We start from the raw sequence: 230,686 nt of genomic DNA, 5'->3' as shown, positions 1-230,686 counted from the left end.
GGATGCTCCGCTACGCCGACGTGATCAGCCGGGAGACCCGTGAAGTACCGGAGGGTGACCCCGTGCCTCTGGTCGAGCTGTTCCCCGCTCTGCGGCAGCGCCTGAACAGTGGGCATCGGAACAGCATGGTGCAACGGTGCAGCGAACTGGAGGAGGTCACCCGTACGCCGAACGGCACGCACGCCTCCCCCTTGGACGCCTTGCGCCAGGACGGCACCGTCAAGGTCCGCGTGCCTCTGGAGCCCGAGCCGATGCTGCGTCTCATCGACCGCGAACTCGGCCTCGGCCTCGGCGCCTCCGGTTGTCGCGCCGTCCTGGAGCACCAGGATCGCATGGCTCGTGACAGCGAACTGAAGGCGGCACAGAAGGCAGTACGCGAGGCCGCGGACGTGGTGGCCAAGATCGAGCTGTTGATCAGTGCCGACGCACTCCGGACCGGCCTCCCCGAGGGATTGATGGAGGCCGAGCTGCAGGAGACCGACGGCGTGGAGCCGTCCGGGCGCCGGATCGCGCAGATGGCGTTCAACGCGCACGGTGACGGAGTGCTCCAGCAGCATGCGCGGGACATCCAGGCGCGCTTCCCCAACGCTCCAGTCGCATACGGGGGTTCGTCGGCAGCGATCGCGTTCGTCTCGGAGCTGAGGCTGCCTGTCGCCTTCGCCGGTTCGAGGACTCCGTCCCCGCCCGCGTTCGAGACCGTCGAGGGCCCTCGGGACTTCCCGAGCCTCCACGAATACCAGGAGGACCTGGTACGGAACATCTCCACGATGCTCGACCGGCTGGCCCCGCAACGCGGCATGCTGTCCCTGCCTACCGGCGCCGGCAAGACCCGGGTCACCGCTGAGGCCGTGATCCGTTGGGTGAAGCGGATCGGCGACCTCAAGGGCCCGCTGCTGTGGATCGCGCAGACCGAGGAGTTGTGCGAACAGGCTGTCCAGAGCTGGAAATTCGTCTGGAACAAGGTGGGTGCCGAGCGCCCGCTCACCATCAGCCGACTGTGGAGCACCAACGAGGTCGGGAACGTCGTCGACCACCCGCACCTGGTGGTCGCCACCGACGCCAAGCTGGAACGGTGCCTGGGCACCGACCAGTACGCCTGGCTGCGCCAGGCCGCGCTGGTGATCGTGGACGAGGCGCACACCGCCATCTCCAAGCGGTACACCGAGATCCTGGGCCAGTTGGGACTCACCCAGTACGAGACCGGACGGCATCTCCTCGGCCTGACCGCCACCCCGTTCCGTAACCGCAACGAGGAGGAGACCCGCCGTCTGGCCGGCCGCTTCGGCAATCGACGACTCGACGAAGGGGTCTTCCCGTCGGGCGATCCGTACCACGATCTCCAGGACTGGGGGATGCTCGCCCAGGTCGAGCACCGCACCCTTGAGGGCGGCCGTATCGAACTCACCCGGGACGAGAAGACGCACGCCGATCGCATGGCCATGCTCTCCCGCTCCGCCGAACAGCGGCTCGCCGACGACCACGCGCGCAGTCGACGCATCGTCGACTCGGTGGCCGAACTGCCCGACGACTGGCCGACGTTGCTCTTCGCCACCTCCGTCGACCACGCCAAGTACCTGGCGGCCATGCTCAACGACCGGGGTGTCCGGTCCGCCGCCGTGGACTCGACGACCAGTGCGCAGGACCGTCGTACTCGCATCGAGAACTTCCGAAGCGGACGTATCCGGGTCCTCACCAACTACGGTGTGCTCACCCAGGGATTCGACGCGCCAGCCACTCGTGCCGTGGTCGTGGCCCGGCCGGTCTACAGCACCAACGTGTACCAGCAGATGATCGGTCGCGGCCTGCGCGGACCACGGAACGGCGGCAAGGAAAGCTGTCTGATCCTCAACATCAGCGACAACATCACCAACTTCGACACCGACCTCGCCTTCAATGAGTTCGAGCACCTCTGGAGCCGGAAGTGACCGACGCCTACCAGGACAGCCCCCCGCTCACCGACGAGCAACTGGCCGTGGTCGAGCAGCCTTGGGACGCTCGTGTCCTGGTCACCGCGGGCGCCGGTGCCGGAAAGACCCACACCCTGGTACGTCGACTCGACGCGCTGTGCGGTCACGAGGACCCCGAACAGGCGCTGGAGGCGGCCGAGATCCTGGTGCTCACCTTCTCCCGAGCCGCCGCCCGAGAGCTGCGCGAACGGATCTCCCGGCACGGGGAAAGAGCCCACCGGGTACGTGCCCGTACGTTCGACGCGTGGGCCTATGAGGTGCTCCTCCAGGCGCATCCGGACAGCGAGTGGGGAGAGGTCGGCTTCGACGAGCGGATCGCCGCCGCGACCCGCGCGATCGAGAAGGGCGCGCTGGAGATCGGCGACGCGGTCTCGCCCGCCCATGTCGTGATCGACGAGGTGCAGGACCTGCTGGGTGGGCGCCGCGAGCTGGTGGAGACACTTCTCGACCGGTACCAGGACAGCTGCGGCTTTACCGTCGTCGGCGACGCCGCCCAGTCCGTGTACGGCTTCCAGATCGCGGACCTGGGCGGACGCGCCGACGAGACCGGCCGGTTCTTCGACTGGCTGCGCTGCTCCTACCCCGACGATCTGGTGGAGCTGCACCTCACCCGCAACTTCCGGGCCACCACCGCCGAGGCCCGGGTCGCACTGGCGCACGGCCCCCTGCTCCAGAAGCTGAGCGATCCGGACGAGGCCGGAACGCTCTACGAGGAACTGCGCGACATCCTCCTGGATCCCGCGAACGGCATGGGCGACCTCGACGACGAGTTCACTCTGGGCGGCCTGCGGGACCTCTCCGACACCTGCGCCGTCCTCACCCGTGACAACCAACAGGCCCTCGTGATCTCCGGCCTGCTGCACGCGCACGGCATCGACCACCGGCTACGGCGCCCGCTGGAGGAGCGTCCGGTGCCGTACTGGGTGGCCGAGCTGCTGCGCCGCACGGAGGCGACCGGCCTCACCGAGGACCGGTTCAGCACCCTCCTCTCGGAGATCCCTCTCCCATACGAACCGAACGCCGCCGCCCTGTGGACTGTGCTGCGTCGGGTCGCGCGCGGAGCGGGTCGTGGGGTGCTCGATCTGGACCGGCTGCGCCGTGCGGTCGCCGACGGCAGGTTCCCCGATGAAGTGGCCGACCCGGAGACCTCCCGGATCGTCCTCTCGACGGTGCACCGGGCCAAGGGCCTGGAGTTCGACCGGGTGATCGTCCTGACGCCACCGACCCTCGCCGAGCTCCACAAGCGATACCAGGACGAGTTGGATCTTCCCGCCGAAGCCCGCGCCCTGTACGTGGCGATGACGCGCGCCCGCCAGGACCTGTATCACGCGGCGCCTCCCCAACTGCCGCACTTCAAGCGGGCGGGGAGTCAGCGCCACGGCCGTCGCTATCTCGGGTCGTGGCGGTCGTACGACAGGTACGGGATCGTCGCCGAGGCGGGCGACGTGTGCCGGGACAACCCACCCAGCCATCAGACCGACGCTGTCGCCACCCAGGCGTATCTCCTGGAACAGGTGCGTCCCGGCCAGGAGGTGCTGCTGCGCAAGCGCCACGACCTGCCGATGAGCGAGGTCGAGAGCCCGCCGTACGCCCTGATGCACGACGGAAAGGAGATCGGGGATGCCTCGCAGCGGTTCCGCGAGGAGCTTTTCCAGGTACAGAAGGTGAACCGCGCCTGGGACCCTTGGTGGCCCGACGAGATCCACGACCTGCGGATCGACACCCTGGAGACCGTGACCGGCAGCACCGCCGCCGGCACGAACGCCGGACTCGGTGAGCGAGGCGTGTGGATCGCGCCGCGGATCACCGGCATCGGCCGGTTCCGGAGAGCCGACGACTACGAGGAGCAGCGCGCATGACGCAGGTGGCAGGCCCACACTCCGAGCACTACCGGGTCCGGGACGAGGAACTCCTGGTGGGGCTCCGTCGTGAACTCCTGGGCCCCGCCGAGGACGCCGAGCCGGACGATCGCGGCGAGGTTCTCACCCAGGACGCGCCGATCGACCGCTACTTGACCGGCGTGCTGTATCCGCGTGCCGCGGACAGGACGGCGAAGGAACGGAAGGACGAGGATGCCGCTGAGCAGGAAGGCCTCGACGCCGCCCCTGTGCTCACCCGCGAAGACGTCGAAGAGTCCGGCACCGCGCAGGAGGTCGGTGCTGCGGGAGACAGGCGTCCTTCCTCGATGGGTCTCACCCTCGCAGTCCGCCCGACCAGAAGCAGTACTTCGATCGTGGTCTCTGCCCGCGCGGCCGTCTACGAACCCACCGACGCCGACGGCAGGCCCGTCCCGGCCCGCCGCGCCGAGGCCCGTACCACCGCCGACCAGCGGGAGCAGTGGCGGCGCAAGGAACTCTCCTTCCCCGACCAGCACATCGACGTCACCCTTCCCGATCCGAAGAAGACGTTCAAGCTCGCCCCGGAAGCCTCGTTGCACGTCAACGTCCGGCGCCTCGATCCGATCACCGACACGGTCACGGTCACAGTCACTCTGATCAATACGCAGAAAGTCGGCGAGCGAGATCTCCAGGACGCCTTCTCCCTGTTCCAGTGCGGCCTGACGGTCCGGGCCGCCGACGGCTCCACCGCGTTCGTCGAGCGTCCTGCCCCGGCCGCCGCCCACGACCGAGAGATCGCCACGAGTCGGTTGCTGCACCGCCACGCCCCGACCTTCGCGGTCGGCCACGGCTGCGCCGCCGAGTGGGACTGGACTCCCCAGCCGATCGGTATGACCGAAGCCGAACCGCCCGCCGTCCCCGAGGTGCGAAGCCAGTTCGTGCCCACGGTAGAGGTGCTGCTGACCGACTCCAACCCGGAGATCGACAGCTCGGCACTGTCGATGCTGGGGCTGGCCGAGCAGTCCGATACCGAGGTCCTGGCCGCTCTGGAAGGGCTGGCCACAGGGTACGAACACTGGATCGACCGCAAGTCGGACGAGGCGGACGCTCTGGCGGGCACCAACCACGAGAAGCCCGCACGGGACCAGGTGAGCGCCTGCCGTGAGGCACTCGACCGTATCCGTGAAGGCATCGAGCTGCTGCGGACCAAGCCCGATGTCATGCGCGCTTTCCGCCTCGCGAACCACGCCATGGCGGACCAGCGCGCCCGCAGCAAGTGGGTGAAGGACGGACGCGTCGGCGCCCCCGCCCCGGCCGCTGGCCGCTGGCGCCCCTTCCAGATCGCGTTCCTGCTGCTCTGCCTGGCCGGCATCGACGACCGTGCGCACGACGATCGGCAGGTGTCCGACCTGCTGTGGTTCCCCACCGGTGGTGGCAAGACGGAGGCCTACCTCGGGTTGATCGCCCTCACGTCGTTCCTGCGTCGCATCCGCAAGGGTGCGGACGGTGGCGGTGTCACCGTCCTCATGCGCTACACGCTGCGGCTGCTCACCCTCCAGCAGTTCGAGCGGGCGGCGATTCTGCTCTGCGCCATGGAGCACATGCGACGCCGGACGCCCGAGCTGGGCCATGAGGAGTTCTCCGTCGGCATGTGGGTGGGACGGTCGGCCACTCCCAACACGCTGGCGGCGGCCGGCCTCAAGCTCGATGAACTGCGGAGAAACCTCGACAAGCGCCTCGCCACCGAGAATCCCGTCCAGCTGCACGCCTGTCCCTGGTGCGGAACCCGCCTCGACGCACGGAACTACGAAGTCGACGAGGACGCCAAGCGGATGTATGTCCGATGCCCCGGCGCAGGCTGCGACTTCACTGACGGCCTGCCCGTCCACCTGATCGACGAGGCGGTGTACGACGCGCGGCCGACCCTGGTGATCGCGACCGTGGACAAGTTCGCGTCGATGCCGTGGCGTCCGGCCACCTCCGCACTCTTCAACCTCAACGACCCGGCCGACGGCACCCCTCCCCCGGAGCTGATCGTCCAGGACGAACTGCACCTGATCTCCGGACCGCTGGGAACTCTCACCGGCCTCTACGAAACCGCCGTGGACGCCCTCGCCGACCGGCCCAAGGTGATCGCCTCCACAGCGACCATCCGTCGCGCCGCCGACCAGGGACGCCACCTCTTCGCCCGCAAAGTACGGCAGTTCCCGCCCGCCGGTCTGGATGCCCGCGACTCGTGGTTCGCCGTGGAGACACCGCGCGACGAGAAGGCGAGCCGCCGCTACGTCGGCCTCCTGGCCCCCGGCACCAGCCAGTCCACCCTGCTGATCCGCACGTACGCAACCCTGCTGCATCGGGTCAAGCAGGCACAGACCGATGAAGAGGTGCGCGACGCGTACTGGAGTCTCGTCGGTTACTTCAACAGCCTCCGGCTGCTGTCCGCGGCCGAACTCCAGGTCCATGACGACGTGGTGGCCTATCTGGAGTTGCTTGCCGAGCGCGAGGGGGTGGAGGTCCGCTCGGTCGCCAACTACTCGGAGCTGACGAGCCGTATCGACGCCAGCGAGATCCCCACCCGCCTCAAGGGCATCGAGAAGCGGTGGCCCGACGAGGACACCGTGGACGTCCTCCTGGCCACAAACATGATCGCGGTCGGCGTCGACGTGGACCGTCTCGGTCTCATGGGCGTAATGGGCCAGCCGCAGACGACCGCCGAGTACATCCAGGCCACCAGCCGCGTCGGCCGCACGCACCCCGGCCTGGTCGCGGTCATGCTCAACTCGACTCGGTCCAGGGACCGTTCCCACTACGAGAGCTTCCAGCATTTCCACTCGGCCCTGTACCGCGAGGTCGAGTCCACCTCTGTCACCCCGTTCTCCGCCCGCGCCCGTGACCGGGGCCTGCACGCGGTGATCGTCGCCCTAGCCCGCATCATGATTCCCGCCGCCCGACCCAACGAGGGCGCCAGCCAGGTCGAGTCCTACGAACACGTGCTCCGGGGCCGCATCAAGTCGATCCTCCTGGAACGCGTCGAGGCGGTCACCCCGGAGGAAACCGACGCCGTGTCCCAGGCCTTCGACGAGTTCGTCGAGTGGTGGTGCAAGGAGGCCGACATCCATAGCGGCCTGCTGTTCGAACCTCAAAGGGGCCGTCGTACCCCTTCGCTCCTGAAGGCGTACGACGACGAGTCCGAGGATGCCGAGGCGTGGTCCACGTTGTGGAGCCTGCGCGACGTCGATGCCGAGTCCGCCCTGTTCATGGAGGGAACCCGATGACCCCGCCTCCCGCCCGCCGTCGCCGGACCGGCGCGAACGGCGCCGCACCCGTCCACAACCTTCCGCGGCGTGGTGCGGTCCGTCGTGCCCAGGCGATCACCACGTACGGCGTCGGGTCGCTCATCGCCGTGGATCACGAGTCCTTCATCGTCTCGGGGCTCGACGAGGCCGAGCAGAGCTGGAGTCGGGATGAGTCCCCACGGATCCACGAACGACGTCTGGCCCGGCTACTCGACGTCGACTACTTCCGGCTGCCGCCCGCTTCCGACGACACCAGCAGGGACGGTCTCCGGGTCCGTCGCTTCCCTTTGATGCACTCCTGCCCGGAGTGCAACGACCTGCAGCGGCACCGCGACTTCAACCCGCCCGCCGGTAGAAGCATCTGCGGCACGTGTGAGGCCGACCTGGTCCCCTCCCGTTTCGTCGTCGCGTGCGAGGGCGGACACCTCGGCGAGTTTCCGTACTGGCAGTGGGTGCACCGCTCCAAGGACCGTGGTGCCTCGCCGACCGCACAGTGCGGGGGCAAGCTCAAGCTGCGCACGTCCGGGCACACTTCCTCGCTCCGCTCCATCCTGGTCTCCTGCACCTGCGGGCAAGCTCCCGAGGTCTCGATGGAGGGTTCCTTCCGCAGAAACGCGCTCAAGGACCTGGGCCTCAAGTGCCGAGGCCCCCGTCCATGGCTCGGTGCCTCTGCCCCCGCTCAGGAGTGTGGACTTCCCCTGCGCACATTGCAGCGTGGTTCTTCGGCGGTATGGCAGCCGGTGCTGAAGTCGGCGCTCTCCATCCCACCGTGGAGCGACGGCCGAGCGGATCCGCTCGCCGAACACTGGGACGCGCTTCGTGAGTACGACGAGCGCGAGCATGTCGAGATCTACCTCAAAGGTGTTTTCAAGGGAAAGTGTCCTGTACCGCTGGACGAGGTGATGGCGCTGCTCGACGCGGAGCGCGAGGAGGACCCAGATGGTGAGGCGGCTCCCACCTTCGACCACCGCTACCGCGCCCTGCGCAACAAGGAGTACGAGCGTCTTCGCTCGGGCAACGACGAGAGCGAGCACACCCGCGACGAACAGTTCGTCTGCGAGACCCCGCTGGGCGACCAGAGCGTGCTCGATCCACTCGGCGTCACCGGCCCGATGCTGGTCAAGAAGCTTCGCGAGGTGCGCGCCCTGAAGGCGTTCACGCGACTCATCGACGCCGAGTCGACGACCGACTCCAAGGAGATGCCACTGTCCGAACGCCCCCTGCGCTGGCTCCCGGCCATGGAGGTGCGGGGCGAGGGAGTCTTCCTCCGCCTGGACGAGGACCGACTGGACGCCTGGGAGAAGGCCCCGGCGGTGGCGGCCCGGATCGAACGGATGCGTACCGCCCACCAGCGGGTGTTGGAGCAGCGGGCCGACGACCCGAGCCGCGTCGTCTCCTCCCCCGCCACCCCTCGCATGGTGCTGCTGCACACCCTGGCCCACATCCTCATCAACGAGTGGAGCCTGGAGGCAGGCTACCCGGCCGCGTCCCTGCGAGAACGCTTGTATGCCGCCGACGACATGGCCGGGGTACTCATCTACACGGCGACGAGCGACTCCGCGGGCAGTCTGGGTGGCCTGGTCGCTCAAGGTGAGCCGGAGATTCTCGCTCGCACGGTCCGTTCGGCCGTCCGCCGTGCCGAGTGGTGTTCCTCGGACCCGCTCTGCATGGAGACCGAGGCGTCGGGCGCCGGCGGAATCAACCTGGCGGCCTGCCACGCCTGCGTGATGCTCCCGGAGACGAGCTGCGAACACAACAACATCCTGTTGGACCGCGCGCTGCTCGTCGGCACCCCGGAAGATCCTCATCTCGGCTTCTTCGCGAACATAGTGTCCGGCTGAATCCGGGCCGTTCGCCGGCCATGCACCATCCCGGTGGGACCCGACACCGGCGCGGAGCTGACATTCCGTTGCCGGTTCCCACCACTGCGGCCGCACAGGTGGCTTTCCTCGGACCTTGGCGCTGCGCTCCTGCGTCAGAAGCTCGACCTTCGGGTCAATTAGCACACCGGGCCGTTCAGTTCGGCGTCATAGCGGGACTGGGCGCGGTCCAAAACATCGTCCACGTCGCAGCCGTGCGCCCGAAGCCAGTGAAGGAAGTCCGTGATAGCCGTGATCACCGACTCCTCGGCCACAACCCTCCCCAGTCTTCCCGCCCCGGACAGTCGGGGCGGTCTCGCATTCGCGCACAGCTCCAGCAAGGCCTCGGCCCGCAGCACGCCGGGGCCCTCCACATGACCGTTCGGCGATGCGAGACCCGTCGCCAGCTCGCACCACGTAACCTTCCGGTCGGGGCGGAGCTGGACACCCCAGCGTGCGGCGACCGCGTCGATGAGGGCCATGCCCCGCCCGGACTCGGACTCGACATTCGCGTCGAGAAGCGTGGGTAGGGCGCGCGTGTCGGGGTCATGGACTTCGATGCGCAGATGAACGCCGTTCATCGAGACCGCGAGCGTGGCCGGGGTGCCCGCGCCGACGTGCGTGATGATGTTGGACACCAGCTCACTCACACAGAGCTGGGCCGCGTCGGTGACCTCGTGCAGGCCCCACACCCCCAGGTGCAGCCGCATGAGGCGGCGCAAGGCAGCCACTTCCTCGGGTTCCGCGGTGAAGTCCAGGTCCCACGGCTTCCGTGACATACACGCTTCCTGGATCACGAAGACCCCTCTCGTCGCATGCCATCTCCACATGATCAGCGGAGCGTCACGCACCCTCACGGTGAGTTGCGTCGTGAACCAGGGTGACGCGAGCACATCCCGGTGTGCAATGTGCAGGACGGGATTCCCACTTCCGAGTGATTGGCAGGCACGGACCTTGGCGCGAGACTGAACACCCACTATTCAAGGGATGGTTGAGATGGCTGGTTCACCGACGGCACGCCGCCGCCGTCTCTCGATCGAGCTGAAGAAGCTCCGCGAGAGGAGCTCGCTGACCTGCGCGCAGGTCGGCGAGGCCCTGGACTGGAGTGGGTCCAAGGTGAATCGGATGGAGACAGGGACCGGCCGGGTCCAGCCGTCCGACATCGACGCCCTGTGCCGCTTCTACGCCACCGCCGACGAACTTCGCGAATTCCTCAAGTCACTGGCCCGGCAGGCCAATACACGCGGCTGGTGGCAAGTCCACGGAGCGGGTGTGCCCGAGTGGTTCAGCATCTACATCGGCCTGGAGCAGGACGCGTCCACTTTTCGCCAGTACCAGTGCGAGTTGATCCCGGGTTTGATGCAGATCGAGCCATACATCCGCGAACTCCACACGACCGGCGCCCACATGTCCGCCGAGGACATCGACAGGGCCGTGCGGGTGCGCGCGGAGCGCCAGACCATGCTGTCGCAAGCCGATGCCCCCGACGCCTGGTTCATCGTGAACGAGGCCGCGCTGCGCCACATCATCGGAGATCGGGCACTGATGCGAGACCAGCTTGAACGCGTCTTGGATTCAGTCGAGTTGCCGACTGTGACACTGCAGGTCCTACCGTTCGACTCGGGCACCTATCCGGCTTCGGGTTCCTTCACCATGCTGGGCTTCCCAGCACAGGAAGCACCGGACCTGGTGTACCGGGACGGCATCACCGACGCCGTTTATCTGGAGGGAGAGCATCATGTTCGTGAGTACACCAGGGCGTTCGACGGGCTACGAGCCGCGGCCTTGAGTCCTCAGCGTTCCACCCAACTGATCAAGTCCGTCCTGAAGGAATACGCACAGTGAGCGTTTCAGAGCCCACGAACCCCGGCAGTCCGGCGTGGTTCACCTCGTCTTACAGCAATGGCGCCGGCGGAGAGTGCGTGGAGGCCGCCTTCGTACGCGCAGGTGTGCTGGTGAGGGATTCCAAAGTGCCGGGCGGCCCTCATGTCACGGTGTCGGCCGAGGCATGGCACAAATTTCTTACGGCATCGGCGGGATGACTCGAAGGACAGCATTCCCCCGCCCGTAACCCTCTCTCGGGCGGAGCCGCAGAGCCCGTGTAGCGATCAGGCGCCTTCCGGCCGTCACCGCACCCTCGGGCCCGGACTCCCTGTTGGCAACATCACTGTTCCCTGCAAGAGTTGAGCACCGCTGGTGAAGTCCGGGAGTCGAACGGGGCAGCGGTGCAGACGTGGAGACAGTTGGCACTATTCGTGTGCGCTGTGGCGCTCGGCCTCGTCGCACTCCACCATCCACGAAGCCATGACGACGTCGTGGATGCGACCCAGTTCAGCATCGCCTTCTTCGCCACGCTGCTGACCGGTGAGGCGGTCATCTTCGCGCTCACGTTCTCCGCGGCCAGCTCCTGGCCCTCGTTACGGGCGATCGACAGCCACATCGCCTTCAGGGAATGGGTGCTCATCGGCTGGTTCGCGGCCTTGTTCACGGCCTGCGGACTCCTCGGCGACAACGCCGCCAGCGCCACTTACGGCGCGCTGCTGTTCCTACTGGCCAACATCTTCGGGATCTTCTCCTTCATACAGCTCTTCGGCCTGGCCAGCATCGGCGGCCGCAATCGGCTGCTGCGCCGGACCCTGGCCGGGGCTCTGGCCCGCCAGGGGACGGGCTTCGGCTCCTTCTTCTACGAGCTCGAGAACGACCCCGTCATCAACTCCTATCTGGGCACCGTCAGCCAGGCCGGCACCAGCAACGACCCCACCGCGATCCGGAACCTTGTCGATCAACTAGTGGAGGCAGAGGTACCGCCCGCTGCCGCCGAGGACGCCATCACCGTCCACCTCGACGTCCTGCACCGTCTTTCACGCGCCACCCTGGCCGGTGGCGCCGACCCTGTCCAGGTCAGCGCTTGCGCCCACGCACTGATCGACTCGGTCATCCGCCACTGCCGCCGACTGCCCGACCCCGCTCCGCCTCTGGGCGCGCTCAGCCGCTACCTGGCCTGGCTCGCCAACACCGCGCTACTGATGTCGGTACGCGGTGTGGCCTCCAACCGGGCCGCCCGTGAGCTCGTCGCCCTCACCACCGACGCTCGCCTGAAGATCCTGCGCTGCGTCGACCCTGACCCCAAGTCGGCCACTACGCGGGACGAACTCGGCACCATTTTCACCAAGCCGCTCCAAGTGCTCCTGTGGAGCGGTGACTTCACCGAATTCCATGGCGCTCACCAGGCCAGCGCTCTGTACGGCGCGTACGAAATCCTCACCGGTACCAAGTTCATGGGGAACTACTGGGACGGCGCCTCCATCCTCACCCAACTGCGCCAGGCCCTGTACGGCGACATGGACGTCCTTTCCACGCCAGAAGCCGTGGCCTCCCGGACGACCTTCGGGTCGCCCGAGGAGTACGACCACTTCTGGGCGCTGGTCACCGTGACCGCGCTCGCCACTCTGCGCGACACCCGTCTGCCGCACCCACCGGAGCTGGTGCGTCCCGAGTTCACCCCCGATCATCAGTTATTGGGGGCCTATCTGCGTACCTTCGCCACCCATCGCTACTTCGCCACCGCCGCGCAAGGCCGCGAAGCACTCCTGAGTCTCGTCTCCCGCGCCGACGCTCCCGGTTCGCCCGCCGCTGAGATAATCAGGGCACGCGGCAGCAACACGTACCGTGTGCCCGCCCCGCTAGTGGAACCGAATCAACGCCCGGCCGCGATGATCCTCGCCATCGCCTGTCGCCTGGCCCCACTGGCCCCAGGAGACGACGACACGGGCTTGCGGGCCTTCCTCGCCTCGCTCCCCTCCCCGGCTCTGACGGCCGCCGCTCGCCTCGCTGCCCGCATCCTGCCGGGCGCTGCCGCGGAATCAGACCCTGTGGAAGCCATCACCGTCGGCCTGAAGGTTCTGCAACTGATCGGCGCCCACACCCGGGAGGGAACGTGACCGACTCCGTCATAGATGTGACCACCTGGCGCGAACGCCTGGCCGATCTTGAGGCCTCAGAGGTGTCGGCCGCGGTGATCGTGCAGTGCGACCAAGCCTGGCTCCGCCCTGACCTCACGGCCTTCCGGAACGAAGTCGACCAGGCACTCATGACCGCCCAGCTGCGCTGCGGCGACCGACTCACCATCACCCGAATCATCCTGCACAACCTCCCCCTCGCACCGGCCACCGTCCACCGATCGACTGCCGTCGATCGGGCCTTCGGCGAATGGCACCACCGCCTGTCCGCCGCCAGCGTCCTGCTCTGTCCCGGCAGCCAGCCCGCACCCCGCGTCCATCGCCTGATCCTCCGTGGAGACCAGACCCGCGCGCCCATCCCAGATATGGTCGAACTACTGAAAAACGGCGACTGGACCGACCAACACCGAGCCGAACTGGTGTTGCACACCGTCGAAACCACCGGTGCCACTACACCCCTCACCGGCTACGACATGGACCTCGACGGCCCCTTCGGTGACGCCGATCCCTCCATCTACATGTAAGCGCGCACCCGCAACCGGCCCACCGCACAATTGGAGATCAGGTGCCTTACGTACCTCAGAGCCAAGACGACCAGGCCTTCCTGGCCCAAGCCATCGAGCTCTCCCGGCACGCCCTCGAAGACGAAGGCAAAACCCCCTTCGGCGCCCTCGTCGTCATCGACGGGAAAATCATCGCCACGGGCACCAGCTCGGTCGTCGAACTCCGGGATCCCACCGCCCACGCCGAAGTCATGGCTCTCCGTGCCGCCGGTGCAGAACTCGGGCGCCACCTCATGGAAGACGCCGTGATGTACGCCAGCAGCGAGCCCTGCCCCATGTGTCTGGTCGCCTGCTACTGGGCCCGTATCCCCCGCCTCGTTTACGCCGCCAACAGCCACGACGTCGCCGTGAACGGGTTCGAAGATCTTCAGTTCTATCGCCAGCTCGCCCTTCCCAACGCCGAACGAACCCTGCTCGCGGAAACAGCTGCCGATGGTGAAGCCCGTGAAATCGCGACCGCGGCTCTCGCCAGCTGGGCTGACAAACTGCCTTTCCCCGTCGAACCCAAAATCTGAGGTCCGACCGAAGAGGAGCAGGCACCGCATGGTCAGGACGCCCTTCTGCCTCGACTCTTCATGGAGAAGCGGCGAGAACGCCGACTCACATCACGTTGGCATCAAGGCACCCAAGGCCGCCCGGTTTTGCTGAGTGTGGCGGTTCCGGGGTGAGCGTCAAGAGCGCCCTTCGGGCGTCGGCTGCGCCGATTTCGCTTCGCTCCACTCTTGACCCTCACCCCTCCACCGCGGAGTGCTCTTGGCCGGGCGGCCCGAAAGGGGGCGGCGGGAGAAGCGGGGGTGGGGTTTCTTCGCATTGCCGGGTGCCGAGAATTTGCGGCTTGGGGGACGCCTATGGCCTTCCGCGCACGCCGGGTTAGTTTGGCGGCTTCCGGATGGTGGGTGGGACGAGAGCATGTCTGGGGTGGTCCGGGTGGACCAGGACGCCGGTCGTCTCGGCCTGGCACCGGTCGCGATGGCGCGCTGCGTGGGCTGGCGACTGGCGGAGTTCCCGGTTCCGGGGTGGATCATTCTGACGGATGAAATGCGGCAACGAGCTGGGGATATCACTCTCCGTGAGCGATAATGGAGAGGTCGGACCGTTGGTGGGTGGGTGAGGTTCGGCGCTCTCATGGGGGACGGGGGTGAGCTCGGTGGCTGTTGCGGTGGAGTCCGAAGTCGATGTGTCGTCTGCGGTGACAGATGAGTGGATCTCTGAATTGCGGTCGTGCGCGCCTTCGGTGGAGACCTTGGGGTTGCTGGTCGAGTTGGCCGGTGAGCGGCTTTCGGCGCGGGGACGGATTGATGCCCTGGCTGTGTTCGAGAGGCATCTTGCCTGGATGCAGGGGATGCAGGTCGAGGTGTTGGCGGCCATTGGGGATTACGCGGATTCTGGGGCCGATGCTGCCGCAGCCGGTGAGGCGTTCGATGCTCGGCTGCTGCGGGAGTGGGATGCCGCGAGCGATGAAGTGGCTTGTGCCTTGCGGCTGGCCGGCGGCACCGCTTCGCGGCGGCTCCAGGTGGCGCAACAGCTGTGCGCTCGGTATCCGGCGACTCTGGAATTGCTGAAGCGTGGGGAGATCTCCTATCTGCAGGCCGAAGCCGTCACGGAATTGTGTGCGGTTCTCGAGCCAGAGACGGCTGGGCAGGTTGAGGCCGTCGTGGTCGCGAAGATGCCGGAGTTGGCCGTCGGACAGACGCGGGCCTTATTGCGTCGGCAGATTCATAAGGCCGATCCGGACGGGGCTGAGGAGCGGCATCGACGGCGCAAGGCGGATCGGGAGACTGTCCTCTATCCGCGAGAGGATGGGATGGCCCTCTTTGGCGCCGTCCTGCCTGCTGAGCAGGCTGCCGAGATGGGGCAGGCCGTCGATGCCCATGCGGCCACGTTCGACAATGACGGGCGAACTCTGGCGCGGAAGCGTGCCGACGCGTTGTACGACCTTGTGGTCAACCGGAATGGTGTGGTGGGAGATTGCGCGACTCCGGCGCGCGGGCGGGCTGCCGCCGTCGTGCAGGTCACTGTGCCCCTTGATGTTCTGGTGGGGGCCGAGGACGGGCCTGCCGAATTGAAAGGGTACGGGCCGATCACCGCGGGGCAGGCGCGTGAGATCGTCTTCGCTCCGGGGACGATCTGGCGGAGGCTTATCACTGATCCTGGTAGTGGGCTGCTCATGAAGGTCGATCCGACCACCTATCGGCCCACGGCCGATGCCGAGCGGCAGGTCATTGCACGCGACCAGTACTGCGCCTTTCCCAGTTGTCGGATGCCTGCGCATCGCTGCGATGTCGATCACGTCGAACCGTTCGATCACGAGCGTCCCGAGGCGGGTGGGTTGACCGTTCCCGACAATCTTCAGCCGTTATGTCGGCGGCATCATCGGCTGAAGACCCACCATCCCGGGTGGAGGGTGACGCGGGATCCGCATACCGGGATTGCCAGTTGGACGAGTCACACCGGGCATACGTACAGGAATGCGCCGCCCGTTTATCGGGAGTGAGTGAGGTTTTCTCACTGACCGGCGGTGAGGAACAGAGCTCCGACTAGAACTGACAGAAGGATCTCGTAGCCGAGGACGATGCAGGCCAGGGCCAGCACTCCCTTCTGCCACAGACGCGGTCCGCGGTAGGGAAGGAGCGGTGGCTGGTCCGAGGGTTGGAGTGCCGCTTCGGTCGGGGTCGTGCCAATCTCCGCGTGAGTGCGCCACCAGTGACGTAACGTTTGGAACTTGGCTTCGAACTCCGAGTCCCAGAGCACGCGTCCGACACGCGGTACTGGCAATGGCGTTCGGCGACTGCTCGCTTCAAGGATGACTAGCCTGCGCCCGCCGCGGTGGCGCTCGACGGCGATCCCTTGAATCTCGTCCCAGGGAACGGTTCGGGGCCGCAGCCCTCGTATGACCAGGTGGTCGGCAGTGAGGATGACGCCTCTACCGAAGCTCAGGAAGCCCGCGCCCAGCAGCAGCGAGATCGCGACGAGTGCGCCGAGCGTGCGGCCGAGGAGCGTCGGGTGATCAGCGCCGGGCCCCTCGGCGAACCCCGCCATCACCGCATCAGCCGCAAGCCAGCCGAGCAGCAGGACCGTGGGCACCGACCGGCTCGGCGCAGGTCGCATGCCCAGTCGCTCGGGCAGCCGGCCGTAGGTATGCCCCCAGGCGCCGAGTTCACCAGCTGTGTCTTCGACTTGGGCCGCGCCGCCGTTGGCAAGCCACCAGCTTCGGATGGTCGCGACCTTGTCGTCGAACCGCCGGTCGCGGGACAGGAAACCGGAGCTGGGCATTCGTAGCGGGGTGCGGCGTCCATCCGTCTCGTAGAGGACCACCCGCCGTCCGCCGGTGAACGGCTCGATCGCGACCTCGGCGACGTTGGTCCACGGGATGGTCCGGCGGCGCAGGTTGTGGACGACGACCGCCTCAGGGGTCAGGGTTACCCCGACGTAGCGGCTCAGCACCCACAGTTCGAGCATGACGAAGAACGGCAGCACCAGGGGCAGGACCCGCGACTCGAACGGCAGGCCGGGCAGCCCGGGCCGCTGGTGCGCCCACAGCAAGGGGTTCGCCAACTGCATCAGCACGGCGGCGCCGAGGATCAGACCCAGTGGCAGGGACTGCTGCCACGAAGCCCGATAGCGGACTCGGCCGACCATTCCCGACGATTCCGCTCCGCCATTGCGGGCTTTCTGGTTCACAGCTGTTCCACCCCTGCCACACGAACAACGCGGGGCATCATGCATGGCCAGGGACTGTTCGCGCAATGGCTGCCGGCGGCCCCAGCCCGACAGAGCAACTGGCAGCCAGGGCGAGAACGTGCCTTCTGCTCGTAGCGCCCACGGCGCTACTCCCGCTCCGGCCTGGTTCGGCGGGCAGCTTCCAGTGGAGGCCGCGCCTTGGGTCGGCACGCCGGAAATTCTGCGACTTGCTCCATGACTCCCGTGCCCCTGGGGCGACTTGCTTCTCGACGTGTGGTGACCGGGAGCTGAGCGCGGTGATCGTGCCGTCAGAACGCGTGATCGTGTGCGAGGTCTTGACAGGAGCTTGGGCGCGCGGCCACCTTTGGCAACGTTGTCACAACTTCTGGCAACGTTGTCATGCCACGGCTCCGGCGCCACCGCGTGTTCGTCGGCCGCGCTGTTTTCTGATGGGACTCACGTTCATGGCAGGTCAGTCACATGCGCCGCGGGATCCTTCCGGTCCTTCCCGGCGGTCGGTGGTCACTACGGGTTCGACTCTTCTCGGCGGGTTCGGTCTGAACGCTCTGTTCCCGGCGACGAGCACGGCCGCCGGGCGCGGTGACGCGCTCACCGCGGCGGCGTCCTCCGGTGAACTCGCCGCCTACCGCCCCGTCGAGGTCTCCTCGACGGACTACGCGCCGACTCCGGGCGAGTTCGTGGTCGACCGGCTCGCGTCGCCCGGGGTCCGGGGAAGTGGATGGCGCGCGGCGGCGGGCGACGATCCGCAGTGGGTCTCGGTCGATCTGCAGGCCGACTGCCAGGTCACGCGGGTCCGGCTCACCTTCGAGGCCGACGCGAGCGATCCGGTTTTCACGCCCCCCACCACCGGTAACCCGGCCCAAGGCACCACCGGCAAGGAGATCCTGTCCAGTTACGCGCTCGCCTTCGTCGTCGAGACGTCCAGGGACGGCGCCTCCTGGACGAGCGTGTACCGCACGACCGCCGGTACGGGTGGGGTGGTGGACATTCCGCTGACCCGGTCCGTGACGGCACGGTGGGTGCGGATGACGGCGCAGCGGCGGTCAAGTCCCAACCCGCTCGGCCTGAACGGGTTCGAGGTGTACGGCACCGTCGGTGGCCGGCGGCCCTCGGCCACCGGCTGGACCGACTGGGGGACCCATCACGGCGAGGCTCCCCGGCTGGCCGTCGCGGCGGACGGCACGGTGCCGCTGGAGTCCGGCTGGCGGCTGACCCTGGACGACTGGGCCGACGGCGAGGGCCCCGACCTGTCGAGGACGACCGTCGACACCAGCGGCTGGCTGCCCGCCACCGTGCCCGGCACGGTCCTCGCCTCACTCGTCGACCAGGGAAAGCTCCCGGACCCGGTGGCTGGTCTGAACAATCTGCACATCCCTGAGGCGCTCTCCCGCCATTCCTGGTGGTACAAGCGTGACTTCGACCTGCCGTCCGGTCTGCGCACCGGCCGTGGCCGCAAGGTCTGGCTGGAGTTCGACGGCATCAACCATCAGGCCGACATCTGGCTCAACGGCCACCGGGTGGGAGGGCTCACCTACCCGTTCGCCCGCTCGGCCCATGACGTGACGGAGTGGATCGCCGAGACGGGGACGAAGGGCCAGAACGCGCTGGCCGTGAAGATCACGCCGATGCCCGTCCCCGGCAGCCCGGGCGACAAGGGTCCCGCCGGGGAGTCCTGGGTGGACGCGGGCGCGGGTCAGATGAACCTCAACTCGCCCACGTATCTGGCCGCTTCGGGGTGGGACTGGATGCCCGCCGTACGGGACCGGGTCTCGGGGATCTGGAACCATGTCCGGCTGAGATCCACGGGGGCCGTGGTCATCGGCGACCCCCGGGTGGACACGGTTCTGCCGCACCTGCCCGACACCTCGGTCGCCGAACTCACCATCACCGTCCCGGTCCGTAACGCCGATGCGGCCGAGCACACCACGACCGTCTCCGCGTTCTTCGGCGACATACGGGTCTCCAAGGCCGTCACCGTCCCGGCCGGCGGGAGCGTCGACGTCACCTTCGCTCCGGACGCCTTCAGCCGGCTGCGGCTGCGCAACCCCGCACTGTGGTGGCCCAACGGGCTCGGCAGCCCCGACCTTCACGACCTCACCCTGGCCGCCTCGGTCGACGGGACGGAGAGCGACCGGCGCACCACCCGCTTCGGTATCCGCCAGTTCGGCTACGAGTACGAGATACCGCTGCCCTTCACCTCGTCCGGCGACGCCTGCACCCAGTCGCTGAAGGTCGGAAGGCAGCAGGCCCGGTATGTGCGGGTCAGGTGCCTGACCCGGGCCACGGACTGGGGCAACTCCCTGTGGACCCTGTCGGTGACCGACAGCGCCAGGCCGGGCACCGACCTCGCCCTGCACGCGAGCGCCACCTCCTCCACGACGGACGGCGACGACCACGGCCCCGGCAACGCCACCGACGGTGACCCCGGCACCCGCTGGTCCTCGGCCTACCAGGACGACCAGTGGATCCGCGTGGACCTGGGCTCCCCGCAGTCCTTCGACGGCGTCGACCTCGTGTGGGAGCAGGCCTACGCCCGGACGTACGTGGTCCAGGTGTCCACGGACGACTCGACCTGGACGGACGTGAAGTCCGTGGACAACACCGCCGTGCCGCTGCCGTTCAACACCGACCGGGCGAGCCTGCAGGTGGAGGACTTCACCGCCCGCACGGCGCGCTTCGTGCGGATCAACTGCGGTGTGCGCCACACCAGTTGGGGAAACTCCCTCTGGTCCCTGTCGGTGATCGACAGTTCCCGTCCGGGCACCGACCTGGCCCTGCACAAGGCGGCCACGGCCTCCACCGAGGAGTCCGACCATCCGGCCGCCGCCGCGACCGACGGCAACCCCGACAGCCGGTGGTCGTCGCAGTACGAGGACCACCAGTGGATCCAGGTCGACCTCGGCTCCGCCCAGAGTTTCGACCGGGTGGCCATCCTGTGGGAGCAGGCCTATCCGAAGACGTACGTCATCCAGGTGTCGTCCGACGGTGACACCTGGACGGACGTGAAGTCCGTGGACAACAGCCCGGTGCCGCTGAAGATCAGCGTGAACGGCGTACGGGTGCTGGCCCGGGGCGGCAACTGGGGCTGGGACGAACTCCTGCGGCGGATGCCCGCCGAGCGGATGGACGCGGCGGTGCGTATGCACCGCGACATGAACTTCACGATGATCCGCAACTGGGTCGGCAGCATCAACCGGGAGGAGTTCTACGCCAGTTGCGACGAACACGGCATCCTGGTGTGGAACGACTTCCCCAATGCCTGGGCCATGGACCCGCCGGACCATGACGCGTTCAACGCGATCGCGCGTGACACCGTACTGCGCTATCGCATCCACCCCTGCGTGGTGGTGTGGTGCGGCGCCAACGAGGGCGACCCGCCGGCCGCCATCGACAAGGGCATGCGCGACGCCGTCGAGCAGCAGGCTCCCGGCATCCTCTACCAGAACAACTCCGCCGGAGGCATCATCACCGGCGGCGGCCCCTACAACTGGGTGGAGCCCGGGAAGTACTACGACCCGTCGACCTACGGCAGCAACAGCTTCGGATTCCACACCGAGATCGGCATGCCGGTCGTCTCCAACGCCGAGAGCATGCGCAATCTGGTGGGCGACGAGAAGGAGTGGCCGATAGGCGGAGCGTGGTACTACCACGACTGGAGCGAACGCGGGAATCAGGCTCCGCAGCAGTACCGGGCGGCGATCGAGGCGCGCCTGGGTACCGCGACGGACCTCGACGACTTCGCCGGCAAGGCGCAGTTCGTCAACTACGAGAACGCGCGCAGCATGTTCGAGGCGTGGAACGCCCACCTGTGGGACGACGCCAGCGGCCTCATGCTGTGGATGTCCCACCCCGCCTGGCACAGCACCGTCTGGCAGACCTACGACTACGACTTCGACGTCAACGGCACCTACTACGGTGCCCGCACCGCCTGCGAGCCCCTGCACGTCCAGGCCGACCCGCTGAAATGGCAGCTCCTCGTGGTGAACCACACGCGCCGCGCGCTCGAGGGCGCGACCGTCACCGCCCGGATCCACGACCTCACCGGTCGCCAGGTCGGCGGGACCAGGAAGGCGGTGGTCGATGTCGCGTCGGCCGCCACCACCCGCGCCTTCGCCGTGGACTGGAGCGACGACCTGCCCGATCTGCATCTGCTGCGTCTGACCCTCGAGGACCACGCGGGTCGTACGCTCTCGGCCAATACCTACTGGCGCCATCGGACCCCAGCCGCGATGAAGGCACTCAACGACCTCCCGAAGGTCGGGCTCTCGGCCTCGATCACCCGTGTGTCGCGCTCCGGTACCCGGCGTGAACTGACCGCTGTCGTCAAGAACCGTGGATCGGCCCTCGCCCCGATGGTCCGGCTGTCGCTGCTGGACGATCACAGCGGTGACCGCGTCCTGCCGACGCTGTACAGCGACAACTACCTCTGGCTGCTGCCCGGCGAGTCGCGGACGGTCACCCTGTCCTGGCCGGCTCACGCGCTGCCGTCGAACCGTCCGGCGCTCAGCGTGTCCGCCTACAACAGTCCCCGCACGGTCGCCCGGGGGTAGGCCGCGGGTAGGGCGGTCGTCGGGTGTCCGTTCGTGCGCGTTAGTCTCGGTTTGTTCGACAGACGCAGGCAGGAGCGGGAGGCAGCAATGGCGAAGGTACCGGCCGCGGCGGTGGCCGCGGGTGGGCTCATCGGCGGGTACGGCGTGGCCCGGTGGACCAAGAAGCGGCAGCTCGGCGGGGTGGTGCTGGCGGCCGCCGGGGCCACGGCCGCGCAGCAGTGGCGTCAGCAGGCCGGCGGGAAGGCCGCCGGGGCGCTGACCGTCGCGTACGTCGCCGCCTTCGCCGGGTCCCACCCGCTGGCCAAGAAGGTGGGCGCCTGGCCCTCCGTGTTCGGCGTCGCCGGTGCCGTGGCCCTCGCCTCGTGGGCCGTGGCCGACCGGCGGGCTTGAGCGAGTACGCGACGGTACGAGCCTGAGTACCTACGACGGTCGCCGCCGGGCCCGCCCCTCGCGCTGAGCCCGGCGGCGGTCCTGTCCTGGGCCGACTGTGTCGGCACCGGGTCAGGCGACTTCCCCGCCCACCCCCGACCGTCCGGCCGGGACACCCACGATCAACACGGACACGTGCTCCCGTACGGACTCGCCGAGGACCGTGGTCACCGCTTCCGTCAGGGACCTGATCAAGCGGGCGGGCGCGTCAGGGATCTGAGGGTGGGTCAGGGCCGCCTCGCGCAGGGCGAGCGTGACGAGCGGCGCGGGTGCCTTGCCGGGTATGCCCGCGGTTCCCCAGCGGTGCTCGGGGACGCCGAACAGTTCCACGACCGCGACCGTACGCGCCCACTCCCCGACCACGGCGGCCACCGCGTCGGTCAGCGCCCGGACGAGCTTCGGTTCGACGTCTCCGTCGAGCGTCTCCTCGCGGATCTGCACGGTGAGGTGTGGCATGAGGGATCTCCGTTCGCGTGGATCGGTACCATGACGCCAGGTTCCCTTTGAGGGCAAAGCATCTTTGCTTTCAAAGCTAATGAGAGGGATGGTCGATGTCAACGAGCGTCGACGACGCCGTCAGGGCGCTGCTGCTGCTCATGCCTCGCATGGTCGGGCGGGCCAAGCGCATCCCGGTGCCCGAGGAGCTCCAGTCGCTGGCGCTCGCTCCGCGGCACCTGTCGCTGCTGTCGTACCTGCTCTTCGACGGGCCTCTGACGGTGAACGACCTGGCCGCCCGCCTCGAAGTCGCGCCGACCACCGTCAGCCTCATGGTCGGCGAGCTGAGCGGGAAGGGAATTCTGGAGCGGCGGGAAGACCCGGCCGACCGGCGGCGACGCATCGTCAGCATCACCGACGCCCAACGGCCCTCCATCTCCGCGTGGCTGGCGCGCGGAGCCACCGCCTGGCGTCAGGCGCTGGAACCGCTGACCCCCGATCAGCGGCAGCTGGTCATCGACACCTTGCGCGCCTATGAGGCCGCGGCGGCGGACACGGACTCCGCGCCCGAGACCGAGGCCGCGCCCGAGGCCGAGAGCGTGACCGAGGGCCCCGTTCCCTGAAATGCCCGGCGGTACGCGTACGGGCTCGTTCCCACCACTCGCTTGAACCGCTCCCGGAACGCCGTCGGTGAGCCGAACCCCGCCTGGGTCGCGATGCGTTCGACCGGGTACGTGGTCGTCTCCAGGAGGTACTGGGCGCGGCGGACCCGGGCGCGGTGCAGCCATTGGAGCGGTGTGGTGCCGGTCTGGTCGCGGAAGCGGCGGTTGAGCGTACGAGTGCTCATGCCGGCGTGGGCGGCGATGTCCTCCAGGGTCAGCTCACGCTCCGCGTTCTCCTCCAGCCAGGCGAGGAGGGGCTCCATCGTGGTGCCGGCCGGTACCGGGGGCTGGTCGTGGATGATGAACTGGGCCTGGCCGCCCTCCCGTTCGAGCGGCATGACCGACATCCGGGCCGCGTGCGCGGCGACCGCCGAACCGTGGTCCTGGCGGATCATGTGCAGGCACATGTCGAGGGCGGCGGCCGCGCCCGCCGAGGTGAGGAACTGGCCGTTGTCGACGTAGAGGACGTTCGGGTCGACGGTCACGGCGGGGTACCTGGCCGCCAGGTTCGCGGCCGCGACCCAGTGCGTGGTGGCGCGCAGCCCGTCCAGCAGGCCGGTGGCGGCGAAGACGAAGGCGCCCACGCAGATCGAGGCGATCCGGGTGCCGTTCGCGGCCGCCGCGCGCAGCGCCTGCGTCACGCCCGGCGGGAGCGGGGCGGCCGGGTTCGCGATGCCGGGCAGGATGATCGTGTCGGCCTCGGCCAGCGCCTCCAGGCCGTAGGGGGCGCGGATGGTGAACGGGCCCGCGCTCACCTCCTCGTCCGCCGCGGGCGAGCAGACCCGGATCCGGTAGGGCTCCCGGCCGTCCGGCAGCCGGGCCCAGCCGAAGGTGTCGATCGGGGCGGAGAGGTCGAACGGGATGACCTGGTCGAGCGCCAGTACGGCCACGGTGTGCATGGCCAGAGCGTAGACATACAGCGGATTGTGGCCAAGCGGGGCCCTCAGCCTCGTGGCCTCGTGGGGCTACGTTCGGGCTGCCGATTCCCCGCGGCAGGACGGTTGGCGAGAATCCGTTGGACCCTGGCAGAAGTGCCGCTTCTGCAAGATCGCGCGCACCCCTAGCGTCAGCCCGTGAACAAGTTCCTTCTCGCCGTGCACGTCCTCGCCGCGATCGTCGCCGTCGGGCCCGTCACCGTCGCCGCCAGCATGTTCCCGCCCAGTGCGCGCAAGGCGCTCGCCGAGCCCGGAGACGCCCAGGCCCTCTCCACCGTGCGGGTGCTGCACCGCATATGCCGTGTGTACGCGACGGTCGGCGTCGCCGTGCCCGTGTTCGGGTTCGCCACGGCCAAGAACATGGGCGTGCTCGGCGACACCTGGCTGATCGCCTCGATCGCGCTGACGGCCCTGGCCGCCGTCGTCCTCGCCGCGCTGGTCCTGCCCCGGCAAACCGCGCTCATGGAGGGCATGGAGGGCATGGAGGAGTCCATAGAGGAAGGCGTGGGGGAAGGCGGGCAGGGTGCGGCGTACGCCGGAGCGAACCGTGTCGGCCCGCGGGACATCGCCCGGCTCGCCATGTTCACCGGGCTCTTCAGCCTCCTCTGGGCCACCGTCACGATCCTGATGATCGTCCGACCGGGGTCCACCACGGGCGCCTAGCCCTAGGATCCGGCTCATGCATGGACAGGTGCACGGACCACACGATCCGTCGACGCCCTCGGCCCCGGGGGCCTACCTCGCCACCCTGGAGGGCCGACTGACGGCCGACGGGTGCGCCACCCGCTGGGAGGACTGGGCCGGGGTGCCCGTGCTGGTGGGGCGGCGGTCGGACTTCCGGCTTCGCTGGATGGCGACGAAGCTGTATCTGTTCACCGTGGCCGCGGCGGTTCCGGAGATCACCGTGCCCGTCGTCGAGGGCTTCACCGAACAGGTGACGAAGTACGCCAAGGACACCAAGGGCGGCCTGCCCGTCGGTCTGCAGAACGGGGTCGGCGCCTTCCCCGTCCTGGTCAGCGACCGCGTCGACCCGGCCGCCGTGCGGTGGGCGGAGGAGCGCCAACGCGTCCGGTTCGCCTGTATGACACGGCCCGTCGTGGTCGACAGCTCCCGCCCGTACGTGGGCATGTACCGCGGCAAGCCGGCCCTCGGGCGCATCTACGCCACGTACTTCATCGAGAAGGGCTCGCGGTACTTCTACGGTCCGTGAATCGTCGCTTCAACGGTCCGTGAGTCCTCCTCCCCTCCCCGCCGGACGGTCACCACCACCGGGCGAGGCTGAGTGCCTCGTCCGACGAGTCCCAGGAGTCGCCGGAGCCCGAGGAACTCGCCCAGTCCGCCGCCCGGTACCGCCTCGCCACCGCCGTCGCGATCAGTACCCCCGCCGCGACCACCAGCGTGAAGAAGGCCCAGGTGAGCGGCCAGACCGCCGCGTCCGGGGGCTCCGGGTGGGAGTGGAAGGAGACGTACATCAGTGCGGCCGGCGGCCCCGCCACCAGCAGCAGGGGCCAGGCCAGCGCGTCCCGGCGGCCGAGGTAGGCGGCCAGGAGCAGCAGGGCCACGCCGAGGAGGACGGCGCCGAGCACGGTCATCGAGGTCGTCTCGGTGATCGCCCCGGTCGCTCCGGGGCGATTGCGCAGGTCCCAGGGGAGGCAGAGGAGGTACGCCGCGCCGGAGAGGGCGGCGCCGAGCACGCGCGTCAGCCAGCGTTCCGGCCAGGGGCGCGTTCGCAGAGGGCCTAACAGCTTCTCGGTCATGCGTACGAGGGTTCCCGCCCGGGCGGCGGGCCGACAGAGTACGCGTACTCAGGTTCCCGTAATCAGGCTCCTGTGCTCAGGCGGAGTCGGCGGGTGCCGCCGCCGACAGCGGGGTCGCGATGTCCTCCAGCGAGCGTCGTTCGGCCTTCACCGCCAGGAACGCGGCGACCAGCCCCGCCACGCACATCAGGCCCGCGCCGATCTGGAAGGCCAGCACGGTGTCGCCGACCACGCCGGACTGGGTGAGGTTCGCGAAGACCAGCGGTCCGCTGATGCCGCCGGCCGCCGTGCCGATGGCGTAGAAGAAGGCGATGGCCATCGCGCGGGTCTCCATCGGGAAGATCTCGGAGACGGTGAGATAGGCGCTCGACGCGCCCGCCGAGGCGAAGAAGAGGGCCACGCACCAGCAGGCCGTCAGGGTCACCGCGCTCAGCGAGCCCCGGCCGAACAGCCAGGCCGTGCCGAACAGCAGCAGCCCGGAGAGCAGGTACGTCGACGAGATCATCGGGCGGCGGCCGACCGTGTCGAAGAGCTTGCCGAGCAGCAGCGGGCCGAGGAAGTTGCCGAACGCGATCACGGCGAAGTAGTAGCCGGTGGCGCCCGCCGGGACGTCGTAGAACTTCGTCAGGATCGCACCGAAGCCGAAGGTGATCGCGTTGTAGAGGAACGCCTGGCCGATGAAGAGGGAGAGGCCGAACGCGGCGCGCTTGCGGTAGGTCGCGAAGACCGTGCGGGCGATGGTGAGGAAGCCGATGCTCTTGCGCTGATGGATGGTGATCTCCCCGACGGGAGGCGGCAGTTCGCGGCCACCGAGGTCGGCGCGGACCCGTTCCTCCACCGAGGCCACCAGTTGCTCGGCCTCCTCCTGTCTGCCGTGGATCAGCAGCCACCGTGGGCTCTCCGGGACATTGCGGCGTACGAGGAGGATGACCAGGCCGAGGACCACGCCGAGGGCGAAGGTCAGCCGCCAGCCGATGTTCGCCGGGAAGAGGTCGGTGTCCAGCGCGACGATCGACAGCAGGGAGCCGCCGATCGCGCCCAGCCAGAAGCTTCCGTTGATGATCAGGTCGACCCGGCCGCGGTGCTGGGAGGGGATCAGCTCGTCGATCGCGGAGTTGATGGCCGCGTACTCGCCGCCGATGCCGAAGCCCGTGAGGAAGCGGAAGGTGAAGAACCACCAGGGCTCGAAGGAGACGGCGGTCAGAGCCGTGGCCCCCAGATACACCGCCAGGGTGACCATGAACAGTTTCCTGCGGCCGAAGCGGTCGGTGAGGCGGCCGAAGAACAGCGCCCCGACGCACGCGCCGGCGACATAGAAGGCCGCCGCGGTGCCGGTGACCTGCGCGGAGGTGATCGGCAGGCCGCTGCCGGGCTCGGAGAGGCGTCCGGCGATGTTGCCGACGACCGTGACTTCCAGTCCGTCGAGGATCCACACCGTGCCGAGGCCGATCACCACGGTCCAGTGCCAGCGTGACCAGGGGAGGCGGTCGAGACGAGCGGGAACGGCGGTGGTGACCCGGCCCCCGCCTTGATCCCGGCCTTCCCCCCGGCCCTTTTCCTCAACGGTGGACATGAGGCTCCCTCCTCGTCGAGCGACGCCTGCCCGGGTTCCCTCCGGAGCACGGCCTACGCCCGCCCGAGTGCGGTCACGCCCTCCCGAGAGGGATCTACGCCCCCACGATCCGCGACACCGTAAAGATCAGCAACCCGGCCAACGAGCCCACCACCGTGCCGTTGATCCGGATGAACTGCAGGTCACGGCCGATGTGGGCCTCGATCTTCCTGGTCGTGTGCTCGGCGTCCCAGCCGGCCACCGTGTCGGTGATGAGGGAGGTGATCTCGGCCCGGTACGTCGTCACCACGTACACCGCCGCGCCCTCGACCCACCGGTCGACCTTGGCCTGGAGCTTGGGATCGGTGGCCATGCGGGCGCCCAGCGAGAGCAGGGAGGCCCGCACGCGCAGCCGCAGCTCACTGCGCTCGTCCTCGGCGGCGGACACGATCATGGACCGTACGGCCGTCCAGGCGGAGGCGATCAGGTCCTGGACCTCGCCGCGGCCCAGCACCTCACCCTTCAGGCGCTCCACGCGCGCGCGGGTGTCGGTGTCGGACTGGAGGTCGGAGGCGAAGTCGGTGAGGAAGCGGTCGAGGGCGCCGCGGGCCGGGTGGGAGGGGGCGTCGCGCATCTCGGTGACGAAGCGGAGCAGCTCCTTGTAGACCCGCTCGCCGACCTTCTTGTCGACGAAGCGCGGGGTCCAGCCGGGCGCGCCGCCCTGGATCGCGTCCATGACCTGCTCGTCGTGGAGCACCAGCCAGTCGTGGGCGCGGATGCAGACCAGGTCCACGACCCGCTTGTGGCCGCCGTCCGCGACGATCTTCTCCAGCATCTTCCCTATGCCGGGCGCGATCTCCTGGGCGTCGGCGCGGCGGGTGATCGCCTCTCCGACCACCGCCTGCACGTCGGAGTCGCGCAGCACGGTCAGGGCGCCTCTGAGCGCGGCGGCGAGCTCGGCGGTGACCCGGTCGGCGTGCTCCGGTTCGGCGAGCCAGGCACCGAGACGGCTGCCGATGCCCACGGCGCGCAGGCGCTGTCGTACGACGTCGGAGGAGAGGAAGTTCTCGCCCACGAACTCGCCGAGCGAGACGCCCAGCTGGTCCTTCTTGGTGGGGATGATCGCGGTGTGCGGGATGGGCAGGCCGAGCGGGTGGCGGAAGAGGGCCGTGACCGCGAACCAGTCGGCGAGCGCGCCGACCATGCCGGCCTCGGCGGCCGCCGCGACATAGCCGGTCCAGGGGCCGGCGCCCTCGTGGGACGCCCATTTCGCGAGGACGTACACGAGGGCGACGAAGAGCAGCAGGCCGGTGGCCGTCAGTTTCATCTGGCGGACACCGCGACGCTTCTCCTCGTCGGCGGGGCTGAACGACGTCATCGCGCGGTTCGGCGGGCCGGGTTCGGTCGTCGCGCGCCGCTCCCGGCCGGGGCCGGCCGTCGCGCGTTCGGCCTGGTCGACGGCGGTCGTCGCGCGGTTGCCGGAGGCGCCGGACCGGGCGGGCTGCCCTTCGGCGCCCGCGTCTTCCGGTTCTGTTCGTTCCATTCACTCCACCCGTTCGCCGCGCCGTCCGAGGGCTCCGTACACATTGTCCCTTCCTGACCGACTCCCGGAACGGAACAGGAGTTCCCTGCGTCTGTTCGGGCGGGGGGAACTCAGGGGAATCCTGGGGCCGTCTCCGGGAAATCTCAGGGGCACCTCCGGGGCGTCCCAGGGTCGTTCGAGGCCACGGGAGGGGGTCCCGTCGTTTTCCTCCCTACCCCGTACCCCATCATGTGATCATCACTTCGGAGCCTCGGGCTCCCCTCGCCCGAGGAGACACGCACCGCATGACCAAGCGTCATGGTTATGCCCTGCTGGCCGCCGTCACCGCCGTGATCGTGGCCATATCCGGAGCCATATACGTGGGTGTCGCCGCCGACGACGGCACCGGCGGCACCCGCAACGCCACCGCCGACAACCGCGCCCCGCGCGACTCGGCCGCCCCCGCCTCCTCCGGCACCTGGGTCGGCACCTGGTCGGCCTCCCCCGCCGGAGCCGAGCCCGGCACCGAGACGAACGGCATGGCGGGCCGCTCCCTGCGCAACGTCGTGCACACGGACGTCGGCGGCACCGAAGCCCGCATCACCCTGTCCAACCTCTACGGACAGCAGCCGCTGAACATCACGCACGCCTCGATCGCCGTCGCCGCGGCCGCGAACGACGCGGCGGCGGTGGCCGACACCATGCGCCGCCTCACCTTCTCCGGCAGCACCACCGTGATCGTCCCGGCCGGAGCGCAGATCATGAGCGACGCCGTGCGCGTGCGCATCCCGCGCGACTCCGACGTCCTCGTGACCACGTACTCCCCGACCCCGTCCGGCCCGGTCACCTACCACCCGCACGCACGGCAGATCTCGTACGCCGCCCAGGGCGACCGCACCGAGGACGCGACCGCCACCGCGTACACCGAGCAGACCCCGCACTGGCGCTACCTCACCGCGCTCGACGTACTGAGCGACGAATCCGTCGGCACCGTCGTCGCCCTGGGCGACTCGATCACCGACGGCATCACCTCCACGGAGGGCGCCAACCACCGCTGGACGGACGTCCTCGCCGACCGGCTGCGCGCCGCGGCCGGCTCCGGCGACCTGCCTCGCTACAGCGTCGTCAACCAGGGCATCAGCGGCAACCAGGTCCTGGCCGAAGGACTCGGCCGGCCCGCCGACAACCCGAGCGGCCTGAACCGTCTCGAGCGCGACGTGCTCGGCCGTACGAACGTCAAGGCCGTCGTCATCGACCTCGGCGTCAACGACATCCTGCGCAACCAGGGTGAGGTCGATCCGCGGACGGTCACCGACGGACTGCGGGAGATGGTGCGGCGGGCGCATGCGCGCGGACTGCGGGTCGTCGGGGCGACGCTGATGCCCTTCGGCGGCCATCGCGGGTACTCACGGTCGCGTGACGCCGTACGCCGGGCCGTCAACGCGGAGATCCGGGCGGGGAAGGTGTACGACGCCGTCGTCGACTTCGACGAGGCGTTGCGGGATCCGTACGATCCGCGGCGGCTGCGGGCCGATTACGACTCCGGGGACCATCTGCATCCCAGTGACAAGGGGTACAAGCGGATGGCGGAGGTGTTCGAGCTCGGGGACCTGAAGGGGGCGGCGCCTGCGGAGCTGTGACATCGGCCGGAAACTAGTAGCCGCCGTGCCTCCGCCGATGCCGCTCGTCCCTGCGCTCCCGGTGCCGTTCCCGGCGCTCCTCCTGGCGCTCCCTGCGTTCCTCGTGGCGTTCGCGGATGAGGTCGTGGGCGTCGTCGAGGGCGTCGAACATGTCGCCGAGGCCGTCCCGCCGTGAGCCCTCCAGTTCCTTGCGGGCGCTCTTGCGCTCCAGCTTCTCCTGGCGGCGCTCCTCCTTCAGGCGCAGCCGCTCGGCGCGGGTCAGCTTGCGCTCCACGCCGACGCCGCCCCAGAAGGCGAAGCCCGTGACGATCACGCGCGGGGCGCCCGGGTCCCCGGCCCGCCCCTCCTCGCGGTGGTCGAAGCCGCCCATGATGCCGATGCCGCGGACGACGACCTCGACGCCGGGCGGCACGATGACGTTCACGCCGCCCATGACGGCGACGACGTTGACGACGACCTCGCGGTCCGCGAAGTTCGCCTCGCGCAGGTCGATCTCGCCGCCGCCCATGAAGGCGAAGGAGTTGAAGCGTTTGGGGACCGTCCAGCGGCCCTTGCGCTCGAAGCCCGACAGGATCGCGACACCCCACGAGGACGAGCCCTCGCCGCCGACGATCCGCCCCGCCCAACTCCCGCTCTCCTCAGGCTGCTTGACCATGGAGACCGGGGCCGCGGCGTGCGCGCCGGGCAGATCGCGGGTGAGCGGCTCCAGTTCCCTGTACGTCCGCGCCTTGAACGTCGCTTCCAGCCGCTCCTCGAACTCCTCCATGTCGAGGCGGCCCTCCGCGAGGGCGTCCCGCAGCTGTTCGGCGACTCGTTCACGATCGGCGTCGGAGGCCCGGAGCTCCGGGCTCGGGGATCCGGGGTCAGGCGGCGTCGGTCGCTGGTCGTCGCTTCCCCTGGAAGGCGCATCCTCGGTCATGGGAGCCAGCCTACGAGAGAGCCTTCTCCGCGTACATGCGGCTGATGACCGCCTCGATGTCCGGCTCCCGCACCGAGAGGTCGACCAGGGGGAACTCGGCCGCGATCCGCGCCACCAGCTCGGCCGCCGACGCCGTCGCGGGGAAGGCGAGCCACTGCCGGGGCCCCTCCACCTTCACCACCCACGCCGAGTCCACCTCGATCGGCGGGAGCTCCCGCTCCAGGTCGACCACGAGAGTGCGCTCGCTCTCCCCCACCTCGTGCAGCCCGGTCAGCGGACCGTCGTACATCAGCCGCCCGTGGTCGATGACCATCACCCGCCGGCACAGCTGCTCGATGTCGGTGAGGTCGTGCGTGGTCAGCAGCACCGTCGTGCCGCGCTCGGCGTTCAGGTCCCGCAGGAAGGAACGGACCTTGGCCTTGCTGATCACATCGAGGCCGATGGTGGGTTCGTCGAGGTAGAGGACCTCGGGGTCGTGCAGCAGCGCCGCTCCGATGTCGCCGCGCATCCGCTGCCCCAGGGAGAGCTGGCGCACCGGGACGTCCAACAGGGCTTCCAGATCCAGGAGTTCGACGCAGCGGTCGAGGTTCTCCCGGTAACGGGCGTCCGGGATCCGGTACATGCGGTGCATCAGCCGGTAGGAGTCGATCAGCGGAAGGTCCCACCACAGGGTCGTACGCTGCCCGAAGACGACCCCGATGTGCCGCGCGAGGCGGGTCCGCTCGCGGGACGGGTCGATGCCCGCCACCCGCAGCCGGCCGGCACTCGGGGTGAGGATGCCGGTGAGCATCTTGATGGTGGTCGACTTGCCCGCGCCGTTCGGGCCGATGTAGCCGACCATCTCACCGCGCGCCACGGTGAAGGAGAGGGAGTCCACGGCCCGTACCTGGCGCCGTTCGCTGCGCAGGAAGCCGGTCTTCTTGCGGACGTCGAAGACCTTCTCGACGCCGTCGAGTTCGATGAAGTCGCCCACCGGATCCCTGAGCGGGTCCGTCATCAGGCCTGTTTCCATGTCGGTTCAACTCCCCGTGCTGCGATACGAACGAAGTCCCGCCCGCCAGGCGACCCCCGCCAGCGCGCAGCAGCCCGCCGCGATCAGGGGCGGGGTGAAGGCGATCCAGGTCGGCAGGTCGAGCGGGTAGGGCCGGCCCAGCACGTACAGCCCGGGCAGCCAGTTCACGAAGGCCAGCGGGAGCACGAAGGTGGCCCCGCGCACCAGGTCCTTGGCGAAGACGGTCGGCGGGTACTGCAGGAGCGTGGTGCCTCCGTACGTGAAGGAGTTCTGTACCTCGGAGGCGTCCTGCGCGACGAACTGGAAGGCTCCGCCCGCCACGAACACGGCCGCGAAGATGGCGGCGCCGCAGAGCAGCATCAGCGGGATCATGAGCAGTCTGAGCGGCGTCCAGTCGATGTCGAGCACGGCGATCGCGTACGCGAGGACCAGCAGCCCCTGGGTGACCCGGCCGAGGCGGCGCAGCGCGAAGCGGTCGGCGGCGACCTGGGCGAGTACGGGGACGGGGCGTACGAGGAGCGTGTCGAGGGTGCCGTCGCGCACTCGGCGCCCGAGCCGGTCCATCGAGCCGACCACCAGGTCCGTGATCCCGAAGGAGGTGGCCGAGATGCCGTACAGGAAGGCGACCTCGGGCAGGCTGTAGCCGCCGAGCCGGTCGACCCGCGAGAACATCAGCAGGACGGCGGCGAAGTCGAGGGCGGTCGCCGCGAAGTTCCCGAAGGTGGTCATCACGAAGGAGGCGCGGTAGGCCATCGTGGAGCGGATCCACATCCCGGCGATCAACCGGTAGGCGCGGACTCCGTCCCGCACTCGGGCATACGTCCCCTGCGGCGCACCCAGGACCGCCGAAGCCGCCGGTTCCCCGGAGGTGAGCGAGTCCCCTGAGCCCCGTGAGGTTTCCGGTACCTCCGCCGAGTCAGCCACCCTGCACCACCACCCTCCGTGTCGCCACTGACTGGATCAGCCGGCCCAGGGCCAGCAGCCCCATCGCCCAGCTCGCCTGGAAGGCGTACGTGGCGAGGGGGTCCGCGGTGCCGAGCAGAACGTCCGCGGGGCCCTGGACCAGGGACGACCAGGGCAGGGCGCGTACGACCTCGCCCAGCGCGCCCGGGAAGACGTTCAGCGGCAGCAGCATCCCCGAGCAGAAGACACCCGCGATCATGGACATCTGCGCCGCGCCCGCCCCGTCGAGCAGCCAGAACGCGGACAGGGCCACCAGGTAGCGGAGCGAGAAGCTGACGACCATTCCGAGCGCCACCGCGATCAGGAACGCGATCCAGGTCAGCGGGTCGGCGGGGAGCGCCAGTTCGAAGCAGAGCGCGCCGAACGCCAGGGGCACCACTCCGCGCCCCAGCAGATGGAACATCGCCCGCCCCGCGTCCTGGGACAGCCACCACAGCTGGAGGTCCGCGGGCCGGTACAGGTCGATCGCGATGTCACCCGTACGGATGCGCTCGATCAGCTCGTCCTCGAAGCCGCCGCCCATCGTCGCCATCGCCATGAGCAGCGCCTGGGAGAGCCACACATAGGTGAGCGCCTGGGCCTGGTCATAGCCGCCGAGGTGCGGTTTCTCGTCCCACAACGCCATGAAGACGTACGCCAGGATCAGCCCGAAGACGGTGTTGGTGAACACCCCCGCCGCCGTCGCCGTCCGATAAGTGGCGTAGCGCCGGAACCCGCCCACCGCGACGGCCGTGTACAACCGCCCTGTCCCCACGAGGATGTCCTCCTTGCGTCAATAGGGCCGTTGTGGCCGAAGCGCAGGAGCCTAGCCCCGCCCGGCTTCGCCTGCCAGGCATTTTCAGGCGCGACACGTGCCGGGATCCGGGAACGGAACGCTTGGTGCGACAGTCTTCAACAGGGGGCGCACCAGGCGTATGAGGGCGTACGGGAACGTACGATGCGAAACAGGAGTCCGGCGAACAGATGAGTGACAAGCCGCAGCCGCAGCAGAGCAGCCAGGGCTGGGTCCCGAGGGAACCGGAACCGGCGCCTCAAGCGGCACCGGGCGGACCGGGCAGCGACGGCGCGCCGGGCGATCCGGGTGGGACGGACGCACCGGGCAAGGCGGGGAAGAAGGCCAGGCGGAAGCGGACGGGCTGGGGGCGGCTCATCCCGACCTGGCGGATGGTGCTCGGCACGTTCCTCGGCGCGATACTGCTCGTGATCGGCCTGTTCACGCTCGGCTACTACCTGGTCAAGATCCCGCCCGCGAACGCCGCCGCGACCAAGCAGAGCAACGTCTACCTGTACGCGGACGGCAGCCAGCTCGCCCGCGACGGCGAGGTCAACCGCGAGAACGTGACGCTCGCTCAGATCTCCAAGGACGCCCAGCACGCGGCACTCGCCGCCGAGGACCGCGACTTCTACACCGAGTCCGCCGTCGACCCGAAGGCGATGATCCGCGCCGGCTGGAACACCGTCACCGGCAAGGGCAAGCAGTCCGGTTCGACGATCACCCAGCAGTACGTGAAGAACTACTACCTGGGCCAGGAGCAGACCGCCACGCGGAAGGTGAAGGAGTTCTTCATCTCCATCAAGCTCGACCGCCGGAAGAGCAAGGACGACATCCTCGAGGGCTACCTCAACACCAGCTACTACGGCCGCAACGCGTACGGCATCCAGGCCGCCGCCCAGGCGTACTACGGCGTCGACGCCAAGAACCTGACGATCGGTCAGGGCGCCTACCTCGCCGCGCTCCTGAACGCGCCGAGCGAGTACGACGTGGTCGCGCACCCCGAGAACAAGTCCGCGGCCGTCGCCCGCTGGAACTACGTCCTCGACGGCATGGTCAAGAAGAACTGGCTGACCCGGGCGGACCGGGCCAAGGTCACGTTCCCGCAGCCCAAGCAGGAAGTGGTCGCGGCCGCCATGTCGGGCCAGCGCGGCTATCTGGTGCAGGCGGTCAAGGACTACCTCGTCTCGAACAAGATCATCGACGAGGACACCCTGACCACCGGCGGCTACCGCATCACGACCACCCTCCAGAAGTCCAGGCAGAACGCCTTCGTGAAGGCCGTCGACGACCAGGTGATGTCGAACCTCGACAAGAAGAACCGCAAGGTCGACCGGTACGTCCGCGCCGGCGGCGTCTCCATCGACCCGGCCACCGGCAAGGTCGTCGCGATGTACGGCGGCATCGACTACACCAAGCAGTACGTCAACAACGCGACACGCCGTGACTACCAGGTCGGCTCCACCTTCAAGCCGCTCGTGTTCACCTCGGCCGTGCAGAACGGCTCGCAGACGCAGGACGGCCGCACGATCACCCCGAACACGGTCTACGACGGCACCAACAAGCGCCCCGTGCAGGGGTGGAACGGTGGCTCGTACGCGCCCGAGAACGAGGACAAGATCTCGTACGGGCCCATCACGGTACGCACCGCCACCGACAAGTCCGTCAACGCCGTGTACGCGCAGATGGCCGTCGACGTCGGCCCCGGCAAGGTCAAGCAGACCGCCGAAGCCCTCGGCATCCCCGCCAACACTCCCGACCTGACCGCCACCCCGTCCATCGCGCTCGGCCCGTCCACGGCCAGCGTCCTCGACATGGCGGAGGCGTACGCGACACTCGCCAACCACGGCAAGCACGGCACGTACACGCTCGTCGAGAAGGTCACCAAGGACGGCACGTCGGCCGTGAGCCTGCCCAAGCAGGACACCGAGCAGGCGGTGACCCGGGAGGCCGCCGACACCACCACGTCCATCCTGCAGAGCGTCGTCGAGGGCGGCACCGGTACCGCCGCGCTGGCCGCCGGCCGACCCGCCGCGGGCAAGACCGGCACCGCGGAGGAGGACCAGGCGGCCTGGTTCGCGGGCTACACCCCCGACCTCGCCACCGTCGTCTCCGTCATGGGCCAGGACCCCGACACCGGCACCCACGAGTCGCTCTACGGCGCCCTCGGCCAGGCCCGCATCAACGGCGGCGGCTACCCGGCGCAGATCTGGGCGCAGTACACGAAGGCCGCGCTCAAGGGCAGCAGCGCGAAGGACTTCGACCTCCAGCTCCAGCCGGGCGCGGAGGAGCAGCAGCTCCCGAGCGCCGGCCCCACCGACCAGACCCCCGGCACCGGCGGCCAGGACAACGGGGGCCAGACCACGGGCGGGACGGCCACCCAGAGCCCGCCCCCGGACGAGACCCAGGGGCAGACCCAGGGCCAGACGGACGGCCAGACCCAGGGCCAGACGGAGGGTCAGATCCAAGGTCAGACGCAGGGCCAGACGGACGGCGGCACCACCACCGGGGGCGGCACGACCGACGGAACGACCACCGGCGGCACCACGGACGCGGGCACCACCACCGGCGGCGACACCGCGGCCCCGTCGGGCGGGACCACGGACGGCGGCGGTACGGCGGGGACGACCGCGGGAGCGGGGCCACTGAGCGGACTGACATCACGAAAACAGTGACCCGCGCAGTGACCCGCGCCTGGACTCAGATCCCCAGATCCTTGATGATCTTCGCCACGTGCCCGGTCGCCTTGACGTTGTACAGCGCCCGCTCGACCTTGCCCTCCTCGTCCACGATCACCGTGGAGCGGATGACGCCGACGACCGTCTTGCCGTACAGCTTCTTCTCGCCGAAGGCGCCGTACGCCTCCAGGACGGTCTTGTCGGGGTCGCCGACCAGGGTGACCTTCAGGGACTCCTTCTCGCGGAACTTCGCGAGCTTCTCGGGCTTGTCCGGGGAGACGCCGATGACGTCGTACCCGGCACCGGCCAGCACGTCGAGGTTGTCCGTGAAGTCACAGGCCTGCTTGGTGCAGCCGGGGGTCAGGGCCGCCGGGTAGAAGTAGACGATGACCTTGCGGCCCTTGTGGTCGGCGAGGGAGACCTCGTTGCCGTCGGCGTCGGGCAGGGTGAAGGCGGGGGCGGTGTCGCCGGGCTGGAGTCGCTCGCTCATCGGTACCTCACGTGGCCGGGGTGAATGCTTACGGGACTACGGGAACGAGCGTAATGGGGGTGCCGAGGGGTGAGCGGCGGCCCGAGCTGACAGACTGTCGACGGCACAGAGGCAGAGATGGAACACGACCACGGAGGCAGCGCGGTGTCGGATACGTCGAGAACGTCGGATACCAGGACTCCGGCGCAGATCGAGGCGGACATCAAGCGCCGCCGCGAAACACTCGCCGAGACGCTCGACGAGATCGGCGTGCGTGTCCACCCGAAGACGATCGTCGGGGACGCCAAGGCCAAGGTCGCCTCCCAGATCGACCACACGCTCGGCCGCGCCTACGTCGGCGTCAACCGGGTGGTCGGCGATGTGAAGGGGCAGTTCGTCACCGAGGACGGCGCGCCGCGCCTGGAGCGCATCGTGCCCCTCGCACTCGTCACGGTCGGGGTCGTGGGCCTGATGGTGACGGGCTCACGGCGACGCAAGCGCTGACAACGGCTCGACCCCGGCTCGACTCGGCTCGGTCGGCTCGACCCGGCTGCGTACGGACGGCTCAAAGGCAGGTAGGTTCTGGGCGTGAGCGCCAATCGGGACAAGCAGACCCCCCACCACGACAAGTTGCCCATCCGGATGCTGCACGACCGCGTGCTGGTGCGGCAGGACGCCGCCGAGGGCGAGCGGCGTTCCGGCGGCGGCATCCTCATCCCCGCGACGGCGGCCGTCGGCCGACGCCTCGCCTGGGCCGAGGTCGTCGCGGTCGGGCAGAACGTACGGACGGTGGAACCGGGCGACCGTGTCCTCTACGACCCCGAGGACCGGGCCGAGGTCGAGGTGCGGGGGATCGCGTACGTGCTCATGCGCGAGCGCGATCTGCACGCCGTGGCGGCGGACCGCTTCGAGGGCTCCGAGGACTCGACCGGCTTGTATTTGTAGGGCGTAGCCGACATGACGGGGCTGGTGACCATGGTCACCAGCCCCTTTTGCCTGCGCTTTGCTACCGTGGAAGACGCTGGAAGGACCCGACGAGACGCGCCGTACCGGGCGGAGAGCGAAAGAGCTCCCAGGTAAAGACGACGCACCCCTGTTGATCACTCACGGAGGTGCCTCCCATGGCCTGGATCCTGCTGCTCGTCGCCGGTCTGCTCGAAGTCGGCTGGTCGATCGGCATGAAGTACACCGACGGCTTCACCCGCCTCGTCCCCAGCGTCCTCACCGGCGCGGGCATCGTCGCGAGCATGGTCCTCCTCTCCTACGCCGCCAAGTCCCTCCCCATCGGCACCGCCTACGGCGTCTGGGTGGGCATCGGCGCGGCCGGCGCGGCGCTCCTGGGCATGCTCGTCCTCGGTGAACCGGCGACCGCCGCCCGCATCTTCTTCGTCTGCCTGCTCCTGGTGGCGGTGGTGGGCCTGAAGATGACGTCGGGGCACTGAGGCACCCCTCCCGCTCCCGCCGCGTCAGAACGAGATCCACACGTCAGGAGCCAGGTCGGGCCGCCCCGGTACCGGCCTGCGCTCCTCTGTCCAGGCGTCGCCCGCGATCTCGGCGGCGACGCGGCGCCAGAAGCGCACGGCGCCCGGATTGTTGTCCTGGAAGGCGACCTCCCACGGCCCTGGATGCCGGCCGACGACCTCACGGACGGCCCGCAGCCCGACCCCCGTCCGCCGCGCCCCCCGCACCACGAAGAAGCTGTTGAGCACGCGGGTCGGACCGTCCAGCCCCCGTACGAAGGCGAACCCAACGGGGTGTTCACCGCTCGTCACCAGATACGGCGCCCGGTCGCCGTCCGCGAACGCCGCCTCCAGTCGCTCACTGCGGAACGACCCATCCGGACGGGGCAACACGCCCCGGAACTCGGACAGGTCGTGCTGAAACAGCGCCCAGAGACGGTCGAGTACGGGGCGGTCGGCGGCGTGGGCGAGGGCGAGGCGCACGGTCGTGTCGGACATGGTCCCCCTCCAAAGGTTCCGGGTCCGGGACATGAAAAAAAGCCTCCCGGGCGGACGTCTTGTCCGAATCCGAAAGGCCTGACTACTCATCAGCAGAGTACCAAAAGCCGGACGTGACCATCCGATAAACGGTTCGTTACTCCGTACGAGGCCACGAACGTGTGGCCGGAACGGAGGGGAAACATGCCGGTCAGCCCGTATACCCAGGAGCGTTTGGATGAGGCGGCGAGGTCGTCGCGGACGTTGTCGGAAGCGTTGACGAAACTTGGGGTGGATCCGAAGAGTTCGACGCGGCGGTATCTGAACGAGCGTATGAAGAAGCTGGACGTGGACATCTCGCACTTCGAGCACGAAGGGGTGCGGTGGACGAAAGATCTGCGTCGGGCGCTTCGCGAGACCGGAGTTCCCGAGCACTGCGCCAAGTGCGGCACGGCTCCCGAGTGGAACGGGAAACCCATGGCACTGGAGATCGACCACATCAACGGCGACTGGAGCGACGACCGGCGCGAGAACCTGCGGCTGCTGTGTCCCAACTGTCACGCGATCACCAGCACGTGGTGCAGGGGCGGAAAACAACGTCGTACGTAGACGGGCACCGCGTCACCGGTAGCATGGGTTCGCACGCGGCCGTTGCTGAATGGTATAAGCGGAGGTTTTAGGTGCCTCTGGGCCTTGCGCCCATGTGGGTTCGAATCCCATCGGCCGCACACACAGAGGGGCCGTCCAGCGAGGCGGCCCCTCTCCGTGTCTCAGCCCAACAACTCCCGAACCACCGGCACCAGCCCCCGGAACGCCTTCCCCCGGTGGCTGATCGCGTTCTTCTCCTCGGGGGAGAGCTCCGCGCACGTCCGCTTCTCCCCCTCCGGCTGGAGGATCGGGTCGTAGCCGAAGCCGTTCGTGCCGGTCGGGGTGTGGCGCAACGTGCCCCGCAGCTGGCCCTCGACGACGCGCTCCGTGCCGTCCGGCAGGGCGAGCGCCGCCGCGCAGGCAAAGTGGGCGCCCCTGTGGACTTCGTCGATGTCGGAGAGCTGGGCCAGGAGAAGGTCCAGGTTCGCGCGATCGTCCCCGTGCCGTCCCGCCCAGCGGGCGGAGAAGATGCCGGGGGCGCCGTTCAGGACGTCCACGCAGAGGCCGGAGTCGTCGGCGACGGCGGGCAGGCCGGTGGCCTGGGCCAGGGCGTGGGCCTTGAGGAGGGCGTTCTCGGCGAAGGTGACGCCGGTTTCCCTGACGTCGGGGATGTCCGGGTAGGCGTCCGCGCCGACGAGGTCATGGGCGAGACCGGCGTCGGCGAGGATCGCCTTCAGCTCGGTGATCTTTCCGGCGTTGCGGGTGGCGAGGATCAGGCGGGTCATGGGGACCAGTATCCAGGGGCCGGAGAGCCGCTCGTCACGGCGTGCAGACCTTCGTCAGTTCTCCGGCCGCGTCGGTGACCGGGCTGACGTCGGGCGTGTTGTCGCCGTTCTTGACGGCCGTACGGACGTTGCCGACGGCCTTGTTCAGGTCGTCGACCGCCTTGTTGACGTCGGCGTTGTCCGTCTTGTCGCCGATCTTGTCGAGGTTGTTCTCGATCGCGTTGAGGGACTCGTCGGTCTGCGTCGGGTCGTTCGCCGCGTTCTCCACGGCCTGCTGGAGGTCGGTGACGCTGTCGGCGATGGAGTCGGCGGTCTGGACGCAGTCCAGGGCCTTGTTGACGGCGTCGCAGCCGACGGCCGCGGGCAGGCCGACGAGTACGGCGGCGACGGCGAATGCGGCTGTGCGGCGTCGGTGGCGCGCGGCCATGGAACGGTCCCTCCCCGTGGACAAACATGTGGTCGACCCCGTGGCGCGGTCGGCTCGGCCCGTGCGCGGGCCGACGGGGGCGCACGGCTGGACCGTACGCCCGTACCCCTAAGAACGCGAAGGGCTATTCCGCGGTTGCCTCGAGGGCCGCCCGCTGGATCGCCGCGAGCTCGTCGCAGCCGGCGACGGCGAGATCGAGCAGGGCGTTCAGCTCCTTGCGGTCGAAGGGCTCGGCCTCCGCGGTGCCCTGGACCTCGACGAAGCGTCCGTCGCCGGTGCAGACGACGTTCATGTCGGTGTCGGCCTTCACGTCCTCCTCGTAGCAGAGGTCCAGGAGAGGGATCCCGCCGACGATGCCGACCGAGACGGCGGAGACGGTGCCGGTCAGGGGCTTGCGGCCGGGCTTGACCAGCTTCTTGGCCTGCGCCCAGGTGATCGCGTCGGCCAGTGCCACGTACGCGCCGGTGATGGCCGCCGTGCGCGTGCCGCCGTCGGCCTGGAGGACGTCGCAGTCGAGGACGATGGTGTTCTCGCCGAGCGCCTTGTAGTCGACGACGGCGCGCAGGGAGCGGCCGATGAGGCGCGAGATCTCGTGCGTACGGCCGCCGATCTTGCCGCGGACCGACTCGCGGTCTCCGCGGGTGTTCGTGGCGCGGGGAAGCATGGAGTACTCGGCGGTGACCCAGCCCTCTCCGCTGCCCTTGCGCCAGCGCGGGACGCCCTCGGTGACGGAGGCGGTGCAGAACACCTTGGTGTCGCCGAAGGAGACGAGGACGGAGCCCTCGGCGTGCTTGCTCCAGCCGCGCTGGATGGTGATGGGGCGCAGTTGTTCGGGGGTGCGGCCGTCGATTCGAGACATGGCGTTGAGCCTAGCGGCATACGGCCGAGGGGCCGCCTCCGGTTGTGGAAGCGGCCCCTCAAGGGTGAGGTACGGGGCTCAAGGGTGCCCCTTCGACTCACATCGACCCAGATCGACTCACGTCGGTTCGCGTCGGTTCACATCACGTCTTCTCGGTTCACATCATGTCTTCGATGTCCGCGGCGATGGGGTCGGCGTCGGTACCGATGACGACCTGGATGGCGGTGCCCATCTTGACGACGCCGTGGGCGCCGGCGGCCTTCAGGGCGGCCTCGTCGACCTTGCTCGGGTCCACGACCTCGGTACGCAGGCGGGTGATGCAGCCCTCGACCTCTTCGATGTTGTCGATGCCGCCGAGCCCGGCGACGATCTTCTCAGCCTTCGTGGCCATGTCCTACTCCCTGATCAGAACCGCTTTGTCGCAGTAACCCACAGTTGGCCCATCTTTGCGAGCGGCCCTGTCGCGCGTACCGAATGATGGCGTTCACGACAGCGCAACCGTTCGTCGACTGGTCTACACCAGTGGACGGGTAGTCGCCAACCCGGCCCCGTCCGGAGGACGCCCATGAGTGCCGACAGCGCCCCCGCGCCCGCACGGGCCCGCTGGAACAAGCTGTTCCAGGGGCTGCAGAAGATGGGCCGCAGCCTCCAGCTCCCCATCGCGGTACTGCCTGCCGCGGGCATTCTCAACCGCTTCGGCCAGCCCGACATGTTCGGCTCGGACGGACTCGGCTGGGACAGCGTCTCCAAGGTCATGAAGGGCGCCGGCGGGGCGCTGCTCGACGGCTCGCTGGGGCTGCCCCTGCTGTTCTGCGTGGGCGTGTCCATCGGCATGGCCAAGAAGGCGGACGGCTCCACCGCGCTCGCGGCGGTCGCGGGGTTCCTCGTCTACTTCGGCGTGCTGCACCAGTTCCCCGAGAGCTGTGCGCAGCAGGCGAAGGTCATCCAGAACATCGGCTGCCAGCTGCCCGACACCTCCGTGACGGCGTTCACGTACCAGAATCCGGGGGTCTTCGGCGGCATCGTGATGGGGCTGCTGACCGCCCACTTCTGGCAGCGGTTCCACCGCACCAGGCTGGTCGACTGGCTCGGCTTCTTCAACGGGCGCCGGCTCGTGCCGATCATCATGTCGTTCGTCGCCATCGTGTTCGCCGCGCTGTGCCTGTGGATCTGGCCGCCGATCGGCGACGCCCTGCAGACCTTCAGCGACTGGCTGGTCGGTCTGGGCGCGTGGGGCGCGGGTGTGTTCGGCGTGGCCAACCGCGCGCTGCTGGTGATCGGCCTGCACCAGTTCCTGAACGTGCCCGTCTGGTTCCAGTTCGGCAGCTACACGACGCCGGACGGGACGGTGGTGCACGGTGACATCAACATGTTCCTGCAGGGCGACCCGAACGCGGGTCAATTCACCTCGGGCTTCTTCCCCATCATGATGTTCGCGCTGCCGGCCGCCTGCCTGGCCATGACCCACTGCGCGAGGCCGCACCGCCGCAAGGAGATCGGCGGCATGATGCTCTCCCTCGCGCTGACGTCGTTCGTCACCGGCATCACCGAACCGATCGAGTACTCCTTCGTGTTCATCGCGCCGGTGCTGTACGCCGTCCACGCGCTGCTCACCGGTGTCTCCATGGCGGTGACCTGGGGGCTGGGCGTGCACGACGGCTTCAGCTTCTCCGCCGGTCTCATCGACTACGTCATCAACTGGAACCTGGCGACGAGACCGTGGGCGATCATCCCGATCGGGCTGTGCTTCGCCGTCCTGTACTACGTGATCTTCCGGTTCGCGATCACGAAGTTCGACCTGAAGACTCCGGGGAGGGAGTCGGAGGAGGAGCACGAGGACACGACCAAGGCGTAGGCCGTTCGTTCACGAACCGCGGGCCGGTGGGTACCGGTCGCGCGGCTTCGTCGCGCCCGGAACCGATTCCTCCCCTTATGACCCAGGCCACAAAATTCGCGGGTTCCTTATCTCACCTTCACCGTGCTACAACAGGTCTACACCACCGAGTGGTATAGACCACGCACACTGGAGGAAGTTGTGTCCACGGCCAGTGCCGCTCCCGCGGCCGACAAGAAGAAGGGCTCCGGCGCGATGGCTGTCCTGCAGCGCATCGGCCGTAGCCTGATGCTGCCGGTCGCCGTACTGCCCGCCGCCGCGCTCCTCGTGCGTCTCGGCAACACCGACATGCTGGGACGCGCGTCCTTCCCCACGTTCCTCACCAAGATCGCCGGCTTTATGACGGCCGGTGGCAACGCGATCCTCGACAATATGGCATTGCTGTTCGCCGTGGGCATCGCGATCGGCTTCGCGAAGAAGTCGGACGGCTCGACGGCGCTCGCCGCGGTGGTCGGTTACCTGGTCTTCAAGAACGTGCTGGCGACGTTCACCGACAAGAACCTGCCGAAGGTGGCCACGGCCGTCGACGGCAAGGTGGTCATGGTGAACGCCCCCGTGGACGCCAAGGTCCTGGGCGGTGTGGTGATGGGCATAGTCGTCGCCCTGCTGTACCAGAAGTTCTACCGGACGAAGCTGCCCGACTGGGCGGGCTTCTTCGGCGGCCGCCGGCTCGTCCCGATCCTGTCCGCGTTCGCCGGTCTGCTGATCGGCATCGTCTTCGGCTACATCTGGCCGGTCCTCGGCACGGGTCTGCACAACTTCGGTGAGAAGCTGGTCGGTTCGGGCGCCGTCGGCGCCGGCATCTTCGGTGTCGCCAACCGTGCGCTGATCCCGATCGGCATGCACCACCTGCTGAACTCCTACCCGTGGTTCCAGGCGGGCGACTACCACGGCAAGAGCGGTGACATCGCGCGCTTCCTGGCCGGCGACCCGACCGCGGGCCAGTTCATGACCGGCTTCTTCCCGATCATGATGTTCGGCCTCCCGGCCGCGTGCCTGGCGATCGTGCACTGCGCCCGCCCCGAGCGCCGCAAGGTCGTCGGCGGCATGATGCTCTCGATCGCGCTGACCTCGTTCGTGACGGGTGTGACCGAGCCGATCGAATTCACGTTCATGTTCATCGCGCCGGTCCTGTACGCCATCCACGCGGTCCTCACCGGCATCTCGCTGGCGCTGACCTGGGCGCTCGGCATGAAGGACGGTTTCGGCTTCTCGGCCGGCGCGGTCGACTTCGGCCTGAACCTCGGCATCGCGACCAACCCGTGGGGCCTGGTCCTGGTGGGCCTGTGCTTCGGAGTGGTCTACTACGCGGTCTTCCGCTTCGCGATCACGAAGTGGAACCTCCCCACGCCGGGCCGCGAGTCCGACGAGGAGCTGGCGGAGCTGCTGAAGGCGGAGGCCAAGTAGCCCCCCGCACACGACCGAGGGCCCCCGGAGAATCCTCCGGGGGCCCTTTCGTACGTACGGGTGGCCGCGGCTCCGACGCCGCGGCGACTTCCGGCTCTCCCGCGGCCTCTCCTACGACGGCCTCTCCTGCGACAACCTCTGGATCCCCTACGACGGCTTCTAGATCTCGTACGTCGCCCGGGGCGTCGCCAGATCCGCGGGGCCCGAGTACACCGCGCGGGCGTCGGCCAGGTTGATCCGGGGGTCCGTCCACGGCGGGATGTGGGTGAGCAGCAGGCGGCGGGCGCCGGCGCGATCGGCGCTCTCACCCGCCTCGCGGCCGTTGAGGTGCAGGTCGGGGATGTTCTCCTTGCCGTGCGTGAACGCGGCCTCGCAGAGGAACAGGTCGGTGTCCCGGGCGAGTTCGTCCAGCGCGTCGGTGACGCCGGTGTCCCCGGAGTAGGTCAGCGACTTCCCGCCGTGTTCGATACGGATGCCGTACGCCTCCACGGGATGGCGCACCCGCTCCGTGTGCACGGTGAACGGGCCGATCTCGAACGTGGCCGGTTTGACGGTGTGGAAGTCGAAGACCTCGCTCATCGAGGAGGCGGTGGGAGTGTCCGCGTATGCGGTGGTCAGTCGCTGTTCCGTGCCCTCGGGTCCGTAGACGGGGAGCGGGTCGCAGCGACCGCCGTCGTGACGGTAGTAGCGCGCGACGAAGTAGGCGCACATGTCGATGCAGTGGTCGGCGTGCAGATGGCTGAGGAAGATCGCGTCGAGGTCGTAGAGACCGCAGTGGCGCTGCAGCTCGCCAAGGGCACCATTGCCCATGTCGAGAAGCAGCCTGAAGCCGTCGGCCTCGACGAGGTAGCTCGAGCAGGCCGATTCCGCGGACGGGAACGACCCCGAGCAGCCGACGACGGTGAGCTTCATAAGAGCTGGAACCTCCGCGCTGACAGGAAGTGCAGAGAGTAGATGCGGGGTGCAGGTACTCGGATGCAGATACGGGAACGGGGGTCGTGCGGTCCGTCGAGCGTAAGGCGCAAAAGGGCGGGTCGCTCCTCCACCAGGGGCTGTTGTGGGCGAACTCACCTGTGGTGTCACCGGTTCGGATGGATGGTCGACCGGAGGTCGGATGCCTGGGTGCCGCGGGCAGGGGGCGGGGCGGAGTGCGCGCCGGTACCTTCTTTGGTATGGACACGTCCTGGTGGCTCGCGTTGGCGGCCGTGGTGCTGCTCGCGCTGGTCGCGACGCTGGTGGACGGCTGGGGGCGCCGTGGACGCCGTGGGCGCCGAGGAGACCGGGCCGCCGGTCGGACGCGGCCGCCCGGGCGGCGGGAACGGCCGCGGATACCTCGGCCGCGGCCGGCGGAGATCTGGTGGGCGAAGGTTCCGTACGAGGACGGGCCCGGGGAGAAGGACCGGCCGTGTCTGGTGCTGGCCGTGCGGGGCGAACGGGTGACCGTCGCGAAGATCACGAGCAAGTACCACGACGAGCGGGCCGGGGTGATTCCGCTGCCGCCGGGTGCCGTCGGCGATGCGCACGGGCGGGCGAGCTTCCTGGAGACGGATGAGCTGCGCGAGGTGCCCTTGTGGGAGTTCCGACGGCGGGTGGGGGTGGTGGATCCGGTGCTCTGGGACCAGGTCCGCTACCTGGCCGGCTGAGGCCGTCTCTCGCCCCGCCGCCCCTGCCCGTCCCATCCCCTGGGCTCCGCCCCAGGCCCCGTGAGGCGGTCTTTCGGCTGCGGGTGAGTGGGGGCTGGTCGCGCAGTTCCCCGCGCCCCTCAAGAGCGCCGGCGCGCATCTTTCAGCCCGTCCGGCGCTTGAGGACGAGGCCGTTCAGGCCGATCGGGGGTTTGGGGGCGGAGCCCTCAAGTTGAGGATGGGACGGGCCGGGGCGGCGGGGGCGGGGAACATCCTGGCCGCCGCCCGTGCGGCCTACGCCCAGAGCTGACCCTGGAGGGTTTCGATGGCTTCTTCTGTGGTCGCGGCGGTGTAGACGCCCGTCGACAGGTACTTCCAGCCGCCGTCGGCGACGACGAAGACGATGTCGGCGGACTCACCGGCGGCGAGCGCCTTCTTGCCGACACCGATCGCGGCGTGCAGCGCGGCCCCGGTGGAGACACCCGCGAAGATGCCCTCCTGCTGGAGGAGCTCACGGGTGCGGGTGACCGCGTCGGCGGAGCCGACCGAGAAGCGGGAGGTGAGGACCGACGCGTCGTACAGCTCGGGGACGAACCCCTCGTCCAGGTTGCGCAGGCCGTACACCAGGTCGTCGTAGCGCGGCTCCGCGGCGACGATCTTCACGTCCGGCTTGTTCTCCCGGAGGTAGCGGCCGACGCCCATCAGGGTGCCCGTCGTGCCGAGGCCAGCGACGAAGTGCGTGATGGAGGGGAGGTCCGCCAGGATTTCGGGGCCCGTCGTCGCGTAGTGGGCGCCCGCGTTGTCGGGGTTCCCGTACTGGTAGAGCATCACCCAGTCGGGGTGCTCGGCCGACAGTTCCTTCGCGACGCGCACGGCGGTGTTGGAACCGCCGGCCGCGGGGCTGGAGATGATCTCCGCGCCCCACATGGCCAGCAGGTCCCGCCGCTCCTGAGAGGTGTTCTCCGGCATCACGCACACCATGCGGTAGCCCTTGAGCTTCGCCGCCATGGCCAGCGAGATGCCGGTGTTCCCGCTCGTCGGCTCCAGGATCGTGCAGCCCGGCGTCAACCGGCCGTCCTTCTCCGCCTGTTCGACCATGTGGAGGGCCGGGCGGTCCTTGACCGAACCCGTCGGGTTGCGGTCCTCCAGCTTCGCCCAGATCCGGACGTCGGCGGACGGCGAAAGCCGTGGCAGGCGCACCAGAGGGGTGTTGCCCACCGCGGCGAGCGGGGAGTCGTAGCGCATCAGCGATCAGCAGCCGATCAGACCATGCCGCCGGCCACGGCCGGCAGGATCGTCACGTTGTCGCCGTCGGTGAGCTTGGTGTTGATGCCGTCGAGAAAGCGGACGTCCTCGTCGTTCAGGTACACGTTGACGAAGCGGCGCAGCTGGCCGTCGTCGACGATCCGGGCCTGGATGCCCGCGTGCCGGGTCTCGAGGTCGGCGAAGAGCTCGGCGAGGGTCGCGCCGCCGCCCTCGACGGCCTTCTCGCCGCCGGTGTAGGTGCGGAGGATGGTGGGGATGCGGACCTCGATGGCCATGGTTGCGGGCTCCTGTCGGAAGGAAAAGTCAGGTCGGTGGGCGCGCGGCAGCGCGGAAACAGCAGGGCGGGACGCCGATTGCGGCCCCGCGGAGCCGTGGCTCACGGCCGTACGGCGGCAGGGTTCAGCGCGTACAGATGGCGCTCTGCAGCCTGCACAGGTCGACGTGCAGCCGCGCCACGAGCAGCATGCCCGGCGTCTTGTCGCTCACGTCCTGGGAAACCATGGGTTCATCGTATCGATTCCCCGTCCGGGTCCCGGAGTGTGATCTCAGATGGTGGATGAATTCTGCCCGAAGTTCGGGATCGGGGCGGAGTCAGGGCGGGATCAGTACGCGTCCACGACCGTGACCTCCTCCTCCGTCACCTCTCCCTCGACGATCCGGTACGAGCGGAACTGGAACGGACCCGCGTCGTCCGCGTCCGCCGTGGAGACGAGGACGTAGTGCGCGACGGGCTCGTTGGCGTACGAGATGTCGGTGCGGGAGGGGTACGCCTCGGTCGCCGTGTGGGAGTGGTAGATGATCACCGGCTCCTCGTCGCGGTCGTCCATCTCGCGGTACAGCTTCAGCAGGTCGCCGGAGTCGAATTCGTAGAACGTGGGCGAGCGGGCGGCGTTGAGCATCGGGATGAAGCGCTCGGGGCGGCCCGAGCCGGCCGGGCCCGCGACGACGCCGCATGCCTCGTCGGGGTGGTCCTGGCGCGCGTGCGCGACGATCTGGTCGACGAGGGCCTGGGTGATGGTCAGCATGTCGGTCAGGATAAGCAGGAAATCAAAAGGGGCCGCGCGCAGCGCGTCAGGCAGGGTGGCGGCGGGCGACGGGTGGGCCGCTCCGTACCGAGGGGTGGTACGGAGCGGCCCACATGCTGAACCGGGAGGGTCGGCCATGCTGAACCGGGGAGGTCAGCCGACCTTCTCGAACGCCGGCTCGCGGCGCTCGGTGACCTGGGGGTTGCGTGCCTTGAGCACCCACCAGCCGATGGCCAGGGCCGCGGCCCAGCCGGCCATCACGTACAGGCAGACGCGGGAGTCGGCGTCGTAGGCGATGAGGCCTGTGACGAAGAGCAGGAAGACGACCGCGATCCAGCTGCACTTCGCTCCGCCCGGGGCCGGGAAGGAGGAGGCGGGCAGGCGTCCGGCGTCGACCGCGCGGCGGTAGAGGATGTGGCTGACCAGGATCATCAGCCAGGTCCAGATGCCGGCGGCGGTGGCCACGGAGGTGACGTAGCCGAAGGCCTTCTCCGGGACGATGTAGTTCAGGATCACGCCGATGCCCATGAAGAGCATGGAGACGGTGATGCCGATCGCCGGGGTCTTGGTCGAGGAGAGCCTGCTGAAGACCTTGGGGGCCTCGCCGTTGTCCGCCAGGGTGCGCAGCATGCGGCCCGTGGAGTACATGCCGGAGTTGCAGGAGGACAGGGCGGCGGTCAGGACCACGAAGTTGACGATGCCGGCGCCGGCCGGGATGCCGATCTTCGCGAAGGCCTCGACGAAGGGGCTGACGCCCGGGGCGAACTCCGTCCACTTCACGACGCAGAGGATGACCGTGAGCGCGCCGACGTAGAAGAGCGCGATGCGCCACGGGAGGGTGTTGATCGCCTTGGGGAGGGTCTTCTCCGGGTCCTCGGACTCGCCGGCCGTGACACCGACGAGCTCGACGGCGAGGTAGGCGAACATGACGCCCTGGAGGGTCATCAGGGACGAGCCGATGCCCTTGGGGAAGAAGCCGTCGAACTGCCAGAGGTTGGCGACGGAGGCCGTGTCACCGGCCGAGCTGAAGCCGAAGGTGAGGACGCCGAGGCCGATCACGATCATGCCGATCAGGGCGGTGACCTTGACCATCGAGAACCAGAACTCGATCTCTCCGAAGAGCTTCACCGAGATCAGGTTCGCCACGAAGAGGACGATCAGGAAGACCAGCGCCGTCACCCATTGGGGGATGGACGGGAACCAGTAGTGGACGTAGATCGCGGCGGCGGTGAGTTCCGCCATGCCGGTGACCACCCACATCAGCCAGTACGTCCAGCCGGTGAAGTAGCCGAAGAACGGGCCGAGGAACTCGCGGGAGTACTCCGCGAAGGAGCCCGAGACCGGGCGGTACAGGAGCAGCTCGCCGAGCGCCCGCATGATGAAGAAGATGATCACGCCTGCGAGGGCGTACATGAAGATGAGGCTGGGCCCCGCCTTGGCGATGTTCGCCCCGGCGCCCAGGAAGAGGCCGACGCCGATGGCGCCGCCGATCGCGATCATCTGGACCTGGCGACTGCCGAGCCCGCGCTCGTACCCCTCTTCGGGGGCGTCGCCGCCCACGGCCTCACTGCCGGCACGCGGCTCGTCGGTCTTGTCGACCTGCGACGAGGTCATGTGTGGTGCGCCTTTCTCCATGCCGGTCCGAGCCAGTCCTCTGGCTTCGGATCGGGTTCCGATCCCCCCGGATGTGATGGAGCTGTGCCTGGCCGGCGGTCGCCGGCTCGGTGGCGCACCCGACCGGACATGGGTGGTGTCCTGTCGGGCGGTCGTGAAGATTTATCACGGCCGCAACATGGGCAGCCTGCGGGTGCTGTAAGGCATGCCACAGGGAGAAGCGGACAAACAGCACTCAGGTGTGCATACCAGGCCAGGACGGTGACGGGATCGTTATCCGGATCTGAGCGTCCTCTGAGCGAACACCGATTGAACCCTGAACCAACCCCTGGTCAGGGCATCTCGGCGCCCGATCAGTGCATCAGCGTCTCGACGAGCGTCTCCTGGAGACCGCCCAGCCACAGGTACGCCATCACCATCGGCTTGCGCGGGTCCTCGTCCGGGAGGCGGTAGAGGAGGTCGGTGTCCTCCTCGTCGACGACGTCGAGCCGGGCGCCGATCGCCAGGCGCAGGTCGTTGAGGGCGCGCAGCCACTGCTCGGACTCTTCGGGGGAGAGCTTGAGGACCGCGCCGCCGTCGCCCGCCGTGGTGAGGGCGTCCAGCGAGCGGATCACCGCAAGGGCGTTCTCGCGCTTGCCGGCGCGCAGGTCGTTCTCGGTGAAGCGGCGGAACTCGGAGGAGTACGCACGCTGCTCCTCCGCCTGTTCCGGCGAGGCCGCCTCGACGTCGGGGCCGCCGTAGGCGTCCGGGAAGAGGCGCTGGAGCACGGGGTCGGAGGGCGGTTCGCTGGGACCCTCCGCGAACAGTTCGGCGAGCGGGTCGTCGGGGGCGTTCTCCGCGGGGCCGGGACCGATGAGCTCCAGGAGCTGTACGGCGAGGGAGCGGATGATGGAGATCTCGACCTCGTCGAGCGCGACGGCCGCGCCGCCGCCGGGGAGCGGTTCGAAGTGTCCTGGCATGGAATGAGTTCGCTACTTCCGGTCCTGCTCGCGGTTTACAGGGAGGGCTCGGGCTGCTGCCGGTCCGACGGCTTCCGGTCCCGCTACTTCCGGTCCTGCTGAAGGGTGGCCCACAGACCGTAGCCGTGCATGGCCTGTACGTCGCGCTCCATCTCCTCGCGCGTGCCGCTGGAGACGACCGCCCGGCCCTTGTGATGGACGTCGAGCATGAGCTTGGTGGCCTTGTCCTTGGTGTAGCCGAAGTACGTCTGGAAGACATACGTCACATAGCTCATGAGGTTGACCGGGTCGTTGTGCACGATGGTGACCCAGGGGACGTCGGGCTCGGGTACGGCGAAGACCTCCTCCGCCGACTCGGTCTTTTCGATCTCTAGGGGTGCGGGAGCGGTCACACGGCCCATGCTGCCACCAGAGGGGGGGGCCCGCACAAACGGACCCCCGGAATACAACGGGATACAACGGGATACAACCGGAATACAACGGCCCCCATAAATCGTCAGAGTGACGAGATGGGGGTACCATCCAGCCTTATGAACACAGCGGACCTTGGGCTGCCGGTGGACGTTCCCTCGACGGCGCTCTTCACGGACCAGTACGAGCTGACGATGGTGCAGGCCGCACTGGCCGCGGGGACCGCCGAGCGACGCTCGGTCTTCGAGGTCTTCACGCGGCGGCTGCCGGAGGGGCGGCGCTACGGCGTCGTGGCGGGCACCGGGCGGGTTCTCGACGCCGTCGAGAACTTCCGCTTCGACGCCGACGTCCTCGGCTTCCTGCGCGAGAACGCCATCGTGGACGAGCCGACCCTGGAGTGGCTCGCCTCGTACCGCTTCGGCGGGGACATCTGGGGCTATCCCGAGGGCGAGGTGTACTTCCCGGGCTCGCCGATCCTTCGGGTCGAGGGGTCCTTCGCGGAGTGCGTGCTCCTGGAGACGGTGATCCTCTCCATCCTCAACCACGACTCGGCCATCGCGGCCGCCGCCTCCCGGATGGCCTCGGCCGCCGGGGGCCGGCCGCTGATGGAGATGGGCGCCCGGCGGACGCATGAACTGGCCGCGGTGGCGGCGGCGCGGGCCGCGTACATCGGCGGCTTCACGACCACCTCCGACCTGGCCGCCGGATTCCGCTACGGCATCCCGACCGTCGGCACCTCCGCGCACGCCTTCACCCTGCTCCACGACCGCGAGCGGGACGCCTTCCAGGCCCAGGTGAACTCGCTGGGCCGGGGGACGACGCTGCTCGTGGACACGTACGACGTCGCGGAGGCGGTACGGATGGCGGTCGACGTCGCCGGGCCGGAGCTCGGGGCCGTACGGATCGACTCCGGGGACCTGCTGCTGGTCGCGCACCGGGTGCGACAGCAGCTGGACGAGCTGGGCGCGACGGACACGCGGATCATCGTGACCTCGGACCTGGACGAGTACGCGATCGCCTCGATGGCGGCGGCACCCGTCGACGCGTACGGGGTCGGTACGCAGTTGGTGACGGGTTCCGGCCATCCCACCTGCTCGATGGTCTACAAGCTGGTCGCCCGCGCCGAGTCGGCGGACCCGAAGGCTCCGCTGGTGCCCGTGGCCAAGAAGTCCACCGGCGGCAAGACCTCGATCGGCGGGCGCAAGTGGGCCGCGCGCCGGCTCGACGAGCGGGGGGTCGCCGAGGCCGAGGTGATCGGCACCGGGGCGGTCCCCGTGGGGCTCGCCGACCGACAGTTGCTGGTGGAGCTCGTCAAGGGCGGGCAGGTCCTCTCCCGCGAGCTCCTCGACGTCGTACGCGACCGGCACGCGGTCTCCCGCGCCAACCTGCCGCTGTCGGCGACACAGCTCTCGCGCGGGGAACCGGTCATTCCGACGGAATACATCTGACACGGCCCCTGCGGTGTGCGCGGGGTGCGCCGGAGCGCGCGCGGGCGGCGCTCCGGCCGGCTCCGGCCACCCTTGGGCAAACACGAATGAACGGGCGGTCAGCGGGAATGCAACGGCAACACGCACACCGCACCGGCCGCCGCCGCAGGCCGTAACCGAATGCCCCCTCCCGCGCCGCACGTGAAGTCTCTAGGCTCGGCTCCACAGGCCGGTCCCGCACACCCCCTGCCACATTCACCGACCCCATAGTCGACACAGTCGAAGGACACCGACCATGCGCCGCGCCTTGATCGTCGTAGACGTGCAGAACGACTTCTGCGAGGGAGGCAGCCTCGCGGTGGCCGGAGGCGCCGATGTGGCCGCCGCCATCACGGAGCTGATCGGGCAGGCGCCCGCCGGCTACCGGCATGTCGTCGCCACGCGTGACCTCCACATCGCTCCCGGTGGCCACTTCGCCGACAACCCCGACTTCGTCCACTCCTGGCCGGCGCACTGCGTGGCCGGCACGGAGGGGGTCGGGTTCCATCCGAACTTCGCTCCGGCGGTCGCCTCCGGCGCGGTGGACGCCGTCTTCGACAAGGGCGCGTACGCGGCGGCGTACAGCGGCTTCGAGGGCGCCGACGAGAACGGGGTCGCGCTGGGTGACTGGCTGCGTGCCCGCGAGATCGACGAGGTGGACGTGGTCGGCATCGCCACCGACCACTGTGTCCGCGCCACCGCCCTGGACTCGGTCCGGGGCGGCTTCCGCACCCAGGTTCTCCTGGACCTCACGGCCGGAGTCTCCGAGGAGACCACGGACCGGGCGCTGGAGGAGCTACGGGCGGCCGGGGTGGAGCTCACGGGCAAGCCCGTGGTCTGACCCGTGGTCCAACCCGTGGTCCGAAAGGCGGCACGGGGCCCTACGCCGGTGCCGCCGGGCGTCTCAGGAGGGATTTGAACGGGCGCCACAGTTCCTGGGTGAGGTCGGGGCCCTGGACGCCGCTGTCAGGGGTGGTGCGCCATATGAGGCCGTCGGGGTGGTGCAGGACGGCGGTGATCTCGTCCGGGGTGGGCGGGGCCGCGTTCCCCCGGAGGTAGACCGCGCGCAGGCCGAGGTTGCGCAGGCGCGTCAGGGCGCGGGCGCGGTTCTGGGCCAGGACCAGAAAGCGCACGCAGCCGGGCCCCGGGCCCGCCGGGCTGGGCAGGTTCAGCGCCACCACCACGCTGCCGTTCGGCAGCTTGCAGAAACCTCCTGCGGCCATGCAGTCACACCCCCGTGCGCACCGGTGTCAATAAGAAATCCACAGGACGCACCTAAACACGATCGGCGGCAACCCGCCAGGGGGTCGCCGCCGATACGCTTCTGACCTGCGGAAATACCGGTTACTTCACCGCGGGGCCCACTTCGAGCGAGATCGTCGACCCGTCGCGGGCCTCCTTGGCGATCTTGATCTTGGTGTTGGTGTCAGTGATCTTGACACCCGCGGTCGGGGCCGTCGTGTCGTAGTAGGTGCTGGTGTGGTCGTTGAAGACCGGCACCCCCGGCTTCGACGGGATCTTCGTCGCCACGTCCGCGTTGTGCAGCGTCAGACCGTCCGTGCGGTACAGGCTGAACGGCGAGTCGTACGACTGGATCCGGCTGCGCATCAGCGTGCCGTCGGACCACTTCAGCGCGGTGGAGTGCGAGTCGACCGGCAGGATCTGCCCGTAGCCCGCGTGCGCGCTGACGTTGTTGTCCTTCTGCGAGGTGTCCCACTTCCAGATCAACAGGCCGTTCTGGTACGGGTAGTGCTCCACCCAGGACGGACGCGTCGTCGAGAAGCCGAAGTTGTACGGACCGGTCTTGAGGGTCTTGTCGTACGAGACGTACTGACGGTTCTCCGCGATGTAGTACTGCGGGTAGTCGTCGGTGAAGGACGCGCCGACGCGGGAGAAGCCGGCGGCGGTCCACGCGGCGTCCGCGGTCTCGGCGTTGTCCGAGAAGAGCGCCGAACCGTCCGCGGTCACGGCGATCTCGTCGGCCGCGAAGCCCTTCAGCGCCACGCCACCGTCGCTCTGGTAGCGGAAACGCAGGTCGATCTTCTGGCCCGCGTAGGCGTCGAGCGGGAACGACAGCTTCTTGTACGCGTCCACCGTGCCGGTCAGCGCGGGCTTGCCGCTGCCGTCGCGCGGGATCGGCTGCCCGTCCACCGTGCCGTCGATCGCGGTCCAGTTGGCGCCGCCGTCGGTCGAGACCTCGGTGTACAGGTAGTCGTAGTCGGCCTCGATGTCGTACCAGCCGTCGAGCGTGAGGGCGGCCGACGACTTGCCGGTGAGGTCGACGGAACGCGTCAGCGTGTTCTTGAGGTCGTTGCCGCTGCCGCTCCACCACTGGGTCGAGCCCTGCGCCGGGGTGACGATCTGCGTGGTCACCGCCTTGTCCGGCAGTGAGACCACGAGGGCCTGCTTGTTCTTGGTGTTGTACTCGGCGACACCCAGCTTGTGCTTCGACTTCGTCGCGGCCTTGGCCGTGTCGTAGTTCAGCCAGCCGAGCTGCAGCTTGTCCCAGGCGTTCATGTCGCCGGGCAGGTCACCGATGGCGTTCTTGCCGGTGCCGAGCCAGGAACCGGAGGACATCAGGGTCCAGAAGCCCGTGGAGTTCTCGGCCGAGTTGGTGGTGTCGTACTCGTCCGGCAGACCGAGGTCGTGGCCGTACTCGTGCGCGTAGACGCCGAGTCCGCCGTTCTCCGGCTGGATGGTGTAGTCGCCGACCCAGATGCCGGTGTCGCCGATCGCGGCGCCGCCGAGCTTGTTGCCGGCCGGACCCGTGGCGCCCGCGTCAGTGCCGAACGCGTACCAGCGGTGCGCCCAGATCGCGTCCTCGCCCTGCGCGCCGCCGCCCGCGGACTCGTCCTCACCGGCGTGCACGATCTGGAAGTGGTCGATGTAGCCGTCGGGCTCGTTGAAGTTGCCGTCGCCGTCGTAGTCGTAGCGGTCCCACTGGTCGTACTTGGCCAGGTCCGCCTTGATGTCCGCGTCGGACCTGCCGGCCGCCTTCTGGTCGGCGACCCAGGCGGTGACACCGTCCTGGACCGCGTACCAGGCACCGGTGGACGCCTTGTTGGAGCCGTAGCGGGCCTCGTTGTAGGGGACCTTGACCCAGTCGGTGACCTCGCCGTCGACCGAGTAGCGGCCCGAGGACTGCTTCTCGTAGTACTTCTTCAGCGACTCGGTGTTCTTGCCGGTGCCGAAGTAGAGGTCCTGGAAGTGCGCCTGGTTGTAGTCCGCCTGCCAGGCCGTGCTGTTGTCCTGGGTGCGGTCGGGCGCGGCTATCTGGTTGTGCAGCGGGCCCGCGGTGCCGCCGTAGCGGCTGTCGACCTGGTCGCCGAACTCGACCAGGATCGTGAAGATCTTGTCGGTCTTCTCGCGGCCGAGCTCGACGTACTTGTTCTTGCCCTTGAGCTTGACGACCTGCGAACCGTTCCGGTCCTGGACCTTCGCGTCCCCGGATATGACCTGGTTCAGGGCCTCTTCGCGCTGTGCTTCCTGGGTCTTGCTGAGCGGGCCGTCGAGGTCGTGTTCGGCCTCGTTGCCGGCCGGCTGGGGCTCGTGGCGGTTCGCGCTCGCCGAGGCCGCCGCCGATGCGGCATCATCTGCCTGCGCAACGGCGAACGTCGAGAACGTGGCGGTGGCCGCCGCGAGGGCCACACCCACCGCGGCCGCTCTGAACGTCCATGGTCTGCTGGTCACTTGAAGTCCTCCCCTGCGTCCGTTCGCGCGGATGGGGGGATCCCGGGGTGATGGAGGTCCGCGCGCGTATACGCGTGTCAAGTGACGACATTCGACCGGAGTTACCAAAGAAAAGACAGATCTTGACTTGAACCTGGCAACTGCATTATGCGGAGCGGCAGTTCGTTATCCGAACCGTGATCGGCCCTCTCAACGGGCGCGTCCGTCCGTCCACTTGGTGGACGCGATGACTCCGTGCGCCCCCCGTGCTCCGGCACCGTGGGTAAGGTCACGCTTACCGGACGTTCCACTCGGGCATGCAGGCGAATAGAGTCGATTGGCGGAACGTTGGAATGTCAACGGATTGACAAGTCGACACCGTTGTCGTCCCACGATTCGCAGCCCCACCCTGATCGGCGGCCCCACTCCCGTTGTCGATCGTCCCGGTCGCCGTCCGATCCCGTTGTTGTCCGCATCCTCCCCCATCGCGAGAGGCACGGGGGGAGTACCCCCACCCCGAGGAATCGCCATGCCTCGTCCGACCGCCGCACAGCTCGCCTACGGTTCCTGCACCGTGATCTTCTCCACCCTCGCCATGCTGCTGCTGTCTCAGACGAGTTCGGGCCTGGGGATCGCGGTGATCACCCTCTCGGCACTCGCTCTCGGACTGCTCGTCGCCGTAACGGTTCCGCTGCCGAAGCGTGTGCGTTCCGGCTCCGTGGCCGCCGTACCGGCTCCCGCACCGGCCCCCGTTCAGGAGCGGGTGCCCGCACAGCGCGAGACCGCGTCCGTCGCCGCGTCCATGTCCGTGGCCGTGTCGTCGGCGTCTGTCTCCGCCGTACGCGAACCGGCGGGCCCGTGATTCCACGAACCCGCCGCTGTCCCGGTCAGCCGTCTCCTCGTGGAGTGCGGCTGATCGCGTACGTCAGCCCGTTCAGCCCGTGCTGACCACCACCGTCTTGGCCGCCTTGTCGTGCAGGCCCTGCTTGTAGGGCTTGTCGAAGAAGCTCCAACCGCCCGCGATCGCGGTCCAGATGCACGCGCAGCAGAACGCGAACGGGATCCACAGCACCAGCGAGCGGACCAGCGTGGTCTGCACGGAGGGCGTGGAGCCGTTGTCGAGGTTGGCCACGCGCAGGTTGAACAGCTTCTTGCCGAGGGTCTGGCCCGACCTGCTGATCATGAGGGTGTCGTAGCCGGTGTAGAGCACCGCGGCGATCACGGACTGCCCGAAGCCCTTGCTGTACTCGATCTTGTCGGCGTTCATGTTGTACTCCATGACCCCGAACGCCCAGGACAGCAGCCACACCACGATGCCCACCAGGATCATGTCGAGGATCCTCGCCACCGTGCGTTTGCCGCTGTCGGCGAGCGGAGGCATGCCGGCCAGCGGGTCGCCGCCGTAGGGACCGCCGGGGCCGTACGGGTCGCCGCCGTACGGAGGCGACTGGCCACCGTACGAGGAGTCGTACGGGGAGCCCTGGGGCGGTGTGGGCGGCGGAGGGCCGTCGTAGGGGGAGCCGCCGCCCTCAGCAGGCGGGGGCTGCTTCTTGAACGGATCCTCGTCCGGTGGCCGGCCTGAGCCCGGGGGCGGCGGTTCGCTGCTCATGGCCCGAGTCGACCGCGAACCCCGCCGCCGCGCACCCGGCGAGCGGCCGTCCGGGGGACCGGGCTCCCGGCGGCCGCGTTCGCCGCGCGGAGGCTTACGCCACCGCGACGGCGTACGGGCGGCTACGCGGCCACGAAGGTGTGGGCCGCCTTGTCGTGCCAGCACTGGCGCCAGGGCCTGTCGAACAGGCACCACAGGACGCCGATGGCACCGATGACGAGGACGCCGGGGACGGCGTAGACGAGCCAGCGGCGCAGGGCCCGCCCGAAGGACGGCGGTTCGTGGCCCTCGATGTCCCGGACCTCGATGCCGCACACCTTCTTGCCGAGGGTGCGGCCCCACTTGGCGGTGGGCAGGGCGTCGTAGAGGACGCCGAAGAGGAGCAGGACGGCCAGGACGATCCCGAGGTAGCCCGTGGTCGTGCCGTCGAGCAGCCACACCGTGACGGTCTGGCCGGACCGCTTGGCCGCGTCGACCTTCTCGTTGATGTGGTCGATCGCCTTGGTGCCCAGCGGTACGGCGGCCACGGCGGTGACGGTCGCCAGGACCGCGGTGTCCACGATCCGGGCCAGCAGCCGCCTGCCGAGGCTCGCCGGGCGCGCCTCGGACTGTCTGCGGGCGGCGGCCTGGAACACGTCGTCCACCGGCGGCTTCCACGGCACGACGGGCTGCCCGTCGGCGTCCGGGTCACCCGCGAGCCGGTGCACCTGCTGGGCCCAGGACGGCTGTCCCCCACCGGGGCCACTGGTGAGAGGCGTGGCGGCGGGGCCGGTGGACTGCTGGGGCACGGAAGGGGCGGGAGGGGTGGAGGGTGCGGGGGTGGCCGGCTGCCGCGCGGCGGCGGACTGGGCCGCCGCCTCCGCCGCGGCCTGGGCGGCCTGCCCGGCGCCGAAGCCGCCCCCGGCCCCGGCCGGGCCGCCCGCCGCGGGCGTGTCCGCCCCCGGTGCGCCGGTGGCCGGAGTCGTGCCCCCGGTCTGCGCCCCGCGCTGCGGCCCCGTGCGCGGGGCGGACGGGCGGAAGATCATGGTGCCCTCGGAAGGGGCGGGTTCCGCGGCGCCGTCGGGGTGACCGGTGCCGGGGAACTGCGCGCCGCTCGCCGGGGCCGCGGACGCGCCCTCGGCGCCGGTGGCCCGGGCCGGACCCGTCGGGCGACGGAACACCACGGTGCCGCCGGACGCGGGAGGTTGGGCGCCGCCCAAGTCCGCGGGCGGGATCGTCGCCGTGCCGTCGGCGCGGGCGGACTCACCGTCCGGCTGGACGACCGCGTCTCCCGGTTCGGCCGCGCGCGCCAGCCGCGGGTCGGCCGTCGGGGGCGCGCCCCAGGACACCCGGCGGTCCTGCTCACTGCCGAAGCCGGACTGCTGGGAGCGGTCGGCGCCCCACGCGGCCGCGGGCTCGGGCCTGCTGCCGTGCTGTGCCTCGGCCGGGCTCACCCGGCGCGGCTCGGCTGCGGGCTGCGGGTCCTCGTCGAAGAAGTGCGGGCCGGTCTCCTCGGCGGGGGCCGGAGCGGGCGCGGGAACGGAGGCCGCGGGCCGGTTGCCGGACGGCGGCGTGAGCGGTACGCCGTCGGAGGGCGCGGGACGGCTCGTACCCGGTACCCAGGAGGCACCGTTCCAGTACCGGACATATCCAGGAATGGAGGGGTCCGGGTAATACCCTTCACGGGGCCGGTCGTCGCCGGGGGCCGGGGTTGGGGCGCTCATGTCCGTCGTCCCGTATCTGCTCGGGGGTTTTTAGGGGCTCCACATCTACCAGACGGGCGCGCCTGTCAGCGGCGCTCCCGCCGTACCCACCTCTTTCGAGCAAGGTTCCGCCACAAGCGGTCGCCGCCCGGAACACGGCCTCGGAACGCCCGCCAAAAAACTTCTTCGAACCCGCGTAATGGTTCCGCGTGATCGCGCTCTCCACTCGTACGGGCCCGCCCTGAGGGCCCCGTACCCGAAAGGAAGCGCATCGACATGCACACCGTGGTGGAACGCGAACTCGAGCTCAATCTCGTCCTGTCGCCCGAACGCAGCGTCCCCGTACCGGCCCGGCTCACCTACCGCTCCGACGACCCGTACGCCGTCCACATCACCTTCCACATCGGCTCCGACCATCCCGTCGGCTGGACCTTCGCCCGTGAGCTGCTCGTCGAAGGGATATTCAGGCCGTGCGGGCACGGCGACGTACGGGTGTGGCCGACGAAGGTCGCGGGCCGCAGCGTCGTCCTGATGGCGCTCAGCTCCCCGGACGGGGACGCCCTCCTCGAGGCGCCCACCGCACAGATGTCCGCCTGGCTGGAGCGCACCCTGCGGGCGGTCCCGCCGGGCTTCGAGGGCGAGCAGCTCGGCATCGACGAGGGCCTCGCCGAGTTGCTGACCCCGACCCCGGGCTGTCACGACGAACTGTGGCTGCGCGACCCGTGGCCGTCGGACGAGTCGACGGACGGCGAGTGAATCCGCCGTGCGGTGGGCCGGTTCGGTGGTGGAGGCCGGGGTCTCCAGTTCGGTCAGAGGACGAACTGGCCCTCCTGGACCGACTTCATCAGGGCAGGGACGGGGGTGACGGGGGTGACCGGCCCGCGGGAACGGCCGAGGCGGGGTTCTAGAGCACCTTGCCCGGGTTCAGGATGCCCAGTGGGTCGAAGGCGGCCTTGATGCCACGCTGCATCTCCACGCCCACCGGTCCGAGCTCGCGGGCCAGCCATTCCTTCTTCAGGACTCCGACGCCGTGTTCGCCGGTGATGGTGCCGCCGAGTTCCAGACCGAGGGCCATGATCTCGTCGAAGGACTCGCGGGCGCGCCGCGACTCGTCGGGATCGTCGGCGTCGAAGCAGACGGTGGGGTGGGTGTTGCCGTCGCCCGCGTGCGCGCAGACACCGATGGTCAGGGAGTACTTCTCGGCGACGCGCTCGATGCCTTCGAGCATGTCGCCGAGCCGGGAGCGTGGCACGCACACGTCGTCGATCATCGTGGTGCCCTTGACCGCTTCGAGCGCGGTGAGCGACAACCGCCGCGCCTGGAGCAGTAGTTCGGATTCCGCCGCGTCCTCCGCGGGGACCACCTGCGTCGCGCCCGCGGCCTCGCACAGGGCGCCGACGGCGGCGAGGTCGGCGGCCGGGTCGTGGGTGTCGAAGGCGGCGAGGAGGAGCGCCTCGGTCGTCTCCGGGAGGCCCATGTGGGCCAGGTCGTTGACGGCCTTGACCGTCGTACGGTCCATGAGTTCGAGGAGGGAGGGGACGTGCCCGCCCTCCATGATCCGGACCACGGCGTCGCAGGCGGCCCGCGCCGATCCGAACTCCGCCGCCAGCACCAACTGCTGGGGCGGCTGCGGCTTGAGCGCCAGGATCGCCCGTACGACGATGCCGAGCGAGCCCTCGGAGCCGACGAAGAGGCGGGTGAGGTCGTACCCGGCGACCCCCTTCGCCGTACGGCGTCCGGTGGACATGAGCCGTCCGTCGGCCAGCACCACGTCGAGGCCGAGGACGTACTCGGCCGTCACCCCGTACTTCACACAGCACAGGCCGCCGGAGGCCGTGCCGATGTTCCCGCCGATCGTGCACATCTCCCAGCTGGAGGGGTCCGGCGGGTAGTACAGGCCGTGTTCGTTCACGGCGCGGGAGAGGGTGGCGTTGATGACGCCGGGTTCCACGACGGCGATCCGGTCGACCGGGTTGATCTCGAGGATGCGGTCCATCTTCACCAGCGACAGCACGATGCAGCCGTCGGAGGCGTTGGCGGCGCCGGACAGGCCGGTGCGGGCGCCCTGCGGGACGACCGGGACACGCAGCTCGGTCGCGATCCGCATGACGTGCTGGACCTGTTCGACGGTACGGGGCAGGACGACGACGGCAGGGGTGCCCGCCTCGCAGAAGCTCGCCATGTCGTTCGCGTAGGAGGCCGTGACGTCCGGGTCGATGAGGACGGCCTCGGCCGGCAGGCCGCTCAGCAGGCGGTCCACGAGGTTGCCGGTGACTTCGTCGCGCGGGGCTTCGATACGGCTCATGATCACAGCGTCGCACTCGGGGCCATCGGTGTGAACCCCATCCGCGCGGGGCTTGGCGTGCCGGGATGTGGTCTTCGTATTGACGCACAGTGAGCCGCATGGAGATCGAAGAGCGACAGCCGGTGCTCACGGGGCTCGCGCCCCAGGGGCCCTCCGGGCGGCGTCCCTCCGTCGCCAAGCACGTGCTGATCGGCCTGGTCGCGGGGTCTGCCGTCCTCGGCGGGGTGCTGGTGCTGCTGCCCTCGGAGCGGCGGACCGCGCCGCCGCCGTCGCCGGGTCCGGTGACCCGGGCGGGAACGGCGGTGGGGGCCGGGGTGCCCGATCTGGTGGCGCTCATCGGCGACCACGAAGCCCATCTGCGCACCCATCCGCGCGACGAGCGGTCGTGGGCGGTGCTCGGCGCCGCGTACGTGGAGCAGGGGCAGCGGACTGCCACGCCCGCGTACTTCCCGAAGGCCGAGCAGGCGCTGCGCACGTCACTGGAGACGAAGCCGAAGGGGAACCTGACGGCGCTGGAGGGGCTGGCCGCGCTCGCCAACGCCCGCAATGACTTCCGGACCGGGCGGAAGTGGGCCGAGGAGGCACTGAAGCTGGCGCCGAAGCGGTGGACGGCGTATCCGCTGCTGATCGACTCCTGCACCGGTCTCGGTGACTACACGGCGAGCCGCGGCGCGCTGGAGAAGCTCCAGGGGCTGCACCACGGGCCGCCGGTGCTGGCCGAGGCCGCCCAGGTGTACTGGGACCGCGGCTGGCGCGAGGACGCGGTGGCCTCCCTCGCGGACGCGACGGCGGGCGCCACCGCTCCGGCCGAGCGGGCGACCTGGCTGGCGCAGTCGGGCCGGCTCGCCTGGGAGCGCGGGGACCGCGAGGAGTCGCTGCGCTACTACGAGGCCGCGCTGAGCAACGACCCCGACCAGCACGGCGCGCTCGCCGGACAGGGGCGTGCGCTGGCGGCGCTCGGGCGCAACGCGGAGGCGCTGCGTGCGTACCAGACGGCGCTCGCGCAGGAGCCCGATCCGCGGTACGCGCTGGAGCTGGGCGAGCTGTACGAGACGCTGGGGGAGCGCGACGCGGCACAGAGGCAGTACGCCCTGCTGCGGGAGCGGGTGCGCACCGACGCCGCGGCAGGTGTCGACGACGAACTGGTCCTCGGGCTGTTCGAGGCGGACCACGGCGATCCGGAGGACGCGGTGCGCCGGCTGCGCGAGGAGTGGGAGCGCCAGCCGGGTGTCGCCGTCGCGGACGCGCTGGGATGGGCGTTGCACCGGTCCGAGGAGGACGAGGAGGCGCTGAAGTTCGCGACGAAGGCGACGGACAAGACGAAGGGCGGCGGTGTCCGCAGCGCGCTGTACGTCTTCCACCGGGGGCAGATCGAACGCGAGCTGGGCCTGCTCGCGCCCGCACGCCGCCACATCGCGGAGTCCCTCCAGATCAACCCGTACTTCTCCCCCGTCCTCGCCCCCCAGGCCCGGCAGGCCCTGGCCGCCCTCGGCGAGCCGCCGGCGGAGCCGCTGCCCGAGCCCAAGGACGAGACCCCGACGGAACCGGAGGGCGCGGCGGGGCCGCCCGGCACTGCCGCGAATCCGGCGAACCCGGCGGCCCCGCGGGCGCCCCGTCGACCCAGAACGGCGCGGACGCCGGCACCGGCGCCGGCGCCGCGGCACACGGCGTCACGCTGACGGATGACAGATGCCCGCTGCCCCCTGCCCGCTGCCCGCTGCCCGATAACCGCGGACAGATGACCGCGGACAGATGGCAGATGACAGATATCCGCGTTTGATCCCTACAGGTTGCCGCGCTTCTCCTGCTCCCGCTCGATCGCCTCGAAGAGCGCCTTGAAGTTGCCCTTGCCGAAGCCCATCGAGCCGTGTCGCTCGATGATCTCGAAGAAGACGGTCGGCCGGTCCTGGACCGGCTTGGTGAAGATCTGGAGCAGATAGCCGTCCTCGTCGCGGTCGGCGAGGATCTTGAGCTCGCGCAGGGTGTCGACGGGCACCCGGGTGTCGCCGACCCACTCACCGAGGGTGTCGTAGTACGAGTCGGGCGTGTCCAGGAACTGGACCCCGGCCGCACGCATGGTGCGTACGGTCTGCACGATGTCGTTGGTGTTCAGCGCGATGTGCTGGACGCCCGCGCCGCCGTAGAACTCCAGGTACTCGTCGATCTGGGACTTCTTCTTGGCGATGGCGGGCTCGTTGATCGGGAACTTGACCTTGAGCGTGCCGTCGGCGACGACCTTCGACATCAGCGCGCTGTACTCGGTCGCGATGTCGTCGCCCACGAACTCCTTCATGTTCGTGAAGCCCATGACCTTGTTGTAGAAGCCGACCCATTCGTTCATGCGGCCGAGTTCGACGTTGCCGACGCAGTGGTCGATGGCCTGGAAGGTGCGGTGGGCGGGCGGTTCGACGATCGGGGCGGCGGCGGTGAACCCGGGGAGGTACGGGCCGTCGTAGCCGGTGCGTTCGACGAGCGTGTGCCGGGTCTCGCCGTAGGTGGCGATCGCGGCGAGGACGACGGTGCCGTGCTCGTCCTTGAGCTCGTAGGGCTCGGCGAGCGGGCGGGCGCCGTGCTCGACGGCGTACGCGAACGCGGCGCGCGCGTCCGGGACCTCGATGGCGAGGTCGACGACACCGTCGCCGTGCGCGGCCACGTGCTCGGCCAGGAAGTGGCCCCAGGTGGTGGCGGGCTTGATGACGGAGGTGAGGACGAAGCGTGCCGAGCCGTTCTCGAGGACGTACGACGCCGTCTCGCGGCTGCCGTTCTCCGGTCCGGAGTAGGCGACCAGCCGCATGCCGAAGGCCGTGGAGTAGTAGTGCGCGGCCTGCTTGGCGTTGCCGACGGCGAAGACGACCGCGTCCATTCCCTTGACCGGGAAGGGGTCTGCCTGCCGGGCGGTGTCGGGAGTGAGGTGTGTGGTCTGCGTCATGGCCGCAGACTCTCTCCGTTCCACAAGGTGCGCAATAGTTTGCGAGAGAGCTGGACAATATGCTCAGCAAAACGCCCATGCCTGCGGGCGTTCTGTACATGATGACCACCCGGGAGGGCGGCATGGCAATCGATCACCTGGACGGCCGACTCATCGTGCTGCTGGCCGAGGAGCCGCGCATCGGCGTGCTGGAGATGTCCCGGCGGCTCGGGGTCGCGCGCGGCACCGTGCAGGCCCGGCTGGACCGCCTTCAATCGAATGGAGTCATCCGGGGATTCGGTCCGCAGGTGGATCCGGCCGCGCTCGGCTACCCCGTCACGGCCTTCGCGACGCTGCAGATCCGGCAGGGACAAGGCACAGACGTACGGGCGCACTTGGCAACCGTCCCCGAGGTGCTGGAGCTGCACACGACCACCGGCAGCGGCGACATGCTCTGCCGCCTGGTGGCCCGCTCGAACGCCGATCTCCAACGTGTGATCGACCGGGTCGTCGGTTTTGATGGCATCGTCCGGGCCTCCACGGCGATCGTCATGGAGAACCCCGTTCCGCTGCGGATCATCCCGCTGGTGGAGCAGGCGGCGACCGAGCACTGACCTACGGCCGGGGAGGTGGCGTGATAGGTGCGGATACCCACGCCGATCACATCGCGGCCTGGCGCATCGACCCGTACGACAACCCGCTCGGGAATCCGCGCCGTTTCGACTTCAACCTCTCGGGCAGCACCGACCATCCCCACCGCGATTGCCTTGGCGCCGCAGGACTTCGCCCAGTTCAGCAGACGGGTCAGGGTGCGGCGGACCTGGGCGTCCCGGGAGCGCGGCTGAGCATGAACCCCGGCAACAGGACTCACTCCCGCTCAACCTCCAGGAACGATTCGTCAAGGGAGGGTGGGCGGGGCGGGGCCTTCCAAAGAAGTGGTTGCAAAGAAATCCTTGCAACTACTTCTTTGCAACGCTACCTTTGCATGCATGGAAGAGCCCGAGGTACCGCTGCCCGAGGAACGACTGGTCCGCACCCTCGACGCCCGCACCCTGCGCGGCATCGCCCACCCCCTGCGCATGCAGTTGCTGTACGCGCTGCGGCAGCGGGGGCCCGCCACCGCGTCGATGCTCGCCGAGCGGCTGGGCGAGTCCAGCGGGGCTACCAGCTATCACCTGCGGCAGTTGGCCACGCACGGCTTCGTCGAGGACGCACCCGAGCGGGGCAAGGGCCGTGAGCGCTGGTGGCAGGCCGTCGACCAGGGCTTGTACTTCGACGCGAACCTGCTCAAGGACGGCGACCCGGTGGTGCGCGGAGCGGCCGACATGTACCTGCATGAGATCGCGACCACGCACACGCGTGAGCTGTCGACGTGGCTGGGTACGCGCGACGACTGGTCCGAGGACTGGTACCGGGGCAGCGACATGAGCGACTGGACCCTACGACTGACGGCCACGCAGTCCCGTGAACTCATCCAGAAGATGCACGACCTGCTCGAAAGCTACCGGCCCCTCGCCCGCGCCGAGGACGACCCCGACGCGGAGCAGGTCCGCATCCACACCCACGCCTTCCCCGTCACGCAGGACCGAACGGAGACGCACCCATGACGCACGCCGAAACCCACCTCGCCCTGCACCACACCCGCGCCGCCGAGCTCCGGGCCCAGGCCGAAACCCACCGCCTGGCCACCTCCGCCCGCCGCCCCGGCGAACTCCGCACCCGCCTCGGCTGGACCCTCGTGGAGGTCGGCCTGCGTCTCGCCGCCGCCCCCCGCGTCGCCGTCGCGCACTAGCGGCGCACCAGCGCGGCTCGCTAACAGCTGGGGACCGAGCCCTTCCCCTTCTCCAGGGAGACCAGCGCGTCGACCGCGCCCTTGAGCGTGGTCACCGGAACCAGCCGCAGCCCCTTGGGCAGTTCCGACTTGGCGTCCGAGCACTCCGCCTTCGGGACCAGGAAGACCGTCGCGCCGTCGCGCCGGGCGGCCTGCGTCTTCAGGGCGACCCCGCCGACCGCGCCGACCTTGCCGTCGGCGTCGATCGTCCCCGTACCCGCGACGTTGCGACCTCCCGTGAGGTCGCCGCCGCTGCCGTCGCCGTCCAGCTTGTCGATGATCCCGAGCGTGAAGAGCAGTCCGGCGCTGGGCCCGCCGACGTCGGCCAGCTTGAGCGTGACCTTCACGTCGTTCTTCTCGTGCAGATAGGACAGCGCCGCCTCGGTGGCCGTGTCCTGGGACTTCTTCATCTCGTCCGCGTTGTGCTGCTCGATCTCCTTGACGGAGTTCCCGCTCGGGTAGACCGAGTCGCGCGGCATCACGGCCCGGTCCGTACGGAACCAGCCGTCGATCACGTCACCGAGGCTGACGCTCGCGTCCGGCCCGGTCGCCTCGATCGTCGTCATCCGCAGCTGCCCGCTCGTCGTGCGGGTGGGCGCTCCGCTGATCGTGATCACCGGGTCGCCCTTGTTCTCGCCGAGAACGTTCGCCGTCATGCCGGGCTGCGCCACGGAGAACGGCAGCGGCGCGAACGCCGCCGTGGCGAGCAGGGCCACGACGGGAGCGGCGCAGACGGCGATGGCCTGGAGGCGTGTGAGGCGAGAGAGCACAGGATCAATCTAACGTCACCGCTCGGCGCGGCCTCCGTACAGGTCCCGCCGGGCGGTGGTGAAGCGGCGCAGCGCCTCCGGCAGCGGCTCGGTCCCGATGCCCGGAGTGCGCGGCACCGGCAGATGACCGTCCTGAAGGACGAAGGGCTCGGTGATGTCCTCGGCGAAGTAGCGGCTGGAGGCGGAGGTGTCGCCGGGGAGGGTGAAGCCCGGCAGGGCCGCCAGGGCCAGGTTCGGGGCTCGGCCGATGCCCGTCTCCAGCATGCCGCCGCACCAGACCGGCACCCCGTGCGCGTGAGCGACGTCATGGATGCGGCGCGCCTCCAGGTAGCCGCCGACCCGGGCGGGCTTGACGTTGACGACCCGGCAGGCGTCCATGGCGATCGCGGAGGCGGTGTCGCGGGCGCTGTGCAGGGACTCGTCGAGGCACACGGGGGTGGCGATGCGCTGCTGGAGCCGCGCGTGCGCGTGGAGGTTGTTCTCCTCCAGCGGCTCCTCGATGAGCAGCAGTCCGAACGCGTCGAGCCGGCGCAGGTGCTCGGCGTCCGCGAGCGAGTACGCCGTGTTGGCGTCCACCTGGAGCGGCAGCGCGTCCCCGAAGCGCTCGCGCACGGCCCGCACGGGCTCCAGGTCCCAGCCGGGTTCGATCTTCAGCTTGATCCGGACGTACCCCTCGGCAAGGTAGCGCTCGACGTCGTCGAGGAGTGCCGGGACGGAGTCCTTGATGCCGACCGACACCCCGGCGGGCACGCGGTCGTGGACGGCTCCGAGGTAGGTCGCGAGCGACATGCCGTACGCGCGCAGCTCGGCGTCGAGGACGGCCGTCTCCAGGGCCGCCTTGGCCAGCTCGTGCCCCTTGATCTTCGCCGTCGCGGGGGCGAGCGCGGCGGCCGTGAGACGCGGGAGGGCGGCCACGCGCGGCAGCAGGAAGTCACGGAGCACGATCTCGGCGCCGGCCACGAACTCCGAGCAGTACAGCGGCTCGGGGTCGGCGGCGAACTCCGACCAGCCCTCGGCCGCGTCCGTGACGACGTGCAGGAGGAAGGTGTCCTTCGTCGTCATGGTCCCGAAGGAGGTACGGAAGGGGGTGACGAGGGGCAGCGCGATGTGGACGACTTCGACGCGTTCGAGTTTCATGCGGCGCCTTCCGTGGCGGGGCGGGTGAGGGTGTACCAGCCGTCGCGGGACATCCCCGTGGCGACATACCCCTCGGCGAAGGCCTCCGTGAAGACCGCGCGGACGGCGTGTCGCCAGCGCAGCGCGAGCACCGGGTCGGCGGCGCGCAGCTTGACGACGTCGTCCGGGACCCGGCACCAGATGTGCCGGTCGGAGGTGTCGCGGCGGGCGAGGAAGGCGTCGTCGGGGGCGAGGTGGGTGGCGGGCGCGGCGTCACGGTCGCCGGCCTCCCCGGGTGTACTGGGCGTACGGGGCGCGGCCAGATCCCAGGTCACGGTCAGCCGGTCGCTCTCGTCCCCGTCGTTCACCCCGTCCGCCATGGGCCCGTAGAAGTCGACCAGGTACTCCGTGCCGGTGGCCCCCAGCTTGACCAGGTTGAAGCGGGCGTTGCGGCCGACCAGCGGATCGAAGGTCCAGCGCATGGTGCGGGCGCCGCGCTCCAGGGCCCAGGCGCGCTGGGCCTGCTTCACGGCGTACCCGACCCCGCGATCGGCCGCGGCGACCAGGGAGTACGTGTCCTGCCGCCCCGGCTCCCCGAACACGGCGACGGCGGCTCCGGCCAGCCGTGTCCCGTCGTACGCGGCATGCACCGCACCCCCGGCGTGCACCAGGCTGTGCAGCACCTCCGCCGGATAGGGCGGGTTGCTGCGGGGCGTCTGCCAGACGTCGCTGAAGAGGTCGGCCACCGCGCCGATCCCGGCGACGTCGTGAACGGTACGGATGCTCACTTCGGTCATGGAACCGAGTCTCGAAGCTCGCGGCGGCGCCCACGTTGTACATCAGGACAACACGCGCGTACGTTCCTGATGAGATCGGCCAACCACGCCCGTCCGAAACCGGCCGACCATCCTTGTCATCCCCATCCCCATCCCCATTCCCCGGAAGGAGCCGCGTGGACGCCTGCACCCTCGGTGACCTGCTGGACGTCGTCGGCGGCCCCTCCGTACGCCTGCACACCGCGCCCGCCGGGCTCACCGTGCCCGTCACCGAGGCGCTGCTGTACGACGCCCACGCGCCGCTGACCCGTGCGCCCGGGGCACTGCTGCTCGCGGTCGGGGTGAGGGCGTCCGCGGCGGGGCCGCTGGCGCGGGCGGCGGCGGAGGCGGGGATGACCGGGCTGGTCGTACGCAGCCCGGACGGCCCGCTCGCGGAGGCGGAGTCGGCGGGTGTGGCCCTGCTGTCCGTGGACGAGGACGCCGCCTGGCACCACGTGCATCTGCTGCTCGCCTCCGCGATCGGCGCACGGCCCTCGGCCGCCGGAAGCGGTCTGGGGGACCTGTTCGCGCTGGCCGACGCGGTGGCCGCGGCCGTCGGCGGCGCCACCGCGATCGAGGACCCGCGGCAGCGGATCCTCGCCTACTCGACGGTTGCCGGGCAGCCGGTCGACGAGGACCGCCGCACGGGCATCCTCGGCCTCCAGGTACCCGGGAGCCCCGCCAACTCCGAGCAGTACCGGGTGCTGTTCGCGGCCGAGGGCGTGGTCCGGCTGCCCGCGCTGGAGGGCAGCGACAACCTGCCGCGGCTCGCCGTCGCCGTCCGGGCCGGCGGCGAGACCCTCGGCTCGCTCTGGGTCGTCGACGACGGCGGCCTCGCGCCGGACGCCCAGGAGGCCCTCGCCCAGGGCGCGTCCACGGCGGCGCTGCTCCTGCTGCGGGCCCGCGCCGCGCAGGAGCTGGCCCGCCACCAGAACGGCGACCTGCTGCGCCGTCTGCTCGACGGCACCGCCGACCCGGCGGGCGCCGCCCACCGCTTGGGGCTGGGCCTCGGCCCGGACGGAAACCCGGCGCCCGTGCGCGTGGCCGCCTTCGTCCTGGACTCCAGCGTCTCGGCGGCGGACGTCGAACAGACCGCGCTACGGCTCCTGGATCTCGTACGCCTCCAGTGCGAGGCGCGCTACGGGCGGCACGCGGGCGTCCTAGTCGACGGGGTCGTGTACGCGCTGCTGCCGGCGGTCGGGGAGCGTGGCGGGGCGCGGCACAGAGGGCTGGCGGAGGACATCGTGGGGCGGGCCGGGCAGGCGCTGCGGGTGCCCGTACGGGCCGGGCTGGGGGACGTGGTCTCCGGGCTCGCGGAGGTGCGGGCCTCCCGGGACGACGCCGACCTCGTCCTACGGGTCCTGGGCCCCGAGTTGCCGGTGGCGACCGTGGAGGAGGTGAGGCCGCGCGTCACCCTGCTGCGGCTTGCCGAAGTCCTTGGCGAGCGGCGGGAGTTGAGCGCGGGCGGGTGGCGACGGGTCCTCGCGTACGACGCCGAGCACGGCACCGAGTACGCCCGCACCCTCGTCGCCTGGCTGGACGCGGGCTGCGACATGGCGGGCGCGGCGCGGCTGCTCGCCGTGCACGCCAACACCTGCCGCTACCGCCTCCGGCAGGCCCGGCAGCAGCTCGGCATCGACCTCGACGATCCCGACGAACGGCTGGTGCTGTGGCTCCAGCTGAGGACCCTGGGTGGGCTCGGCAGCCGCCACTGAGCCACCCTTCGGTCCTGGCCGTCAGTTGACGTCCACGTCCTCGAAGACCTCCAGCACCCGCGTCAGCACCCGTACGTCTTCACCAAGTTCCTGCTGGAGTGGCTCGGCGGCCTCCCCGCGTGAGCCACCGCGTCAGCCGCTCCTCGCACGCCCGCAGCTGCGCCACCGGAACGTACTCCCCCGCCGTGTGCGCGAGGACCGGATCGCCCGGGCCGTAGTTGAGGGCGGGCGTGCCGAGAGCGGCGAAACGGGCCACGTCCGTCCAGCCCAGCTTCGGACGGGGCGTGGCGCCCAGCACGCGGACGAGCGAGGCGACCGCGTGCCGGTCGAGCCCGGGCAGCGCGCCCGGCACGACCTCCGTGACGTCGACCTCGTACTCGTCCTCGGGAAAGAGATCCCGTACGTACTTCTCCGCCTCCTCGGCCGAACGGCTCGGCGCGAAACGCGAGTTGACGGTGATCACGCACTCGTCGGGGACGACGTTGCCCGCGACCCCGGCGCGTACGGCAACGGCGTTCAGCCCCTCCCGGTACTCCAGGCCGTCGATCACCACCCGTTCCGGGATGTGGTCGGCGAGGCGCTGGAGGACGACCCCGGCGCGGTGCGCGGCGTTCACACCCCGCCAGGCGCGCGCGGTGTGCGCGCGCTCGCCGCGGACCGTGATGTCGGCCATCAGCACACCCTGGCAGCCCGCCTCGACCCCGGCGTCGGACGGCTCCATGAGGATCGCGAGGTCGGCCTTCAGCAACTCCGGCCGTACGGCGGCGATCCGGCCGAGCCCGTTGCGGTCGCCCTCGACCTCCTCGCACTCGTAGAAGACGTACGTGAGGTCGCGGGTGGGCGCGGGGAGCGTCGCCGCCAGCCGGAGTGCGACGGCGACGCCGCCCTTCATGTCGCAGGCGCCGAGCCCGTACAGGAGGTCGCCCCGCAGGAGGGACGGCAGGTTCCCGGCGGCGGGCACGGTGTCCAAGTGGCCCGCGATCAGGATCCGTTCGGGGTGGCCGAGGCCGGTGCGGGCGACCACCGAGTTGCCGATCCGCTCCACGGTGAGGTGCGGGAGGACGGCGAGGGCCGCCTCGACGGCGTCCGCGAGCCGGGCCTCCTCGCCGCTCTCGGAGGGGAGGTCGACGAGGGCACGGGCGAGGGCGACGACGTCGGCGGTGAGGTCGAGGGTGTTCACGCCACTTCCTCGTCGCCGAGCTTGTCGACGAGTTTCTCGCCGGGCTTGTCTCCGAGCTTGTCTCCGAGCTTGGAGTGCTTGATCCCGTACAGCCAGTAGATCACCAGGCCGACGGCCATCCACGCGCCGAACGCGACCCAGGTGTCCGACCCCAGGCTGAACAGCATGTAGACGCAGAAGCCCACACCCAGGATCGGCGTCACCGGCGAGAAGGGGACCCGGAAGGAGCGGGGTGCCTCCGGGCTGCGGCGGCGCAGCAGGACGACCGCCAGGTTGACCAGCATGAAGGCGAAGAGCGTACCGATGCTGGTGGCGTCCGCGAGCGCGCCCAGCGGGACGAGCGCGGCGAGCACGGCGATGAAGGTGGAGACGATGACCGTGTTGGCGCGCGGCACCCCGGTGGTGGGGTGCACCTTGGAGAACAGCGGCGGCACGAGCCCGTCCCTCGACATCGCGAAGAGGATGCGGATCTGCCCGTACTGCACGGTGAGCACGACGCTCGTGGTGGCCACGACCGCCCCGATGGAGAGCAGGATCGGCCACAGGCTGCCACCGCCGACGGACTGCACGAGCACCTGGCTCAGCGTGGCCTCCGTGCCCTCGAACTTCCTCCACGGCATCGCGCCGAGCGCGGCGACCGCGACGAGGACGTACAGGGCGGTGACGAGGACGAGGGAGAGGATGATCGCGCGTGGCAGGTCGCGCTGCGGGTTCTTCGCCTCCTCCCCCGCCGTCGAGGCGGCGTCGAAGCCGATGTAGGAGAAGAAGAGCGAGGCGGCGCCCGCGCTCATGCCGGCGGTGCCGAGCGGGAAGAGGGGCGTGAAGTTCCCTGCGCGGAAGGCGGTGAAGGCGACCGCGCAGAACATCACCAGGGCGGCGATCTTCACGCCGACCATGACGGTGTTGGCGACGGCGCTCTCCTTCGCTCCGCGCAGCAGCACGACCATGGCGAGGACGACGATGGCGGCGGCGGGGATGTTGAGGACCCCGCCGGCGCCGGGCGGCGCGCTGAGCGTGTCGGGGAGGGTGACCCCGACGGTCAGGTCGAGCAGTTCGTTGACGTACTGCCCCCAGCCGACCGCGACGGCGGCCACGGACACCCCGTACTCCAGGATCAGACACCAGCCGCACACCCAGGCGACGAGCTCGCCGAGGGTGGCGTACGCATAGCTGTACGAGGAGCCGGAGCCCGGGATCATGCCGGCCAGCTCGGCGTACGACAGCGCGGAGAACAGCGCGGTCACACCGGCCAGGACGAACGACACGACGATGGCGGGACCGGCCTCGGGCACCGCCTGGCCGAGGACCACGAAGATGCCGGTGCCGAGCGTCGCGCCCACGCTGAGCAGGGTGAGCTGTCCGACGCCCATCGTCCGCCTGAGCGGGCTCCCGGCGGCCTCGGCGACCAGCGATCCGACGCCCTGACGCCGGGTCAGCCGAGCCGCCCGTCCGCCTCCTCGGCCGACGTCCGGCCGTGTACGTACCGTCTCCGTCTCCACGCCTTGTCTCCCTCCACCGTTCACCGTTCCGCCTTCAGTGCCCTGATGATGCGGAGGGCGGGGCGACGGGCGGTGGGCGCATCGGCCAGAGATGGCGGGGGTGGTTTGGCGGGTCGGCCAAAGCCAGGGGGTGACTGGAAACAAGGACCGTTGGCGCAACGGGGCGCGGGGGTCGGTGCGGCGGAGCGCGGAGCGTCAGCGCGGCAGAGTGCGGGGCGTCAACGCCACGGAGTGCGGGGCGTCAGCGCAGCGCGTCCGCGACCTCCCGCGCCGCGTCCATGACCCTCGGCCCCACCCGTTCCGGCACGGAGTCCGCGAGCATGACGACACCGACGCTGCCCTCGACCCCGGTCACCCCTATCAGGGGAGCGGCGGCCCCACTCGCACCCGCCTCCAACTCCCCGTGCGTGAGCGTGTATCCCGGGGCGTCCGCCGGCCCGGGCTGCCGGGCGGCGAGGATCGCGCGGCCCGCGGCGCCCCGGTCCAGCGGATGGCGGAACCCGGCGCGGTAGGCGACGTGATAGTCCGTCCACGTCGGCTCCACGACGGCGACGGCGAGCGCCTCGGTCCCGTCGACGAGCGTGAGATGAGCCGTGGCCCCTATATCCTCGGCCAGCGCGCGCAGCGCCGGCAGCGCGGCCTCCCGTACCAGCGGATGCACCTGACGTCCCAGCCGCAGCACCCCAAGGCCGACCCGGGCGCGGCCGCCCAGATCCCGGCGTACGAGCGCGTGCTGCTCCAGCGTGGCGAGCAACCGGTACACAACGGTCCGGTTGACGCCCAGTTTGTTCGAGAGCTCGGTGACGGTCAGCCCGTGGTCCGTGTCGGCGAGCAGCTTGAGGACACGCAGTCCCCGGTCGAGCGTCTGAGAGGTCTCCGCGGTCACGACGCCCACTCCTTAGTGGTGAGGTCGGCGGCCCCTCGCGGCGGTTGCGTCTCCGAGTCCCGTCGGCGACGCGCTTCAGAGGCCGCCGTCGGCTGACGACCCGGGCTCTTCCCGGGCGGAGTCGCTACACGGCTGCGCTCCGCGGCGGCGCTGCCACGGGGCGTGTGCGTAGCGGGACAGTAGCGAGCCGGTTCGCTCAGCGGAAGTCTCCGTCCAGAATCCGGTCATGGCCTGGTACGGACTCTTCCCCTTTACAGAGCCTTTGTCCTCGTACGTACAGCGCACACCACGCGGCACACACGCCCCCCACACACGGCGCACACACCCCCGGAAGGGGCGCGGGGAACTGCGCGACCAGCCACAGACGGTCCACAGCCGAAGCACAACCAGTGCCCCACGAACCGCGACCGCCCCGGCACAGCGCACAGCGTCACCGCATACGGGTGGCCCACTCCTGCACCTTGGCGATCCGCTGCCGCAACTGCCCCGCCGTCGCCTCCGCACTCGGCGGCCCCCCGCACACGCGGCGCAGTTCGGTGTGGATCACGCCGTGCGGCTTGCCGCTCTGGTGGACGTACGCGCCGACCATGGTGTTGAGCTGCTTGCGCAGTTCCAGCATCTCCTTGTGCGAGACCACCGGCCGCCGCTCGGCGGGCAGTTCGAGAAGGTCGGCCTCCTCGTCGGGCTTCTTGCGGCTGTGCGCGATCTGCCGCGCCTGCCGCTTCTGGAGCAACAGCTGCACCTGGTCGGGTTCGAGCAGCCCCGGAATCCCTAGGTAGTCCTGCTCCTCCTCGCTCCCCGGGTGGGCCTGCATCCCGAACTCGGCGCCGTCGTAGAGCACTCGGTCGAAGACGGCCTCGGACTCCAGCGCCTCGAAGGAGAACTGCTCCTGCTCGCCGGTGTCCTCGTCCTGCTCCCGGTTCGCCTCGTCCATCTCCTGCTCGGACTCGGCGTACGGGTCGTCCTCGCCCTCCTTCTTGGGCTTGTCGAGGACGTGGTCGCGCTCGACCTCCATCTCGTTGGCGAAGCCGAGGAGGTCGGGGACGGTCGGAAGGAAGACGGAGGCGGTCTCGCCGCGCCGCCGGGACCGTACGAAACGACCCACGGCCTGCGCGAAGAAGAGGGGCGTGGAGATGGTGGTGGCGTACACGCCGACGGCGAGCCGCGGCACGTCGACGCCCTCGGACACCATGCGGACGGCGACCATCCACCGGTCCTCGCTGTGGCTGAACTCGTCGATCCTGTTGGACGCGCCCGTGTCGTCGGACAGGACGAGGGTCGCCTTCGTCCCGGTGATCTCACGGATGAGCTTGGCGTACGCGCGCGCGGAGTCCTGGTCGGAGGCGATGACGAGCGCGCCCGCGTCCGGAATGCCCTTCCTGACCTCGGTCAGCCGCTGGTCGGCGGCGCGCAGCACACTGGGCATCCACTCGCCGCGCGGGTCGAGCGCGGTACGCCAGGCCTGCGAGATGGCGTCCTTGGTCATCGGCTCGCCGAGCCGGGCCGCGATCTCGTCCCCCGCCTTCGTGCGCCACCGCATGTTGCCGCTGTAGGAGAGGAAGATGACGGGCCGCACGACCCCGTCCCCCAGGGCGGACCCGTATCCGTAGGTGTAATCGGCGGAAGACCGCCGAATACCGTCATTTCCCTCTTCGTACGTCACAAAGGGAATCGGATTGGTGTCGGACCGGAAGGGCGTACCGGTGAGCGCGAGCCGCCGGGTGGCGGGCTCGAACGCTTCGAGACAGGCCTCGCCCCACGACTTGGAGTCACCGGCGTGGTGGATCTCGTCGAGGATGACGAGGGTCTTGCGCTGCTCGACGCGGTTGCGGTGGAGCATGGGCCGCACGCCCACACCCGCGTACGTCACGGCGACGCCGTGGTACTCCTTGCTGAGCGGACCGGCGCTGTACTCGGGATCCAGCTTGATCCCTATCCGCGCGGCGGCCTCCGCCCACTGCTTCTTCAGGTGCTCGGTCGGCGCGACCACGGTCACCTGCTGCACGACGTGATGGTGCAGCAGCCAGGACGCGAGCGTCAGCGCGAACGTCGTCTTGCCGGCGCCGGGCGTGGCGACGGCCAGGAAGTCGCGCGGCTGCTCCTGGATGTACCTCTCCAGCGCCCCCTGCTGCCAGGCACGCAGCTTGCTGGCGGTACCCCAGGGGGCGCGGCCGGGGAAGGCGGGTGAGAGGTGGTGCGAGGTGGATGCGCTGGCGGCGGTGGTAGTCACGGTCTCCGTGGTTTGGTCGAGCGGCTCGGCTACGTATGACAACCGGGCCACCCTACCGGCGCCCCGGAGCTGTCAACGCGCGGACGACGCCGGGTCACCCGCGGATGGGACCCACCTCACAAACCCCGCGACCGCCCACCGATCACCTCGATGTCGTGCTCTTCACCGGCCGCCATGGCGATGACCAGGCAGTACGAGCTCGGCCGGTTCACGATGACCGCACCCCACCGAACCGGAACGCTGCTCTCCTTCCAGATCACCGCTCTCGCAATCGCGTGGTCACCCAGGCCCCCACCAACGCCACCCCCGCCATCGGCAGGAACACGGCGGCGAACGCGGTGGGGTGGGAACCGTCGGCCGTCGAGGTGGCCGTCTCCGCGACCTTGCCGCCGCCCAGCGCCGCGAAGGCCGCGCCGCCCGCCGCGAGGAGCACGATGTTGGAGAGGCCGTCGGAGATCTGGAGCGCGGCGGAGTTGGAGCCGACTTCCTCCGGCGTCGAGAGGCGCAGCAGCAGCACGCTGGTCGAGGCGATCACCAGTCCCATCCCGAAGCAGCCGAACCCCCAGGCGACGGCGACGATCCACACGGGCACTGCGGGAATCAGCACGCTGGGCACGGCGACGATGGCCGCCGCGAGCAGCACCATCCCGAGGAACATCAGCCGGTCCCGGTACGGCTCCGTCCGTGGCCGCGACTGCACATACGACCCCAGCGCCCAGGTCCCGCCGGCCGCCGCGAGGGAGAACCCGGCGAGCGTCGGCGACAGCCCGCGCTGGGTGACCAGCATGAGGGGCACAAAGGACTCGGCGGCGATGAAGGAACCGGCCGCGAGCCCGCGCAGCAGCACCACGGACGGCAGCCCGCGCGCCGCCCGGTAGGTGCCGCCCGGCAGCAGCCCGAGGACGGCCGGGACGAGCAGCGCGGCGCCCGCAAGGCCGGCGACGAGCGAGAGCGGGTCCAGGTCCTGGGCGGCGTACTGGAGGAGTCCGGAGCCGAGCGAGATCCCGAGCGCCAGCCGGATGCGCCGCCGCTCGAAGGGCTCGCGGCCGGCGGTCCCCGCGTCCGCCGACCGCCCGGACGACAGCCGTCGTATCCGCGGCAGCGCGAGCGCCAGCGGAAACACGACCAGCACCGGTATCCCGGTGAACACCCAGCGCCAGCCCAGATGTTCGGTGACCGTGCCCGCGATCAACGGTCCGACCACGGACGGAATCACCCAGCTCGCCGCGAACGCCGCCATGATCGCCGGGCGCAGCCGCTCCGGGTAGGCCCGCACCACGACGACGTACAACGCCACGACGACCAGCCCGCCACCGAGCCCCTGCACCGCCCGACCGAGAAGGAACAGCCACATGGTCCCGGCCGTCCCGGACAGCAGCAGTCCCGCGGCGAAGGCCGTGATCCCCGTGGTCAGCGGCGCCAGGGGCCCGCGGCGGTCCGCCCACTGCCCGGCGAACACCATCCCGAACAGGCTCGTCGTGAAATACGCCGAGAACGCGAACGCGTACAACGACACCCCGTCGAGCTCCCGTGCCGCGACGGGCATCGCCGTCCCGACGGCCGTCGCCTCGAAGGCGATCAGCAGCTCCACGAACACGATCCCGATGCTGAGCGCCCGGTAGGGGCGGCTCAGCACACCTCCCTCGCCCTTGTCCTCGGGCGGGGCGGTCGCGGCATCGCGTGCTTCCAGCGCTGTCATGGCCGCCAGCGTAAGGGCCACAACTGACAGTGACTCCTGTCCGGAGACCGTGATCGTCTGGGCCTTTGGTCGTACGCCCAGCGCCCGAGAACCGGCATTCATGAACGGCGTATGGCAGTCCCGTTGCAGCGCCCCCGCACCCCTTGAGCCCACCCTCCGCCCCGCCTACGTTCAACCCATCAGGTTCGGAACGAGTGAGCCGTGCCGCACCTGAGAACGGCCGTGTGCCCGAGTGGTTCAGGGGCTCGCCTGCAAAGCGAGTTACGCGGGTTCAATTCCCGCCACGGCCTCCTGTGAGGTGGATCGGCCGTCCCCGTGGCCCGGGGGCGGCCGATCCGTGCGTGGGGGCGTGGTCGTCCGTCGGCTAGCCGTGGAGGGTGCCGCCTGCCTCGTCCTCGAATATCTCCGGCCAGTAGCGCCGGCCGTCGTCGCCCTCCAGCGTGAGGGTGGGGTCGCAGGCGACCGGGTCGACCCTGGCGAGGGTCTGGGCCATGGTGGCGGCCAGTTGCTCGTAGGAGTCGGTGAGGTCGTGGGTCGCGTCGAGGGCCTTCTCGCGGTGGAGCAGCCAGAGGGTGAAGGCGAGGGTGGAGATGTCGGCGTTGAGGGGGCGCAGGGTGATGTCCGGCTCGCTCCAGGCGAGGACCGCGCCCGTGGTGCCGTCCACCACGAGGCTGGTGTCCTCGATGAGGTAGCCGAGGCGTATCAGGCGGTCGGCCGTCGGGGGGAGTTCGTCGGCGGAGAAGTCGTCGGGGCGCTGGTCCGCGTAGTAGTCGGCGAGGGCCGGCAGGGGCACTTCCGTGTCCAGCTGGAAGAGAAGGCCGTCCTCGGGCAGGCCGGTCTCGCGCAGGAAGCGACGGGTCGGCTCGTGCACGAGCGCGGGCGGGAAGTCGACGTCCTCGAAGCGCATGATGGCTCCCGCGCCGAACTCCTCGTCCAGCAGCCGCTTGGGCAGGTCGAGGGTGAGGCCCTCACCGGGGCCCGCGATCCGGGCGAGGGGGCGGATCAGGGCGGCCATCCGCCAGTACGGCGCCACCTCGCCGCCCGCGCCCGCCTCGAAGACCGCGGCGAGGGACTCGGAGGCCTCCGTGACCGCCTTCGGGCCGAAGCGGCCCTCGTAGGAGGCGAACCGTCCGCGGGACGCCGTCAGTTCCTCCGTCGCCGCCGAGAAGCGCACCAGGGCTTCCAGGGAGGGGGCCAGGGGCGCGAGGTCCATCAGAGCCGGGTCGGAGAAGAAGTACGTCGTGGCGACCTTCCCCGTCGCCCCGTCCAGGACGATCGACTCCAGGTCCCGGTCGAAGGTCCGCAGGGCTCCCACGACCAGCTGGTCCTGGAGCTCCGTGGCGAGTTTGTCGGCGTCACCGGCCAGGTCGGTGACCCTGCGCAGCCCGTGCTCCCGCAGTGCGCCGAAGCTCAGCAGCGTGCCCTCGGCCGGCAGCCCGGGCCCCGTCAGCCACTGCCGTGTGTCCGTGTGCGTGATGTATGGATCCAGCTCGTCCTCGGTCAGCGTGATCGCGCCGACGACATCGGTGTCAGTCGTGCTCATGGCTCCCCCGCGCATGTGAACGCATATGTGCTTCTCGCGGGGAACTCGCCGCCGCCCAGCGGCAGTTCCCCACTGACCGAGAACCATACGCCGCCCCACTGACAACGCCGGAAACCCGCAGGCACGCAGGTCGTACGGCCCGGAAACACGCGGGTTCAAGCCATCGGGGGGCCTTGCCGCGGCCGTCAGCCGTCTCAGGTGAAGTACACGCCGCCCAGGACGACCACCACGGCCGCCACGACGAACAGCAGTACCCACAGCGCCAGCTTCCCGACGCTCGGCGGAGGCTCGTAGCGCGGCTGCTCGGGATCGTGGGCCGTCGGCTCGGGATCGTGGGTCGTCGGCTCGGGGGTACTCATGACGCGGTCACCACGGCGGCTTGCGGACGGATCGGGAGGCGGTTGACGGGGCGGCCCGTCGCCGCCCGTACGGCGGACGCGACGGCCGCCGGGGACGTCACGACCGGCACCGCGCTGGCCGCCTTCGCGCCGAAGGGGGCGACGACGTCGCGCTCCTCGACGAGCTTGACGATGCGGATGTCGGGGGCGTCCAGGGAGGTCGGGAGGGCGTAACCCGTGAGGTCGGGGTGGCGGACCAGGCCGCGGGCGGTGCGGAGGTTCTCCGTGAGCGCGGCACCGACGCCCTGGGTGACGCCTGCCTCGATACGGGCCGTGAGCTGGGCGGGGTTGAGGATCCGGCCGACGTCCTGGGCGAGCGCCAGCTCCACCACCCGTACCGAGCCCAGTTCGATGTCCACGTCCACCACCGCGCGGATCGCGCAGAAGGCCAGGCCCACGAAGGCGTCGCCCTGGCCCGCCTCGTCCAGCGGCTCGGTCGGGTGCGGGCGGCACTGCGCGGTGGCCCACAGCTCCTTGCCGTCCATCGCCTCCGTGACGGTGGTCGAGAGCACACCGTCGTACGAGGTGATCTTGCCGTCGGTGATCTGGAGGAGCTCCGTGGACATGCCGAACTTGTGCGCCAGAGGCTGCAGGAGCTGCGTACGGACCATCTTCGCGGCGCGTTCGACCGCTCCGCCCGACACCCAGGTGTGGCGGCCACGGCAGCTGGGGCCCGCGGGCGGCTGGTCGGTGTCGACCGGCGCCACGTGCACCTCGTCGATGCCGAGGGTCTCCTGGACGATCTGGCGGGCCAGTGTCGTGAAGCCCTGACCGGTCTCGACGGCCGCACACAGGACGGTGGCGACGCCGTCGTGGACCTTGACCGTGGCCGTGGAGACCTCGTCCGCGCCCTCTGCGCCGAGCATGTGGACCATGCCGAGGCCGTAGCCGACCCCGCGGCGTACGGCGCCGGGTTCGCCCGCGCCCTCGGGGCCGCCCGGGAGGAGCCACTCGTCCTCGGGGGTGTCCTTGGGGAGCGCGGGCAGAGGGTAGTCGCGTACGGCCTGGAGCAGTTCGGCGACCGGGGCCGGGCAGGTCACCGTCTGGCCCGTCGGAAGCACGTCCCCGGTGGCCATCGCGTTCTGCAGGCGCAGTTCGGCGGGGTCGAGGGCGAGCTTCTTGGCGAGCTTGTCCATCTGCGCCTCGTACGCGGCGCAGACCTGCATGGCGCCCTCGCCGCGCACATGGCCGGAGGGCGGGTTGTTGGTGCGCACGGCCCAGCCCTCGATGAAGGCGTTCGGGACGACGTAGGGGCCGCAGGCGAAGGAGACCGCTGCGGCCAGCGACTCGGCGGACGTGTCGGCGTAGGCGCCCGCGTCGAGCAGGATCTGCGCCTCGACCTTCACCAACCTGCCCTCGGTGTCGGCGTGGTGGCGGTAGCGCAGGAGGGTGGGGTGCCGGTGGGCGTGGCCGAGGAAGGACTCCTCGCGGGTCGCGGTGATCTTCACCGGGCAGCCGGTCCGCAGGGCCAGCAGGCCGAGCGGGAGCTGGAAGCCCTGGTCCTCGCGGTCGGCGGTGGCGCCGGGCACTCCGGTGACGACGACCTTCACCCGCTCGGGCTCCAGGCCGTAGCAGGCGGCGGCGGTGTCGCGGTCGGCGTGCGGGTCGGTGGAGGCGATGTAGAGCTCGACGCCGCCGTCCGGGCGGGGCACGGCGAGTCCGGCCTCGGCGCCGATCGGGGCCGGGTCCTGGCGGCCGATGCGGTACAGGCCCTCGACGACGATCTCGCCGACGGCGTCCGGATCACCGTGGCGCAGCGGGATGTGCCGGATCAGGTTGCCGTCGGGGTGCAGGGGTTCGGCCTCGAACGCCTGCTCAGGGTCGGTCACCGGTTCGAGTACTTCGTACTCGACGATGACGGCCGCAGCGGCCATCCGGGCGGTGTCCGGGTGATCGGCGGCGACGGCCGCGATGGGCTCGCCGTGGTGGCGTACGACCTCGGAGGCGAACACCGGACGGTCCGCACGGCCGCGGCCGTGCAGGGCGGCGCCGGGCACGTCCTCGTGGGTGATGACCGCCCGTACGCCGGGCATCTCGCGCGCGTGGCTGGTGTCGATGGACACGATGCGCGCGTGCGGGTGCGGCGAGCGCAGCACGGCCGCCCACAGCAGGCCCTCGGCCCACAGATCGGCCGCGTACGGGAAGGTGCCCTCCGTCTTGGCGCGGGCCTCCGCGGCGGGCAGCGACACGCCGAGCCCGTGCGGCAGCGGCTCGGGGCCGGTGTCGGGTGCCGCGGGAGTCGCGGTCGCGGTCTCGTTGCTCACGCCTGGCCTCCGTCCTGGCCGTACGGCTGCTCATGCGGCGCCTGGGAGTCGTACGGAGAAGGGTCCTCGAACGCCGACGGGTTGACGCCGCCCGCGCCGGGCCCCGCCTGGTGCGGGATGCGCGGCTCGTCGGCGTCCGGCGTGGCCCCGGCGGCGGCCGCGCTGTGCGCCTCGCGTTCGGCGACGACCTCGCGTACGGCGTCCAGGACCCCGCGGTAGCCGGAGCAGCGGCACAGGTTGCCGCACAGCGCCTGGCGGGTCTCGAGTTCGGTGGGGGCCGGGTTGCCCTCGAGGAGGTCGTGCACGGTCATGGCCATGCCCGGGACGCAGAAACCGCACTGCACCGCGCCGCACTTGGCGAGGGCGCGCTGCACGTCCGAGGGCTGTCCGTCGGCGGCGAGGCCTTCGACCGTACGCACTTCACTGCTCGCGGCGGTGACGGCGGGCACCAGGCAGGACGCCACGAGCCGCCCGTCCACCTGCACGTTGCAGGCTCCGCACTCGCCCTGCGAGCAGCCGTCCTTGGCGCCCGCGAGGCCGAGGCGCTCGCGCAGGACGTAGAGCAGCGACTCGCCGATCCAGGCGTCGGTCACGGGGCGGTCGGCGCCGTTGACGCGCAGGACGTAGGAGGCCAGGGGATGTTCGTCGTGCGGGGGCGGCGCATGGGTGTCCGGGTCGCTCGCCTCCGCACCGGGGACGTCCGGCGCGGGGGACTCGGGGTGCTCCGAAGGGTGCTCGGAACGACGCTCCGAAACGTACTCCGAGGAGTCCTCCGGAACCGCTGTCGGGGCAGTCGGCGTGGCCGGGTCGGGGTCCGGTTCGGCCCCGTCCGGGGTCCCGTACGCCTCGGCCGTCGCGGGCATGTGCCCGGCGACCGGCTCAGGAGCCGCGTGAGCGGCCTGCGCGGCGGTCTGGGCGGCCTCGGCGGCCGATTCCGCATGCGTGTGCCGCGCGGGCTCCACGGGGCCCTCAGAAGCCTGCGGGGCCTCGGGGGTCGCCGCTCGCGGTGCGGCGGACCACGGCTCACCGATCTCCGTGGTCGCCCAGGGCGCTGCCGCGCCGCCCGGGAGCGTGGCTGGCGGGGTGCCGCCCCACTGCTCGACCAGGGCCGACGTGGTGAACTCGCCCGATTCGTCCGGAAGATCACCTTCGGCGACCGGAATCGACCACTGTCCGGTGACGTCGTGTCCGGGCGCGTCGGCCGGGTGGTGACCGGAGGAGACACCCTCCCGGGCGGCCTCCCCGAAGTCCCACTGGCCGGTGGCGCCGGGGTGGTACGAGAACCCGTCGTGCGCGGCCTGCTGATACCCGGACTCCTGGCGCCCGGTCTCGTGGCGTACGGCTTCCTGGTGCGCGGCGTTGGGGTCCGGCCACTGGACGGCCTCGGCCGGCGCGGCCCAGGTACCCGCCACCCCGGGGCCGGCCGCCGGGGGCGCCGCGGCGATCCGGGGAGGCACATAGCCGTGGCCGGGCGCCGCGAGGGGCGTCTCACGTTCCGCCAAAAGGGCGTCGATTCCGCCCTCGGGGAGCTTGACGAAGGCGGTGGCGCCGTCGTCGTAGTCCCCCTGCGGGAGGGGGTCCCACCTGCCGCTGGTCCGCGGAGTGCCCTCTCCGTGCTGGTCGTCGGTCACGACAGTGCCCTCCCCAGTGCTCGTCGGGCCAGCGCGGCGACGGTGCGCCGCAGGTGCAGTACGGCCGGCGGAAGCTGTTGTACGGAGCCGTCCTCGGCCGGGACGGGATCGGGGATGCAGGCCGCGGCGACGTACTCCCCGAAGGCGTTGAGCGCCTCCGGCACGATCGACCGGCTGTTGTCCCAGTCGATCAGCTGGGCGACCCACGCCTCCGCGTCCAGGGGCCGCAGCGGCATCGGCGCTATGGCGCCCACGGCGCACCGCACGCCGCGCCGCGCCGGGTCCAGGACGAGCGCCACGGACGCGATGGCGCGCCCGGGTCCGGTGCGTCCGGTCGCCTTCAGGAAGACCTGCGGCGCGTGCAGCAGCGGCACACGCACGTAGCCGATGAGTTCGCCGCCGCGGAGCATCTCCATGCCGGCGAGCAGGTGCGACACCGGGATCTCACGGCGGGCTCCGCCCTGGCCCGCGATGATCAGCGTGGCTTCCAGGGCGGCCAGCACCGGCAGCGCGTCCCCCGTGGGAGCCGCCGAGGCGATGTTGCCGCCCAGGGTGCCCGCGTTGCGGATCTGCGGCGGTCCCGCGGCGCGCGCGGCGGCGGCGAGCGCCGGGATGAGGGCCGCGAAGTCGGGGCGCCCCATACGGGCGTGGGTGAGGCCGGCGCCGAGCAGCGCGTGGCCGTCCTGGTACTGCCAGCCGCGGATCTCGCTGATCCGGCCGAGGCCGACGAGCGCGGCGGGCCGCAGCTGTCCGGAGTTGACGGCGGCCATGAGGTCGGTGCCGCCGGCCACGGGGACGGCGGCGGGCATGGCGGCCAGCGCCGCCACTGCCTCGTCCAGCGAGGCGGGCAGCGTCACGGCCTGCGCCGCCTGCGGTGCGTGCGTGGTCAAACCGGCTGCCCCTTCCCGCTGCCCCACCTGGTCCCACCTGTGTTGCGCGTACGGTACGTGCTGACAGGGCGGACGTGGCAACTCTGGCACATCTTCCCCGGCCCTCGACGCGGGGGTCCGCTAGGAGGCATTCGCCCCCTCACCAGGGAGATGGTCCGTTTTCCTACGGCATCGCCGGTCGGTACGGATTGCCACTCTTCGGTGGCCCTTGGGTGCCTTTTGCCTTGTGGGGCCACTGTGTCGGGGCGAGAGGGCCGGGACACGCCGGTCGGGAGTCACCTCACACGTTTGGGGGCGCCCCCTCGATCGGACGTCCGAGCACACCCGGGCGCCGCTGCCACGGAAGAGGGCCCCCGGGCGGGCGATAGGCCACTCCCAGGGCGTCAAGTCGCCCGTAGTGGGCGGCCATCCGCCCTTCGAAGTCGGCGAAGTCCCGCTCGGCGGGGGCGGGCAGGGCGCTCCAGGCGACCTCGGCGAAGGCCGCGAGCCGGGGAAAGGTCTGGTAGTCCACGCGCGCGGGGTCGTCCATCACCTCGGTCCACACGTTCGCCTGAGTGCCCAGCACATGCCGTGCCTCCGTCTCGGTGAGCTCGGGCGGAACGGGTTCGAAGCGGTAGACGTCCTCCAGGGTGCGGACATATCCGATCGGCACCGGCTCGTCCGGGCCCGCGGCCTGACGGTGGTCCAAGTACACCTGCTGCTCGGGGCACATGACCACGTCGTGGCCGGCGCGGGCGGCCGTGATGCCGCCCTGGTAGCCGCGCCACGAGGACACCGCGGCCCCGGCCGCGAGCCCGCCCTCCAGGATCTCGTCCCAGCCGATCAGCCGACGCCCACGCGCGGAGAGCCAGTTGTCGAAGTGCCGGATGAACCAGGACTGCAACTCGTCCTCGTCCGCGAGCCCCAGTTCCCTGATGCGCGCCTGGGCGGTCGGCGACTGCTTCCACTGGTCCTTGGCGCACTCGTCGCCGCCGATGTGCACAAACCCCGAGAACCCCGAGAACCCCGAGAACGGCGCGAACGGTGTGACCGGGCCGGTGTCCGCCGGGAAGAGCTCCAGGAGTTCCTCGAACACCCCCTCGTAGAAGCGCAGGGTGTTGTCAGTGGGGGCGAGTACGTTTTTGGAGATGCCCCAGGTGTCCCAGACGGTCAGGGAGGTCGTGTCGATGACGTCGGTGTTGCCCAGTTCCGGATACGCGGCGATGGCGGCCTGCGAGTGTCCCGGGATGTCTATCTCGGGGACGACACTGATATGCCGCTCGGCCGCGTACGCGACGATCTCGCGGATGTCGTCCTGCGTGTAGAAGCCCCCGTGCGGCTTCTCCTCCCACAGGGGCGAGGCACGATGGCCGAATTTCGTGCGCGCCCGCCAGGATCCGACCTCCGTCAGCTTCGGGTACCGCTTGATCTGGACACGCCAGCCTTGGTCGTCGGTGAGGTGGAAGTGGAAGACGTTGAGTTTGTGGGCGGCCATGAGGTCGAGGTGACGCAGGACGCCGTCCTTGGGCATGAAGTGCCGCGAGACGTCGAGCATGAGACCGCGCCAGGGGAATCGGGGTGCGTCCTCGATGATCTGGTGCGCGATTCCGTAGGTCCTCCCCGGCCGGACGGGGGCACGGCGGAAGGCATCGGGGCCGAGAAGTTGACGCAGCGTCTGCGCGCCCCAGAACACCCCGGCCGCGCTGCCGCCCCGGATCTCGATGCCCCAGTTGACGACGACGCTGAGTTTGTACGCCTCCGGCTCCAGGGTGTCGTCGAGGAGCAGCCGTAGGGCGTTGCGGGCGTCCTGCGGCCCTGGTCGCAGCGGCAGGCCGAGCGCCGCGCCGAGCGTGGCGCGCAGCCAGCGCTCCGTGGTGTCCGTGCCGGGCGCGGCCCACAGGGTGGTCTCCGCGTCGAGTTCGACCCCGCAGCGCATGGGGCCCTCGACGGCGCGGGGCGCCGGAATCACATCGTTCACGTCAGTCCTTTACCGCTCCGCCGAGGCCTGAGACCAGGCGTCGCTGTACGAGTACGAAGAAGATGAGCACCGGAATCGTCATCACCGTGGATGCCGCCATCACGCCGCCCCAGTCCGGCTCGTCGGGCTTGTAGAAGACGAGGAGGGCCATCGGCAAGGTGGACTGCGAGGTGTCGCTGATGATGAAGGACTTGGCGAACAGGAAGTCGTTCCAGGCCGAGATGAAGGAAAAGACGCTCGTGGCCACCAGCCCCGGGAAGACGAGCGGGAAAAGGATCTGCCAGAGGAATCGCGTACGGCTCGCCCCGTCGATGTACGCGGCCTCCTCCAGCGCCTCGGGAACCGCCTTCACAAAACCCCTCAGCATCCAGATCGCGAACGGCAGCGAGAAGGCGATGTGCGGCAGGATCAGCGAGCCCAGCGTGTTCAGCTGGCCGAAGTCCCGCATCAGGAAGAAGAGGGGGATCGTCAGCGCCTCGACGGGCACCATCTGCGCGACCAGGAACATGATCAACAGGGTGGTCCGGAAACGGAAGCGGAATCGGGTGACCGCTGTCGCCGCGAGAAACGCGATCAGCGCCGAGATGACGACCACGGACCCCGCCACCACAAGGCTGTTGACGAAGTAGCGGCCGAATTCCTGCTGCCCGAAGACGCGCCGGAACGAATCCAGGGAGGGCGAAAGCGTCCACGGCCGGGGCTCGGTGGACTCGATCTCCCCGGCCGGTTTGAAGGCGCCGAGCACCATCCAGTAGAGGGGGAAGGCGACGACCACCGCGATCAGCAGCGCGGACGCCTCGGCGGCGAGCCGCCAGGGACGCCGGGGACGCCGTACGAAGCCGGGTATCAGGCTCACAGTTCCTCCCCCTGCCTGCGCAGCAGCCGCAGGTACACCAGCGTGACCGCCAGCAGGATCACCAGCATGACCACACCGATCGCCGAGCCGAGGCCGTACTGCGAGGAGGCGAAGGCCTTCTGGTAGGCGTACACGTTCAGCACGAGGTTCTGGCCGGCGATGCCGCCGCCGTTCGTCATCACGTAGATCTGCGTGAAGACCTTGAAGTCCCAGATGACCGACTGGATGGTGACGACCACCAGGATCGGGCGGAGCAGCGGTGCGAGCACCGAGCGCCAGATCCGCCACTGCGAGGCGCCGTCCAGGGCGGCAGCCTCCAGCGCCTCGGACGGTACGGCGCGGATCCCCGCGTAGACCGTCACCATCACGAACGGGAAGGAACACCAGACCACTTCGAGCAGGACGAGCGCGAAGGCGCTGTAGCGCCCGTACGTCCAGGAGTGGTCGCCGATTCCGAGGACCCGGTTGACGGGCCCGAAGTCGGGGTCGAACAGGAACAGCCAGACCGTGGACCCGGTGACCGCCGGGGTCGCCCAGGCGCCGAGCGCGGCCAGCATCAGCGCGAGCCTCGGCAGGGCCCGTACGCGGGTGAGGAGCACGGCGAGGGCGCAGCCGACGGCCAGGGTGGAGAGCACGCAGGCCGCCGCGAACACCAGCGTGGCGATCAGGACCTGCCGGAACTGGTCGTCGGCGAAGAGGGTGGTGTAGTTGCCGAACCCTTCGAAGGCGGTCGGTTCACCGCCGCTGACCTGTGCCTGGGTGTACTTCAGGAGCGAGATCAGGCCGAGCTGGTAGATGGGGTAGACGAGCAGGGCGCCGAGGACGACGAGGGCGGGGGCGAGGTAGAGCCAGGGGGTCCAGCGGGCGCGACGGCGGCCGGGGCCGCCGGCCACGGCCTTCGGGACCGTGACCGGTTCGGCGACGGCCTCTTGCGTGGTCATCCGCTCACCCCACGGAGCTGAACGCGTCGTTCATCTTCTTCGCCGCGTCCTTCGAGGCCGCCGCCACGTCCTTCTTGCCGCTGATGACCTCCTGGAACATCGTCGGCAGGACGAGCGAGGCGTCGATCTGGGACCAGGCGGCCGAGGCGGGCACGAACTTGGCGCCCGAGGCGAGGGTCTTCACGAAGGGCGCGACGAACGGCTGCTTCTTCGCGACCTCGTCCCGCACGTCGGTGTACGTCGGCAGGAATCCCATGGCGTCGAAGAGCTCGCTCTGGGTCTTCTTGCTCGCCAGTTGCTCCATCAGGTCGACGGCGAGGGTGCGGTGCGAGGTGCTCTTCAGGACGCCGATGTTGTTGCCGCCCGCGAACGCCGGGGCCACCGAGCCCGCCTTCACACCGGGCAGCGGCACGACCGCGTACTTGCCCTTGATCTTCCCGGCCTCGATCGCGGCGTGGCTGAAGTCGCCGCCGATGGCCATGCCCGCCTTGCCGGAGGAGAACGCGGTGACGGTGTCGTTGCCGGTCATGCCCGCGCACTTGGCGGCGGGACAGTTGTCGGAGCCGAACAGGGAGGTGTAGGCCTTGATGCCCTTCTGGGCGGCCGCGCTGTCGATGGTCGCGGCGTAGGAGCCGCCCTTGCCCTGGGCGATCTCGCCGCCCTGGGACCAGATGAAGGGCATCGCGCCGTACGTGTACGCGCCGCCGACCACGAGTCCGTAGAGGCCGGGCTCGGCCGCGCGTATCTTCCTGGCGGTGGAGACCAACTCGGCCTGGGCCTTGGGGGCTTCGAGACCGAGGTCCTTGAGGATGTCGGTGCGGTAGTAAAGGGCGCGGACGCCGACGAAGAACGGGGCGCCGTAGATCTTCCCGTCCACCGTCACGGACTGCTTGGCGGTCGGGTCGGTGTCCTTGGCCTCGCTCCAGTCGGCGAACTCCTTGGTGACGTCGGCGAGTCCGCCGTCCTTGACGTACCCGGCGGTGTCCGTGTTGCCGTACTCGATGACGTCAGGGGCGCTCTTCGGGTCGTTGAAGGCGGCCTTCATGCGCTGGGCGCGGGTCTCCACGGGGATGTACTCGATGGTGACCTTGGTGTCCTTGTGGGCCTTCTTGAAGGTGCTGACGGCCGCGTCGACGACCTTCTCCTTCGGCCCGTTGTTGACCTCCTGGAAGAGCCAGACCCGCAGCGTGCCGGTCTTCTCGTCCTTTCCGGAGGAGGAGTTGCCGGAGGTCTGGGGGGCGCAGGCGGTGGCGACGACAAGGGCGGCGAGGGCGACGGCCGTTCGGGCGGGGAGCTTCACGGGCAGCTTCGCAGAGAGCTTCATCGAGCATCCTCCGATGGGGGGCGTTGCAACATACGCAATGGCGGTTTTGCTCTGCACAACACACCGGAGGCTATGGACTACATGAACATGTCCACAAGAGGTCTCAACCACTCTGTGACCACGGGGCGCACCATGTGCAACGGCCCCCGCCGCGAAGACCGCCGGCGCACACGACGCAAAGGCCCTCGGGGCGCGCCGGAACGCGCCCCGAGGGCCTTGTGATCGTCGGGCCGCCGGTCCTCGGCGGCGCCCGTTACTTGTCCTGGCCGCCCTTGCCCTTGTCGCCGCCGGCGCCCATGGACTCGTAGATCTCCTTGCACATGGGACACACGGGGTACTTCTTCGGGTCGCGGCCCGGGACCCACACCTTGCCGCAGAGGGCCACGACGGGCGTGCCGTCGAGGGCGCTCGCCATGATCTTGTCCTTCTGGACATAGTGGGCGAAGCGCTCGTGGTCCCCGTCGCCGTGCGACACCTGCGGCGTCGGCTCTACGAGGGTCCCCGTCCCAGTGCCTCGCTGGGGCTGGGTCTCAGGCTCAAGAGTGCTCATAAAGGCCAAGGGTACTGAAGGTCACGGACATCAGTTGAGTGAAGGGTCGTCCGGATACGTCGCCACCATCGCGAGTTCGTTGCGCTGGCGGCGCAGGACCTCGCGCCAGAGGCGTTCCGGGGACGGGGAGGAGACGTCTCCCGGTTCGGATTCCACCACGTACCAGGCGCCCTCGGTCAGTTCGTCCTCCAGTTGACCGGGGCCCCAGCCCGCGTATCCGGCGAAGATTCTCAGGGAGCCGAGGGCCGAGGCGAGGAGTTCCGGTGGGGCCTCCAGGTCGACGAGGCCGATCGCGCCGTGCACCCGCCGCCAGCCGAGTGGCGCGCGCTCCCCGGAGGCGACGCCGCCCGGGATCACCGCGACGCCCAGCGCCGAGTCCAGCGACACCGGGCCGCCCTGGAAGACGACGCCGGGTTCCCCGGCCAGGTCGGCCCAGGCCTCCAGGATGTCGCTGACGTCCACCGGGGTCGGCCGGTTGAGGACGACACCGAGCGAGCCCTCCTCGTCGTGGTCGAGGAGCAGCACCACCGCGCGGTCGAAGTTCGGGTCCGCCAGGGCGGGCGTGGCCACGAGCAGCCGCCCTGTGAGCGAGGACACCTCGGTCATGCCAGACATGATCCCGCATCTTCCCCGCGTAGGGGGACCCAATACCCGTACCCGAGTGAATGCAGCTCAGGGCGCAGAGGAGCGCCCCCCGCGCACACGGTCACCGGTGACCCCGTGTGCCCGATTCGAAACGGTTCGTGTTGTGGCAAAGCTATGACCTTGCTGGGTGGTCCTTGGGCTTACTTAAGGGGGGTAGGCGGCGATTACCCTTGCTCTTCGGCTCCCGCCCAACCGGCCTGCCGACGCACACTCCTGCCCAACTCATCGGAACGCGAGATACATGACCGTCAACGGCTCTGACGATGTACTGCTTGTCCACGGCGGAACCCCGCTCGAGGGCGAGATCCGTGTCCGCGGTGCGAAGAACCTCGTACCGAAGGCCATGGTCGCCGCCCTGCTGGGCAGCGCTCCGAGCCGACTGCGCAATGTCCCCGACATTCGCGACGTGCGCGTCGTGCGCGGGCTGCTGCAGCTGCACGGCGTGACGGTCCGTCCGGGTGAGGAGCCGGGCGAGCTGATCCTCGACCCGTCGCACGTGGAAAGCGCGAACGTCGCCGACATCGATGCCCACGCGGGCTCGTCGCGCATCCCGATCCTCTTCTGCGGCCCGCTGCTGCACCGTCTGGGGCACGCGTTCATCCCGGGTCTCGGCGGCTGTGACATCGGCGGCCGGCCGATCGACTTCCACTTCGAGGTGCTGCGGCAGTTCGGCGCGAAGATCGAGAAGCGGGAGGACGGCCAGTACCTGGAGGCCCCGCAGCGGCTGCGCGGCACGAAGATCCAGCTGCCGTACCCGTCCGTCGGCGCGACCGAGCAGGTGCTGCTGACGGCGGTACTCGCGGAGGGCGTCACCGAGCTGTCCAACGCGGCCGTGGAGCCCGAGATCGAGGACCTCATCTGCGTACTGCAGAAGATGGGCGCGATCATCGCCATGGACACCGACCGGACGATCCGCATCACCGGTGTGGACTCGCTCGGCGGCTACACCCACGCGGCCCTCCCGGACCGCCTGGAGGCCGCCTCCTGGGCTTCCGCGGCGCTGGCGACCGAGGGCAACATCTACGTCCGCGGCGCCCAGCAGCGCTCGATGATGACGTTCCTGAACACCTACCGCAAGGTGGGCGGCGCGTTCGAGATCGACGACGAGGGCATCCGCTTCTGGCACCCGGGCTCGCAGCTCAAGTCCATCGCCCTGGAGACGGACGTCCACCCCGGTTTCCAGACCGACTGGCAGCAGCCGCTGGTGGTCGCCCTGACGCAGGCCACGGGGCTGTCGATCATCCACGAGACGGTGTACGAGTCCCGCCTCGGCTTCACCTCCGCGCTGAACCAGATGGGCGCGCACATCCAGCTCTACCGCGAGTGCCTCGGCGGCTCCGTCTGCCGGTTCGGCCAGCGCAACTTCCTGCACTCGGCCGTCGTTTCGGGCCCGACCAAGCTCCAGGGCGCCGACCTGGTCATCCCCGACCTCCGCGGCGGCTTCTCGTACCTGATCGCCGCGCTCGCGGCCCAGGGCACGTCCCGCGTCCACGGCATCGACCTGATCAACCGCGGCTACGAGAACTTCATGGAGAAGCTCGTGGAGCTGGGCGCGAAGGTGGAACTGCCGGGCAAGGCGCTCGGATAACACGGCCAGCGCCCGGGCGACAGCTCCAGGCGTACGTACGACGATGGGGCGGCCCCCCGGTCAAGGGGGCCGCCCCATTGGCGTTACTGCGGTTCGTGCGCCGTCCCGTGGCACACGGACGCGGCTTACTTGCCCTTGGCCGCTTCCTTGAGCTTGCTGCCCGCGGAGACCTTCACGCTGTAGCCGGCCGGGATCTGGATCGGGTCGCCGGTCTGCGGGTTGCGCGCGGTGCGAGCGGCACGGTGGGTGCGCTCGAAGGTCAGGAAGCCGGGGATGGTGACCTTCTCGTCGCCCTTGGCGACGATCTCGCCGACGGTCTCGGCGAACGCGGCCAGAACGGCGTCGGCGTCCTTGCGGGTCACCTCGGCGCGGTCGGCCAGCGCGGCCACCAGCTCACTGCGGTTCATGTTGTTACTCCCGTGTTCTTCTTGCCGTTGAGGCGTGCCACGCGGCGGAGCCGCATGTTGGATGCGGCGAAGCCGATGCTGCCAGGGCCCTCGGTCGGTCCCCGGACCCGGGTCCGTAGCCAGACCCTCGCGCCCGAAGACGCATCCTGCCCCCACCTGCGGCGGGAAAGCCAATCCGGCACCCCTGGGAGTCACACGAACACCCTTGGGAGTCACACGAAAAGCGCCACTGCCTCAGTATGGTGACGCTCCGTCCGCTCCCGGCAGCGGACCGCAGGGCCTGGGAGGCCTGAGCCTGGCCGCCACCCTAGAGGGCCGCCAGGGACCCCGCATCCCGCGACGCGCCGACGCGCCGCGGTCGTGGCGATCGTCACAGCAAGTCACACCGCTCGAACCACCACCGGCCGCGATCAACCGGCGGGGGCCGCCCGGCCCGTCCGGCGTTCGAGGACGAGGCCGTCCGGGCCGGCGCAGGGGTCCAGGGGCAGCAGCCCCCGGCGACGCCCGCACCAGCGCCGAGTGCCCTACTCCGCCGCGGTCACACCCGCCGCCTTCGCCGCGGAGCGCACCGCTCCGGCGACCGCGCCCGCGACCTTGTCGTTGAAGACGCTGGGGATGATGTAGTTCGCGTTCAGCTCGTCCTCGCTCACCACGTCCGCGAGCGCGGCCGCGGCGGCCAGCATCATCTCGGTGTTGACGGTGCGGGACTGGGCGTCCAGGAGGCCGCGGAAGACGCCCGGGAAGACCAGCACGTTGTTGATCTGGTTGGGGAAGTCGGAGCGGCCGGTGGCGACAACTGCCGCGGTCTGGCGGGCGATTGCCGGGTCGACCTCGGGGTCGGGGTTCGCGAGCGCGAACACGATGGCGCCCTCGGCCATGGCGGCCACGTCGTCGCCGTCGAGCACGTTCGGGGCGGAGACGCCGATGAACACGTCGGCGCCGCGCACGGCCTCCTTCAACGTGCCCGTGAGGCCCTCGGGGTTGGTGTTGTCGGCGATCCAACGCAGCGGCGAATCGGAGGCCGCGTCGACGAGGTCCGCGCGGTCCGCATGCACGACACCGTGGATGTCGGCGACGACGGCGTTCTTGACGCCCGCGGCGATGAGCAGCTTCAGGATGGCCGTACCGGCCGCGCCCGCGCCGGACATGACGACCCGGATGTCACTGATGGCCTTGCCCGCCACGCGCAGGGCGTTGGTGAGGGCGGCGAGGACGACGATCGCGGTGCCGTGCTGGTCGTCGTGGAAGACGGGGATGTCGAGGGCCTCGCGCAGCCGGGCCTCGATCTCGAAGCAGCGCGGCGCGGAGATGTCCTCCAGGTTGATGCCCGCGAAGCCGGGGGCGATGGCCTTGACGATCTCGACGATCGCGTCGGTGTCCTGGGTGTCCAGGCAGATCGGCCAGGCGTCGATGCCGGCGAAGCGCTTGAAGAGGGCCGCCTTGCCCTCCATGACCGGGAGGGCGGCCATCGGGCCGATGTTCCCGAGGCCCAGCACGGCGGAGCCGTCCGTCACGACCGCAACGGAGTTGCGCTTGATGGTGAGGCGGCGGGCGTCCTCGGGGTTCTCGGCGATCGCCATGCACACGCGGGCCACACCCGGGGTGTAGATCATGGAGAGGTCGTCACGGTTGCGGATCGGGTGCTTGGACTGCATCTCGATCTTGCCGCCGAGGTGCATGAGGAACGTACGGTCGGAGACCTTGCCGAGCGTGACGCCCTCGATGCCGCGCAGCTGCTGGACGATCTCGTCGGCGTGGGCCGTGGAGGTCGCCGCGATGGTGACGTCGATCCGGAGCTTCTCGTGGCCTGAGGCGGTCACGTCGAGGCCGGTCACCGAGCCTCCGTGGGACTCTACGGCCGTGGTGATCTGGGAGACCGCGGTTCCGCTCGCGGGCACCTCCAGTCGGACCGTAATCGAGTAGGAGACGCTGGGCGCCGTTGCCATGGCCGACTTCCTCTGCTTTCACCGTGTACTGCTGTGTCGCGGGTACGCCGTCCGATCGTCGCACCTACCCCTCAGTACGTGGTAGCCGCCCCGGATTGCGAACGTTTTGTTCGCAGACAGGGCGCGCGATTTCGGAAGGCAACTTTCACCATACGAGAATACGTGACCCCAGGGGAAACGGTCGGCCGACGAAAGCCGGACAACGAAAGAGGCTCACGTCAGGTGACGTGAGCCTCTCCTCGTTCAGTGACACCGACCCGCCATGCTCGCCTCGCGGCAAGTGGTCGCTCGTAGCGACGAAGGTTGGGCCCGGGGGCTTGGATCGGGCCGGTGTCACATCCAAGGTAACAAACGATCCCCGTAAGGCAATTCCCACCCCGAGAGTTCATTTGGGGCGTCGGCCCCCGGGGGCGTCAGTCCCGGAGCAGATCCGGCACCCCGCTCGCGTCGGGTTCGTCGCGGTCGCCGGAGACGATCGTCAGCTGCTGCGTGGCCCGGGTGAGGGCGACGTACAGCACCCGCAGCCCCGCGGGCGACTCGTCGGCGATCTCCGCCGGCGAGACGACCACCGTCGCGTCGTACTCCAGTCCCTTCGCCTCCAGGCTCCCGAGTGCCACCACCCGTTCGCCGAGCCCGGCCAGCCAGCGGGCGGCCTCCTCGCGCCGGTTCATGGCCACCACGACGCCCACCGTGCCGTCCACACGGTCCAGCAGGCGCGCGGCCTCGGCGCGCACGGTCCCCGCGAGCGAGTCCCGTACGACGGCGCCCGCGTTGTTCGTCGCCACGAAACGCGGCTCGACCCCGGTGGACCGTACGGCCGAGGGGGACTCGGAGCCGGGCATGGCGAGGGCGAGGACCTTGGCGGCCAGCTCGGCGATCTCGGCGGGGTTGCGGTAGTTGACGGTGAGGGTGAAGCGGCGCCGGGGGCGGCTTCCCAGGGCCTCGTCACGGGCCTCCGCGGCCTCGTCCGGGTCCGACCACGAGGACTGCGCCGGGTCGCCCACGACGGTCCAGGTGGCCTGCCGGCCGCGTCTGCCCACCATCCGCCACTGCATGGGCGTGAGGTCCTGCGCCTCGTCGACGATGACGTGCGCGTACTCGACGCGCTCCTGCGCCAGCCGCTCGGCCCGCTCGCGCTGCGACTCCTCGCGTTCGGGCATGAGCTCCTCGAGACCGGTGAGCTGGTCCAGCGGGTCCAGCTCGCGGCGCCTGCGGGGCCGGACGGGCATCCCCAGGATCGCCTGGAGCTCGTCCAGCATCGCCACGTCGTGGACGGACAGCCCGTCCCGCTTGAGCGAGCGCGCGACCCGGCGCACCTCGCCGGGGTTGAGGATCCGCCGCGCCCAGCGGCCGAGGCGCCGCTCGTCGGCCATGGCGGCGAGGACGCCCCGCGGGGTCAGTTCCGGCCACCACGCGTTCACGAAGTCGATGAAGCTGTCCTCGGAGGCGACGTCCTCGTCGAAGGACGACCGCAGCTCGGCGGCCAGCTCCGGGTCCGTGTGCCGCGTACCGGCCCCGGACTTCGCCCACAGCGCGTCCAGCAGCAGTTTGCGGGCGCGCGGGCGCAGCAGGTTCACCGGCGCGGTCCCGCTCAGCGCGTTGTGCTTGATGCGGTCGAGCTCGGCGGCCTCCAGCTCCAGGCGCCGCCCGAAGGCGACGACACGCAGACGGGTGGGGGTGCCCGCGGGGGCCGGGGTGGCCTCCTCCCCGAAGGCGAGCTGCTCCGACCGGTCCCGGTCGGCGGTGGACCGGCCCGCGCCGGTGCCGGGTGTCTCCAGCGCGCCCCGGGCGGCCTTCCGCAGCACCTTGAGCATCCTGTACGAGCCCTTGGCGCGGGCGACGGCCGGGGAGTCGTACAGGGTGGCCTCCGCGCCGTCGACGAGGGAGCCGATGGCGCGGATGGCGACCTGGCCCTCCTCACCGAGGGAGGGCAGCACGCCCTCGGTGTAGGCGACCAGGAGCGGGGTCGGGGAGACGATCAGGATGCCGCCCGCGTACCGACGGCGGTCCTGGTAGAGGAGGTAGGCCGCCCGGTGCAGGGCCACGGCCGTCTTGCCGGTGCCGGGGCCGCCCTCCACGTAGGTCACCGACGCGGCGGGGGCGCGGATCACCAGGTCCTGTTCGGCCTGGATGGACGCCACGATGTCGCGCATGGTGTGGCTGCGGGCCTGGCCGAGCGCGGCCATCAGGGCGCCGTCGCCGATCACCGGGAGTTCCCGGCCGTCGAGGGTGGCCTTGAGCTCGGGGCGCATCAGGTCGTCCTCGACGCCGAGGACCTTGCGGCCCTTGGAGCGGATGACCCGGCGGCGTACGACGCGGCCCGGGTCGACCGGTGTCGAGCGGTAGAAGGGGGCCGCGGCGGGCGCCCGCCAGTCGATGACCAGCGGCGCGTAGTCCGCGTCCAGCACCCCGATGCGGCCGATGTGGAGCGTCTCGGCGATGGAGGCGTACTGACCGGTCTCGTCCACCTGTACGACACCCTCGGCCGGTTCGACGGCCGTGTAGGCGCCGTCCGGGCCCTTCTGTCCGTCCTTCCCGAGCAGCAGGTCGATCCGGCCGAAGAGGAAGTCCTCGAACTCGTTGTTCAGGCGATTCAGATGAATCCCCGCGCGGAACACCTGGGCGTCGCGCTCCGCGAGCGCCCCCGGTGTACCGACCTGGCCGCGCTGGGCGGCGTCGTTCATCAGGAACTCCGCCTCGTGGATCTTCTCCTCGAGGCGCCGGTACACCCGGTCCAGATGTTGCTGCTCGACGCTGATCTCACGATCCCGTACGGAATCGTCCTGTGCGGAATCGTGGATCTGGTCGAGCGCGGTTTCCTGCTGAGCCTGAGCGGCCACCGGGCCCCCTTCTGACGTGCTGGGCAGCCGTCAACCGTACGCGAAGGGGGCCCCGTGAGGCTACGTGCGCGCCCTGAGATCGCTCACACGTTCACCTCGACGAGCCGCTTCCCGTCGAAGGTCATGACCTCGAAGTGGTCGATCTCGTTCGGGTTGAAGGCCGCGCCGCCGTGGACGTAGAGGGGCTTCTTCGCCTCTTCCGTCTTGGCGTTCGCGATGCCGTAGCCCCAGTTCGGGACCGACCAGGAGGTCACCGTCTCGCGCTCGCCGTTCTTGCCGACGGCGATCAGGGAGCACTTCAGCGGGCCCTTGACGTTCTTGAGCTGGAGGACGGCGTGGGTGCCCCAGTCCTTCTTCTCGATCGCGACGACGGCGTTGACCTTGGTGCTCGGGTCCGTGGCCGACTTCTTGTCCGTCATGACGTCGAAGGCGGCCTTGGCCGGGCTGGTGGCCATCGCCGAATCGGGCGACGCGGTGGTGGTGGTGCCGCCGCCGTTGACGGCCATCACCGTCAGCGGGCCGCCGATGATCAGCGCGGCCGCGGCCGCCACGAGGTAGAGGCCGCGCCGACGCTTGACCGCGCGTCGCTCCGACACCTCGTCGACCAGCCGTTCCGCGAGCTGTGGGCTCGGGCGGGCGGCCAGCGACTCCCCGATGGCCGGGGTGCCCTGCGAGGCGGGCAGATCCGCGAGCGCGGCGAGCATCGGTTCCATCCCGGCGAGCTCGTCGAGCTGCTGGCCGCACCACTCACAGGTGGCGAGATGGGCCTCGAAGGCTGTCGCTTCGGCGTCGTCGAGGATGCCGAGGGCGTAGGCGCCGACGGTTTCGTGAATGTTGTCACCGGGGTTCTGTTGTCCCCGTGGTCCCTGCATGGCTCCTGGACCGCCTGTTCCGTAACCCCCGTATGCGTTCATGCCGTCACCCCCCGCTCCTCCAGCGCCAGCTTCATCGACCGCAGGGCGTAGAACACCCGGGAGCGCACGGTGCCGCTGGGTATGCCGAGCGTCTCGGCCGCCTCATTGACCGTACGCCCTTTGAAGTACGTTTCGACCAGAACTTCCCTGTGAGCAGGGGTCAGGTCGTCCAGCGCGTCCGACAGTGTCATCAGCCACAACGCCTTGTCGATCTCGTCCTCCGCGGGGATGACCTCCAGCGGTGACGGGTCCACCTCCTGCGGCCGGGCCTGCCGGCTGCGGTGGCCGTCGATGACGATGCGCCGGGCGACCGTCACCAGCCAGGGTCGTACCGAACCGGTCGCCCGATTGAGCTGACCGGCGTTCTTCCAGGCACGGATGAGTGTTTCCTGCACAACGTCCTCGGCACGCTGCCGATCCCCCGCGACCAGCCGCAGCACATACGCGAGCAACGGACCCGCGTGTTCCCGGTACAGCGCACGCATCAGCTCCTCGTCGGGTTCGTTCGACGAAGCCGACGCAGACGGATTCATGCGATGTCGGGCCCTTGACCTTCGTTCATCAGCCACGGCGGAATCCTTGCGCACGCCTACCTCCGGTGTCCGGGGGATCCCCCAGTCGGTCGCTCGTCCCGGAGTACGTGTCTGGGCGTGCGCATGTTCAAAGAGGTGGGACATATTTCTTGGAATAGTTGTGAAGGAAGTTTGTTGATCACTTCAAGCGATCGACACATCACATAGGGGTGAAGCGAAGGCTCCGGATCGCGTCGCCGAGACCGGGACGCTGTGACGCGTTTCATACACGGTTCACGCGCGGGCGAGGGCCGCCCGGCGCCGGTGCCGGGCCACCCGCTCCCGGTTTCCGCACACCTCGCTGGAACACCACCGTCGGCGCCGCCCCCGGGAGGTGTCGAGGTAGACGATCGGGCAGTTGTCCCCCTCGCACTGTCTGAGGCTCGCGCGCGCCACCGGGTCGGTGAGCAGTTCGAGGGCGTCGCGGGCGATGACGGCGAGCAGCCCGGGGCAGCCGGGCGGGGTGTGCAGCCGACGCCGCAGCGAGCCGTCGTCCGCGCGTACGGCCCAGGGGGCGGGCGGGGCGGCGAGCGCGACGGCGTTGACGCGGGCGAGCGCGGTGTCGGCGGGCCGCGCGTCCAGCTCACCGCGGACCAACTGGGCGACATGGGCACGTAGTTCGTGAAAGCCCACGAGCCAGGAGATGTCGGCCGCCGCGAGCGGGGTGCCCGCGGGGACCAGCCCGGAGCGGGTGATCCAGGCGCGCAACCGGTCCACCGCGTCGAGCCGTTCCTCGGGATGGGTGGTCGCCAGGAGGTCCAGGCAGATCCGCCCGGAGTCGAACCTCAGCTCGTACGAGGCCGTGGCCATGCCCGATGCCATGCGCCTGTCACCACCTTGGGGTTACCGCCGTGAGGGGTCGGTAGGGGTCGTACCCCCTACAGTGCATGGCTGCACCCGCGACCGGAAGACCTGTGCCGGTCAGGGGGGGTGGACGCCCGCTTATGGGACCGCGCGCCTCGGCCATGTCCGCAGCCGCACCACGCCGGTTGACTCGATGACATGACAGAGAACAGCACGGGGCGGCGCATCACCGCCGGAGGTGTCCTGGGTGCGGCCACGGTCGCGATGGGCCTGATCGCCGGGGTCTTCTACATTTTCGCCTGCGACGTCATGCCGTCACTGACCCGCAGTGACGACCGCGTCTTCATCGAGGTCATGCAGAACATCAACGACGTGATCCAGAACCCGGTGTTCTTCCTGAGCTTCATGGGCGCACTGGTCCTCACGGCGGTCTCCGCCTGGCAGTCGCGGAAGTCCCCCCACCGGTGGTGGGTGTTCGCCGCCCTCGCCGCGTACGCGCTGGCCTTCCTGTTCACGCTCGCCGTGAACATCCCGCTCAACAACCGCCTGGCAAACGCCGGGAACCCCGCGACGATCGCCGACCCGGCCGCCGTACGCCAGAGGTTCGAGGACACCTGGGTCGCCTGGAACGTCGTACGGGCCCTGCTGTCGACGCTCGCCCTGGCCTGCCTCGCCCGCGCCCTGCTCCTGTACCGCCACCGGCCCTACACGTCGGCGTACTTGGAGTCGGCGGCCGGGTCGAGTGCGAGTCGGTAGCCGCGCTTGACGACGGTCTGGATGAGCTTGGGCGCGCCGAGTGCCGTACGCAGCCGGGCCATGGCCGTCTCGACGGCGTGCTCGTCCCGTCCGGCGCCCGGCAGCGCCCGCAGCAGCTCGGCCCGGGCGACCACCCAGCCGGGGCGGCGGGACAGGGCCCGCAGCAGCGACATCCCGGCGGGCGGTACGGGCCGCAGCGCCCCGTCGACCATCACGGCGTGGCCGCGGATCTCGACCCGGTGACCGGCGATGGGCAACGTACGGGCCCGGCCGGGGAGTTCCTGGCAGAGCAGCTGGACGAGGGGGCCGAGCCGGAAGCGCTCGGGCTGGACGGTGTCGATGCCGTGCGCCTGCAGAGGGAGCGCGGTGACGGGGCCGACGCAGGCGGGCAGGACGTCGTGGTGGAGGGCGGCGAGGAGTTCGGACAGCAGGCCGCGGTCCTCGGCCCTGGACAACAGGGAGGCGGCGGCGGGCGCGCTGGTGAAGGTGAGCGCGTCCAGGCCCCGGGTGACGGTGGCGTCGAGGAGCCGGTCGACGGGACCGATGTCCTCCGGCGGCATCCACCGGTAGACGGGGACACCCACGACCTCGGCTCCGGCGGCCCGCAGCGACTCCACGAACCCGGGCAGCGGCTCGCCGTGCAGCTGTACGGCGATACGGCGGCCCTCGACGCCCTCCTCCAGGAGCCGGTCGAGCACCTCGGCCATGGACTCGGAGGAGGGCGACCATTCCTCGGTCAGTCCCTGGGCCCGTATGGCGCCCTTCACCTTGGGGCCGCGCGCGAGCAGTTCGACCCCGCGCAGCCGACCGAGCAGGGCCTCGCCGAGCCCCCACCCGTCGGCGGCCTCGACCCAGCCGCGGAAGCCGATCGCGGTGGTGGCGACCACGATGTCGGGCGCCTGGTCGATCAGCTCCTTGGTGGCGGCGAGGAGTTCGCTGTCGTCGGCGAGCGGCACGATGCGCAGGGCGGGCGCGTGCTGGACGGCGGCGCCGCGTCGCTGGAGCAAAGCCCCGAGTTCGTCGGCCCGACGCGCGGCCGTCACGCCCACGGTGAACCCCGCGAGGGGGCCGCAGTCCTGCCGGGCCGGTCGCTGCTGTTCGTCGTCCATGGCTCTCGTCTCGCGCTGGGGGCTTCGTGCGGATACGGCTGACCGAGCCTGCCAACGCTCCGTGACAGGCTCGGTACCCCTTGATGTCACCCGTGTTACGTCAGACCTCGACGTAGCTGAGCTGCGGCTTCGCCTCTGCGGCCGTGGCCGTACTGGTCTGGGTGGCGGGGCCGCGAAGGTATACGGCCCAGGTCACCAGGAAGCACACCGCGTAGAAGGCGAGGAAGGCCACGAAGGCGCCGGTGCCGGAGCCGTAGGAGAGGAAGGACTGCCGGAAGGCGAGGTTGATGCCGACGCCGCCGAGCGCGCCCACCGCGCCGATGAGGCCCATGGAAGCCCCGGACAGCCGCCGCCCGTAGGAGGCCGCCTCCTCCCCTTCAAGGCCCTTGGCGACGGCCTTGGCCTGGAAGATGCCCGGGATCATCTTGTACGTCGAGCCGTTGCCGAGCCCGGTGAGCACGAACAGCGCGATGAACGCGATCGTGAACAGGGGAAGCGACTTCTGGGTGGAGGCGACGACGATGACACCGGTCGCGCCGGCCATCGCGACGAAGTTCCACAGCGTGATGCGCGCGCCGCCGTAGCGGTCGGCGAGCCAGCCGCCCACGGGCCGGATCAGCGAGCCGAGCAGCGGACCGATGAAGGTGACGTAGGCCGCCTGCAGCGGAGTGCGGCCGAACTGGTTCTGGAGCACCTGCCCGAAGGCGAAGCTGTAGCCGATGAACGACCCGAAGGTGCCGATGTAGAGGAAGGACATGATCCAGGTGTGGGCGTCCTTCGCGGCGTCCCTCGCGGCGCCGGTGTCGTTCTTCACGGACGCGATGTTGTCCATGTAGACGGCTGCGAGCACGGCGGCGACGACGATCAGCGGGATGTAGATCCCCAGCAGCACCCTCGGCCCCCCGCTCGCGCCGATGATCGCGAGCGCCACGAGCTGGATGACGGGCACGCCGATGTTTCCGCCGCCCGCGTTGAGGCCGAGCGCCCAGCCCTTCTTCTTCAACGGGAAGAAGGCGTTGATGTTGGTCATGCTGGAGGCGAAGTTGCCGCCGCCGATGCCGGCGAGCAGCCCGACCAGCAGGAAGGTGTTGAAGGAGGTCCCCGGCTTCATCACCGCGAACGCGGCGACGCTCGGGACGAGCAGCAGGCTCGCCGAGACGATGGTCCAGTTCCGGCCGCCGAAGATCGCCACCGCGAAGGTGTACGGCACCCGCACCACGGCTCCGACCAGCGTCACCATCGAAGTGAGCATGAACTTGTCGGCCGGGGTGAGCCCGTACTCGGGGCCCATGAAGAGCACCATCACCGACCACATGGTCCAGATCGAGAAGCCGATGTGCTCGGAGAGCACGGAGAAGAGCAGATTCCGCCGGGCGACCTTCTCACCCGTCTCTTTCCAGAAGGTCTCGTTCTCCGGATCCCACTCCTGGATCCAGCGGCCTCCCCTGCTCGCTGCGGGGGCTGTACTAGGGGCTGTCATGACGCCTCCACGGTTCTCCGGTGCGGTGCCCAGGTGTCGTACAACGACTGACTGAGTCCCGAAGGTAGGGAGGACGCGTTTCGAGGCTGTGGCTGTGAGTGACCGGAAAGGAACGTTGCTCTCACGAGGAGGAGGGGGCGACGGTGAGGACTTCCGGATGTGAACGTCCGGGTGAGGACGTCCGGGGTGCCGTCGCCCCCTGCCTGCGTCTAGACCCGGTGGCTCCCCCGCGAGCCGCCCTGCTTCCTCTTCGCGCCGTTGGGCCACAGCCTCGGGCTGCGCTTGGCGGCGATGTCCTCGATCCAGCCGAAGGCCAGGATCGTCAGGCCGATGAGGGGCCAGACCAGGAGGAACATCCACACCATGTACGACGAGTCGAGCGCGGCCACCGCGCTGTCGCTCTGCATGAACGGGAGGTTGTAGGCCTGGTCGATGATCGGGACCGTGGCCATGATCAGCATGTTGTGCCAGAGGTAGATCGTGACGGCCCGGTTGTTGGACAGGGTGATCAGCTTGTCCCAGCGGGCCAGCCGGCCGGGGAGTTCCTGCCAGGACGGGGAGTACTGGAGCAGGATGACGACGAAGCCGAAGGACCAGGCCGCCTGGGCGAGCGGGATGTCGTTCAGGTCCCAGCCGTCGGGGCCCAGGTGCCCCGAGGCCCACCACAGGCCGAAGGCCATGAGCAGGGCCGAGCAGGAGATCGCCAGATAGCGGGGGACGCGTTGCAGGACGCCCTCGTGGTGGGCGAAGCCCAGGACCCAGCAGCCGCCGTAGACCGTGAAGTCGGAGATCGCGTTGCCCGTCTCGCCGGGGATGGTGACCAGGCCGGTGCCGAGGACCGCCGTCAGGGCGAGGGGGGCCAGCAGCGTCGCCCAGGGCACCCTGCGGAAGGCCCACAACAGCAGGGGCGAGGCGATCACGAACCACAGATAGGCGCGCAGGTACCAGAGCGGGCCCGCCGCCTGGACCGCCCAAGTGTCCTCCAGCAGGCCGGACTTGGAGCCGACGTGCCAGGGGAAGGGCGGGGCGCCGATCGGAACGACGTAGTCGATCAGCTTGACGAGGCCCCAGGTGCCGCCGTTGTCGGGGTCCTTCACCACGTTCCAGCCACCCGCGAACATCAGCGCGAGGGCCACCGCGCTGAACGCCCACAGGGGTGGCAGGAGGCGGCGGACGCGGCCGCGGATCACACCGAGGGCCGGGCGGCTGAGCGAGCGGGCCATCAGCGAGCCCGCCAGCGCGAACATCACGCCCATGGAGGGGAAGACGACCGTCAGCCATGCCCAGCCGAAGAGGTGGTAGACGACCACACGGACCAGGGCGATCGAGCGCAGCAGGTCCAGGTAGCGGTCACGGCCGGGCTTCTTGGGCGCGGGAGCGGACCGCGGGACCGAATCCGGGGCTGGTCCCGGGGCCGATCCCAGGGTGGGTACCGGCGCGGGTGTCGGCGATGGTGCCGGTGCGGGGTGGACCCGGGCCGAGCCCAGGGGCGGGGTCGCACCAGCCGTGTACTCGTGCGTGGTCATGCGACCGGCCTCCGATCGTTCCCGCTCTGTGCCGCCCGCTGCCGCGGGATCGAGCCCGGTGCCTCCACGACGCCCGTACGCCGCAGCTTCTGCCAGCGCAGCCGGCCTCCGGTGAGCGCGGTGATCCAGGACTGGAGGAGGACCATGTACATCAACTGCCGGTAGAGGATCTGCTGGAGCGGGAGCGAGATGAGATACCTCATGCGCTCACGGTCCAGCCGGAAGGCGTACGCCGCGCAGGCCACCTGGACGGCGAGGACACCCAGCCACGCGAGGACCGTCTTCTGCGTCGGGCCGAAGACGAGCCCGTACAGCAGGAAGACGTCGATCAGCGGGGCCAGCAGCGGGGCCAGGACCATGAACAGCGAGACCAGCGGCAGGCCCACCCGGCCGAAGCGGCCCGACGGGCCCCGTTCGACGAGCGCTCTGCGGTGCTTCCAGATCGCCTGCATCGTGCCGTACGACCAGCGGTAGCGCTGGGACCAGAGCTGCTGGACGGACTCCGGCGCCTCCGTCCACGCGCGTGCCTTCTCCGCGTAGACGACCCGCCAGCCGTCGCGGTGCAGGGCCATCGTGATGTCGGTGTCCTCGGCGAGCGTGTCGTCGCTCATGCCGCCGACCCGCTCCAGCGCGGAGCGGCGGAAGGCGCCGACCGCGCCGGGGATGGTCGGCATGCAGCCGAGGATGTCGTACATCCGGCGGTCGAGGTTGAAGCCCATCACGTACTCGATGTGCTGCCAGGCCCCGATGAGGGAGTCGCGGTTGCCGACCTTCGCGTTGCCCGCGACCGCGCCGACGCTCGGGTCGGCGAACGGCTGGACGAGTTCGCGGACGGTGGCCGGTTCGAAGACCGTGTCGCCGTCCATCATCACGACGATGTCGTGACGGGCGTTGGCCAGGCCGCGGTTGAGGGCCGCGGGCTTGCCCGCGTTGTGCTGGCGCACTACGCGGACGTTCGGCAGCAGCAGGTCCTCGACGATCCGCGCCGTGCCGTCGCTCGAACCGTCGTCGACGACGAGCACTTCGACGGGGTGTTCGCTCGCCATCAGGGAACGGACCGTGTTCTCGATGCACTTGGCCTCGTTGTACGCCGGCACGAGCACCGACACCGGTTCGGTGACCGGCGCCGGACCCCAGCGGAAGTCCTTGCGCCGCACCCGGCGGGCGTGCAGGGCGGAGAGCAGGAGCATCATGCCGAAGCGGGTGAAGACGAGTACGCCGATGATCGCGATGCCGACGACCAGGACGTCGGTGACGTCGTCGGAGGCCCGCACCAGGTAGACCCAGGCCTTGCCCTTCCACAGTTCGAGGCCGGTGACCCGGGTGTGCGCGCTGGGTGCGTCGAGGGCCTCGGTGAGGTTCTGGAACCGGTACCCCCGCTCCTGGAGCTCCGGCAGGAATCTGTCCAGCGCCTGCACGGTCTGGTGGCGGTCGCCGCCGGAGTCGTGCATCAGGACGATCGCGCCCTTGCCGCCCTTGGGCGTGGCGTTGCGGATGATCTGGTCGACGCCCGGCTTCTGCCAGTCCTCGCTGTCGGTGTTGTTGACGACGGTGATGTAACCGCGCGTGCCTATGTACTCCGTCACCGGCCAGGACTTGTTGTCCATGGCGTCCGCGAAGGACGAGTACGGGGGCCGGAAGAGCGAGGTGCGGATGCCCGCCGCGCCGGCCAGCGCCAGCTGGTTCTGGGAGAGCTCCCAGTCGATGCGCTTCGTGGACTGGAAGGAGAGGTCGGGGTGGTTGAAGGTGTGCAGGCCGACCTCGTGGCCCTCCGCGACGATGCGCTTCACCAGTTCCGGATAGCGCGAGGTCATGGTGCCGGTGACGAAGAAGACGGCGTGGGCGTGGTGCTTCTTCAGAACGTCGAGGACCTTGGGTGTCCACGTGGGGTCCGGGCCGTCGTCGAAGGTGAGCACGAGCCGGTGGTCGGGGATGTTCAGGCTGTTCGTGCGGCCACCGCGGGTGTCGACGACCGGGCCGCCGTCGAGGATCTTGTCCGGCACCTTGTCGGTGGCGGCCTCGGGCTGGATGCGGTGGTCGGCGAGGATCTCGCTGTGCACATAGCCGCGCAGCATCAGCATCGCCAGCATGGCGACGAGGAGCAGTGAGGGCAGCAGCCAGCGCATGGGCAGCCGTCGGCGCCGGACATCGGGTGCCGGACGCCGCGCGCGGGGAGCGGGCCCGTGCGCGTTGGTGCGGGATGCCATCAGAGGATGTTCTCCAGGTTCTGCGGGGTCGCCGGATTCACCGGGTTCTCCGGGGACGAGGAGCTGGTGATGCCGGGCTCGGAGGCGATGGGGCCCGGTTCTACGGGGCTGTCGGCGACCGTGCCGGTGCCGCCGGCGCCGACCGTGCTCTCCGAGGGGCTCGGCGAGGCGGCGCCGTCCTCCGAGGGGCTGGGGTCGGGTGAGCCTGACACCGGGAGGGACGGCAGGGTGATGGGGTCCTTGGTGGTGCTGGTGCTCGGCTTCGGCCTGGTGGTGACGGACGTCGAGGGCTTCGGGTCCGCGGACGTGCCCGGGTCGGTGGCGCTCGCGGAGGCGCCCGGTGTCGGGCTGACGCCCGGTGCCGGGGCCGTACCGTCGTTCACCGGGGCGCTCGCGCCGGGTGCGGCGCCGCTCGAACCGGACGGCGACACCGAGTCGGTGGGCAGCGGCGAGGTCTCGACCTTCCCGGCCGGCGTGTCGTCCTGCTGGCCGGGCACCGGCAGCCAGGGCGCGTTGGAGTTGCCGGACAGCAGCGTGGCGACGATGACGACGGCGTACACCGCGCAGGCGATGCCGACGAGGATGCCGAGCCGGCGGAACCTGCGGCTGCGGCGGCCGGACTCGTCGACGAACACCGGGCCGTCCGAGCCGTCCTGAGCACCGGGAGCGTCCTTGGCCTGCTGAACCAGCCAGCCCTCCGTCTTGCGCCGTCCGACTCCGTCGAGTTGAACCGTCACCTCGTGCGGATCGTGGGTGTGTCCCGGCTCACCGGACCACTCCCAGCCGGACTGCTCCCAGGGCGAGGCCGCGGGCCTGCCGGGCGTGTCGGCCCCACGGCCCACGGTCGACCGACCGAGCGTGTCCGACCTGCGGTCCGCGACCGGCCGACCGGGCGTGTCTGGCCTCCGGTCCACGACGGGCCAGCCTCCCCTCTCGGGTCGGCCGGGCGTGTCGGATCGACTGGGCGTCTCGGGTCGACTGGGCGTCTCGGGTCGGCTGGGCGTCTCGGGTCGGCCGAGGCTGTCGGATCGGCCGAGGGCGTCAGGTCGGCCGAGGGTGTCAGGTCGCCTGCGCGCGTCCGGCCAGCCACCCGTGGCCGGCCGATCGTCCTTGCCGACGCGTCGTTCGGCTCCGGCGCGATCACGCGGCCCGGCGGGCTGGTCGGGCACTCCGGCGAGTTGATCCGGTGCGATGCGGTCACGCGGTCCGGCGGGTTGGTTGGTCGCCTCGGCGCGCCGATCCGACCCGGCTCGGTCGTGCGGCCCGGCAGACTGATCAAGCACCCCGGCGCGCTGGTCCGTTCTGGCACGGTCGCGCGATCCCGCGGGTCGGTCGGGCACTCCGGCGCTGGAGTTGGGCCCGGCGGGCTGGTGGGACACCCCGGCAAGGCCGTCCGATCCGACCGCCCCACCGGCAACCCCAGCAACCCTGGCAACCCCAGCAGCCCCGGCACGACGGCCCGCCCCGGCCCGCAGGTCCGCCTCTTCTCCATGGTTCGCCTCGTCGTGACGCTCCGCGCCGAGGCGGTCCGCGCCGGCGTCGTCGTCCGCGCTCACCCGACGGTCCACACCGAACCGTCGTTCAACACCCGACCGACGATCGGTATCGGACGAACGGCCCGCACCGGACAGACCTTCAGAACCGGATGGACGACCCACACCGGACAGATCCTCGGAACCGGACGAACGGCACGCACCCGGCAACCGGCCCGCGCCGAGCACACCCTCCGCGCCCGATCCACGTTCCGTCCCAGTTCTCGCATCGGCGCCCGACCGGCCTTCCACGCCAGCTCCAGGCTCTCTTTCGACACCGTGTTCGGCATCGGTTTCAGATTCCGCTTCCGCGGCGAGCCCCACGGTGGCGCCGCCCGCGATCTGCGGCCACGTCGACGTCGCACGGGCGGCCTCGGGCCACACCACCGACTCTCCGGACCCCGCCGGCGCGGCCGGCTCCCCGGCTCCACACCTCTCCGCCTGATCGACATCCCGGTGATCAGGTTGGGCGTCTTTCCGCCACTTCTCCACGTGCACGCACATCCCCCCAGGGACAGGTTTCGGGTGCGCGCACGACTCCGGGTATTACGTATATGTCGTCCGGAACGAGCCCCCACCCGTCCCGAGCGCCCCCCTTTACCACACTGCACCCGGACCATGAATGTAGCGCATGGGGAAGACCCGTGTGCTTATGTGTCAATCCTGCCCCGCCATCACCAGCTCATCGCTGGCCGGAATCCAACCATCCGCAGGGCGCCGCAGCCACCCCTCCTCGGCAGCCAGCTCGTCGGCGGCTCGTCGAAGGGCATCGATCCCGGGGTGCACCAGCCCCTTCCGCCACACCAATGACACGGGTGACAACGGAACGGGCCCAACAAGCGGTTTCCGCACGGTTTCAGACATGGCCGGAAAATCCACCACCGCGAGGACAGGGTTCCGCTTCTTTGCCATGACCCGCCGGAACTCATCGGCTCCGACAGCCACCGGCGCGGGTGGCGCCAGCGCGATACCGCGTCCCTCGAAAAGGTGAAGCGCCAAGTCGGTCCACTCCCGCGTCCGCGGATTCCCCGCACCGGCGTACACGGTCTCGCCCGCGAGCGCGTCCAGCGGCACCGCGTCCAGGGCGGCGAGGTGATGGTCCTCGGGCAGGATCACGGCCATCGGCTCGTACCGTACGGGCTGCTGTTCGAGCCGGGCCCGGACCGCCGGATCGAGGCCCGCGAACCGTCCGAACGACGCGTCCAGGCGCCCCGCGAGGATCTCCCCCGCCGCGCCGGTGAGCCCGCTCTCGAAGCGAGCCATCAGCTCGCAGTCGGGCGCGAGCGCACGGGCCCGGTCCAGGACGCGGCCGGAGACGAGGCCCGGGGAGTTGACGTCGACGAGCAGCGGCCGCCCCGTTCCGTCCCCCGCGAACGCGGACAGCAGCGCGTCCTGCGCCTCCAGCACCCGCCGCGCGTACGGCACCAGCCGCTCACCGTCGGCGGTCAGCGTCACCTGCCGGGTCGTCCGCACGAACAGCTCCGCCCCGAGTTCGCGCTCCAGTCGCCGGATGTCACGGCTGAGGGCCTGTTGGGCGACGTACAGCCGGGCGGCGGCCCGCGTGAAGTGCAGCTCCTCGGCGACGACGAGGAACCCGCGCAGGAGTCGGGGATCGAGATGGTGGTGGAGAGGGGCGGACATCGCGCGAACTTACAACGCGGGTGCGTCAATGGCCACGGAGTAAGTGTTGGACCCCCCACCCCCCACCCGGCGACGGTTGACCCATGCCGCAACAGCCCTCCGAGCACGCGTTCCTGCCCCTGCTCACCGCCACCGGCGACAGCCTGGTGATCGCCGACTTCCACCCACGCCGTCAGAAGGCCCCGCGCCGCCGGACAACTCCGTACCACCGCCTCTTCACCATCCCCGGCACCCGCGCCTTCACCGTCGGCAACCTGCTCGCCCGGCTCCCCATGGGTATGTTCAGCGTCAGCGCGGTGATCATGATCGCGGGCTCGCGCGGCTCGTACGCCCTCGCCGGCGCCGTGACGGCGACCGGTCTCGCGGCGACCGCGCTGGTCGCCCCCTGGACCGCACGGCTCGTCGACCGCCACGGTCAAGCCCGGATCGCGGTGCCGGCCACGGCCTTCGCCCTGCTGGGAAGCATCGCGCTGCTGCTGTGCGTGCGCTTCGGGGCGCCGGACTGGACCCTGTTCGCCGCGTACGCCGCCACCGCCACCACCCCCAACACGGGCGGCATGTCACGCGCCCGCTGGGCCCACCTCCTCCGCGACGACCCGGCCGCCGCGCACACCGCGAACTCCTTCGAACAGGCCGCGGACGAGCTGTGTTTCATGCTGGGCCCGGTGTGCGCGGCCTTCCTGTGCGGGACGTTCTTCCCGGAGGCGGGCACGCTGGTGGCCGGCGTGCTGATGATGACCGGCGTGCTGATCTTCGCCGCCCAGCGTTCGACGGAGCCGCCACCCCAGCCCCGTACGCCCTCCAAGTCGCCCCTCCTGGCCCCCGGAATGCCGCCCCTGCTTCTCTGTTTCCTCGCCACCGGTGCCGTCTTCGGTTCGATGGAGGTCGTCACGATCGCCTTCGCGGACACACAGGGGCACCGGTCGGCGGCGGGCGCGGTGCTCGCCCTCCAGGCGGCCGGGTCGTGCGTGGCGGGGCTGCTGTACGGGGCGCGGAAGCCGACCGGTCCGGCCGAGCGGCGCCATCCGCTGTGCCTCGCCGCCATGACGGCCCTCTTGACCCTCCCTCTGCTCGCGGCCTCCCTGACCGGCTCGCTCCCGGCCCTCGCGGGCGCGCTGCTGCTCGCCGGAGCCGCGACCGCCCCGACCATGGTCACCGGCATGGCCCTCGTCCAGCAGCGCACTCCCGAGGGCCGGCTGAACGAGGGCATGACCCTCGCGGTGACGGGCCTGCTCGGCGGGATCGCCTGCGGTTCGGCGACCGGCGGCTGGGTGGTCGAACACGTCTCGGCCACGGCGGGGTACGGGGTGCCGGTCGCGGCGGCGGGGAGCGCGCTGGCGATCTCCCTCGCGATCTCGCCGGCCCTCTCCCGGCTCAGGGCCCGGTGACAGCCGCGTACTCGATCACGCCCACGCGCGCGTCAAGGACACGGGACGCGTACCGCTCGTCCGACCCGTCGAACCGCCGCCAATCCCTCGGCCCCAATTCCCGCGCACCCCATTGACGCGCCCGGGACCCCCACATACCTTCCCCCGTCGAAGCGCTTCGACGTCACGCATCGAAACGATTCGACGAACGCTGCGTGACGGTCCCGAAACCCATCCAACTCCCCTGGAGGCAATGGATGTTGACGACACGAAGGCGTGCGGTGGCGACGGCGGCGGTGGCCCTGGCGGGCTCCCTGCTGCTGGCGTCCTGCGGCGGTTCGGACAGCGGTTCCTCGGACGGCAAGACGCTGAAGCTGTGGCACTACGAAGGGCCGGACAGCGCGATGGGCGTGGCCTGGAACGAGGCCATCAAGGAGTTCGAGGCGAAGCATCCCGGCGTCAAGGTGAAGTTCGAGGAGAAGGGCTTCGAACAGATCCAGAAGACGGCCCCGATGGTCCTCAACTCGAACGACGCGCCCGACATCATGGAGTACAACAAGGGCAACGCGACGGCCGGGCTGCTCTCCAAGCAGGGGCTTCTCACCGATCTGACCGCCGAGGCGACCAAGCGCGGCTGGGACAAGAAGCTCAGCGCGGGTGTGCGCACCACCAGCCAGTACGACACCAACGGGGTCATGGGCTCCGGCAAGTGGTACGGCGTGCCCAACTACGCCGAGTACACGATGGTCTTCTACAACAAGGACCTCTTCAAGAAGTACGGCATCGCGGAGCCCACCACCCTCGACGACCTCACCGCCGCCATGGACACGTTCGTGTCGAAGGGCATCACCCCGCTGGCGAACGCGGGCGCCGAGTACATGGCCCAGCAGTACCTGTACCAGCTCGCCCTCTCCAAGGCCGACCGCTCGTGGGTCGACAAGTACGAGCTCTACAAGGGCAAGACCGACTTCCACGACGCCGCCTGGACGTACGCCGCCACGACCTTCGCCGACTGGGTGAAGAAGGGCTACATCAGCAAGAAGTCCACCTCGCTCAAGGCCGAGGACGCGGGCGTCTCCTTCATCCAGGGCAAGAGCCCGATCCTGTTCAGCGGCAGCTGGTGGTACGGGCGGTTCCAGACGGAGAACAAGTTCGCCTGGGACACCTTCCTCTGGCCGGGCAGCAACCTCACCCTCGGCTCCGGCGGCAACCTCTGGGTCGTCCCCAAGGGCGCCAAGAACAAGGACCTCGCCTACGACTTCATCGACATCACCATGTCGAAGAAGATCCAGAACCTGCTCGGCAACAAGGGCGGGGTCCCGGTGGGCGCCGACACCGCCGCCATCACCGACCCGAAGGCGAAGACCCTGATCGCCGACTTCAACACGCTCTCCGGCAAGGACGGTCTGGCCTTCTACCCGGACTGGCCGGTCGCCGGCTTCTACGACGTCCTCGTCTCCGAGACCCAGAAGCTGATCACGGGGAGCGAGAAACCGGACGCCTATCTGAGCGCGCTGCAGACGGCGTACGACAAGGGCGCGCCGAAGACATGACGGTCACCGTCGAACGGGGCGGCCGGGTGGTCCGGGGGCACCACCGGCACCACGGCCGGACGACGCGCCCGCGCCGCCCCCACACCTCCTACGCCCTCTTCCTTCTCCCCGGCGTCCTCGCCTTCCTCGCGGTGATCGTCGTCCCGTTCCTGATGAACACCGGCGTGAGCTTCACCGACTGGCAGGGCGTCGGCGCCCCGAAGTGGTCGGGGCTCGCCAACTACCGCGAGCTGATGCACGACTCCGAGTTCTGGGCGTCGTTCCGGCACAGCCTGTTCATGGTCGTCGCGATGGCCGCCGTACCCACGGTCCTCGGGCTCGTGCTGGCCGCCGCCCTCTTCGACTTCGTCGGCAAGCACTTCGGTACGAAGATCGCCGCCGTCCTGCGCGCCTGCTTCTACCTCCCCCAGGTCCTGCCCATAGCCGTCGCCGGCATCGTCTGGAGCTGGATCCTCGCCCCCGACAACGGCTCCCTGAACGAACTCCTGAAGGCGGTGGGCCTCGGCTCGCTCCAGCAGGACTGGCTCGGCGACCCCGACGTCGCCCTCTACAGCGTCATGGGCGTGATGGTGTGGGTGCAGATCGGCTTCCCGCTGGTCGTCTTCATGGCGGGGCTGCAACGCGTCGACCCACAGCTGTACGAGGCAGCGGAGCTGGACGGCGCGGGCTGGTGGCGCCGCTTCTGGCACATCACGCTGCCGCAGATCCGCCCGGAGATCTACGTCGTCCTCCTCTGGTGCACGATCGCCGCGCTCAAGGTGTTCGGCGCGGTGTACGTCCTCACCAAGGGCGGTCCCGGCGGCGCGACCGACGTGCCGTCCTACTTCTCCTTCACCACCTTCTTCGAGAAGACCCAGGTCGGCTACGGCGCCGCGATCTCCACCGTGCTGACCGTGATCATCCTCGTGCTCGCCCTGATCGGCCTGAAGCTCCAGACCCGCGCCGAGGACGCCGAGGAAGGACTCCGCGCATGACCGCCGTACGCCGCTATCCCGTCCTCGTGGCCCTGATCATCGCGGCCCTGTTCATGGTGCTGCCGTTCGGCATCGTCGCGATCAACGCGGTCAAGTCCCCGGCCGAGTACTCGTCGAACGGGCCCCTCAGCCTTCCCCACGGCCTCTACCTCGACGGCCTCAAGGACTTCTGGCAGCGCGTCGACTACGGCCAGAAGCTGGTCAACTCGATCCTGATCTCCGGCTCGGTGGCGATCGGCGCCGCCGTGCTGTCCGTCCTGAACGCGTACGCGATCGGCATCGGCCGCATCAAGGGCCGCACCTGGGTCCTCGCCTTCTTCGTGCTGGCGAACATGCTGCCGCAGGAGGCGCTGGTCTACCCGATCTACTACCTGAGCAAGCAGGCGGGCCTCTACGACACCCGGCTCAGCGTGATCATCGTGTTCACGGTCGTCCAGGCGGCCTTCGGCACGTACCTCCTGTCCTCCGTCCTCGGGCGGTTCCCGCGCGAGATCATCGAGGCCGCCCGGATCGACGGGGCGAACAAGTGGCAGGTGCTGTGGCGGATCGTGGTGCCGGTCAGCCGCCCCACCATCGGCGTCCTCCTGGTCTTCTTCTTCATCTGGACCTGGAACGAGTTCCTGCTGCCGCTGGTCATGCTGATCTCCAACGACAACCAGACGGTGTCGGTGGCGCTCGGCGTCCTCCAGGGCCAGCGCCTGATGGACGCGACCATGACCAACGCGGCGGCCCTCCTGGGCGTGCTCCCCGCGATCGTCTTCTTCCTCGTCTTCCAGCGGACTCTGACCCGCGGCATCGCCGTGGGCGCGGTCAAGTAAGGGGTGTGGGCGTGAAGTTCACCGACGGCTACTGGCTGCTGCGCGAAGGCGTCACCGCGGCCCACCCGGTCGAGGTCCTCGACGTCAGCGCAGCACAGGGAACCCTCGACATCCACGCGCCGACCCAGCCCATCCGCCACCGCGGCGACCTGCTGAAGGGACCGGTCGTGACGATCAGCGCGCACGCGCCGATGCCGGACGTCATCGGCGTCACGTTCACGCACTTCCAGGGCGAGGAACCGCGCGGCCCCCGCTTCGAACTCCACCGTAGCGTCCGGGGGTCTGGGGGTTGTCCCCCGGAAAAGCACACCACCCCCACCGTGGAGCACGACGACGAGCACGCGACCCTCACCGCGGGCGCCCTGTCCGTCCGGGTCGCCCGCACCACCCCCTGGCACGTCGACTTCCTCGCCCACGGCCGCGTCCTCACCACCAGCGGCCCCAAGGGCATGGGCATCATGCGGGACGCGACCGGCGCCCACTATCTGCGCGAGCAGCTGAACCTCGGGGTCGGCACCCAGGTCTACGGCCTCGGCGAGCGCTTCGGCCCGCTCGTCAAGAACGGCCAGGTCGTGGACATGTGGAACGCCGACGGCGGCACCGCCACCGAGCAGGCCTACAAGAACGTGCCGTTCTATCTGACGGACGCGGGCTACGGAGTCTTCGTCGACCATCCGGGCCGGGTCTCCTTCGAGGTCGCCTCGGAAGCGGTCTCGCGGGTCCAGTTCAGCGCCGAGACACAGCAGTTGACGTACTACGTGATTTACGGGCCGACCCCGAAGGACATCCTGCGCAAGTACACGCAGCTCACCGGCCGCCCGGCCCTCCCACCCGCCTGGTCCTTCGGCCTGTGGCTGTCGACGTCCTTCACCACCTCCTACGACGAGGCCACCGTCACCTCCTTCATCGACGGCATGCGGGAGCGCGAACTCCCCCTCTCCGTCTTCCACTTCGACTGCTTCTGGATGCGCGAGTTCAACTGGTGCGACTTCCAGTGGGACCCGCGCGTGTTCCCCGACCCGGAAGGCATGCTGACCCGGCTGAAGGACAAGGGCCTGCACATCTGCGTCTGGATCAACCCGTACATCGCGCAGCGCTCCCCGCTCTTCGCGGAGGGCAAGGCCCTGGGCCATCTGCTCAGGAAGCCCGACGGCAGTGTGTGGCAGTGGGACCTATGGCAGCCGGGCATGGCACTGGTCGACTTCACCAGCCCGGCCGCCCGCGACTGGTACGCCGCCAAACTGGAGGCGCTGCTCGCCCAGGGCGTCGACTGCTTCAAGACCGACTTCGGCGAGCGGGTCCCCGTCGACGTGGCGTACGCCGACGGCGCCGACCCGGAACGCATGCACAACTACTACACCTACCTCTACAACCGCACCGTCTTCGAGGTGCTGCGCAAGCACCGGGGCGAGGCGGAGGCCGTCGTCTTCGCGCGCTCGGCGACGGCCGGCAGCCAGCAGTTCCCGGTGCACTGGGGCGGCGACTGCGAGGCGACGTACGAGTCGATGGCCGAGTCGCTGCGCGGCGGGCTGAGCCTCGGGATGTCGGGGTTCGGGTTCTGGAGCCACGACATCGGCGGCTTCGAGGGAACGCCGACACCCGCCCTCTTCAAACGCTGGATCGCCTTCGGCCTCCTCTCCTCCCACAGTCGGCTGCACGGCTCGTCCTCGTACCGGGTGCCGTGGCTGTTCGACGAGGAGGCCGTGGACGTGCTGCGGCTGTTCACCCGGCTGAAGCTCGGCCTCATGCCCTATCTGTACGAGGCCGCGCGCGCCGCCCACGCGGAGGGCGTGCCGATGATGCGGGCGATGGTCCTCGAATTCCCCGACGATCCGGGGTGCGCGCACCTGGAACGGCAGTACATGCTCGGCCCGGACCTGCTGGTCGCGCCCGTCTTCAGCGACGAGGGAGACGTCTCCTACTACGTTCCGGACGGCACCTGGACCCACTTCCTCACAGGGCGGACGGTGACCGGTCCGCGCTGGGTGCGCGAGCGGCACGGCTTCCTGAGCGTGCCGCTGCTGGTGCGGCCGGGCGCGGTGATCCCGGTGGGCGCGGTGGACGACCGGCCCGACTACGTCTACGCCGACGGGGTCACCCTGCGCGCGTACGGCCTGGAGCGGGGTGCCCAGGTCACGGTGCCGGTGGGCGGGGTGACGTTCACCGTCGTCCGTGAGGGCAACACCCTGCGCGCCTCGTCGAGTGATCCGGCGGCGCCCTGGGGGCTGGCGGCGGGCGGGCGCGAGGTACGGGCGAAGGCGGGGACGGGGTTCCTGTCCCTGGACCTGGAACCCGAACTGGAGCTGGAGTCCGAGTGATGGTGAAGATCACCGATGTGGCGCGGCACGCCGGGGTCTCCCCCAGTACCGTCTCCTACGCCCTCAGCGGCAAGCGCCCCATCTCCGAGGAGACCCGGCAGCGCATCGAGGCCAGCATCCGCGAGCTCGGCTACCGCCCGCACGCGGGGGCTCGGTCGCTGGCCAGCAGCCGGTCCAACGTCCTGGCGCTGGTGGTGCCGCTGCGGGCGGGCATCCACGTGCCGGTGGTGATGCAGTTCGCGGTGTCGGTGGTGACGGCGGCGCGGCAACACGACCACGACGTCCTGCTGCTGACGCAGGAGGAGGGCGAGGAGGGGCTGCGGCGGGTCGCGGACACCGCGCTCGTGGACGCCCTGATCGTGATGGACGTCCAGCTCCACGACCCCAGGCTGCCGCTGCTGCGCGCCCTGGACCGCCCCTCCGTCCTCATCGGGTTCCCTGCCCGGCCCGCCGGGCTGACCTGCATCGACCTGGACTTCAAGGCGGCGGGCGAGCTGTGCGTCGAGCGTCTGGCGGGGCTCGGGCACCGGGTCGTGGCGCTGGTCGGGTCACCGCCGGAGGTGTACGTACGGGGGACGGCGTTCGCCCAGCGCGTGGTGGAGGGCTTCACCACCGCGGCCGACCGGAACGGACTCGCGTCCTCCGTCCACCCCTGCGAGGCCTCGCCCGCCGCCGCCCGCCGGATCGCCGAACAGCTCCTGCGCGAACAGCCGGCGCTCACCGGCGTCGTCGTGCACAACGAACCGGTCCTGGAACCGCTGATCGACGCCTTCGAGCAGCTCGGCCTGCGCGTTCCCGTCGACCTCTCCGTCACCGCGATCTGCCCGGACGAGCTCGCCGAGAACGTCCGTGTCCCCGTCACCTCCGTCGCCATCCCGTCCACCGAGGTGGGCGCGCGGGCGGTGGAACTGCTGATGAAGAAGCTGGGCGGCACCGACGTACCCGAGGCCACGCTCCTCGCACCCCGGCTGACGGAACGCGCGAGTACCGCACCGCGCACGCTGACCTCTTGAGGAGCCGTGACATGAGGAAAGGCAAGAGAAGCAGAGGAAGCAGGAGAAGACAGCGGGCCTCCCTCGTTCTGGCGCTCGCACTGACCGCCGGTCTGACAGCCACCGTTCCGGCGAGGGCGGACGACCCCGCGTACGCCTTCCGCAACCCCCGCCTCCCCGTCACCGAACGAGTGAACGACCTGCTCGGGAGGCTGACCCTCGACGAGAAGGTCTCCCTTCTCCACCAGTACGAACCCGCGATCCCCCGCCTCGGCATCCAGTCCTTCCGCACCGGCACCGAGGCCCTGCACGGCGTCGCCTGGCTCGGCAGGGCGACCGTCTTCCCCCAGGCGATCGGCCTCGCCTCCACCTGGGACCCGGCACTGATCCAGCAGGTCGGCTCGGCGGTCGGCGACGAGGCGCGCGGCTTCCAGCAGGAACGCCCCGACGGCTGGGGCCTCAACCTGTGGGCGCCCGTGGTCAACCTGCTGCGCGACCCACGCTGGGGACGCAACGAGGAGGGCTACTCTGAGGACCCGTACCTCACCGGTTCGATCTCCACGGCGTACGGCGAGGGCCTGACCGGCGGCGACCCCGACCACCTCAAGACGGCCCCCACCCTCAAGCACTACCTCGCCAACAACAACGAGGTGAACCGCGCGACCACGTCCTCCGACCTGCGCCCACGCGTCCAGCACGAGTATGACGAGGCGGCCTTCAGACCGGCCGTCGAGGCGGACGCGACGACGGGCGTGATGGCGTCGTACAACCTGGTCAACGGCCGCCCCGACACGGTGAACCCGGACCTGGACGACATCGTGCGGACGTGGACCTCCCGAGATCTCCTGAACGTCACCGACGCCTTCGCCCCGGGCAACCTGCTCCCCGGCACCCAGAACTACTACGGCACCCTCGCCGAGGGCGACGCGGCGGCGCTCAAGGCGGGCATCGACAGCTTCACGGACAACAACGGCGACTCGACCCCGACGACCACGGCCGTCAAGTCGGCCTTGACCGCGGGCCTGTTGCAGGAGTCGGACGTCGACACGGCCGTCTCCCACATCCTCGCCGTCCGCGTCCGGCTCGGCGAGTTCGACCCGAACGGCGGCACGTACGGCTCGATCGACCAGTCCGTGATCAACAGCCCGGCCCACCAGGAGCTGGCCCGCAAGGCGGCGGCGGAGAGCGCGGTCCTGCTCAAGAACAACGGCGTACTGCCCCTGAAGACCTCGGCGAAGAACGTGGCCGTGGTCGGACCGCTCGCCGACACCCTCTATACGGACTGGTACTCGGGCACACTGCCGTACGCGGTCACGCCCGCCGACGGCATCGCCACGAAGCTGGGTACCCCGGTGGGGAGCAGCGAGGGCGTCGACCGCATCGCGCTGAAGGACACGGCGACGGGGAAGTACGTGACGGCGGGGGCGTCTCAGGCCGGTGGAGCCCTGAAGGAGAGCACCGAGACAGGGGTGGCGGCCCAGTTCGACGCGTTCGACTGGGGCTCCGGCATCGTGACCCTGCGCTCGGCCGCCAACGGCAAGTACGTCGGCTACAACTGGTCGAACTTCGTCAACGACCAGGTCCAGCCCAACGGTTGGTACGTCCAGCAGCAGTTCGAGCTGGAGCAGCAGGACGACGGCACATACCTGCTCCGGTACGCCGGATACGAGACCACCGAGTCCTGGTGGTCGAACCCGGTCTACCTCGGCCCGACGGGTCCCGACGGCACCCTGGGCCTGGTCGAGAAGTCGGGGGCCGCCCACTACTCCAAGGACGTCGTCCGCAGCGGTGTGGACGAGGCGGTTGCCGCGGTGAAGGGCAAGGACACGGCGGTCGTCGTGGTCGGCTCGATGCCGTCGATCAACGGCCGGGAGAACCACGACCGTACGGACATGGGCCTGGCCCCGTCACAGGAGTCCCTGGTCAGGGCGGTGCGCGCGGCCAACCCGAAGACGGTCGTGATCGTGGAGAACAGCTACCCGACCACCCTCGGCGCCCTCCAGAAGGAGGTCCCGGCCCTCCTGTGGACCACCCACGCGGGCCAGGAGACGGGCAACGCGCTCGCCGACGTCCTCTACGGCGCCACGAACCCGGCGGGCCGCCTCACCCAGACCTGGTACCGGTCGACGTCGGACCTCCCCTCGATCCTCGACTACGACATCATCAAGTCCGACCGCACCTACCAGTACTTCCAGGGGCAGCCGCTCTACCCGTTCGGCTACGGCCTGTCGTACACGACGTTCCGCTACGGCACGCTGAAGCACGTCTCCGGCGGCTACGAGGTGGCGGTCACGAACACGGGCAAGCGGGCGGGCGACGAGGTCGTACAGCTCTACACCCACCAGCGGACATCGAGGGACAAGCAGCCCCTGAAGCAGCTGAAGGCGTACGCGAGGGTGTCCCTGAAGCCGGGCGAGACGAAGACCGTCCGGCTGAAGGTCCATGCGAAGGACCTCGCGCACTGGGACGTCACCCGCTCGAAGTGGGTGGTGGAGAGCGGCACGTACGACGTCCTGGTCGGCGCCTCGTCCTCGGACATCCGCTCCCGGACGTCATGGACGGTGCGGGGCGAGACGATCCCACCCCGGGACCTCACGAAGGTGACGCGCGCCGAGAACTTCGACGACTACTCGCCCGGTTCCGTCCGCCTGGTCGACGAGTCGAAGGCGCGCGGGACGGCGGTGGGCGCGACGGCCGACGGGGCCTGGCTGAGGTTCGCGGACGCCCAACTTGGTTCTGGTGCGTCCGAGTTCAGCGCACGCGTCGCCGGTTCGTCCGGCACGGTCGAGGTCCGGCTGGGCTCGCCGACCGGCCCGCTCGTCGGCACCGCTCGTACGGACGGCACGGCATCCCCGTACGACTACACGACGGTGACCACCGCCCTCACCGGCGCGACGAAGGGCCGTACGGGCGTGTACCTGGTGCTGAGCGGGGGTGTGCGGCTGTCCACGTTCACCCTGCGCTGAGGCGGGTCAGCCGGCCTCGATCAGGTGATCCACGTCGGAGACGTGATACTCGCCGTACCCGAAGCGCTCGCCGATCGCCTCGTACCGGTCGTACCGCTCCTGCGTGAGTCGCACGGACAGCGCGTTCAGGACGCGGAGGAACAACCGGAACCCGAGATCGGGATCGATCCGGGTGACCACGTGTTCCAGCGCGTCCATGACGTCCGTGGCGGGAACAGGATGCCAGTGGGGGCTGATGACCTTGTCCACCACCGCGGGCGCTGTCTCCCGGACTTCCCGCAGCACCGTGTCGGCGAGTTCGGTGCGGGCGGGCGCCACAACGAGTGTGTACGCGGGGGCGGCCTCCCTCAGCCGCTCCCGGCACACGTCCGCGATCAGCCGAAGCCAGTCCCGGCCGTCGGTACTCCCTGGCCTGTCCGAGGCGCCGGCCCACAGGGCGGTGACCGCGGCGTCGGGCAGTGCGGACCGCAGCAGACGGAGCGCGTCCTCCAGGAGGACGGCCGCCGCGGAACCCGGGGTCTGCCCGATGCCGTCGCCCTCGGCTGCCTTCCGGAGCTCCTCCCGGTTTGCACACCAGTCCTGATGTGCCTGCCCGGCGAGGTGGGAGAACCCGAAGTCCCAGGTGGCATCGCGGCGGGCGGTGTCGATGGGCGGCCATGCGACGTCGAGACCGAAGTCGATGAGCGCGGCGGGGTGGCCGAACCTCTGGCCGAGCACTTGGAACCGGTCGTAGCGCGCCTTTTCGATCCGCACGGAGTGCACCTTCAGCGCGCGGAGGAAGAGCCGGAAGCCGAGATCGGGATGCACGCGGGCGGCCACCTCTTCGAGGGCCGACAGGGTGTCGGGGGAAGGGAGGGGGCCGGGGGAAGGGAGGGGACCTGCCGACTGCTCGCGACAGGACCGTATCTCCGCGACGACGTCGTCACGCACCTCGTCGGCCGCCGGCCGCCAGGCGCCCCACCACGAGGAAGGTGCTGGGCGCCGCCCGGGGATCTTCCGGGGCGGGCGGGCAGCGCAGGTCTCGTCGATGCGCCGCAGCCAGTCACGGGCGCTCATGCCGTGCGCCGTGGGATCCCACACGCCCCCGGCGGCCGCTCGCCACACGGCCCGGATCGCCTCGTCCGCCAGCGGGGACTCGACGAGCCTGCGCACGTCCTCGCGCAGCTCGTCGGCGTACCCCCACTCGTCGTGGCTGATGTCATAGCCGAGGATGCTCCGCTCATCCGCGCTGAGATGGTCGACGCTGCCCACGGGACACTCATGGTCGTACGCGTCGAGCTTCGCCATGACCAGCCCCAGTGCCGCGCCGGTGTTCTCCGGAGCGGGTGAGAGGGTGAACGCCTCGGTCAGCCCACTGAGCCCGAAGTCCGCGTCGTAGTCCACGTAGTACGGCTCCTGCCGTCCCGTCACAGTCGTCCCCTCCACCCTTTCAGGCCTCTCACGGCATACACGAACCGCACTTCACCGGTCGCGTTCAGCGGACTTTCACATCTCCCGGTCCCCTTGCCAGGTGACCGACGTCATGGCGGCCGGACCACCGTTCGCCAGGCCTTTGTAGGTCACCCTCCGGGCAGGGCCGAGCTCACGCGCGACGCGTCTCGCCAGCTCCGTCCCTTCGCGGAACAGCCGCTCCCACTCGTCGTCGTACTTACCGTCCTCCCGGTCCCGCAGGTCCAGGTTCACCGTGGTGTCGATGCTCTTGGCCCACGCGTACAGATCGGCCACCAGTTCCTCGGACAGATGAAGACTGCCCACGGGACCGTCCGGTGCGAAGTCTCCGAATCCCTCCGCGCGAAGCGGATACCACTTGAATTCGCCTTCGACCACGATGTGGAGCGGGTGCGGGGGCGCGCCGTGCTCGTCGAGGGACCAGTCCAGGCGTCCGCATCCCCAGCACACGAACTTCGCCCTGACCTGCCTCTCGTCCCAGTACCGCACCACCCATGCGGAGCCCAGGTGTCTCGCCACCGCCTGGGCGACCTCCAGGCCCCGTTCGACGTGCTTCCGCCTGTGCCGACGGGACGGGAACCCGTCCGCCGGGCGGGACGACGACCAGGAACGCAGCGCATCCGCCAAGTCCGCCGGGAGGACCAGCCCGTCATCGTCCAGCGGGGTGTTACGGGTGAAGGCGCCGAGGTCCTCGTGGTCCTCGGGATCCTCCGGCTCGTACAACGGAGACGGCTCGCCCTCGGCGCGGACGAGCAGGTGCTGGGGTTCGTTGTCGATCACGATGGACGGCCAACCATGTGACGATGCACTCCGTTCAGTCGTCGGCCGACGACTCGCGCCGGCACCGGCGGCGACTCCTGTTCGACCAGGAACTCGACGGAGTCCACCACGAACTCGCCGTAGAGGAGAGCCGATCCGATGGTCTCCATCCTCGCGTACTGCTCCGGAGACAATGACCGGTCAGAGGCGTCGTTGACCATGGTGCTGAGCAGTACCCGGAACGCCAGGTCCGGAGTGCAGTGGCGAGTACAGGCGACGAGTGCCTCGCGCACCTCGGCGGCCAGGAACTCCGCCCGCTCGATCTCGGCGATGACGGCGTCCCGGCACGCCAGCCGTCCTCCGTGTCGGCTCCGGTGAGCGGGCGTGGTGGTGGCGCCGAACCAGGGCCCGGCGGGGTCGGCGTGTCGGTCGCCGGGCATGACAAAGGCCCCACCGCTCGAAAGCGACGGGGCCTTTGCCCACATGGGATGGAGGTCCGGGAGGACCTCCTGATCGTGGAGATGGCGGGAATCGAACCCGCGTCCACCGGTGCAGAATCAGGGCTTCTCCGTGTGCAGTTCGCTGCGATTTTCTCGGCCCCGGTGATCACGCGAACAAGTCGCCGACGGGCCCAGCCACTGTTTGATTTCCCATCGAACCCCGTGACCGGGCTCGATGGTTTAGTTCCCTAGATTATGCCAGGGTCCGGGTCGGGAACACCCCCGGGCTGACACCCATTAAGGGTCCTTCACTCACTGCTTATTAGGCAGCGAGGGCGAAGGACTGGGAATCGCTCTTGGAATTGGCGATTATTGGTTGCGACATATGGTTAACGAGATCATTGTCGCTTCCTCGACACGCTTCCCCTGCTTCGACAGCCGCTGTCGAAACCGATCATCCCCATGTTGTTTTTTCAAGCCCCTCCGAGGAGGGTTGCGCACCCGCTGTGAGGTGCAGATCCCATCGTACGTGACCAACGCACGTCGATGCCACCGTATTCCCCGTGGCTACTCGCCCCGCTGCTTCCGCTTCGCCGCCGCGATCGCGCGGTCCGACTCCCGGCGGTCCTGCTTCTCGCGCAGGGTCTGCCGCTTGTCGTACTCCTTCTTGCCGCGGGCGAGCGCGATCTCGGCCTTGGCCCGGCCGTCCTTGAAGTACAGGGCGAGGGGCACGATCGTGTGACCCGTCTCCTCCGACTTCGACGCCAGCTTGTCGATCTCCTCGCGGTGCAGGAGCAGCTTGCGCTTGCGGCGCACCGTGTGGTTGGTCCAGGTGCCCTGGCTGTACTCGGGAATGTGGGCGTTGTGCAGCCACGCCTCGTTCCCGTCGATCTGGACGAAGCCGTCGGTCAGCGAGGCGCGTCCCTGACGCAGCGACTTCACCTCGGTGCCGGTGAGCACGAGCCCGGCCTCGTAGGTGTCGATGATCGCGTAGTCGTGCCGTGCCTTCTTGTTCTGCGCGACGATCTTGCGCTTGCCGTCCTTGGCCTTCGCGGCCCCTCCGCCCTGCTTGGGCTGGGACTCCTTCGGTACGTACATTCCCTTACTCATAGTGCTGCCATTTTCGCACTACAGGGGGGTCCGGGGGAAAGCCGATTACAAGAGCGCCGAGCCGGCGACTACGAAGGGTCGCCGAGGCCGCTCAGTACGGTCTCCGCCCGCTCCAGGGCCTCCTCGTCCACCTCCAGGTCGGGGGTGATGCCCCGCCCGTCGACGGCGTGCCCGGCGGGAGTGCGGTAGTGGCCGACGGTCAGCTCGGCGACGGAACCGTCGGGCAGCCGGCTCGGCATCTGGATCGAGCCCTTGCCGAAGGTCCTGGAGCCCACGACGACCGCACGGCCGCGATCCTGGAGGGCCCCGGTGAGCAGTTCGGCCGCGCTCATCGTGCCGCCGTCGACGAGCGCGACCAGGGGTCTGGTGGTGTCGCCGCCGGGGTCGGCGTGCAGGGAGCGCTGCGCGCCGTTGACGTCGTAGGTGGCGACGAGGCCGCCGTCGAGGAAGGCGGAGGCGGCGGTGACGGCTTCGGTGACCAGTCCGCCGGAGTTGCCACGCAGGTCGAGGACGATCCCGGCGCGCTCCGGGGTCTGCTCGACGGCGCTTCGTACGGCGTCACCGACGCCCTTGGTGAAGGCGGCGACCTTGATCACGGTGATGCCGCCGGGAAGCTTGTGGACGGTCAGGGAGTCCGTGGACAGCTTCGCCCGGCGCAGCGTCTCGCTCCACGCGCGTGTGCCGCGCTCCAGGCCGAGGGAGACCTTCGTACCGGCGGCGGCGTCGTCCGCGTCCCCGCGCAGTAACGAGACGACCTCGGTGACCGGCCGGCCGTCCACCTTCTCTCCGTCGACGCTGCGCAGCCGGTCGCCCGTGCGGATCCCGGCGGCGGCAGCGGGCGAGCCGCTCTGCACCCGGGTCACCTCGATACGGCCGTCACTCTCACGCCGGGCCCACAGCCCCACGCCCGTGTACTGGCCGTCGAGGGCCTCCTCGAACTCCTCGTACTCGCCCTGGGAGTAGACGGCGCCCCAGCGGTCCCCGCTGCGGCTGACGGCCCGCTCCGCGGCCTCCATGGGGGACTTGCCGTCGGCCATCGCCTCGGCGGCGGCGTCGGCGACCGTCTCGCGGTGGGCCGCCGAGGTCGAACGCGCCGAAGGAGGCGGGGTTTTCCGGTCGGGATCACCGAAGGACCCGGTCGCGGCCCCCGCGACGAGGACACTCGCGAAAAGCAATGTCAGGGCGGCCCCGCGGCCTGCGCGGCGGGGCTGGCAGAACAGGTCTCGGCCTGACATGGCGGTGAGTCTAGGACAACGCAAAGGGCCGTACCGCCGGTTGGCAGTACGGCCCCCTTGGCATGCGTCACACCTTCAGGTACTTGCGCAACGCGAAGAACGCCGCAAGCGCGGGCATCAGCAGACTCGTCGCGAGGATGAGCGGCAGCTTGGTGAGCACGGCGTCCCAGCCGATGAAGTTGATCAGATTCAGCTTCTGGGACAGCGCGAGGCCGTGATCGATGATGAAGTACCGCGCGACCAAGAGGAATCCGCAGGCGACACCTCCGCCGATCAGTCCGGCGACCGCGGCCTCCATGATGAACGGCGCCTGGATGTAGAACCCGGAGGCGCCCACGAGCCGCATGATGCCGGTTTCCCTGCGCCGGCTGAACGCCGAGACGCGCACCGTGTTGACGATCAGCATCAGGGCGACGACGAGCATCATCGCCATGACCGCGCGCGCGGCCCAGTTCATGCCGTTGAGCAGCCCGAAGAGGTTGTCCAGGATGCCCTTCTGGTCCTGCACGGACTGCACGCCGTCACGGCCGTCGAAGGCGGTCGCGATGACCTGGTACTTCTGCGGGTCCTTCAGCTTGATGCGGTACGACTCCTGCATCTGGTCCGGCGTGAGGGAGCTGGCCAGCGGGGAGTCGCCGAACTGCTCCTTGTAATGCTTGTACGCCTGGTCCGCCGACTCGTACGAGATCTTCTCGACGACGGTCATCTTCTTGAGGTCGCTGAGGATCTGGTCCTTCTGCTCGGTGGTCACGGCCCCCTTGGCGCAGTGGGGGTCGGACTCCGCGTCACTCTTGTTGCAGAGGAAGATCGAGACGTTGACCTTGTCGTACCAGTAGCCCTTCATGGTGCTCACCTGGTCGCTCATCAGCAGCGAACCGCCGAACAGGGCGAGGGAGAGGGCGACCGAGACGACGACCGCGAAGGTCATCGTCAGATTGCGACGGAGACCGACACCGATCTCCGACAGAACGAACTGGGCGCGCATGGCGTCTGCTAAGCCTTTCCGTGGACCGTCGTCAGTGCTGGTAGCCGTAGACGCCGCGCGCCTGGTCGCGGACGAGGCGGCCCTGCTCCAGCTCGATGACGCGCTTGCGCATCTGGTCCACGATGTTCTGGTCGTGCGTCGCCATCAGCACGGTGGTGCCCGTCCGGTTGATGCGGTCGAGCAGCTTCATGATGCCGACGGAGGTCTGCGGGTCGAGGTTGCCGGTCGGCTCGTCCGCGATGAGGAGCTTGGGCCGGTTCACGAAGGCTCTCGCGATGGCCACACGCTGCTGCTCACCACCGGACAGCTCCCCGGGCATCCGGTCCTCCTTGCCGCCGAGCCCGACGAGGTCGAGCACCTGGGGTACGGACTTGCGGATCTCGCCGCGGGACTTGCCGATGACCTCCTGCGCGAAGGCGACGTTCTCGGAGACCGTCTTGTTCGGCAGCAGGCGGAAGTCCTGGAACACGGTTCCCAGCTGGCGGCGCATCTGCGGCACCTTCCAGTTGGAGAGGCGCGCGAGATCCTTGCCCAGAACGTGCACCTGGCCTTGGCTGGTCCGCTCCTCGCGGAGGATCAGCCGCAGGAAGGTGGACTTTCCGGAGCCGGAGGATCCCACGAGGAACACGAACTCACCACGCTCGACCTCCAGGGTGACATCCCTGAGGGCGGGGCGGGTCTGCTTGGGGTAGACCTTGGAGACACTGTCGAATCGGATCACGGATGCACCACGGGTCGCCGGGGGTAGGTGAGCGTGACCATACGCGAACCGGGTGCACGAGCGCAGTCGCCGGTCAGGGTTGCGCGGGGGTTGTGCGGTGCTTGTGCGTTTTTGTGCAGGTCTTTTGCGCAGCCCTTTTGTACGGGCCTTTGTACGGGCACCCCGTAGGGGCGCGGGGAGCTGCGCGCCCGGCCCCCACCGGTCGGCGACCGTGATCCCGACGGCGGCCGCCTCCGGAAGCGCCCGTTTCCCCGCCTAACCCGCGGAGCACAGGGCAGGATAAGGCGAGCCGCGCCGTTTCCCGCGGAACCTGGCACAGTGGAAGGGGAACGGTTGCGTTCCCCGCAGCGTTATGTAAACGGCGGAGGACGGCGCAAGGAGGGCAAGCGCATGACGTACGACCGATTGGTGTGCGCGAACTGCGCGGCGCCCGTCAGCGAGGGCCGCTGCCCGGTCTGCCGCGCGAACCGGGAGCGGTTGCAGCAGGAGAGCCCCTTCGCGGGGCTGAACCCGATGGCGCTGATCGCGCTGCTCGCCGTGCTGATCGCGGCGGTGGCACTGCTGGCGCACCAGACGGTATGAGTCTCGTGAGAGCGGCGGTGTGACCACAGTCACCATCTGAGGCGGTCGCCATGACGGCCACCATCTGACGCGGTCGCCATGGCGGTCACCGTCTGAGGAGGTCACTGTCCGAGGTGGTCACCTTTTGAAGCATCCTTGATGTGCCTGACGCGAGAGGGGCCCGGAGCAAGCTGCTCCGGGCCCCTCTTGTGCTGCGATCAGCTGCGTCAGGCAGCGGCGCCGCGGCCGTTCGCGAGGCGCGGCAGCAGACGGAAGCCGATACCGCCCGCGATCATCGTGGCGGCGCCGACCAGCAGGAACGTGGTCTCGGCGGCACCCGTCTCGGCCAGCTGCCCCTTCTTGCCCTGGGCGGAGGTCTCGGACGAGGTGTTCGCGCCGGTGTCGGTCAGGCCGGAGGAACCCTTGCCCTGCTCGACGGGCTTGGAGCCGCCGTCGGGGTTGCTGTCATTGCCACCGGTGCCGGTGCCGGAACCGTCCGTCGGGCTGTCCGTCGGGTCGGTGGGCTCGGTGGGGTTCCCGGTGGGGTCGGTGGGCTCGTCCGTCGGCGGCGTGGTGGTGGGCGTGGCCGGGCCGGTCGGCGTGCTCGGGATGGTGGGCGTCGCCGGGGGCGTGGTGCCCGGCTCCGTCGTCGGGGTGGTCGGGGTGGCCGGGCCGGTCGGGATGCCCGTGTCGGTCGGGGTGGGGCTCGGGTCTCCGTCGACCGTGACACCCACGTTGATGTCGAGAGCCGAGGCGGCACCCGCGGCAGTCAGCGAAGCACCGGCGGCGATCACCACACCGGCTGCTATGCGTGCCACGCGGATCCGCGTCTTCTTGGTCATTTGTTTGCTACCCCCAGTAGCTGATCGTCAATGGAGCAGCGCCCGGGGCCACGGCGTCACAGGTGGCTCTCAGCCCCCCGGTTCACATGCGCCCCAGAGATACGCATGCCACGCGCCACCATTCCCAGTTTTCACAGCAACGTCAAGGTCGTTGCGTACGCGATGTCCGGATCAACGACATTTGCCCGCCGTGCGGACATGTGACTGTGACGTAAAACCCAGAATTCCCCCACACAAAAGGCAACTGCCGCCCGATGGGCGGCAGTTGCCTTGTCGACAAAGAGGCATCGAGGTGATGTTGATACCTCGAACTACTTCTCCTGCTGCTTGCGCCAGCGAATTCCGGCCTCGATGAATCCGTCGATCTCCCCGCCGAAAACGGCCTCGGGGTTACCGACTTCGAACTCGGTCCGCAGATCCTTGACCATCTGGTAGGGGTGCAGGACGTACGAACGCATCTGGTTTCCCCAGGAGTTGCCGCCGTCGCCCTTGAGGGCGTTCATCTTGGCCTGCTCCTCCTGGCGGCGCCGCTCGAGCAGCTTGGCCTGGAGCACGTTCATGGCGCTCGCCTTGTTCTGGATCTGCGACCGCTCGTTCTGGCAGGAGACGACGATGCCGGTGGGGAGGTGGGTGAGGCGCACCGCGGAGTCGGTGGTGTTGACGCCCTGGCCGCCCGGGCCGGACGACCGGTACACGTCGACGCGCAGCTCGGACTCGTCGATCTCGATGTGATCGGTCTGCTCGACGACGGGCAGGATCTCGACACCCGCGAAGGACGTCTGACGGCGTCCCTGGTTGTCGAACGGCGAGATGCGCACGAGGCGGTGGGTGCCCTGCTCCACGGACAGCGTTCCGTACGCGTACGGGACGTGGACGGCGAAGGTGGTGGACTTGATGCCCGCCTCTTCCGCGTACGAGGTCTCGTAGAGCTCGGTCTTGTATCCGTGGCGCTCGGCCCAGCGCAGGTACATGCGCTGGAGCTTCTCGGCGAAGTCGGAGGCGTCGACGCCGCCGGCCTCGGCACGGATGGTGACGACGGCCTCACGGGAGTCGTACTCCCCGGAGAGCAGCGTCCGGACTTCCATCTCGTCCAGCGCCTTCTTGACGGCGACGAGCTCGGACTCGGCCTCGGCACGGGTGTCCGGGTCGTCCTCCTCCTCGGCCATCTCGAAGAGCACGCTCAGATCGTCGATACGCCCGCGCAGCGCCTCGGCCTTCCTGACCTCCGCCTGGAGGTGGCTCAGCTTGCTGGTGATCTTCTGCGCCTCGTCCGGGTCGTCCCACAGGGACGGCGCGGCCGCCTGCTCCTCGAGCACGGCGACATCTGCCCTCAGCTTGTCGAGGTCCAGGACGGCCTCGATCGACTCCATGGTCGAGGAGAGGGACTTGAGCTCTTCGGATACATCGACGACTGCCACGCCTCCAGCGTAACGGCTGCCGCAAGCGAGGCTTGCCCCTCGTCCGACGGGGGCGACGCAAGCCCTCCCCGGGACTCGGGGCGAAGCCCCGCCCCTCCAGGGGCGGGGGGAACTGCGCGATCAACCCCCACCCACCCGCAGCCAAACAACCACCAGCCCGAGGCTCGGGGCGAAGCCCCAGCCCCCAGGGGCGCGGGGAACCGCGCGACCAGCCCCCACCCACCCGCAGGCAGACGAACAACCCGGGGTCTGGGGCGCAGCCCCGGGTCGGAGTGGGGGCTAGGGAGACGCCGGGGCCGAGTTCTTCGTGTCGTGCGGCGTCGCTCCCGCGTCGTCACCCGACGTGGCCAGCCACGTACCGACCCCCACCGCGGCGACAAGAACGACCCCCGCCACCCCCAACGTGATCCGACGTCGCCGCGCCGACGCCCGGTGCCGAGCCGACCCCGGCCGAGGCGCCCCCGCCGCCCGCGGCACCCGAGCCGTCCCGCGCGCCCCACCCGCCAGCTCGTCCGGCCCCGGCACCCGCATCGACGTATGCGTGTCCCGGTTGGAGTCCGGCGCAGCCCCCGGCACCAACGGCACCGCCCCCCGCCGCGCCCGCGAGGCCGGCGCCGTCGGCTCCGCCGTCTCGCTCGCCTCGGGGGCGTCCTCCGCCGACTCCCCGTCCGGTTCGTCGACGTCCAGCGGCGGCATCCCCGCCAGCAAGGGCAGCTGCTCCCGCAGCCGCGCCCCCAGCTCGGACGCCCGCAACCGCGACGCCGGCGCCTTGGCCAGGCACTGCACGAGCAGCTGCCACAGCTCCTCGGGGATACCGGGGAGGGGTACGACGGTCTCCGTCACATGCCGCCGCAGTACCGCACCGGGATGCCCGCCCCCGAAGGGCGTGAACCCGGCGAGGAGCTCGTACAGCACCGTCGCCAAGGCGTAGATGTCGACGGCGGCCCGCGGCGGCAGCCCCTCGATGATCTCGGGGGCGAGATAGTCCGGCGTGCCGATGATCTTCGTGGCCCGGGTCCGCCGCGGCGAGTCGATGAGTTTGGCCACACCGAAGTCCGTGAGCAGCGCGGGGTGCGAGCCCCCCGGACCCAGCGGACCCTGCATGTCCAGCAGCACGTTCTCCGGCTTCACGTCCCGGTGCACGACCCCGGCCGCGTGCGCCGCCGCCAGCCCGTCCGCGACGTCGGCCACGATCGCGACCGCGGCCTCGGGCGCCAGCCGCCGTTCCCGGTCGAGCCGGGTGCGCAGATCCGTGCCCCGCACGAGGTCCATGACGAGCGCGAGGTCATTGCCGTCGACGACAAGGTCCCGCACCGCCACGACATGCGGGTGATCGAGCCCGAGCAGAGCCGTGCGCTCCTGTACGAAGCGGCCCACCAGCTCCTGGTCGGACGCGAGGTCCTCGCGCAGCAGCTTGATGGCGACGGGCCCCTCAGGTCCCTCGCCGAGCCACACCGTGCCGGCGCTGCCCCGCCCCAGAATCTGGTGGGCGGTGTACCGGCTGCCGATCTTCCGTGCCAAGACTGCTCCTACTGACGCGTGTTGCCGCTAAAAGTACGCGTCCGAAGAGTCAACCTTCACTCCGGAGACGGAAATCACCCGTCAGATGTCGACAAATCCCCAGAGTCGCGGGGGAACCGCGGGGGATTCACCCGGAATCAAAAGGGAATCGGCGGGAGCTAATTACCGGAACCGCCGAGATCCCCGATCCACTTGGTGGCGGTGTTGAACCCGTCCTTCAGCACACCCCAGTACCCCTTGGTCGTCCCGATCCAATGCTGGAGCGGGCTGAACTCCCAGACCAGCCATCCGGCGACGAACAGGATGACGATCGTGAACAGGCAGCCCTTGAGGCAGCCGAGTCCCGGGATCTTCATCGGGTTGGCGCTGCGCTGCCGCGGCTCGCGCGACTGCCGGGGCGCCGGCGCCTCGGGCTGCTGCGGCGGAGGCGCGTACCGCTGAGGCTGCTGCTGGGCCGCGGGGGCGTACCCCTGCGGCTGCTGCTGCCGCTGGCGGCGCTGCTGGCGCTGCGGCTGTTGCTGCTGGGGCGCGTACTGCTGCGGCTGTTGCTGCGCGTACTGCTGCGGCTGTTGCTGCTGCGGATACCCGTATCCGGGCGGCGGCTGCTGGCCCTGCGGCGGGCGCTGCTGTTGCTGGGGCCGCGCGACCTGTCGCTGGGGACGGCGGCGCAGCGGGTCCTGGTCGGGGTCGAGGTACTGGACCTGGGTCTGCTCGTTGCGGTCCCGGGCCGCGCGCAGCTGGTTCTGCCAGGGGTGCGGGTCCTCGCCCTGCCCCGGCTGTCCGGGCTGTCCCTGCTGTCCGCCCGGCTGGTGCTGGGGCACCGGCGGCATGACGGCGGTCGGGTCGGCCGCGCCGCGGTGCGGCAGTACGGCGGTGGGGTCGGCGGCACCGGGCATGCCGGGGACGCCGGTGTGCGGCAGGACGCTGGTCGCGCCGTTCGGGTCGTACGCCCCCGGGGCGCCGTGCGGCAGCACCTGCGTGGGGTCGGCCGCACCGGGTACGCCCGGCACCGCGGCCGGCGCCGGGTCGGGGGCGAGCAGCGCGCCCACGCCTTCCGCGGCGGCGATCTGTGCGGAGTTGGCGTGCACACCGATGCCCTGGGCGACGGTGCGCAGCCCGCGGGCGAGGTTCTCGGCGCTGGGCCGCTCGTCCGGGTTCTTGCGCAGGCAGCGCTCTATGACGGTCCACAGGGGGTCCGGGACCGTGGAGGGGCGGCGCGGCTCGGCGCTCAGGTGCTGGTGCAGCACTTCGAGGGCGGACTCGCCGCCGAACGGGGGACGCCCGGTGACCAGCTCGTACAGCAGGATGCCCGCGCCGTAGATGTCGACGGCGGACGTCTGCGGGCGTCCCTCGGCGGACTCCGGCGCGACGTACGCGGGCGTGCCGACGAACTCGTGGGTCCGGGTGAGGCCCGGGGAGTCGGCGAGCCGGGCGATGCCGAAGTCGGTGAGCATCGGGTGCATCTGGCCGCCGTCCTGCTTCAGCAGGACGTTCGCGGGCTTCAGGTCGCGGTGCACGACGCCGTCGGCGTGGCTGGCGGCGAGCGCGTCGGCGACCTGGGCGGTGAGCAGGGCGGCGGCGACCGGCGAGAACGGGCCGTTCTCGCGCAGGTAGCGGTGGAGGTCGGGGCCGTCGACCAGGTCCATGACCAGGGCGAGCAGGTCGCCCTCGACGACGAGGTCCCGTACCCGCACGATGTTCGGGTGGGTCAGGCGCAGCAGGACGGAGCGCTCCCGGAGGAACCGCATCACGATGTCCGCGTCGTTGGCGAGCTCTTCCTTGAGGACCTTGATCGCCACGGTCTCGCCGGGCTGGCCGGCGACGGCCGCCTCGGCGCCCGCGGTCTCCCTCTGGCGGGCTCGCCAGACGGTGCCTGTGGCGCCGCGCCCAAGCGGCTCCTCAAGGAGGTACTTGCTCCCTACCGGCCGCACGTCATGCGCTCCCTGTTGCTTGCTTGCCTGGTCCGTCCGCCGTCGTCAACGTGCTGCGGCGGTTTCCGCCCCACTGTAGTGCCGAGACACCTGGCACTGGACTGTCGTCTTCCTGTGCTTTCCACTGCTTCCCACAAGCGCCTGTGCTTCGCATAAGCGCTTACGTACGCGTTCCCGTACATGTTCGATGGAAAGACGCTCGCATTCGGCTGTTGGTTGCCGAACGGCGCCCGCGGGGGCGACGTGACCGATCTCAAGCGGGCACCGGTCGGGCACTGGTCAGGCACTTTTACGGGCAGAGCCGACCAATCAAGATCACTTGCCGGTGGGTGGCGGGCGTGTTGTCAGTGACAGGTGCGAGGATGCCTTCAGTACTGGCCGACGTGCCCGTGTGCGGTGGGGGAATCTGCGGTGGGGGGACCGCGGCACAGCCTCGCCCTCCTCGCGGGTGCCTGCGCGGAAGGGACCGCTGGCGGCGATGCAGATCCGGCTGACCGTCGTAGACCCGCTGGGCTCGCCCTCGGAGCCGCGGGGGCGAGCCGCGGCCTGCGATGTGCTGGTCACCGCTCCCGCCGGGACGGCGTTGGCAGCGGTGGCGGCGGGTCTGGCCTCGGCGGTCGGCGGTGAGGGCGCAGGCCAGCACGACCGCGGTCGCGAGCTCGGCGGCGGTCCCGTCGTGCTGTACGCGGGCGCCGAGCGCCTCGACGGCCAGCGCTGCACGCTGGGCGAGCCGCCCCTGACGGACGGCGCCGTGCTGTCCCTGGGCTCCCCCGCCGAACCCGGTCCCGACGTGGACGGGGTGGCGGCCCGGCTCCATGTCGTCGCGGGCCCCGACGCGGGCGGCGTCCATCTGCTGCACGGCGGCCGGATCGACATCGGCCGCTCCGCCGACGCGGACGTCCCGCTGGACGACCCCGACGTCTCCCGCCTGCACTGCGCGGTCACGGTCACTCCCGAGGGCCGCGTCTCGGTCGCCGACCTGGGCTCCACGAACGGCACGACGCTGGACGGCACCCAGGTCGGCACCCGCCCGGTCCGCTTCGGGCAGGGCGCGCTCCTGCGCGTCGGCGAGTCCGCCCTGCGGCTGGCTCCGCCCGGTGGCGCGGATCCGGTGGGCACGACGCCCGACGGGGAGGGCCATGTCAGGGTCACCACCCCGACCGGTACGACCACCCGCCCGAAGCCGCCCACCGGCCCCGGCCCCGCGTCGTCCTCCGCCGCTCCCGCGGCCCCCGCCGGTCCTTCCGCTCCTGTCGTGCCCCACGCGCGCGTGGGGGGCGCCTCCGGTGCCGGCGTGCCGCCCGTCGGTGACACACATCACGGCTTCGGATCGGCGGAGTGGGGAGCCGCGGGTGGCGTCCCCGGAGCGCAGGAGCACGGCCCGGTCGTGCCGGAGCAGGGCCGGGCGCCCCGGATCGAGAGCAGGCCCGCGCAGGCGTCCGGCCCCGACACGTCGATGGGCGGAGCCACACCCCGAGCCGCGGCCGGCCCCGAGCCGGGCACCCGCAAAGGCACCCCCACGCGGGGCACCGACGTACCGCCCGGTGTGCGCAGGCGGGGCGGGTTCGGCGCGTGGGCGCGTCGGCTGGCCGGCGGCCGGGGCGAGCTGCCGGGCACCGGACCGGGGGCTCCGTACGACACGAACGGGAATGACCGGGCGGCGGAGTTCCTGGCGGCCTCCCTGCCCACGCAGGCCACGGAGAGCTGGCCCGATCCCGCGACGCTGCTGCTCACCGCGCTGGGTCCGGGACCGCGGCTGTGGGAGCGCGGCCCGGGCCACCCGGAGACGCTGACGGTGCGGCTGGGCACGGCGGACCGGGCGGCGCCCGACGGTTCGGGGCTGGTACCGGCGGTGCCGGTGACCGCGGGCCTGCGGGAGATCGGCTCACTGGGCCTGGCGGGGCCGCGGGCGCGGCTGGCCGGGCTGGCCCGCTCGGTGGTCGCCCAGATCGCCGCGCTGCACTCCCCCGACGCTCTCGACATCGTCCTGATCAGCGCGGACCGCTCCCGCACGGTGGAGGAGCGCACCGCCGAGTGGTCCTGGCTCGGCTGGCTCCCGCATCTGCGACCCACCCACGGCCAGGACTGCCGTCTCCTCCTCGCCTACGACCGTGAGCAGGCGACGGCCCGCACGGACGAGCTCCTGCGCCGCCTGGAGGACCAGCTGACGGAAACGGGCGGCGCCCGGGGTGCGTACGACAAGGCCGATCGCGTCCCCGCGGACGCGCGGGGCGGCGCACGGCGCCCGTCCTGGGCCCGCGACGAGGACCCGACGGGCGCGGACCGGGACTTCGAGGGGCCATTCACCGTGCTCGTCGTCGACGGGGACCCCGGAGGCGCCGACGTACGGGAGGCGGTGCTGCGGCTGACACACGAGGGCGCGCGGGCAGGCATACATGTGGTGTGTCTGGCCGAGACCGTGTCCGCGTCGCCCGCGTCCCCGGTGACGGAGACGTACGAGGCGGCCTGCGAGGCGTCACCGGCGTTCCGGGAGTGCGGAGCGGTCGCGCTGCTCAGCGGGGACGTGGCGACGGCGTTGCGGCTGATGCGGGTGGGATCCGACGGGCCCGTGGGGCACGGCACGGTCGCCGCGGTGGACGCGGTGTCACTGGCCTGGGCGGAGCGTTTCGCGCGCGCCCTCGCCCCCCTCCGTACGGACGGGGCGCACGCCGACCGCCACGCGCGCGTGTCCGCGCCGCTCCCTCAAGCAGCCCGTCTGCTGGACGAGTTGGGACTGGCCCGGGCCACCCCTGCGTCGCTCATGGCCCGTTGGGCGGACGCGGCGGACGACACGGAGGCGCTCGGCGGCCGCGGCCGGGCCGTCCTCGGCGCCGGGCCGCGCGGCCCGGTCGCCGTGGACCTGCCCACCGAGGGCCCGCACCTGCTGATCGAGGGCCCGCCCGGCAGCGGTCGTACGGAGCTGCTCCGCGCGATCGCCGCGTCCCTGGCCGCCGCGGAGCGCCCCGACCGGCTCGGGATCGTGCTGATGGACGGTCGGGACAGCACCGGGGGCCACGGCGCGGGCCAAGGAGCGGAGGGGCTGCGGGTCTGTACGGACCTGCCCCATGTCACCACTCACCTCACCGCCAACGACCCCGTAAGGATGCGGGAGTTCGCCCAGTCGCTCAGTGCCGAGCTGAAGCGGCGGGCCGAGCTCCTGGGCCGGCTCGGCTTCGCGGAGTGGCACACGCGCGGCGAGGTGTCGGGCCGGATGGTCGCCCAGCGCACGCCCAAACCCACCCCGGGAGCGAAGCCCGGCCCGGCCTCTCCCTCCGCCTCCGGCGCCGCGGATCTCGACGCGCCCCCCAGTTCGACCCTGCGGCTGCGCCCGGCGGCTGCCCGCGAACGGACGGATCCGGGCCCCCCGTTGGCCCGTCTCGTCGTCATCATCGACGACCTGGACGCGCTGCTTTCCCCCGCGCTGGGTTCCCCGGGACGGCCGGCGGCCGGTTCGGTCGTACGGGCTCTGGAGGCCGTCGCCCGCGAGGGTGACCGCCTCGGTGTGCACCTGGTGGCGGCCGCCGCGGACGACGGCCGCACGGCGACCACCGAACTGGGCCGCGCCGCCTCGCTCCGTATCTCCCTCGACCCGGTGTCCCCCGGCGCGGACGAACCCGCCCCCGGCCGGGGCCGCCTGTCCACTCCCGACGGTCGCCTCACGCCCTTCCAGGCCGGCCGGGTCACGGGCCGCATCCCCCGCACGGCCACCCTCCGCCCCACGGTCGTCCCCCTCGAATGGCACCGCATGGGCGACCCCCCGGCCCGCCGCCCCGTCCGCGAACTCGGCAACGGCCCCACGGACCTGGCCCTGCTGGCCAGCGCGCTGGAGCGGGCGGCGAGGTCGGTGGCGGCGGTGGAGATGCCGTCGTTGCTGTAGGTCTTCGACGGCCGTACGCCACACTCGGCCCTCATGAGTGACGTGAGTGACTGGTATCTGCAGCGGGAGTACGGGGTCCGGTTCGAGTGGGGGGCCGGTGGGGCGGAGCGGGTCGCGGGCGGGGTCGGGTGTCTCGTGGTGGTGGACGTGTTGTCGTTCACCACCTCCGTGAACGTCGCCGTCGAGGCGGGGACCCGGGTCCACCCCTATGCCTGGCGGGACGAGACGGCGTCCGTCTTCGCCCGGGACAACGCCGCGGAACTGGCCGTCGGGCGGCGGGCGGTCACCCCGGCCTCTCCCTGGTCGCTGTCCCCCGCCGCGCTCCGGCGGGCCCCGTTCACCCCCCGGCTCGTCCTCCCCTCGCCGAACGGATCCGCCATCGCCGCGGCGGCGGGCGGATCGACCGTGGTCGCGGGCTGTCTGCGCAACGTGTCGGCCGTCGGCCGATGGCTGGCGCTCCATGGTTACGGGACCCTGGAACGGCCCCTCGCCGTGATCGCCGCGGGCGAGCGCTGGCCGGACGGCAGCCTGCGGCCCGGGCTGGAGGACCTGATGGGGGCCGGAGCGGTCATCGCCGCACTCCTGGCGACGGGCGGCGCCGGACCGCTGTCGCCCGAGGCCGCCGCCGCACGGACCGCCTACACCGGGACCCCCGACGCGGCCGGCGCCGTGGCCGCCTGTTCCTCCGCCCTGGAACTGGCCCGGAGCGGCTTCGCCGACGACGTGGCGATCGCGGTCGAGGTGGACGCGAGTACGACCGTGCCCGTCCTCACCGACGGCGCCTTCACCGCGGGCACTCACACCGCCGGCAGCCCCCTCGACGGCGCTGCCCACACCGGCCCGTCCACCCCACGCCGCCCGGCTGACCCGCCATCACCCGGCGTTCCCCTCCTTGCGCCACTTCCATCGCCGGAGCGCCTGCGCCGCACAGAGTCCGCACCGCGTTCGCACAGCCGCCCACGTCACGACCCAATCACGATCACCCACTTGACAGCGCAGGCGCTCTTGCCGCCCTCGATGCCCCGGGCGTAGACCAGAGCGCACGGGACAGCGCCGGACGTTCGACGAGGAACGAGAACGGGGCAGTGATGCACAGAGCTCTTCGTACACACAGGTCGCCCAATCACTCGACGCACAGGTCACGCAGGGCCGCACAGAACCGCAGGTCACCCAGGGCCGCACAGGCCGCCGCAGCCGCCGTCGTCGTCGCGCTCGCCCTCACCGCGTGTGGCGGTGGCAGCAAGGACAAGAAGGAGAACGGCGGTACGAGCAGTGCCAGTGCGAGCGGCGACACCGTCACCCTCCCCAAACTCAACGGCGAGAGCCTCGAAGTCGCCGCCGTCTGGACCGGCGAGGAGCAGAAGAACTTCAAGACGGTCCTCGCGGAGTTCGAGAAGCGCACCGGCGCGAAGGTGACCTTCGTGGCGGCCCAGGACCCGATCATCAACTTCCTCGGTTCGAAGATCGCGGGCGGCCAGCCGCCGGACGTCGCGCTGCTCCCGCAGCCCGGCGCCATCAAACAGGCCGTCGACAAGAAGTGGGCCAAACCCCTCGGCCCCGAGGCCGTGGCCGAACTCGCCAAGAACTACTCGCAGGGCTGGCAGGACATCGGCAAGGTGGGCGGCAAGCAGTACGGCGTGTACTACAAGGCCGCCAACAAGTCACTGATCTGGTACAACGCCAAGGTCTTCGAGAACGCGGGCGCGAAGGAGCCCAAGACCTGGCAGGAGCTGCTGACCACCGCGCAGACGGTCTACGACTCCGGCGTCACCCCGTTCTCCGTCGGCGGCGCCGACGGCTGGACCCTCACCGACTGGTTCGAGAACGTGTATCTCTCCCAGGCGGGCCCGGAGAAGTACGACCAGCTGAGCCAGCACAAGATCAAGTGGACGGATCCGTCCGTCAAGCAGGCCCTCACCACCCTCGCCGGGATCTGGGGCAAGAAGAACTACGTCGCGGGCGGCGCAAACGGCGCCCTGCAGACGGAGTTCCCGGGCTCCGTCACCCAGACCTTCACCGGCGGCGACCAGCCCAAGGCGGGCATGGTCTTCGAGGGCGACTTCGCACAGGTCAACATCGGCGAGACCAAGGCCAAGGTGGGCACGGACGCGAAGGTGTTCCCGTTCCCGGCCGTGGGCAGCGCGGCGCCCGTGGTGTCCGGCGGCGACGCGGCCGTCATCCTGAAGGACTCCAAGGCGGCGCAGGCACTGGCCACCTTCCTGGCCTCCCCGGACGCGGCGACGATCCAGGCCAAGCTGGGCGGCTACCTCTCCCCCAACAAGAACGTGCCGAACTCGGCGTACCCGAACGCGGTGCAGCAGAAGATCGCCAAGTCCCTGATCGCGTCGGGCGACGACTTCCGCTTCGACATGTCCGACCAGGCCCCGCAGGCCTTCGGCGGCACGCCCGGCAAGGGTGAGTGGAAGGACCTCCAGGACTTCCTGAAGAACCCGACCGACGTCGCCGGCACCCAGGCGACGCTGGAGAAGGACGCGGCGGCGGCGTACGGCAGCGGAAGCTGATCCGGCGATGACGTCGGCAACGGCCGGAGGAACCGCACCGGTTCCTCCGGCCCGTACGCGCAAGAGCGTGACCGGCACGCGCAGGACCGTGGCGCTGCTGTTCCTGCTGCCCTGTCTCGTGCTGCTCGGCGCGCTCGTGGTCTACCCGATCGGGTACTCGCTGATCCGCAGCTTCCTCAACCAGTCCGGCGACGGTTTCGCCGGGGTCGACAACTACAAGGCGCTGTTCACCGACGACGGCATCCGTACCGCCCTCAAGAACAACGTCATCTGGGTCGTGTTCGCGCCCACCGTCGCGACCGCGCTCGGTCTCGTCTTCGCGGTCCTCACCGAACGGGTCCGCTGGGGCACGGCGTTCAAGCTGGTCGTCTTCATGCCGATGGCGATCTCGATGCTCGCCGCGGGGATCATCTTCCGGCTGGTGTACGACCAGGACCCGAACAAGGGGGTCGCGAACGCGGTCTGGGTGGGGGTGCACGACACCTTCGCCGAGTCGTCGGCGTTCCCGAACGCCCACCCGGGACGGCAGTCGCCGCTCCGGCCGGAGAGGGGCGGGTTCCTCACCCAACAGGCCGTGCACGCCGGGCAGTCCGTCACCCTTCCGCTCGTCGGGGTCGCCCCGGACAAGATGCCGAGCGGCGCGAAGAAGGCCGTACAGGCACGGTCCGAGCCCGGCAAGGTCACCGGCACCGCCTGGCAGGACTTCACCCGGGGCAAGGGCGTCGGCAGGCTCGGCCAGGTCGACCCGGGCGAACTCGGCTATGTGGGGATGAAGATCGAGGCGGTGAAGGACGGCAAGGTCGTCGATTCGGCGAAGGTGCGGGGCGATGGCACCTTCACGCTCTCCGACAAGGCCGACGGGGCTCGACTCCGGCTCCCGGCGAGCAACTTCCGTGAGCCGTACAACGGCGTCGACTGGCTCGGCCCGTCGCTCGTCACCCCGGCCGTGATCGGAGCGTACGTCTGGATGTGGGCCGGCTTCGCCATGGTGCTCATCGCGGCGGGGCTCGCCGGCGTGCCGCGTGAACTCCTCGAAGCGGCGCGGGTGGACGGGGCCAACGAGTGGCAGGTGTTCCGAAGGGTCACCGTGCCACTGCTCGCGCCCGTCCTCGCCGTCGTCCTGGTCACGCTGATGATCAACGTGCTGAAGGTCTTCGACCTGGTCTTCATCATCCCGCCGGGCTCGTCCCAGGACGACGCGAACGTGCTGGCCCTGGAGCTGTACCGGAAGGGCTTCTCCGAGGACCAGCCGGGCATCGCGAGCGCGATCGCCGTGTTCCTGCTGCTGCTCGTGATCCCGGTGGTGTGGTTCAACGTGCGTCGTCTGCGACGGGAGGTACGGCGATGACCACCCAGGTCGGCGGTCTGACGAAGACCGCGCCCCTCACCGGCGTCAAGGCCAGACAGTCGCTCGGCTCCCGGCTCGCGAGCGGTGTCAGCGGCGGGATCGTCCGGGTCTTCCTCCTCCTCGTCGGCCTGTTCTGGCTGGTGCCGACGATCGGGCTGCTGCTGTCCTCGCTGCGCACACCGGAGGACATGAGCGCGTCCGGCTGGTGGAAGGTCTTCAGCGAGCCCTCCCAGCTCACCGTGGACAGCTACCAGAAGCTCCTGGAGAACGGCGACATCACCGGTTCGCTGGGAAACACGGTACTGATCACCGTCCCGGCGACCGTCCTCGTCGTCGTCATCGGCGCGCTCGCGGGCTATGCCTTCGCCTGGATGGAGTTCCCGGGCCGCGACTGGTGGTTCCTGGCGGTGGTCGGTCTGCTGGTCGTCCCCGTGCAGGTGGCGCTGATCCCGATCGCCGAACTCTTCGGCAAGATCGGCATCTTCGGCACGATCTTCGGGGTGATCCTCTTCCACGTGGGCTTCGGTCTGCCCTTCGCGGTGTTCCTGCTGCGGAACTTCTTCGCGGAGATCCCCCGGGAGCTGCTGGAGGCGGCCCGGCTCGACGGCGCGGGTGAACTGCGCCTGTTCCTGCGGGTCGTGATGCCGCTCGGCGGTCCCGCGATCGCCTCGCTCGGCATCTTCCAGTTCCTGTGGGTGTGGAACGACATGCTGGTCGCGCTGGTGTTCTCCAACTCGGGCAGCCAGCCCATCACGGTCGCACTCCAGACGCAGGTACGCCAGTTCGGCAACAACATCGACGTGCTGGCGCCCGGCGCCTTCATCTCGATGGTCATCCCGCTGGCCGTGTTCTTCGCGTTCCAACGTCAGTTCGTGTCCGGGGTGATGGCGGGCGCGGTGAAGTAGCCGGACAAATAAGCACATCGGGGGCGAGCCGGGCACCGACTCGCCCCTCGGTGTTCACCCGGAATCCCCCGTATGCCACATCTGGCGTAACCAAGTCACTCCTTCGGCCGTTGCCGGGCAGTATGCCCGCGCCGACCCATGGATGTCCCTTGCCCAGGTTCAGTGTCATCGTCCCCGCGTACAAGGTTCAGGCATACCTGCACGAATGCCTCGAATCCGTGCTGGAGCAGTCCTATCCGGACCTCGAACTGATCGCCGTAGACGACTGCTCGCCCGACGCCTGCGGCGCGATCATCGACGAGTTCGCCGCCCGCGACTCCCGGGTCCGCCCCGTCCGCCTGCCGGGGAACGTGGGCCTCGGCCGCGCCCGCAACGCGGGGCTCGAACACGCCACCGGCGACTATCTGGTCTTCCTCGACGGCGACGACACCCTCACCCCGGACTCCCTGCGCGCGATCGCCGACCGGCTGAAGGAGACCGCCGAACCGGACGTCCTGGTCTACGACTACGCGCGCACCTACTGGAACGGGGACATCGTCCGCAACCACTTCGCGGAGCAGCTCAGCGAGCGAGGCCCCGCACCCTTCCGGCTCGACGACCGGCCGGGGCTGCTCAGGGTCCTGATGGTGGTGTGGAACAAGGCGTACCGAAGGGAGTTCGTCGAGCGCGAGGGCCTGTCCTTCCCGCCCGGCTACTACGAGGACACCCCCTGGACCTACCCGGCGTTGATCTCCGCCGAGACGATCGCCACCCTCGACCGGGTCTGTGTGCACTACCGCCAGCGCCGACAGGGCAACATCCTCGGCACCAGCAGCCGGGGGCACTTCGACATCTTCGAGCAGTACGACCGTGTCTTCGCGCATCTCGACGCGCACCCGGAGCTGGCACGCTGGCGTCCGGTCCTGTTCCGCCGCATGGTCGACCACCTCTCCACGGTGTTCACCAAGGCAGGGCGGCTGCCGCGCGGCACCCGCGCCGAGTTCCTGCGCAAGGCCCGCACCCACTACCGGCGTTACCGCGCCCCGGGCGCCCCCGTCCGCCCTCGCACCCGTCTGCGGCACGCCCTGGTCCGGCTCGGCAACCACCGCACGTACCGCCTGCTGGGCCTGGCCACGAGTACCCACAAGAAGGCCCTGCGCGGCGTCAAGGGACTGCTGCGCAAGGTCCGCGGCGGCGCCCTCCAGTTCCACTACCGCGTCCAGCTCCGCCTGCCGCTGCGCGCCGACCGTGCCGTCTTCTCCAGCTACTGGGGGCGCGGCCACGGCTGCAACCCGGGCGCCCTGGAATCCGCGTTCCGCGAGCTCGCCCCACACATCCGTACGGCGTGGATCGCGCATCCCGAGCACCACCACACGATCCCGGCCTCGACGCGCCGCCTGCGGCCCGGTACGACGGCGTACTGGACGGCGCTCGCCCGCTCCAAGTACCTCGTCAACAACGTCAACTTCGACCGCCGGCTGGTCAAGCGCCCCGGCCAGATCATGATCCAGACCCAGCACGGCACCCCACTCAAGTACATGGGCCTCGACCTCCAGGACCGCCCGGCGGCCGCACGTGACACCGACTTCGCCGAGCTGCTGCGCAGCGCCGACAAGTGGGACTACTGCCTGTCGGGCAACCGCCACTCCACCCTGATCTGGGAGCGCGTCTTCCCCGCCGCGTACACGACGCTGGAGTACGGCCTCCCCCGCAACGACGTGTTCCAGCGGGCGACCTCGACGGACGTCACCCGGCTGCGCCAGTCCCTCGGCATTCCCGAGGGCACGGTCGCCGTCCTGTACGCGCCGACCTACCGCGACTACCGCCGCACCCAGCGCCTCACCCTCGACCTGGAGCGCGTCCTGCGCCGGCTCGGCCCCCGGTTCGTCGTCCTGACCCGCGCCCACCACTCGTACGCCGCCGCGCTGAGCACCCGCTCCGGGGCCCGGCTCATCGACGTCTCCGACCACCCGAGCATCGAGAACCTCTGCCTGGCCTCGGACGCGCTGGTCACCGACTACTCCTCCCTGATGTTCGACTACGCGGTCCTGGACCGGCCGATCGTGATCCACGCGGACGACTGGGAGGCGTACCAGGCCTCCCGGGGCACCTATTTCGACCTGCGGGACTTCCCGCCTGGAGCGGTCGCGCGCAGCGAGGACGAGCTGATCGACATCTTCGCGACCGGCCACTGGCGCGGCTCCCGTTCGACCCAGCTGCGGACCGCGTTCCGCGAGCGGTTCTGCCCGTACGAGGACGGCCGCGCCGCCGAGCGGGTCGTACGCCATGTCGTGCTGGGCGAGAGCGCCGGGCTGCCGCGGGTGCTGCCGCCCGCGCAGCGCCACCCGGTCCCGTCGGCCGCCGCCCGCACCCGGACTCCCCTGGCCACCGTGCCCGTGCCCGCCACCCCCGTCACCGTCGCCGAGACCCTCTGAACCGGAGCAGGCATGCCCTCCAGCCCCTCCCGGCCCACACCGACGAGACCCGTCACCTGGCGCCCCGCCGGGCGGCCCGGGCGCCGACACCCACCGGCACCCCAGCAGTAGCCCAGGAAGCAACCAGAGAAGTAAACAGAGAAGTAAGCAGAGAAAGAGCAGAATGCCCCGCTTCAGCATCATCGTCCCCACTCATGGAGTCGCCGGGCGGCTGTCCCTCGCACTGGACTCGGTCCTCGACCAGTCCTTCGGCGACTTCGAGCTGATCCCGGTCTGCGACGGGCCGGACTCCCCGGCGGGCGAGGTCGCCGCCGGGTACGCCGCGCGGGACTCCCGGGTCGCCCCGGTCCACTCACCGCCCGCGGACGGACTGAGCGGGGCGCGCAACACCGGGACCGGGGCGGCGGGCGGCACGTATCTGCTCTTCCTCGACGGCGACGACGTCCTGGTGCCGGGCGCGCTGGCCGCCCTGGACCACAGGCTCCAGGAGGGGCCCGAGGAGGTGGACGTCCTCTACTTCGGGCACGAACGCATCCACTGGTGGGACGTCGAGACCAGCACACCGTCGCTCCCGAAGACCCCGGAGGGGGTGTTCACCCCGGACCGGGCGCCGCGGCTGACCGGGGCGGGCCTTCCGGCGTGGAGCGCGGCCTACCGCCGGGCGTTCCTGCGGGAGCGGCGCCTCGCCTTCCCCCCGGGGCACTTCACGGATCTCGGCTGGGGCGGCCTGGTGACGGTCGCCGCCGGGCGGGTGGCGGTGCTGCGCCAGGTCGTCGTACGGCACCGGCTGCGGCGGCAGGGCAGCCGCCTGAACACGCCGGGCGAGCACCAGTTCCAGCTCCTCGACCAGGTCGACCTGGTGCTGAGCCGGGCGGCCGAGGAGGAGCTGTCCGTGGAGCGGTCGCGGGCGCTGTTCGGTGACCTCTTCGCGGCGGTGCTGAAGTCGGCCGCCCATCCGAAGCGGCTTCCTCTGCACCGGCGCCGGGCCTTCTTCCGGCGTGCGGGCCGGCTCTACCGGCGCCACCGGCCCGCCGGATTCCGGCCGCCGCCGGGCCGGATCGGGGTGCAGTACCGGCTCCTGGCGGCCGGGGCGTACAGCGCCTTCCGCGCACTGCGCGGCGTCAGCCGGCGGATGACGAGGGCGAGGATGGGGGTCCCCCCTGGTCGAGCGAAGTCGAGAGCTTGGGGGAAGCTGCCGCGCCCCCGCCGGCTGAGCGCCCGCGCACGGTACGCCGCGCAACTGCGCCTCCCCCTCGACGAGAACCTCGTCGTGTACTGCGCCTACTGGGGCCGCGGTTACGCCTGCAGCCCGGCCGCGATCCATGCCAAGGCCCTCGAACTCGCCCCGCATCTGCGCTCGGTGTTCCTGGTCGAGGCCGACGCGGTGGACCAGGTCCCGGACGGTGTCGACCACGCGGTGATCGGCAGCCCGCGCGCCTGGGAGGTGCTGGCCCGTGCCAAGTACCTGGTCAACAACGCCAATTTCGCGGACGGTGTCGTCAAGCGGCCCGGCAGCGTGCACCTGCAGACCCAGCACGGCACGCCGCTGAAGACGATGGGCGTCGACCAGTCGACGTATCCGATCGTGGCCGCCGCGACCGGCAGCTTCGCCAAGCTGCTGGCCCGGATGGACCGCTGGGACTACAACCTCTCCTCCAACCGGCACTCCACCCAGATGTGGGAGCGGGCCTTCCCTGGCACGTACGAGACCCTGGAGTACGGCTATCCGCGCAACGACGTCTACTACACGTCGACCGCCGAGGACGTGGCCCGCGTCCGCGCCCGGCTGGGCGTCCCCGAGGGCAGGACCGCCCTCCTCTACGCGCCCACGCACCGCGACTACAGCACCGGCTTCGAGTCCCGGCTCGACCTGGAGGCCTTCTGCGAGGAGATCGGCGACGAGTTCGTCGTGCTCCTGCGCGCCCACTACTTCTACGACGAGGGCAGGGGCAGAAGCAGCGGCCGGATCATCGACGTGACCCGGCACCGGTCCTCGGAGGACGTCTGTCTGGCCGCCGACGCGCTGATCACGGACTACTCGTCGATCATGTTCGACTACGCCAACCTCGACCGCCCGATCGTCGTGTACGCGGACGACTGGGAGGTCTACCGGGAGACGCGGGGCGTCTACTTCGACCTGATGAAGGCACCGCCGGGCCCGGTGGTGCGCACCCCGGGGGAGCTCGCGGGGGCCTTCCGTGACCGCTCCTACGCGGACGACTCCTCGCGGGCCCTGCGGGCCGCGTTCCGTGAGCGCTTCTGCCAGTTCGACGACGGGCAGGCCGCCGAGCGGGTCGTCCGCAGGGTGCTGCTGGGCCGGCCGCCCGAGGCGATCCCCCCGGTGATCCCCCTCGCCGAGCGCCTTCCGGCCCCCGCCGCGTCCACCCTCGTAAGGAGCTGACGTGCCCCGCTTCAGCGTCATCGTCCCCGTCTTCAAGGTGCAGGGCTTTCTGCGCGAGTGCCTCGACTCGGTCCTGGACCAGTCGTACACCGACATCGAGGTGATCGCGGTCGACGACTGCTCGCCGGACGGCTGCGGCGCGATCCTCGACGAGTACGCGGCCCGCGAACCGCGTCTGCGGGTGCTGCACCTGCCGCAGAACGTGGGCCTCGGCCGCGCCCGCAACGCCGCAATGCCGTACGCGACGGGGGACTTCCTCTTCTTCCTCGACAGCGACGACACCCTCACGCCGGGCGCCCTGCGCGCCATGGCCGACCGCCTCGACGAGACGGCCGACCCCGATGTGCTGGTCTTCGACTACGCACGCACCTACTGGTGGGGCGGTACGCGCCGCAACGTCCTCGCGCAGGTGCTGGCCGAGGGCGGCGACGGCTGCTTCACGGCCGCCGAACACCCTGAGATCCTTGACCTGTTGATGGTCGTGTGGAACAAGGTCTACCGCCGCGCGTTCGTCGAGCGGGAGGGCTTCACCTTCCCGCCCGGCTACTACGAGGACACCCCCTGGACCTTCCCGGTCCTGCTGAGCGCGGAGCGGATCGCCACCCTGGACCGGATCTGCCTGAACTACCGGCAGCGCCGCCAGGGCAACATCCTGTCCACCACCAGCCGCAAGCACTTCGACATCCACGACCAGTACGAGCGGGTCTTCGCCTTCGTCGACTCCCGCCCGCAGCTGTCGAGCTGGCGCCCGTTCCTGCACCGCAAGATGGGCGAGCACTGTCTGGACATCCTCGCCAAGCCGGACCGGCTGCCCGCGTCCGACAAGGGCGAGTTCTTCCGGCGTACGGCCGCCCTCTTCCGCAAGCACCAGGGCGGCGGCCCGGTGCCGCGCGAACTGCGCCTCCTTCAGGGCGGTTACGTGACCTACCTCGCCCGGCGCCAGTCCGGCCGGCTCGGCGCGGAACTCGGGCGGCGCGGGCTCCAGGTGCGCAGGGCGGCGGCCACCCAGGTCAAGAGCGGCTGGTCCGCGGCGTACGAGCACCGGCCGCTGGACCCGGACCTCGCGGTGTACTCGGCGTTCTCGCACCGCGGGGTGCTCGGCGACCCGGGCGCGATCTATCACGCGGCGCGCGAACTCGCCACGCACGTCCGGGGCGTGTGGGTGGTGCGCGAGGACCAGGTGCCGCTGCTGCCGCCCGGCGTCGAGTACGTCCTGCCGGACTCGCTCGGCTACCGGAGGGTCACCGCCCGCGCCACCTATCTGATCAACAACGTCAACTGGCCCGGCACCCTGGTCAAGCGCGCGGGCAGCGTCCATGTGCACACCCACCAGGGCACCCCGCTGAAGTACATGGGAGCCGACCTGCGCGACAAGCCCGGCGCCCGGCACGGCTTCGACGTACCGCAGATGCTGCGCCGTGCCGACCGCTGGGACTACAGCCTGGTCGCCAACCGCCACTCCGAACTGGTCTGGGACCGCGCCTACCCCTGCCACTTCACCTCGCTGCGCACCGGCAGCCCCCGCAACGACGTCCTCGTACGGGCCCGGCCCGAGGACGGTGCGGCGGTCCGCGCCCGCCTAGGCATCCCGGCCGGCCACCGGGTGGTGCTGTACGCGCCGACGCGCCGCGACTACGTCCGCGGCGGGCTCGTCGACCGGATCGACCTCGCCCGGTTCGCCGACGACCTCGGCGAGGGCCACACCCTCCTCGTACGGCTGCACCCCTCGCTCACGGACGGCCCCTCGCGCGGGATGGGCCTGTCCGAGCTGCACCGGCGCGGGGTCGTGCTCGACGCGACCGACGAGCCGCACGTCGAGGACCTGATGCTCGCCTCCGACGTGCTGGTCACGGACTACTCGGCCCTGATGTTCGACTACGCCAACCTGGACCGGCCGATCGTGATCCACGCGGACGACTGGGGGGCGTACGCCGCGAGCCGGGGCGCGTATTTCGACATCACGGCCGACGCGCCGGGCCATGTGGCCGGCTCCTACCGGGAGTTGGCGTGGATGTTCGCGTCCGGGTCCTGGCGGGACGAGGAGTCGGCACGGCTGCGGGCCGGGTTCCGGGCGCGGTTCTGCGCCTTCGACGACGGGCGGGCCGCCGAGCGGGTGGTACGGACGCTGATGCTCGGCGAGCGCGTCGAGCACCCGGGGTCGGTGGCAGTGGCGGTAGTGCCCGCGCAGGCGGGACACGACGTCCTCACGTCGTCGTGAGCGCCCTCATGACCGTCCTCGGCCCGTTCGTGAAGCCGCGCCCGCTCCGGTTCTGGGTGGTCGTCCTGGCCGTCGTGTTCGCCCTGCTCCAGCTCGCGAACGTCACCGGCCGCGACACCCCCGACACCAAGAACTACCTCTCGTACGCCCTGAGTCTGCGTGGCGCGAGCAAGCACGAGGCGGCCGCGGCTACCATCGACTACGCCTGCGCCGGCCGGGCGTCCATCGCGCGCCGCGACCAGAGCGTCAACGTCGTCCACTTCCGCGAGCCGAGCCCGGCCGGGCAGGTCGTCGAGGAGTGCCGGCGCGACCAGTGGGGGTGGGTTTCGAAGCGGCTGAGCGCCGGGCAGACGGCGGGCCACACCGTGCCGTTCATGCCGCCGCGCTTCATGCGGATCTTCGAGGCGCGCCCCGGCTACCCGGTCTTCCTGGTCCCCTTCATCACCGTCCTCGGTGTGAAGTGGGGCCTGTGGACGTCGAGTGTCCTCATCACGGTCACCGGGGGCGTACTCGCCTTCCTGGTGCTGCGCACCCTGCGCGCCCCCGCCGTCGCGGCGCTGACCGGACAGGCCCTCTTCTACGTCCTGCCGTGCGGCACGACCGCCATGCGGCCCATGACCGAGGGCCTGCTGCTGACCCTGACGCTGGCCGCGCTGTGGGGCTGCGCACTCGCTCTGGAGGGCCGGACGCGGGCCGCGACCGCGCTGGTCGGCGGGTCCCTGGCCGCGCTCTTCGCCGTCAAGCACTCGCAGGCCCTGTTCCTCGGGCTGTGCCTGGCGGGCGCCTGCGCGGTACTCGGCATCCGGCGCGGAGGGGTCCGGCAACCGCTGCGCAGGCTCGCGCGGCCGCTGCGGGAGGTGGGGGTGGTGGCGGCCTGCGGGGTGGCCGTCACCCTGCTCGCGGCGAAGGTGCTGGGCTACCCGTCCGAGTCGGAGTCCCTCCAGGACCTGCTCACGGCCCATTTCTCCCGGCCCGACCGCAGCCGCCCGTGGCCGGAGTTCCTGGACCTGGAGGCCAACTTCTGGGTGGAGTGGCTGCGCCGCGAGCTCTGGGAGCCGTTCTTCCTGACGGCTCTGCTGGCCGGGGCCTGGGGCGCGCTGCGGCAGCGTCCGGCCTTCGGGGTGTTCCTGGTCGCGGGCGCGCTCACCGGCGTCCTCAACCAGGCCGCACACCCCGACATCAACATCTACGGCGACCGGCTGATCGTGCTGGCGTGGGTGCTGCCGGTGGTGGGACTTCCGCTGCTGCTGGAACAGGTCGTACGGCCGCGGGTGCGGGGTCTGGACACGGTGCCGGGCCCTCTTCGGGCGGACGCGGGGCTGAACACCGCCAGGGACGCCGGAATGGACGCCGGAATGGACGCCGGGATGGACGCCGGAGTCGCTCGATGAGGTGAAGTTCGGCACAGCCGTTGACTTCGGTGGGCATATACGACAAATGACCCGAACAGCTCAGACCGAGGGCGCCCTCCTCGTCCGGCGGACCGCCCGCGGCGCGACCGCGCTGCACGGCGCCCCCTGGCGCCCCACGCCCTATCAGGTCTTCGGCGGACTGTTCTGGCTGGTGCTGTGCCTCGCCTCCTGGCGGGTGCCGATGTGCTGCGACTTCGGCCAGCACGCGGCGGTCGTCGAGCGCCTCAGGGCGAATCTCCTGCATCCGGCCCATCCGACGGCGGACCTGCCGGGCGAGGGCAGCCCCTTCTACTCGCCGTACACCGTGGCGCAGGGCGCCTTCGCCCGGCTGACGGGCCTCGCGGGCTGGGAGGTGGTCCGGCTCTCGGTGCCGCTGAACCTGCTGGTGCTGCTGACGGGGATCGGCCGCTTCGTCCGCGTCCTGACCCCCCGCCGCCCCTGGGCCCCGGTGTGCGCGCTGCTCGCGATGGTGCTGCTGTGGGGTACCGAGCGGGCCTGGTCGAGCGGCTACCTCGGGCTGATGTCGATGACGGGGAACCTCGGCTATCCGTCGACGTTCGCCATCGGACTCACCTTCTGGGCCTGGGCTCTCACGGGCACGCTCGCGGGAGGGATCGGCGGCCCGGTCCGGTACGTCGGCCCGAGCGGGCTGCGGAGCCTGTCCGGGTACAAGGGGCTCGGCGTCCTCTACGGGCTGATCCTGCTCGTCCATCCGATCACCGCGTCGGCGGCGGCGCTCGGAGCGGTGGCGTTCGTGGCCGGGTGGCAGCGGGGATGGCGGGCCGCCGTGGCGGCCCGGTGGGCGATCACGGCGGCGGCGGCGCTGCTGACCGCCCACCTCTGGCCGTACTTCGACGTCCTCACGCTGCCCGGGGACCACAGCATGGACTCGATGCACCGGCGGCTGTACGCGGGGGTGCCCGGGCACTTCTGGCTGGCACTGATCGGAGTACCGGCACTGTGGCTGCGCGCGCGGCGCTCCTGGCGGGACCCACTGGTGCTGATGTTCGCGCTGGACTGCCTGGCGGTGGCGTACGGCTGGGTCAGCGGGCACTACACCTACGGCAGGATCCTGGGACTCGCGCTCGTGGCACCGCAGTTCGCGCTCGCGATCGAACTGGCGGCGGCGCGGCCGTGGCCGGTGTGGCGGCGGGCGCTGGGCGTGATGGCAGCCGTCGGCGCCTGCGTCGGTTTCCTCACGGTGCAGGCCGGTGCCGTCGTACCGCGTTCACTCGATCCGGTGAGATTCGACCAGCCGCCGCGCTGGCCCTCGTACGACTGGGCGGCGCGGCACATCAAGCCCGGCGAGGTGGTGATCGCCGACGGGTACTACGCCGCCCGCCTGATCCCGGGCTACGGCCCGAACCTGGCCGCGCCCGTGTGGCCGGACGCGGGACTGGACGAACGGGAGCGGGTACGGCGGCTCACGGCCGTCCGAGGCTATCTCGACCCCACGTCGACGCGCGCCGGGCGCTCCGCGGTGGTGCGGCGGTATCACGTGCGGTGGCTGTTGCTGACCCGGGAACGTCGGGTGCCGGAGGAGGCGACGGTGGTGGCCTGGAGTTCTCAGACCGGCGAGGTGCTGGCTCGGGTGGGGGCGTGCGTCAAGGGGTGTTCGGAGACTGCGGGCAGTGGGGGCCGAACGCGCAGTTCCCCGCACCCCTGGAGGGGCACGGGGCGCGGGGCGCGTTTCACGACCTCAACGGAACTCTCCCGAACTACTCGATGACGAGCTCGACCGGGATGTTGCCGCGGGTGGCGTTGGAGTAGGGGCAGACCTGGTGGGCCTGCTCGACCAGCTTGCGGCCGGTGGCCTCGTCCACGGAATCGGGGAGCTCGACGCGGAGCGTGACGGCCAGGCCGAAGCCCTCGCCCTGCTTGCCGATGCCGACTTCACCGGTCACCGCGGCCTCGCTGACGTCGACCTTCGCGGCGCGGCCGACGAGGCCGAGGGCGCTGGCGAAACAGGCGGCGTAGCCGGCGGCGAACAGCTGCTCGGGGTTGGTGCCCTGGCCACTGCCACCCATCTCCACCGGGATGGCCAGCTGGAGGTCGAGCTTGCCGTCGGAGCTGACGGCGCGGCCCTCGCGGCCGTGGGTGGCGGTGGCGACAGCGGTGTAGAGCGCGTCCATGGAGACCATCCCTCTCAAGTCAAGGTCTTGCCGGGGCGGCCGGTCCGACCGCCTCACGGCCTCAATTAGAGCACGCAATTCAATTGTGCACAACTTAATGGCGGGCAAGAGCTATCCTGGAGTCATGACCGCCATGCCGACCCCGAGCCCCCAGGCCCCGTCCGACGGGGACTACCTCCGTCTCGACCAGCAGATCTGCTTCTCCCTGAACGCCGCCTCACGCGCCTTCGGGGGCGTCTACCGGGTGATCCTCAAGGACCTCGGGCTCACCTACCCCCAGTACCTGGTGATGCTGGTGCTGTGGGAGCACGGCGAGCTGCCCGTGAAGAAGGTCGGCGAACATCTGCGGCTCGACTCCGGGACGCTGTCCCCGCTGCTCAAGCGGCTGGAGACGGCCGGTCTTGTGCGTCGGGAGCGCAGCGCGGTGGACGAGCGCTCCGTGCACGTCCATCTCACGGACGAGGGCACGGCCCTGCGCGAGCGTGCGCTGCTCGTGCCGCGCCGGATCGCCGTGGCGACGGGCGCGAACCTCGAGGAGATCCGGGAGCTGCAGGCGCGGCTCGACCGGCTCACGGCGGCGCTGGACGCGGCGGCGCTCGACCCCGCGACCCTGGACGCGGCCGGCGCGGACGTCTCCTAGGCCACCCCTAGGCCACTCCTAGGCCCTGTCGTCAAATTCTCGTCGTCCGCCCGGAGGGTGGGCATGGCGTCGCGGGGCAGACGGGAATTTGACGACAGGGCCTGGGGTCCGATCCGCCGGACAGGCCCTAGCGGTGGCGTACGTACAGACGAAGGGTGACGCCCCTGCGGACGATCTGCTCGCGCAGGGTGAATTCCCGGGCGAGTACGGCGCGTTTGGTGTCCTCGGTCGCGACCGAGGTGTCCGGATGCCAGTGCGGCCGGAACACGAACGGTTCGCAGATCAGCCACACCCGGTCGAGCCGGTCGAGCCGGCTGCGCAGTTCGCGCGGGCCCACTTCCGTCCCGTACAGCGTCCCGGACACTGTGGCGGACGTCTTCAGGGCGACATCGCGCACCCCGCGGAAGCCCGCCGGATAGGCCAGCGCCGAGCGGCGTGTGAGCGACGGCAGGTACAACACCGGATCGCCGGGCCGCAGTTCACGACCGGCGGCGGCGGAGACGGCGGCGAGGTTGTCGGGACGGCGGGCGGGGTCGCGGTCCTTGCGGAGCAGGGGGAACTGGACGGCGAGGACAAGGGAGATGGCGAGGACACCGGCGAGGGCGACGAGGCGGGGAGCCGCGGCGCTCGGCAGCCGCGACACCCATCCGGTCAGCCGCTCCGCCCCCGCCGCCGCCAGCAGCGGCGCCCCCGCCAGCGCGTACAGCACATACCGCTCGTCGTACAGCGGGCGGAAGCGGGAGACCGCGATCAGGACCGTCGGCGGGACCAGCAGCAGCGGCAGGGCGACCGCCAGGAGGGTCACCTCGCCGCGTCGCGGGAACGGGCGCCACAGGGCGAGTGCGATCAGGAACAGGTAGGGCACGAACACCAGTTGGGCCTGACTGAGGAAGGCGTGGATCAGATGGTCCACGCTCTTCCGGTTCGGCACCGCCAGCCATGCCACCTGCGCCGACTGCCGGTGGGAGACGAGCGCGAGCGGCGACAGGACGAGCAGCGTGGCCCCCGCCGCGACACCCCATCGCCACCACACCCGCCACGGCATCCGCGCCAGCGCCAGGGTCGTGCCGTGCGCGAGCAGGAGGAGTACGGCGAACTCGTGCAGCAGGCAGGTGACGGCCATGGTCACGCCGTACGCCCACCAGCCCCTGTCCCCGCGCAGGGCCCTCACGAGGAGCAGGGTCGCCGCCGTCGCCCCGGCCGCGACCAGGGCGTACGAGCGGCCCTCCTGGGCGAAGTGCCCGGCCAGGGGGGTGACCGCGTACAGCAGTCCCGCCCAGAGGCCGACGCGGGGGTTGCACAGGCGGATCCCGAGGGCGGCGACGAGACCCGCGGTCGCGGCGGCGCCGGCGACCGAGGGCAGGCGCAGGGCGACCTCGCTGGGGGCGGGGACGAGGACGAGATGCATGAAGAGGTAGTACAGACCGTGCACCGCGTCGACGTGGTGCAACAGATGCCAGATCTGCGGAACCGAGCGCCGCGCGACCTGATAGGTGGCCGCCTCGTCGCGCCACATGCCCCCGCGGTCGAGCCTCCAGAGCCCGAGCGCGAGCATGACGACCACGGGCAGCACCACGGCGACGACCCGCGCCACGGGCTCGGCCGAGACCTCCGGGGCCTCCCGGCGACCGGCGCCGGACCGTTTCATTAACACCTTTACCCCCATGTCCAAATTCTTACTATTAACTAACCTTCGTTAGCTCTTAATGACGTATCGGTCCCCTTGAGGCATCCGAGAGCTTACGATCCGGCCTTGATGAGCGCATACCTGAGCCCCCGAGGCCGATCCCGCCTGTTCCCCCTCGCCGCCGCCTGGGCGGCGACCCGCGCCCTGATGCTGTGGCTGCTCGCGCACGACGACCTCTCCGTGCTGGGCGGCGGCGGGGTCTCCCGCGAGGTGAGTCACCTCTACTTCCGCTGGTACGAGACCCTGTCGCACGGCGCCTATCCGGCGGGCGACCGGCTGTGGCAGTACCCGCCGGGCGCGGGCCCCGTACTGCTCTCGCCCGGGCTGCTGCCGGGCCTGACGTACCCGCACGCCTTCGTGGCCCTGACGCTCGTCGCGGACGCCGTGATCGTGCTGGCCCTGGCGCGCGCGGGCAGCAGACCCGGCCGCAGCCTGCGCGGCGCGGCCCTGTGGACGCTGGGCCTGCCGTTGCTGCTGCACATCCCGCTCGCCCGCTACGACGTACAGGTCACGGCGCTCGCCGTCGTCTCCCTGCTGGCGCTGAAGCGCTTCCCGCGCACGGGCGGCGCGTTCGCCGCGCTCGGCGCCCTGGTGAAGGTCTGGCCCGCGCTCGCCCTCATCGGCACGCCCCGGGGCCGTACGACCCGGGAGGCCTGGACGGCGGCGGCGCTCACGGCGGTCTCCCTGCTCACCGTCCTCGCGACGGCCTTCAGCGACCCCTTCGACTTCCTGCGCCAGCAGGGCGGCCGGGGCGTGCAGATCGAGTCGCTCGGCGGCACGGTGCTCGGCTTCGCACGCCACGCGGGCTGGCCGGGCAGCGTGCGCTACCAATACGGCGCGATGGAGTTCGTGGGCCCCTACGTCCAGACCGTCGCGACCCTCTCGCTCGCCCTGACGGCCGTCTCCTTCGCGCTCCTGCTGCTGTGGCGGGTGCGCGCACGGCACTGGACTGCGGCGACCCCGTACGACGCCGCGTTCGCCGCCGTGCTGATGTTCACGGTGACGAGCCGGGTGATCAGCCCCCAGTACATGGTGTGGCTGCTCGGTCTGGCCGCCGTGTGCCTGACCTCGCGGCACACCACACAGCGCCCGGTGGCGGCGCTCGTCGTCGCGGCGACGGCGGTCAGCTCCGTGGCCTACCCTGCCCTGTACAGGGAGGTCATCGACAGCACATGGACGGGCTGTTTGCTCATGCTCATCCGCAACGGTCTGCTGGCGGCCGCGGCGGTGCTGTCCTTCACCCGTCTCTGGCACTCCGGACTTCCCGTGCTCGTGGCGGACCGGCCGGAAGACGACACACAGAAACGGAACCCCCACCCGATTCCTGTCGTCTTCCGGTCCGGATATTAAGTACCTCTTAACGGAAAATTACTGTCAAGCCCTACGATTTCGGCCCGTGGATCCTATGAAACCTCACCACTCGCAGGTCTGTGTCGTCGTCATCGGTTACAACGACGCCGACCACGTGACGGACGCGGTGCGTTCGGCACTCGCTCAGGGCCCGGCCGTCCGGGAGGTGCTCGCCGTCGACGACCGCTCGACCGACGGCAGCGTCGACCTCCTCGACCGCCTCGCCGCCGATGAGCCGCGCGTGAAGGTCATACGCCGCTCCGAGAACAGCGGCGGCTGCGGCAGCCCCCGCAACGACGGCATCGACGCGGCCACCGCCCCGTACGTGATGTTCCTGGACAGCGACGACGTGCTGCCGCCGGGCGCCGTGGACGCGCTGCTCGAAGCGGCGCGGGCACAGCGCACGGAGGTCGCGGCGGGTCTGTGCGTACGCCGCGAACTGCCCTCGGGCCGCGAGGTCCCCTGGGAGCGCGACCTGTACGCGAAGCCCGCGCTGATCCCCCACCCGTCACAGCGGCCCCGTCTGGTCCACGACACGCTGTGCGTCAACAAGCTGTACCGAACCGACTTCCTTCGTGAACACGCGATCCGCTTCCCCGAGGGCCGTCACCCCTACGAGGACTTCGTGTTCACCGCGCGCGTGCTGGCCGCCGGACCGCGCATCGCACTGATCCCCGACACGGTGTACGTGTGGCATGTGCGGCGCGGCGCCCAGCAGTTGTCGATCTCGCTGGACCGCGCGGACATCGAGAACTGGCGCTCCCGCACCGAGGCGCACCACACGGCGTACGAGATCCTGCTCGGCGCCGGTGAGAAGCAGCTCGCCCGGGCCGCCAACGCCAAATTCCTCGACCATGAACTGCGCATGTACGCCCGCGAGTTGGAGCTGCGCGACGCCGACTACCGGCGGGCCTGGTGGGAGCTCACGCGCACGTACCTGTCGACGTTCGACGCCGGCGACTTCACCGTCAACCCGACCGCCCCGGGCCGGCTGATCGCCCGTGTCGTGCTCGCCTCCGAAGAGCCCCGCGACCTGCCCCGCCTCAAGGAACTCGCCGCCCGCCCGGCCCGGTTGCGCCCGCCGTACGCCCGCGACGCCGACGGCACGCCCGTCTGGTCGGACGACCTCCCCCAGGTCACGCTGGACCACTACCTGGAACGCCCCGCGCACGTGCTGCCCGCCGCGGTCGACGCGGAACTGCGTCCCCAGGCGCGTGCGGCACGGCTGCGGCTGCGCCTGCACGACCTGTACGGACGGCTCGCCGAGGCCGGTCCGGCCTCGGCGGACGTGGAGTTCGTGCACCGGGACGAGGGGCGGGTCGGGCTGAGCCTGCCGGTCGAGCTGGCGCAGGACGCGGACCGGGGCACCTGGTCGGGCGAGCTGCCGGTGGACCTGTCGGCGCTGGGCTCGGGCACCTGGGACCTGCGGCTGCGGGTTCACTACCGTGACGGTTCGAGCCGGGACGTCACCGCGCACGCGGTCGGCGGCGGGGGCCTGCTGCGTCGCCGCGCGGTCGCGAACCTGCGCTACGGCGTCCTGCTGGTGCAGCCGTACCGCACCCACGCGGGGGCGCTGGCGCTGCGTCTGGCGCCCGGATGGAGAGGAATGACCGACGTGGTGCGGCGTCGGCTCAAGCGCCTGCTTCACTGATACGCGAGCGTCTCGGCGATCTCACCGGCGCTGCTCGCACACCTCACGGCACCGATCTCACACCGATTCACACCGATTCGCACCGATCTCACACTGATCTCACTCCCGAGGGGACGACCGTTCATGACCTGGCTGATCACCGGCGGCGCCGGCTACATCGGGGCGCACGTGGTGCGCGCGATGCGGGACGCGGGCGAGCAGGCCGTGGTCTACGACGACCTGTCCACGGGCATCGCCGAGCGGGTTCCCTCCGACGTGCCGCTGGTGGTCGGCTCGACGCTGGACGCCGAGCTGCTGGCCCGCACGATCGAGGAACACGCGATCACCGGCGTGGTCCACCTCGCGGCGAAGAAGCAGGTCGGTGAGTCCGTCGACCTCCCGCTGCACTACTACCGCGAGAACGTCGAGGGCCTGCGGGTTCTCCTGGAGGCGGTGACGGCGGCGTCCGTCGGCTCCTTCGTGTTCTCGTCCTCCGCCGCGGTCTACGGCATGCCGGACGTCAACCTGGTGACGGAGGAGACCCCCTGCGCACCCATGAGCCCGTACGGCGAGACGAAGCTGGCGGGCGAGTGGCTGGTCCGTGCGACGGGCCGTGCCACGGGCCTGTCCACGGCGTCGCTGCGCTACTTCAACGTGGCGGGGGCGGCGACCCCCGAACTCGCCGACGTCGGTGTCTTCAACCTCGTCCCCATGGTCTTCGAGAAGCTCACGGAGGACGCGCCGCCGCGCATCTTCGGTGACGACTACCCGACGCCCGACGGGACGTGTGTACGGGACTACATCCACGTGGTGGACCTGGCGGAGGCCCACGTGGCCGCGGCCCGCGCCCTCGAGGCCTCGCCCGGGCGTGACCTGACCCTCAACATCGGTCGCGGAGAAGGCGTTTCGGTCCGCGAGATGATCGACCGGATCAACGCGATCACCGGCTACGACCGTCCCGCGGTCACCACACCGCGCCGCCCCGGCGACCCGGCGCGCGTCGTCGCCTCCGCCGACCGCATCGCGGTGGAACTGGACTGGAAGGCGAAGTACGACGTCCAGGACATGATCACGTCGGCATGGGCGGGGTGGGTACGGCTGCACCCCGGCGCGGCGCGCTCGTAGGGCTCGTCGGTCCAGGGCCCGTCGGTCCAGGCTCTGTCGGTCCAGGTCCTGTCTGGCGGACAGGACCTAGATCGAGACGGTGGTCTGCAGGGTCCGGCCCTGGCTCTGCTCGGATTCCAGCCGGGGAAAGGTGACGCCGGTCAGTTCCTCGGAGGCCGCCCACAGGCGGACCGCGGACACCGGATCGCTGGCTGCGGCCGAGCGCCCGACCAGTGTCGGCGCGCCGCGCATCTCGCCGAGCCCGTCGGGTCCCACATAGCTGGCGCCGGGCAGGTCCTGCGTCGCGGCGTACAGCGTGGGCAGGGCACCGGCCTTGTTGTCCTGGGCGATGAACCGGTTGCCCACCGCCATCAGCGTGCGCCGCAGCACGCTGGCGTCCCGGCCCTGGAGGCCGGTGGCGGCCCAGCCCGGGTGCGCGGCGAGGGCCCGTACGGACGACCCCGCGGCGGCCAGCCGGCTCTGGAGTTCCAGGGTGAACAGCAGGTTGGCGAGCTTGGACTGGCTGTAGGCGGCGACGGGCGAGTACTCGCCGGTCAGGTTCAGGTTCTCGAAGTGGATGCGGGGGGTGCCGGGCATCCTGTGTGCCCCCGAGGACACGGTGACCACCCGGTCGGTGAGGTGCGGCAGCAGCAGGTTCGTCAGGGCGAAGTGCCCCAGGTGGTTGGTCCCGAACTGCATCTCGAAGCCGTCCTTCGTGATGGCCTCGGGGATGTTCATGACGCCCGCGTTGTTGATCAGCAGATCGAGTTCGCCCCGCCAGGACGCGGCGAACTCGCGCACGGACGCGAGGTCCGCGAGGTCCAGTCGGCGCACCTCGACGCTTCCGTTGACGGTACGGGCGGCGGCCTCGCCGCGCTCCGGGTCGCGTACCGCGAGGACGACATGGGCGCCGGCCCGCGCGAGGGCGTCGACGGTGGCGATGCCGAGCCCGCTGTTGGCGCCGGTGACCACGGCCGTACGGCCGCGCTGGTCACCGATGCCGCCCGCGTTCCACTTGCTGTTCTGGTCAGCCGAGTGCTTGGTAGCCATACCCTGAATGTAGACGCCGACAACAATGATGTCAACGACAACAATGATGACGATGCCAACAAAGCTGGCAGCGCCAACAATGTAGTCGCCGGTTACATACCGGATAGACTGTCGGGCATGCAGACCAGCCCTCGCCGCTACCACCATGGAGACCTGCGCGCCGCACTGCTGACCCGCGCCGAGGAAACACTCGAGGAGAGGGGCCCCGGCGCCCTGTCCCTGCGCGAGCTGGCCCGCGACCTGGGCGTCAGTCACGCGGCCCCGAGCCGGCACTTCAAGGACAAGCAGGCCCTGCTGGACGCGCTGGCCCTGGCCGGCTTCGAACGGCTCCTGGCCACCCTGACCGCGTCGCAGGAGACCGCGGGCGAGTCCTTCGCCGACCGGCTCGGCGCCCTGGCCCGCACCTACGTGGGCTTCGCCACCGCCAACGCGGAACTCCTCGACCTCATGTTCGCCGTCAAGCACGACCCGGAGGCGTCCGAGGCCCTGGTCAAGGCCTCCCAGAGCATGGGGGGCCTGGCCGCGGAACTCATCACGGAGGCCCAGCGCAGGGGCGAGGTCCGCGAAGGACCCCTGGAAACCATCGCCATCCCGATCTTCAGCACCCTCAACGGCTTCGCGCGGCTCGCGGTCAGCGTCACCCTGCCCAGCGAAACCCTGGACAGGGACCTGGAGCACGTCATCGCCCACACCCTCCGCGGCTGCGCCCCGGACACCCCCGCACCGCGCTGACCCCATGCCCCGCCCTCAAGAACGCGCCATCGGCACCGTTCTCGGCTCCGCCGTGGGAGACGCCCTCGGCGCACCCTTCGAGTTCGGGCCCGAGGGAGCCTTCTCGGCCCGCTTCCCTGCCGCCGGGCACGGCGGGGAAATGTGCGGAGGGGGCGGCTGGGACCCGGGCGAGGCGACCGACGACACCCAGATGGCGGTGCTGGTCGGCGAGTCCCTGATGGACCACGACGCCCTCGAACTCCCCGACATCTTCCGCAGATTCCAGCGCTGGGCCGCCGCCGACCCCAAGGACATCGGCCTGCAGACCGAGGCCGTGCTCACCAGCGGAGACCCCTGGAACCTCGCCGCGGCCCTGCACTTCCAGGTCAGCCAACGGGCGGCCGGGAACGGGGCGTTGATGCGGGCGGCCACGTCCGCCGTGTACTTCGCGCGGCAGGGGCGGGACACCACCATGGAGGCCGGCCGCCGCATCGCCGCGCTCACCCACGGCGACCGCGCGGCGTGGGAAGGCACCGCGATCTTCCATGAGTTGATCCGGGTCGCGCTCGACGGCGGCGATCCGGTCGCCGCCGTACCGGAAGTCCTGGAGGCCGTGCATCCCGACCATCGGGCTCGGTACGCCGTCGTCCTCGCCGACGCCTGGCACCCCGATCAGGCCACGGAGTTCAACGGGGCGGTGTGGCCCTGCCTCGGCTCCGCACTGTGGGCGGTGCGGAGCACGAGCTCGTACGAGAACGCGGTGCGGGCCGCCGTCGATCTCGGCGGCGACACGGACACCGTCGCCGCCGTCACGGGCGGGCTGGCCGGAGCCGTCTACGGGGTGGGCGGGATTCCTGGGCCGTGGGTGGCGGCGCTGCACGTGCCGTTGCCGGGGTTCGGCGGGCGGGTGCTGGGGGCGGCCGAACTCGGCGTACTGGCCCGGCGGCTGGCCGGCTGAGGGCCGGCCGGTGGCCAGTCCGACGAGTGCCCGGTGCGGTTTACGAGTCCCTGTTGAGGTACGCCAGTACCGCGAGTACCCGGCGGTGGCCGCTGTCGCTCGGCGGCAGGCCCAGCTTCAGGAAGACGTTGCCGATGTGCTTGCTGACGGCGCGTTCCGTGACGACCATGGTCTTCGCGATGGTCGTGTTGTCGCGGCCTTCGGCCATCAGCTTCAGGACCTCGCGCTCGCGGGGCGTGAGCGTGTCGAGCGGGTCGTCACGGCGGCGGGTGAGGAGCTCGGTGACCACCTCGGGGTCGAGAGCCGTACCGCCCGTCGCGACCCGGTCGAGCGCGTCGAGGAACTCGTCGACCCTGCCCACCCGGTCCTTGAGCAGATAGCCGACCCCGCTCGCACCACCGCCGAGCAGTTCGGCGGCGTACGACTCCTCGACGTACTGGGAGAGCACGAGCACCGGCAGGCCGGGGATCTCCTTGCGTGCCTCCAGGGCCGCGCGCAGGCCCTCGTCGCGGAAGCCCGGCGGCATCCGGACGTCGAGCACGGCGACGTCCGGCCGGTGCTTGAGGAGGGCGGGCAGCACCTCGGGGCCGCTGCCCGCGACAGCCACGACCTCGTGCCCGGCGGAGGTCAGCAGCAGCACCATCCCCTCCCGCAGGAGGGCGTTGTCCTCGGCGATCACCACACGCACGGCGGCCTCGTCTCCACTGTCCCGGTCACCACACGCACGGCAGCTCCACCTCGATCACGGTCGGCCCCCCGACGGGGCTGGTCATCAGCAGGGTCCCGTCGAGCGCGGCCACACGTCGCTGCATACCGAGCAGCCCGGAGCCGCCCCCCTCGCCCCCAGAGCCGAAAGCCTGGGAGGTGCCCCCAGCACCACCCTGCCCCTCGTCGGCGACCCGGACGCTCAGCCCGCCGCGCTTGCGCACCAGCCGCACCTCGGCGCGCTCGGATCCGCTGTGCTTGGCCGCGTTCGTCAGCGACTCGGCGACCACGAAGTACGCCGCCGCCTCGACCGCCGCCGGGGCCCGGGACCCGCTCTGCGCCCCGTCCTCCAGGCCGTCCACGACGACGGTGACGTCCAGCCCGCTGCTCGCGGCGAGCGCCCGTACGGCGCCGGCCAGTCCCCGGTCGGTGAGGATCGGCGGGTGGATGCCGCGGACGACGTGGCGCAGTTCGGTCAGCGCCTCCTCGGCCTGGCTCTGCGCGTCCTCGAGAAGTTTGAGCGCGGTCTCCGGGTCGCGTTCGTAGGCCCGCTTGGCGATGCCGATGCGCATCGACAGGGAGACCAGCCGGGCCTGCGTGCCGTCGTGCAGGTCGCGCTCGATGCGGCGCAGTTCGGCGCCGTGCGCGGCGATCGCACCGGCCCGGGTCTCGGTCAGCTCCTCGATCCGGACGGCGAGCAGCGCCTCCGGGGAGGGCTTGAGCAGGGCGGTGGACCAGGCGGCGTCGAGGTCCGCGAGCCGGCCGATCAGCGGCAGGACGAGCGGGGAACGGCCGAGCAGCCCCTGCCGTACGCCGTCGACGGGCAGGCCCAGCAGCCACAGCGGGGCGGTGAGCAGTCCGAGGAAGCCGTAGACGTAGTGGGAGATCATCCAGAGGAAGTCGCCGAGCGTGCCGGGGCCGCGGACCGCCGTGCGCAGTCGTTGCCGCAGCGGGCCCTCGATGGGCTGGTAGGCCTCGGGGATCACCTTGCCCGTCCACTGGGCCACCAGGTTCCGCTTGGCCCCGGCGATCCGCCGGATCAGCAGCACCGTCTCGGGCAGCAGCCCGGCGCCGACGACCGCGAGCGTCAGCGTGGCCGTGATCAGCAGCACGGTGATGAAGAGGATCGTGCCGAAGGCCAACGCGGCGGACATGACAAGGCCGGCCGTGGCCCGCGCCGCCTGCCGCACCGTCTCTCGCATGGGCACAGGTTAGGCGAACGGCAGCCACCGTGGGCGAACGGGTGACCTGGTGAGGTGTAGCGCACTGCACCAGGGGTTCGGGAGGGCGCTCCCTCGTGGCGGCGATCAGGCGGCGGCAGAGTCGATCTCAACGGGAAACACCCCGTCGACCTCGGAAGACAGGCCGCCCAAGGCCCCGTTGGAAGGAAACATCCTCAGCCCGACCCCTTTCGGCCGGTGCCCGAGTCCGCCCGTCGGACGGGCGCCCTCACAGCGCCCGCAGCGCCGCCGCCGTGGCCCGGGCCAGGCTCGCCAGGTACCCCTTCGGCAGCTTGGGCCCGCGGACCACCACCGCCCGCCAGTACAGCGGGCCCGACATGAGGTCGAGCGCGAGTTCCTGGTCGATCCCCTCGCGCACCTCGCCCCGCGCGGCCGCAGCCGCGACGATCCCGCTCGCCACTCCCTGCTGGCCTTCCCGCAGCGCCTTCTGCATGGCGTCCGCGATGTCGGGGTTGCGGGCCGCCTCCGCCTGGAGGTCCGGGATGATCTGGCCGGCCACGGGGTGGCGTAGCGCACGGGAGGTGACCTCGTACAGCAGGCGCAGGTCGCCCTCCAAGGAGCCCGTGTCGGGGGCGGGCAGTCCCTGGATCGCGATGGCGGAGACCAGGTCGAGCACCAGGTGCAGTTTCGAACGCCATCGCCGGTACACCGCCGTCTTGCCGACGCCCGCGCGGCGCGCGATGCCCTCGATGGACATGCGGGCGTAGCCGACGGCCGCGAGCTCCTCGAAGACGGCGGCCCGGATCGCCTCGGTCACGTCCTCGCGCAGCACGGCCGCCCCCGCCGGAGCCCTACGACGCGGGGCCTTCCCGGCAGCACTCCCCGCGTTCGCGGCGGCACTCGTGGTGTCGGCGTTCGTCGTCATGTCTTCCAGCATAGGGCGTTACGACGAAACGGTTGCGTTCCGACGTCGAGAAGCCATAGTCTCGCGTTGCGACGATACGGTCCCGTCCCGACGTAAGAAGCTGGCAAAGCGGCAGTTAAGAAACGTCAAGGACGGCCCGCGCATCCCACCCCCCGAGCGAAAGCAGCGGATGTGAGCCAGGTCCTCCACACACCGCCGACGTCGGTTCCCCCCACCGACGATCCCGCGGCGCTCGCCGCCCGGTACGGCCTCACCGTCAGCGGCGCCCGCCCGACCCTGCCGGAATACGTCCGCCAGCTCTGGGCACGGCGTCACTTCATCACCGCCTTCGCCACCGCCAAGCTCACCGCCCAGTACAGCCAGGCGAAGCTCGGCCAGGTCTGGCAGGTGGCGAACCCGCTGCTGAACGCGGCGGTCTACTACTTCATCTTCGGTGTGCTGCTCGGCACCAAGCACGGCGTGGCGGACTTCGTGCCGTTCCTGGTCACCGGCGTCTTCATCTGGACCTTCACGCAGAGCTCGATCATGGCGGGCACCCGGGCGATCTCCGGCAGCCTCGGCCTGGTCCGCGCCCTGCACTTCCCGCGGGCCGCGCTGCCGGTGTCGTACGCCATCCAGCAGCTCCAGCAGCTGCTGTTCTCGATGGCCGCGCTGGTCGTCATCCTGCTCTGCTTCGGCATTCCGGTGAGCGCGTCGTGGCTGCTCGTCGTGCCCATCCTGACGCTGCAGTTCGTCTTCAACGCGGGCGTGGCGATGGTCATGGCGCGCATGGGCGCCAAGACGCCGGACATCGCGCAGCTCATGCCGTTCGTGCTGCGCACCTGGATGTACGTCTCCGGTGTCATGTGGAGCATCGCCTCGACGCTCAAGCACAGCCACATGCCGCACTGGGCGATGGTCGCCCTGGAGAGCAACCCGGCCGCCGTCTACATCGACCTGACGCGCTACGCGCTGATCGACAGCTTCCACGCCCACCAGCTGCCGCACCACGTGTGGGCGCTGGCGATCGGCTGGGCGCTGCTCGCCGGAGTCGGCGGCTTCATCTACTTCTGGAAGGCCGAGGAGACGTACGGACGTGGCTGACATGGCTGACACCCTCACGCAGGACGCGCGGCCCCAGGGCGCGGCCGGCAGCGCCGACGCGCTCGTCCCCACCGTCGTCGCCGACCACGTGGACATCGTCTACCGGGTCAACGGCACCGGTGCGGGGCGGGGCAGCGCCACCGCCGCGCTCAACCGCATGCTGCGGCGCAAGCAGACCGAGAAGGCCGCGGGCGTACGCACGGTGCACGCCGTCAAGGACGTGTCCTTCACCGCCTACCGCGGCGAGGCCATCGGGCTGATCGGCACCAACGGCTCGGGCAAGTCCACCCTGCTCAAGGCGGTCGCCGGCCTCCTTCCCGTGGAGAACGGCAAGATCTACACCGACGGTCAGCCCTCGCTGCTCGGCGTCAACGCGGCCCTGATGAGCGACCTCACGGGTGAGCGGAACGTCTACCTCGGCGGGCTCGCCATGGGCATGTCCCGCGAGCAGGTCAGGGAGCGCTACCAGGAGATCGTCGACTTCTCCGGCATCAACGAGAAGGGCGACTTCATCACCCTCCCGATGCGGACGTACTCCTCCGGGATGGCGGCGCGGCTGCGGTTCTCCATCGCGGCGGCCAAGGACCACGACGTGCTGATGATCGACGAGGCCCTCGCCACGGGGGATCGCTCCTTCCAGAAGCGCTCCGAGGAGCGGATCCGGGAGTTGCGCAAGCACGCGGGCACGGTGTTCCTGGTGAGCCACAACAACGCGTCGATCCGGGACACGTGCGACCGCGTGCTCTGGCTGGAGCGGGGGGAGCTTCGGCTGGACGGACCCACGGAGGATGTGCTCGCGGAGTACGAGAAGTTCACGGGGAAGTAGGGGCGACTCGGGGGCGCGGGGAACTGTGTGCTGTCGGCTGCGGGTTGTACGTGGCTGAGCGCGCAGTTCCCCGCGCCCCTTTGGGGCGCGCCTCGGTGGGCCGGAATCAACCGGCCCACCGAATTCACTTCTACCTCTCCAAGAAGCTGAAGAGGTCTTCCCACCTGCGGACGATCTCGTCCGTCGTGTAGCGCTGGATGTTGACGCGGGCCGTCTCGCCCATGCGGTCGCGCAGGTCCTTGTCGGACATCAGGGTGTCGAGGCGGCGGGCCAGTTCGCCGGTGTTGCCCAGGGCCGCGAGGAGACCGTCCTCGCCGTCCTGGATGATCTCGTGCACGCCGGGAGCACAGTCGAAGGCGGCACACGGCAGGGCGGTCGCCATGGCCTCCATCAGGGCGAGGGGGAAGCCCTCGCCGCGGGAGGACAGGACGAAGACGGAGCCACCGCGCAGGGCGCCGGGTACGTCGCTGGTACGGCCCATCCACTCGACGGAGTCGTCGAGGCCGAGGGCGGTGCACTGCTTCTTGAGGATCTCCTCGTCCTCGCCGGAGCCGAAGATCCGCAAGGTCCAGTCGGGATGGCGGGGCGCCACCTCGGCCCAGGTGTCGAGGAGCATGTCGATGCCCTTCTGGTCCGAGAGCCGGCCGACGCTGACGACGACGTTCTCGGTGCGCGACGAGGGCACCTCGGGCATGAAGGGGATCGGGTTCGGCATGAAGGACGCGTTGTCGAGGCCCTGGCGGATCCACAGGTCGGCGTCCTCGCGGGTGAGCGCGAGCATCCGGTCGACGTCCTTGTAGTGCTTCTGCACCCGCCCGAAGCGCGAGGTCGCCTTCGAGTACGCGAAGGACTCGTGGCTCATGCCGATGACGGTCAGGCCGGTGGTGTCGGCGAGCTCCACCCACTCCATCGCCCACACCTGCGTGACGATCACGACGGCGCCGGGACGCGCGGCCCGAAACAGCCGGGTCAGCTTGGCGGCCTGCTCACGCATGCCCGCCGCCCGTTCGGTGCGCAGCCTGCGCTCGGCGACGTTGAGCCGCCCCTTGATGCCGCGAGCGGAGCCCACGCGCGGCGGGTGGACGTCGTACAACGTCGTGGTGGGGTACGGGAGTTCGCCGAGCTCCTGGACGACCGCGGGCTCGGTGATGCCGATGACGTGGACGCGGTGGCCGCGCTCGGTGAACAGCCGGGCCATCTGGTGCGACCAGCTGGTCACACCGCCGAGCTCGTCGACACTGTTGGAGACGAAGAAGACGTCCCGCTCGCTGTACGCGGTCACGCGCGCCTCCACTGGGAGAAGAACTGGTCGACGATGCTCTGCGCGGCGTTGCCCTGGTCGAACTCGCCGAAGTCGGCGACGAACCGCTCGCGCGGGGCCGCGTACTTCACCTTCTGCTCCTCCAGCGAGTCCAGGACCGCGTGCAGCTCGTCCTCGGTGCGGACGACCGGGCCGGGGGCCCTCTCCAGCAGGTCGAAATAGGTTCCGCGGCCCTCGTGCACGTACTCGTCGTAGTCGTACGTGAAGAAGAACATCGGGCGGTCGAGGAGGGAGTAGTCGAACATCACGGACGAGTAGTCGGTGATCAGACCGTCGGCGAGCGCCAGCAGGGGGGTCATGTCGTGGTAGTTCGTCACGTCGATGATCCGGCCGCGCACGGAGGGCGGCAGCACGACGTGGTTGAGGTAGTGCGAGCGGACCAGGAGGACATAGCGGTCGCCGAAGGTGTCGGCGAAGCGCTCCACGTCGAAGGGCAGCTCGAACCGGCGCTTGCCGCCGCGCTGCCGGAAGGTCGGCGCGTACAGCAGGATCTGCTTGTCCTCCGGGATGCCGAACTCGGCCGCCAGTGCGCCGCGCTCCCGCTGCCCGGTGGCCTCCTCGCGCTGCTTGGCCTGGACGAGCGCGTCGTTGCGCGGGTAGCCCACCCGCAGCAGCGTCCGCTCCTGGAGCCGGAACGCCCGCGCGAGAGTGTGCACATCGTGCTCGGAGCGGATCAGGAAGCGGTCGAAGCGGTCGAGGGTGCGCTGCTGCTCGGCCTGCTCCTCACGGGACTTGAGCTTCCACTCCGGCTCGTCGAAGCCCATCCGCTTGAGCGCCGAACCGTGCCAGGTCTGGATGTACGTCGTCTCGGGCCGCTTGGTGACCTTCAGCGGGTAGCTCTGGTTGTCCACCCAGTACTCGGCCTGCGCGAGCGCCTTGAGATACGGCAGCGACCAGCGGCGTACGAGGGTGGCGTCCTCCGGGAAGCCCTGGGGACTGTCCGCGTAGGCCCACACGGCCTCGAACTCGATGCCCTGGCGGCGCATCTCCTCGTAGATGGCCTTGGGGCTGTCGCTGTACTGCCGGCCCAGGTGGCTCTCGAAGACGACGAGGCCCTTCTTGACGGGCAGGCGGCTGAACACGTCGTGGTAGACGCGGAGCTTGGTGTCACCGGAGGCGAGTTCCTTGCGCAGCGCCTTGGCCTTGCGGTAGCCGGTCTTGGCGAGCCGCCCGGTCGGGCCCTGCACACCGCGCTGGACGAGTTCGTTGGCCTTCTTGTCCGGGACGAGCTGGAAGGAGAGGTGGCCGCGGGAGGAGACCTCGGGCTCGATGCGGTCGGCGACCAGGCGGGTGAGGCGGGGCCGGACGGGCAGGTGCCCCTGGGCCAGCTCGGGCTCGGAGGCCGTGAGCCGGGTCGTGGTGCGGACGGTCTTGGCGCCTTCGCCCTCACCGGCGACGGCGAGGTGGAGGCGTACGTCCCAGACCGCGTCCACGATGCCGAGCGGGCGCAGGCCCTTGGCGAGGTCGGCCGAGGCCTCCCAGGCGATGGCCTCGCCCTCGTGCCGCACGGTGGCCACGGGGAAGCGGAAGGTCTGGAAGCGCACGCCCGGACGGCGGGCGTAGAACTCCAGCTGCGCGGAGAGCCGGGCGTCGGGCGGGATCACACCGAGCGGGTTGGTGATGCGCCCGGCCAGCCGGACGGTGCCGTCGGCCTCCGCGTATCCGGTCAGCGCGTTGCGCAGGAACATCTTCTCGACCGGCTTGGTGTGGTAGCCGAGCTCGGTGACGTCCAGGACGTGCCGGGCGAAGGCGTCGTGCTCGATGTGCTCGGCGCACCAGTACACGCGTCCGTCGTGCTCGACGAGCGGCGAGGAGATCTTGTCGCGGTTGCTGAGCGTGTCCACGGCGGGCAGCAGGTTGTCCCAGTCGCTCTCGTGGAGGAGGTACGCGCAGATGGCGTGGATCGGCTCGATCTCGTCGAAGGCGATGCGGTCGATCGACTCCAGGTAGGCACGCGCGATCTGCGCGAACTCCTGGCGGTAGGCCTCGTCACGGAAGGGCAGCTCGCGCAGGTGCAGCACCAGGTCGTGCTTGAGCCACTTGACGTCCTTGGCGAACTTCAGCTCCAGCAGGCCGTGGTCGGCGAGGAGCTGGTCGACCCGGCGGTGGATCTCCATGCGGTGCGTGAAGTTGGCGATCTCGTCACGCCGGTTGCTGATGGACTTGGCGGCCGCCTTCTCGACGATCCGCCAGTCGTACACCCGGTTCGGGATGAGCGTGATGCGTCGGGCGGCCACGTAGGCCTGCGCGGAGAACAGCAGGTCCTCGTAGTGGATCCCGACCGGGAACTGAAGGCCCTCATCGAGCAGGAACTGCCTGCGGTAGCACTTGTTGGTCGACAGCGTGTCGAAGACCAGCAGGTCGGGAAGCTCGGAGATGGACTCCAGGGTGCGGGTGCGGTCGTACAGCCAGGGGTACCACTTGACCTCCTTGCCGGTGCGCGAGTCGACGTGCACACGCACGCACAGGCCGGAGACGAGGTCGGCGCCGGTGGACTCGGCGGCCTCCAGCATGTTGCGGCAGGCGTTGCGCTCCAGGACGTCGTCACTGTCGAGGAAGAGGACGTAGTCGCCGCGGGCCTGCTGGATGCCGTGGTTGCGGGGGGCACCGCAGCCGCCACTGTTCTCGGGCAGCCTGAAGGCCCGGACGCGGTCCGGGTGCGCGGCGGCCAGCCGCTGAGCCACGTCGTACGAGCCGTCCGTGCTGCGGTCGTCGACGATGACGACCTCGACACCACGCAGGGTCTGGTCGAGAACGGAGCGCACGGCCGTCGTCAGCCGGGACGCGTCGTTGTAGACGATCACGACCACGGACACGGCGGGCACGGCTGCTGTTTCTGCTGGCGGGCAGGGGTGATCCACACTCATCCTATTAATACTAGACATTCCTGATGGTTCAACCTAGGCGATCTAGTCCATTTGCGTATCACCTAGGTAGATGCCGATCGCCAGCCAAGGGTTGCGAGTGCTGTCTAACGGCTGTGTTTCACCTGTTCGAACACCCAGGTGCGGTACACCAGGAAACGGAACGCCGAGGCCAGCACGATCGACAGCGCCTTGGCGAGGTTGGAGCCGAGCGGGGTGTCCATACCCAGGCCGTGGTAGCCGATGTAGAACAGCGCGCTCTCCATGATGACACCGATGCCGCTGAAGGCGAAGAACAGGGCGATCTGGCGTCGGGTGCGCGAGGCCCGGTCACGGTAGGCGAAGAAGCGGAAGCCGAGGTAGTTGCTGCCCATGGCGACACAGCTGGCGATGACCGTGGCGGCCATCGGGGCCCACTTCAGGCCGTGCAGGAGGAGGTTGAAGACCAGGAAGTTGACTGCGATACCGCTACCGCCGACGGCCCCGAACTTCACCACTTCGAGGACGATCCGCCGGGTCCTTTCGATCGCCCCGGGAGGAGTGGCGGGAGGTGCGGGCTGGGCCGGTGCGGGGGCCTGCCGGCCTACATGGGCCCGCCCCTCGGAGAGGTTCACAGTCACAATTGTCCCTTTTATCAGCAATAGGTAAATTCCAGTTCCGGTTTTCCCGAGAGATCTGCAAGAGCGAGGCAAGAGGGCGGCCGAGGCGCTTGCGCCTACCTGCACAAATAGGGTCAGCCCCGGCCATCCCGGCCGGGGCTGACCCCATCGACGTACATCCGATCGAGTGAAACAAGTGCACTCACAAGTGAGTCAAGTGCACCCAGAGGCGACCTACGAGTGCGCCGGCGCCACCTACGAGTGCGTCCGCAGGAGCGTCCGCATCGTGCGCATCGCCACCGACAGGTTCGCCAGGTCGAACGAGTCCGAGGTCTGGATCTCCTCCAGGGTGGTGCGGGCGCGGCCCAGGATCGCCGCGTTCTTCTCCTCCCAGGCCTTGAAGCGCTGCTCCGGGGTCGAGGTGCCGTTGCCGACGGCGAGCACGTCCGCGGTGAGCGCCGCGTGGGCCGCGTACAGGTCCTCGCGGATCGAGGCGCGGGCCATGGACTGCCAGCGGTCGGCACGCGGGAGCTCGATGATGCGGTCCATGAGCTGGGTGATGCTCAGGCGGTCGGCGAGGTCGTAGTAGACCTCGGCGACGGACATCGGGTTCTTGCCCGTGCGGTCGGCCACCGCGACGATGTCCAGCGCCGGGAAGGCCGAGGAGAACCCGGCCACGTGCGTGGCGAGCTCCTCGGGGACGCCGGCGCCCGTCAGCTCCTCGAAGATCTGCTGATACCACTCCAGGTCCGCACCGCGCAGCAGCTTGGGCAGCTCGCCCCAGACCTGCGCGACGCCCTCACGGAAGAAGGAGATGTTCTCGGCGAGCTGGAGCGGCTGCGGCCGGTTGTTGAGCAGCCAGCGCGTGCCCCGCTCGACGAGACGGCGCGAGTGCAGCCGGATTCGGGTCTGGACATCGGCGGCGACGACATTGTCGAGCGCCTCCACCGCGTCCCACACCTTGCTCGACTCGAAGATCGCGCGGGCCGCGGTCTGCGCCCGGACGATCTCCTCCAGGGACGCGCCCGTCTCCTCACGGAGGCGGTGCAGGAAGCTCGTACCACCCGTGTTGACCGTGTCGTTGACCAGAACGGTCGTCACGATCTCGCGGCGCAGCGCGTGCGCCTCGATCTGCTCGCGGAACTTCTCGCGCAGCGCGGTGGGGAAGTACGCGAACAGCAGGCTCTGCAGGTACGGGTCGTCGGGCAGCGAGGTGGCGAGCAGCTCGTCGGAGACCGTGATCTTCGTGTACGCGAGGAGCACGGCCGTCTCCGGACCGGTCAGGCCCTGCCCGGAGTTGAGCCGCTCACGGATCTGCCGCTCGTTGGGCAGGAACTCCAGCGCCCGGTCGAGGTGGCCCTCCCTGACCAGGAAGCGCAGGAAGCGCTGCTGGGCGTGGAGCATGCTCGGCGACTGGGCAAGCGCGTTGGCGATCGCCACGTTCTGCGCGTAGTTGTTGCGCAGGACCAGCGCGCCGACCTCGTCGGTCATCTCGGCGAGCAGCTTGTTGCGCTGCTTGACCGTCAGATCGCCGTTGCTCACGACAGCGTTGAGCAGGATCTTGATGTTCACCTCGTGGTCGGAGGTGTCCACGCCCGCGCTGTTGTCGATGGCGTCGGTGTTGATCTTGCCGCCGTGCTGCGCGAACTCGATCCGGCCCAGCTGGGTCAGACCGAGGTTGCCGCCCTCGCCGACGACCTTGACGCGCAGGTCTGCGCCGTCGACGCGGATGGCGTCGTTGGCCTTGTCGCCGACGTCCGCGTGGGACTCGGCGGACGCCTTGACGTACGTACCGATGCCGCCGTTCCACAGCAGGTCGACCGGCGCCTGCAGGATCGCCTTCATCAGGTCGGCCGGGGTCATCTTCATGACACCGGCCTCGATGCCGAGGGCCTCACGGACGTGCGCGTTGACCGGGATCGCCTTGGCCGTCCGCGGGAACACTCCGCCGCCGGCCGAGATCAGCTCGGTGTTGTAGTCGGCCCAGGACGAGCGGGGCAGCTCGAAGAGACGACGGCGCTCGGCGTACGAGGTCTCCGCGTCCGGGGTCGGGTCGAGGAAGATGTGCCGGTGGTCGAAGGCGGCGACCACGCGGATGTGCTCGGAGAGCAGCATGCCGTTGCCGAACACGTCACCGGACATGTCACCGACGCCGACGACGGTGAAGTCCTCGGTCTGGGTGTTGACGCCCAGCTCCCGGAAGTGCCGCTTCACGGACTCCCAGGCACCGCGCGCGGTGATGCCCATCTTCTTGTGGTCGTATCCGGCGGAGCCGCCGGAGGCGAAGGCGTCCCCGAGCCAGAAGTTGTAGCTCTCGGCGACCTCGTTGGCGATGTCGGAGAAGGTCGCGGTGCCCTTGTCGGCGGCGACGACGAGATAGGTGTCCTCCCCGTCGTGCCGGACCACGTCCACCGGGGGCACGACCGCACCGGCGACCAGGTTGTCGGTGATGTCGAGCAGCGCCGAGATGAAGGTCCGGTAGCTGCGGATGCCCTCCGCGAGCCAGGCGTCGCGGTCCACGGACGGGTCGGGCAGCTGCTTGGCGACGAAGCCGCCCTTGGCGCCGACGGGCACGATGACGGTGTTCTTCACCATCTGCGCCTTGACCAGGCCCAGGATCTCCGTCCGGAAGTCCTCGCGCCGGTCGGACCAGCGCAGACCACCGCGCGCGACCTTGCCGAAGCGCAGGTGCACGCCCTCCACCTTCGGCGAGTACACCCAGATCTCGTACGCCGGTCGCGGCGCCGGCAGGTCCGGGATGGCCTGCGGGTCGAACTTCATGGAGACGTACTCGTGCGGCTTGCCGCCCAGCGCCTCCTGGAAGAAGTTGGTGCGCAGGGTCGCCTTGATGAGGGTGAGGAAGGAGCGCAGGATCCGGTCCTCGTCCAGGCTGGCCACCTGGTCGAGAGCGGCGTCCAGCTCCTCCATCAGCGCGTCGGTCAGCTCGACACCCGCGTGCTGGCGCTCCGGCGACATCCGCGCCTCGAAGAGGGAGACCAGCAGCCGCGTGGTGTGGACATTGTTTCGGAGGGTGTCCTCCATGTAGTCCTGGCTGAAGGTGGAGCCCGCCTGGCGCAGGTACTTGGCGTACGCGCGCAGCACCATCGCCTGCCGCCAGGACAGCCCGGCGCTCAGCACGAGGGCGTTGAAGCCGTCGTTCTCGGCCTCGCCGGTCCAGGTGGCGGCGAAGGCCTCCTGGAAGCGCTCACGGCCGTCGTCGCCGAGGTAGTCGCCGTTGCCGTTCAGCGACTTGGGCAGACGCAGCCCGAAGTCGTAGATCCAGGCCGTCGTACGGTCCGAGCAGCGCAGCTCGTAGGGGCGCTCGTCGGTGACCTCGACGCCCATGCGGTTGAGGGCCGGCAGGACCGCGGACAGGGAGACCTGCTCACCAGTGCGGTAGATCTTGAAGCGGCGCTCGCCGGGACCGGCACCGACCGGCTCGTACAGGCTGAGCGCGAAGTCCTTGCTCCGGTCGCGGGTGAGCTTCTCCAGGTGAACCAGGTCGGCGACCGCGGCGCGCGGGGTGTGGTCGGCCTTGTAGCCCTCGGGGAACGCACTGCCGTAGCGGCGCAGCAGCTCGGCCGCGCGCTCCTCGCCGCACTCGGCGTTCAGCGCCTCGGCGAAACCGTCGGCCCAGGAGCGGGCGGCCTCGACGAGCCGCACCTCGAGCCTGTCCTTGTCGGCGTCGCTGAGCTGCGCCAGCTCGGTGCCCTGCGGGACACGGACCACGAAGTGCAGCCGGGAGAGGATCGACTCGGTGTTCCAGGCGGTGAAGTCGACGCTGGTGCCGTTCAGCTCCTCCTTCAGGATGTCGATGATCCTGAGGCGCACTCCGGTGGTGTAGCGGTCGCGCGGGAGGTAGACGAGGGCCGAGTAGTAGCGGCCGTACTCGTCCTGGCGCAGGTAGAGGCGCAGCCGGCGCCGCTCCTGGAGGTAGAGGACGCTGGTGACGATGGAGCGCAGCTCGTCGGCGGGCGTCTGGAAGAGCTCGTCGCGGGGGTAGGTCTCCAGGATCTGGAGCAGGTCGCGGCCGTCGTGGCTGTTGGGCGAGAAGCCCGCGCCCTTGAGGACCTCCTCGACCTTGCGGCGGACCACGGGGACGCGGCGCACGGACTCGGTGTACGCGGCCGAGGAGAACAGGCCCAGGAAGCGCCGCTCACCGATCACGTTGCCCTCGGCGTCGAACTTCTTCACACCGATGTAGTCGAGGTAGGACGGCCGGTGCACGGTGGCGCGGCTGTTGGCCTTGGTGAGGACGAGCAGCTTGTGCTCACGGGCCTTGGCGCGGGCGTCGGCGGGCAGCCGCTCGAAGGACGGGCTGACCGGGTGACTGTCGTCACCGCCGTGCTGCGGGTCGGAGCGCAGGATGCCGAGTCCGGTGCCGGGAACGGCGGCCAGCGAGTCGTCGTCACGCAGCTCGTACTCGCGGAACCCCAGGAAGGTGAAGTGGTCGTCCGAGAGCCAGCGCAGCAGCTCACGGGCCTCCTCGACCTCCAGGTCACGCAGGTCGTCGGCGGTCGGCTCGGTGGGCAGTTCCTCCGCGATGCGCAGCGCGGCGTCGCGCATCTTCTCCCAGTCCTCGACGGCCTCGCGGACGTCGGACAGGACGCGCAGCAGATCGGCGGTGATCTGCTTCAGGTCGGCACGGTCGGTCTCACGGTCGATCTCGACGTGGATCCAGGACTCGACGTGCGCGTCGTGCGGCAGATCCTCGATGGTGGGCCGGCCGGGCAGCACCTCGATGAGCTCGCCGGTCAGATCGCGCCGTACGACGAACTGCGGGTGGATGACGAGGTGGATGCCGCGGCCCTGCCGGGACAGCTCGTTGGTGACCGAGTCGACGAGGAAGGGCATGTCGTCGGTCACGACCTCGACGACGGAGTGGCTGCAGGTCCAGCCGTTCTCCTCGACGGTGGGCGTGTGCACTCGGACGTTGGCCGTGCCCTGGGGGCGGTTCTCGGCCAGTCGGTAGTGGGAGAAGGCGGCTCCGAAGACATCGACCGGGTCGCGGTCGGTCAGGTCCTCCGGGGCGGTGTGCAGGTAGTAGCGCTGGAGGAACGCGAGCACGGTGTCCTTGTCCGGAGTGCCCTCGCTCGTCGTCCCAGTCGGTAGGTGCCCCCCGACCGGGCTGTTCTCAGCTACCCGGGCAGCCCTCTCGAGCAGCTCGGCCTTGGCTTCGTCCAGCTTGGTCTGCATTGTCCTCTGGCTCCTGTCGCGCGCCGTTGCGTGACGTAGAAGGAAGTACGGTCTCTTCTCCGACGTAACGCCGTGACGCGGGGTGTCCGGTCTGGTCCGACGCTATGCCGCATGGAGAGATGAGCGGGGTGGTATCGGCCATTCTCGGCACCTGCGGCGACTGTGACGCTGATCTCTGCGTCGTCCGTCCCCGGGGTGTCCGCGGCCCACGGAGCACGCTCACGATTCCGCTTGCGCCCGCGTTTCCGCTGGTGCTTGCCGCGGTCGCCGCTCCGTCCCGCCCATGAAGATCAGCGATCGCCGCCCGGTCACGGATGTCGTCCGTGCGCTCCGGGCGCGAGGCAGGGGCAACTGGGCCCCCGCGAGATATCGCGCTGATCACGCCACCAGGCTATCGCTCCCTACCCGGGGCCCGTCATGAGCCGTATGTGTACAAAACCGGGGGTGGAACTTTGACAGTATGCACAGGGACGAAAGGGACGGGGACATGCAGTCCTCCGGTAACCCTCTCCTGCGGCACCACGTTGACGAGGACGGTGGGGCAGAGGCGGAATAGAGCTGTAGCCCCTCTGAAGTCCCGCTGGGACCTGCCGGGACCTGCTGGGACCCGCTGAAGCTCCACCGAAGCTCCACTGAAGGGAGCGGCACCGACATGACACCGAAGATCCTTATGGTCACCGGCGACGCGGCGGAATCACTGGAGGTCCTGTACCCCTACCAGCGCCTGCGCGAGGAGGGCTACGAGGTCCACATCGCGGCCCCCACCCGCAAGCAGCTCCGCTTCGTGGTCCACGACTTCGAACCCGGCTTCGACACGTACACGGAGAAGCCCGGCTACACCTGGCCCGCCGACCTCGCGTTCTCGGAGGTCGACCCCGGTCAGTACGCCGCCGTGGTGATCCCGGGCGGCCGCGCGCCCGAGTACCTCCGCAACGACCCCGAACTCCGCAAGATCCTCAAGTCCTTCTTCGACGCCGACAAGCCCGTGGCCCAGATCTGCCACGGTCCACTCCTCACGGCCGCCGCCGACGCCCTGCGCGGCCGCCGCGTCACCGCCTACCCGGCACTGGAACTGGACATGCAGGCCGCCGGAGCGACCTTCCAGGACGCGGAGGCGGTGGTCGACGGCACCCTCGTCTCGGCCCGCGCCTGGCCGGACCACCCGGCCTGGATGCGCGAGTTCCTCACGGTACTGAGGACGAAGGCACCGGTGGACTGATCGACTCGGGGGCGGTGGCGTGGGAGGTGTGAGCCGGGTACGCGGCTCAGCACCGGCGAGATCTGAACCGGGCATGCGGCCGCCCCGCCGGCGAGGGGCGCCGCACACCCCGGGCGCCGCAGCACACCCCGGTCAGCGAGCTCGAACAACAGGCCTACGCCGCCATCAGTCGCTCGGCCTCCTCGACCGCCTCCTCCAGGCTGTCCACCACGGGCACGCCGACCCCTTCGAGGCTGGCGCGGCTGTGCGAACCGCCGGTGTAGAGCACGGCCCGCGCCCCCACGTGCAGGGCAGCCACCGCGTCGTCGGCGGCGTCCCCGATCACCACCGTGCGCTCCGGGTCCACGCCCGCGAGCGAACCTATGTGCCGCACCATGTGCTCGGCCTTGCTGCCGCCGGACGGTCCGACCCGCCCCTCCACCCGCACGAAGTGCGGCTCAATCCCGAACCCCCTGACCAGCGGCACCAGTTCCTCATGCACATACATGCTCAGCAGCGACTGGCTGCGCCCCGCCGACCGCCAGTCCGCGAGCAGCGTCGTCGCCCCCTCGGTGAGCTCGCACGTGATGCGGTGCTCCGCGTAGTACCGATGGAAGGTCTCGTCCATGACCTCCCACTCGGCATCGGTCGGCAGCCGTCCCATCAGCCGCTCGTAGAACTTCGGCACCGGCACGCAGTACAGCTCCCGGTACCGCTCCAGCGTGAGCGGCTCCAACCCCAACTCGGCGAACGCCGCGTTCGTCGCTCCGATGATCGCGGCGTTGTCGTGGAACAGCGTCCCGTTCCAGTCCCACACGATGTGCGCTGCTGCGCCCTGCTTCCCCATACCAAGAAACTACCCGCCCGCACTGACAACGCCCCTCGGCGCAGGCTCAGTCCTCCAGCCCGACCAGGTTGGGAATCTCCTGCGTCGCGAACCACAACAACTCGTGGTCCTCGGCCCCGTCCACGATGAACTGCGCGTCGTCGTCCCCGTGATCGGCCGCCCCGAGCGCGTCCACGGCGGCCGAGACGTCCTCCCCGGCGTCATCGGCGTCCACGTGCACCGCGGCCGCCTTGGACAGGGCCACGGGACCCGACACCCGCACCTCACCGAGCGCCACCGGATCGAGCCCCCGGTCGGGATCGGCGACCGCGGCCCGGTCGGGCACGTCGACCGCGACGACCACCCGCCGCCGCACAGCGCCCGGCTCCCCCGCGAGCAGCCGCAGCGAGGCCAGCGCGGCCCGGTTCAGCGCCGCGTACTCGAGCTCCTCGATGTCGTCGGAGAGGTACCACTCGCGCAACGCGGGTGTGACGGCGTACGCGACGACCGGTCCCGCCGCCAGCTCCCCCGTCTTGTACGCCTCGGCGAGACCGGAGAGGGTCAGGGGGACGTAGACGCGCATGGCTGGCCGCTTTCGTAGTCGGGAGGGTTCCCGGGTCGGAGGGCTCCCGGAAGGGCGGTCCCGCGCCTCCCGGGAAGGCCTTCAGGATACGTGCGGGCGTCCCCTTTCGGGTCCCGGTCCCTCCCTCGTACGGCGTCCACCCCCGGCCCGCGATTCACCCGGTGCATCCCTGCCCCGCCAGGCCTCCCACCCCTCCCGCTCACTCTGATAGGTGAACCTTCCGGCCGCCGCGGCGCGCGCCGAGCGTCCTTGCGGGGGCCCGCTCCCGCCTCGTAGAAGATCCCCAACACGAAGTTACCGCCCGGTATCAACCGGTCACGGCGAACGGGGACGACGCATGAACGGGGACGACGCATGAACAAGGTGATGACCAGGACGAAGCGCCGCCCGGGCACCCGCCCACCCGGCCGCCACGACACCCGCCGCCCCAACACCACACCACCGCGCACCCCGGGCGCGGGCGCACCCCGCCCAGCCCCGGGAGACAGCCCACCACAGGCGCCCCCGGCGGAGGCCGCATCCCGCACCCTCCTCCTGCCCCCACCGGCCGACCACCCACGGCCGTCGCCGCGGTCCTCACCGCCGCCGCAGCCCCGCCCCACCGACCTCTTCGCCGACCGCCTCCTCGCCGTGCTCAGCGGCCAACGCCCCGTCCACTGCATGCTGCGCCACACCGCGGGCCGGGCCTACGACGAGCTGGCCTGGCTCGCCGAACGCGGCCCCCTGCGCACCCACGGCACCCGCCCGGTCGTCCGCGACATCGGCTACTACGTGCCACGGCCCGGCGCGATCGAGGCCTTCGCCCGCATCGGCGCGGGCGACCGGCTCCGCGCGATGGCCTTCCGCCTGGAACAGGGCCCCGACCTCCGCTGGCGCTGCACTGCGGTGGAACTGGGCGGCCCCCGCATGCCCCGCCCGGACGACGATTGAGCGGGCCCTGGGGCCCGGAACACCCCCCTGGCAAGTCCCGCGGGCCCCTGAACCCGCACTGAGCAACGCAAAGGGCCGGGCACCCACAGGTGCCCGGCCCTTCACCACCACTCAGCTCTCGTCAGCTCTCGCGAGCCGATCGGTCACTTCTTGCGGCGCCGCCCGTTGCTCTTCTGCTGCTTGCGGCGCTCCGCGCGCGTGAGGCCGTCCGCCTCGGAACGCACGGGCTCGTCGTCGTCGCTGGCGAAGTCGCCCTCGACGATGCCGCCCTCACCGTCCACGGTCGGCGCGGAGAAGTGCAGCCGGTCGGGACGCTGCGGGGCGTCGAGCCCCTTGGCGCGGATCTCGGGACGCGCACCCGCGGGCACGACGTCCTCCTTCTTCTCCAGCGACGGCGCGGCGTCCTCGACCGGGACCTCCTCGACCTGCTGCTCGACCTGGACCTCCAGGTTGAACAGATAGCCGACGGACTCCTCCTTGATGCCGTCCATCATGGCGGAGAACATGTCGAAGCCCTCGCGCTGGTACTCGACCAGCGGGTCCTTCTGCGCCATGGCGCGCAGGCCGATGCCCTCCTGGAGGTAGTCCATCTCGTAGAGGTGCTCGCGCCACTTGCGGTCGAGGACCGACAGGACGACCCGCCGCTCCAGCTCCCGCATGATCTCGGAGCCGAGCTGCTCCTCACGGGCCGCGTACTGCTCGTGGATGTCGTCCTTGATGGACTCGGAGGTGAACTCGGCGGTCAGACCGGCACGGTCACCGGCCGCCTCCTCCAGCTCGTCGACGGTGACCTTCACCGGGTAGAGCTGCTTGAAGGCGCCCCACAGCCGGTCCAGGTCCCACTCCTCGGCGAAGCCCTCGGCGGTCTCGGCCGCGATGTAGGCGTCGATCGTGTCGTCCATGAAGTGCAGGATCTGCTCCTGGAGGTCCTCGCCCTCCAGGACGCGGCGGCGCTCGCCGTAGATGACCTCGCGCTGCCGGTTGAGCACCTCGTCGTACTTCAGGACGTTCTTGCGCGTCTCGAAGTTCTGCTGCTCGACCTGCGACTGGGCGGAGGCGATCGCGCGCGTGACCATCTTGTTCTCGATCGGCACGTCGTCCGGCACGTTGGCCATCGACATCACGCGCTCGACCATCTGGGCCTTGAACAGCCGCATCAGGTCGTCACCGAGCGACAGGTAGAAGCGGGACTCGCCCGGGTCGCCCTGACGGCCGGAACGACCGCGCAGCTGGTTGTCGATACGACGCGACTCGTGGCGCTCGGTGCCCAGCACGTAGAGGCCGCCGAGCTCCTTGACCTCTTCGAACTCCGCCTTGACGGCCTGCTCGGCCTTCTCCAAGGCCGCGGGGAGGGCTGCGGCCCACTCCTCGATGTGCTCCTCGGGGTCGAGGCCGCGCTGACGCAGCTCCGCCTCGGCGAGGTCGTCCGGGTTGCCGCCGAGCTTGATGTCCGTGCCTCGGCCGGCCATGTTCGTGGCGACGGTCACAGCGCCCCGGCGGCCGGCCTGGGCGATGATCGGGGCCTCACGGTCGTGCTGCTTCGCGTTCAGCACCTCGTGCTGGATGCCCCGCTTCGAGAGCTGCTGCGAAAGGTACTCGGACTTCTCGACCGACGTCGTACCGACGAGGATCGGCTGGCCCTTCTCGTGCTTCTCGGCGATGTCGTCGACCACCGCGTCGAACTTGGCGACCTCGGTGCGGTAGATCAGGTCCGACTGGTCCTTGCGGACCATCGGCTTGTTGGTCGGGATCGGGACGACGCCGAGCTTGTAGATCTGGTGGAACTCGGCGGCCTCGGTCATCGCCGTACCGGTCATGCCGGAGAGCTTGCCGTAGAGGCGGAAGAAGTTCTGCAGGGTGATCGTGGCGAGCGTCTGGTTCTCGTCCTTGATGTCCACCCCTTCCTTCGCCTCGATCGCCTGGTGCATGCCCTCGTTGTAGCGGCGGCCGGCGAGGATACGGCCGGTGTGCTCGTCGACGATCATGACTTCGCCGTCGATGACGACGTAGTCCTTGTCCTTCTTGAAGAGCTCCTTGGCCTTGATGGCGTTGTTCAGGTAGCCCACCAGCGGCGTGTTCACCGACTCGTACAGGTTGTCGATGCCCAGCCAGTCCTCGACCTTGGAGACGCCGGGCTCGTGGATGGCGACGGTGCGCTTCTTCTCGTCGACCTCGTAGTCCCCGGTCTCCTCGAGACCCTTGAGGGAGTTGCCGGCCTCGCCCTTCTTCAGCCGGGTGACCAGCTTGGCGAAGTCGCCGTACCACTTGGTGGCCTGGTCGGCCGGGCCGGAGATGATGAGCGGCGTACGGGCCTCGTCGACGAGGATGGAGTCGACCTCGTCGACGATCGCGAAGTTGTGGCCCCGCTGGACGAGTTCGTCCTGCGACCAGGCCATGTTGTCGCGAAGGTAGTCGAAGCCGAACTCGTTGTTCGTGCCGTACGTGATGTCGCACGCGTACTGCTCGCGGCGCTGGGCCGGCGTCATGTTGGCGAGGATGCAGCCGACGCTCAGACCCAGGAACTTGTGGACGCGACCCATCATCTCGGAGTCGCGCTCGGCCAGGTAGTCGTTGACCGTGATCAGGTGAACGCCGTCTCCGGAGAGGGCGTTCAGATACGCGGGCAGCGTGCCGACGAGGGTCTTGCCCTCGCCGGTCTTCATCTCCGCGACGTAGCCGAGGTGGAGCGCGGCGCCACCCATCATCTGCACGTCGTAGTGACGCTGACCGAGGACGCGCTTGGCGGCCTCCCGCACGGTGGCGAAGGCCTCGGGGAGCAGGTCGTCCAGGCTCTCCCCATCCGCATACCGCTGCTTGTACTCATCAGTGAGGGCGCGCAGCTCGGCGTCGGAGAGGTCGACGAAGTCCTCTTCGATGGAGTTGACCTGGTCCGCGATGCGGTGCAGCTTGCGCAGGATCTTGCCTTCGCCTGCACGCATGATCTTCGAGAGGACGGACACGGGGGTTTGTCTCCTTGCCGGTCGGGCCTGGGACGGTCGGGTTCAATGTCAGATTCAAATCACAGCTTGAGCAACGGCCATCGTAAGCGAGGACCCCACCGCGCCGGGAGGTCTGCCAGTGACAGCCACTAGGACAACGGACGGGGGTTGCGGAAGGTGCCGTACCCGCGCTGCGAAAAGTAACCGAACCGTCACTCGCCGCAAAGGAATGGCGCCCTTTCGGCGGCCCTAGCAGAATCGGCCGATGGACCCCGTCACGCTCACCACCGACCGGCTGCTCCTGCGCGCCGTGGACTCGCACGACACCGACGCGGTGTACGAAGCCGTCCAGGACCCCGACATCCAGCGCTGGACCACGATCCCCTCGCCCTACCTCCACGAGCATGCGGCGGGCTTCACGGACCAGATGGTGCCGGACGGCTGGGCGGACGGCTCCATGTTCACCTTCGGTGCCTTCCTCCTGTCGGGGGACTTGGCGGGCATGCTCTCCATCAGCATGCGTTCCCTGGGCGTCGGCGAGGTCGGCTTCTGGGCGGCCAAGGAGCACCGCGGCAACGGCTACATCACCGAGGCCACCGTCACCGCCGCCCGCTGGGCCTTCACGAGCCTCGCCGTCGACCGTCTGGAATGGCGCGCCGAGGTCGGTAACAAGGGCTCCCGCGCGGTCGCCGAACGCGCCGGCTTCACCCTGGAAGGCACCCTCCGCTCCGCCCTCAACAACAAAGGCGTACGCCGCGACTGCTGGATCGGTTCCCTGCTCCCCTCAGACCTGGGCCTGCCATCAACGGCCCCGTACTTGCCGGCCCCTCCCCCCACTCCGTGAAGCACCCCTCCACCCCACCCACCGTCCAAGGCCAACTCCAGACCCCATCAGCCCGAAGCGGGTTCGAGACGACAGCCCCTGGAGAGTGCAGGGGCGCAGCCCCGCGGGGACCCGGGGCGCGGCCTTGGCGGGGCCCGCCCCGCAGCCCCGTCGGGGTGGGGCGGGCCCTGTGGTGATTTGGGACGGCAGCCCCGACGCAGTCCGGGAAACACAACCCCCTGACGGAGTCCGGAGACGAAACCTCACCCCGGGGTTCCAGGGGCGCGGCCCCGCCGGGGGTGCGGGGGCGAAGCCGCACAGGGGGTCGAAGGGCACAGTCCAAGTGGGGTGCAGGGGCGAAGCCCCACAGAGGGCCGGAGGGCGCAGCCCGCCAAGGTGCAGGAGTGGCAGCTCCGCCGGAAGTGCGGGGCGGCGCAGCCCCTGGCGGGGTCCGGGGGCGCAGGGGCGAAGCCCCGCCGGGGGTCCGGGGGCGAAGCCCCGCCGGGGGTCCGGGGGCTCAGCCCCTGGCGGGGGTTGGGGCGGAGCCCCCGGGAGGGGACGGGTAGGGCCGGCGGGGGCGAGTCCACTGTCAGTGGCACCGCCTACCGTGTGGACCATGACGAGCCTCCCGCGTCCCACCGCCGACCTCTCCGCCGAAGAAGCCCGCCGCATCGCCCTACGGGCCCAGGGCTTCCTGGGCGCCCCCGACCGCAAGGCCGGCGTCCGCGGAATCCTGCGACACCTCGGCGCGGTCCAGCTCGACACGATCTCCGTCCTGGCCCGCTCCCACGAACTCATCCCGTACGCCCGCCTGGGCGCGGTAGGCCGCAAAGCCGTGGACCGGGCCTACTGGACCGACACCCACGCCTTCGAGTACTGGTCCCACGCCGCCTGCATCCTCCCGGTAGAGGAATGGCCCCATTTCGCCTTCCGCCGCCGCGCCTACCGCTCCCGCCCGCACTGGAACCACGACCTGCCGGACGGCACCTACGACCAGGTCATCAAGCAGCTCCGCACCGAAGGTCCCCTCACGGCCACGGAGTTGGGCGGCGCGAAGAAGACCAGCGAGTGGTGGGACTGGTCGGGCACCAAGGTGGCCGTAGAGCGCGCGCTGATGTACGGCGAGGTGGTGTGCACGGAGCGCCGCGGCTGGAAGCGGGTGTACGACCTCGCCGAGCGCGCCGTCCCCGAGTCCCTGCTCCATGACGAGCTGGACGACACGGAGTGCCTGCGCCGCCTGGTCGGCCTGGCCGGCAAGTCACTGGGCGTCGGCACGCGCGCGGACATCGCCGACTATCACCGTCTCAAGGGCGATCAGGTCGACGCGGTGATCGCGGACTCGGGCCTGGTCCCGGTGACGGTGGAGGGCTGGGGCAAGCCCGCGTGGGCGGACCCGGCGGCTCTGGAGACTCCGCCGCGCGGCCGCCACCGTACGACGCTGCTGTCCCCGTTCGACTCACTCATCTGGGAGCGGGCCCGCACGGAGCGGATCTTCGGCTTCACCCACCGTCTGGAGGCGTACACGCCCAAGCCGAAGCGGGTGTACGGCTACTTCGCGATGCCGGTCCTCGCCGGAGGCCGGCTCGTCGGCCGCGTGGACCCCGCCCGCGAGGGCCGCACCCTGGTCGCCAAACAGGTCACGCTGGACGGCGCCAAGGCGGTCCCTGCCGTGGCCCAGGCCCTGCTGGAGGCAGCGAGCTGGGTGGACTGCACAAACGTACGCGTGGAACGGGTGGATGCCCCGGACCTCCGCGAGCCCCTCGCGAAGGAACTCAGCCGCGCACTGGCCTGACCTGACTGGCCGGAGTGACCTGCCTGACCGGCCTGGCGCCGACTCACCGGATCTCGAGGATCTTCTCCCGCATCGCGTAGACCACCGCCTCCATCCTGGAGTGCAGTTGCAGCTTCTCCAGGATGTTGCGCACATGGTTCTTCACGGTGTTCTCGGAGATGAACAACTCCTTGGCGATATCCCGGTTGTTCATCCCGGTCGCGACGAGCTTGAGAACCTCCAGCTCGCGATCCGTGAGCCGCGGCGCGGGCACGAGCCGACGCTCGTCCGTCCGCTGAATCATCGACTTGAACTCGGTGAGAAGTTTCGACGCCATCGACGGGCTGATCTGCGACTGCCCGTCCGCCACCGCACGAATGGCCGTGGCCACCTCGTCCGTGGAGATCTCCTTGAGGAGATAGCCGGTCGCGCCCGCCTTGATCGCGTCGTAGAGATCGGCTTCCTCGTCGCTGATCGTCAGCATGATGATCTTCGCGCTCGGAGCCACCTCCTTGATGGAGGTGCACGCCTCGATGCCGCCCCGCTTCGGCATGCGTACGTCCATCAGCACGATGTCGGGGAGCAGGTCTGCGGCCTTGTCGACCGCCTCCGCCCCGTCACCCGCCTCGCCGACGACCTGGATGTCCTCCTCGGCCGCGAGCACGATCTCCAGACCGCGGCGGAAGAGGGCATGGTCGTCCACGACGAGGACCCGAATGGGCTCCTTGCGTGGAGAGCCCGCGTCCGGGCCCATGCCGACGACGCCGCCGGCATCCCCGTCACGCATCGGTCCGAAGCTGTCCGCCATCGTTCCTCCCCCTGAAGGCCGTGGCCTGCGTTCCTGTGCCATCGCCAATCCGAGGCAACGACCCACCGGTTGGGGCCGGTTCGGCCATGATTCCATGCCCGGACGACAGTGGGGTGACAGAGCGGGTCGCGAAGTGGTCGCACACCGGTGCCCCTGGGGGCGCACGCGCGCTCCAGGGGCACCGGCTCAGCCGTCATCGGGGCGGGTCAGCCGCCGAGCGCACCGCCCGGCGCGTCCGGTCCGGCCTGGGTGACCATGGGGTCCGTGCTGAGGTGGATGACGCCGTAGTCGTATGCGTGCCGCCGGTAGACGACACTGGGTTCCTTCGTCTCGGAGTCGACGAAGAGATAGAAGTCGTGCCCGACCAGCTCCATCTCGTAGAGCGCCTGGTCGAGCGTCATCGGGGCGGCCACGTGGGTCTTCTCGCGAACGATGAGGGGGCCTTCGCCCATGACCTCGAGGGAGCCGATCTTCTTCGTCGGCACGCTGTCCGTGTCGTCCTCGTGGACGACGGTCCCGTTCCCGTTGAGCGTCGCGGCGCCGGGGACGTGGTCGGCGACCTCGGCGGCCGAGAGCCGGCCGTTGCCGCGGCGGGTGTAGCGCTTGTCGTGCTGCTTGCGCAGGCGGGCTTCGAGCTTGTCCGCCGCCAGGTCGAGTGCCGCGTACGGGTCACTTGCCGCCGCCTCCGCCCGGATCACCGGCCCGCGGGAGTGGAGCGTGATCTCCACTCGGTCGCAACGGTCGGCCTGCCGGGGGTTGGGCTCCTTGGACACCTCCACGTCGAGGCTGATCACCTTGCCATCGAGCTTCTGGATCTTCTCCAGCTTCAGCTTCTCGGCCACGTGCTTGCGGAACCGCTCGGGCACCTCGGTCTTGCGGCCCTTGACGACGATGTCCACGCAGAACTCCGTTCCCGGATTGCTCCGCTGCACTGGCGGAGCGTCTCCCTTTTGCACCAGGCCCCGGTGAGTGCCGGAACCTCGGACTTGGTGACTTTCACCTCCTCCTCCCCCATGGACAAGATCTACACCCCACCGCTACGGGTGATTCAGAAACCCGCAGCACAACATTCGGATGGGCGAGGTACGGCCTGCGCCATTGCCTCACAACCGAACATATCTCGCCTGGACGGATGTCGTCACCCTCTACTGCGGCGTACCTCCGTTCAGGTGAATTGACCTGGTCATTACCTGCAACGATGGAAGTTCCCGGTCAGTTCCGGTTTATTTCGAAAGAGTCCGGCGGGGCCGCGACCACAGCCGCGCAGATCATGTCGCCGACTCCGCTCATACCCGCCATTCCCCGGGCTGCTTGTGTCCGATCGGTATCCGCTGTCGTTGCCTCGGTCATCCGTTCTCCCGTTGCTTCCCCCGCTTCCGCGACGCATGCATCGACGTCCAGGGACGGATCGACGCGCGCCACCGCCGCCCGTACGGCACGTGCCGCCTCCGCCATCGAGGCACCCGTCGTCATCAGGTCGTCCACGAGTACGACCCGGCCCCCGCTCGCCAACAGCCGGACACCTCCGGCGGCCACCTCCAGGGCGCCCGCGAGATTGTCCAGTCGCTGCCGCGAGTTGAGCCCCGACTGGTCGGCCACGGCGCGCCGCTGCCGCAGCACGGCCAGCACCCGGGCCGGTGTCCCCGTGCGCCGCAGCTCCCCCGCCGCCGCGAGTGCGATCCGCCGCGCCGGGTCATGGCCCCGCGCCCGTACCGCCTGCCGCGAGGACGGCAGGGGAACAAGCAGCAGAGGCCCTGTACCGGAAAGCGACGCGCGCCCGTGACCACCCCTGAGCCGCAGTTGCCCGTTGCCGCCCCTCAGCCGACCGTCCGAGGCCGTGGGCAGCCCCTCCGGGACAGGGAGGTGCGGACGCCCCAGCCCTGCCCGTACAGCCCCCGCCAGGGCCGTTCCCAAAGGTGTCGCAAGTGTCAGTGCCCCCCGTTCCTTGTGAGCGAGGAGCGTCGCGCGCACCTCGTCCTCGTATGGGGCCGCCGCGTGCACCACCGGCAGCCCGGGCGGCTCCGGATCCGGTCGCACCCGGCGCGGTGCGTCCCCGCTCAGGGCGGCACGGCACTCCGGGCAGAGCACCGTGCGAGGCCTTCCGCAGCCTCCGCACTCGGCCGGCAGCACCAGATCGGTGAGGTCCTGCCACCACCCCCGCATGCCCACCACTGTGCCAACGCGCGGGCCGACCGGCCACCCCTGTGGACAACCGCCTGTGGACAACTCCACGGCCGTCACCCGTCCGGGGGACCACCGCGCAATGGCGGCCAGGTCCACCCCGTACGACGGCCAGGTCCACCCCGTACGGCAGCCGGGCCTGCCCGAAAAGGGAGGCCCGGCGAGTCCCTACCCGGGATGAAGAAGGTCCCTACCCGGGATAGACCGGTGCCGTGCCGTCCTTGACGATCTTCTGCCACTGCTCCCCAGACGACAGCCGCACGATCCCGTCCTCCTCCGAGTGCGCCACCAGTGGCAGTCGTTCGTCCTCGGACGCGGCGACCTCCTTCACCCCCGTCAGCGCGGAGGGCGCGGCACCCACCGCAGTGGAGCCGTCGACCTGGACGTAGCGCATCTGCTGCACCCCACCGGACTCGCGCCCGACGACGACGAGCCGGCTGTCCCCGGCCCACGACATGGCGGTGACCTCCTCCAGCTGCGGCGCCACGGAGCGCAGCTCGAGGATCGAGATGAGGGGCCGTCCGCCGGTCTTGGTGTCGCGCTGGATGCGCCCGATCTGCAGTGAGCTCTTGCCGTCCTTCTGCACGATCAGCGCGATCCGCACCCCGTCGGCGGCCACCCGCACCGCCTGGACACGGCCGTCGATACCCGGCGCGGTGACCGCCAGCGGAGTACCCGCGCCCTTCTCCAGCAGGAGCAGCCGTTGGTTCTTCGGATCGCGGTCGGCCACCCACAGGTCGCCCTGTCCGTCCCAACTGGGCGTCGTCAGCCGGTCGTCCGCCGTCGCCCCCTGGCTGTGCAGCACCGCGTCCCCCAGCGAGGCGCCCGACACCAGCGATCCGACGTACAGCGAACTCCCGTCGGCCGACACACCGGCCGCGCTGTCCTCGCTCCGCGACACCGCGGCCGACCGCAGCTTCTTGTCGCCCACTCCCAGCGCACCGGGCACCGGCTCGGGCTGCTTGTCACTGTTGGCGCTGGGCAGCCGTACGAGCCGCTGCTTGCCGTCGATGAAGTACTCGTACTCGGGGTGCTTGGCCGTGCCGTGCGAAGCGATGGTCTGTGCCCGGCTCTTGGTGACCACGCACAACTGCGAACCGTTCGACCGCTGCAGCTCCACCTCGTCGACGCCCGTGGGCGTCAGATCCTGGAGCGTGAAGAGGATCTGGGTGGCCATCTTGTCGCACTGGGTCTCTCCGACCCGGTCGGCCTTCTTGTTCAGCGGAACCGTCACCCTGTTGCGGTCGTCGGGCGACAACGACGTGACGCCCTTCTTCAACTCCGTGTCGGAGGGGAAGCTCGACGTCACCACCGGATCCAGCCAGCGTGTGGGCCCCTTCAGGAGTGATCGGACCATCTCCGTCATCGGGTCCACCTTGTCCCGCACATAGACGGGATCGGCGACGGTCCCCAGCAGTCCGCCCGACCCGGAGGGCACATTGGAGGCGAAGTAGTACTTGTTGACGGACACGTAGTTGCGCTGGAAGTCGGAGTTGCCCATCACCACGCCCTGCGGCAGCGCGTCGATACGCCACTGCTTGGTGTCCTTCTGCAGCGTGAGGTGCACCGTCGTCCGGTACGAACCGGCGTCCGGCGCGTACGCGTGCTGTTCGTCCACCGTGGCGACCTTGCTGCCGGACAGCGTGTACGAGTCGTCGCCCTCCCTGTTGCCCAAGCGCTCCGACTCGGGGTTGGGGCCGTCCGCGAGGACGGTCGTGGAGCGGTACGGATCCCACGCCTTGCGGGCGCTCGCCGTCAGATACTTGCGCGCCGTCTCATACTGCGCGTCGTCACTGGTCAGCGCCTCCAGGAAGCCCTGCACTATCTCCGCCGGCGGAGCGTTCTCGCGCGGCGGCAGCGCGAAGACGCGGACCTGCGAGTCCTGCCTCGGCGTCGACTCGACCCCGCGCAGATCCCCACTGTCCGGCATCGAGGCACACCCGGTCAGCAGCAGTGCGCCGCAACCGATGTACACCCCCACACGCGCAGGACGCAGACGGCCGCTCCCCTCGCGGTCAGCGCCCACGAAATGCCTCCCCTTGCCCGAGTTCCTCGGGCTCTCCTTGTCCCAGTCCTTCAGGCCCGTCACCGTCCCGGCCACGCTCCTGCACGGTCCGCTCCCCACCTCCGGCAGGCATGTCGTCCGGCCGCCGCACGGCCCCGGAGGGCCTCGGCACCACGCGCGCGCCGTTGCCCGGCAGTGCCGTCGGATCGGCCGTGGGCGACGCCCCGGCCAGTCGCGGCACCACGGACGTCCGCTGCATCGGCGGTGCCGCCTTCCCGCCGGCGGCCTGCATCGGCACCGTGGCGAGCTTGTCGCCGCCGCCGGAGGGCAGTCCCGCGTCATTAAGTCCACGATTACGCCGTGAGTCCATGGGCTCCAGGGGTATCGGAGACCCTCGCAGCGGCTCGTCCGCGGTCCGCGGCAGCGTCAGCCGGAACTGCGAACCGCCGCCCGGCTCACCCCACGCCTGCAGCCAGCCGCCGTGCAGCCGGGCATCCTCCAGGGCGATGGACAGCCCGAGCCCCGTGCCGCCGGTGGTACGCGCGCGTGCCGGGTCGGCACGCCAGAAGCGGCTGAAGACCCGGGTCGCCTCGCCGGGCTTGAGGCCTACGCCGTAGTCGCGCACCGCGATGGCGACCGCCCCGCCCGCCACGGCGAGCTTGACCACCACTTCCTTGCCGTCGCCGTGCTCCACGGCGTTGACGACCAGGTTGCGCAGCACCCGCTCCACCCGCCGGGCATCCGCCTCGGCGACCACAGGCTGCTGGTCGCCGACCACGCGTATCTGCGAGCCCTTGCGCTCGGCGAGCGGCTCGGCCCCGCTGACGACACGCCGTACGACTTCCCGGAGGTCTATCGCGTCGGCCTCCAGCGCCGCCGCGCCCGCGTCGAACCGGCTGATCTCCAGCAGGTCCGCGAGCAGCGTCTCGAACCGGTCCAGCTGATCGGCGAGCAGCTCGGCCGACCGAGCGGTCACCGGATCGAAGTCCACGCGCGCGTCATGGATGACGTCGGCCGCCATCCGGACGGTCGTGAGCGGCGTACGCAGCTCGTGCGACACGTCGGACACGAACCGGCGCTGCATCCGCGACAGGTCCTCCAGCTGCTGGATCTTCAGCTGAAGGTTCTGCGCCATCTTGTTGAAGGCCTCGCCGAGCCGCGCGATGTCGTCCTCGCCGGTGACCTTCATTCGTTCCTGCAGGCGCCCGGCGGAGAGCCGCTCGGCGATCCCGGCCGCCATCCGCACCGGAGTGACGACCTGGCGCACCACGAGCCAGGCGATGGCCCCCAGAAGCACCACGACGAACAGTCCAGCCGTCGCGAGCGTCCCCTTGACCAGGCTCAGCGACTTCTCCTCCTGCGTCAGCGGGAAGAGGTAGTAGAGCTGGTACGAGTCTCCGTTGGGGTCGAGGACCTGCTTGCCGATGACCAGCGCGGCCTGCGACTCCGTGCCGTCCTTGTAGACGACCCTGGTGTAGCTCTGGGCCGCCATCGTGTTGCTGTCGATGCGGGCGCGCAGGGCCTCCGGGATGCTCAGCGTCGGATCGACGTCGCCCGAGGAACGCGGACCCCGCCCGGCACCGCCGTTGCCCGCCACGGTGGAGCTGAGCGTCACCACGTCGAAGGCGCCCTGGCCGCCACTGGAAAGGGAGACGACGAGGTCGTTCATCCACTGGCTGACGTTCTTGGACGGACGGCCGTCCGCACTCGAACCGTCGTCGCCGTTGGCCGTCGCGGCCGCGTCCGCCTTCTGCTTGGCCACCGAGAAACCACCCGTGGCCTGACTCTGGGAGGCCTTCACCTTGGCGTCCAGCAGACCGTTGCGCACCTGCCCGATGACCACGAAGCCGAGCAGCAGCACGACACCCAGCGACATCAGCAGCGTCGTCACAACGATCTTGAGCTGGATGTTGCGCCGCCACAGCCGCATCACGGGCAGCAACGGACGGCGCACCCAGCGCATGAACAACCGAAGGACCGGGCTGCCCTGAACTCCGCCCTGCAGCAGCCCGCCCTCCAAGAAACGTCCCCAACGGGAGCCCGTCACCTTCCGGCCGACAGGCCGCCCCGAACGGACCCCCGACTCACCGGGCGCCGAAGCGGCACTGTCCCGGGACATGTCAGCTCGGTCCGGCCTTGTAACCGACACCACGGACGGTCACCACGATCTCCGGCCGCTCCGGATCTTTCTCGACCTTGGAGCGCAGCCGCTGGACATGGACGTTGACAAGGCGGGTGTCCGCCGCGTGTCGGTAGCCCCACACCTGTTCGAGGAGCACCTCCCGCGTGAACACCTGCCACGGCTTGCGGGCCAGTGCCACCAGCAGATCGAACTCCAGCGGCGTCAGGGCGATCGACTGCCCTTCCCGCTTCACAGAGTGACCGGCCACATCGATCACAAGATCGCCGATGGCCAGCTGCTCGGGCGCCGGTTCCTCGGAACGCCGCAGCCGCGCCCTGATCCGTGCCACCAGCTCCTTTGGCTTGAACGGCTTCACGATGTAGTCGTCGGCGCCCGACTCGAGGCCGACCACGACATCGACGGTGTCGCTCTTCGCGGTGAGCATCACGATCGGCACCCCGGACTCCGCCCTGATCAGGCGGCACACCTCGATACCGTCCCGGCCGGGAAGCATCAGGTCCAGGAGCACCAGATCGGGCTTGGTCTCACGGAAAGCGGCCAGCGCCTTGTCGCCGTCGGCTACGAAAGACGGCTCAAAACCTTCACCACGCAACACAATGCCGAGCATCTCGGCCAGTGCGGTGTCGTCATCGACGACAAGGACTCGTCCCTTCATAAACGACATCATCCCATTAACTAAATCGTTACCTGGCGTGACCTGTCACACAGCTCAGCGAGTGCCTCAGCTGTCACGGGCGACACAGCGCCCTCTTCGGTCACGATCGCCGTCACCAACTCGGGGGGCGTCACATCGAATGCCGGGTTGTACGCCTGGGTCCCCAGGGGTGCCACCGGTATCCCGCCTCCCGCTTCCACTCCCGCCACAGGCACCTGGGGTGCTGTGACCTCGGTCACTTCATGACCGGGGCGCTGCTCGACCTCGATGGATGCTCCGTCCGGGGTGTCCGGGTCCACCGTCGTCACCGGCGCCACCACGATGAACGGCACATGGTGATACCGGGCCAGCACCGCGAGCGGGTAGCTCCCCACCTTGTTCGCCACCGAACCGTCGGCAGCGATCCGATCGGCCCCGATGAGCACCGCGTCCACCTCCCCCGCCGCGAACAGTGATCCCGCCGCGTTGTCCGTGAGCAAGGTGTACGCCATTCCGTTGCGCGCCGCCTCGTAAGCCGTCAGGCGAGCACCTTGCAGCAACGGACGCGTTTCGTCCACCCACAGCCTCCGCAGCTGCCCCGCCCGATGCGCCGCGAGGGCCACCGCGAAGGCCGTGCCCTCCCCACCGGACACCAACGCCCCGGTGTTGCAATGGGTCAGAATCCGGTGCCCGCCACCCGGCAGCAGCTCGTCGAGCAGCGCCAACCCGTGCTCGGCCATCCGTGCGCTGGCCGCGGCATCCTCACGGTGCAGCGCCCGCGCCGCTTCGAGCGCCGCCTCGGCAGCCTGCCGCTGATCACCGGTGCCGGAGAGCGCGGCACGGTACGCCGTCTGCGCCCGGCGCACACCGACAGCCAGGTTCACCGCGGTGGGCCGGGCGCCCGCCAGCGCCTGGGCGGCATCGTCCACGTCGAAGCCGCGCGCGGCGGCGAGCGCGACTCCGTACGCCCCGGCGATACCCAGCAACGGCGCCCCTCGCACGGCCAGCGTGCGGATCGCCTCCACCAGCGCGGGAGCGTCCGTGCACACCAGCTCAACTTCCTCGGCCGGCAACCGTGTCTGGTCGAGAAGGACCAGCACCGGCCCTTCGGGCGGCTCGTCCCAGCGGATCGCCGGTATCTCCAGTGGCCCGTCGCCATCGCGGAATTGCGCGTACTGATCAGCCATCCGCCCAGTCTGCCCCGTAGCAGGCGGACAATTGAAGGTGTCCACCTCATACGGGGGCCGGTCCCATGCCGGGCACACCGTGGCACGATGGCTGCCAACCTGCCGCCGCGACCGCGGACGGGCACCGTGAAGGAGCGACGATGAAAGACACTCCGGGCTGGGCCTCGCCCGGATCTGCCCCCTCCGACGGGCAGGAGCCGGACAACTCCGGCACCGCCGAGCCCCCGGAGCAGCCCGCGGACCAAGGTGGCACGAACCAGCCGGAGCCGCCCTCTAAGTGGTCCAAAGAGCAGCCCCCGCCCGGCCAGTGGTCCGCTCCCAGCCCACAGGGCCCCGGCCAGGCCCCGCCGCCACCGCCCCCCGGCTCCGGCTGGGGCGGTCAGCAGCCCCCGGGTGCGGGCGGCCACGGAGGCCAGGGCGGAGGCTACGGCGGCTGGGGAGGCCCCGGCCGTGGCTACGGTGGCCCAGGAGGTCCCGGTGGCTGGGGCGGCAACTGGGGCGGTCCGCCGCCCGCCGCCAAGCCCGGCGTGATCCCCCTGCGCCCGCTCGGCGTCGGCGAGATCCTCGACGGCGCGGTCTCCACGATGCGGACCTACTGGCGCACCGTCCTCGGCATCTCGCTCACCGTCGCCGTCGTCACACAGATCGCGGTCATCCTGCTCCAGGGCCTGGTCCTGGACGACAGCGCGAGCACGGACGTCCTCAACGACCCGAGCGCCACCGCCGGCGAGCTGAGCCGCGCCCTGGGCGACACCCTGCTGAGCTCCGGCGTCGTCGTGCTCATCGGCCTGCTCGGCACCATCGTCGCCACGGCCCTGCTCACCTCCGTGACCAGCCGCGCGGTACTCGGCAAGCCGGTGAACACCGCCGAGGCCTGGCGCGAGGCCAGACCCCGGCTGCCGAAGCTGTTCGCCCTGACCTTCCTGCTTCCGCTCATCGCTGTCGCGATCATCACCGTCGGCACTCTTCCCGGCCTGCTCGTCGCCATCGCCGGCTCGAACAGCGCGGGCGCCGCGCTCGCGGTCCTCGGCGGGCTCGGCGCGGGTGTCGTCGCCCTCTGGCTGATGATCCGCTTCTCGCTCGCCTCGCCCGCCCTGATGCTGGAGAAGCAGGGCGTCCTGAAGTCGATGAGCCGCTCCGCGAAGCTCGTCCGCGGCTCCTGGTGGCGAGTCTTCGGCATCCAGCTGCTCGCCACGATCATCGCCAACATCGTGGCGTCGATCGTCGTGATCCCCTTCGCCCTCATCGCCTCCGCCCTGAGCGGCGACGGCGTCGCCGGTTTCCTGAGCAGCGGCGGAAGCACCGGCTGGACGTTCCTCATCGTCAGCGGAATCGGTTCGGTGATCGGCTCCATGATCACCTTCCCGATCTCCGCGGGCGTCACCGTGCTCCTCTACATCGACCAGCGCATCCGCCGCGAGGCCCTCGACCTCGACCTGGCCCGCGCCGCCGGTGTCCAGGACTACGGCTCCAGCACCCCCGGCACCACTCCGGGGAGCTGATGCGGTGAGTCCGGCGGGGGGAGTTCTCACAGCGGTACTGGCACTGCCGCACACCGGCGCCACGGCCGTACTCGCGCTACCGCGCGACGACGAACCACCGGTGACGATCCCGCGCGACCCCGCGCGGGAAGCGGCCAAGCGCGAACTGTCCAAACGGATGTACCACGAGAACGATCCCAGCCCGGTGCAACGCGCTCTGAACGCCTTCTGGGACTGGGTCGACAAACTGTTCAGCGCCGCCTCCACAGCGACTCCCGGCGGCACACTCGGACTTGTCGTCATCGTGGTGGCGGTGCTGGCGGTCGTGGCCGCCCTCTGGTGGCGCCTCGGCACCCCGCACCGCACCCCCACCTCCTCCGCCGCACTCTTCGACGACCGCCCCCGCAGCGCCGCCGAACACCGCGCGGCCGCCGAAGCGCACGCCGCCCAGGGCCACTGGAACCAAGCCGTCCAGGAACGCATGCGCGCCGTCGTGCGCTCCCTCGAGGAGCGCGCCCTGCTCGACCCACGCCCCGGCCGCACCGCGGACGAGGCCGCCGCCGAAGCGGGCCGCACACTGCCCTCCCACACGGACCGACTGCGCGCCGCCGCCCGGGACTTCGACGACGTCACATACGGCGGCCGGTCCGCGAGCTCCGACACATACCACCGCCTCACCGAACTCGACCGCAACCTCGAGCGCACCAAACCCGTACTCACCAGCAGCGCCCAGAGCACGGACCACAACAGCCGCCAGGGGGCCGCCTCATGACCGAGGCCACCCTCACGTCCACCTCGGCCTCGCCCACCGCCCGCCAGGTGTGGACCCGCACCCGAGGCATCGTCCTCGCCGTCGTGATCCTGCTGGCGGCCGCCGTCGCGATCGCCGCGATCCGCTCCGGCGCCCAGCACGGCCGCCTCGACCCACGCTCCGCCGACCCCTACGGCAGCCGCGCCACCGCTGAACTCCTCCGCGACCGCGGGGTCTCCACGCGCGTGGTCACCACCCTGGACGAGGCCCGCGCCGCCGCCGGCGCCGACACCACCCTCCTCGTCGCCGCCCCGGACCTGCTGACCGACCATCAGCAGGCCGGCCTCCGCGCGGCGACCAAGAACTCCGGCGGCCGCACGATCCTGATCGCCCCCGACTCGCCCTCCCTCGGCACCCTCGCCCCCGGAGTCACCGCCGATCCCGCGATCAGCTTCGACTCGACGCTCTCCCCTGGCTGCGACCTGCCCGCCGCCCGCCGCGCGGGCAGCGCCGACACCGGCGGCATCCGCTACAGCACCGGCGACCTCGGCGCCGACGTCTGCTACCCCAGCGACGGCCTGCCCACCCTGCTGCGCGTCCCGGCGGCCACCGGGAACGGCGACACCGTCGTCATCGGCGCCCCCGACATCCTCTACAACAACCGTCTCGACAAGCAGGGCAACGCCTCGCTCGCCCTCCAACTGCTCGGTTCCCGCCCCCACTTGGTCTGGTACCTCCCCTCCCTCTCCGACACCTCGGCCACCGACGCGGGCAAAAAGACCTTCTTCGACCTGCTCCCCTCAGGCTGGCTCTGGGGCACCCTTCAGCTCTTCATCGCGGCAGGCCTGGCCGCCCTCTGGCGGGCACGCCGACTCGGCCCCCTCGTACCCGAACGCCTCCCCGTCGCGATCCGCGCCTCCGAAACCGTCGAAGGCCGCGCCCGCCTCTACCGCAAGGCCAACGCCCGCGACCGTGCGGCCGCCGCTCTGCGCTCCACCACCCGCACCCGACTCGCCCCCCTCATCGGTGTGTCCCCCGCCCAGGCGCACGCGCCCGAGGCGCTGCTCCCCGCCCTGTCCACCCGCCTCAACGGCGACGGACAGGCCCTGCACACCCTCCTCTTCGGCCCGCCGCCCAGCGACGACGCGGCCCTCGTCTCCCTCGCCGACCAACTCGACGCCCTCGAAAGAGAGGTACGCCGTTCATGATGGCCCCGACCACTGACAACGCCGGGTACGCCGGGGATCCGGGCGCCGCCCGCTCCTCCCTGGAAGCCCTGCGCGCCGAGATCGCCAAAGCCGTGGTCGGCCAGGACCCCGCCGTGACCGGCCTCGTCGTCGCCCTCCTCTGCCGCGGACACGTTCTACTAGAAGGAGTCCCCGGAGTCGCCAAAACGTTGCTCGTCCGCGCGCTCGCATCCGCGCTCGAACTCGACACCAAGCGCGTCCAGTTCACTCCCGACCTGATGCCGAGCGACATCACCGGCTCTCTCGTCTACGACGCCCGCACCGCCGAGTTCTCGTTCCAGCCCGGCCCGGTCTTCACGAACCTCCTGCTGGCCGACGAGATCAACCGCACCCCGCCCAAGACCCAGTCGTCCCTCCTCGAAGCGATGGAGGAACGTCAAGTCACGGTCGACGGCACCCCCCGCCCGCTCCCGGAGCCCTTCCTGGTCGCCGCGACCCAGAACCCGGTCGAGTACGAGGGAACGTATCCTCTGCCCGAAGCCCAACTGGACCGCTTCCTCCTGAAACTGACGATCCCTCTGCCGTCCCGTCAGGACGAGATCGACGTCCTCACCCGGCACGCCGAGGGCTTCAACCCGCGCGACCTGCGCGCCGCCGGCCTACGCCCCGTGGCGGGCCCGGCCGACCTGGAAGCCGCCCGCGCCGCCGTGGCCAAGACATCGGTCTCCCCCGAAATCACCGGCTACGTCGTCGACATCTGCCGCGCCACCCGCGAATCACCGTCCCTCACCCTCGGCGTCTCCCCGCGCGGCGCGACCGCCCTCCTCGCCACCGCCCGCGCCTGGGCCTGGCTGACCGGCCGCGACTACGTCATCCCCGACGACGTGAAGGCGCTGGCCCTGCCCACCCTCCGCCACCGCATCCAGCTCCGCCCCGAGGCCGAGATGGAAGGCGTGACGGCCGACTCGGTCATCAACGCGATCCTCGCCCACGTCCCTGTCCCCCGCTGATGGCACCCACCGGACGCGCCGCCCTGCTGGCGGCCCTCGGCACACTCCCCGTCGGCATCTGGGAGCCGAGTTGGGCGGGCATCCTCGCCGTGAACGCTCCCCTGGCCCTGGCCTGCGCCTGCGACGCCGCCCTGGCCGCACCCGTACGCCGTCTCGGCCTGGCCCGCTCCGGCGACACTTCCGTACGCCTCGGCGAAACCGCCGATGTCGCCCTGACCGTCACCAACCCCTCCGGCCGCCTCCTGCGTGCCCGCCTCCGTGACGCCTGGCCTCCCAGCAGCTGGGAGCCGGGCACCGAGATGGCCGCCTCCCGTCACCGCCTGACGGTCCCCGCCGGCGAGCGTCGACGCCTCACCACCCGCCTACGCCCCACCCGGCGCGGCGACCGCCAGGCGGACCGCGTCACCATCCGCTCGTACGGCCCCCTCGGTCTCTTCTCCCGCCAGGGCAGCCACAAGGTGCCCTGGACCGTACGAGTCCTGCCACCGTTCACCAGCCGCAAGCACCTTCCCTCCAAACTGGCCCGCCTACGCGAACTCGACGGCCGCACCAGCGTCCTGACCCGCGGCGAGGGCACGGAATTCGACAGCCTGCGCGAGTACGTCCCCGGCGACGACACCCGCTCCATCGACTGGCGTGCCACGGCCCGCCAGACCACGGTCGCCGTGCGTACCTGGCGTCCCGAGCGCGACCGCCACATCCTTCTGGTCCTCGACACGGGCCGAACCTCGGCCGGCCGTGTGGGCGATGCCCCGCGCCTCGACGCCTCCATGGACGCGGCACTCCTCCTGGCCGCCCTGGCCTCCCGGGCCGGCGACCGCGTGGACCTCCTCGCCTACGACCGCCGGGTACGCGCCCTGGTCCAGGGCCGCTCAGCCCGCGACGTCCTCCCTTCCCTGGTCAACGCGATGGCGACCCTGGAGCCGGAGCTAGTCGAAACGGACGCCCGCGGCCTCACCGCCACCGCCCTCCGTACGGCCCCTCGCCGCTCCCTGATCGTGTTGCTGACCAGCCTCGACGCGGCCCCCATCGAAGAGGGTCTGCTCCCCGTACTCTCCGGTCTCACCCACCGCCACACAGTGCTCGTGGCTTCAGTGGCCGACCCGCACATCGCGCACATGGCTACGGCTCGGGGAAGCGCCGAGGCGGTGTACGAGGCGGCAGCCGCGGCCCAGGCCCAGACGGAACGCCATCGCACGGCCGAACAACTTCAGCGCCACGGAGTAACCGTCGTCGACGCGGTTCCGGACAATCTGGCGCCTGCCCTCGCGGATGCGTATCTGGCACTCAAGGCAGCGGGACGGCTGTAACCGCCACAAAAAAGGGGGCCTCTCGAATCGAGAGGCCCCAAAAAATGATCCCGAACGCAGAAAACCCCCGTACCGATTTCCCGGTACGGGGGTTCTCCCTACAATGAGTTCGGCGGCGTCCTACTCTCCCACAGGGTCCCCCCTGCAGTACCATCGGCGCTGTGAGGCTTAGCTTCCGGGTTCGGAATGTAACCGGGCGTTTCCCTCACGCTATGACCACCGAAACACTATGAAACTGTCACTACCGCACCATGCCCAGTGGCCCTGGGAATGGGGTTGTTCGTGGTTTCAGAACCAACACAGTGGACGCGAGCAACTGAGGACAAGCCCTCGGCCTATTAGTACCGGTCACCTCCAGCGGTTACCCGCCTTCCAGATCCGGCCTATCAACCCAGTCGTCTACTGGGAGCCTTAACCCCTCAAGGGGGTGGGAATACTCATCTCGAAGCAGGCTTCCCGCTTAGATGCTTTCAGCGGTTATCCCTCCCGAACGTAGCCAACCAGCCATGCCCTTGGCAGGACAACTGGCACACCAGAGGTTCGTCCGTCCCGGTCCTCTCGTACTAGGGACAGCCCTTCTCAATATTCCTACGCGCACAGCGGATAGGGACCGAACTGTCTCACGACGTTCTAAACCCAGCTCGCGTACCGCTTTAATGGGCGAACAGCCCAACCCTTGGGACCGACTCCAGCCCCAGGATGCGACGAGCCGACATCGAGGTGCCAAACCATCCCGTCGATATGGACTCTTGGGGAAGATCAGCCTGTTATCCCCGGGGTACCTTTTATCCGTTGAGCGACGGCGCTTCCACAAGCCACCGCCGGATCACTAGTCCCGACTTTCGTCCCTGCTCGACCCGTCGGTCTCACAGTCAAGCTCCCTTGTGCACTTACACTCAACACCTGATTACCAACCAGGCTGAGGGAACCTTTGGGCGCCTCCGTTACTCTTTAGGAGGCAACCGCCCCAGTTAAACTACCCATCAGACACTGTCCCTGATCCGGATCACGGACCCAGGTTAGACATCCAGCACGACCAGAGTGGTATTTCAACGACGACTCCACAACAGCTGGCGCTGCCGCTTCAAAGTCTCCCACCTATCCTACACAAGCCGAACCGAACACCAATATCAAACTGTAGTAAAGGTCCCGGGGTCTTTCCGTCCTGCTGCGCGAAACGAGCATCTTTACTCGTAGTGCAATTTCACCGGGCCTATGGTTGAGACAGTCGAGAAGTCGTTACGCCATTCGTGCAGGTCGGAACTTACCCGACAAGGAATTTCGCTACCTTAGGATGGTTATAGTTACCACCGCCGTTTACTGGCGCTTAAGTTCTCAGCTTCGCCACCCCGAAGAGTGACTAACCGGTCCCCTTAACGTTCCAGCACCGGGCAGGCGTCAGTCCGTATACATCGCCTTACGGCTTCGCACGGACCTGTGTTTTTAGTAAACAGTCGCTTCTCGCTGGTCTCTGCGGCCACCCCCAGCTCAGAGTGCAAGACTCATCACCGGTGATGGCCCCCCTTCTCCCGAAGTTACGGGGGCATTTTGCCGAGTTCCTTAACCATAGTTCACCCGAACGCCTCGGTATTCTCTACCTGACCACCTGAGTCGGTTTAGGGTACGGGCCGCCATGAAACTCGCTAGAGGCTTTTCTCGACAGCATAGGATCATCCACTTCACCACAATCGGCTCGGCATCAGGTCTCAGACTATGTGCCAGGCGGATTTACCTACCTGACGTCCTACACCCTTACCCCGGGACAACCACCGCCCGGGATGGACTACCTTCCTGCGTCACCCCATCACTCACCTACTGCAGGTCTGGTCCGTCGGCTCCACCACTCCCCTTTGCCCGAAGGCTCCGGGGCGGCTTCACGGACTTAGCATCGCCTGGTTCAATGTTTGACGCTTCACAGCGGGTACCGGAATATCAACCGGTTATCCATCGACTACGCCTGTCGGCCTCGCCTTAGGTCCCGACTTACCCTGGGCAGATCAGCTTGACCCAGGAACCCTTAGTCAATCGGCGCACACGTTTCTCACGTGTGTATCGCTACTCATGCCTGCATTCTCACTCGTGAACCGTCCACCACTGCCTTCCGGCGCGGCTTCACCCGGCACACGACGCTCCCCTACCCATCACAGCCGCCGTTGGGCGTATTGCTGCAATGACACGACTTCGGCGGTACGCTTGAGCCCCGCTACATTGTCGGCGCGGAATCACTAGACCAGTGAGCTATTACGCACTCTTTCAAGGGTGGCTGCTTCTAAGCCAACCTCCTGGTTGTCTCTGCGACTCCACATCCTTTCCCACTTAGCGTACGCTTAGGGGCCTTAGTCGATGCTCTGGGCTGTTTCCCTCTCGACCATGGAGCTTATCCCCCACAGTCTCACTGCCGCGCTCTCACTTACCGGCATTCGGAGTTTGGCTAAGGTCAGTAACCCGGTAGGGCCCATCGCCTATCCAGTGCTCTACCTCCGGCAAGAAACACACGACGCTGCACCTAAATGCATTTCGGGGAGAACCAGCTATCACGGAGTTTGATTGGCCTTTCACCCCTAACCACAGGTCATCCCCCAGGTTTTCAACCCTGGTGGGTTCGGTCCTCCACGACCTCTTACAGCCGCTTCAACCTGCCCATGGCTAGATCACTCCGCTTCGGGTCTTGAGCGCGCTACTATGTCGCCCTATTCGGACTCGCTTTCGCTACGGCTTCCCCACACGGGTTAACCTCGCAACACACCGCAAACTCGCAGGCTCATTCTTCAAAAGGCACGCAGTCACGACGCACTGAGTAAACTCAATGCGCGACGCTCCCACGGCTTGTAGGCACACGGTTTCAGGTACTATTTCACTCCGCTCCCGCGGTACTTTTCACCATTCCCTCACGGTACTATCCGCTATCGGTCACCAGGGAATATTTAGGCTTAGCGGGTGGTCCCGCCAGATTCACACGGGATTTCTCGGGCCCCGTGCTACTTGGGTGTTTCTCAAACGAGCCGTTGACGTTTCGACTACGGGGGTCTTACCCTCTACGCCGGACCTTTCGCATGTCCTTCGCCTACATCAACGGTTTCTGACTCGTCTCACGGCCGGCAGACCGTGAAAGAGAAATCCCACAACCCCACATACGCAACCCCTGCCGGGTCTCACACGCATATGGTTTGGCCTCATCCAGTTTCGCTCGCCACTACTCCCGGAATCACGGTTGTTTTCTCTTCCTGCGGGTACTGAGATGTTTCACTTCCCCGCGTTCCCTCCACTTGCCCTATGTGTTCAGGCAAGGGTGACAGCCCATGACGACTGCCGGGTTTCCCCATTCGGAAACCCCCGGATCAAAGCCTGGTTGACGACTCCCCGGGGACTATCGTGGCCTCCCACGTCCTTCATCGGTTCCTGGTGCCAAGGCATCCACCGTGCGCCCTTAAAAACTTGGCCACAGATGCTCGCGTCCACTGTGCAGTTCTCAAACAACGACCAACCACCCATCACCCCCGGTTACCACCGGAGTTCACTGGGGCCGGCACTGAAGGCAGCCAACAATCGGCCGTACCCTCAGACACCCAACAGCGTGCCCGACACCCCCGCCACTCATGATCAGCTTTCCACGCCCCGAAGAGCAGTACTCACAGCCTGAGATGACTGAAGATGCCGAATAATCAACGTTCCACCCATGAGCAACCACCGTCGAACGTGTGCCGACGTAATGGCCCTGGACCACCAAGCAAGCTTGGCGGCCTAGATGCTCCTTAGAAAGGAGGTGATCCAGCCGCACCTTCCGGTACGGCTACCTTGTTACGACTTCGTCCCAATCGCCAGTCCCACCTTCGACAGCTCCCTCCCACAAGGGGTTGGGCCACCGGCTTCGGGTGTTACCGACTTTCGTGACGTGACGGGCGGTGTGTACAAGGCCCGGGAACGTATTCACCGCAGCAATGCTGATCTGCGATTACTAGCAACTCCGACTTCATGGGGTCGAGTTGCAGACCCCAATCCGAACTGAGACAGGCTTTTTGAGATTCGCTCCGCCTCACGGCTTCGCAGCTCATTGTACCTGCCATTGTAGCACGTGTGCAGCCCAAGACATAAGGGGCATGATGACTTGACGTCGTCCCCACCTTCCTCCGAGTTGACCCCGGCAGTCTCCTGTGAGTCCCCATCACCCCGAAGGGCATGCTGGCAACACAGAACAAGGGTTGCGCTCGTTGCGGGACTTAACCCAACATCTCACGACACGAGCTGACGACAGCCATGCACCACCTGTACACCGACCACAAGGGGGCGACCATCTCTGGCCGTTTCCGGTGTATGTCAAGCCTTGGTAAGGTTCTTCGCGTTGCGTCGAATTAAGCCACATGCTCCGCTGCTTGTGCGGGCCCCCGTCAATTCCTTTGAGTTTTAGCCTTGCGGCCGTACTCCCCAGGCGGGGAACTTAATGCGTTAGCTGCGGCACCGACGACGTGGAATGTCGCCAACACCTAGTTCCCACCGTTTACGGCGTGGACTACCAGGGTATCTAATCCTGTTCGCTCCCCACGCTTTCGCTCCTCAGCGTCAGTAATGGCCCAGAGATCCGCCTTCGCCACCGGTGTTCCTCCTGATATCTGCGCATTTCACCGCTACACCAGGAATTCCGATCTCCCCTACCACACTCTAGCTAGCCCGTATCGAATGCAGACCCGGGGTTAAGCCCCGGGCTTTCACACCCGACGTGACAAGCCGCCTACGAGCTCTTTACGCCCAATAATTCCGGACAACGCTTGCGCCCTACGTATTACCGCGGCTGCTGGCACGTAGTTAGCCGGCGCTTCTTCTGCAGGTACCGTCACTTTCGCTTCTTCCCTGCTGAAAGAGGTTTACAACCCGAAGGCCGTCATCCCTCACGCGGCGTCGCTGCATCAGGCTTTCGCCCATTGTGCAATATTCCCCACTGCTGCCTCCCGTAGGAGTCTGGGCCGTGTCTCAGTCCCAGTGTGGCCGGTCGCCCTCTCAGGCCGGCTACCCGTCGTCGCCTTGGTGAGCCACTACCTCACCAACAAGCTGATAGGCCGCGGGCTCATCCTTCACCGCCGGAGCTTTTAACCCACCCGGATGCCCGGGCAGGTGTTATCCGGTATTAGACCCCGTTTCCAGGGCTTGTCCCAGAGTGAAGGGCAGATTGCCCACGTGTTACTCACCCGTTCGCCACTAATCCACCCCGAAGGGCTTCATCGTTCGACTTGCATGTGTTAAGCACGCCGCCAGCGTTCGTCCTGAGCCAGGATCAAACTCTCCGTGAATGTTTTCCCGTAATCGGGACGACACCACGAGAGCGGAACCAAGGAGAGGAATAATCCCCTCGGTTCACAGCGTCCTCGCTGTGCGCCTACCGGACAGTGCCCGGCAGGACTTTTTCAAAGGAACCTCGTCCCAGCCGATCGGCCGGAGACGGGGTATCAACATATCTGGCGTTGATTTTTGGCACGCTGTTGAGTTCTCAAGGAACGGACGCTTCCTTTGTACTCACCCTCTCGGGCTTTCCTCCGGGCGCTTCCCTTCTGTGTTTCCAACCTTACCAGATCCGTTTTCCGTTCCGTTTCCGGTCGGAATTCATTTCCGGTGGCCGTTGGAGGGCCTTTGCCTATTCGATTGCCTTCCGGCTCTCTTTCGGCGAGTCCGACTTTATCAGAAGTTTTTGACCGGCCTTACCGGCCGCTCAGTCCTGAATGATCGGGAGGTGCTTCTCGAGAATCGCATTCACAAGAAGCTGGCAGATCGTAACTGCCACCGTCTGGACTTGTCCAGTTCTAGGCAACTGTTCGAATCTACCTCCCCACCGGCTCCGTGTCAACGGCTCCTGTGGGGCGAAGAGGAGACTAGCAGGTCAACGGGGGTGAACGCACATCAGGCGGCCGTCGGAAGAGTCGCGCTGCGCTCGGACTCGTCGACGTCACCGGTGTCGCCGGCCCATACCGCGCGACCGCCCAGGACATAGACGTACGCGAGGAAGGCCAGTTCAGCGGCGATTCCTATGCCGACACGGGCCCAGGTGGGGAGACCGGACGGGGTGACGAAGCCTTCGATGGCGCCCGAGACGAAGAGGATCAGAGCCAGGCCGATCGCCATGCCGAGAGCGGCGCGTCCCTCTTCGGCGAGTGCCGTGCGGCGCGAGCGGGGGCCCGGGTCTATCAGGGTCCATCCCAGTCTCAGACCCGTACCCGCGGCCACGAAGACGGCGGTCAGTTCCAGGAGGCCGTGCGGAAGGATCAGGCCCAGGAAGGTGTCGAGGCGGCCCGCCGACGACATCAGGCCTATGCCCACGCCGAGGTTGAGCATGTTCTGGAAGAGGATCCAGAGAACCGGTAGCCCCAGGAAGATGCCCAGGACCAGGCACATCGCGGCGGCCTGGGCGTTGTTCGTCCAGACCTGGGCCGCGAAGGACGCGGCCGGGTGGCTCGAGTAGTAGGTCTCGTACTCGCCGCCGGGGCGTGTGAGCTGGCGCAGCTGACTGGGGGCCGCGATCGAGGACTGGACCTCGGGGTGCGTGCCTATCCACCATCCCAGGACGACGCCGACCAGGGTCGACAGGAGCGCCGTGGGGACCCACCAGTGGCGTGATCGGTATACCGCCGCCGGGAAACCGTGCGTGAGGAAGCGGGTGACATCGCGCCACGAGGCGCGGCGGTTGCCTGTCACGGCGCCACGCGCGCGTGCCACCAGTTGGCTCAGTCGACCGGTGAGCTGCGGATCCGGCGCGCTGGACTGGATCAGGGAGAGGTGCGTGGCCGTACGTTGATACAAGGCGACGAGTTCGTCGGCCTCGGCTCCCGTGAGCCGGCGTTGGCGGCGCAGCAGGGCGTCGAGACGGTCCCACTCGGCGCGGTGGGCGGACGCGAAGACGTCGAGGTCCATCGGTTCTGCTGCTCCTCGTCCTCTCGTACTGCGTGTCAGCTTGTCGTACTGCGGCGCGATGTGCCCTCAGCTTGGCAGACTGACCGTTCTCAGGGCAGGTCAGGGGAAGGACGGCGAGTGTGAGTGAGCTAGTGACGGGCGAGGCGGTGGCGCTGGAGCTGCGCCCCGCGAAACTGCCGAGCCGGGCGCTGGCCGTGCTGCTCGATCTGGCCGTGTCGATGACCGCCTATCTGATCGTCACCATCGGCCTGCTGGCCGCGACGGCGGCCTTGGACGATGCGGCGCGGATCGCGGTGTCGATCGCGAGCTTCGTTCTGCTGCTGGTGGGCGGCCCGATCGCGGTGGAGACACTCAGTCACGGCCGTTCGCTGGGGAAGCTGGCCTTCGGGCTGCGGGTGGTGCGGGACGACGGGGGGCCCATCCGGTTCCGGCACGCGTTGGTGCGTGGTGCGATCGGTGTGGTCGAGATTCTGATGACGTTCGGGATCATCGCGTGCATCGCCTCGCTCGTGTCGGCTCGGGGGCGGCGGCTCGGTGACGTGTTCGCGGGGACCCTCGTCGTGCGGGAACGCATTCCCGTCGGACATACGGCCTTCGTGCCTCCGCCGCCGCCCTGGCTGGCGGGGCGGTTCTCCGGACTTGATCTGTCGGCCGTGCCGGACGGCCTGTGGCTGGCCATTCGTCAGTACCTGACGCGGATGAGGCAGCTGGACCCTCAGGTCGGCGGGGCGATGGCGGAGCGGCTCGCGTCCGATCTGGCCGCCGGTACGGGGGCTCCGGCGCCGCAGGGGGTGCCGGCGGCCGCCTATCTGGCGGCCGTGGTGCAGGAACGGCAGGCGCGGGACGCCCGGCGGGCCTTCGGCGGCGGGAGCGCTCCGGCGGTACCCGGGGCCCCGGGCGGGTTCGTCGCCGGGATGCCCGGCGCGGGCGGCGGCCCTGTCATGGGGCAGCCAGGTGCTCACTTCTATCCGCAGGCCTATCCGCAGTCGGGTACCTCCTCGCCCGCTTCGGAGCGGGACCCGTATTCCTCGGCGTCCCCGGCCTCGGAGGGCCCGGCAGCGTCGGCGCAGCATGCGCCGCCCGCGGTACCGCGGGACGAGCCGGTCGAACGCCCGTCGACCGGGTTCGCGCCGCCCGCCTGAACCCGCTCCGAACCGTGTCCCGGCGTCGTCAGGCGAAGACCGACGGCGGGGATTCGAGGTGCTCGAGCTCCACGCCGGGTGCCGCCAGGACCACGTCTCCCGCGAGGTGCACGGCGTGCTGATCCCCCGTGTCCAGGGCTGTGACCTGGTATTCGTCCACGGTCAGGGGGCCGTTGTCAGTGGCGTGTGTTTCTCTCGAGATCAAGGCCCAGGACTGGTCGACGGTGCGCGGGGCGAGCACCGGGTCGGTGAAGGCGACAAGGCGTACGCGGGTTGCGGGGGCATCGGGGGTGAGGCGCAGAAGACGGGCGGTGGCGACGAGGAAGGCGGGGGATGTGCCGGTGAAGGCGTGGGCGCGGACGTTGCCTTCGGTGGCCTCGGTGCCGGTGGGGTCGGTGCGGACCCACGTCACGCCGTCGAGGGCGGCGCCACGCACCTGCCAGCTCGCGGCGTGCAGTTCGAGACGGATGGGGCGGCCGAGTTCGTCGAGGGCGAGGTCGACGGAGCCGGCATGGTCGCCAGAGGGGGTGGTCAGTTGGGAGACATAGCGCCAGCCGGAGGGGCCCGGCGCGCAGTGGAAGTGTTCTTCGGCGAGGGGGGTGTGATCGTGCGGATCATGGAGCGAATAACGACCGCGGGGCATGGGCGTTCAGGTCCTCATCGGGGACAGGCCCCCGCCACGGGGGCAGGGGCCTGCTGACATCCGTACGCCGAGCGGTGGTACCGCTGCTCGGCGGGGTGCTCAGTAGCGGTAGTGGTCCGACTTGTACGGGCCCTCGACCTCTACGCCGATGTACGCGGCCTGCTCCGGGCGGAGCGTGGTGAGCTTGACGCCGAGGGCGTCGAGGTGGAGGCGGGCGACCTTCTCGTCGAGGTGCTTGGGCAGCACATAGACGTCGGTCGGGTACTCGTCGGGCTTGGTGAACAGCTCGATCTGGGCCAGGGTCTGGTCCGCGAACGAGTTGGACATCACGAACGAGGGGTGGCCGGTGGCGTTGCCCAGGTTCAGCAGGCGGCCCTCGGACAGGACGATGATCACCTTGCCGTCGGGGAACTTCCACGTGTGGACCTGCGGCTTGACCTCGTCCTTGACGATGCCCGGGATCTTCGCGAGGCCGGCCATGTCGATCTCGTTGTCGAAGTGGCCGATGTTGCCCACGATCGCCTGGTGCTTCATCTTGGCCATGTCCGAGGCCATGATGATGTCCTTGTTACCGGTCGTGGTGACGAAGATGTCGCCCTTGTCGACGACCTCGTCGAGGGTCGTGACCTGGTAGCCGTCCATCGCCGCCTGCAGGGCGCAGATCGGGTCGATCTCGGTGATAATCACGCGGGCGCCCTGGCCGCGCAGGGACTCCGCGCAGCCCTTGCCCACGTCGCCGTAGCCGAGGACGACTGCGGTCTTGCCACCGATGAGGACGTCGGTGGCACGGTTGATGCCGTCGATCAGGGAGTGGCGGCAGCCGTACTTGTTGTCGAACTTCGACTTGGTGACGGCGTCGTTCACGTTGATCGCCGGGAACAGGAGGGTGCCGTCGCGGTGCATCTCGTAGAGACGGTGGACACCGGTCGTGGTCTCCTCGGTCACGCCGCGGATCTCCGAGGCGAGCTGGGTCCACTTCTGCGAGCCGTCGGTGATGGTGCGGTGCAGGAGTTCGAGGACGAAGCGGTGCTCCTCGGACTCGGCGGTGTCGACGGACGGGACCTTGCCGTCCTTCTCGTACTCGACGCCCTTGTGGACGAGGAGGGTGGCGTCACCACCGTCGTCCAGGATCATGTTCGGGCCGCCGGTGGGGGTGTTCGGCCAGGTCAGGGCCTGCTCCGTGCACCACCAGTACTCCTCCAGGGTCTCGCCCTTCCAGGCGAAGACCGGGACGCCCTGCGGGTTGTCGGGCGTGCCGTTCGGACCGACCGCGATGGCGGCGGCGGCGTGGTCCTGGGTGGAGAAGATGTTGCAGGAGGCCCAGCGGACCTCGGCGCCGAGGGCGACCAGGGTCTCGATGAGGACGGCGGTCTGCACCGTCATGTGCAGGGAGCCGGTGACGCGGGCGCCCGCGAGGGGCTGCGTGGCGGCGTACTCCTTGCGGATCGACATCAGGCCGGGCATCTCGTGCTCGGCGAGGGTGATCTCCTTGCGGCCGAACTCGGCCAGGGAGAGGTCGGCGACCTTGAAGTCCTGTCGGTTGTCGACAGTCGTCATTGCGAGCTGCTCCTCGTGGTCTGGATTGGGGCGAGGTGGATACGGCTGTCTGCGCGGCGCGGACATACGCATGCCTGAGCAGGGCACGGACGTGCCCCACAGCAGGACACAGGTGTGCCTGGTGCGCGCAGCGCAGTCCGTCGGAGGCCCTCTCTCCCTCGGCCGGTCCGCGGTGGGACCGCCCGACCGCCATCAGCAGCGACGTCTGGCTCAGCCACCAAGCTACACCGGTCGCCCCGGGCCGCCCCAGTCCGGCTCCGGCCAACGGACGTTCCCGGACAAGGTGTGGGGCTCGTCTTCGGGCGGGTGGGTGCCGGGCGGGTCAGTGTTCGGACGGTGTCTGGGCGGGGCCCCCGGGGGTCGCTTCGGGGTTCGGGCCCTTCGCGGCCTCCGCCTCGCTGTAGATGTCCGGTTCCAGGTAGATCACGCGGGCGATCGGGACGGCGGCGCGGATGCGGGACTCGGCGGCGTTGATCGCGGTGGCGACCTCGGCGGCCGTGTCGTCGTGCTGGACGGCGATCTTCGCGGCGACCAGGAGCTCCTCCGGGCCGAGGTGGAGCGTGCGCATGTGGATGATGCCGGTGACCGTGTGGCCGTCGACGATCGAGGCCTCGATCTTCTTGACCTCTTCGGCGCCCGCGGCCTCGCCCAGCAGGAGCGACTTGGTCTCGGCGGCGAGGACCAGCGCGATCAGGATGAGCAGGATGCCGATGCAGAGCGTGCCGATGCCGTCCCAGACACCGTCGTCCGTGAGCAGGGCGAGGCCGACGCCGCCGAGGGCGAGGACCAGACCGATGAGCGCGCCGAAGTCCTCCAGGAGGACGACCGGCAACTCGGGGGCCTTGGCGCGGCGGATGAACTGCGACCAGGAGTGCGTGCCCCGCAGTTCGTTGGACTCCTTGATGGCCGTACGGAAGGAGAAGCCCTCGGCGATGATCGCGAACACCAGGACGCCCACCGGCCAGTACCAGTGCTCGATCTGGTGCGGGTGCTTGATCTTCTCGTAGCCCTCGTAGACGGCGAACATGCCGCCGACCGAGAAGAGGACGATCGAGACGAGGAAGGCGTAGATGTAGCGCTCGCGGCCGTAGCCGAAGGGGTGTTGGGGGGTCGCCTCGCGCTGGGCCTTCTTGCCACCGATCAGGAGCAGGGCCTGGTTGCCGGAATCTGCGAGCGAGTGGACGCCCTCGGCGAGCATCGAGGACGAACCGCTGAAGGCGAACGCCACGAACTTCGATGCCGCGATCGCGAGATTGGCGCCGAGTGCCGCCACGATCGCTTTGGTGCCGCCTGAAGCGCTCATGTGCTCCTGCTGTCCCTTCGTACGCCGTCCGGGCCCCGTTCGTACCCTCGTACGCCGGTCCGGGCTTTGCCCGCCCTTTGCGGTGGGCCATTGTTGCAGCCCGGTCCGACGGCGGTACGTCTGGCCGTCACAGTCGCCTCGTCAGGCCACCACTGTCGCACGGAAGATCGTGCCGGACCCGGACACCTCCGCCTTTTCTCCCGCCGGTACGAAGACCGACTCGCCGGGGGCGAGCGTGTTGCCGTCGGCGCGTACGGAACCCGCCGTGCAGAGCAGGATCTGTGGGGTGCCGCGCGTGAGGTCGTGCGGGGTGGCGCCCTCCGCGAGGGTGTACCGGGAGAGGCGGAACTCGTCGATGGGGGTCGCGTAGACCTCCTCGCCGTCGGGGGACGCCTCCGGGCGCAGGACGCCGGGGTCGCTCGCCTCGAAGCGGACGATGCGCAGGAGTTCGGGGACGTCGACGTGCTTGGGGGTCAGACCGCAGCGCAGGACGTTGTCGCTGTTGGCCATGATTTCGACGCCGAGGCCGTTCAGATAGGCGTGCGGGACGCCGGCGCCGAGGAACAGGGCCTCGCCGGGCTGGAGTTGGACGTAGTTGAGGAGCATCGCGGCGATCACGCCGGGGTCGCCCGGGTAGTGGTGGGCGATGTCGGCGTAGGGGGCGTAGGCGCCGCCGAGACGGTCGCAGGCGGCCGCGGCCTCGGTGACCGTGTGGGCCATGTCGTCGGGGTCCGCGCTCAGCACCGCGGTCAGGACCTCGCGCAGCGCCGCGTCCTGCGGGTGGGCGTGCAGGAGGTCGACGTACGGCTTGAGGGAGTCGACGTCCAGGCGCGCGAGCACTTCGGCGGCCTCGTCGGGGCTGCGGAAGCCGCACAGGCCGTCGAACTCGGTGAGGGCGCAGATCAGTTCGGGCTTGTGGTTGGCGTCCTTGTAGTTGCGGTGCGAGGCGGTTATCGGGATGCCGCGGCGCTCCTCGTCCTCGTACCCCTCCTTCGCCTGTTCGAGGTTGGGGTGCACCTGGAGGGAGAGGGGCGCGCCCGCGGCGAGGATCTTGAGCAGGAACGGCAGGCGGGGGCCGAACTTGGCGACGGCCGCGCGACCGAGTTCCTTCTCAGGGTCCTCGCCGATGACCTCGTCGAGGGGACCGCGCGCCGTGCGGGAGGGAGCGCCCGGGTGGGCGCCCATCCACATCTCCGCCTGCGGTTCACCGGTCGGCTCGACGCCGAGCAGCCGCGGGATGGCGGTGGTCGAGCCCCAGGCGTAGGGGCGGACGGTGTTGTCGAGGCGGTCCATGTGTGTCGTTCTCTCCGTACGTGCGCTGCGCTGGTCAAGAGTCCCGGGTCGGCCGGGGCCGATCGGGATGCCTGGCTACAAGATCAGGCCCCTGAAGCGAGCGCCAGGTAAACGGCGGCGAAATCCGTGACGGCGATCAGTTCCGCGAGGGTTTCGAGGTCGCCGCCCTCCTCGGGTTCGAGCTCGCTGATCGCGGTGTCGTGGCTGAGGGCCAGCTCGCGGGCGGCGGGCCCGGCGGTGAGGCCGCCGGCCGGGCGGTCGCGCAGGAGGACCACACGTGCGTGGAGGACCTGCTGCTCCTCGACGCGGTCGCGGAAGAAGTCGTCGGGGTCGGCGGCCGCGGCCAGCGCGCCCGAGAGCAGGACGCTGTGGGCGGCGAGCGCTTCGGGGAGTTCCGCGGTGAGGGCGGGGCGACCGGCCAGTTCCGCGAGCGCGGCGGTGAAGCGGCGGCCCGCGGGGCCCGCGGAGGTGCCCTCCGTCCAGATCACCGGGAGTGCTTCGGCGAGCTCGGCGGCGAGCGTCTTGGCCGGGTTGCTGTAGGGCGCGATGGCCGGGCCGCAGCGTTCGGCGACGCGGTCGAGGCGGTCGGCGACCTTCTCCAGCGCCTCGGGCGGGGCGGAGACCAGGCCGGTGCGGTCCAGCAGTACGAGCAACGGGGTGAGCAGGGCCCACAGGACGCCGGGGGCGGAGGCCGCGAGGGGTTCGATCGGCTCGTACGGGGCGGTCGCCATCGGTACGAACAGGCCGTGCGTGCCCTGCACCACCTCCACGATCGGGGTGCCGGCGGGGGCCACCGCTACGACGGAGCAGCCGCGCCGGTATGCCTGCTCGACCAGGAGTTCGAGGCCTGGTTCGCTGCCGTCGGGGGTGGCGATCAGCAGGAGGTCCACCGGGCCCGCCCAGCCGGGCAGCTCCCAGCGGAGAGCACCGGAGGCGGGGGCGACGCCGGTGGGGGTGAGCCGGGTGATGGGGCAGCTGGCTCCGGCGAGTGTGCCGAGCAGTTCGGCGACGCCGGTGGCTGCCAGGCCGGGGCCGGCGATCAGGACGGCGCGTGGGCGGCCGTCCGGCTTCAGTTCCGCGATTCCGGCTTCCGTGGCGTGCCGGACTGCGGTACGCACACGGGCGCCGGCCTCCGCGGCGCCCCGGAGCAGCTCGCGACGGTCGGCGCGGGCGAGCGCCTCTGGGTCGTCGAGCAGCGATTCGTCGAGCATGGGTCGGCAGCCTCCCGATCGCCGGTGTGTTGCCTCTGTCGCCTGATTCGCCTGTGGGGTGGGTGTCGCCGGTGAGGGTGTTTACCCGGGGCGGCGGGCCTCGTCGACGAGGAGTACGGGGATGCCGTCCCGGACCGGGTAGGCGAGACCGCAGCCCTGGCCCGTGCAGAGCAGCTCGCTCTCCTGCTCCTTGAGCGGGGCGTGGCAGGCCGGGCAGGCGAGGATCTCCAGGAGGCCGGCTTCGAGCGGCATGGGGTGTCCTTTCGAACAGGGTGGATGCGGCCTGGTCAGCGTACCGCTGTGGGGGGTGGGGTGCCGGGGTGTGTGGGCGGGGTGATTTCGCCCCCGCCGCCCCTGCCCGACCCATCCCCAGGGGCTCCGCCCCCTCACCCCCGCCAGGGGGCGCTGCGCCCCCTGGACCCCCGCATCGGCCTGAACGGCCTCGCCCTCAAACGCCGGACGGGCTGAAAGATGCGGGCCGGGGTGGGTGGGGCATCGGTCTCTGACCTCGGCCTCAAACGGCGGACGGGCCGGAGGTGCAGGCCGGGGTGGGTGGGGTTCGGGCTTTGGCCTTGTGCTCACGCGCCGGGTGGGGATTGGCTTCCGGCCCCGGCCCCGGGCTGGCAACGCCGTGTGGGCCGGGGCTTTTGGGGGCGCGGGGAACTGCGCGAGCGGATCCACACCCACCCCGTGGTCGGACGACCGTCGGGGGGAAACGGCACCCGGGGTGTTCAGCCCCTGATGATTTCCAGGATCTCGTCGCGTACCTTCGCCATCGTCGCCTCGTCCTTCGCCTCGGCGTTCAGGCGGAGGAGGGGCTCCGTGTTGGAGGGGCGGACGTTGAACCACGAGTCGTCCGAGGTGACGGTCAGACCGTCGAGCTCGTCGATGGTGACACCCTCGCGGCCCTCGTACGCGGCCTTGATCGCGGCGAGACGGGCCGCCTGGTCGTCGACCGTGGAGTTGATCTCGCCGGAGCCGACATAGCGGTCGTACTCGGCGACGAGCTCGGAGAGCGGGCCGTCCTGGCCGCCGAGAGCGGCGAGGACGTGCAGGGCGGCCAGCATGCCCGTGTCGGCGTTCCAGAAGTCGCGGAAGTAGTAGTGCGCGGAGTGCTCGCCGCCGAAGATCGCGCCGGTGCGGGCCATCTCGGCCTTGATGAAGGAGTGGCCGACGCGGGTGCGGACCGGGGTGCCGCCGTGCTCGCGGACGACCTCGGGCACCGACCAGGAGGTGATGAGGTTGTGGATGACCGTGCCGCCGCCGTGCTTGCCGAGTTCGCGGGCGGCGACCAGGGCGGTGATCGCGGACGGGGAGACCGGGTCGCCGTTCTCGTCGACGACGAAACAGCGGTCCGCGTCTCCGTCGAAGGCGATGCCGATGTCGGCGCTCTCCTCGCGCACGCGCTGCTGGAGGTCCACGATGTTCGCCGGGTCCAGCGGGTTCGCCTCGTGGTTCGGGAACGTGCCGTCCAGTTCGAAGTACATGGGTACGAGGTCGAGGGGAAGGCCCTCGAAGACCGTCGGCACCGTGTGCCCGCCCATGCCGTTGCCCGCGTCGACCACGACCTTCAGGGGGCGGATGTGGGTCAGGTCGACGAGCGAGCGGAGGTACGCCGAGTAGTCCTCCAACGTGTCACGCTGCGTGATCGTTCCCGGTGTGGCGTCGGAGGTCGGGAGGCCCGAGTCGAGCCAGGACTCGACGAGTTCGCGGATCTCGGCCAGGCCGGTGTCCTGGCCGACCGGGGCGGCGCCCGCGCGGCACATCTTGATGCCGTTGTACTGGGCGGGGTTGTGCGAGGCCGTGAACATGGCGCCCGGCAGGTTGAACGCACCGGACGCGTAGTACAGCTGATCGGTGGAGCACAGGCCGATTTCGGTCACGTCGACACCGCGTGCCGCGGCTCCGCGTGCGAAGGCGCGCGACAGGCCGGGCGACGAGGGCCGCATGTCGTGCCCGATCACGATGGCGTCCGCTCCGGTCACCTGGACGAAGGCCGCCCCGAACAGCTCGGCCATCGACTCGTCCCACTGGTCCGGGACCACCCCGCGTACGTCGTACGCCTTCACGAGCTGCGACAGATCAGCAGTCACGGCCAACCTTCCAGAAGTCCACTTCGGTCGCCCCAAACTACCCGTACCGGCTGACAGCCCGGCGTGAAGGGGCCGATCGGACGCTCACCCGTCATCTGGGAGGCCCCAGCGTCACCCGGGGGTAACGCACGGGGTCGAATCCGGCCGTCAGGGCAGCATCCAGCCGAGGACCGGTGAGCTCTGGCCCAGCACGATCAGACACATGATCAGCAGCAGCCCGGCGCTCCATGGGAGCACTTTGCGCAGCAGGTCGCCCTCACGGCCCGCGAGCCCGACCGCCGCGCACGCGATGGTCAGGTTCTGCGGCGAGATCATCTTGCCGAGCACTCCGCCCGAACTGTTGGCGGCGGCGAGCAGTTCAGGAGACAGCCCCGACTCGTGGGCCGCGCTCACCTGGAGGGCACCGAAAAGGGCGTTCGCCGAGGTGTCGGAGCCGGACACCGCCACGCCGAACCAGCCCAGAACGGGTGACAAGAAGGCGAGCCCCGCTCCGGCCGCCGCCACGAAGTGGCCGATCGTGGCCGCCTGTCCGGAGAGGTTCATGACGTAGGCGAGGGCCAGCACGGACGTCACGGTCAGGATCGCGAACCTCAACTCGTGCACCGTCGCCGCCCATTCCTCGACCGCCACACGCGCGTGCACCCCGAGTACGACGGCCGTGCACAGTCCGGCGAGCAGGACGAGGGTGCCGCCGGTCGACAGGAGCGGGAGCGTGAGGACATTGCCCCCGACCGGCTTGCCCTCGGGGGTGACGACGTCCAGGAAGGGCCAGTCGTACGTACGGGTCGCGTGCGCCAGCCAGTCCTTGACCGCCGGGATCTGCGCGATCGAGAAGATGACGACGATCAGCGCGTACGGGGCGTAGGCGCGCACGACCTCGGGGCGCGGATCCTCCTGGTCCAGGTCCTCGCTGCGTACGCCGGTCAGGACCGCCGCTCGTACGGGCTCGGCGGCGGGCCTGCGCGCATGCGGTACGGCGACCAGGGCGGCGGCGCCCGCCAAGGACGCGCCGATGTCGGCGAGTTGCGCGGAGACGTAGTTCGAGGCGGCGAACTGGGCGGCGGCGAAGGCGACTCCGCACACCAGGGCGGGCACCCAGGTCTCCCGCAGCCCGCGCCGGCCGTCGACCAGTCCGACGAGCACAAGGGGCACGACGAGGGCCAGTAGCGGGGTCTGACGGCCGACTACGGAGGCGACGGAATCCAGTGGCAGGCCCGTGACTTGGGCGAGTGTGACGACCGGTGTGCCCATCGCGCCGAAGGCGACCGGTGCGGTGTTGGCGACGAGCGCCACCACGGCCGCGCGCACCGGGTCGAAGCCGAGCGCGACCAGCATCACCGAGCAGATCGCGACGGGCGCGCCGAAGCCCGCGAGGGCTTCCAGGAGCGCGCCGAAGCAGAACGCGACGACGAGTGCCTGGATGCGCGGGTCGTCGGACAGCCGCCCGAACGAGCGGCGCAGGACGTCGAAGTGCCGGGTGCAGACGGTCATCCGGTACACCCACAGGGCGTTGACGACGATCCACAGGATGGGGAAGAGGCCGAAAACGGCCCCCTGGGCGGCGCTGGAGAGTGTCTGGCCGACCGGCATGCCGTATGCGAGCCAGGCGACCAGTGACGCGGCCAGGAGGCCGATGAGTCCGGCCCGGTGCGCCTTCATGCGGACGCCGCCGAGCAGGACGAGGACGATGACGAGGGGCAGGGTCGCCACGAGGGCGGAGAGGCCCAGCGAGTCGGCCACGGGTTCCAGTTTCTGGACGTACACGGGCGCCTCCCCGGATTCCGCCACGCGGGGGATTCCGCGATGCGGAAAGCGTTTTCTCGCGGACGGGAAAATGGTCGTGTCCGCGACAAGCCCTCGTCAATGGGCGTGCACGACTCGATGGAGCCGAGGGAGGAAGCTCAGTGGGGTCGCCCCGGGATACGGAGGGGGCGGACGCTCAGTTGTCCGGCGAGCGCAGCACCCGTAGGTGGCCGCGGCGCGCGACCTCCATCGGGTCCGCCGAGCGGGCGCCGCCACCCGCCTCGGCGGTGCGCTGCTGCGGCCTGGCCGCCTCGCGCACCGCGTTGGCGAGCGCTTCCAGATCGTCACCGCTGGGGCGGGAGGGAGCGGAGGCGTCGGCGAGCCGGACGACCTCCCAGCCGCGCGGCGCGGTGAGGCGCTCGGAGTGCTCGGCGCACAGGTCGTAGCAGTGGGGTTCGGCGTAGGTGGCGAGCGGGCCGAGGACCGCGGTCGAGTCGGCGTAGACGTACGTCAGCGTCGCGACGGCGGGGCGGCCGCAAGCGGTTCGCGAACAGCGACGTACAGGGCTCACGACGTTGGACGGTACCGCACTCTTGAGCGGGCCGCGACGACTCTCCCCCCGGTCACCCCACCGTGTCGTGCTGTGAGTCCGCCCACACAAGCCTTCGGACCGCCCGCTCTGACCTGGGGCGACATCCCGTGGCGAGATGCCGAACAGACCTGAATCCGGTCACCACTTGGTGCAAACCACGTCAATTGCCATGTGAGCGACGGTCCTGGAGGGATACGGAATCGAGCCCAAGCTTGGCTGGAATGGTCATCCTGCGACATCCGGAACGTTCGCCGGGCTTCCTGCCCCGGGCCGCGGGCCGCCGCGTGGGGGCCGGGCGCGCGGACCTCGTGGGGACTACTCTTCGTCAGTGATGGACACCCCCGTACCGCCCACCGCCGCCGCACCCGGGCCCCGCCGTCGTGATCGCCACGGAAGGGGCATGCGCGGCCCCGTCGCGCCGCCCCAGGTGCCGCTCGCCGCGAGCCGCGCCGAGGTCTTCGCGGACCTGGTGCAGGACTCCGTGGAGCGGCTGGAGCGGCGCTGGCCCCAACTCGCCGACATCGATTTCATGGTCCTCGAAGTGCCCCGCCTCGGCGGCTCCGGCGAGGGCTGGAGCGACGAGGCGGTGCCTCTGGGGGGCACGATCCCGGCGTTCGAGGACCATCCCGCGCGTGTGGTCGTCTACCGTCGCCCGGTCGAGATCCGCACCAAGGGCCGCGACGAGCGCGCGGCGCTGGTGCACGAGGTCGTCGTGGAGCAGGTCGCGGAGCTGCTGGGACTGACACCGGAGACGGTGGACCCACGCTACGGCGAGGACTGAGGCCCACCCGAGCACTACCGGGAGCACGGTCGGCGCGCCACCGGGTCCCCCTTGAGGACCCGGTGGATCACCCCTACGGGATCACTTCTTCAGCAGCACCGACAGATCCTGGTCCGCCTCCGGCACCGCCACCGTCCCGCGGTCGTCCGGGAGGGTCTGGATCGTGAACCCCGGGACACCCTCCTGGGCGGAGGCGAGGGTCCGGGAGGCGTAGACGGGGCCTCCGGAGACGGGCTCGACCGTCAGGGCGTACGTCCCCTTGAGACCGGCCGGGACCGGTGCGTCGATGTCCTGGGTCGTACCGCCCTTGATCGTGTACGTCTTCGTCGTCGCCGTACCGCCCTCGCTGCCGGCGGACGCGGTGACCTTGACCTGGGCGCTCCGGCCGGGGGCGGACAGGGCGAGCGTGGTGCCCTTGGAACTGTTGTCGGCGACCGTCGCGCGCGCACCGACCGGGCTGGTGGCCGGGATGAACGCCATCTCCTGCTTGCTGCCCTTGCCGCGCACCACCTGCAGGGCCGCGACGACCGGTGCCGAGGTTCCGGTGGAGGTGAGCACCAGGGAGCCCGCCTCGCCGCGCGTGACGTCACCGAGGTCGGCCGCCGCGGTCATGCCGGCCTTGACGTGCAGCGTCTCGTTCCCGGCCGGTGTGATCAGGCCCGAGGGCGAGGCGAGGCGGATCTTCAGGTCGGCGTCCTGGTCGCCGGGCGCGAAGGCGACCAGCCGCACGGCCGTGGCGTCCTTGGGGATGCCCGGCATGACGAGGCTGCCCGCCGGGTCGGTGGAGGCGGCCAGCCAGTCCCCGCCGATCTTGTCGTCCAGGGCCTGGACGGCGGCGCCGACGCGGCCGCTGCGGACGGTCACGTGGACGGTGAGGTCGGTCTGCTGCCCGCTCGCGAGCGTGCTCAGCAGGAGCGGCTCGCTGGCGTGCGGCTGGACCGTGATGCCCTCGCCCACCGTCGACTTGAGGGTGCCGTCCTTGCCGTACAGCTCGACGTCGACGACGGCCGCCGAGTCGTCGGGGTTGGTCAAGTGCACATAGTCGGTACGGCCGGTGGCGGTGCTGACGCCCGGGAACCAGAACTCGGTGTCCGGGGCGGTGCAGTTGGTGCCGAGCAGACCGCGGCCGGTGCCCGCGGCGACCGCGGTGGTCTCCTGGACGGTCCAGCCGGGCGCGAACTTGCCCTCGGCGGTGCCGACGAGGGCGGGCGGCTCGGCTCCGGAGCCGTCACCGGTGGCCGGCTTGCCGGGCTCCGCCGGCTTCAGGGCGGCCTTCACGGTCTTCTTGCCGGTCTTCTTGCCGCTCGCGGAGTCCGCCGACTCCTCCGCCGCGGCCTGCAGTTCGGCCTTGCCGCTGTCGGCGGTGCCCTGGGTGACGGGCGTGAACGACGTGTACGCCGTCTCCGCGATCTCGGAGGTGCTGGGCTGCGGGCAGAGCAGGCTGGTGCGCTCCACGGGCTGCTGGGTGGCCGCCTTGGCGGTGTTGTCGCCGGAGGCGGCCGGCGCGTTGAGCGAGGCGAATCCGGTGACGGCGGCGAGCGCGGTCGCGCCGGCGATCAGGGACAGGGTGGTGCGGTTCACTGCTGGCTCCCGTCGGGGCGCTCACTGTCGGTGCCGTGCGGCGGCTGCGGGGGCGTGTTCGGGTCGTAGGCGGCGTCGTAGCCCTGGCCGGTCCCGTCGTAGCCCTGGTACGTCTGCATCGGGTCGTACGCTGCCGTGCCCCCGTAGGCGTACGGGTCGTACTGGCCCGCCTGGTAGGGGTCCGCCTGGTACGGCTGCTCGTAGGTGCCCGCCGGGTACTGCTGCCGGCCCTGGTACTGCTCGCCGCCGTAGCCGTACTCGGCGCCCGCGTAGGTCGACGAATCCCACTCGTCGTATGCCTGCTGCTGCGGGACCGACGCGGGCGTCTGCTCGGCCTCCTCCTCCGGAGGAGGAAGGGCGCCCTCTTCCTGGACGGCCTGGTCGGACTGCTCCGCCTCGGCCTCGGCCTGGGCGCGCAGACGGCGGGCGCGGCGGCCCTCGCCCGTGGCGTCCTGGGCCGGGACGACCGGCTCCTCGGGGAGGTCGTCGTCGACGTCACGGCGCCGCCCGGGCAGGGCGAGGACCACGAGGACGACGGCGAGCGCGCCTTGGGCCCACAGCCAGCCGGTGTGGCTCATCGGGGCGTCGAAGGTGACGTCCAGCCTGCCGCCGCTCGCGGGCAGTTCGAAGCCCTGCGCCCAGTCGTCGACGGTGGTGCGAGTGAGCGGCTTTCCGTCCAGGGTCGCCGTCCAGCCCGCGTCGGCCGTGTCGGCGAGGCGCAGCACGCGGCCCTCTCCCCCGGAGGGGATGGTGGTGTGCAGTTCGACGGGTCCGGCGGCGATGGACAGGGCCTCGCCGGACTTGGGGACGATCGAGGCACGCGAGACCTGGCTGTCCAGGCGCCACAGGGCGCTGCCGTCCTGCTGGCTGAGCCGGGTCAGGCCCGGGGTGGCGTCCAGAACGCGGCTCATCTCACGGGGCGCGCCCTTGCGGACCAGGACGTAGCGCACGGCGAAGCCGCCGAGCTGGTTGGCCTGGTCGGCGCCGGAGCCCGCGACAAGGTTGGCGACGACCTTGTCGAGCTTCTTGTTCTCGCCGCCCTCGGCCGCGAGTTCACCGTCGCCCATGCGGGCGCCGGAGCCGCGGACGAGGGTGTAGCCGACGCGGGCGCCGGAGTCGCTGTCGAGGACGAGGGTGCGGGCCTGGTCGCGGGTGCCGCTCTCCTCGGCGACGAACGCGGGCACCTGCACCGGGTCGCGGCGCTCCACGGGACCGTCGGCGCCGCCGAGGACCCATCCGGCGGCCACCAGCAGCGGGCCGGCGGCCGAGGCGAACGCGATGAGCGCGGCGACCGGCTGACGCCAGCCGAAGCTCTGCTCTGCCACCCGCGCGCGTGCCCCGTCGGCACCGACCGTGGCGGCGGCGAGCAGTGCGAGGCCGTAGACGAGGGTGGCGGGTCCCGCCCAGGCCGACTTGTTGGACAGCACGGCGAAGACGAGCGCCACCAGGGCGACGGCCCAGGCGGCCCACACCGCTCGCTGCCGCTCGCTGCGCATCAGGGCGGCCAGGGCCGCCAGCACGATGCCGATGAGCATCAGCCCGCTGACCGTGCCGGGACCGCCGGGGCTGGCGCCGAGCAGGTCGAGCGCGGAGGCCGCGCTCGCGCCGTAGGGCATCCCGGCTTCCTTGAAGAAGCCGAACGGGAGCAGCGTCAGCGACCAGGGGGCGAGGACCAGCAGCGGGGTGCCGAGCTGGGCCAGGAAACGCGGCCCGTAGGCGGTGATCTCCTTTCGGCGCACTACGAGGAGGGCGATTCCGAGGACCAGCGCGATGGGCCACACGATCGGCGTGAACGCCGTGGTGAATGTCAGCAGGAGGGCGTACGCCCAGGTGGCGCGCCAGCTGCCGCGCGCTCCGGAGGAGTGCGCCAGCCCGCTGGCGGCGATGCTCGCGCGCGCGATGAGCGGCAGCAGGATCGCGAGGAAGGCGGTGCCGATGCGGCCGCCGGCGAGGGCGCCGGCCGCGGCGGGCAGGAAGGCGTACACCACGGACGCCCAGGCGCGCAGCAGGCGCGACTCGACGAGGGGGCGCGAGGCGAAGTACGCGGCGAAGCCGGCCAGCGGGACGGAGGCCACCAGGAGCACGGTGACCGCGAGCCCGGTGGAGCCGAGGAGCAGGGAGGACAGCAGGGCGACGAGCGCGAGGTACGGCGGCGCGGTCTCCGTGCCGCCGGCGCCCACCGGGTGCCAGCCGTCGACGTAGCGCGACCACAGCTCGGAGGCGTCGGCGGGCGCGGGCAGCAGCGCGCCGCCCGCGAGCGATCCGCTGCCGAGCAGGCCGCGGCAGGCCAGGAGGGAGACGAACAGCAGCACCAGGAAGAGCATCGGGCCGGGGTTGCGGGCGATGCGCTTGAGCCGGGCGAACTGCTCGATCTGGAGGAAGTCGGCGTCGTCGCCGCCGGGTCCGGACTCGACCGCGCCGCCGTGCCGTCCGACGCCGGTGGTGGCGTCGGGGTCGTCGCTGCCCATGAAGTTGCCCGCGACCTGCTCGACCGTGGCCCGCACGGTGGCGCCGGGCGGCGGGAACAGGGCACGCAGCTCGCCCTTGTCGACCTGGGGGCGACCGCGTCTGCGGCGGCCCGCGAGGATCCGCTCGGGGCGCAGCAGGGTGCCCAACAGGCCGCGGATCTCGTCGACGGCCTGTCCGGGGACCTTGCCCACGAGGTAGGCGACGGTGCGCAGCAGGGTGCCGAGGACGAGCCGGATCAGGATCCAGGGCAGCTGTGCCGTACGGGCGTTGACGAGGAGGGTGTAGACGGCGCCCGCCTTGTCGACCTTGTGCGGGGAGGCGGCGGTGCGGCCCACGCAGTCGACGGTGCGGCGCTCGCGGGAGGCGGCCTCGGCGTGCCGGACGACCGCTTCGGGGGCGACGAGGACGCGGTGCCCGGCGGCGTGGGCGCGCCAGCACAGGTCGACGTCGTCACGCATCAGGGGCAGTCGGCGGTCGAAGCCGCCGAGTTCCTCGAAGACGTCGCGCCGGATCAGCATGCCGGCGGTGGACACGGCGAGCACGGGGTGGACGTGGTCGTGCTGGCCCTGGTCCTGCTCGCGGCGGTCCAGGCCCGTCCAGCGGCGGCCGGAGTTGGCGATGGTGACGCCGACCTCCAGGAGCGCTCGCCGGTCGTACCAGCCGCGCAGCTTGGGGCCGACCACGGCGACTTCCCTGCCGAACTCCTGCTCGCTCTCCACGACCCGGAGCATCTGGGCCAGGGCGTCGGGTTCGGGGGCGCTGTCGTCGTGCAGCAGCCAGAGCCACTGCTCGGGCTCGCCGTGCGGGAGCTCCGGCATGTCGTAGGCGTCGTCGCGCCAGGTCCGGGTGACCGGGTCCCAGCCGCTGGGGCGCTTCAGATAGGGCAGGTCGTCCGGGGTGAGCATGCCGGCGCCGCGGATGGCCTCCTCGACGGCCTGGCCGAAGCCGGTGCGCCGGGCGAGGTGCAGCACCCGGTCGGCGCCGAGTGCGTCGGTCAGCAGCAGGGCGGAGTCGTCCGCGCTGCCGGTGTCGGCCGCCACCGCGTTCTGCACCGGGCGCTCCTGGCCGAGCAGACCGGCGAGCGCTTCGGGCAGCCAGCGGGCGCCGTCGTGGGAGACGAGGACCGCGGTCACCACGTGGCGCGGAAACTCAGGTGTGGCGGCGTCGTGTGGGACTGCCGAATGGCTGTGCACGGACATCGAGGTACGGGCCCCGGTTCGATGGACTGCGGTGGACGCCTGTGTCCAGCGGGGACAGCGGGACGTCTCGGACGAGGGCCCACACTAACGGCTGGGCAACACAGCGGCCCGCCGCCTGTGGATAACCCACCTGCGACGGGCCGTTCTTACCTGCCGGTATCGGTACGAGGGGTGCGCGCCGTTCGGTCAGACGGCGGCCTTCTTCAGCCTTCGGCGCTCGCGCTCGGACAGACCGCCCCAGATGCCGAACCGCTCGTCGTTGGCGAGCGCGTATTCCAGGCACTCGGAGCGGACCTCACAGGCGAGACAGACCTTCTTGGCCTCGCGGGTGGAGCCGCCCTTCTCCGGGAAGAAGGACTCGGGGTCGGTCTGGGCGCACAGCGCGCGCTCCTGCCAGCCGAGTTCCTCGTCCGCGTCGTCGACCAGCAGTTGCTGCACCAGCTCGGTCATGTGCGCCCCTCGTCTGTCTTTCGCGTCCCCGTGATGCTGCCGTTACCGATTTCGGCTGAACGACACGAGTGAAATTACAAGTGTGCCGATCCGGGCCAGTCAAGCCGAGATCTGCTATTGGGCCCCTTATTCACTCTGCGGAACCAAGGCTATGCGGAAAGTGTTCAAATCGGCATAAACCCCGACACCCTCAAAGGGCCCGCCCGGACTTCCGACCCGCTACTGGGAAGGACGCCCAGAAGTTCGATCTCGTTCCGACGCGGACTCCGAAGCGAACCGGATCACATTTGGATCACGGGATCGCATCGAGGTTTGTGCGCCCGGTTGTGCGCCATGTGTCCGGGGTGGCTACAGAACAAACCTTTCGCCACACAGATGAACCGGATGAGGTGAAACATCTCCCACATAGCGGACATGCAGTTGACAGTCGAGGTGTGAACCGATGTCCTTGTGGGCATGCTCGCGAACTTGGCACTCACCTCGACCCGCACCGCCGGGTCCCACGGTGCTGCCCGCGCTCGCTGTAGCTGTTGTTGCTGTCCCAGCTGTTGAGCCGTACCGCGCTCCGGCTGCCTCGCCGCCACTGAGGCGAATCCCCGCCCCGCTTCCGGGGCGATCGCCCGTACCAGGGCACCCTCCCCGTCCGTGACCCGGACGGAAACGGCCCCGCGACACCCCAGCTCTCCGCCGAGGAACCACCGCACCCATGAACAGCGACAGCGACCTCCAGATCGCCGGCGACATCCTCGAAGTACCGCACCTGCTCCAGCCGCCGCGCGAGCACCCCGCCACCGTGTCCGAGTTCGTCGGCCTGGCCCGCTCCATCGCCGCCGACCGCTCCCAGTGGGAGCACCTCGTCCAGTACGACGCGACCTCCCGCTGGTACCACCGGCTGCGCACCGGACCCGGCTACGAGGTGTGGCTGCTGTCCTGGGTGCCCGGACAAGGCAGCGGACTCCACGACCACGGGCGCTCCTCCGGCGTACTCACCGTCCTGGAGGGCGCATTGACCGAGCGCACGGAGCGCGACACCCGCGCGTTGGGGGCAGGATCCCAGCGGGTGTTCGCGCCGGGGTACATCCACGAGGTCGTGAACGACTCCCTCGAACCGGCCGTGAGCCTGCACGTTTACTACCCGGGTCTTACCGAGATGCCGATGCATTCGGCCCAGTGCGCCCCGACCGTCGTCACGGCCTGAGGGCACCCGCGGTCTCGTAACCGCCTCACGCGTTGTCGTACCCGCCTGCCAGACTGAACCCCATGCGCATTGTGGTTCTGGCAGGCGGTATCGGTGGTGCCCGGTTCCTGCGTGGTCTCCAGCGGGCCGTGCCGGACGCGGACATCACGGTCATCGGCAACACCGGCGACGACATCCATCTCTTCGGCCTGAAGGTCTGCCCGGACCTCGACACGGTGATGTACACGCTCGGCGGCGGCATCAACGAGGAACAGGGCTGGGGCCGGACCGACGAGACCTTCCACCTCAAGGAGGAGCTCGCGGCCTACGGGGTCGGGCCCGAGTGGTTCGGGCTCGGCGACCGCGACTTCGCGACGCACATCGTGCGGACGCAGATGCTGAGCGCGGGCTATCCGCTCAGCGCGGTCACGGAAGCCCTGTGCGACCGCTGGAAACCGGGCGTCCGGCTCATCCCCATGTCCGACGACCGCGTGGAGACCCATGTCGCCGTCGAGATCGACGGCCAGCGCAAGGTGATCCACTTCCAGGAGTACTGGGTGCGGCTGCGGGCCTCCGTGCCGGCCGAGGCCGTGGTGCCGGTCGGCGCTGAGCAGGCCAAGCCCGCACCGGGTGTCCTGGAAGCCATCGCGGAGGCGGACGTCATCCTCTTCCCGCCGTCCAACCCGGTCGTGTCCATCGGCACGATCCTCGCCGTGCCCGGCGTCCGGGAGGCCATCGCCGACGCGGGCGTACCCGTGGTGGGCCTCTCCCCCATCGTCGGCGACGCGCCCGTGCGGGGCATGGCCGACAAGGTGCTGGCGGCGGTCGGCGTCGAGTCCACGGCCACGGCGGTCGCCGAACACTACGGCTCGGGGCTCCTCGACGGCTGGCTCGTCGACACGGTGGACGCGTCCGCCGTGGAACGGGTCGAGGCGGCCGGGATCCGGTGCCGGGCCGTGCCGCTGATGATGTCCGACCTGGACACCGCGGCGCAGATGGCGCGTGAGGCGCTGACGCTGGCGGAGGAGGTGCGGACGTCTTGAGCGGACAGCTCTCCCCCGGTTACCGGGTCTGGGCGCTGCCCGGGCTCCCCGAGGTTCGACAGGGTGACGACCTCGGCAAATTGATCGCCGTCGCCGAGCCCGGGCTGGTCGACGGAGACGTTCTCCTCGTCACCTCGAAGATCGTGTCCAAGGCCGAGGGGCGCCTGGTCGAGGCCTCCGACCGGGAGGCCGCCATCGACGCCGAGACCGTACGGGTCGTGGCGCGCCGCGGGACCCTGCGGATCGTCGAGAACCGGCAGGGGCTCGTGATGGCCGCCGCCGGGGTCGACGCCTCCAACACCCCCGCCGGGACCGTCCTGTTGCTGCCCGAGGACCCCGACGCGTCCGCGCGGGCCATCCGGGACGGGCTGCGCGACACCCTCGGAGTCGACGTCGGCGTCGTGATCACCGACACCTTCGGGCGGCCCTGGCGCACCGGACTCACCGATGTCGCCATCGGCTCCGCGGGCGTACGGGTGCTGGACGATCTGCGCGGCGGCAGCGACGCGCACGGCAATCCGCTGAGCGCCACCGTCGTCGCCACCGCCGACGAGCTCGCCGCCGCCGGTGACCTGGTCAAGGGCAAGGCCTCCGGGCTGCCCGTCGCCGTCGTGCGCGGGCTGCCCCATGTGGTGACCGAGGACGACGGGGAGGGGACGCGGGCGATGGTGCGGGGCGCACGGGACGACATGTTCCGGCTCGGCACCTCGGAGGCCGTACGGGAGGCCGTGACCCAGCGGCGTACCGTACGGGCC

The 230,686-nt window shown here is 70.0% G+C and carries 181 protein-coding genes, 2 tRNA genes, 3 rRNA genes and 1 other RNA gene (2 of these 187 running past the window's edge); 77 read left to right on the top strand and 110 right to left on the bottom strand.

The annotated features are described in order from the left end of the window. The 4 genes in view from SMIR_RS23780 to drmB are tightly spaced (each overlapping or abutting the next) and all read left to right on the top strand, a layout consistent with a single transcriptional unit that may run on beyond the window. A protein-coding gene (locus SMIR_RS23780; protein ID WP_212727350.1) for a DEAD/DEAH box helicase crosses the window boundary here: on the top strand, nt 1–1,925 show its final stretch. Its footprint begins 2,839 nt before the window's first position; only the last 1,925 of its 4,764 coding nucleotides appear in the window; its start codon lies off the left edge, out of view; its stop codon occupies nt 1,923–1,925. Further along, nucleotides 1,922–3,826, top strand: coding sequence for a UvrD-helicase domain-containing protein (locus SMIR_RS23775; protein WP_212727349.1), 1,905 nt, complete (start codon nt 1,922–1,924; stop codon nt 3,824–3,826). Before SMIR_RS23780 ends, SMIR_RS23775 begins: the two co-directional genes overlap by 4 nt. Further along, complete coding sequence (locus SMIR_RS23770) at nt 3,823–7,080, top strand: helicase-related protein (RefSeq protein WP_212727348.1); 3,258 nt, start codon at nt 3,823–3,825, stop codon at nt 7,078–7,080. Before SMIR_RS23775 ends, SMIR_RS23770 begins: the two co-directional genes overlap by 4 nt. Then, a complete protein-coding gene (gene drmB / locus SMIR_RS23765) occupies nt 7,077–8,942 on the top strand; it encodes an MrfA Zn-binding domain-containing protein (protein ID WP_212727347.1) in 1,866 nt (621 codons plus the stop codon). Before SMIR_RS23770 ends, drmB begins: the two co-directional genes overlap by 4 nt. A gap of 158 nt (nt 8,943–9,100) precedes the next feature. Here the strand turns inward: drmB and SMIR_RS23760 are convergent, their stop codons facing one another. Next, a complete protein-coding gene (locus tag SMIR_RS23760) occupies nt 9,101–9,739 on the bottom strand; it encodes an ATP-binding protein (RefSeq protein ID WP_212727346.1) in 639 nt (212 codons plus the stop codon). Between the two features lie 217 nt (nt 9,740–9,956). On the opposite strand from SMIR_RS23760, the gene SMIR_RS23755 reads away from it, so the two are divergent. The 6 genes from SMIR_RS23755 to SMIR_RS23730 all read left to right on the top strand — a co-directional run bounded on the left by SMIR_RS23755 (nt 9,957) and on the right by SMIR_RS23730 (nt 15,976). Further along, nucleotides 9,957–10,805, top strand: coding sequence for a helix-turn-helix domain-containing protein (locus tag SMIR_RS23755; RefSeq protein WP_212728396.1), 849 nt, complete (start codon nt 9,957–9,959; stop codon nt 10,803–10,805). Further along, the gene (locus SMIR_RS23750) at nt 10,802–11,002 is read left to right on the top strand and encodes a DUF397 domain-containing protein (RefSeq protein WP_212727345.1); all 201 of its coding nucleotides are present in this window, start codon (nt 10,802–10,804) and stop codon (nt 11,000–11,002) included. The genes SMIR_RS23755 and SMIR_RS23750 overlap by 4 nt, the downstream gene beginning before the upstream one ends. 273 nt (nt 11,003–11,275) lie before the next feature. Next, complete coding sequence (locus SMIR_RS23745; RefSeq protein ID WP_212727344.1) at nt 11,276–12,901, top strand: hypothetical protein; 1,626 nt, start codon at nt 11,276–11,278, stop codon at nt 12,899–12,901. Beyond that, complete coding sequence (locus tag SMIR_RS23740; RefSeq protein WP_212727343.1) at nt 12,898–13,443, top strand: hypothetical protein; 546 nt, start codon at nt 12,898–12,900, stop codon at nt 13,441–13,443. The genes SMIR_RS23745 and SMIR_RS23740 overlap by 4 nt, the downstream gene beginning before the upstream one ends. 41 nt (nt 13,444–13,484) lie before the next feature. Further along, nucleotides 13,485–13,997, top strand: coding sequence for a nucleoside deaminase (locus SMIR_RS23735; RefSeq protein WP_212727342.1), 513 nt, complete (start codon nt 13,485–13,487; stop codon nt 13,995–13,997). A gap of 632 nt (nt 13,998–14,629) precedes the next feature. Then, nucleotides 14,630–15,976 (top strand): HNH endonuclease signature motif containing protein, encoded by a 1,347-nt coding sequence (locus SMIR_RS23730; RefSeq protein ID WP_249938465.1) that lies wholly within the window; start codon nt 14,630–14,632, stop codon nt 15,974–15,976. 11 nt (nt 15,977–15,987) lie between these two features. Here SMIR_RS23730 and SMIR_RS23725 read toward each other — a convergent pair whose 3' ends face one another. Next, a complete protein-coding gene (locus SMIR_RS23725; RefSeq protein WP_212727341.1) occupies nt 15,988–17,163 on the bottom strand; it encodes a hypothetical protein in 1,176 nt (391 codons plus the stop codon). 464 nt (nt 17,164–17,627) lie between these two features. Here SMIR_RS23725 and SMIR_RS23720 point away from each other — a divergent pair, with 464 nt between their 5' ends. Continuing rightward, nucleotides 17,628–21,734 carry a discoidin domain-containing protein gene (locus tag SMIR_RS23720; protein ID WP_212727340.1) on the top strand — a complete coding sequence of 1,369 codons (4,107 nt, stop codon included), beginning with the start codon at nt 17,628–17,630 and terminating at the stop codon, nt 21,732–21,734. A gap of 87 nt (nt 21,735–21,821) precedes the next feature. Next, the gene (locus SMIR_RS23715) at nt 21,822–22,124 is read left to right on the top strand and encodes a hypothetical protein (RefSeq protein ID WP_168491976.1); all 303 of its coding nucleotides are present in this window, start codon (nt 21,822–21,824) and stop codon (nt 22,122–22,124) included. Between the two features lie 111 nt (nt 22,125–22,235). Here SMIR_RS23715 and SMIR_RS23710 read toward each other — a convergent pair whose 3' ends face one another. Then, a complete protein-coding gene (locus SMIR_RS23710; protein WP_212727339.1) occupies nt 22,236–22,619 on the bottom strand; it encodes a tautomerase family protein in 384 nt (127 codons plus the stop codon). A 95-nt stretch (nt 22,620–22,714) separates the two neighbouring features. Here SMIR_RS23710 and SMIR_RS23705 point away from each other — a divergent pair, with 95 nt between their 5' ends. Further along, nucleotides 22,715–23,221 (top strand): MarR family winged helix-turn-helix transcriptional regulator, encoded by a 507-nt coding sequence (locus SMIR_RS23705; RefSeq protein WP_168491982.1) that lies wholly within the window; start codon nt 22,715–22,717, stop codon nt 23,219–23,221. Here SMIR_RS23705 and SMIR_RS23700 read toward each other — a convergent pair. Further along, nucleotides 23,131–24,159 (bottom strand): GlxA family transcriptional regulator, encoded by a 1,029-nt coding sequence (locus tag SMIR_RS23700; protein ID WP_168491984.1) that lies wholly within the window; start codon nt 24,157–24,159, stop codon nt 23,131–23,133. The genes SMIR_RS23705 and SMIR_RS23700 overlap by 91 nt on opposite strands. A 174-nt stretch (nt 24,160–24,333) precedes the next feature. Between SMIR_RS23700 and SMIR_RS23695 the strand changes: the two genes are divergently transcribed. Next, the gene (locus SMIR_RS23695) at nt 24,334–24,858 is read left to right on the top strand and encodes a DUF2269 family protein (RefSeq protein WP_168491986.1); all 525 of its coding nucleotides are present in this window, start codon (nt 24,334–24,336) and stop codon (nt 24,856–24,858) included. A 16-nt stretch (nt 24,859–24,874) separates the two neighbouring features. After that, nucleotides 24,875–25,405 (top strand): levansucrase, encoded by a 531-nt coding sequence (locus SMIR_RS23690; protein WP_212727338.1) that lies wholly within the window; start codon nt 24,875–24,877, stop codon nt 25,403–25,405. Nucleotides 25,406–25,454: 49 nt separating this feature from the next. Here SMIR_RS23690 and SMIR_RS23685 read toward each other — a convergent pair whose 3' ends face one another. The 3 genes from SMIR_RS23685 to SMIR_RS23675 form a co-directional block, all read right to left on the bottom strand. After that, a complete protein-coding gene (locus SMIR_RS23685; RefSeq protein ID WP_248002940.1) occupies nt 25,455–25,952 on the bottom strand; it encodes a hypothetical protein in 498 nt (165 codons plus the stop codon). Nucleotides 25,953–26,028: 76 nt separating this feature from the next. Further along, nucleotides 26,029–27,525, bottom strand: coding sequence for an MFS transporter (locus tag SMIR_RS23680; protein ID WP_168491988.1), 1,497 nt, complete (start codon nt 27,523–27,525; stop codon nt 26,029–26,031). A gap of 94 nt (nt 27,526–27,619) precedes the next feature. Beyond that, a complete protein-coding gene (locus tag SMIR_RS23675) occupies nt 27,620–29,047 on the bottom strand; it encodes a DUF445 domain-containing protein (RefSeq protein WP_168491990.1) in 1,428 nt (475 codons plus the stop codon). Nucleotides 29,048–29,331: 284 nt separating this feature from the next. On the opposite strand from SMIR_RS23675, the gene SMIR_RS23670 reads away from it, so the two are divergent. After that, entirely contained in the window at nt 29,332–30,666 is a 1,335-nt protein-coding gene (locus SMIR_RS23670; protein ID WP_168491992.1) for an SGNH/GDSL hydrolase family protein, read from the top strand. Between the two features lie 13 nt (nt 30,667–30,679). On the opposite strand, the gene SMIR_RS23665 is transcribed toward SMIR_RS23670, so the two are convergent. The 4 genes from SMIR_RS23665 to SMIR_RS23650 all read right to left on the bottom strand — a co-directional run bounded on the left by SMIR_RS23665 (nt 30,680) and on the right by SMIR_RS23650 (nt 34,314). Next, a complete protein-coding gene (locus tag SMIR_RS23665) occupies nt 30,680–31,585 on the bottom strand; it encodes a DUF1707 SHOCT-like domain-containing protein (RefSeq protein ID WP_212727337.1) in 906 nt (301 codons plus the stop codon). A 10-nt stretch (nt 31,586–31,595) separates the two neighbouring features. Then, complete coding sequence (locus SMIR_RS23660; RefSeq protein ID WP_212727336.1) at nt 31,596–32,597, bottom strand: ABC transporter ATP-binding protein; 1,002 nt, start codon at nt 32,595–32,597, stop codon at nt 31,596–31,598. Nucleotides 32,598–32,603: 6 nt separating this feature from the next. Then, complete coding sequence (locus SMIR_RS23655; protein ID WP_248003653.1) at nt 32,604–33,437, bottom strand: ABC transporter permease; 834 nt, start codon at nt 33,435–33,437, stop codon at nt 32,604–32,606. A gap of 76 nt (nt 33,438–33,513) precedes the next feature. Then, nucleotides 33,514–34,314, bottom strand: a complete 801-nt coding sequence (locus SMIR_RS23650; protein ID WP_168491998.1) for an ABC transporter permease — start codon at nt 34,312–34,314, stop codon at nt 33,514–33,516. Between the two features lie 209 nt (nt 34,315–34,523). On the opposite strand from SMIR_RS23650, the gene SMIR_RS23645 reads away from it, so the two are divergent. After that, complete coding sequence (locus tag SMIR_RS23645; protein WP_168492000.1) at nt 34,524–37,007, top strand: transglycosylase domain-containing protein; 2,484 nt, start codon at nt 34,524–34,526, stop codon at nt 37,005–37,007. 25 nt (nt 37,008–37,032) lie between these two features. On the opposite strand, the gene bcp is transcribed toward SMIR_RS23645, so the two are convergent. After that, the gene (gene bcp / locus SMIR_RS23640; RefSeq protein WP_067379715.1) at nt 37,033–37,500 is read right to left on the bottom strand and encodes a thioredoxin-dependent thiol peroxidase; all 468 of its coding nucleotides are present in this window, start codon (nt 37,498–37,500) and stop codon (nt 37,033–37,035) included. A 117-nt stretch (nt 37,501–37,617) separates the two neighbouring features. On the opposite strand from bcp, the gene SMIR_RS23635 reads away from it, so the two are divergent. The 3 genes from SMIR_RS23635 (at nt 37,618) to sugE (ending at nt 38,921) form a co-directional block, all read left to right on the top strand. Beyond that, nucleotides 37,618–37,983, top strand: a complete 366-nt coding sequence (locus tag SMIR_RS23635; RefSeq protein ID WP_422664459.1) for a DUF3618 domain-containing protein — start codon at nt 37,618–37,620, stop codon at nt 37,981–37,983. A gap of 138 nt (nt 37,984–38,121) precedes the next feature. Beyond that, nucleotides 38,122–38,424 carry a GroES family chaperonin gene (locus SMIR_RS23630; protein WP_187285621.1) on the top strand — a complete coding sequence of 101 codons (303 nt, stop codon included), beginning with the start codon at nt 38,122–38,124 and terminating at the stop codon, nt 38,422–38,424. A 176-nt stretch (nt 38,425–38,600) separates the two neighbouring features. Then, nucleotides 38,601–38,921 carry a quaternary ammonium compound efflux SMR transporter SugE gene (sugE, locus tag SMIR_RS23625; protein ID WP_212727335.1) on the top strand — a complete coding sequence of 107 codons (321 nt, stop codon included), beginning with the start codon at nt 38,601–38,603 and terminating at the stop codon, nt 38,919–38,921. A gap of 24 nt (nt 38,922–38,945) precedes the next feature. Here sugE and SMIR_RS23620 read toward each other — a convergent pair whose 3' ends face one another. Next, nucleotides 38,946–39,437 carry a GNAT family N-acetyltransferase gene (locus tag SMIR_RS23620; RefSeq protein WP_168492006.1) on the bottom strand — a complete coding sequence of 164 codons (492 nt, stop codon included), beginning with the start codon at nt 39,435–39,437 and terminating at the stop codon, nt 38,946–38,948. Nucleotides 39,438–39,620: 183 nt separating this feature from the next. Here SMIR_RS23620 and SMIR_RS23615 point away from each other — a divergent pair, with 183 nt between their 5' ends. Both SMIR_RS23615 and SMIR_RS23610 read left to right on the top strand, forming a co-directional pair. After that, nucleotides 39,621–40,025, top strand: coding sequence for an HNH endonuclease (locus tag SMIR_RS23615; protein ID WP_212727334.1), 405 nt, complete (start codon nt 39,621–39,623; stop codon nt 40,023–40,025). A gap of 35 nt (nt 40,026–40,060) precedes the next feature. Then, a tRNA-Leu gene (locus SMIR_RS23610) sits at nt 40,061–40,144 on the top strand. 42 nt (nt 40,145–40,186) lie between these two features. Here the strand turns inward: SMIR_RS23610 and rdgB are convergent. The 4 genes from rdgB to SMIR_RS23590 all read right to left on the bottom strand — a co-directional run bounded on the left by rdgB (nt 40,187) and on the right by SMIR_RS23590 (nt 42,466). After that, nucleotides 40,187–40,789: an RdgB/HAM1 family non-canonical purine NTP pyrophosphatase gene (gene rdgB / locus SMIR_RS23605; protein WP_168492013.1), complete on the bottom strand. Its 603-nt coding sequence runs from the start codon at nt 40,787–40,789 to the stop codon at nt 40,187–40,189. A 34-nt stretch (nt 40,790–40,823) separates the two neighbouring features. Next, the gene (locus SMIR_RS23600; protein WP_168492015.1) at nt 40,824–41,216 is read right to left on the bottom strand and encodes a hypothetical protein; all 393 of its coding nucleotides are present in this window, start codon (nt 41,214–41,216) and stop codon (nt 40,824–40,826) included. A gap of 124 nt (nt 41,217–41,340) precedes the next feature. Next, on the bottom strand, nt 41,341–42,075 hold the full coding sequence (gene rph, locus SMIR_RS23595) for a ribonuclease PH (RefSeq protein WP_212727333.1): 735 nt from the start codon (nt 42,073–42,075) through the stop codon (nt 41,341–41,343). Between the two features lie 157 nt (nt 42,076–42,232). Then, entirely contained in the window at nt 42,233–42,466 is a 234-nt protein-coding gene (locus tag SMIR_RS23590) for a PTS sugar transporter subunit IIB (RefSeq protein ID WP_030569190.1), read from the bottom strand. A gap of 174 nt (nt 42,467–42,640) precedes the next feature. Between SMIR_RS23590 and SMIR_RS23585 the strand changes: the two genes are divergently transcribed. Both SMIR_RS23585 and SMIR_RS23580 read left to right on the top strand, forming a co-directional pair. After that, a complete protein-coding gene (locus tag SMIR_RS23585; RefSeq protein ID WP_212727332.1) occupies nt 42,641–43,930 on the top strand; it encodes a PTS transporter subunit EIIC in 1,290 nt (429 codons plus the stop codon). A 180-nt stretch (nt 43,931–44,110) separates the two neighbouring features. Beyond that, on the top strand, nt 44,111–45,376 hold the full coding sequence (locus SMIR_RS23580) for a PTS transporter subunit EIIC (RefSeq protein WP_101404929.1): 1,266 nt from the start codon (nt 44,111–44,113) through the stop codon (nt 45,374–45,376). Nucleotides 45,377–45,535: 159 nt separating this feature from the next. Here the strand turns inward: SMIR_RS23580 and SMIR_RS23575 are convergent, their stop codons facing one another. Beyond that, the gene (locus SMIR_RS23575) at nt 45,536–46,288 is read right to left on the bottom strand and encodes an MBL fold metallo-hydrolase (protein WP_168492025.1); all 753 of its coding nucleotides are present in this window, start codon (nt 46,286–46,288) and stop codon (nt 45,536–45,538) included. A 260-nt stretch (nt 46,289–46,548) separates the two neighbouring features. Here SMIR_RS23575 and SMIR_RS23570 point away from each other — a divergent pair, with 260 nt between their 5' ends. Beyond that, on the top strand, nt 46,549–47,019 hold the full coding sequence (locus SMIR_RS23570) for a type II toxin-antitoxin system PemK/MazF family toxin (protein WP_168492028.1): 471 nt from the start codon (nt 46,549–46,551) through the stop codon (nt 47,017–47,019). 273 nt (nt 47,020–47,292) lie between these two features. Here SMIR_RS23570 and SMIR_RS23565 read toward each other — a convergent pair whose 3' ends face one another. The 7 genes from SMIR_RS23565 to clpS form a co-directional block, all read right to left on the bottom strand. Further along, complete coding sequence (locus SMIR_RS23565; protein ID WP_075029098.1) at nt 47,293–48,243, bottom strand: PLP-dependent cysteine synthase family protein; 951 nt, start codon at nt 48,241–48,243, stop codon at nt 47,293–47,295. Between the two features lie 17 nt (nt 48,244–48,260). Beyond that, nucleotides 48,261–48,539: a MoaD/ThiS family protein gene (locus SMIR_RS23560; RefSeq protein WP_054229696.1), complete on the bottom strand. Its 279-nt coding sequence runs from the start codon at nt 48,537–48,539 to the stop codon at nt 48,261–48,263. A 124-nt stretch (nt 48,540–48,663) separates the two neighbouring features. Continuing rightward, a complete protein-coding gene (locus SMIR_RS44625; RefSeq protein ID WP_312638615.1) occupies nt 48,664–48,765 on the bottom strand; it encodes a putative leader peptide in 102 nt (33 codons plus the stop codon). 101 nt (nt 48,766–48,866) lie between these two features. After that, nucleotides 48,867–49,289 carry a M67 family metallopeptidase gene (locus SMIR_RS23555; RefSeq protein WP_212727331.1) on the bottom strand — a complete coding sequence of 141 codons (423 nt, stop codon included), beginning with the start codon at nt 49,287–49,289 and terminating at the stop codon, nt 48,867–48,869. Nucleotides 49,290–49,442: 153 nt separating this feature from the next. Further along, the gene (locus tag SMIR_RS23550) at nt 49,443–50,903 is read right to left on the bottom strand and encodes an amino acid permease (protein ID WP_168492030.1); all 1,461 of its coding nucleotides are present in this window, start codon (nt 50,901–50,903) and stop codon (nt 49,443–49,445) included. 353 nt (nt 50,904–51,256) lie between these two features. Continuing rightward, nucleotides 51,257–51,862 carry a DUF2017 domain-containing protein gene (locus SMIR_RS23545; protein WP_168492033.1) on the bottom strand — a complete coding sequence of 202 codons (606 nt, stop codon included), beginning with the start codon at nt 51,860–51,862 and terminating at the stop codon, nt 51,257–51,259. An 83-nt stretch (nt 51,863–51,945) separates the two neighbouring features. Further along, nucleotides 51,946–52,263, bottom strand: a complete 318-nt coding sequence (gene clpS / locus SMIR_RS23540) for an ATP-dependent Clp protease adapter ClpS (protein ID WP_054229692.1) — start codon at nt 52,261–52,263, stop codon at nt 51,946–51,948. Nucleotides 52,264–52,392: 129 nt separating this feature from the next. Between clpS and SMIR_RS23535 the strand changes: the two genes are divergently transcribed. Together SMIR_RS23535 and SMIR_RS23530 are read left to right on the top strand one after the other, a co-directional pair. Beyond that, nucleotides 52,393–53,721 carry a nicotinate phosphoribosyltransferase gene (locus tag SMIR_RS23535; RefSeq protein WP_168492035.1) on the top strand — a complete coding sequence of 443 codons (1,329 nt, stop codon included), beginning with the start codon at nt 52,393–52,395 and terminating at the stop codon, nt 53,719–53,721. 274 nt (nt 53,722–53,995) lie between these two features. Beyond that, nucleotides 53,996–54,580 carry an isochorismatase family protein gene (locus SMIR_RS23530; protein WP_101404923.1) on the top strand — a complete coding sequence of 195 codons (585 nt, stop codon included), beginning with the start codon at nt 53,996–53,998 and terminating at the stop codon, nt 54,578–54,580. A 40-nt stretch (nt 54,581–54,620) separates the two neighbouring features. Here the strand turns inward: SMIR_RS23530 and SMIR_RS23525 are convergent, their stop codons facing one another. Both SMIR_RS23525 and SMIR_RS23520 read right to left on the bottom strand, forming a co-directional pair. Next, complete coding sequence (locus SMIR_RS23525) at nt 54,621–54,962, bottom strand: hypothetical protein (RefSeq protein WP_168492037.1); 342 nt, start codon at nt 54,960–54,962, stop codon at nt 54,621–54,623. A 121-nt stretch (nt 54,963–55,083) separates the two neighbouring features. After that, the gene (locus tag SMIR_RS23520) at nt 55,084–57,429 is read right to left on the bottom strand and encodes an immune inhibitor A domain-containing protein (RefSeq protein ID WP_212727330.1); all 2,346 of its coding nucleotides are present in this window, start codon (nt 57,427–57,429) and stop codon (nt 55,084–55,086) included. A 508-nt stretch (nt 57,430–57,937) separates the two neighbouring features. Here SMIR_RS23520 and SMIR_RS23515 point away from each other — a divergent pair. Beyond that, nucleotides 57,938–58,270, top strand: a complete 333-nt coding sequence (locus tag SMIR_RS23515; protein ID WP_168492041.1) for a hypothetical protein — start codon at nt 57,938–57,940, stop codon at nt 58,268–58,270. Between the two features lie 72 nt (nt 58,271–58,342). Here SMIR_RS23515 and SMIR_RS23510 read toward each other — a convergent pair whose 3' ends face one another. Together SMIR_RS23510 and SMIR_RS23505 are read right to left on the bottom strand one after the other, a co-directional pair. Next, nucleotides 58,343–59,017 (bottom strand): RDD family protein, encoded by a 675-nt coding sequence (locus SMIR_RS23510; protein WP_168492043.1) that lies wholly within the window; start codon nt 59,015–59,017, stop codon nt 58,343–58,345. 122 nt (nt 59,018–59,139) lie between these two features. Next, a complete protein-coding gene (locus tag SMIR_RS23505; RefSeq protein ID WP_168492045.1) occupies nt 59,140–60,720 on the bottom strand; it encodes an RDD family protein in 1,581 nt (526 codons plus the stop codon). Nucleotides 60,721–60,975: 255 nt separating this feature from the next. Here SMIR_RS23505 and SMIR_RS23500 point away from each other — a divergent pair, with 255 nt between their 5' ends. Then, nucleotides 60,976–61,455, top strand: a complete 480-nt coding sequence (locus SMIR_RS23500; RefSeq protein ID WP_168492046.1) for an SsgA family sporulation/cell division regulator — start codon at nt 60,976–60,978, stop codon at nt 61,453–61,455. Between the two features lie 148 nt (nt 61,456–61,603). Here SMIR_RS23500 and SMIR_RS23495 read toward each other — a convergent pair whose 3' ends face one another. Then, the gene (locus SMIR_RS23495) at nt 61,604–63,010 is read right to left on the bottom strand and encodes an FAD-binding oxidoreductase (protein ID WP_097284911.1); all 1,407 of its coding nucleotides are present in this window, start codon (nt 63,008–63,010) and stop codon (nt 61,604–61,606) included. Nucleotides 63,011–63,102: 92 nt separating this feature from the next. Here SMIR_RS23495 and SMIR_RS23490 point away from each other — a divergent pair, with 92 nt between their 5' ends. Continuing rightward, complete coding sequence (locus SMIR_RS23490) at nt 63,103–64,683, top strand: tetratricopeptide repeat protein (RefSeq protein ID WP_249938464.1); 1,581 nt, start codon at nt 63,103–63,105, stop codon at nt 64,681–64,683. 104 nt (nt 64,684–64,787) lie between these two features. On the opposite strand, the gene hppD is transcribed toward SMIR_RS23490, so the two are convergent. Beyond that, complete coding sequence (gene hppD / locus SMIR_RS23485) at nt 64,788–65,933, bottom strand: 4-hydroxyphenylpyruvate dioxygenase (RefSeq protein ID WP_101404914.1); 1,146 nt, start codon at nt 65,931–65,933, stop codon at nt 64,788–64,790. 122 nt (nt 65,934–66,055) lie between these two features. Between hppD and SMIR_RS23480 the strand changes: the two genes are divergently transcribed. The 3 genes from SMIR_RS23480 to SMIR_RS23470 all read left to right on the top strand — a co-directional run bounded on the left by SMIR_RS23480 (nt 66,056) and on the right by SMIR_RS23470 (nt 67,704). Beyond that, complete coding sequence (locus SMIR_RS23480; protein WP_054229681.1) at nt 66,056–66,526, top strand: Lrp/AsnC family transcriptional regulator; 471 nt, start codon at nt 66,056–66,058, stop codon at nt 66,524–66,526. A gap of 375 nt (nt 66,527–66,901) precedes the next feature. Further along, nucleotides 66,902–67,519, top strand: a complete 618-nt coding sequence (locus SMIR_RS23475; protein WP_168492048.1) for an ArsR/SmtB family transcription factor — start codon at nt 66,902–66,904, stop codon at nt 67,517–67,519. Then, the gene (locus SMIR_RS23470; protein WP_168492049.1) at nt 67,516–67,704 is read left to right on the top strand and encodes a hypothetical protein; all 189 of its coding nucleotides are present in this window, start codon (nt 67,516–67,518) and stop codon (nt 67,702–67,704) included. The genes SMIR_RS23475 and SMIR_RS23470 overlap by 4 nt, the downstream gene beginning before the upstream one ends. Before the next feature lie 20 nt (nt 67,705–67,724). Here the strand turns inward: SMIR_RS23470 and SMIR_RS23465 are convergent, their stop codons facing one another. Genes SMIR_RS23465 through SMIR_RS23455 form a run of 3 tightly spaced genes read right to left on the bottom strand, consistent with a single transcriptional unit; the run spans nt 67,725 to nt 70,426 of the window. Beyond that, nucleotides 67,725–68,513: a S16 family serine protease gene (locus SMIR_RS23465; protein ID WP_168492050.1), complete on the bottom strand. Its 789-nt coding sequence runs from the start codon at nt 68,511–68,513 to the stop codon at nt 67,725–67,727. A gap of 15 nt (nt 68,514–68,528) precedes the next feature. Continuing rightward, on the bottom strand, nt 68,529–69,650 hold the full coding sequence (gene menC, locus SMIR_RS23460) for an o-succinylbenzoate synthase (protein ID WP_168492052.1): 1,122 nt from the start codon (nt 69,648–69,650) through the stop codon (nt 68,529–68,531). Next, nucleotides 69,647–70,426, bottom strand: coding sequence for a chorismate synthase (locus SMIR_RS23455; RefSeq protein ID WP_168492054.1), 780 nt, complete (start codon nt 70,424–70,426; stop codon nt 69,647–69,649). Before SMIR_RS23455 ends, menC begins: the two co-directional genes overlap by 4 nt. Nucleotides 70,427–70,581: 155 nt before the next feature. Between SMIR_RS23455 and SMIR_RS23450 the strand changes: the two genes are divergently transcribed. Next, nucleotides 70,582–72,159, top strand: coding sequence for a PucR family transcriptional regulator (locus tag SMIR_RS23450; RefSeq protein WP_212727329.1), 1,578 nt, complete (start codon nt 70,582–70,584; stop codon nt 72,157–72,159). Nucleotides 72,160–72,238: 79 nt separating this feature from the next. On the opposite strand, the gene dapE is transcribed toward SMIR_RS23450, so the two are convergent. The 5 genes from dapE to SMIR_RS23425 all read right to left on the bottom strand — a co-directional run bounded on the left by dapE (nt 72,239) and on the right by SMIR_RS23425 (nt 79,653). Further along, nucleotides 72,239–73,339 (bottom strand): succinyl-diaminopimelate desuccinylase, encoded by a 1,101-nt coding sequence (dapE, locus tag SMIR_RS23445; RefSeq protein WP_212727328.1) that lies wholly within the window; start codon nt 73,337–73,339, stop codon nt 72,239–72,241. Next, a complete protein-coding gene (locus SMIR_RS23440; RefSeq protein WP_168492061.1) occupies nt 73,336–74,838 on the bottom strand; it encodes an amino acid permease in 1,503 nt (500 codons plus the stop codon). Before SMIR_RS23440 ends, dapE begins: the two co-directional genes overlap by 4 nt. A 241-nt stretch (nt 74,839–75,079) precedes the next feature. Continuing rightward, nucleotides 75,080–75,724, bottom strand: a complete 645-nt coding sequence (locus tag SMIR_RS23435) for an IclR family transcriptional regulator (protein WP_101408088.1) — start codon at nt 75,722–75,724, stop codon at nt 75,080–75,082. Between the two features lie 430 nt (nt 75,725–76,154). Next, entirely contained in the window at nt 76,155–77,954 is a 1,800-nt protein-coding gene (locus SMIR_RS23430; protein WP_168492063.1) for a DEAD/DEAH box helicase, read from the bottom strand. A 256-nt stretch (nt 77,955–78,210) separates the two neighbouring features. Beyond that, complete coding sequence (locus tag SMIR_RS23425; protein WP_212727327.1) at nt 78,211–79,653, bottom strand: MFS transporter; 1,443 nt, start codon at nt 79,651–79,653, stop codon at nt 78,211–78,213. A 218-nt stretch (nt 79,654–79,871) separates the two neighbouring features. On the opposite strand from SMIR_RS23425, the gene SMIR_RS23420 reads away from it, so the two are divergent. Then, nucleotides 79,872–79,943, top strand: a tRNA-Cys gene (locus tag SMIR_RS23420). A gap of 74 nt (nt 79,944–80,017) precedes the next feature. Here SMIR_RS23420 and SMIR_RS23415 read toward each other — a convergent pair. The 11 genes from SMIR_RS23415 to SMIR_RS23365 form a co-directional block, all read right to left on the bottom strand. Next, entirely contained in the window at nt 80,018–81,196 is a 1,179-nt protein-coding gene (locus SMIR_RS23415) for an SUKH-4 family immunity protein (RefSeq protein ID WP_212727326.1), read from the bottom strand. 194 nt (nt 81,197–81,390) lie between these two features. Next, entirely contained in the window at nt 81,391–81,555 is a 165-nt protein-coding gene (locus tag SMIR_RS23410; RefSeq protein ID WP_168492069.1) for a hypothetical protein, read from the bottom strand. Continuing rightward, complete coding sequence (locus tag SMIR_RS23405) at nt 81,552–83,858, bottom strand: xanthine dehydrogenase family protein molybdopterin-binding subunit (RefSeq protein WP_212727325.1); 2,307 nt, start codon at nt 83,856–83,858, stop codon at nt 81,552–81,554. The genes SMIR_RS23410 and SMIR_RS23405 overlap by 4 nt, the downstream gene beginning before the upstream one ends. Beyond that, nucleotides 83,855–85,489, bottom strand: coding sequence for a (2Fe-2S)-binding protein (locus SMIR_RS23400; RefSeq protein ID WP_168492079.1), 1,635 nt, complete (start codon nt 85,487–85,489; stop codon nt 83,855–83,857). The genes SMIR_RS23405 and SMIR_RS23400 overlap by 4 nt, the downstream gene beginning before the upstream one ends. Next, nucleotides 85,486–86,379, bottom strand: a complete 894-nt coding sequence (locus tag SMIR_RS23395) for an FAD binding domain-containing protein (RefSeq protein ID WP_101404900.1) — start codon at nt 86,377–86,379, stop codon at nt 85,486–85,488. The genes SMIR_RS23400 and SMIR_RS23395 overlap by 4 nt, the downstream gene beginning before the upstream one ends. A gap of 280 nt (nt 86,380–86,659) precedes the next feature. Then, a complete protein-coding gene (locus SMIR_RS23390; protein ID WP_282190312.1) occupies nt 86,660–88,336 on the bottom strand; it encodes a beta-N-acetylhexosaminidase in 1,677 nt (558 codons plus the stop codon). 1 nt (nt 88,337) lies between these two features. Then, on the bottom strand, nt 88,338–89,186 hold the full coding sequence (locus SMIR_RS23385; RefSeq protein ID WP_422664521.1) for a carbohydrate ABC transporter permease: 849 nt from the start codon (nt 89,184–89,186) through the stop codon (nt 88,338–88,340). Nucleotides 89,187–89,188: 2 nt separating this feature from the next. Then, nucleotides 89,189–90,133 (bottom strand): carbohydrate ABC transporter permease, encoded by a 945-nt coding sequence (locus SMIR_RS23380; RefSeq protein WP_212727324.1) that lies wholly within the window; start codon nt 90,131–90,133, stop codon nt 89,189–89,191. 4 nt (nt 90,134–90,137) lie between these two features. Next, nucleotides 90,138–91,433, bottom strand: a complete 1,296-nt coding sequence (locus SMIR_RS23375; RefSeq protein WP_212728394.1) for an extracellular solute-binding protein — start codon at nt 91,431–91,433, stop codon at nt 90,138–90,140. Between the two features lie 277 nt (nt 91,434–91,710). After that, nucleotides 91,711–92,007 (bottom strand): DUF3039 domain-containing protein, encoded by a 297-nt coding sequence (locus SMIR_RS23370; protein WP_075029065.1) that lies wholly within the window; start codon nt 92,005–92,007, stop codon nt 91,711–91,713. 30 nt (nt 92,008–92,037) lie between these two features. After that, nucleotides 92,038–92,613, bottom strand: a complete 576-nt coding sequence (locus SMIR_RS23365; protein WP_054229660.1) for a YqgE/AlgH family protein — start codon at nt 92,611–92,613, stop codon at nt 92,038–92,040. Nucleotides 92,614–92,893: 280 nt separating this feature from the next. Here SMIR_RS23365 and murA point away from each other — a divergent pair, with 280 nt between their 5' ends. Continuing rightward, nucleotides 92,894–94,240 carry a UDP-N-acetylglucosamine 1-carboxyvinyltransferase gene (murA, locus tag SMIR_RS23360; protein ID WP_101404898.1) on the top strand — a complete coding sequence of 449 codons (1,347 nt, stop codon included), beginning with the start codon at nt 92,894–92,896 and terminating at the stop codon, nt 94,238–94,240. A 125-nt stretch (nt 94,241–94,365) separates the two neighbouring features. Here the strand turns inward: murA and SMIR_RS23355 are convergent, their stop codons facing one another. The 6 genes from SMIR_RS23355 to SMIR_RS23330 all read right to left on the bottom strand — a co-directional run bounded on the left by SMIR_RS23355 (nt 94,366) and on the right by SMIR_RS23330 (nt 101,741). Beyond that, nucleotides 94,366–94,647, bottom strand: coding sequence for an HU family DNA-binding protein (locus tag SMIR_RS23355; RefSeq protein ID WP_007382399.1), 282 nt, complete (start codon nt 94,645–94,647; stop codon nt 94,366–94,368). A gap of 524 nt (nt 94,648–95,171) precedes the next feature. Further along, complete coding sequence (locus tag SMIR_RS23350; protein ID WP_168492088.1) at nt 95,172–96,593, bottom strand: NAD-dependent malic enzyme; 1,422 nt, start codon at nt 96,591–96,593, stop codon at nt 95,172–95,174. 413 nt (nt 96,594–97,006) lie between these two features. Next, nucleotides 97,007–99,433 carry a HelD family protein gene (locus SMIR_RS23345; RefSeq protein WP_212727323.1) on the bottom strand — a complete coding sequence of 809 codons (2,427 nt, stop codon included), beginning with the start codon at nt 99,431–99,433 and terminating at the stop codon, nt 97,007–97,009. A gap of 83 nt (nt 99,434–99,516) precedes the next feature. Further along, on the bottom strand, nt 99,517–100,305 hold the full coding sequence (locus tag SMIR_RS23340) for an anti-sigma factor family protein (protein WP_168492092.1): 789 nt from the start codon (nt 100,303–100,305) through the stop codon (nt 99,517–99,519). 38 nt (nt 100,306–100,343) lie between these two features. Next, a complete protein-coding gene (locus SMIR_RS23335) occupies nt 100,344–100,880 on the bottom strand; it encodes a sigma-70 family RNA polymerase sigma factor (protein WP_054229655.1) in 537 nt (178 codons plus the stop codon). 273 nt (nt 100,881–101,153) lie between these two features. Then, the gene (locus SMIR_RS23330; protein WP_212727322.1) at nt 101,154–101,741 is read right to left on the bottom strand and encodes a CGNR zinc finger domain-containing protein; all 588 of its coding nucleotides are present in this window, start codon (nt 101,739–101,741) and stop codon (nt 101,154–101,156) included. A gap of 180 nt (nt 101,742–101,921) precedes the next feature. Between SMIR_RS23330 and SMIR_RS23325 the strand changes: the two genes are divergently transcribed. Further along, nucleotides 101,922–102,479 carry an anthrone oxygenase family protein gene (locus SMIR_RS23325; protein WP_212727321.1) on the top strand — a complete coding sequence of 186 codons (558 nt, stop codon included), beginning with the start codon at nt 101,922–101,924 and terminating at the stop codon, nt 102,477–102,479. On the opposite strand, the gene SMIR_RS23320 is transcribed toward SMIR_RS23325, so the two are convergent. From SMIR_RS23320 to SMIR_RS23295, 6 genes are all read right to left on the bottom strand, one after another. Next, entirely contained in the window at nt 102,428–103,588 is a 1,161-nt protein-coding gene (locus SMIR_RS23320) for a uroporphyrinogen-III synthase (protein WP_168492095.1), read from the bottom strand. The two genes, SMIR_RS23325 and SMIR_RS23320, sit on opposite strands and share 52 nt — an antisense overlap. Nucleotides 103,589–103,688: 100 nt before the next feature. Beyond that, nucleotides 103,689–105,068 (bottom strand): nitrate/nitrite transporter, encoded by a 1,380-nt coding sequence (locus SMIR_RS23315; protein ID WP_168492098.1) that lies wholly within the window; start codon nt 105,066–105,068, stop codon nt 103,689–103,691. 209 nt (nt 105,069–105,277) lie between these two features. Continuing rightward, on the bottom strand, nt 105,278–106,594 hold the full coding sequence (locus SMIR_RS23310; RefSeq protein ID WP_212727320.1) for an acyltransferase family protein: 1,317 nt from the start codon (nt 106,592–106,594) through the stop codon (nt 105,278–105,280). Beyond that, the gene (locus tag SMIR_RS23305; protein WP_212727319.1) at nt 106,591–108,801 is read right to left on the bottom strand and encodes a bifunctional polysaccharide deacetylase/glycosyltransferase family 2 protein; all 2,211 of its coding nucleotides are present in this window, start codon (nt 108,799–108,801) and stop codon (nt 106,591–106,593) included. The genes SMIR_RS23310 and SMIR_RS23305 overlap by 4 nt, the downstream gene beginning before the upstream one ends. Then, nucleotides 108,801–109,715 (bottom strand): hypothetical protein, encoded by a 915-nt coding sequence (locus tag SMIR_RS23300; RefSeq protein ID WP_249938463.1) that lies wholly within the window; start codon nt 109,713–109,715, stop codon nt 108,801–108,803. The genes SMIR_RS23305 and SMIR_RS23300 overlap by 1 nt, the downstream gene beginning before the upstream one ends. Before the next feature lie 1,275 nt (nt 109,716–110,990). Continuing rightward, the gene (locus SMIR_RS23295) at nt 110,991–111,974 is read right to left on the bottom strand and encodes a LysR family transcriptional regulator (protein ID WP_168492107.1); all 984 of its coding nucleotides are present in this window, start codon (nt 111,972–111,974) and stop codon (nt 110,991–110,993) included. A gap of 83 nt (nt 111,975–112,057) precedes the next feature. Here SMIR_RS23295 and SMIR_RS23290 point away from each other — a divergent pair, with 83 nt between their 5' ends. The 7 genes from SMIR_RS23290 to SMIR_RS23260 all read left to right on the top strand — a co-directional run bounded on the left by SMIR_RS23290 (nt 112,058) and on the right by SMIR_RS23260 (nt 122,962). After that, complete coding sequence (locus SMIR_RS23290) at nt 112,058–113,362, top strand: MFS transporter (RefSeq protein ID WP_168492114.1); 1,305 nt, start codon at nt 112,058–112,060, stop codon at nt 113,360–113,362. 236 nt (nt 113,363–113,598) lie between these two features. Next, nucleotides 113,599–114,894 carry an ABC transporter substrate-binding protein gene (locus SMIR_RS23285; protein WP_212727318.1) on the top strand — a complete coding sequence of 432 codons (1,296 nt, stop codon included), beginning with the start codon at nt 113,599–113,601 and terminating at the stop codon, nt 114,892–114,894. Then, on the top strand, nt 114,891–115,868 hold the full coding sequence (locus SMIR_RS23280) for a carbohydrate ABC transporter permease (protein WP_168492119.1): 978 nt from the start codon (nt 114,891–114,893) through the stop codon (nt 115,866–115,868). The genes SMIR_RS23285 and SMIR_RS23280 overlap by 4 nt, the downstream gene beginning before the upstream one ends. After that, nucleotides 115,865–116,686, top strand: a complete 822-nt coding sequence (locus tag SMIR_RS23275; protein ID WP_168492121.1) for a carbohydrate ABC transporter permease — start codon at nt 115,865–115,867, stop codon at nt 116,684–116,686. The genes SMIR_RS23280 and SMIR_RS23275 overlap by 4 nt, the downstream gene beginning before the upstream one ends. 11 nt (nt 116,687–116,697) lie before the next feature. Then, entirely contained in the window at nt 116,698–119,004 is a 2,307-nt protein-coding gene (gene yicI, locus SMIR_RS23270) for an alpha-xylosidase (protein ID WP_168492123.1), read from the top strand. Beyond that, on the top strand, nt 119,004–120,017 hold the full coding sequence (locus SMIR_RS23265) for a LacI family DNA-binding transcriptional regulator (RefSeq protein WP_212727317.1): 1,014 nt from the start codon (nt 119,004–119,006) through the stop codon (nt 120,015–120,017). The genes yicI and SMIR_RS23265 overlap by 1 nt, the downstream gene beginning before the upstream one ends. 11 nt (nt 120,018–120,028) lie before the next feature. Then, entirely contained in the window at nt 120,029–122,962 is a 2,934-nt protein-coding gene (locus SMIR_RS23260; protein WP_168492126.1) for a glycoside hydrolase family 3 protein, read from the top strand. A 6-nt stretch (nt 122,963–122,968) separates the two neighbouring features. Here SMIR_RS23260 and SMIR_RS23255 read toward each other — a convergent pair whose 3' ends face one another. The 8 genes from SMIR_RS23255 to ftsE form a co-directional block, all read right to left on the bottom strand. Beyond that, a complete protein-coding gene (locus SMIR_RS23255) occupies nt 122,969–124,372 on the bottom strand; it encodes a hypothetical protein (RefSeq protein WP_212727316.1) in 1,404 nt (467 codons plus the stop codon). Nucleotides 124,373–124,447: 75 nt separating this feature from the next. After that, nucleotides 124,448–125,191 carry an immunity protein CdiI family protein gene (locus SMIR_RS23250; protein WP_212727315.1) on the bottom strand — a complete coding sequence of 248 codons (744 nt, stop codon included), beginning with the start codon at nt 125,189–125,191 and terminating at the stop codon, nt 124,448–124,450. Next, nucleotides 125,188–125,610 carry a hypothetical protein gene (locus SMIR_RS23245; RefSeq protein ID WP_248002942.1) on the bottom strand — a complete coding sequence of 141 codons (423 nt, stop codon included), beginning with the start codon at nt 125,608–125,610 and terminating at the stop codon, nt 125,188–125,190. Before SMIR_RS23245 ends, SMIR_RS23250 begins: the two co-directional genes overlap by 4 nt. 73 nt (nt 125,611–125,683) lie before the next feature. Then, nucleotides 125,684–126,072, bottom strand: a transfer-messenger RNA (tmRNA) gene (ssrA, locus tag SMIR_RS23240). A gap of 105 nt (nt 126,073–126,177) precedes the next feature. Beyond that, a complete protein-coding gene (gene smpB, locus SMIR_RS23235; RefSeq protein WP_054229635.1) occupies nt 126,178–126,720 on the bottom strand; it encodes an SsrA-binding protein SmpB in 543 nt (180 codons plus the stop codon). Between the two features lie 68 nt (nt 126,721–126,788). After that, nucleotides 126,789–127,955 (bottom strand): S41 family peptidase, encoded by a 1,167-nt coding sequence (locus SMIR_RS23230; RefSeq protein ID WP_168492131.1) that lies wholly within the window; start codon nt 127,953–127,955, stop codon nt 126,789–126,791. A gap of 67 nt (nt 127,956–128,022) precedes the next feature. Beyond that, complete coding sequence (gene ftsX / locus SMIR_RS23225) at nt 128,023–128,940, bottom strand: permease-like cell division protein FtsX (RefSeq protein ID WP_168492132.1); 918 nt, start codon at nt 128,938–128,940, stop codon at nt 128,023–128,025. A 31-nt stretch (nt 128,941–128,971) separates the two neighbouring features. After that, nucleotides 128,972–129,661 carry a cell division ATP-binding protein FtsE gene (gene ftsE, locus SMIR_RS23220; RefSeq protein ID WP_067379910.1) on the bottom strand — a complete coding sequence of 230 codons (690 nt, stop codon included), beginning with the start codon at nt 129,659–129,661 and terminating at the stop codon, nt 128,972–128,974. Nucleotides 129,662–130,051: 390 nt separating this feature from the next. On the opposite strand from ftsE, the gene SMIR_RS23215 reads away from it, so the two are divergent. Next, the gene (locus SMIR_RS23215) at nt 130,052–130,243 is read left to right on the top strand and encodes a hypothetical protein (protein WP_095854342.1); all 192 of its coding nucleotides are present in this window, start codon (nt 130,052–130,054) and stop codon (nt 130,241–130,243) included. A 206-nt stretch (nt 130,244–130,449) separates the two neighbouring features. Here SMIR_RS23215 and SMIR_RS23210 read toward each other — a convergent pair whose 3' ends face one another. From SMIR_RS23210 to SMIR_RS23195, 4 genes are all read right to left on the bottom strand, one after another. Further along, the gene (locus SMIR_RS23210; protein ID WP_212727314.1) at nt 130,450–131,064 is read right to left on the bottom strand and encodes an LPXTG cell wall anchor domain-containing protein; all 615 of its coding nucleotides are present in this window, start codon (nt 131,062–131,064) and stop codon (nt 130,450–130,452) included. Between the two features lie 311 nt (nt 131,065–131,375). Continuing rightward, nucleotides 131,376–132,482 carry a peptide chain release factor 2 gene (prfB, locus tag SMIR_RS23205; RefSeq protein ID WP_054229629.1) on the bottom strand — a complete coding sequence of 369 codons (1,107 nt, stop codon included), beginning with the start codon at nt 132,480–132,482 and terminating at the stop codon, nt 131,376–131,378. A 279-nt stretch (nt 132,483–132,761) separates the two neighbouring features. Continuing rightward, nucleotides 132,762–134,003: a serine/threonine-protein kinase gene (locus tag SMIR_RS23200; RefSeq protein ID WP_168492136.1), complete on the bottom strand. Its 1,242-nt coding sequence runs from the start codon at nt 134,001–134,003 to the stop codon at nt 132,762–132,764. A 158-nt stretch (nt 134,004–134,161) separates the two neighbouring features. Then, entirely contained in the window at nt 134,162–135,934 is a 1,773-nt protein-coding gene (locus tag SMIR_RS23195; RefSeq protein ID WP_168492138.1) for a serine/threonine-protein kinase, read from the bottom strand. Nucleotides 135,935–136,412: 478 nt separating this feature from the next. Between SMIR_RS23195 and SMIR_RS23190 the strand changes: the two genes are divergently transcribed. The 10 genes from SMIR_RS23190 (at nt 136,413) to SMIR_RS23145 (ending at nt 154,760) form a co-directional block, all read left to right on the top strand. Then, nucleotides 136,413–139,811, top strand: a complete 3,399-nt coding sequence (locus SMIR_RS23190; protein WP_212728393.1) for an FHA domain-containing protein — start codon at nt 136,413–136,415, stop codon at nt 139,809–139,811. Nucleotides 139,812–139,844: 33 nt separating this feature from the next. Next, the gene (locus SMIR_RS23185) at nt 139,845–140,843 is read left to right on the top strand and encodes a 2-phosphosulfolactate phosphatase (RefSeq protein ID WP_212727313.1); all 999 of its coding nucleotides are present in this window, start codon (nt 139,845–139,847) and stop codon (nt 140,841–140,843) included. Between the two features lie 56 nt (nt 140,844–140,899). Next, nucleotides 140,900–142,333, top strand: coding sequence for an ABC transporter substrate-binding protein (locus tag SMIR_RS23180; protein ID WP_168492140.1), 1,434 nt, complete (start codon nt 140,900–140,902; stop codon nt 142,331–142,333). Between the two features lie 7 nt (nt 142,334–142,340). Next, entirely contained in the window at nt 142,341–143,681 is a 1,341-nt protein-coding gene (locus tag SMIR_RS23175) for a carbohydrate ABC transporter permease (RefSeq protein ID WP_211118719.1), read from the top strand. Further along, nucleotides 143,678–144,586: a carbohydrate ABC transporter permease gene (locus SMIR_RS23170; protein WP_168492143.1), complete on the top strand. Its 909-nt coding sequence runs from the start codon at nt 143,678–143,680 to the stop codon at nt 144,584–144,586. Before SMIR_RS23175 ends, SMIR_RS23170 begins: the two co-directional genes overlap by 4 nt. A gap of 149 nt (nt 144,587–144,735) precedes the next feature. Then, nucleotides 144,736–147,000, top strand: coding sequence for a bifunctional glycosyltransferase/CDP-glycerol:glycerophosphate glycerophosphotransferase (locus SMIR_RS23165; RefSeq protein WP_168492145.1), 2,265 nt, complete (start codon nt 144,736–144,738; stop codon nt 146,998–147,000). A gap of 163 nt (nt 147,001–147,163) precedes the next feature. Beyond that, nucleotides 147,164–149,401 carry a bifunctional glycosyltransferase/CDP-glycerol:glycerophosphate glycerophosphotransferase gene (locus SMIR_RS23160; RefSeq protein ID WP_168492147.1) on the top strand — a complete coding sequence of 746 codons (2,238 nt, stop codon included), beginning with the start codon at nt 147,164–147,166 and terminating at the stop codon, nt 149,399–149,401. Between the two features lies 1 nt (nt 149,402). Further along, on the top strand, nt 149,403–151,619 hold the full coding sequence (locus SMIR_RS23155; protein ID WP_168492149.1) for a bifunctional glycosyltransferase/CDP-glycerol:glycerophosphate glycerophosphotransferase: 2,217 nt from the start codon (nt 149,403–149,405) through the stop codon (nt 151,617–151,619). An 8-nt stretch (nt 151,620–151,627) separates the two neighbouring features. After that, on the top strand, nt 151,628–153,010 hold the full coding sequence (locus SMIR_RS23150) for a hypothetical protein (protein ID WP_168501065.1): 1,383 nt from the start codon (nt 151,628–151,630) through the stop codon (nt 153,008–153,010). 46 nt (nt 153,011–153,056) lie between these two features. Continuing rightward, nucleotides 153,057–154,760: a hypothetical protein gene (locus SMIR_RS23145; RefSeq protein ID WP_249938462.1), complete on the top strand. Its 1,704-nt coding sequence runs from the start codon at nt 153,057–153,059 to the stop codon at nt 154,758–154,760. Here the strand turns inward: SMIR_RS23145 and SMIR_RS23140 are convergent. Further along, complete coding sequence (locus SMIR_RS23140; RefSeq protein ID WP_054229732.1) at nt 154,750–155,163, bottom strand: organic hydroperoxide resistance protein; 414 nt, start codon at nt 155,161–155,163, stop codon at nt 154,750–154,752. The two genes, SMIR_RS23145 and SMIR_RS23140, sit on opposite strands and share 11 nt — an antisense overlap. 124 nt (nt 155,164–155,287) lie before the next feature. Here SMIR_RS23140 and SMIR_RS23135 point away from each other — a divergent pair, with 124 nt between their 5' ends. Beyond that, nucleotides 155,288–155,803, top strand: coding sequence for a MarR family winged helix-turn-helix transcriptional regulator (locus SMIR_RS23135; RefSeq protein WP_248002944.1), 516 nt, complete (start codon nt 155,288–155,290; stop codon nt 155,801–155,803). A 127-nt stretch (nt 155,804–155,930) separates the two neighbouring features. Here the strand turns inward: SMIR_RS23135 and SMIR_RS23130 are convergent, their stop codons facing one another. After that, nucleotides 155,931–157,451, bottom strand: coding sequence for a glycosyltransferase family 39 protein (locus SMIR_RS23130; protein ID WP_211118720.1), 1,521 nt, complete (start codon nt 157,449–157,451; stop codon nt 155,931–155,933). A gap of 108 nt (nt 157,452–157,559) precedes the next feature. On the opposite strand from SMIR_RS23130, the gene SMIR_RS23125 reads away from it, so the two are divergent. The 3 genes from SMIR_RS23125 (at nt 157,560) to galE (ending at nt 161,595) form a co-directional block, all read left to right on the top strand. Beyond that, complete coding sequence (locus SMIR_RS23125) at nt 157,560–158,840, top strand: glycosyltransferase 87 family protein (protein ID WP_168492151.1); 1,281 nt, start codon at nt 157,560–157,562, stop codon at nt 158,838–158,840. 55 nt (nt 158,841–158,895) lie between these two features. Beyond that, a complete protein-coding gene (locus tag SMIR_RS23120; RefSeq protein ID WP_168501068.1) occupies nt 158,896–160,491 on the top strand; it encodes a glycosyltransferase family 2 protein in 1,596 nt (531 codons plus the stop codon). Nucleotides 160,492–160,614: 123 nt separating this feature from the next. Continuing rightward, nucleotides 160,615–161,595, top strand: a complete 981-nt coding sequence (gene galE / locus SMIR_RS23115) for a UDP-glucose 4-epimerase GalE (RefSeq protein WP_101404865.1) — start codon at nt 160,615–160,617, stop codon at nt 161,593–161,595. A 66-nt stretch (nt 161,596–161,661) separates the two neighbouring features. On the opposite strand, the gene SMIR_RS23110 is transcribed toward galE, so the two are convergent. Further along, nucleotides 161,662–162,624 carry an oxidoreductase gene (locus SMIR_RS23110; RefSeq protein WP_168492153.1) on the bottom strand — a complete coding sequence of 321 codons (963 nt, stop codon included), beginning with the start codon at nt 162,622–162,624 and terminating at the stop codon, nt 161,662–161,664. 117 nt (nt 162,625–162,741) lie between these two features. Here SMIR_RS23110 and SMIR_RS23105 point away from each other — a divergent pair, with 117 nt between their 5' ends. Together SMIR_RS23105 and SMIR_RS23100 are read left to right on the top strand one after the other, a co-directional pair. After that, on the top strand, nt 162,742–163,356 hold the full coding sequence (locus tag SMIR_RS23105; protein WP_168492155.1) for a TetR/AcrR family transcriptional regulator: 615 nt from the start codon (nt 162,742–162,744) through the stop codon (nt 163,354–163,356). A 4-nt stretch (nt 163,357–163,360) separates the two neighbouring features. After that, nucleotides 163,361–164,293 carry an ADP-ribosylglycohydrolase family protein gene (locus SMIR_RS23100; protein ID WP_168492157.1) on the top strand — a complete coding sequence of 311 codons (933 nt, stop codon included), beginning with the start codon at nt 163,361–163,363 and terminating at the stop codon, nt 164,291–164,293. A 40-nt stretch (nt 164,294–164,333) separates the two neighbouring features. Here SMIR_RS23100 and SMIR_RS23095 read toward each other — a convergent pair whose 3' ends face one another. The 3 genes from SMIR_RS23095 to SMIR_RS23085 form a co-directional block, all read right to left on the bottom strand. Then, nucleotides 164,334–164,981: a response regulator transcription factor gene (locus tag SMIR_RS23095; protein ID WP_168492159.1), complete on the bottom strand. Its 648-nt coding sequence runs from the start codon at nt 164,979–164,981 to the stop codon at nt 164,334–164,336. A 25-nt stretch (nt 164,982–165,006) separates the two neighbouring features. After that, nucleotides 165,007–166,200 carry a sensor histidine kinase gene (locus tag SMIR_RS23090; RefSeq protein ID WP_168492161.1) on the bottom strand — a complete coding sequence of 398 codons (1,194 nt, stop codon included), beginning with the start codon at nt 166,198–166,200 and terminating at the stop codon, nt 165,007–165,009. 247 nt (nt 166,201–166,447) lie between these two features. Continuing rightward, nucleotides 166,448–167,104, bottom strand: a complete 657-nt coding sequence (locus SMIR_RS23085; RefSeq protein WP_248002945.1) for a TetR/AcrR family transcriptional regulator — start codon at nt 167,102–167,104, stop codon at nt 166,448–166,450. Nucleotides 167,105–167,275: 171 nt separating this feature from the next. Between SMIR_RS23085 and SMIR_RS23080 the strand changes: the two genes are divergently transcribed. Together SMIR_RS23080 and SMIR_RS23075 are read left to right on the top strand one after the other, a co-directional pair. Continuing rightward, on the top strand, nt 167,276–168,187 hold the full coding sequence (locus tag SMIR_RS23080) for an ABC transporter permease (RefSeq protein WP_168492164.1): 912 nt from the start codon (nt 167,276–167,278) through the stop codon (nt 168,185–168,187). Between the two features lies 1 nt (nt 168,188). Further along, nucleotides 168,189–169,013: an ABC transporter ATP-binding protein gene (locus SMIR_RS23075; RefSeq protein WP_211119043.1), complete on the top strand. Its 825-nt coding sequence runs from the start codon at nt 168,189–168,191 to the stop codon at nt 169,011–169,013. Between the two features lie 130 nt (nt 169,014–169,143). On the opposite strand, the gene SMIR_RS23070 is transcribed toward SMIR_RS23075, so the two are convergent. The 4 genes from SMIR_RS23070 to SMIR_RS23055 all read right to left on the bottom strand — a co-directional run bounded on the left by SMIR_RS23070 (nt 169,144) and on the right by SMIR_RS23055 (nt 178,993). Next, nucleotides 169,144–170,295 carry a glycosyltransferase gene (locus SMIR_RS23070; RefSeq protein WP_249938461.1) on the bottom strand — a complete coding sequence of 384 codons (1,152 nt, stop codon included), beginning with the start codon at nt 170,293–170,295 and terminating at the stop codon, nt 169,144–169,146. Beyond that, nucleotides 170,292–173,201: a bifunctional glycosyltransferase/CDP-glycerol:glycerophosphate glycerophosphotransferase gene (locus tag SMIR_RS23065; protein WP_168492166.1), complete on the bottom strand. Its 2,910-nt coding sequence runs from the start codon at nt 173,199–173,201 to the stop codon at nt 170,292–170,294. Before SMIR_RS23065 ends, SMIR_RS23070 begins: the two co-directional genes overlap by 4 nt. A gap of 104 nt (nt 173,202–173,305) precedes the next feature. Next, entirely contained in the window at nt 173,306–173,812 is a 507-nt protein-coding gene (locus SMIR_RS23060; protein WP_168492167.1) for a GtrA family protein, read from the bottom strand. A 240-nt stretch (nt 173,813–174,052) separates the two neighbouring features. Next, nucleotides 174,053–178,993, bottom strand: coding sequence for an NAD-glutamate dehydrogenase (locus SMIR_RS23055; RefSeq protein WP_168492168.1), 4,941 nt, complete (start codon nt 178,991–178,993; stop codon nt 174,053–174,055). Between the two features lie 652 nt (nt 178,994–179,645). Here SMIR_RS23055 and SMIR_RS23050 point away from each other — a divergent pair. Beyond that, complete coding sequence (locus SMIR_RS23050; protein ID WP_168492169.1) at nt 179,646–180,212, top strand: DJ-1/PfpI family protein; 567 nt, start codon at nt 179,646–179,648, stop codon at nt 180,210–180,212. A 154-nt stretch (nt 180,213–180,366) separates the two neighbouring features. On the opposite strand, the gene SMIR_RS23045 is transcribed toward SMIR_RS23050, so the two are convergent. Beyond that, nucleotides 180,367–181,038, bottom strand: coding sequence for an HAD family hydrolase (locus tag SMIR_RS23045; RefSeq protein WP_168492170.1), 672 nt, complete (start codon nt 181,036–181,038; stop codon nt 180,367–180,369). A 46-nt stretch (nt 181,039–181,084) separates the two neighbouring features. Further along, complete coding sequence (locus SMIR_RS23040; RefSeq protein ID WP_054229599.1) at nt 181,085–181,600, bottom strand: DUF6912 family protein; 516 nt, start codon at nt 181,598–181,600, stop codon at nt 181,085–181,087. A 354-nt stretch (nt 181,601–181,954) separates the two neighbouring features. Here SMIR_RS23040 and SMIR_RS23035 point away from each other — a divergent pair, with 354 nt between their 5' ends. Continuing rightward, nucleotides 181,955–182,530 (top strand): Rv3235 family protein, encoded by a 576-nt coding sequence (locus SMIR_RS23035; RefSeq protein ID WP_212727312.1) that lies wholly within the window; start codon nt 181,955–181,957, stop codon nt 182,528–182,530. A gap of 143 nt (nt 182,531–182,673) precedes the next feature. Here the strand turns inward: SMIR_RS23035 and secA are convergent, their stop codons facing one another. Next, nucleotides 182,674–185,490: a preprotein translocase subunit SecA gene (gene secA, locus SMIR_RS23030; RefSeq protein WP_168492173.1), complete on the bottom strand. Its 2,817-nt coding sequence runs from the start codon at nt 185,488–185,490 to the stop codon at nt 182,674–182,676. Between the two features lie 244 nt (nt 185,491–185,734). On the opposite strand from secA, the gene SMIR_RS23025 reads away from it, so the two are divergent. Both SMIR_RS23025 and SMIR_RS23020 read left to right on the top strand, forming a co-directional pair. Further along, nucleotides 185,735–186,313 carry a GNAT family N-acetyltransferase gene (locus SMIR_RS23025; protein ID WP_168492175.1) on the top strand — a complete coding sequence of 193 codons (579 nt, stop codon included), beginning with the start codon at nt 185,735–185,737 and terminating at the stop codon, nt 186,311–186,313. Between the two features lie 595 nt (nt 186,314–186,908). Continuing rightward, the gene (locus tag SMIR_RS23020; protein WP_168492177.1) at nt 186,909–188,084 is read left to right on the top strand and encodes a winged helix-turn-helix domain-containing protein; all 1,176 of its coding nucleotides are present in this window, start codon (nt 186,909–186,911) and stop codon (nt 188,082–188,084) included. A gap of 43 nt (nt 188,085–188,127) precedes the next feature. On the opposite strand, the gene SMIR_RS23015 is transcribed toward SMIR_RS23020, so the two are convergent. From SMIR_RS23015 to mtnA, 7 genes are all read right to left on the bottom strand, one after another. Continuing rightward, nucleotides 188,128–188,871: a response regulator gene (locus SMIR_RS23015; RefSeq protein ID WP_168492179.1), complete on the bottom strand. Its 744-nt coding sequence runs from the start codon at nt 188,869–188,871 to the stop codon at nt 188,128–188,130. 206 nt (nt 188,872–189,077) lie between these two features. Continuing rightward, nucleotides 189,078–189,770 (bottom strand): ribosome hibernation-promoting factor, HPF/YfiA family, encoded by a 693-nt coding sequence (hpf, locus tag SMIR_RS23010; protein ID WP_373306561.1) that lies wholly within the window; start codon nt 189,768–189,770, stop codon nt 189,078–189,080. Between the two features lie 313 nt (nt 189,771–190,083). Beyond that, nucleotides 190,084–191,034 (bottom strand): ComF family protein, encoded by a 951-nt coding sequence (locus SMIR_RS23005; RefSeq protein WP_168492182.1) that lies wholly within the window; start codon nt 191,032–191,034, stop codon nt 190,084–190,086. Nucleotides 191,035–191,242: 208 nt separating this feature from the next. Further along, nucleotides 191,243–193,078 carry an LpqB family beta-propeller domain-containing protein gene (locus tag SMIR_RS23000; protein WP_212727311.1) on the bottom strand — a complete coding sequence of 612 codons (1,836 nt, stop codon included), beginning with the start codon at nt 193,076–193,078 and terminating at the stop codon, nt 191,243–191,245. Next, entirely contained in the window at nt 193,068–195,176 is a 2,109-nt protein-coding gene (mtrB, locus tag SMIR_RS22995) for an MtrAB system histidine kinase MtrB (RefSeq protein WP_168492186.1), read from the bottom strand. The genes SMIR_RS23000 and mtrB overlap by 11 nt, the downstream gene beginning before the upstream one ends. A 1-nt stretch (nt 195,177) precedes the next feature. After that, nucleotides 195,178–195,867 (bottom strand): two-component system response regulator MtrA, encoded by a 690-nt coding sequence (gene mtrA, locus SMIR_RS22990; RefSeq protein WP_150136091.1) that lies wholly within the window; start codon nt 195,865–195,867, stop codon nt 195,178–195,180. A gap of 8 nt (nt 195,868–195,875) precedes the next feature. Continuing rightward, nucleotides 195,876–197,021 carry an S-methyl-5-thioribose-1-phosphate isomerase gene (gene mtnA, locus SMIR_RS22985; protein ID WP_168492189.1) on the bottom strand — a complete coding sequence of 382 codons (1,146 nt, stop codon included), beginning with the start codon at nt 197,019–197,021 and terminating at the stop codon, nt 195,876–195,878. 140 nt (nt 197,022–197,161) lie between these two features. Here mtnA and SMIR_RS22980 point away from each other — a divergent pair, with 140 nt between their 5' ends. Genes SMIR_RS22980 through SMIR_RS22960 form a run of 5 tightly spaced genes read left to right on the top strand, consistent with a single transcriptional unit; the run spans nt 197,162 to nt 202,760 of the window. Beyond that, nucleotides 197,162–198,523 (top strand): DUF7847 domain-containing protein, encoded by a 1,362-nt coding sequence (locus SMIR_RS22980; protein ID WP_168492191.1) that lies wholly within the window; start codon nt 197,162–197,164, stop codon nt 198,521–198,523. Between the two features lie 4 nt (nt 198,524–198,527). Continuing rightward, the gene (locus tag SMIR_RS22975) at nt 198,528–199,274 is read left to right on the top strand and encodes a DUF4129 domain-containing protein (RefSeq protein WP_168492193.1); all 747 of its coding nucleotides are present in this window, start codon (nt 198,528–198,530) and stop codon (nt 199,272–199,274) included. Next, entirely contained in the window at nt 199,271–200,461 is a 1,191-nt protein-coding gene (locus tag SMIR_RS22970) for a DUF4350 domain-containing protein (protein ID WP_168492195.1), read from the top strand. Before SMIR_RS22975 ends, SMIR_RS22970 begins: the two co-directional genes overlap by 4 nt. Beyond that, the gene (locus tag SMIR_RS22965) at nt 200,461–201,450 is read left to right on the top strand and encodes an AAA family ATPase (RefSeq protein WP_212728391.1); all 990 of its coding nucleotides are present in this window, start codon (nt 200,461–200,463) and stop codon (nt 201,448–201,450) included. Before SMIR_RS22970 ends, SMIR_RS22965 begins: the two co-directional genes overlap by 1 nt. Continuing rightward, nucleotides 201,450–202,760, top strand: a complete 1,311-nt coding sequence (locus SMIR_RS22960; RefSeq protein WP_168492199.1) for a DUF58 domain-containing protein — start codon at nt 201,450–201,452, stop codon at nt 202,758–202,760. The genes SMIR_RS22965 and SMIR_RS22960 overlap by 1 nt, the downstream gene beginning before the upstream one ends. 107 nt (nt 202,761–202,867) lie before the next feature. On the opposite strand, the gene rrf is transcribed toward SMIR_RS22960, so the two are convergent. The 4 genes from rrf to SMIR_RS22940 form a co-directional block, all read right to left on the bottom strand. Beyond that, nucleotides 202,868–202,984, bottom strand: a 5S ribosomal RNA gene (rrf, locus tag SMIR_RS22955). A gap of 94 nt (nt 202,985–203,078) precedes the next feature. Then, nucleotides 203,079–206,201 (bottom strand): 23S ribosomal RNA (locus SMIR_RS22950). A gap of 315 nt (nt 206,202–206,516) precedes the next feature. Then, nucleotides 206,517–208,042 (bottom strand): 16S ribosomal RNA (locus SMIR_RS22945). The 16S, 23S and 5S rRNA genes sit together here, the layout of an rRNA operon. 604 nt (nt 208,043–208,646) lie before the next feature. Beyond that, a complete protein-coding gene (locus SMIR_RS22940; RefSeq protein ID WP_212727310.1) occupies nt 208,647–209,654 on the bottom strand; it encodes a stage II sporulation protein M in 1,008 nt (335 codons plus the stop codon). A gap of 119 nt (nt 209,655–209,773) precedes the next feature. On the opposite strand from SMIR_RS22940, the gene SMIR_RS22935 reads away from it, so the two are divergent. After that, the gene (locus tag SMIR_RS22935) at nt 209,774–210,796 is read left to right on the top strand and encodes an RDD family protein (protein WP_168492205.1); all 1,023 of its coding nucleotides are present in this window, start codon (nt 209,774–209,776) and stop codon (nt 210,794–210,796) included. A gap of 28 nt (nt 210,797–210,824) precedes the next feature. Here the strand turns inward: SMIR_RS22935 and SMIR_RS22930 are convergent, their stop codons facing one another. From SMIR_RS22930 to SMIR_RS22890, 9 genes are all read right to left on the bottom strand, one after another. After that, nucleotides 210,825–211,439, bottom strand: a complete 615-nt coding sequence (locus SMIR_RS22930) for a hypothetical protein (protein WP_168492209.1) — start codon at nt 211,437–211,439, stop codon at nt 210,825–210,827. A gap of 99 nt (nt 211,440–211,538) precedes the next feature. Next, nucleotides 211,539–212,996, bottom strand: a complete 1,458-nt coding sequence (ahcY, locus tag SMIR_RS22925; RefSeq protein ID WP_054230216.1) for an adenosylhomocysteinase — start codon at nt 212,994–212,996, stop codon at nt 211,539–211,541. A gap of 322 nt (nt 212,997–213,318) precedes the next feature. Beyond that, nucleotides 213,319–214,299 (bottom strand): cation diffusion facilitator family transporter, encoded by a 981-nt coding sequence (locus SMIR_RS22920; protein WP_168492212.1) that lies wholly within the window; start codon nt 214,297–214,299, stop codon nt 213,319–213,321. 141 nt (nt 214,300–214,440) lie between these two features. After that, nucleotides 214,441–215,592 (bottom strand): mannose-6-phosphate isomerase, class I, encoded by a 1,152-nt coding sequence (gene manA / locus SMIR_RS22915; RefSeq protein WP_168492214.1) that lies wholly within the window; start codon nt 215,590–215,592, stop codon nt 214,441–214,443. A gap of 83 nt (nt 215,593–215,675) precedes the next feature. Further along, a complete protein-coding gene (locus SMIR_RS22910) occupies nt 215,676–216,803 on the bottom strand; it encodes an SIS domain-containing protein (protein WP_168492216.1) in 1,128 nt (375 codons plus the stop codon). Between the two features lie 81 nt (nt 216,804–216,884). After that, nucleotides 216,885–217,055, bottom strand: coding sequence for a Trm112 family protein (locus SMIR_RS22905; protein ID WP_168492218.1), 171 nt, complete (start codon nt 217,053–217,055; stop codon nt 216,885–216,887). A 479-nt stretch (nt 217,056–217,534) separates the two neighbouring features. Continuing rightward, complete coding sequence (locus SMIR_RS22900) at nt 217,535–218,896, bottom strand: phosphomannomutase/phosphoglucomutase (protein ID WP_168492224.1); 1,362 nt, start codon at nt 218,894–218,896, stop codon at nt 217,535–217,537. Nucleotides 218,897–219,043: 147 nt separating this feature from the next. Then, entirely contained in the window at nt 219,044–220,660 is a 1,617-nt protein-coding gene (locus SMIR_RS22895) for an L-lactate permease (protein ID WP_168501072.1), read from the bottom strand. A 175-nt stretch (nt 220,661–220,835) separates the two neighbouring features. After that, nucleotides 220,836–221,210: a DUF3499 domain-containing protein gene (locus SMIR_RS22890; protein WP_211118721.1), complete on the bottom strand. Its 375-nt coding sequence runs from the start codon at nt 221,208–221,210 to the stop codon at nt 220,836–220,838. Between the two features lie 352 nt (nt 221,211–221,562). Here SMIR_RS22890 and SMIR_RS22885 point away from each other — a divergent pair, with 352 nt between their 5' ends. Beyond that, on the top strand, nt 221,563–222,012 hold the full coding sequence (locus SMIR_RS22885; protein WP_168501073.1) for a metallopeptidase family protein: 450 nt from the start codon (nt 221,563–221,565) through the stop codon (nt 222,010–222,012). Between the two features lie 81 nt (nt 222,013–222,093). On the opposite strand, the gene SMIR_RS22880 is transcribed toward SMIR_RS22885, so the two are convergent. From SMIR_RS22880 to SMIR_RS22870, 3 genes are all read right to left on the bottom strand, one after another. Continuing rightward, on the bottom strand, nt 222,094–223,593 hold the full coding sequence (locus tag SMIR_RS22880; protein ID WP_168492225.1) for a DUF5719 family protein: 1,500 nt from the start codon (nt 223,591–223,593) through the stop codon (nt 222,094–222,096). After that, a complete protein-coding gene (locus SMIR_RS22875) occupies nt 223,590–227,261 on the bottom strand; it encodes a glycosyltransferase family 2 protein (RefSeq protein WP_212727309.1) in 3,672 nt (1,223 codons plus the stop codon). The genes SMIR_RS22880 and SMIR_RS22875 overlap by 4 nt, the downstream gene beginning before the upstream one ends. 186 nt (nt 227,262–227,447) lie before the next feature. After that, on the bottom strand, nt 227,448–227,711 hold the full coding sequence (locus tag SMIR_RS22870; RefSeq protein WP_003975777.1) for a WhiB family transcriptional regulator: 264 nt from the start codon (nt 227,709–227,711) through the stop codon (nt 227,448–227,450). A gap of 706 nt (nt 227,712–228,417) precedes the next feature. Between SMIR_RS22870 and SMIR_RS22865 the strand changes: the two genes are divergently transcribed. The 3 genes from SMIR_RS22865 to SMIR_RS22855 form a co-directional block, all read left to right on the top strand. Next, nucleotides 228,418–228,909, top strand: coding sequence for a cysteine dioxygenase (locus SMIR_RS22865; protein WP_168492228.1), 492 nt, complete (start codon nt 228,418–228,420; stop codon nt 228,907–228,909). 62 nt (nt 228,910–228,971) lie between these two features. Beyond that, nucleotides 228,972–229,931 carry a 2-phospho-L-lactate transferase gene (gene cofD, locus SMIR_RS22860; RefSeq protein WP_168492230.1) on the top strand — a complete coding sequence of 320 codons (960 nt, stop codon included), beginning with the start codon at nt 228,972–228,974 and terminating at the stop codon, nt 229,929–229,931. Beyond that, nucleotides 229,928–230,686: the 5' portion of a coenzyme F420-0:L-glutamate ligase gene (locus tag SMIR_RS22855; protein WP_168492232.1), read on the top strand. The gene runs 552 nt beyond the window's last position; the window shows 759 of its 1,311 coding nt (coding positions 1–759); it begins with the start codon at nt 229,928–229,930; its stop codon lies beyond the right edge, outside the window. The genes cofD and SMIR_RS22855 overlap by 4 nt, the downstream gene beginning before the upstream one ends.

Source organism: Streptomyces mirabilis (genome assembly GCF_018310535.1).
Lineage (GTDB): Bacteria > Actinomycetota > Actinomycetes > Streptomycetales > Streptomycetaceae > Streptomyces.
Note: the sequence above shows the minus strand (reverse complement) of the source record. Positions and strands in the feature narration are given on the sequence as shown.

Bases quoted from the DNA above. Each gene is read 5' to 3' on its own strand.
- SMIR_RS23185 (WP_212727313.1), top strand. From the start codon at position 139,845: ATGAGTGACGTGAGTGACTGGTATCTGCAGCGGGAGTACGGGGTCCGG.
- SMIR_RS23245 (WP_248002942.1), bottom strand. From the start codon at position 125,610: ATGCCCGGCGACCGACACGCCGACCCCGCCGGGCCCTGGTTCGGCGCC.
- SMIR_RS23065 (WP_168492166.1), bottom strand. From the start codon at position 173,201: ATGAGTGTGGATCACCCCTGCCCGCCAGCAGAAACAGCAGCCGTGCCC.
- sugE (WP_212727335.1), top strand. From the start codon at position 38,601: ATGGCCTGGATCCTGCTGCTCGTCGCCGGTCTGCTCGAAGTCGGCTGG.
- SMIR_RS23125 (WP_168492151.1), top strand. From the start codon at position 157,560: ATGAGCGCATACCTGAGCCCCCGAGGCCGATCCCGCCTGTTCCCCCTC.
- SMIR_RS23055 (WP_168492168.1), bottom strand. From the start codon at position 178,993: ATGCAGACCAAGCTGGACGAAGCCAAGGCCGAGCTGCTCGAGAGGGCT.
- SMIR_RS23715 (WP_168491976.1), top strand. From the start codon at position 21,822: ATGGCGAAGGTACCGGCCGCGGCGGTGGCCGCGGGTGGGCTCATCGGC.
- mtnA (WP_168492189.1), bottom strand. From the start codon at position 197,021: ATGGCTGATCAGTACGCGCAATTCCGCGATGGCGACGGGCCACTGGAG.
- SMIR_RS23560 (WP_054229696.1), bottom strand. From the start codon at position 48,539: ATGGCCATCGAGGTCCGCATCCCCACCATCCTCCGCACCTACACCGGC.
- SMIR_RS23720 (WP_212727340.1), top strand. From the start codon at position 17,628: ATGGCAGGTCAGTCACATGCGCCGCGGGATCCTTCCGGTCCTTCCCGG.
- SMIR_RS23340 (WP_168492092.1), bottom strand. From the start codon at position 100,305: ATGCAGGGACCACGGGGACAACAGAACCCCGGTGACAACATTCACGAA.
- SMIR_RS23570 (WP_168492028.1), top strand. From the start codon at position 46,549: ATGGACACGTCCTGGTGGCTCGCGTTGGCGGCCGTGGTGCTGCTCGCG.
- SMIR_RS22865 (WP_168492228.1), top strand. From the start codon at position 228,418: ATGAACAGCGACAGCGACCTCCAGATCGCCGGCGACATCCTCGAAGTA.
- SMIR_RS22870 (WP_003975777.1), bottom strand. From the start codon at position 227,711: ATGACCGAGCTGGTGCAGCAACTGCTGGTCGACGACGCGGACGAGGAA.
- SMIR_RS22920 (WP_168492212.1), bottom strand. From the start codon at position 214,299: ATGAGCGCTTCAGGCGGCACCAAAGCGATCGTGGCGGCACTCGGCGCC.
- SMIR_RS22875 (WP_212727309.1), bottom strand. From the start codon at position 227,261: ATGTCCGTGCACAGCCATTCGGCAGTCCCACACGACGCCGCCACACCT.
- SMIR_RS23690 (WP_212727338.1), top strand. From the start codon at position 24,875: ATGCATGGACAGGTGCACGGACCACACGATCCGTCGACGCCCTCGGCC.
- SMIR_RS23100 (WP_168492157.1), top strand. From the start codon at position 163,361: ATGCCCCGCCCTCAAGAACGCGCCATCGGCACCGTTCTCGGCTCCGCC.
- SMIR_RS23015 (WP_168492179.1), bottom strand. From the start codon at position 188,871: ATGGCGGACAGCTTCGGACCGATGCGTGACGGGGATGCCGGCGGCGTC.
- SMIR_RS23645 (WP_168492000.1), top strand. From the start codon at position 34,524: ATGAGTGACAAGCCGCAGCCGCAGCAGAGCAGCCAGGGCTGGGTCCCG.
- SMIR_RS23260 (WP_168492126.1), top strand. From the start codon at position 120,029: ATGAGGAAAGGCAAGAGAAGCAGAGGAAGCAGGAGAAGACAGCGGGCC.
- SMIR_RS23355 (WP_007382399.1), bottom strand. From the start codon at position 94,647: ATGAACCGCAGTGAGCTGGTGGCCGCGCTGGCCGACCGCGCCGAGGTG.
- SMIR_RS23315 (WP_168492098.1), bottom strand. From the start codon at position 105,068: ATGACAGCCCCTAGTACAGCCCCCGCAGCGAGCAGGGGAGGCCGCTGG.
- SMIR_RS22960 (WP_168492199.1), top strand. From the start codon at position 201,450: ATGGCACCCACCGGACGCGCCGCCCTGCTGGCGGCCCTCGGCACACTC.
- SMIR_RS23170 (WP_168492143.1), top strand. From the start codon at position 143,678: ATGACCACCCAGGTCGGCGGTCTGACGAAGACCGCGCCCCTCACCGGC.
- SMIR_RS23035 (WP_212727312.1), top strand. From the start codon at position 181,955: ATGAACAAGGTGATGACCAGGACGAAGCGCCGCCCGGGCACCCGCCCA.
- SMIR_RS23410 (WP_168492069.1), bottom strand. From the start codon at position 81,555: ATGAGTACCCCCGAGCCGACGACCCACGATCCCGAGCCGACGGCCCAC.
- SMIR_RS23475 (WP_168492048.1), top strand. From the start codon at position 66,902: ATGGAAGAGCCCGAGGTACCGCTGCCCGAGGAACGACTGGTCCGCACC.
- SMIR_RS23555 (WP_212727331.1), bottom strand. From the start codon at position 49,289: ATGCTGACCATCACCCAGGCCCTCGTCGACCAGATCGTCGCGCACGCG.
- SMIR_RS23600 (WP_168492015.1), bottom strand. From the start codon at position 41,216: ATGGCCGCGCGCCACCGACGCCGCACAGCCGCATTCGCCGTCGCCGCC.
- SMIR_RS23040 (WP_054229599.1), bottom strand. From the start codon at position 181,600: ATGCGCGTCTACGTCCCCCTGACCCTCTCCGGTCTCGCCGAGGCGTAC.
- SMIR_RS23675 (WP_168491990.1), bottom strand. From the start codon at position 29,047: ATGGAACGAACAGAACCGGAAGACGCGGGCGCCGAAGGGCAGCCCGCC.
- SMIR_RS23760 (WP_212727346.1), bottom strand. From the start codon at position 9,739: ATGTCACGGAAGCCGTGGGACCTGGACTTCACCGCGGAACCCGAGGAA.
- SMIR_RS23710 (WP_212727339.1), bottom strand. From the start codon at position 22,619: ATGCCACACCTCACCGTGCAGATCCGCGAGGAGACGCTCGACGGAGAC.
- SMIR_RS23280 (WP_168492119.1), top strand. From the start codon at position 114,891: ATGACGGTCACCGTCGAACGGGGCGGCCGGGTGGTCCGGGGGCACCAC.
- SMIR_RS23545 (WP_168492033.1), bottom strand. From the start codon at position 51,862: ATGCCAGGACACTTCGAACCGCTCCCCGGCGGCGGCGCGGCCGTCGCG.
- SMIR_RS23535 (WP_168492035.1), top strand. From the start codon at position 52,393: ATGAACACAGCGGACCTTGGGCTGCCGGTGGACGTTCCCTCGACGGCG.
- SMIR_RS23575 (WP_168492025.1), bottom strand. From the start codon at position 46,288: ATGAAGCTCACCGTCGTCGGCTGCTCGGGGTCGTTCCCGTCCGCGGAA.
- SMIR_RS23180 (WP_168492140.1), top strand. From the start codon at position 140,900: ATGCACAGAGCTCTTCGTACACACAGGTCGCCCAATCACTCGACGCAC.
- SMIR_RS23480 (WP_054229681.1), top strand. From the start codon at position 66,056: ATGGCAATCGATCACCTGGACGGCCGACTCATCGTGCTGCTGGCCGAG.
- SMIR_RS23550 (WP_168492030.1), bottom strand. From the start codon at position 50,903: ATGACCTCGTCGCAGGTCGACAAGACCGACGAGCCGCGTGCCGGCAGT.
- SMIR_RS23020 (WP_168492177.1), top strand. From the start codon at position 186,909: ATGACGAGCCTCCCGCGTCCCACCGCCGACCTCTCCGCCGAAGAAGCC.
- SMIR_RS23700 (WP_168491984.1), bottom strand. From the start codon at position 24,159: ATGCACACCGTGGCCGTACTGGCGCTCGACCAGGTCATCCCGTTCGAC.
- SMIR_RS23050 (WP_168492169.1), top strand. From the start codon at position 179,646: ATGACACCGAAGATCCTTATGGTCACCGGCGACGCGGCGGAATCACTG.
- SMIR_RS23660 (WP_212727336.1), bottom strand. From the start codon at position 32,597: ATGGAAACAGGCCTGATGACGGACCCGCTCAGGGATCCGGTGGGCGAC.
- SMIR_RS23770 (WP_212727348.1), top strand. From the start codon at position 3,823: ATGACGCAGGTGGCAGGCCCACACTCCGAGCACTACCGGGTCCGGGAC.
- SMIR_RS23160 (WP_168492147.1), top strand. From the start codon at position 147,164: ATGCCCCGCTTCAGCATCATCGTCCCCACTCATGGAGTCGCCGGGCGG.
- SMIR_RS23530 (WP_101404923.1), top strand. From the start codon at position 53,996: ATGCGCCGCGCCTTGATCGTCGTAGACGTGCAGAACGACTTCTGCGAG.
- SMIR_RS23585 (WP_212727332.1), top strand. From the start codon at position 42,641: ATGAGTGCCGACAGCGCCCCCGCGCCCGCACGGGCCCGCTGGAACAAG.
- SMIR_RS23490 (WP_249938464.1), top strand. From the start codon at position 63,103: ATGGAGATCGAAGAGCGACAGCCGGTGCTCACGGGGCTCGCGCCCCAG.
- SMIR_RS23290 (WP_168492114.1), top strand. From the start codon at position 112,058: ATGCCGCAACAGCCCTCCGAGCACGCGTTCCTGCCCCTGCTCACCGCC.
- SMIR_RS23635 (WP_422664459.1), top strand. From the start codon at position 37,618: ATGGAACACGACCACGGAGGCAGCGCGGTGTCGGATACGTCGAGAACG.
- manA (WP_168492214.1), bottom strand. From the start codon at position 215,592: ATGGACCGCCTCGACAACACCGTCCGCCCCTACGCCTGGGGCTCGACC.
- menC (WP_168492052.1), bottom strand. From the start codon at position 69,650: ATGAAACTCGAACGCGTCGAAGTCGTCCACATCGCGCTGCCCCTCGTC.
- cofD (WP_168492230.1), top strand. From the start codon at position 228,972: ATGCGCATTGTGGTTCTGGCAGGCGGTATCGGTGGTGCCCGGTTCCTG.
- SMIR_RS22930 (WP_168492209.1), bottom strand. From the start codon at position 211,439: ATGCCCCGCGGTCGTTATTCGCTCCATGATCCGCACGATCACACCCCC.
- SMIR_RS23140 (WP_054229732.1), bottom strand. From the start codon at position 155,163: ATGGACGCGCTCTACACCGCTGTCGCCACCGCCACCCACGGCCGCGAG.
- SMIR_RS23135 (WP_248002944.1), top strand. From the start codon at position 155,288: ATGACCGCCATGCCGACCCCGAGCCCCCAGGCCCCGTCCGACGGGGAC.
- smpB (WP_054229635.1), bottom strand. From the start codon at position 126,720: ATGAGTAAGGGAATGTACGTACCGAAGGAGTCCCAGCCCAAGCAGGGC.
- SMIR_RS23630 (WP_187285621.1), top strand. From the start codon at position 38,122: ATGCTGCACGACCGCGTGCTGGTGCGGCAGGACGCCGCCGAGGGCGAG.
- SMIR_RS23670 (WP_168491992.1), top strand. From the start codon at position 29,332: ATGACCAAGCGTCATGGTTATGCCCTGCTGGCCGCCGTCACCGCCGTG.
- SMIR_RS23090 (WP_168492161.1), bottom strand. From the start codon at position 166,200: ATGCGAGAGACGGTGCGGCAGGCGGCGCGGGCCACGGCCGGCCTTGTC.
- SMIR_RS23620 (WP_168492006.1), bottom strand. From the start codon at position 39,437: ATGTCCGACACGACCGTGCGCCTCGCCCTCGCCCACGCCGCCGACCGC.
- ftsX (WP_168492132.1), bottom strand. From the start codon at position 128,940: ATGCGCGCCCAGTTCGTTCTGTCGGAGATCGGTGTCGGTCTCCGTCGC.
- SMIR_RS23685 (WP_248002940.1), bottom strand. From the start codon at position 25,952: ATGACCGAGAAGCTGTTAGGCCCTCTGCGAACGCGCCCCTGGCCGGAA.
- SMIR_RS23175 (WP_211118719.1), top strand. From the start codon at position 142,341: ATGACGTCGGCAACGGCCGGAGGAACCGCACCGGTTCCTCCGGCCCGT.
- mtrA (WP_150136091.1), bottom strand. From the start codon at position 195,867: ATGATGTCGTTTATGAAGGGACGAGTCCTTGTCGTCGATGACGACACC.
- clpS (WP_054229692.1), bottom strand. From the start codon at position 52,263: ATGGGCCGTGTGACCGCTCCCGCACCCCTAGAGATCGAAAAGACCGAG.
- SMIR_RS23320 (WP_168492095.1), bottom strand. From the start codon at position 103,588: ATGGACGACGAACAGCAGCGACCGGCCCGGCAGGACTGCGGCCCCCTC.
- SMIR_RS22905 (WP_168492218.1), bottom strand. From the start codon at position 217,055: ATGCCGCTCGAAGCCGGCCTCCTGGAGATCCTCGCCTGCCCGGCCTGC.
- SMIR_RS23075 (WP_211119043.1), top strand. From the start codon at position 168,189: ATGGCTGACACCCTCACGCAGGACGCGCGGCCCCAGGGCGCGGCCGGC.
- rdgB (WP_168492013.1), bottom strand. From the start codon at position 40,789: ATGACCCGCCTGATCCTCGCCACCCGCAACGCCGGAAAGATCACCGAG.
- SMIR_RS23085 (WP_248002945.1), bottom strand. From the start codon at position 167,104: ATGACGACGAACGCCGACACCACGAGTGCCGCCGCGAACGCGGGGAGT.
- SMIR_RS22885 (WP_168501073.1), top strand. From the start codon at position 221,563: ATGGACACCCCCGTACCGCCCACCGCCGCCGCACCCGGGCCCCGCCGT.
- SMIR_RS23325 (WP_212727321.1), top strand. From the start codon at position 101,922: ATGACAGAGAACAGCACGGGGCGGCGCATCACCGCCGGAGGTGTCCTG.
- SMIR_RS23150 (WP_168501065.1), top strand. From the start codon at position 151,628: ATGACCGTCCTCGGCCCGTTCGTGAAGCCGCGCCCGCTCCGGTTCTGG.
- rph (WP_212727333.1), bottom strand. From the start codon at position 42,075: ATGTCTCGAATCGACGGCCGCACCCCCGAACAACTGCGCCCCATCACC.
- SMIR_RS22965 (WP_212728391.1), top strand. From the start codon at position 200,461: ATGGCCCCGACCACTGACAACGCCGGGTACGCCGGGGATCCGGGCGCC.
- bcp (WP_067379715.1), bottom strand. From the start codon at position 37,500: ATGAGCGAGCGACTCCAGCCCGGCGACACCGCCCCCGCCTTCACCCTG.
- SMIR_RS23110 (WP_168492153.1), bottom strand. From the start codon at position 162,624: ATGGCTACCAAGCACTCGGCTGACCAGAACAGCAAGTGGAACGCGGGC.
- SMIR_RS23415 (WP_212727326.1), bottom strand. From the start codon at position 81,196: ATGAGCACGACTGACACCGATGTCGTCGGCGCGATCACGCTGACCGAG.
- SMIR_RS23230 (WP_168492131.1), bottom strand. From the start codon at position 127,955: ATGTCAGGCCGAGACCTGTTCTGCCAGCCCCGCCGCGCAGGCCGCGGG.
- SMIR_RS23025 (WP_168492175.1), top strand. From the start codon at position 185,735: ATGGACCCCGTCACGCTCACCACCGACCGGCTGCTCCTGCGCGCCGTG.
- SMIR_RS22980 (WP_168492191.1), top strand. From the start codon at position 197,162: ATGAAAGACACTCCGGGCTGGGCCTCGCCCGGATCTGCCCCCTCCGAC.
- SMIR_RS23680 (WP_168491988.1), bottom strand. From the start codon at position 27,525: ATGTCCACCGTTGAGGAAAAGGGCCGGGGGGAAGGCCGGGATCAAGGC.
- SMIR_RS23365 (WP_054229660.1), bottom strand. From the start codon at position 92,613: ATGACCGAGGTGTCCTCGCTCACAGGGCGGCTGCTCGTGGCCACGCCC.
- SMIR_RS23330 (WP_212727322.1), bottom strand. From the start codon at position 101,741: ATGGCATCGGGCATGGCCACGGCCTCGTACGAGCTGAGGTTCGACTCC.
- SMIR_RS23120 (WP_168501068.1), top strand. From the start codon at position 158,896: ATGAAACCTCACCACTCGCAGGTCTGTGTCGTCGTCATCGGTTACAAC.
- galE (WP_101404865.1), top strand. From the start codon at position 160,615: ATGACCTGGCTGATCACCGGCGGCGCCGGCTACATCGGGGCGCACGTG.
- SMIR_RS23370 (WP_075029065.1), bottom strand. From the start codon at position 92,007: ATGAGCACTCTTGAGCCTGAGACCCAGCCCCAGCGAGGCACTGGGACG.
- SMIR_RS23295 (WP_168492107.1), bottom strand. From the start codon at position 111,974: ATGTCCGCCCCTCTCCACCACCATCTCGATCCCCGACTCCTGCGCGGG.
- SMIR_RS23615 (WP_212727334.1), top strand. From the start codon at position 39,621: ATGCCGGTCAGCCCGTATACCCAGGAGCGTTTGGATGAGGCGGCGAGG.
- SMIR_RS23045 (WP_168492170.1), bottom strand. From the start codon at position 181,038: ATGGGGAAGCAGGGCGCAGCAGCGCACATCGTGTGGGACTGGAACGGG.
- hppD (WP_101404914.1), bottom strand. From the start codon at position 65,933: ATGACGCAGACCACACACCTCACTCCCGACACCGCCCGGCAGGCAGAC.
- mtrB (WP_168492186.1), bottom strand. From the start codon at position 195,176: ATGTCCCGGGACAGTGCCGCTTCGGCGCCCGGTGAGTCGGGGGTCCGT.
- SMIR_RS22910 (WP_168492216.1), bottom strand. From the start codon at position 216,803: ATGCTCGACGAATCGCTGCTCGACGACCCAGAGGCGCTCGCCCGCGCC.
- SMIR_RS23335 (WP_054229655.1), bottom strand. From the start codon at position 100,880: ATGAATCCGTCTGCGTCGGCTTCGTCGAACGAACCCGACGAGGAGCTG.
- SMIR_RS23215 (WP_095854342.1), top strand. From the start codon at position 130,052: ATGACGTACGACCGATTGGTGTGCGCGAACTGCGCGGCGCCCGTCAGC.
- SMIR_RS23515 (WP_168492041.1), top strand. From the start codon at position 57,938: ATGCCTCGTCCGACCGCCGCACAGCTCGCCTACGGTTCCTGCACCGTG.
- SMIR_RS23145 (WP_249938462.1), top strand. From the start codon at position 153,057: ATGACCCGAACAGCTCAGACCGAGGGCGCCCTCCTCGTCCGGCGGACC.
- SMIR_RS23455 (WP_168492054.1), bottom strand. From the start codon at position 70,426: ATGACCGAAGTGAGCATCCGTACCGTTCACGACGTCGCCGGGATCGGC.
- SMIR_RS23565 (WP_075029098.1), bottom strand. From the start codon at position 48,243: ATGCGCTACGACTCCCCGCTCGCCGCGGTGGGCAACACCCCTCTGGTG.
- SMIR_RS23665 (WP_212727337.1), bottom strand. From the start codon at position 31,585: ATGACCGAGGATGCGCCTTCCAGGGGAAGCGACGACCAGCGACCGACG.
- SMIR_RS23275 (WP_168492121.1), top strand. From the start codon at position 115,865: ATGACCGCCGTACGCCGCTATCCCGTCCTCGTGGCCCTGATCATCGCG.
- SMIR_RS23380 (WP_212727324.1), bottom strand. From the start codon at position 90,133: ATGACCACGCAAGAGGCCGTCGCCGAACCGGTCACGGTCCCGAAGGCC.
- SMIR_RS23425 (WP_212727327.1), bottom strand. From the start codon at position 79,653: ATGACAGCGCTGGAAGCACGCGATGCCGCGACCGCCCCGCCCGAGGAC.
- SMIR_RS23510 (WP_168492043.1), bottom strand. From the start codon at position 59,017: ATGAGCAGCGAACCGCCGCCCCCGGGCTCAGGCCGGCCACCGGACGAG.
- SMIR_RS23525 (WP_168492037.1), bottom strand. From the start codon at position 54,962: ATGGCCGCAGGAGGTTTCTGCAAGCTGCCGAACGGCAGCGTGGTGGTG.
- SMIR_RS23705 (WP_168491982.1), top strand. From the start codon at position 22,715: ATGTCAACGAGCGTCGACGACGCCGTCAGGGCGCTGCTGCTGCTCATG.
- SMIR_RS23590 (WP_030569190.1), bottom strand. From the start codon at position 42,466: ATGGCCACGAAGGCTGAGAAGATCGTCGCCGGGCTCGGCGGCATCGAC.
- SMIR_RS22970 (WP_168492195.1), top strand. From the start codon at position 199,271: ATGACCGAGGCCACCCTCACGTCCACCTCGGCCTCGCCCACCGCCCGC.
- SMIR_RS23265 (WP_212727317.1), top strand. From the start codon at position 119,004: ATGGTGAAGATCACCGATGTGGCGCGGCACGCCGGGGTCTCCCCCAGT.
- SMIR_RS23005 (WP_168492182.1), bottom strand. From the start codon at position 191,034: ATGCGGGGGTGGTGGCAGGACCTCACCGATCTGGTGCTGCCGGCCGAG.
- SMIR_RS23755 (WP_212728396.1), top strand. From the start codon at position 9,957: ATGGCTGGTTCACCGACGGCACGCCGCCGCCGTCTCTCGATCGAGCTG.
- SMIR_RS23310 (WP_212727320.1), bottom strand. From the start codon at position 106,594: ATGACCACGCACGAGTACACGGCTGGTGCGACCCCGCCCCTGGGCTCG.
- SMIR_RS44625 (WP_312638615.1), bottom strand. From the start codon at position 48,765: ATGGTTTCCCAGGACGTGAGCGACAAGACGCCGGGCATGCTGCTCGTG.
- SMIR_RS23500 (WP_168492046.1), top strand. From the start codon at position 60,976: ATGCACACCGTGGTGGAACGCGAACTCGAGCTCAATCTCGTCCTGTCG.
- SMIR_RS23350 (WP_168492088.1), bottom strand. From the start codon at position 96,593: ATGGCAACGGCGCCCAGCGTCTCCTACTCGATTACGGTCCGACTGGAG.
- murA (WP_101404898.1), top strand. From the start codon at position 92,894: ATGACCGTCAACGGCTCTGACGATGTACTGCTTGTCCACGGCGGAACC.
- SMIR_RS23505 (WP_168492045.1), bottom strand. From the start codon at position 60,720: ATGAGCGCCCCAACCCCGGCCCCCGGCGACGACCGGCCCCGTGAAGGG.
- SMIR_RS23470 (WP_168492049.1), top strand. From the start codon at position 67,516: ATGACGCACGCCGAAACCCACCTCGCCCTGCACCACACCCGCGCCGCC.
- SMIR_RS23305 (WP_212727319.1), bottom strand. From the start codon at position 108,801: ATGGCATCCCGCACCAACGCGCACGGGCCCGCTCCCCGCGCGCGGCGT.
- SMIR_RS23210 (WP_212727314.1), bottom strand. From the start codon at position 131,064: ATGACCAAGAAGACGCGGATCCGCGTGGCACGCATAGCAGCCGGTGTG.
- SMIR_RS23130 (WP_211118720.1), bottom strand. From the start codon at position 157,451: ATGAAACGGTCCGGCGCCGGTCGCCGGGAGGCCCCGGAGGTCTCGGCC.
- drmB (WP_212727347.1), top strand. From the start codon at position 7,077: ATGACCCCGCCTCCCGCCCGCCGTCGCCGGACCGGCGCGAACGGCGCC.
- SMIR_RS23190 (WP_212728393.1), top strand. From the start codon at position 136,413: ATGCAGATCCGGCTGACCGTCGTAGACCCGCTGGGCTCGCCCTCGGAG.
- ahcY (WP_054230216.1), bottom strand. From the start codon at position 212,996: ATGACGACTGTCGACAACCGACAGGACTTCAAGGTCGCCGACCTCTCC.
- SMIR_RS23285 (WP_212727318.1), top strand. From the start codon at position 113,599: ATGTTGACGACACGAAGGCGTGCGGTGGCGACGGCGGCGGTGGCCCTG.
- SMIR_RS22940 (WP_212727310.1), bottom strand. From the start codon at position 209,654: ATGGACCTCGACGTCTTCGCGTCCGCCCACCGCGCCGAGTGGGACCGT.
- SMIR_RS23105 (WP_168492155.1), top strand. From the start codon at position 162,742: ATGCAGACCAGCCCTCGCCGCTACCACCATGGAGACCTGCGCGCCGCA.